210 protein-coding genes, 6 pseudogenes and 2 riboswitches (2 of these 218 only partly in view) are annotated in these 230123 nt (G+C 56.3%); of the genes and pseudogenes, 128 read left to right on the plus strand and 88 right to left on the minus strand.

Going from position 1 to position 230123, the window contains the following annotated elements; translation table 11 throughout:
* Positions 1-959, plus strand: partial view of an ABC transporter substrate-binding protein gene (locus tag EDF82_RS03240; RefSeq protein ID WP_199733654.1) — the 3' portion only. It extends 634 nt beyond the left edge of the window; 959 of the gene's 1593 nt are visible here — the last part of the coding sequence; its start codon lies off the left edge, out of view; the stop codon is at positions 957-959.
* Positions 960-1094: 135 nt separating this feature from the next.
* Positions 1095-1763: a DUF3313 domain-containing protein gene (locus EDF82_RS03245; protein ID WP_123754166.1), complete on the plus strand. Its 669-nt coding sequence runs from the start codon at positions 1095-1097 to the stop codon at positions 1761-1763.
* 68 nt (positions 1764-1831) lie between these two features.
* Here the strand turns inward: EDF82_RS03245 and EDF82_RS03250 are convergent, their stop codons facing one another.
* Positions 1832-2728, minus strand: coding sequence for a DMT family transporter (locus tag EDF82_RS03250; protein WP_123754167.1), 897 nt, complete (start codon positions 2726-2728; stop codon positions 1832-1834).
* Between the two features lie 182 nt (positions 2729-2910).
* Here EDF82_RS03250 and EDF82_RS03255 point away from each other — a divergent pair, with 182 nt between their 5' ends.
* Positions 2911-3777, plus strand: a complete 867-nt coding sequence (locus tag EDF82_RS03255) for a helix-turn-helix domain-containing protein (protein ID WP_123754168.1) — start codon at positions 2911-2913, stop codon at positions 3775-3777.
* On the opposite strand, the gene EDF82_RS03260 is transcribed toward EDF82_RS03255, so the two are convergent.
* Positions 3757-4923, minus strand: coding sequence for a benzoate/H(+) symporter BenE family transporter (locus tag EDF82_RS03260; RefSeq protein WP_123754169.1), 1167 nt, complete (start codon positions 4921-4923; stop codon positions 3757-3759). The two genes, EDF82_RS03255 and EDF82_RS03260, sit on opposite strands and share 21 nt — an antisense overlap.
* Positions 4924-5146: 223 nt before the next feature.
* Between EDF82_RS03260 and EDF82_RS03265 the strand changes: the two genes are divergently transcribed.
* From EDF82_RS03265 to EDF82_RS03285, 5 genes are all read left to right on the plus strand, one after another.
* The gene (locus tag EDF82_RS03265) at positions 5147-7186 is read left to right on the plus strand and encodes a beta-galactosidase (RefSeq protein ID WP_123754170.1); all 2040 of its coding nucleotides are present in this window, start codon (positions 5147-5149) and stop codon (positions 7184-7186) included.
* Positions 7183-8562, plus strand: a complete 1380-nt coding sequence (locus EDF82_RS03270; protein WP_123754171.1) for an MFS transporter — start codon at positions 7183-7185, stop codon at positions 8560-8562. Before EDF82_RS03265 ends, EDF82_RS03270 begins: the two co-directional genes overlap by 4 nt.
* A 97-nt stretch (positions 8563-8659) precedes the next feature.
* On the plus strand, positions 8660-9529 hold the full coding sequence (gene araC, locus EDF82_RS03275; protein ID WP_227540097.1) for an arabinose operon transcriptional regulator AraC: 870 nt from the start codon (positions 8660-8662) through the stop codon (positions 9527-9529).
* 49 nt (positions 9530-9578) lie between these two features.
* Positions 9579-10127, plus strand: coding sequence for a helix-turn-helix domain-containing protein (locus EDF82_RS03280; RefSeq protein ID WP_123754173.1), 549 nt, complete (start codon positions 9579-9581; stop codon positions 10125-10127).
* A 234-nt stretch (positions 10128-10361) separates the two neighbouring features.
* Positions 10362-12326: a U32 family peptidase gene (locus tag EDF82_RS03285; protein WP_123754174.1), complete on the plus strand. Its 1965-nt coding sequence runs from the start codon at positions 10362-10364 to the stop codon at positions 12324-12326.
* Positions 12327-12339: 13 nt separating this feature from the next.
* On the opposite strand, the gene EDF82_RS03290 is transcribed toward EDF82_RS03285, so the two are convergent.
* The 6 genes from EDF82_RS03290 to EDF82_RS03315 all read right to left on the minus strand — a co-directional run bounded on the left by EDF82_RS03290 (position 12340) and on the right by EDF82_RS03315 (position 16189).
* The gene (locus tag EDF82_RS03290; RefSeq protein ID WP_123754175.1) at positions 12340-12573 is read right to left on the minus strand and encodes a DUF2554 family protein; all 234 of its coding nucleotides are present in this window, start codon (positions 12571-12573) and stop codon (positions 12340-12342) included.
* Positions 12574-12725: 152 nt separating this feature from the next.
* Positions 12726-13037 carry a hypothetical protein gene (locus tag EDF82_RS03295; protein ID WP_123754176.1) on the minus strand — a complete coding sequence of 104 codons (312 nt, stop codon included), beginning with the start codon at positions 13035-13037 and terminating at the stop codon, positions 12726-12728.
* Positions 13038-13136: 99 nt separating this feature from the next.
* Positions 13137-13262: a DUF2474 domain-containing protein gene (locus EDF82_RS03300; RefSeq protein WP_123754177.1), complete on the minus strand. Its 126-nt coding sequence runs from the start codon at positions 13260-13262 to the stop codon at positions 13137-13139.
* On the minus strand, positions 13262-14272 hold the full coding sequence (gene cydB, locus EDF82_RS03305) for a cytochrome d ubiquinol oxidase subunit II (protein ID WP_123754178.1): 1011 nt from the start codon (positions 14270-14272) through the stop codon (positions 13262-13264). The genes EDF82_RS03300 and cydB overlap by 1 nt, the downstream gene beginning before the upstream one ends.
* On the minus strand, positions 14272-15669 hold the full coding sequence (locus EDF82_RS03310; RefSeq protein WP_123754179.1) for a cytochrome ubiquinol oxidase subunit I: 1398 nt from the start codon (positions 15667-15669) through the stop codon (positions 14272-14274). Before EDF82_RS03310 ends, cydB begins: the two co-directional genes overlap by 1 nt.
* A 169-nt stretch (positions 15670-15838) precedes the next feature.
* Entirely contained in the window at positions 15839-16189 is a 351-nt protein-coding gene (locus tag EDF82_RS03315) for a DUF1294 domain-containing protein (RefSeq protein ID WP_123754180.1), read from the minus strand.
* Between the two features lie 161 nt (positions 16190-16350).
* On the opposite strand from EDF82_RS03315, the gene EDF82_RS03320 reads away from it, so the two are divergent.
* From EDF82_RS03320 to EDF82_RS03330, 3 genes are all read left to right on the plus strand, one after another.
* A complete protein-coding gene (locus EDF82_RS03320; RefSeq protein WP_123754181.1) occupies positions 16351-17205 on the plus strand; it encodes an AraC family transcriptional regulator in 855 nt (284 codons plus the stop codon).
* Between the two features lie 55 nt (positions 17206-17260).
* Positions 17261-17668 (plus strand): DUF2000 domain-containing protein, encoded by a 408-nt coding sequence (locus tag EDF82_RS03325; RefSeq protein ID WP_123754182.1) that lies wholly within the window; start codon positions 17261-17263, stop codon positions 17666-17668.
* A gap of 250 nt (positions 17669-17918) precedes the next feature.
* Positions 17919-18449, plus strand: a complete 531-nt coding sequence (locus EDF82_RS03330; RefSeq protein ID WP_123754183.1) for a glyoxalase superfamily protein — start codon at positions 17919-17921, stop codon at positions 18447-18449.
* Between the two features lie 59 nt (positions 18450-18508).
* Here the strand turns inward: EDF82_RS03330 and EDF82_RS03335 are convergent, their stop codons facing one another.
* On the minus strand, positions 18509-19456 hold the full coding sequence (locus tag EDF82_RS03335; RefSeq protein ID WP_123754184.1) for an alpha/beta hydrolase: 948 nt from the start codon (positions 19454-19456) through the stop codon (positions 18509-18511).
* Positions 19457-19735: 279 nt separating this feature from the next.
* Between EDF82_RS03335 and EDF82_RS03340 the strand changes: the two genes are divergently transcribed.
* From EDF82_RS03340 to EDF82_RS03385, 12 genes are all read left to right on the plus strand, one after another.
* Positions 19736-20461: an alpha/beta fold hydrolase gene (locus tag EDF82_RS03340; RefSeq protein ID WP_123754185.1), complete on the plus strand. Its 726-nt coding sequence runs from the start codon at positions 19736-19738 to the stop codon at positions 20459-20461.
* Positions 20462-20589: 128 nt separating this feature from the next.
* A complete protein-coding gene (locus tag EDF82_RS03345; RefSeq protein ID WP_123754186.1) occupies positions 20590-21150 on the plus strand; it encodes a nucleotidyltransferase family protein in 561 nt (186 codons plus the stop codon).
* A gap of 89 nt (positions 21151-21239) precedes the next feature.
* The gene (locus tag EDF82_RS25205) at positions 21240-21398 is read left to right on the plus strand and encodes a hypothetical protein (RefSeq protein ID WP_158613262.1); all 159 of its coding nucleotides are present in this window, start codon (positions 21240-21242) and stop codon (positions 21396-21398) included.
* Between the two features lie 95 nt (positions 21399-21493).
* Positions 21494-22174, plus strand: coding sequence for a class I SAM-dependent methyltransferase (locus EDF82_RS03350; RefSeq protein ID WP_123754187.1), 681 nt, complete (start codon positions 21494-21496; stop codon positions 22172-22174).
* Positions 22175-22274: 100 nt separating this feature from the next.
* Complete coding sequence (locus EDF82_RS03355; RefSeq protein WP_123754188.1) at positions 22275-23687, plus strand: PLP-dependent aminotransferase family protein; 1413 nt, start codon at positions 22275-22277, stop codon at positions 23685-23687.
* A gap of 291 nt (positions 23688-23978) precedes the next feature.
* Positions 23979-25124 carry a putative ABC transporter substrate-binding protein YdcS gene (ydcS, locus tag EDF82_RS03360; protein WP_123754189.1) on the plus strand — a complete coding sequence of 382 codons (1146 nt, stop codon included), beginning with the start codon at positions 23979-23981 and terminating at the stop codon, positions 25122-25124.
* A 17-nt stretch (positions 25125-25141) separates the two neighbouring features.
* Entirely contained in the window at positions 25142-26155 is a 1014-nt protein-coding gene (locus EDF82_RS03365) for an ABC transporter ATP-binding protein (RefSeq protein WP_123754190.1), read from the plus strand.
* 1 nt (position 26156) lies between these two features.
* Positions 26157-27086 (plus strand): ABC transporter permease, encoded by a 930-nt coding sequence (locus tag EDF82_RS03370; protein ID WP_123754191.1) that lies wholly within the window; start codon positions 26157-26159, stop codon positions 27084-27086.
* A complete protein-coding gene (locus EDF82_RS03375) occupies positions 27076-27882 on the plus strand; it encodes an ABC transporter permease (protein WP_123754192.1) in 807 nt (268 codons plus the stop codon). The genes EDF82_RS03370 and EDF82_RS03375 overlap by 11 nt, the downstream gene beginning before the upstream one ends.
* Positions 27883-27904: 22 nt before the next feature.
* Positions 27905-29329: an aminobutyraldehyde dehydrogenase gene (gene patD / locus EDF82_RS03380; protein WP_123754193.1), complete on the plus strand. Its 1425-nt coding sequence runs from the start codon at positions 27905-27907 to the stop codon at positions 29327-29329.
* A gap of 760 nt (positions 29330-30089) precedes the next feature.
* A complete protein-coding gene (locus EDF82_RS25115) occupies positions 30090-30950 on the plus strand; it encodes a hypothetical protein (protein WP_148060374.1) in 861 nt (286 codons plus the stop codon).
* Between the two features lie 370 nt (positions 30951-31320).
* Positions 31321-31947 carry a YagU family protein gene (locus EDF82_RS03385; RefSeq protein ID WP_123755465.1) on the plus strand — a complete coding sequence of 209 codons (627 nt, stop codon included), beginning with the start codon at positions 31321-31323 and terminating at the stop codon, positions 31945-31947.
* Between the two features lie 103 nt (positions 31948-32050).
* Here EDF82_RS03385 and EDF82_RS03390 read toward each other — a convergent pair whose 3' ends face one another.
* Positions 32051-32389 (minus strand): hypothetical protein, encoded by a 339-nt coding sequence (locus EDF82_RS03390; protein WP_123754194.1) that lies wholly within the window; start codon positions 32387-32389, stop codon positions 32051-32053.
* Between the two features lie 935 nt (positions 32390-33324).
* On the minus strand, positions 33325-33447 hold the full coding sequence (locus EDF82_RS25120) for a small membrane protein (protein WP_148060375.1): 123 nt from the start codon (positions 33445-33447) through the stop codon (positions 33325-33327).
* A gap of 520 nt (positions 33448-33967) precedes the next feature.
* Between EDF82_RS25120 and EDF82_RS03395 the strand changes: the two genes are divergently transcribed.
* On the plus strand, positions 33968-34288 hold the full coding sequence (locus EDF82_RS03395; protein ID WP_370453874.1) for a hypothetical protein: 321 nt from the start codon (positions 33968-33970) through the stop codon (positions 34286-34288).
* 48 nt (positions 34289-34336) lie between these two features.
* On the opposite strand, the gene yncL is transcribed toward EDF82_RS03395, so the two are convergent.
* A complete protein-coding gene (yncL, locus tag EDF82_RS03400; RefSeq protein WP_071844919.1) occupies positions 34337-34432 on the minus strand; it encodes a stress response membrane protein YncL in 96 nt (31 codons plus the stop codon).
* Between the two features lie 179 nt (positions 34433-34611).
* On the opposite strand from yncL, the gene EDF82_RS03405 reads away from it, so the two are divergent.
* From EDF82_RS03405 to EDF82_RS03415, 3 genes are all read left to right on the plus strand, one after another.
* A complete protein-coding gene (locus EDF82_RS03405) occupies positions 34612-34785 on the plus strand; it encodes a GhoT/OrtT family toxin (protein ID WP_123754195.1) in 174 nt (57 codons plus the stop codon).
* Positions 34786-34857: 72 nt separating this feature from the next.
* Complete coding sequence (locus EDF82_RS03410) at positions 34858-35628, plus strand: alpha/beta fold hydrolase (protein WP_123754196.1); 771 nt, start codon at positions 34858-34860, stop codon at positions 35626-35628.
* A gap of 80 nt (positions 35629-35708) precedes the next feature.
* Positions 35709-36980: a putative acyl-CoA thioester hydrolase gene (locus EDF82_RS03415; protein ID WP_123754197.1), complete on the plus strand. Its 1272-nt coding sequence runs from the start codon at positions 35709-35711 to the stop codon at positions 36978-36980.
* Here the strand turns inward: EDF82_RS03415 and EDF82_RS03420 are convergent, their stop codons facing one another.
* Positions 36981-38414 carry an aldehyde dehydrogenase gene (locus tag EDF82_RS03420; protein WP_123754198.1) on the minus strand — a complete coding sequence of 478 codons (1434 nt, stop codon included), beginning with the start codon at positions 38412-38414 and terminating at the stop codon, positions 36981-36983.
* Positions 38415-38749: 335 nt separating this feature from the next.
* Between EDF82_RS03420 and EDF82_RS03425 the strand changes: the two genes are divergently transcribed.
* Positions 38750-40348, plus strand: a complete 1599-nt coding sequence (locus EDF82_RS03425) for an ABC transporter substrate-binding protein (protein ID WP_123754199.1) — start codon at positions 38750-38752, stop codon at positions 40346-40348.
* A 17-nt stretch (positions 40349-40365) separates the two neighbouring features.
* A complete protein-coding gene (locus EDF82_RS03430) occupies positions 40366-40599 on the plus strand; it encodes a YdcY family protein (protein ID WP_123754200.1) in 234 nt (77 codons plus the stop codon).
* Between the two features lie 9 nt (positions 40600-40608).
* Here EDF82_RS03430 and EDF82_RS03435 read toward each other — a convergent pair whose 3' ends face one another.
* Together EDF82_RS03435 and EDF82_RS03440 are read right to left on the minus strand one after the other, a co-directional pair.
* On the minus strand, positions 40609-41058 hold the full coding sequence (locus tag EDF82_RS03435; RefSeq protein ID WP_123754201.1) for a DMT family transporter: 450 nt from the start codon (positions 41056-41058) through the stop codon (positions 40609-40611).
* Complete coding sequence (locus EDF82_RS03440; RefSeq protein WP_123754202.1) at positions 41055-41573, minus strand: GNAT family N-acetyltransferase; 519 nt, start codon at positions 41571-41573, stop codon at positions 41055-41057. The genes EDF82_RS03435 and EDF82_RS03440 overlap by 4 nt, the downstream gene beginning before the upstream one ends.
* A gap of 190 nt (positions 41574-41763) precedes the next feature.
* Here EDF82_RS03440 and EDF82_RS03445 point away from each other — a divergent pair, with 190 nt between their 5' ends.
* Positions 41764-42339: an XRE family transcriptional regulator gene (locus EDF82_RS03445; RefSeq protein WP_123754203.1), complete on the plus strand. Its 576-nt coding sequence runs from the start codon at positions 41764-41766 to the stop codon at positions 42337-42339.
* A 65-nt stretch (positions 42340-42404) separates the two neighbouring features.
* Entirely contained in the window at positions 42405-43442 is a 1038-nt protein-coding gene (locus EDF82_RS03450) for an NADP-dependent oxidoreductase (protein ID WP_123754204.1), read from the plus strand.
* A 113-nt stretch (positions 43443-43555) separates the two neighbouring features.
* On the opposite strand, the gene pqqU is transcribed toward EDF82_RS03450, so the two are convergent.
* Complete coding sequence (gene pqqU, locus EDF82_RS03455; protein ID WP_199733656.1) at positions 43556-45658, minus strand: TonB-dependent receptor PqqU; 2103 nt, start codon at positions 45656-45658, stop codon at positions 43556-43558.
* A gap of 260 nt (positions 45659-45918) precedes the next feature.
* On the opposite strand from pqqU, the gene EDF82_RS03460 reads away from it, so the two are divergent.
* Together EDF82_RS03460 and EDF82_RS03465 are read left to right on the plus strand one after the other, a co-directional pair.
* Positions 45919-46980, plus strand: coding sequence for a YncE family protein (locus EDF82_RS03460; protein WP_123754205.1), 1062 nt, complete (start codon positions 45919-45921; stop codon positions 46978-46980).
* A gap of 144 nt (positions 46981-47124) precedes the next feature.
* Complete coding sequence (locus tag EDF82_RS03465; protein WP_123754206.1) at positions 47125-47346, plus strand: YgdI/YgdR family lipoprotein; 222 nt, start codon at positions 47125-47127, stop codon at positions 47344-47346.
* Positions 47347-47391: 45 nt separating this feature from the next.
* Here the strand turns inward: EDF82_RS03465 and ansP are convergent, their stop codons facing one another.
* Positions 47392-48855, minus strand: coding sequence for an L-asparagine permease (gene ansP, locus EDF82_RS03470; RefSeq protein WP_123754207.1), 1464 nt, complete (start codon positions 48853-48855; stop codon positions 47392-47394).
* A gap of 189 nt (positions 48856-49044) precedes the next feature.
* On the minus strand, positions 49045-49932 hold the full coding sequence (locus tag EDF82_RS03475; RefSeq protein ID WP_123754208.1) for a LysR family transcriptional regulator: 888 nt from the start codon (positions 49930-49932) through the stop codon (positions 49045-49047).
* Between the two features lie 257 nt (positions 49933-50189).
* On the opposite strand from EDF82_RS03475, the gene EDF82_RS03480 reads away from it, so the two are divergent.
* The 8 genes and pseudogenes from EDF82_RS03480 to EDF82_RS03520 all read left to right on the plus strand — a co-directional run bounded on the left by EDF82_RS03480 (position 50190) and on the right by EDF82_RS03520 (position 58472).
* Positions 50190-50747 (plus strand): (d)CMP kinase, encoded by a 558-nt coding sequence (locus EDF82_RS03480; RefSeq protein WP_123754209.1) that lies wholly within the window; start codon positions 50190-50192, stop codon positions 50745-50747.
* Between the two features lie 129 nt (positions 50748-50876).
* Positions 50877-51878 (plus strand): LLM class flavin-dependent oxidoreductase, encoded by a 1002-nt coding sequence (locus EDF82_RS03485; protein ID WP_123754210.1) that lies wholly within the window; start codon positions 50877-50879, stop codon positions 51876-51878.
* Positions 51875-52996: an amidohydrolase gene (locus EDF82_RS03490; protein ID WP_123754211.1), complete on the plus strand. Its 1122-nt coding sequence runs from the start codon at positions 51875-51877 to the stop codon at positions 52994-52996. Before EDF82_RS03485 ends, EDF82_RS03490 begins: the two co-directional genes overlap by 4 nt.
* 87 nt (positions 52997-53083) lie before the next feature.
* A pseudogene (locus tag EDF82_RS25365) lies at positions 53084-55347 on the plus strand (NtaA/DmoA family FMN-dependent monooxygenase).
* Between the two features lie 11 nt (positions 55348-55358).
* Positions 55359-55868 (plus strand): GNAT family N-acetyltransferase, encoded by a 510-nt coding sequence (locus tag EDF82_RS03505; RefSeq protein ID WP_123754214.1) that lies wholly within the window; start codon positions 55359-55361, stop codon positions 55866-55868.
* Between the two features lie 9 nt (positions 55869-55877).
* Positions 55878-56810 carry an amino acid ABC transporter permease gene (locus tag EDF82_RS03510; RefSeq protein WP_123754215.1) on the plus strand — a complete coding sequence of 311 codons (933 nt, stop codon included), beginning with the start codon at positions 55878-55880 and terminating at the stop codon, positions 56808-56810.
* Complete coding sequence (locus tag EDF82_RS03515) at positions 56794-57570, plus strand: amino acid ABC transporter ATP-binding protein (RefSeq protein ID WP_123754216.1); 777 nt, start codon at positions 56794-56796, stop codon at positions 57568-57570. Before EDF82_RS03510 ends, EDF82_RS03515 begins: the two co-directional genes overlap by 17 nt.
* A gap of 44 nt (positions 57571-57614) precedes the next feature.
* Positions 57615-58472, plus strand: coding sequence for a transporter substrate-binding domain-containing protein (locus EDF82_RS03520; RefSeq protein WP_123755468.1), 858 nt, complete (start codon positions 57615-57617; stop codon positions 58470-58472).
* A gap of 65 nt (positions 58473-58537) precedes the next feature.
* Here the strand turns inward: EDF82_RS03520 and EDF82_RS03525 are convergent, their stop codons facing one another.
* Together EDF82_RS03525 and EDF82_RS03530 are read right to left on the minus strand one after the other, a co-directional pair.
* Complete coding sequence (locus EDF82_RS03525) at positions 58538-59848, minus strand: MFS transporter (RefSeq protein WP_123754217.1); 1311 nt, start codon at positions 59846-59848, stop codon at positions 58538-58540.
* Between the two features lie 106 nt (positions 59849-59954).
* Positions 59955-61151 carry an L-talarate/galactarate dehydratase gene (locus tag EDF82_RS03530; RefSeq protein ID WP_123754218.1) on the minus strand — a complete coding sequence of 399 codons (1197 nt, stop codon included), beginning with the start codon at positions 61149-61151 and terminating at the stop codon, positions 59955-59957.
* A gap of 305 nt (positions 61152-61456) precedes the next feature.
* Here EDF82_RS03530 and EDF82_RS03535 point away from each other — a divergent pair, with 305 nt between their 5' ends.
* The 5 genes from EDF82_RS03535 (at position 61457) to nadS (ending at position 64330) form a co-directional block, all read left to right on the plus strand.
* Positions 61457-62461 carry a LacI family DNA-binding transcriptional regulator gene (locus EDF82_RS03535; RefSeq protein ID WP_123754219.1) on the plus strand — a complete coding sequence of 335 codons (1005 nt, stop codon included), beginning with the start codon at positions 61457-61459 and terminating at the stop codon, positions 62459-62461.
* A gap of 83 nt (positions 62462-62544) precedes the next feature.
* Positions 62545-63162 (plus strand): glutathione S-transferase family protein, encoded by a 618-nt coding sequence (locus EDF82_RS03540; protein WP_123754220.1) that lies wholly within the window; start codon positions 62545-62547, stop codon positions 63160-63162.
* 67 nt (positions 63163-63229) lie between these two features.
* Positions 63230-63457, plus strand: a complete 228-nt coding sequence (gene pptA, locus EDF82_RS03545) for a tautomerase PptA (protein ID WP_123754221.1) — start codon at positions 63230-63232, stop codon at positions 63455-63457.
* Between the two features lie 195 nt (positions 63458-63652).
* Positions 63653-63970: a type II toxin-antitoxin system RelE/ParE family toxin gene (locus tag EDF82_RS03550; RefSeq protein WP_123755469.1), complete on the plus strand. Its 318-nt coding sequence runs from the start codon at positions 63653-63655 to the stop codon at positions 63968-63970.
* A 63-nt stretch (positions 63971-64033) separates the two neighbouring features.
* On the plus strand, positions 64034-64330 hold the full coding sequence (gene nadS, locus EDF82_RS03555; protein WP_123754222.1) for a NadS family protein: 297 nt from the start codon (positions 64034-64036) through the stop codon (positions 64328-64330).
* A gap of 308 nt (positions 64331-64638) precedes the next feature.
* Here nadS and EDF82_RS03560 read toward each other — a convergent pair whose 3' ends face one another.
* The 4 genes from EDF82_RS03560 to EDF82_RS03575 form a co-directional block, all read right to left on the minus strand.
* Complete coding sequence (locus EDF82_RS03560) at positions 64639-65157, minus strand: ClbS/DfsB family four-helix bundle protein (RefSeq protein ID WP_123754223.1); 519 nt, start codon at positions 65155-65157, stop codon at positions 64639-64641.
* Between the two features lie 129 nt (positions 65158-65286).
* Positions 65287-65622 (minus strand): DUF6616 family protein, encoded by a 336-nt coding sequence (locus EDF82_RS03565; RefSeq protein WP_123754224.1) that lies wholly within the window; start codon positions 65620-65622, stop codon positions 65287-65289.
* Positions 65623-65647: 25 nt separating this feature from the next.
* Positions 65648-66157, minus strand: coding sequence for a MarR family winged helix-turn-helix transcriptional regulator (locus EDF82_RS03570; protein ID WP_123754225.1), 510 nt, complete (start codon positions 66155-66157; stop codon positions 65648-65650).
* Positions 66158-66429: 272 nt separating this feature from the next.
* Positions 66430-67011 carry a flavin reductase family protein gene (locus EDF82_RS03575; RefSeq protein ID WP_123754226.1) on the minus strand — a complete coding sequence of 194 codons (582 nt, stop codon included), beginning with the start codon at positions 67009-67011 and terminating at the stop codon, positions 66430-66432.
* 214 nt (positions 67012-67225) lie between these two features.
* Here EDF82_RS03575 and EDF82_RS03580 point away from each other — a divergent pair, with 214 nt between their 5' ends.
* The 5 genes from EDF82_RS03580 (at position 67226) to nhoA (ending at position 71830) form a co-directional block, all read left to right on the plus strand.
* The gene (locus tag EDF82_RS03580; protein ID WP_123754227.1) at positions 67226-67927 is read left to right on the plus strand and encodes an ABC transporter ATP-binding protein; all 702 of its coding nucleotides are present in this window, start codon (positions 67226-67228) and stop codon (positions 67925-67927) included.
* Positions 67924-68892: an ABC transporter substrate-binding protein gene (locus EDF82_RS03585; RefSeq protein WP_123754228.1), complete on the plus strand. Its 969-nt coding sequence runs from the start codon at positions 67924-67926 to the stop codon at positions 68890-68892. Before EDF82_RS03580 ends, EDF82_RS03585 begins: the two co-directional genes overlap by 4 nt.
* A 152-nt stretch (positions 68893-69044) precedes the next feature.
* The gene (locus EDF82_RS25550; RefSeq protein ID WP_255417644.1) at positions 69045-69167 is read left to right on the plus strand and encodes a hypothetical protein; all 123 of its coding nucleotides are present in this window, start codon (positions 69045-69047) and stop codon (positions 69165-69167) included.
* 85 nt (positions 69168-69252) lie between these two features.
* A complete protein-coding gene (locus EDF82_RS03590; RefSeq protein ID WP_123754229.1) occupies positions 69253-70908 on the plus strand; it encodes an iron ABC transporter permease in 1656 nt (551 codons plus the stop codon).
* A 76-nt stretch (positions 70909-70984) separates the two neighbouring features.
* Positions 70985-71830 carry an N-hydroxyarylamine O-acetyltransferase gene (nhoA, locus tag EDF82_RS03595; RefSeq protein WP_123754230.1) on the plus strand — a complete coding sequence of 282 codons (846 nt, stop codon included), beginning with the start codon at positions 70985-70987 and terminating at the stop codon, positions 71828-71830.
* A gap of 45 nt (positions 71831-71875) precedes the next feature.
* Here nhoA and EDF82_RS03600 read toward each other — a convergent pair whose 3' ends face one another.
* Both EDF82_RS03600 and EDF82_RS03605 read right to left on the minus strand, forming a co-directional pair.
* A complete protein-coding gene (locus EDF82_RS03600; protein WP_123754231.1) occupies positions 71876-72286 on the minus strand; it encodes a tautomerase family protein in 411 nt (136 codons plus the stop codon).
* Between the two features lie 10 nt (positions 72287-72296).
* Positions 72297-72611: a carboxymuconolactone decarboxylase family protein gene (locus tag EDF82_RS03605; protein WP_123754232.1), complete on the minus strand. Its 315-nt coding sequence runs from the start codon at positions 72609-72611 to the stop codon at positions 72297-72299.
* A gap of 115 nt (positions 72612-72726) precedes the next feature.
* On the opposite strand from EDF82_RS03605, the gene EDF82_RS03610 reads away from it, so the two are divergent.
* A complete protein-coding gene (locus EDF82_RS03610) occupies positions 72727-73644 on the plus strand; it encodes a LysR substrate-binding domain-containing protein (protein WP_123754233.1) in 918 nt (305 codons plus the stop codon).
* Between the two features lie 54 nt (positions 73645-73698).
* On the opposite strand, the gene EDF82_RS03615 is transcribed toward EDF82_RS03610, so the two are convergent.
* The 7 genes from EDF82_RS03615 to EDF82_RS03645 all read right to left on the minus strand — a co-directional run bounded on the left by EDF82_RS03615 (position 73699) and on the right by EDF82_RS03645 (position 83109).
* Positions 73699-73965 carry a hypothetical protein gene (locus tag EDF82_RS03615; RefSeq protein ID WP_123754234.1) on the minus strand — a complete coding sequence of 89 codons (267 nt, stop codon included), beginning with the start codon at positions 73963-73965 and terminating at the stop codon, positions 73699-73701.
* A gap of 192 nt (positions 73966-74157) precedes the next feature.
* The gene (gene narI, locus EDF82_RS03620; protein ID WP_123754235.1) at positions 74158-74838 is read right to left on the minus strand and encodes a respiratory nitrate reductase subunit gamma; all 681 of its coding nucleotides are present in this window, start codon (positions 74836-74838) and stop codon (positions 74158-74160) included.
* Positions 74835-75530 carry a nitrate reductase molybdenum cofactor assembly chaperone gene (gene narW / locus EDF82_RS03625; RefSeq protein ID WP_123754236.1) on the minus strand — a complete coding sequence of 232 codons (696 nt, stop codon included), beginning with the start codon at positions 75528-75530 and terminating at the stop codon, positions 74835-74837. The genes narI and narW overlap by 4 nt, the downstream gene beginning before the upstream one ends.
* On the minus strand, positions 75530-77056 hold the full coding sequence (gene narH, locus EDF82_RS03630; protein WP_123754237.1) for a nitrate reductase subunit beta: 1527 nt from the start codon (positions 77054-77056) through the stop codon (positions 75530-75532). The genes narW and narH overlap by 1 nt, the downstream gene beginning before the upstream one ends.
* Complete coding sequence (locus tag EDF82_RS03635) at positions 77053-80793, minus strand: nitrate reductase subunit alpha (protein WP_123754238.1); 3741 nt, start codon at positions 80791-80793, stop codon at positions 77053-77055. Before EDF82_RS03635 ends, narH begins: the two co-directional genes overlap by 4 nt.
* Positions 80794-80853: 60 nt before the next feature.
* Positions 80854-82242: a NarK family nitrate/nitrite MFS transporter gene (locus EDF82_RS03640; RefSeq protein ID WP_123754239.1), complete on the minus strand. Its 1389-nt coding sequence runs from the start codon at positions 82240-82242 to the stop codon at positions 80854-80856.
* A 285-nt stretch (positions 82243-82527) separates the two neighbouring features.
* Entirely contained in the window at positions 82528-83109 is a 582-nt protein-coding gene (locus EDF82_RS03645) for a TetR family transcriptional regulator (protein WP_123754240.1), read from the minus strand.
* A gap of 120 nt (positions 83110-83229) precedes the next feature.
* Here EDF82_RS03645 and EDF82_RS03650 point away from each other — a divergent pair, with 120 nt between their 5' ends.
* A complete protein-coding gene (locus tag EDF82_RS03650) occupies positions 83230-84720 on the plus strand; it encodes a SmvA family efflux MFS transporter (RefSeq protein WP_123754241.1) in 1491 nt (496 codons plus the stop codon).
* Positions 84721-84722: 2 nt separating this feature from the next.
* Here EDF82_RS03650 and EDF82_RS03655 read toward each other — a convergent pair.
* Positions 84723-85611: pseudogene (locus EDF82_RS03655) on the minus strand (IclR family transcriptional regulator C-terminal domain-containing protein).
* A 121-nt stretch (positions 85612-85732) separates the two neighbouring features.
* Between EDF82_RS03655 and EDF82_RS03660 the strand changes: the two are divergent.
* The 7 genes from EDF82_RS03660 to benD all read left to right on the plus strand — a co-directional run bounded on the left by EDF82_RS03660 (position 85733) and on the right by benD (position 92032).
* The gene (locus EDF82_RS03660) at positions 85733-86899 is read left to right on the plus strand and encodes a muconate cycloisomerase family protein (protein ID WP_199733658.1); all 1167 of its coding nucleotides are present in this window, start codon (positions 85733-85735) and stop codon (positions 86897-86899) included.
* A 20-nt stretch (positions 86900-86919) separates the two neighbouring features.
* Complete coding sequence (catC, locus tag EDF82_RS03665) at positions 86920-87210, plus strand: muconolactone Delta-isomerase (RefSeq protein WP_123754244.1); 291 nt, start codon at positions 86920-86922, stop codon at positions 87208-87210.
* A gap of 78 nt (positions 87211-87288) precedes the next feature.
* Positions 87289-88215 carry a catechol 1,2-dioxygenase gene (gene catA / locus EDF82_RS03670; RefSeq protein WP_123754245.1) on the plus strand — a complete coding sequence of 309 codons (927 nt, stop codon included), beginning with the start codon at positions 87289-87291 and terminating at the stop codon, positions 88213-88215.
* Positions 88216-88358: 143 nt separating this feature from the next.
* The gene (locus EDF82_RS03675; RefSeq protein ID WP_123754246.1) at positions 88359-89741 is read left to right on the plus strand and encodes a Rieske 2Fe-2S domain-containing protein; all 1383 of its coding nucleotides are present in this window, start codon (positions 88359-88361) and stop codon (positions 89739-89741) included.
* The gene (benB, locus tag EDF82_RS03680) at positions 89741-90226 is read left to right on the plus strand and encodes a benzoate 1,2-dioxygenase small subunit (protein ID WP_123754247.1); all 486 of its coding nucleotides are present in this window, start codon (positions 89741-89743) and stop codon (positions 90224-90226) included. Before EDF82_RS03675 ends, benB begins: the two co-directional genes overlap by 1 nt.
* 9 nt (positions 90227-90235) lie before the next feature.
* Positions 90236-91249, plus strand: a complete 1014-nt coding sequence (benC, locus tag EDF82_RS03685) for a benzoate 1,2-dioxygenase electron transfer component BenC (RefSeq protein ID WP_123754248.1) — start codon at positions 90236-90238, stop codon at positions 91247-91249.
* Between the two features lie 9 nt (positions 91250-91258).
* Complete coding sequence (benD, locus tag EDF82_RS03690) at positions 91259-92032, plus strand: benzoate diol dehydrogenase BenD (RefSeq protein ID WP_123754249.1); 774 nt, start codon at positions 91259-91261, stop codon at positions 92030-92032.
* Here benD and yddG read toward each other — a convergent pair.
* Positions 92029-92907 carry an aromatic amino acid DMT transporter YddG gene (yddG, locus tag EDF82_RS03695; protein WP_123754250.1) on the minus strand — a complete coding sequence of 293 codons (879 nt, stop codon included), beginning with the start codon at positions 92905-92907 and terminating at the stop codon, positions 92029-92031. The two genes, benD and yddG, sit on opposite strands and share 4 nt — an antisense overlap.
* 223 nt (positions 92908-93130) lie before the next feature.
* Here yddG and fdnG point away from each other — a divergent pair, with 223 nt between their 5' ends.
* Genes fdnG through fdnI form a run of 3 tightly spaced genes read left to right on the plus strand, consistent with a single transcriptional unit; the run spans position 93131 to position 97735 of the window.
* Complete coding sequence (gene fdnG, locus EDF82_RS03705) at positions 93131-96178, plus strand: formate dehydrogenase-N subunit alpha (RefSeq protein ID WP_148060376.1); 3048 nt, start codon at positions 93131-93133, stop codon at positions 96176-96178.
* A gap of 11 nt (positions 96179-96189) precedes the next feature.
* Positions 96190-97074: a formate dehydrogenase subunit beta gene (gene fdxH / locus EDF82_RS03710; RefSeq protein WP_123754253.1), complete on the plus strand. Its 885-nt coding sequence runs from the start codon at positions 96190-96192 to the stop codon at positions 97072-97074.
* Complete coding sequence (gene fdnI / locus EDF82_RS03715) at positions 97067-97735, plus strand: formate dehydrogenase-N subunit gamma (protein ID WP_123754254.1); 669 nt, start codon at positions 97067-97069, stop codon at positions 97733-97735. The genes fdxH and fdnI overlap by 8 nt, the downstream gene beginning before the upstream one ends.
* 77 nt (positions 97736-97812) lie before the next feature.
* On the opposite strand, the gene ppk2 is transcribed toward fdnI, so the two are convergent.
* Positions 97813-98631 (minus strand): polyphosphate kinase 2, encoded by an 819-nt coding sequence (ppk2, locus tag EDF82_RS03720; RefSeq protein ID WP_123754255.1) that lies wholly within the window; start codon positions 98629-98631, stop codon positions 97813-97815.
* A 264-nt stretch (positions 98632-98895) separates the two neighbouring features.
* On the opposite strand from ppk2, the gene EDF82_RS03725 reads away from it, so the two are divergent.
* Positions 98896-99228 carry a YMGG-like glycine zipper-containing protein gene (locus EDF82_RS03725; protein ID WP_123754256.1) on the plus strand — a complete coding sequence of 111 codons (333 nt, stop codon included), beginning with the start codon at positions 98896-98898 and terminating at the stop codon, positions 99226-99228.
* 213 nt (positions 99229-99441) lie between these two features.
* The gene (araJ, locus tag EDF82_RS03730; RefSeq protein ID WP_123754257.1) at positions 99442-100611 is read left to right on the plus strand and encodes an MFS transporter AraJ; all 1170 of its coding nucleotides are present in this window, start codon (positions 99442-99444) and stop codon (positions 100609-100611) included.
* Here araJ and EDF82_RS03735 read toward each other — a convergent pair.
* The 7 genes from EDF82_RS03735 to adhP all read right to left on the minus strand — a co-directional run bounded on the left by EDF82_RS03735 (position 100608) and on the right by adhP (position 108916).
* Positions 100608-101702, minus strand: a complete 1095-nt coding sequence (locus tag EDF82_RS03735; RefSeq protein ID WP_123754258.1) for an alkylhydroperoxidase domain protein — start codon at positions 101700-101702, stop codon at positions 100608-100610. The genes araJ and EDF82_RS03735 overlap by 4 nt on opposite strands.
* 8 nt (positions 101703-101710) lie before the next feature.
* Entirely contained in the window at positions 101711-102700 is a 990-nt protein-coding gene (locus EDF82_RS03740; RefSeq protein WP_123754259.1) for a putative FMN-dependent luciferase-like monooxygenase, read from the minus strand.
* Positions 102697-104301 carry an ABC transporter ATP-binding protein gene (locus tag EDF82_RS03745; RefSeq protein WP_123754260.1) on the minus strand — a complete coding sequence of 535 codons (1605 nt, stop codon included), beginning with the start codon at positions 104299-104301 and terminating at the stop codon, positions 102697-102699. Before EDF82_RS03745 ends, EDF82_RS03740 begins: the two co-directional genes overlap by 4 nt.
* Positions 104298-105149 (minus strand): ABC transporter permease, encoded by an 852-nt coding sequence (locus EDF82_RS03750; RefSeq protein ID WP_123754261.1) that lies wholly within the window; start codon positions 105147-105149, stop codon positions 104298-104300. Before EDF82_RS03750 ends, EDF82_RS03745 begins: the two co-directional genes overlap by 4 nt.
* A complete protein-coding gene (locus EDF82_RS03755; RefSeq protein WP_123754262.1) occupies positions 105146-106090 on the minus strand; it encodes an ABC transporter permease in 945 nt (314 codons plus the stop codon). Before EDF82_RS03755 ends, EDF82_RS03750 begins: the two co-directional genes overlap by 4 nt.
* A gap of 10 nt (positions 106091-106100) precedes the next feature.
* Complete coding sequence (locus EDF82_RS03760) at positions 106101-107723, minus strand: TIGR04028 family ABC transporter substrate-binding protein (protein WP_123754263.1); 1623 nt, start codon at positions 107721-107723, stop codon at positions 106101-106103.
* 182 nt (positions 107724-107905) lie between these two features.
* Positions 107906-108916, minus strand: a complete 1011-nt coding sequence (adhP, locus tag EDF82_RS03765; RefSeq protein ID WP_123754264.1) for an alcohol dehydrogenase AdhP — start codon at positions 108914-108916, stop codon at positions 107906-107908.
* Between the two features lie 256 nt (positions 108917-109172).
* On the opposite strand from adhP, the gene EDF82_RS03770 reads away from it, so the two are divergent.
* Both EDF82_RS03770 and EDF82_RS03775 read left to right on the plus strand, forming a co-directional pair.
* Entirely contained in the window at positions 109173-109772 is a 600-nt protein-coding gene (locus EDF82_RS03770; RefSeq protein ID WP_123754265.1) for an inorganic diphosphatase, read from the plus strand.
* A gap of 201 nt (positions 109773-109973) precedes the next feature.
* On the plus strand, positions 109974-110954 hold the full coding sequence (locus EDF82_RS03775; RefSeq protein WP_123754266.1) for a helix-turn-helix domain-containing GNAT family N-acetyltransferase: 981 nt from the start codon (positions 109974-109976) through the stop codon (positions 110952-110954).
* Between the two features lie 23 nt (positions 110955-110977).
* Here the strand turns inward: EDF82_RS03775 and EDF82_RS03780 are convergent, their stop codons facing one another.
* The 4 genes from EDF82_RS03780 to EDF82_RS03795 all read right to left on the minus strand — a co-directional run bounded on the left by EDF82_RS03780 (position 110978) and on the right by EDF82_RS03795 (position 115873).
* Positions 110978-112693: an ABC-F family ATP-binding cassette domain-containing protein gene (locus EDF82_RS03780; RefSeq protein ID WP_123754267.1), complete on the minus strand. Its 1716-nt coding sequence runs from the start codon at positions 112691-112693 to the stop codon at positions 110978-110980.
* A 354-nt stretch (positions 112694-113047) separates the two neighbouring features.
* On the minus strand, positions 113048-114745 hold the full coding sequence (locus EDF82_RS03785; RefSeq protein ID WP_123754268.1) for an NAD-dependent malic enzyme: 1698 nt from the start codon (positions 114743-114745) through the stop codon (positions 113048-113050).
* Positions 114746-114918: 173 nt separating this feature from the next.
* On the minus strand, positions 114919-115059 hold the full coding sequence (gene sra / locus EDF82_RS03790) for a stationary-phase-induced ribosome-associated protein (protein ID WP_123754269.1): 141 nt from the start codon (positions 115057-115059) through the stop codon (positions 114919-114921).
* 175 nt (positions 115060-115234) lie between these two features.
* Positions 115235-115873, minus strand: coding sequence for a LysE family translocator (locus tag EDF82_RS03795; protein WP_123754270.1), 639 nt, complete (start codon positions 115871-115873; stop codon positions 115235-115237).
* Between the two features lie 490 nt (positions 115874-116363).
* On the opposite strand from EDF82_RS03795, the gene EDF82_RS03800 reads away from it, so the two are divergent.
* Positions 116364-117341, plus strand: a complete 978-nt coding sequence (locus EDF82_RS03800) for a DUF1852 domain-containing protein (RefSeq protein ID WP_123754271.1) — start codon at positions 116364-116366, stop codon at positions 117339-117341.
* A gap of 25 nt (positions 117342-117366) precedes the next feature.
* Positions 117367-118398: a methionine synthase gene (locus tag EDF82_RS03805; RefSeq protein ID WP_123754272.1), complete on the plus strand. Its 1032-nt coding sequence runs from the start codon at positions 117367-117369 to the stop codon at positions 118396-118398.
* Positions 118399-118465: 67 nt separating this feature from the next.
* Here the strand turns inward: EDF82_RS03805 and EDF82_RS03810 are convergent, their stop codons facing one another.
* The 3 genes from EDF82_RS03810 to EDF82_RS03820 all read right to left on the minus strand — a co-directional run bounded on the left by EDF82_RS03810 (position 118466) and on the right by EDF82_RS03820 (position 120450).
* Positions 118466-118861 carry a DUF1360 domain-containing protein gene (locus tag EDF82_RS03810; protein WP_123754273.1) on the minus strand — a complete coding sequence of 132 codons (396 nt, stop codon included), beginning with the start codon at positions 118859-118861 and terminating at the stop codon, positions 118466-118468.
* Between the two features lie 145 nt (positions 118862-119006).
* Positions 119007-119471, minus strand: coding sequence for an Rrf2 family transcriptional regulator (locus EDF82_RS03815; RefSeq protein ID WP_331851398.1), 465 nt, complete (start codon positions 119469-119471; stop codon positions 119007-119009).
* A 127-nt stretch (positions 119472-119598) separates the two neighbouring features.
* Positions 119599-120450: a Vmh family MBL fold metallo-hydrolase gene (locus EDF82_RS03820; protein WP_123754275.1), complete on the minus strand. Its 852-nt coding sequence runs from the start codon at positions 120448-120450 to the stop codon at positions 119599-119601.
* Positions 120451-120563: 113 nt separating this feature from the next.
* On the opposite strand from EDF82_RS03820, the gene EDF82_RS03825 reads away from it, so the two are divergent.
* The 8 genes from EDF82_RS03825 to EDF82_RS03860 all read left to right on the plus strand — a co-directional run bounded on the left by EDF82_RS03825 (position 120564) and on the right by EDF82_RS03860 (position 127845).
* A complete protein-coding gene (locus EDF82_RS03825) occupies positions 120564-121448 on the plus strand; it encodes a LysR family transcriptional regulator (RefSeq protein ID WP_123754276.1) in 885 nt (294 codons plus the stop codon).
* A gap of 236 nt (positions 121449-121684) precedes the next feature.
* Positions 121685-122467, plus strand: coding sequence for an SDR family oxidoreductase (locus tag EDF82_RS03830; protein ID WP_123754277.1), 783 nt, complete (start codon positions 121685-121687; stop codon positions 122465-122467).
* Entirely contained in the window at positions 122464-122841 is a 378-nt protein-coding gene (locus tag EDF82_RS03835) for a nuclear transport factor 2 family protein (RefSeq protein WP_123754278.1), read from the plus strand. The genes EDF82_RS03830 and EDF82_RS03835 overlap by 4 nt, the downstream gene beginning before the upstream one ends.
* Positions 122842-122852: 11 nt before the next feature.
* Positions 122853-123731 carry a fumarylacetoacetate hydrolase family protein gene (locus tag EDF82_RS03840; protein ID WP_123754279.1) on the plus strand — a complete coding sequence of 293 codons (879 nt, stop codon included), beginning with the start codon at positions 122853-122855 and terminating at the stop codon, positions 123729-123731.
* Positions 123728-124951, plus strand: coding sequence for a DUF3500 domain-containing protein (locus EDF82_RS03845; RefSeq protein WP_123754280.1), 1224 nt, complete (start codon positions 123728-123730; stop codon positions 124949-124951). Before EDF82_RS03840 ends, EDF82_RS03845 begins: the two co-directional genes overlap by 4 nt.
* Before the next feature lie 305 nt (positions 124952-125256).
* Positions 125257-126435, plus strand: coding sequence for a hypothetical protein (locus EDF82_RS03850; RefSeq protein ID WP_227540098.1), 1179 nt, complete (start codon positions 125257-125259; stop codon positions 126433-126435).
* 48 nt (positions 126436-126483) lie between these two features.
* On the plus strand, positions 126484-126864 hold the full coding sequence (locus EDF82_RS03855; RefSeq protein WP_123754282.1) for a RidA family protein: 381 nt from the start codon (positions 126484-126486) through the stop codon (positions 126862-126864).
* Positions 126865-126999: 135 nt separating this feature from the next.
* Positions 127000-127845: a DUF2218 domain-containing protein gene (locus EDF82_RS03860; RefSeq protein WP_123754283.1), complete on the plus strand. Its 846-nt coding sequence runs from the start codon at positions 127000-127002 to the stop codon at positions 127843-127845.
* Between the two features lie 450 nt (positions 127846-128295).
* Here EDF82_RS03860 and EDF82_RS03865 read toward each other — a convergent pair whose 3' ends face one another.
* The 4 genes from EDF82_RS03865 to hpaD all read right to left on the minus strand — a co-directional run bounded on the left by EDF82_RS03865 (position 128296) and on the right by hpaD (position 133096).
* On the minus strand, positions 128296-129342 hold the full coding sequence (locus tag EDF82_RS03865) for an amidohydrolase family protein (RefSeq protein WP_123754284.1): 1047 nt from the start codon (positions 129340-129342) through the stop codon (positions 128296-128298).
* Positions 129343-129383: 41 nt separating this feature from the next.
* Positions 129384-130673, minus strand: a complete 1290-nt coding sequence (locus EDF82_RS03870; RefSeq protein WP_123754285.1) for an FAD-dependent monooxygenase — start codon at positions 130671-130673, stop codon at positions 129384-129386.
* A gap of 79 nt (positions 130674-130752) precedes the next feature.
* Entirely contained in the window at positions 130753-131994 is a 1242-nt protein-coding gene (locus EDF82_RS03875; protein WP_123754286.1) for a CynX/NimT family MFS transporter, read from the minus strand.
* A gap of 88 nt (positions 131995-132082) precedes the next feature.
* Positions 132083-133096, minus strand: coding sequence for a 3,4-dihydroxyphenylacetate 2,3-dioxygenase (gene hpaD / locus EDF82_RS03880; RefSeq protein WP_123754287.1), 1014 nt, complete (start codon positions 133094-133096; stop codon positions 132083-132085).
* Between the two features lie 340 nt (positions 133097-133436).
* Here hpaD and EDF82_RS03885 point away from each other — a divergent pair, with 340 nt between their 5' ends.
* The 5 genes from EDF82_RS03885 to EDF82_RS03905 all read left to right on the plus strand — a co-directional run bounded on the left by EDF82_RS03885 (position 133437) and on the right by EDF82_RS03905 (position 139808).
* On the plus strand, positions 133437-133868 hold the full coding sequence (locus EDF82_RS03885; RefSeq protein ID WP_123754288.1) for an OsmC family protein: 432 nt from the start codon (positions 133437-133439) through the stop codon (positions 133866-133868).
* A 135-nt stretch (positions 133869-134003) separates the two neighbouring features.
* Complete coding sequence (locus EDF82_RS03890) at positions 134004-134873, plus strand: oxygenase MpaB family protein (RefSeq protein WP_123754289.1); 870 nt, start codon at positions 134004-134006, stop codon at positions 134871-134873.
* Between the two features lie 426 nt (positions 134874-135299).
* On the plus strand, positions 135300-136217 hold the full coding sequence (locus EDF82_RS03895; protein ID WP_123754290.1) for a bestrophin family protein: 918 nt from the start codon (positions 135300-135302) through the stop codon (positions 136215-136217).
* Between the two features lie 178 nt (positions 136218-136395).
* Positions 136396-138696, plus strand: a complete 2301-nt coding sequence (locus EDF82_RS03900; RefSeq protein ID WP_123754291.1) for an FdhF/YdeP family oxidoreductase — start codon at positions 136396-136398, stop codon at positions 138694-138696.
* Between the two features lie 227 nt (positions 138697-138923).
* Positions 138924-139808: a LysR family transcriptional regulator gene (locus EDF82_RS03905; protein WP_123754292.1), complete on the plus strand. Its 885-nt coding sequence runs from the start codon at positions 138924-138926 to the stop codon at positions 139806-139808.
* Between the two features lie 19 nt (positions 139809-139827).
* On the opposite strand, the gene EDF82_RS03910 is transcribed toward EDF82_RS03905, so the two are convergent.
* The 5 genes from EDF82_RS03910 to katG all read right to left on the minus strand — a co-directional run bounded on the left by EDF82_RS03910 (position 139828) and on the right by katG (position 147630).
* Positions 139828-140265: a hypothetical protein gene (locus EDF82_RS03910; RefSeq protein ID WP_123754293.1), complete on the minus strand. Its 438-nt coding sequence runs from the start codon at positions 140263-140265 to the stop codon at positions 139828-139830.
* 134 nt (positions 140266-140399) lie between these two features.
* On the minus strand, positions 140400-141809 hold the full coding sequence (locus EDF82_RS03915; RefSeq protein ID WP_123754294.1) for an MFS transporter: 1410 nt from the start codon (positions 141807-141809) through the stop codon (positions 140400-140402).
* A gap of 262 nt (positions 141810-142071) precedes the next feature.
* Positions 142072-143085: an ABC transporter substrate-binding protein gene (locus EDF82_RS03920; RefSeq protein ID WP_123754295.1), complete on the minus strand. Its 1014-nt coding sequence runs from the start codon at positions 143083-143085 to the stop codon at positions 142072-142074.
* 8 nt (positions 143086-143093) lie between these two features.
* A complete protein-coding gene (locus EDF82_RS03925; RefSeq protein ID WP_123754296.1) occupies positions 143094-145217 on the minus strand; it encodes a TonB-dependent siderophore receptor in 2124 nt (707 codons plus the stop codon).
* 235 nt (positions 145218-145452) lie between these two features.
* On the minus strand, positions 145453-147630 hold the full coding sequence (gene katG / locus EDF82_RS03930; protein ID WP_123754297.1) for a catalase/peroxidase HPI: 2178 nt from the start codon (positions 147628-147630) through the stop codon (positions 145453-145455).
* 548 nt (positions 147631-148178) lie between these two features.
* Positions 148179-148277: riboswitch (guanidine-I (ykkC/yxkD leader) on the plus strand.
* 59 nt (positions 148278-148336) lie between these two features.
* On the opposite strand from katG, the gene EDF82_RS03935 reads away from it, so the two are divergent.
* From EDF82_RS03935 to EDF82_RS03990, 12 genes are all read left to right on the plus strand, one after another.
* Entirely contained in the window at positions 148337-149395 is a 1059-nt protein-coding gene (locus tag EDF82_RS03935) for a putative urea ABC transporter substrate-binding protein (protein WP_123754298.1), read from the plus strand.
* A gap of 24 nt (positions 149396-149419) precedes the next feature.
* Positions 149420-150235 (plus strand): ABC transporter permease, encoded by an 816-nt coding sequence (locus EDF82_RS03940; RefSeq protein WP_123754299.1) that lies wholly within the window; start codon positions 149420-149422, stop codon positions 150233-150235.
* Positions 150232-151011 carry an ABC transporter ATP-binding protein gene (locus tag EDF82_RS03945; protein WP_123754300.1) on the plus strand — a complete coding sequence of 260 codons (780 nt, stop codon included), beginning with the start codon at positions 150232-150234 and terminating at the stop codon, positions 151009-151011. The genes EDF82_RS03940 and EDF82_RS03945 overlap by 4 nt, the downstream gene beginning before the upstream one ends.
* Before the next feature lie 4 nt (positions 151012-151015).
* Complete coding sequence (locus tag EDF82_RS03950) at positions 151016-151744, plus strand: urea amidolyase associated protein UAAP1 (protein ID WP_123754301.1); 729 nt, start codon at positions 151016-151018, stop codon at positions 151742-151744.
* A gap of 10 nt (positions 151745-151754) precedes the next feature.
* A complete protein-coding gene (locus EDF82_RS03955; RefSeq protein ID WP_123754302.1) occupies positions 151755-152390 on the plus strand; it encodes an urea amidolyase associated protein UAAP2 in 636 nt (211 codons plus the stop codon).
* Between the two features lie 170 nt (positions 152391-152560).
* Positions 152561-156166, plus strand: a complete 3606-nt coding sequence (gene uca, locus EDF82_RS03960; RefSeq protein WP_123754303.1) for an urea carboxylase — start codon at positions 152561-152563, stop codon at positions 156164-156166.
* Complete coding sequence (gene atzF / locus EDF82_RS03965; RefSeq protein WP_123754304.1) at positions 156163-157962, plus strand: allophanate hydrolase; 1800 nt, start codon at positions 156163-156165, stop codon at positions 157960-157962. Before uca ends, atzF begins: the two co-directional genes overlap by 4 nt.
* A 208-nt stretch (positions 157963-158170) precedes the next feature.
* Positions 158171-160093, plus strand: coding sequence for a penicillin-binding protein 2 (gene mrdA, locus EDF82_RS03970; RefSeq protein ID WP_187042741.1), 1923 nt, complete (start codon positions 158171-158173; stop codon positions 160091-160093).
* Positions 160094-160290: 197 nt separating this feature from the next.
* On the plus strand, positions 160291-161283 hold the full coding sequence (locus EDF82_RS03975) for an alpha/beta hydrolase (protein ID WP_123754306.1): 993 nt from the start codon (positions 160291-160293) through the stop codon (positions 161281-161283).
* Between the two features lie 84 nt (positions 161284-161367).
* Positions 161368-162108 (plus strand): response regulator, encoded by a 741-nt coding sequence (locus EDF82_RS03980; RefSeq protein ID WP_123754307.1) that lies wholly within the window; start codon positions 161368-161370, stop codon positions 162106-162108.
* Positions 162105-163448 carry an ATP-binding protein gene (locus EDF82_RS03985; RefSeq protein WP_123754308.1) on the plus strand — a complete coding sequence of 448 codons (1344 nt, stop codon included), beginning with the start codon at positions 162105-162107 and terminating at the stop codon, positions 163446-163448. Before EDF82_RS03980 ends, EDF82_RS03985 begins: the two co-directional genes overlap by 4 nt.
* Positions 163449-163550: 102 nt before the next feature.
* Entirely contained in the window at positions 163551-164738 is a 1188-nt protein-coding gene (locus tag EDF82_RS03990; protein ID WP_123754309.1) for a cytochrome c biogenesis protein/redoxin, read from the plus strand.
* A 116-nt stretch (positions 164739-164854) separates the two neighbouring features.
* On the opposite strand, the gene EDF82_RS03995 is transcribed toward EDF82_RS03990, so the two are convergent.
* The 6 genes from EDF82_RS03995 to EDF82_RS04020 form a co-directional block, all read right to left on the minus strand.
* Positions 164855-166336: an aspartate aminotransferase family protein gene (locus EDF82_RS03995; RefSeq protein WP_199733660.1), complete on the minus strand. Its 1482-nt coding sequence runs from the start codon at positions 166334-166336 to the stop codon at positions 164855-164857.
* Positions 166337-166345: 9 nt separating this feature from the next.
* Positions 166346-167731: a diaminobutyrate--2-oxoglutarate transaminase gene (locus EDF82_RS04000; protein WP_123754310.1), complete on the minus strand. Its 1386-nt coding sequence runs from the start codon at positions 167729-167731 to the stop codon at positions 166346-166348.
* 306 nt (positions 167732-168037) lie between these two features.
* A complete protein-coding gene (locus tag EDF82_RS04005) occupies positions 168038-168973 on the minus strand; it encodes an ABC transporter substrate-binding protein (protein ID WP_123754311.1) in 936 nt (311 codons plus the stop codon).
* Positions 168974-169000: 27 nt separating this feature from the next.
* A complete protein-coding gene (locus tag EDF82_RS04010) occupies positions 169001-169741 on the minus strand; it encodes an ABC transporter permease (protein ID WP_123754312.1) in 741 nt (246 codons plus the stop codon).
* Complete coding sequence (locus EDF82_RS04015) at positions 169738-170466, minus strand: ABC transporter ATP-binding protein (protein ID WP_187042738.1); 729 nt, start codon at positions 170464-170466, stop codon at positions 169738-169740. Before EDF82_RS04015 ends, EDF82_RS04010 begins: the two co-directional genes overlap by 4 nt.
* Positions 170463-171158: a TenA family protein gene (locus EDF82_RS04020; protein WP_123754313.1), complete on the minus strand. Its 696-nt coding sequence runs from the start codon at positions 171156-171158 to the stop codon at positions 170463-170465. The genes EDF82_RS04015 and EDF82_RS04020 overlap by 4 nt, the downstream gene beginning before the upstream one ends.
* A 65-nt stretch (positions 171159-171223) precedes the next feature.
* A riboswitch (TPP riboswitch) is annotated at positions 171224-171325 on the minus strand.
* A 296-nt stretch (positions 171326-171621) separates the two neighbouring features.
* Here EDF82_RS04020 and EDF82_RS04025 point away from each other — a divergent pair.
* The 8 genes from EDF82_RS04025 (at position 171622) to EDF82_RS04060 (ending at position 179905) form a co-directional block, all read left to right on the plus strand.
* The gene (locus EDF82_RS04025) at positions 171622-172749 is read left to right on the plus strand and encodes a BamA/TamA family outer membrane protein (protein ID WP_123754314.1); all 1128 of its coding nucleotides are present in this window, start codon (positions 171622-171624) and stop codon (positions 172747-172749) included.
* A 16-nt stretch (positions 172750-172765) separates the two neighbouring features.
* Positions 172766-173725, plus strand: coding sequence for a hypothetical protein (locus EDF82_RS04030; protein WP_154143816.1), 960 nt, complete (start codon positions 172766-172768; stop codon positions 173723-173725).
* Positions 173726-173777: 52 nt separating this feature from the next.
* Positions 173778-174899: a DUF4056 domain-containing protein gene (locus EDF82_RS04035; protein WP_123754315.1), complete on the plus strand. Its 1122-nt coding sequence runs from the start codon at positions 173778-173780 to the stop codon at positions 174897-174899.
* Between the two features lie 217 nt (positions 174900-175116).
* Positions 175117-176358: a sensor domain-containing diguanylate cyclase gene (locus tag EDF82_RS04040; protein WP_123754316.1), complete on the plus strand. Its 1242-nt coding sequence runs from the start codon at positions 175117-175119 to the stop codon at positions 176356-176358.
* 19 nt (positions 176359-176377) lie between these two features.
* Entirely contained in the window at positions 176378-177010 is a 633-nt protein-coding gene (locus tag EDF82_RS04045; RefSeq protein WP_123754317.1) for a class I SAM-dependent methyltransferase, read from the plus strand.
* Between the two features lie 158 nt (positions 177011-177168).
* Positions 177169-178122, plus strand: coding sequence for a hypothetical protein (locus EDF82_RS04050; RefSeq protein ID WP_123754318.1), 954 nt, complete (start codon positions 177169-177171; stop codon positions 178120-178122).
* Positions 178123-178289: 167 nt separating this feature from the next.
* Complete coding sequence (hipB, locus tag EDF82_RS04055) at positions 178290-178547, plus strand: type II toxin-antitoxin system antitoxin HipB (protein WP_123754319.1); 258 nt, start codon at positions 178290-178292, stop codon at positions 178545-178547.
* Positions 178547-179905, plus strand: a complete 1359-nt coding sequence (locus tag EDF82_RS04060; RefSeq protein WP_123754320.1) for a type II toxin-antitoxin system HipA family toxin — start codon at positions 178547-178549, stop codon at positions 179903-179905. The genes hipB and EDF82_RS04060 overlap by 1 nt, the downstream gene beginning before the upstream one ends.
* Here EDF82_RS04060 and EDF82_RS04065 read toward each other — a convergent pair.
* Positions 179811-181199, minus strand: a complete 1389-nt coding sequence (locus EDF82_RS04065; RefSeq protein ID WP_123755473.1) for a glycoside hydrolase family 10 protein — start codon at positions 181197-181199, stop codon at positions 179811-179813. The two genes, EDF82_RS04060 and EDF82_RS04065, sit on opposite strands and share 95 nt — an antisense overlap.
* Before the next feature lie 797 nt (positions 181200-181996).
* Between EDF82_RS04065 and EDF82_RS04070 the strand changes: the two genes are divergently transcribed.
* From EDF82_RS04070 to EDF82_RS04090, 5 genes are all read left to right on the plus strand, one after another.
* Positions 181997-183055, plus strand: coding sequence for a branched-chain amino acid ABC transporter substrate-binding protein (locus EDF82_RS04070; protein WP_187043036.1), 1059 nt, complete (start codon positions 181997-181999; stop codon positions 183053-183055).
* A 109-nt stretch (positions 183056-183164) separates the two neighbouring features.
* Positions 183165-184079, plus strand: a complete 915-nt coding sequence (locus tag EDF82_RS04075) for a branched-chain amino acid ABC transporter permease LivH (protein WP_123754322.1) — start codon at positions 183165-183167, stop codon at positions 184077-184079.
* A 10-nt stretch (positions 184080-184089) separates the two neighbouring features.
* Complete coding sequence (gene livM / locus EDF82_RS04080) at positions 184090-185376, plus strand: high-affinity branched-chain amino acid ABC transporter permease LivM (RefSeq protein WP_123754323.1); 1287 nt, start codon at positions 184090-184092, stop codon at positions 185374-185376.
* A complete protein-coding gene (locus EDF82_RS04085; protein WP_123754324.1) occupies positions 185373-186248 on the plus strand; it encodes an ABC transporter ATP-binding protein in 876 nt (291 codons plus the stop codon). The genes livM and EDF82_RS04085 overlap by 4 nt, the downstream gene beginning before the upstream one ends.
* On the plus strand, positions 186245-186961 hold the full coding sequence (locus EDF82_RS04090) for an ABC transporter ATP-binding protein (RefSeq protein WP_123754325.1): 717 nt from the start codon (positions 186245-186247) through the stop codon (positions 186959-186961). Before EDF82_RS04085 ends, EDF82_RS04090 begins: the two co-directional genes overlap by 4 nt.
* Positions 186962-186983: 22 nt before the next feature.
* On the opposite strand, the gene EDF82_RS25370 is transcribed toward EDF82_RS04090, so the two are convergent.
* From EDF82_RS25370 to EDF82_RS04105, 3 genes are all read right to left on the minus strand, one after another.
* Positions 186984-187349, minus strand: coding sequence for a hypothetical protein (locus EDF82_RS25370; protein WP_227540099.1), 366 nt, complete (start codon positions 187347-187349; stop codon positions 186984-186986).
* A 31-nt stretch (positions 187350-187380) separates the two neighbouring features.
* The gene (gene hflK / locus EDF82_RS04100) at positions 187381-189255 is read right to left on the minus strand and encodes a protease modulator HflK (protein ID WP_123754326.1); all 1875 of its coding nucleotides are present in this window, start codon (positions 189253-189255) and stop codon (positions 187381-187383) included.
* Between the two features lie 438 nt (positions 189256-189693).
* The gene (locus tag EDF82_RS04105; protein ID WP_123754327.1) at positions 189694-191670 is read right to left on the minus strand and encodes an alkyl/aryl-sulfatase; all 1977 of its coding nucleotides are present in this window, start codon (positions 191668-191670) and stop codon (positions 189694-189696) included.
* 718 nt (positions 191671-192388) lie between these two features.
* Here EDF82_RS04105 and EDF82_RS04110 point away from each other — a divergent pair.
* The gene (locus EDF82_RS04110; protein WP_123754328.1) at positions 192389-194101 is read left to right on the plus strand and encodes a pectate lyase; all 1713 of its coding nucleotides are present in this window, start codon (positions 192389-192391) and stop codon (positions 194099-194101) included.
* Positions 194102-194186: 85 nt separating this feature from the next.
* Here EDF82_RS04110 and EDF82_RS04115 read toward each other — a convergent pair whose 3' ends face one another.
* Complete coding sequence (locus tag EDF82_RS04115) at positions 194187-194777, minus strand: response regulator transcription factor (RefSeq protein ID WP_123754329.1); 591 nt, start codon at positions 194775-194777, stop codon at positions 194187-194189.
* Positions 194778-195667: 890 nt separating this feature from the next.
* Here EDF82_RS04115 and EDF82_RS04130 point away from each other — a divergent pair.
* Both EDF82_RS04130 and EDF82_RS04135 read left to right on the plus strand, forming a co-directional pair.
* Positions 195668-196216 carry a fimbrial protein gene (locus EDF82_RS04130; protein ID WP_123754332.1) on the plus strand — a complete coding sequence of 183 codons (549 nt, stop codon included), beginning with the start codon at positions 195668-195670 and terminating at the stop codon, positions 196214-196216.
* A 73-nt stretch (positions 196217-196289) separates the two neighbouring features.
* Positions 196290-196844: a fimbrial protein gene (locus EDF82_RS04135; protein WP_123754333.1), complete on the plus strand. Its 555-nt coding sequence runs from the start codon at positions 196290-196292 to the stop codon at positions 196842-196844.
* 337 nt (positions 196845-197181) lie between these two features.
* Here the strand turns inward: EDF82_RS04135 and EDF82_RS04140 are convergent, their stop codons facing one another.
* Positions 197182-197646: a hypothetical protein gene (locus EDF82_RS04140; protein WP_123754334.1), complete on the minus strand. Its 465-nt coding sequence runs from the start codon at positions 197644-197646 to the stop codon at positions 197182-197184.
* A 33-nt stretch (positions 197647-197679) separates the two neighbouring features.
* Entirely contained in the window at positions 197680-198051 is a 372-nt protein-coding gene (locus EDF82_RS04145) for a nitrogen fixation protein NifS (protein WP_123754335.1), read from the minus strand.
* A 210-nt stretch (positions 198052-198261) separates the two neighbouring features.
* Between EDF82_RS04145 and EDF82_RS04150 the strand changes: the two genes are divergently transcribed.
* Positions 198262-199278: an alcohol dehydrogenase gene (locus tag EDF82_RS04150; RefSeq protein WP_227540100.1), complete on the plus strand. Its 1017-nt coding sequence runs from the start codon at positions 198262-198264 to the stop codon at positions 199276-199278.
* Positions 199279-199382: 104 nt separating this feature from the next.
* Entirely contained in the window at positions 199383-200687 is a 1305-nt protein-coding gene (gene yjjJ / locus EDF82_RS04155) for a type II toxin-antitoxin system HipA family toxin YjjJ (RefSeq protein WP_123754336.1), read from the plus strand.
* Positions 200688-200727: 40 nt separating this feature from the next.
* On the opposite strand, the gene EDF82_RS04160 is transcribed toward yjjJ, so the two are convergent.
* A complete protein-coding gene (locus tag EDF82_RS04160) occupies positions 200728-201117 on the minus strand; it encodes a hypothetical protein (protein WP_123754337.1) in 390 nt (129 codons plus the stop codon).
* 280 nt (positions 201118-201397) lie between these two features.
* Here EDF82_RS04160 and EDF82_RS04165 point away from each other — a divergent pair, with 280 nt between their 5' ends.
* A complete protein-coding gene (locus tag EDF82_RS04165) occupies positions 201398-202564 on the plus strand; it encodes an efflux RND transporter periplasmic adaptor subunit (protein WP_123754338.1) in 1167 nt (388 codons plus the stop codon).
* A 3-nt stretch (positions 202565-202567) separates the two neighbouring features.
* Positions 202568-205675 (plus strand): efflux RND transporter permease subunit, encoded by a 3108-nt coding sequence (locus tag EDF82_RS04170; protein WP_123754339.1) that lies wholly within the window; start codon positions 202568-202570, stop codon positions 205673-205675.
* A gap of 3 nt (positions 205676-205678) precedes the next feature.
* Here the strand turns inward: EDF82_RS04170 and EDF82_RS04175 are convergent, their stop codons facing one another.
* A complete protein-coding gene (locus EDF82_RS04175; protein ID WP_123754340.1) occupies positions 205679-206350 on the minus strand; it encodes a helix-turn-helix domain-containing protein in 672 nt (223 codons plus the stop codon).
* Between the two features lie 274 nt (positions 206351-206624).
* Between EDF82_RS04175 and EDF82_RS04180 the strand changes: the two genes are divergently transcribed.
* From EDF82_RS04180 to EDF82_RS04195, 4 genes are all read left to right on the plus strand, one after another.
* A complete protein-coding gene (locus EDF82_RS04180) occupies positions 206625-207119 on the plus strand; it encodes a fimbrial protein (RefSeq protein WP_123754341.1) in 495 nt (164 codons plus the stop codon).
* A gap of 42 nt (positions 207120-207161) precedes the next feature.
* Positions 207162-207671, plus strand: coding sequence for a fimbrial protein (locus EDF82_RS04185; protein ID WP_123754342.1), 510 nt, complete (start codon positions 207162-207164; stop codon positions 207669-207671).
* 38 nt (positions 207672-207709) lie between these two features.
* Entirely contained in the window at positions 207710-208234 is a 525-nt protein-coding gene (locus tag EDF82_RS04190) for an EAL domain-containing protein (protein ID WP_123754343.1), read from the plus strand.
* Positions 208235-208397: 163 nt separating this feature from the next.
* Complete coding sequence (locus tag EDF82_RS04195) at positions 208398-208997, plus strand: helix-turn-helix transcriptional regulator (protein WP_123754344.1); 600 nt, start codon at positions 208398-208400, stop codon at positions 208995-208997.
* 41 nt (positions 208998-209038) lie between these two features.
* Here EDF82_RS04195 and EDF82_RS04200 read toward each other — a convergent pair whose 3' ends face one another.
* Genes EDF82_RS04200 through EDF82_RS04210 form a run of 3 tightly spaced genes read right to left on the minus strand, consistent with a single transcriptional unit; the run spans position 209039 to position 212717 of the window.
* Positions 209039-210295: a glycerate kinase gene (locus EDF82_RS04200; protein ID WP_123754345.1), complete on the minus strand. Its 1257-nt coding sequence runs from the start codon at positions 210293-210295 to the stop codon at positions 209039-209041.
* A gap of 2 nt (positions 210296-210297) precedes the next feature.
* A complete protein-coding gene (locus tag EDF82_RS04205) occupies positions 210298-211386 on the minus strand; it encodes a tartrate dehydrogenase (RefSeq protein ID WP_123754346.1) in 1089 nt (362 codons plus the stop codon).
* A 14-nt stretch (positions 211387-211400) separates the two neighbouring features.
* Positions 211401-212717: an MFS transporter gene (locus EDF82_RS04210; RefSeq protein ID WP_123754347.1), complete on the minus strand. Its 1317-nt coding sequence runs from the start codon at positions 212715-212717 to the stop codon at positions 211401-211403.
* 130 nt (positions 212718-212847) lie between these two features.
* Here EDF82_RS04210 and EDF82_RS04215 point away from each other — a divergent pair, with 130 nt between their 5' ends.
* Positions 212848-213756, plus strand: a complete 909-nt coding sequence (locus EDF82_RS04215; protein WP_123754348.1) for a LysR family transcriptional regulator — start codon at positions 212848-212850, stop codon at positions 213754-213756.
* A 58-nt stretch (positions 213757-213814) separates the two neighbouring features.
* Here EDF82_RS04215 and EDF82_RS04220 read toward each other — a convergent pair whose 3' ends face one another.
* The gene (locus EDF82_RS04220; RefSeq protein WP_123755475.1) at positions 213815-213964 is read right to left on the minus strand and encodes an AraC family transcriptional regulator; all 150 of its coding nucleotides are present in this window, start codon (positions 213962-213964) and stop codon (positions 213815-213817) included.
* On the opposite strand from EDF82_RS04220, the gene EDF82_RS04225 reads away from it, so the two are divergent.
* From EDF82_RS04225 to EDF82_RS04235, 3 genes are all read left to right on the plus strand, one after another.
* Positions 213948-215234 carry an MFS transporter gene (locus tag EDF82_RS04225; RefSeq protein ID WP_158613263.1) on the plus strand — a complete coding sequence of 429 codons (1287 nt, stop codon included), beginning with the start codon at positions 213948-213950 and terminating at the stop codon, positions 215232-215234. The genes EDF82_RS04220 and EDF82_RS04225 overlap by 17 nt on opposite strands.
* A gap of 144 nt (positions 215235-215378) precedes the next feature.
* Positions 215379-216248: an aldo/keto reductase gene (locus tag EDF82_RS04230; RefSeq protein WP_123754350.1), complete on the plus strand. Its 870-nt coding sequence runs from the start codon at positions 215379-215381 to the stop codon at positions 216246-216248.
* 34 nt (positions 216249-216282) lie between these two features.
* On the plus strand, positions 216283-216990 hold the full coding sequence (locus EDF82_RS04235; protein WP_123754351.1) for a carboxymuconolactone decarboxylase family protein: 708 nt from the start codon (positions 216283-216285) through the stop codon (positions 216988-216990).
* 56 nt (positions 216991-217046) lie between these two features.
* On the opposite strand, the gene EDF82_RS04240 is transcribed toward EDF82_RS04235, so the two are convergent.
* The 4 genes from EDF82_RS04240 to EDF82_RS04255 all read right to left on the minus strand — a co-directional run bounded on the left by EDF82_RS04240 (position 217047) and on the right by EDF82_RS04255 (position 220034).
* Positions 217047-218111: an alpha/beta fold hydrolase gene (locus EDF82_RS04240; RefSeq protein ID WP_123754352.1), complete on the minus strand. Its 1065-nt coding sequence runs from the start codon at positions 218109-218111 to the stop codon at positions 217047-217049.
* Positions 218112-218218: 107 nt separating this feature from the next.
* Complete coding sequence (locus EDF82_RS04245) at positions 218219-218803, minus strand: flavodoxin (protein ID WP_123754353.1); 585 nt, start codon at positions 218801-218803, stop codon at positions 218219-218221.
* A 12-nt stretch (positions 218804-218815) separates the two neighbouring features.
* Positions 218816-219577: a carboxymuconolactone decarboxylase family protein gene (locus tag EDF82_RS04250; RefSeq protein ID WP_123754354.1), complete on the minus strand. Its 762-nt coding sequence runs from the start codon at positions 219575-219577 to the stop codon at positions 218816-218818.
* Positions 219555-220034 carry a cupin domain-containing protein gene (locus EDF82_RS04255; RefSeq protein WP_123754355.1) on the minus strand — a complete coding sequence of 160 codons (480 nt, stop codon included), beginning with the start codon at positions 220032-220034 and terminating at the stop codon, positions 219555-219557. The genes EDF82_RS04250 and EDF82_RS04255 overlap by 23 nt, the downstream gene beginning before the upstream one ends.
* 538 nt (positions 220035-220572) lie before the next feature.
* Here EDF82_RS04255 and EDF82_RS04265 point away from each other — a divergent pair.
* Positions 220573-221622: an alpha/beta hydrolase gene (locus EDF82_RS04265; RefSeq protein WP_123754356.1), complete on the plus strand. Its 1050-nt coding sequence runs from the start codon at positions 220573-220575 to the stop codon at positions 221620-221622.
* Positions 221623-221923: 301 nt separating this feature from the next.
* Entirely contained in the window at positions 221924-222808 is an 885-nt protein-coding gene (locus EDF82_RS04270) for an alcohol dehydrogenase catalytic domain-containing protein (protein WP_123754357.1), read from the plus strand.
* Positions 222809-223008: 200 nt separating this feature from the next.
* Here EDF82_RS04270 and EDF82_RS25615 read toward each other — a convergent pair.
* The 3 genes and pseudogenes from EDF82_RS25615 to EDF82_RS04280 form a co-directional block, all read right to left on the minus strand.
* A pseudogene (locus EDF82_RS25615) lies at positions 223009-223182 on the minus strand (hypothetical protein); the annotation flags it as partial.
* A gap of 11 nt (positions 223183-223193) precedes the next feature.
* Positions 223194-223628: pseudogene (locus EDF82_RS04275) on the minus strand (dihydrodipicolinate synthase family protein); the annotation flags it as partial.
* Positions 223629-223705: 77 nt separating this feature from the next.
* Positions 223706-224596: a DMT family transporter gene (locus EDF82_RS04280; RefSeq protein WP_123754359.1), complete on the minus strand. Its 891-nt coding sequence runs from the start codon at positions 224594-224596 to the stop codon at positions 223706-223708.
* A gap of 104 nt (positions 224597-224700) precedes the next feature.
* Between EDF82_RS04280 and EDF82_RS04285 the strand changes: the two genes are divergently transcribed.
* Both EDF82_RS04285 and EDF82_RS04300 read left to right on the plus strand, forming a co-directional pair.
* Positions 224701-226035: a PLP-dependent aminotransferase family protein gene (locus tag EDF82_RS04285; RefSeq protein WP_123754360.1), complete on the plus strand. Its 1335-nt coding sequence runs from the start codon at positions 224701-224703 to the stop codon at positions 226033-226035.
* A 547-nt stretch (positions 226036-226582) separates the two neighbouring features.
* Positions 226583-227986, plus strand: a complete 1404-nt coding sequence (locus EDF82_RS04300) for an ISNCY family transposase (RefSeq protein WP_123755477.1) — start codon at positions 226583-226585, stop codon at positions 227984-227986.
* 256 nt (positions 227987-228242) lie between these two features.
* On the opposite strand, the gene EDF82_RS04305 is transcribed toward EDF82_RS04300, so the two are convergent.
* The 3 genes and pseudogenes from EDF82_RS04305 to EDF82_RS04310 all read right to left on the minus strand — a co-directional run.
* A complete protein-coding gene (locus tag EDF82_RS04305; RefSeq protein ID WP_123754362.1) occupies positions 228243-228473 on the minus strand; it encodes a hypothetical protein in 231 nt (76 codons plus the stop codon).
* Between the two features lie 115 nt (positions 228474-228588).
* Positions 228589-228716: pseudogene (locus tag EDF82_RS25620) on the minus strand (VOC family protein); the annotation flags it as partial.
* Between the two features lie 7 nt (positions 228717-228723).
* A pseudogene (locus EDF82_RS04310) lies at positions 228724-228873 on the minus strand (IS3 family transposase); the annotation flags it as partial.
* 169 nt (positions 228874-229042) lie between these two features.
* On the opposite strand from EDF82_RS04310, the gene EDF82_RS04315 reads away from it, so the two are divergent.
* Complete coding sequence (locus tag EDF82_RS04315) at positions 229043-229495, plus strand: hypothetical protein (RefSeq protein WP_123754363.1); 453 nt, start codon at positions 229043-229045, stop codon at positions 229493-229495.
* A gap of 129 nt (positions 229496-229624) precedes the next feature.
* On the plus strand, positions 229625-230123 hold the start of the coding sequence (locus EDF82_RS04320) for a hypothetical protein (RefSeq protein ID WP_148060377.1). Its footprint extends 1097 nt past the window's final position; 499 of the gene's 1596 nt are visible here — the first part of the coding sequence; its start codon is at positions 229625-229627; its stop codon lies off the right edge, out of view.

Below are 230123 nucleotides of genomic sequence, written 5' to 3' on the forward strand. Positions count from 1 at the left end.
AATACCAGAAAGATTCCCGCATTTTATTTACGGCTTTTCCACAGTACTGGCAGGGGAAAGCCAAAATTGATCGCCTGATATTTAGTATTACCCCGGATGCATCGGTGCGTTACGCCAAACTGGAGAAGAACGAATGCCAGGTGATGCCGTTCCCGAACCCGGCAGATTTGCCGAGAATGAAAGAAAACAAAAACATTACCTTGATGAGTAAGGCGGGTCTGAATACCGGTTTCCTGGCGTTTAATACCCAAAAGCCGCCGCTGGATAATGTCAAAGTTCGTCAGGCGCTGGCGCTGGCGATTAATAAACCGGCGATAATTGAAGCGGTATTCCACGGTACCGGCAGCGCCGCGAAAAACCTGCTGCCGCCGGGGGTGTGGAGTGCCGACAGCGAGTTAAAAGATTACGATTACGATCCGCAAAAAGCGAAAGCGCTGTTGCAGGAAGCGGGCCTCAGCGGGCCTGTGACCATTGACCTGTGGGCGATGCCGGTGCAGCGTCCTTATAACCCCAACGCCAAACGTATGGCCGAGATGATTCAGGCCGACTGGGCGAAGATTGGCGTGCAAACTAAAATCACAACCTATGAGTGGGGTGAATACCTCAAGCGTGTCAAAGACGGTGAACACCAGGCGGCGCTGATGGGCTGGACCACCGCTACCGGCGATCCGGATAACTTCTTCGGGCCGTTGTTTACCTGCCAGTCGGCGAACGGCGGATCGAATTCGGCAAAATGGTGTTATCCGCCATTTGACCATATTATTGCCGAAGCGAAATCGATTACCGATCGGCAAAAACGAGAGGCGCTGTATAAACAGGCACAGCAAATGATGCACGATCAAATGCCGGCGGTAATGATTGCCCATTCGACTATTTTTGAACCCGTTCGCAATACGGTTTCTGACTACGAAATCGATCCTTTTGGCAAGCATATTTTCTATCAGGTCGATATAAAATAAGCTGGAAATGTGAATCCGCCCACCGTGGCGGATTTATTTTTGCAAACGTTTGACGAACCCCATTTTTTGTCACAAAACTTAGTCTGGTAGTTTGCTATAAATCGCGCCGACAACTGCATTTACAGGGATTCACTCATGCGTACTCATTTCATTTTTAAAGTGGCGGCACTCGCTGGTCTGTTAGCACTCGCGGGTTGCGCCTCAAAAATTGCTTCGCCAGAAAAGTATTCTGGGTTTTTAAAAGATTATTCCAAATTAAAAGAAACCACCTCGGCATCGGGAAAACCGGAACTGCGCTGGATTTCTGCGGACTATAACCCGAAAAATTACGATAACGTGGTTTTTAACCCGGTTATCTATTATCCGGTGCCAAAACCGACGACTCAGGTGGGCGAAAATGCACTGCGCAATATTCTCAATTACACCAACCAACAGCTGAAGCAAGCAATTGGCGAGCGCAAACCGCTGGCGGCAACCCCTGGTCCGCGCAGCCTGATTTTCCGCGGCGCTATCACCGGTGTGGATTCGAGCAAAGAAGGGCTGCAGTTCTATGAAGTGATTCCGGTGGCGATGGTGGTGGCAGGCACAGAAATGGCCACCGGGCATCGCACCATGAACACCAGTCTGTACTTTGAAGCGGAGCTGATCGACGCGGCGACCAACAAGCCGGTGATGAAAGTGGTCCGTAAAGGCGAGGGCAAAAATCTGGCGAACGAAAATACGCAACTGACCGCCGATACCCTGAAACAGGTGATTGACGAGATGGCGATCGACGCCGTCAAATTCGATCCGACCCAGAAGTAGCACTCATTGTTTGACAAAAAAAGGCGCCTTCCGGGGCGCCTTTTTTCTGTTAGCCAGCCATCGCGGCGTTACGCCAGCCTGCGGCGCAGGAACCACTGCTCGGGGCGGGCAAACATCACCAGGTTACCCACCAGAATCAGCGCCAGGCCGACAACTGCGTTACTGTGCCAGACATAGCCTTCGTAAAAGGTCGAGATGGTCAGGGCCACCAGCGGGAACAGCAGCGTGCTGTAGGCGGCCTTGCCGGCGCCGATACGACCCACCAGGGTGAAATACGCACCAAACGCAATTACCGAACCGAACAGAGCCAGATACAGCAGCGCCCCCATATAGCTTAGCGTCCACTGCGGGGTAAAATCATCGCCGCGCAGCAGGGCGATGGCGCCCATTACCAGCGTGCCGTACAGCATCGCCCAGCTGTTGGTGGTCAGCGTTTCCAGACCGCGGCGCTGGTGGCGCATACTGAGCATATTACCCAGCGAAAAGCCGTAGGTCCCCAACGCGCTCAGGCCAATACCCCACAGCAGCGAGGCGTTGAGCCCGTTACTCAGGAGGTCGTCCCAGAACAGGGTCACAATCCCGGCGAGACCGAGAGCGGCGGCGAGCCAGAAGCGTGCCGGAGGCTGCTGGCGGAAGAAAATAAAACCGTTAATGGCGTTAAACAGCACCGCCATGGAAAAAATGACTGACTCGAGGCCGGTATTGATGTGCGCCGCCGCGGTGTAAAAGCACCAGAAGTTAAAGCAGAACACGCAGCAGCCCTGCAGCACGCAGAACAGATGATCGCGCAGCGCCAGCGGACGCAGGCGGCGGGTGACCAGCAGAATCGCCAGCATCGTGACGCTCGCGACGGCAAAGCGCCAGAAAATGGATACCGGGGCAGCGACCGGTCCCTGTTGTAAAAAGATGGCAATCCACGTGGTGCCCCAGATAATCACCACCAGTCCGTACAGTAATGCGTTCAACTTCTCTCTCCCGTAAATACGCCAGCGGGTAGTGTGTCACCGGTTGAGCGTCGGCGCTGTCATCTGCCGGGGCGCAACTTGCAAATTCTTGCGCTTATTTTTGCCCAGGGGCGGGAGAGTTCTGGTATCCGGCGCCGACTCTTCATAGACTAGAGGTTTACGGAATCGGATGTGTAAAGGCTATGGCTTACGGGACTTTCGAAACATTACGTCGACAAAACGCGGTCCTGCGGGAAACGGTGGAGCTGAACTCCGGTATCCAGCTGGCGGCGTGGTATAACAATCTCGATACGGTGACCGTTCGCAGCAACCATCACACCCTGAGCCTGTACGTAGCCGACGGCTACGAAAGCTATCAAAAAACGCCGCAGGGCTGGAAAAACGGTGGCGGTCCGGATCGCTTCTGCCTGATGCCAAAAGGGGCGGAGAGCACCTGGGATATTCGCGGCGACCTCTCTTTCGTCCATCTCTACTGCACCGACGAGCACCTGCGCAAGGTTGGGGAGCAGATCTGGGATCGCAGCCCGGCGTCGTTCAGCCTGCAGGAACAGACCTTCTCCCAGGATGATAAAATTACCGCTGTCTATCGCCAGTTCCTGCTCGATTACGACTGGCAGCAGCAGGCTAACCAACTGATGTTAAGCTCCGCCAGCACGCTGCTGCTGACTCACCTGATTCAGCACTATTCAAACGTGCAGTGGCGTTTACCCACGGTCTCCGGTGGCCTGGCGCCGCACGTGCTGCGTAATCTGCTAGCGCGGATTGAAGAGCAACTGGATCAACCGCTCACCCTGGCGGATCTGGCGCAGGAAGCGGCGCTCAGCGAGTATCACTTCGCGCGCATGTTCCGCCAGTCGATGAATATGGCGCCGCATCAGTATGTGATGCAGCGGCGAATGATTAAGGCCCAGGAGCTGATCTGCCGCAGCACTCAGTCGCTGACCGAGATCGCCATGGCCTGTGGGTTCAGCTCCGCCAGCCATTTTAGCAACCGGGTGAAGAGCGCCACGGGCCTGACGCCGTCGCAGCTACGTGCGGCGCAGCGTTGACAGCAGGGCGAAGCTCAATCCCCCCAGCACCAGCCCCCAGAAGGCCGAACCAATCCCTGCTAAGGTGATGCCGCTGGCGGTCACCAGAAACGTCACCACCGCCGCATCCCGTTCATTTTCCTGATTCAATGCCTGAAACAGGCTCCCGCCAATGGTGCCGAGCAGCGCCAGCCCGGCAAGCATCTGGATCCATGCCGTCGGCAGTGCCGCCATCAACGCAGTGATCGAACCGCCGAACAGCCCGGCGAGGAGATAAAAACCGCCCGCCGCCGCCGCAGCCAGCCAGCGCCGCTGCGGATCGGGATGCGCTTCCGGACTTTGGCAGATGGCCGCGGTAATAGCAGCAATACAGATCGAATAGACCCCAAACGGCGACAGAATCAGCGCCAGCGCGCCGGTGGCGACAATCAGCGCCGACGTCGGCACCCGATAGCCGGAAGCCTGCATAGTGGCAAAACCGGGGGCGTTTTGTGAGGCCATAGTCACCAGGAAGAAGGGCAGCCCGACGCTGAGCAGCAGAGAAGGGGTAAACTGCGGCGCGATATACTCCGGCATGACCAACAACTGCGTGATATGACCGCCGACGATCTCACCGGAGATCCCGGCGATAGCCCCGCCAACCAGCAGCGCTGCAATCACCGCGAAGCGCGGGTAGCAGGCTTTACACAGCAGCCAGGCGGCGAGCATCCCGCCGCACAGCAGCAGGTGTCCCTCGAGGGTGGCGAAAGCCTGAAGACCAAAGCGCAGGAGGATCCCTGCCAGCATCGCTGCCGCCAGCGAATGCGGGATGATTTTCATCAGCCGGGCAAACAGACCGGTGACCCCGCACAGCACAATCAACGCATTGGCAAAGATAAAGACGCCAACCGCCTGGTTCAGCGTGACCCCTTGCAATCCGCTGACCAGCAGCGCCGCGCCGGGCGTCGACCAGGCGGTGAGGATCGGCACTTTGCGCCACAAGGTCAGGGCCAGGGTGCTGACCCCCATGCCCAGCCCCAGCGCCGTCATCCAGCCAGCTATCTGCTGTGCGTTGGCCCCGGCCGCGGCGGCGGCTTGCCAGATAATGGCGGCAGAGCTGGCATAGCCCACCAGCACGGCGATAAAACCGGCGAGCAGCGTCGGCAGGGGGAGTGAAAACGAGCGCATAGTGACCTCTTGTGCGTTATAACATCCGCCACACTGTAGCACTGGCCGTTATAACGCACAATCGTCTTCCGCCAGCTGTGCTTACCCCGATGCGGTCCGCTGAAAAATGTGATCGCTATCGACTCCCCACGGCGATAGCAGATTGCTCTATGTTGCTAGCAGCTAATTTCATCCGTTCCCGATGATTCTGCGTTATGTTTCCGGTAACACAAAGGAGCGAATAATGAATCAATTTTGGTATGGTGCTGCGTATTATCGAGAATATTTAGCGGAAGAGCGATTGCAGGAAGATATTGCCTTAATGAAAGAGGCGGGTATTAACTATGTGCGTATCGCGGAAAGTACCTGGAGCACCTTTGAACCACGGGAAGGCGAGTTCGATTTTAGTTCGGTAACCACGGTACTGGATGCGATGTACCACAATAATATTGCGGTAATTATCGGTACGCCGACCTATGCGATCCCCGCCTGGCTTGCTAAAAAATATCCTGAAGTGATGGCAACGACCCCGCAGGGGAAAAATCTGTATGGCCACAGACAAAAGATGGATATCACCCACCCGACTTATTTATGGTATGCCGAGCGGATTATACGTCAGTTATTACAGGCGACAGCACAGCATCCGGCCGTTATTGGTTTTCAAATTGATAATGAAACAAAATACTACGACACCTGTTCGGAGAATGTACAAATTGAATTTGTGCAATCATTAAAGAAACGCTTTGGTAATAATCTTGATGAACTTAACGCCGCTTTCGGCCTTGATTACTGGAGTAACCGCATTGGCGCATGGGAAGATTTCCCGTCAATGAACGGCACCATCAACGCCAGCCTCGGGAGCGCCTTTAAAACGTTCCAGCGGTCGCTGGTGACGCGTTTTCTTAGCTGGCAGGCTGACCTGGTCAGAGAATATAAAAACGATCGACAGTTTATTACGCATAACTTTGATTTTGACTGGCGCAACTGGTCGTACGGGGTCCGCGCAGAAGTCGACCATTTTAAAACCTCGGCGGTGGTCGATATTACCGGCGTGGATGTTTATCATCCAAGCCAGTTTCACCTGACGGGCGCCGAAATTGCCTTTAGCGGCGATATCGCGCGGGTGACAAAAGACCGCCGCTACATGGTGCTGGAAACTCAGGCTCAGGCATTTAAGGACTGGACGCCGTTCCCCGGCCAGCTACGGCTGCAGGCCTGGAGCCACGTCGCCAGCGGCGCCTGCCTGCTGGGGTACTGGCACTGGCACTCTCTGCATAATTCGTATGAAACCTACTGGAAAGGGATTCTGAGCCATGATCTGAAACCCAATCCGATTTATCAGGAGGTGTGCCAGACAGGGGCTGAACTGCGCGACTTTGCCCCGCAGGTGATGGCCTATGCGCGCAAAAGTCGAATCGCCCTGGTGGTCAGTAATGAATGTCTTACGGCGATTGACTGGCACCCCTGGCGCGGGCATCAATTTAGCCGGGACACCCAGCATCAATATAATGATATTTTCCGTCTCTATTATGACACGCTGTATCGCATGAATATCGAAGTGGATATTCTGGCGGTCGACGATCCGCGGATATTCAGCTATGAAATGCTGATCTGCCCGCTGCTTTATACGGTCAGCGATGAGATTCTGCATCAGATTAATGATTATATTAAAACGGGCGGCCATGCCATCTTCTCCTTTAAATCGGCATTCGCGGATGAAAATATGAAGGTGCGGACCTGCGAGCAGCCAGGCATTATCTCCGCGGCCGTCGGGGCGAGTTATCAATTATTTGTTGAACCGGATCGCACGACCCTGACCTCAGCGTGTTTATCGTTATCCGGGCTGGATACTACCGTTGACGACTGGATGGAATTACTGGTGCCAGAAGATAATGCGACAGTCCTGGCTCGCTACGAACATCCTTACTGGAATAAATATGCTGCTGCCACATTTAACTGTTATCAACAGGGTAGTGCGGCGTATATCGGCTGTCATTTATCTACTGAGGTATTACGTGAAATGATGCGCTATATACTGCAAGAAACGCTGCCGACGGCAGTACCGGACGACAATATCACCTTCCCCATTATTATGCGTCATGGCGTTGATGAGAATAATAAGGAGCTGATCTATTTCTTTAATTATAGTGCCGAGCCACAACGCGTTACCTTTAATCAGCCTCACGGGCGAATGCTCTTTACTGGCGATGCGGTTCATGCCGGAGATGACATTCTCTTAAGTGATTGGGATGTGCAAATTATTCTTCTGGAGAACAGAGCATGAGTTCCTTATCAATAGCGCAGGCGCAGTCGACCAATGAACAGCCCGGTTTTCGTGAACGGCTGGCATTTGGTTTAGGCGATTACGGCACCAACCTGACCTATACCATGATGGTGACATTCCTGGCCTGGTTTTATACCGATATCGTCGGTATCTCGGCCGCCCTGATCGGCTCGTTAATGTTTTTTGCTCGCGTCGTGGACGGTGTGATCTGCGTGTTCGTCGGGATCCGCATTGATAAAACCGATACCCGGCTGGGGAAAGCGCGGCCGTGGGTGCTGTGGACGGCGGTGCCATTTGGCTTATCGGCGTTTTTGATGGCGACGGTTCCCGGCATTGGCGACAATGGCAAAATAATCTATGTCTGCGTGACCTACCTGCTGGCGAATATTTTCTTCACCGCCAACAATATTGCCTATGGCTCATTACTGGCACTGATCACCCGTGATACCTGGCAGCGTGGGGTGCTCAGCGTCTTTCGTAAGGGGCTGTCGACCTGTGGTTCGTTGACCGTTGGCGTCTTTACGCTGCCGATGGTGGCGGCATTGGGCAATGGCCAGACGGCGTGGATCATTGTCTTCGCTATTTTTGGCTTCTTCACTGCCCTGTGTCTGTTGCTCACCGGCGCCTGGACCCGCGAACGCATCAAGCCGGTTAATCAGGAAAACCGCCACCATATTCAGACCCGGGAAGTGATCCGCTCGATCGTCGGCAATCGGTACTGGTTGATGATCTTCTTCTATCTGCTGATCACCTTTACCAGCCTGACCGCGCTTTCCACGGTAAGCGTCTACTACTCACGCTATATCCTGCAGGACGTCTCTCTGATGTCGTGGATCAGTCTGGCGCAATACACCCCGGGCCTGATCACGCTACTGATTATTCCGTGGCTTATCAGACGGCTGGGCAAACGTAACCTGGCGTTGCTGGGGCTGACGGTGTGCAGCATCGCCTATTTGCTGCCGCTACTCGATAAAACCAATTCGCTGTACATCATTCTGGCGACGGCGGTGCGCAGCGTCGGTTTCTGCGGCATCGGTGCGACGATGTTTGCCTTCCTCGCGGATACCATCGATTACGGGGAGTGGAAAACCGGCCTGCGGATTGAAGGGATCCTGTTTAGCGCGGGTACCCTGGGGCAGACTCTGGGAATGGGGCTGGGCAGCGCAAGCGTTGGCTGGATGCTGGGCGCTGCCGGATTTGTCAGCGGCGGCAATGCGGTTCAGTCACCGCAGGTGATCACCATGATTGAGTTTTTGTTTATCGCCTTTCCCTTTGCACTGGCGTTAATCAACATGGTCATCATGTATTTCTACCGGCTGGACGCGATGTACGAGCAGGTCTCTGAAGATCTTTCGCAAGGGAAGCTGGCGCAATAACCGGCGGGCGCAATCCTGGGGTTGCGCCATCCACTCAACCAGGCAAAATGGCAGAATGGTCTAGAAAGCAATGTGGTTGCCGACAATGAATAGCGAAATGGCGGATGATGATCTGGTGATCTATTCGCCGCTGATGCGCAGTTTTACCTTTAACGCCTGGCTGGTGGCAGGCTATACGCCGATCGTACAGGGCAATAAACTGGACACCTTTATCCAGCGAGAGCTGGGCATGAAAGGGTACATCATTAATATTACGCTCCGTGGCGCCGGCGTAGTGCATCGTAATAATGAGACCTTTATTTGTCGCCCCAACGATGTCCTGCTGTTTCCTCCGGGCTGCCCTCATCATTATGGCCGCGAGCCTACGAGCGATAGCTGGCAGCATCTGTGGATTTATTTTATGCCCCGGCCTTACTGGATTGACTGGCTAAAGTGGGACCGACAGTGGCATGACGTGGGGATAACGCAAAGCGTCGACGAGGCGTTTTTGCAGCGCCTAAAGGCTGACTTCAAAGAGGTTATTCGCCTGTACTCGTCGTCGGACCGTCTGGATGCCATTCTGGCGGTGAATTGCCTGGAGCGGATCCTGCTGCACTGCTTTAAATTGCAGCCGGGCAGCAACTGCGTCTCGCTTGACCCGCGGATCATCGCTATCTGTCAGTTTCTTGATGAGCATCTGGAAGAGAAAATCACCATCGATACGCTGGCGGCACGGGCGTTTCTGTCGCCTTCCCGGTTGGCGCATCTGTTCCGCCAGGAGACCGGTATGACGATTTTCGCGTGGCGGGAAAAACAGCGAATGAACCGCGCCTCATTGCTTTTGCAGCATGCGCAACTGACGATAGCGCACATCGCCCAACTGGTGGGATATGACGATGCGCTCTATTTTTCACGTTTATTTAATCAGCAGTTTGGCGTCGGGCCGCGCGAATACCGCAAACGGTTTTCGCAATTAAATGCCCTGTAGAATCATATCAATGCGCGTATAATTTCCCCTGAGATAATCTGGAGGTGGAATGAATATTGCGCAACATCTGGCGACAACCCTGAAATCACTGCGCCAACAGCGCGGCTGGAGCCTGTCGCGGTTGGCGGAAGAGACCGGCGTATCGAAAGCGATGCTGGGGCAGATTGAGCGGAATGAGTCCAGCCCGACGGTCGCCACGTTGTGGAAAATCGCCACCGGCCTGAATGTGCCGTTCTCGACTTTTATTGTGGCGGACGCATCAACCGCGCCGTCAGCCTTTGACCCGCAGCAGCAGGCGATGGTGGTGACCCCGGTTTTCCCGTGGGACCCGGAGCTACGTTTTGACCATTTCTCGATAACCCTCGCCCCCGGCGCGCTGAGTGAATCGACGCCGCACGAAAAAGGGGTCATTGAACACGTGGTGGTGATCGATGGGGTGCTGGATCTGTGTCTGCAGGGCGAATGGCACGTCTTAGCGCCGGGAGAGGGGCGTCGGTTTGCCGGGGATCTGGCGCATGCCTACCGCAACAGCGGCGGGCAAACCGCTCATTTTCATTCGCTGATCCATTACCCAAAAGAAAAAGCCGCAGGGGTTTAACCTGCGGCCAATCAAAACGATCGATAATAACCACTCACAACGTGACGAGGAAAATCCGGAATACGTGATGAGAGTAACGCCGGTCGTTTTGAGAGGGAAATACCTTTTTCTTCAATGCTTTGCCGGGAAGTGAAAATTCACCCACTGCGGGTGGTGGAAAATGTTTTCGTCTCCGGCCACTTCTGACTACAATAGCCGCCATTTCGACCCCCTATAACGGATAACAACGAGCGTATGCGCCTGCAAAACCATCATCTTGAACTTCTTAGCCCAGCCCGCGACGTCGGGATCGCCCGTGAAGCGATTTTACACGGTGCGGACGCGGTCTATATCGGCGGGCCAGGCTTCGGCGCGCGTCACAATGCCAGCAACAGCCTCAGCGATATCGCGGCGCTGGTGCCGTTCGCCCATCGCTATGGCGCGAAGATCTTTGTGACCCTGAACACGATCCTTCACGATGATGAACTGGAACCGGCGCAGCGCCTGATTACCGACCTGTATGAAACCGGCGTTGATGCGCTGATCGTGCAGGATATGGGAGTGATGGAGCTGGATATTCCACCGATTGAGCTTCATGCCAGTACCCAGTGCGATATCCGCAGCGTGGAGAAAGCGAAGTTTCTCTCCGACGTGGGATTCAGCCAGATCGTGCTGGCGCGCGAGCTGAATCTGCAGCAGATCAAAGCGATTTACGACAACACCGATGCGACCATCGAGTTCTTTATTCACGGCGCGTTGTGCGTGGCTTATTCCGGCCAGTGCAACATCTCGCACGCGCAGACCGGGCGCAGCGCCAACCGCGGCGATTGCTCTCAGGCCTGTCGTTTGCCTTACACCCTGAAAGACGATCAGGGACGAGTGGTGGCCTATGAAAAGCATCTGCTGTCGATGAAAGATAACGACCAGACGGCCAACCTGGCGCAGCTGATTGACGCCGGCGTACGCTCCTTCAAAATTGAAGGGCGCTACAAAGATATGAGCTACGTAAAAAATATCACCGCGCACTATCGCCAAATGCTCGATGCCATTATTGAAGATCGCGGTGACCTGGTGCGCTCGTCCGCCGGGCGTACCGAACACTTCTTCGTGCCTTCCACCGATAAGACCTTCCATCGCGGCAGCACCGACTATTTCGTCAATGCGCGCAAAGGCGACATCGGCGCTTTTGACTCGCCGAAATTTATCGGCCTGCCGGTAGGGGAAGTGCTGAAAGTGGGCAAAGACCATCTCGACGTTGAAGTCAGCGAAGCGCTGACCAACGGCGATGGCCTCAACGTAATGATTAAGCGCGAAATCGTCGGTTTCCGCGCCAATACGGTAGAAAAAACCGGTCAAAATCGCTACCGCGTGTGGCCGAACGAGATGCCGGCAGATCTGTATAAAGCGCGTCCGCATCAGGTGCTGAACCGTAACCTCGACCATAACTGGCAGCAGGCGCTGCAAAAAACCTCCAGCGAACGCCGGATTGCGGTGGATATTACCCTCAGCGGCTGGCAGGAGCAGCTGGTGCTGACCATGACCTGTGAGGATGGTGTCAGCGCGACCCATACCCTGGACGGCGAGTTTGCCGAGGCGACTCAGGCCGACAAAGCGCTGGCGAACCTGCGCGACGGTATTGCTAAGCTGGGGCAGACCATCTATTTTGCCCGCGATGTGCAGGTTAATCTGCCTGGTGCGCTGTTTGTGCCGAACAGCCTGTTGAACCAACTGCGCCGGGAAACGGTAGAATTGCTCGACGAAGCGCGTCTCAACGCCGCTCCGCGTGGCCAGCGTAAAGCGGTTTGCGTGCCGCCGCCGGTGTACCCTGAGACTCATCTGTCGTTCCTTGCCAACGTCTATAACCATAAAGCGCGTGAATTCTATCAGCGCTACGGCGTGAAGCTGATCGATGCGGCCTATGAAGCGCATGAAGAGAAGGGCGACGTGCCGGTGATGATCACCAAGCACTGCCTGCGTTTCGCCTTCAATCTGTGCCCGAAACAGGCGAAAGGTTCGATTAAGAGCTGGAAAGCCACGCCGATGCAGTTAATTCATGGCGATGAAGTACTGACGCTGAAATTTGACTGCCGTCCTTGCGAAATGCACGTGATCGGCAAGATGAAAAACCACATCCTGAAGATGCCGCTGCCGGGAAGCATTGTGGCCTCCGTCAGTCCGGATGAACTGCTGAAGACCTTACCTAAGCGCAAAGGCGCCTGATCGCCGACGATCGCTACTGGCGAAAGAACGTTTGCGGCTTTCGCGCGTTCTGCCAGTGGTGACGTTCACGGAGGTCGGCGGCGGCCTCGTCACACTGGCTGCGCAACTCATCACTATCGGCCTCGTGTAGCAATTGCTGTTCGAGGCTCTGCACCGGAAAGTATTCGTGTCCCTGTTGCCGGGCCAGCAGGTGGCCGGAAAATAACGCGCACATCAGTACCAACGTCGAAACGCATCTCTTAAGCATATCCTGTACCAGTGGCAGGTGAGTGAGGCTACTATGCCTCTGATTTTTTGAGCTTTATTGTGGCGTTATCAAAGAAGGGCAAAGATTGTGTCAGGTTGTCCTGACGAAAGGCGAAAAAAAGCCCGGCGGTATCAATCGCCGGGCGGAGGCCGTTATTTTTTCGGCGGTAACGGTTTGCCGTTATGCTGACCACCGTCTTTCGGTGGCTGCTTGCCGTTGTGCTGGTTGTTTTTTGACGGTTGCTTGCCGTTATGCTGGCCATCTTTTGGTGGCTGTTTGCCGTCGTGCTGACCACCTTTTTGCGGCTGCTTGCCGTTGTGCTGGCCGTCTTTTTGCGGTTGCTTACCGTCATGGTGCTGACTGTTAGCTGCGTTTCCCGGCGGTGGTGGCGGGTTATCGGCCGCAAACGCAAAAGAAGAGAGCGCAAACGTCATCGCGGCAGATAACAAAACAATTTTTTTCATCACTACATCCTTTATTTTTATGTGCCTTAAGATTTCAGCAAAAAAATGTGGAGACAAAATGGAGGTTCTGTTATTCAGAATCGTCTTATCCGTACAGGATTAAACTTTCAGTCCCGCCGCCGTCATCAGCAGTCGAAAAAGCATACTGATTGCCGCCAGCGCCAGTACGCTTCCTCCCCATAATGCGACCATCCACAATAACTGTTTGAGCCTGGATTGATTCATCAATGATACCCCTCACCATGTTGGACTTTGCCGCGAAAGACGTAATAACTCCAGAAGGTGTAGCCAAGGATCACCGGGATAATAAGCAGGGCGCCCACCAGCATAAAGCCCTGGCTCTGCGGCGGAGCGGCGGCCTGCCACAGCGTAATATTGGGCGGAATAATATAGGGCCAGATGCTGATCCCCAGGCCGCTGAAGCCAAGGAACACCAGCCCGAGGGTCAGGATAAAGGGCCGCGCGTGGCTATTGCGGTTGCCCAGGATTTGCCATAACCAGAATCCGATGACCGCCACCAGCAGAGGAACGGGCAGCAGGAAGAACAGATCCGGCAGGCTGAACCAGCGGGCGGCGATGGCCGGCTGCGCCAGCGGGGTCCACAGGCTGATAATGGCGATCGTCGTCAGCAACGCCAGCAGCAGGCCGCGCGAGGTGCGACGCATCTTATCCTGCAGCGGGTTCTCGCTTTTCATCACCAGCCACGTGGCGCCGAGCAGCGCATAGGCCACCGTCAGCCCCAGGCCGCAGAACAGGGTAAAAGGCGTCAGCCAGTCGAACATCCCGCCGCTGAAGGCGCGTCCGCTCACCGAAAAGCCGTTGATCACCGCCCCAACAACGATGCCCTGGGTAAAGGTGGCCAGCAGCGAGCCGCCAAGGAACGCCGAGTCCCAGAACGGGCGGTGCGACGGCGTGGCCTGGAAGCGAAACTCAAACGCCACGCCGCGGAAAATCAGGCCAATCAGCATCAGCGTCAGCGGGATCGCCAGCGCGTCGATAATCACCGCGTAGGCCAGCGGAAATGCCCCGAACAGCGCGGCGCCACCGAGCACCAGCCAGGTTTCGTTGCCGTCCCAGACCGGGGCGACGCTATTGACCATCACGTCACGGTCTTCGCCGTCACGGGTGGTGCTGAACAGGATGCCGATCCCTAAGTCAAAACCATCCATCACGATATACATCAGGGTGGCGAAGACGATGATCACAAACCAGATAACCGATAAATCGATCCCCATTAGTGGGACTCCTTATGCTGAAAACCTTCCGTTGCGGCGGAGAGCGGGCGAGCCGGTGTGCCGGAATGCGGCGGATTGACCGCCTGCGGGCCTTTGCGGATCAGGCGCAACATATAGCTGTAGCCGACGCCGAACACTGCGCTGTAGACCACGAAAAAGGTCAGCAGGCTGACGGTCATATGCAGGTCGCCGTGAGCGGAGACGGCGTCAGCGGTTCGCTGTACGCCATAGACCACCCAGGGCTGACGGCCCACTTCGGTGGTGACCCAGCCGGCCAGAATCGCGATCAGCCCGGACGGCCCCATCCAGAGCGCGAAGCGCAGGAACGGCCTGGACTGGTACAGACGATGGCGGTAGCGCAGCCACAGCGCCATTACCCCGAGCAGGATCATCAGCATGCCGAGGCCGGCCATCAGGCGAAATGACCAGAAGACGATGGTTGAGTTCGGGCGATCTTCCGGCGCGAACTCTTTCAGGGCGGGTACCTGTTTATCGAGACTGTGGGTCAGGATCAGGCTGCCGAGCGCCGGTATTTCCAGGCCGTAACGGGTACGTTCCTGCTCCATATCCGGCAGGCCAAACAGCAGCAACGGAGTGGGTTCTCCCGGACGGTTTTCCCAGTGGCCTTCGATGGCCGCAATTTTCGCCGGCTGATGCTTCAGGGTGTTCAGGCCGTGCATGTCGCCAATCATCGCCTGAATGGGGGCGACGATAAGCAGCATCCACAGGGCCATGGAGAACATCGCGCGGATCGCCGGGATGTTATTGCCGCGCAGCAGGTGCCACGCCGCCGAGGCGCCGACAAACAGCGCGCTGCTGAGAAAGGCGGCGACCGTCATGTGCAGCAGGCGATATGGGAACGACGGGTTAAAGATAACTTTAAACCAGTCGACCGGGACCACCTGGCCGTTGACGATCTCGAAGCCCTGCGGGGTTTGCATCCAGCTGTTAGAGGCGAGGATCCAGAAGGTTGAAATGATTGTCCCGAGGGCCACCATGCAGGTGGCGAAGAAGTGCATTCCGGGGCTGACCCGGTTCCAGCCGAACAGCATGACGCCGAGGAAGCCGGCTTCAAGGAAGAAGGCGGTCAGGACTTCATAGGTCAGCAGCGGGCCGGTAATGCTGCCGGCAAATTCAGAGAAACCGCTCCAGTTGGTGCCGAACTGATAGGCCATCACGAGGCCGGACACCACGCCCATGCCAAAGTTGACGGCGAAAATCTTCGACCAGAAGTGGTACAGAGAGCGCCAGACCGGATTTTTGGTTTTTAACCATAATCCTTCCAGCACCGCCAGATAGCTGGCCAGCCCAATGGTGATGGCGGGAAAGATGATGTGGAAAGAGACGGTAAAGGCGAACTGGATTCGCGCAAGGTGGAATGCATCAAGACCGAACATGCAGTACTCCGCAAGAAAATTGATTCAGCGCAATTTTAAAGGGCAGCAGCAGGGGGTTGCAGAGGCAGAAGCGGGCTTTTTTATGATAACAGTTGTGTGACTGTTATGATTTTACGCGGGTGCTAATGGTGGAACAGCGCCCGCGTCGGACGTGAGCGAGTGTCGGGGATCAGACCGCAACGGGGCCCCAGGCATACAGCCAGTATCCGCCCGCCAGCACGATAATGTTCAGTATCACGCTGATCATAAAGTAGGTTTTAAAGGGCTGCTTTTGGGTTTTATGGCGAAAACACTGCTGACCCACGATTGCGCCAGGCCATCCACCGACGAAGCCAAATACCAGCAGCGTGGCTTCAGGGACGCGTCGCCATGCCTTGCGGGCAGCGGTTTTATCCATCCCGTAGAGCGCCAGCGTCAGGAGATTGACCAGCAGGAACCACATGATCAGCGGGTGAGGCAGGAACAGGCTGCCAGCCGCCGCGAGGCCCAGCAGAAGATAACAGAAGCGATTGAGAATCATAGGGCGGAAAATATGGACCGAAGTGAAAGAGGACCAGTATACCCGATTCTGGCGAGGCGGTGACGCTGGCCTGTCTGACACAATTACTCGGGTAATCTCTTTATACCTTAAAATGTATACTATTCAGGTAATGGTTTCGATGAATGGGTCTGAGAGTAAATATGTCAGGAATAGCTGAATCCCCGATGTCTGGCGACTGGATAGATTTTCGTCGCGATTCGGAGACCGGGATCGAGAGCGTCAACGCCCATTTCAAAGGGCATGCGTACGATGACCACGATCACGAAGAACTGCTTCTGGGGGTGACGCTGCAGGGGTCGCAAAGATTCAGTTGCCATCGGGCCGTCCACACCAGTACCCCCGGCAAAGCCATTCTGATTGAGCCAGGTGCCGTGCATGACGGTTATGCGGCACAGCCGACAGGCTTTACCTATGCCATGCTGTATATTCCCCAGAACTACGTCGCCGATAGCCTGAGCCGCTACGGAATGGGGGATATCTCGGTTGTTCAGGCCGCATTTCGCCATACGCTGACTGAAGATCGCCAGCTGATCGTCGCCATCTCCCAGGCGTTTGACGCCATTCACAACAATGAAGGCCGACTCGCGCGTGATGAAGGGCTGGATCGCCTGATGGCGCACCTTATGCCGCATGTTGAACGGAAACCGGCCATCGCGCTCACCGAATCATTGCTGAAGATGAACCGGGTGCGGGACTATCTGCATGAACATCTCGCCTGGAACCCGGGGCTAGATGAATTGACCCGCATCAGCGGCATCGATCGCTTCCGGCTCAGCAGGCAGTTTAAGGCCGCTTTCGGTCAATCGCCCCATGCCTATCTTGTCCGGTTACGCTTGCGTACTGCCCGCCAGCTGTTAGCGAGCGGTCTCTCCCCGGTGCTGGTTGCTTCGCAAACCGGTTTTGCCGATCAGAGCCATTTGGGACGCTGGTTTAAACGCGCCTACCGGATCACGCCGGCCACCTTCCAGAGCAACTGCACAAACGTTCTATACTGACCACCGGTCCCTGAGCGAAGATATTTTTTCGTATGACAGACGGGACTTTTTAAACATGTTTGATACCAAGATTGCCTATATTCTGCGCGACGATTTGCCAACCTGGCAGCGTCTTAATGTGGTCGCTTTTCTGGCCACCGGGATCGCATCTGCGGCGCCGGAGATAATGGGTCAACCCTATATTGATTCTCTGGGACGAACCTACGGCAATATGTCCGGGCAGCCGATGCTGATATTTGAGGCGAATCTCGACAAGCTGAAAACGGTGCATCGCAAAGCGCTTGAGCGGGGCGTAACCCTTATTCCTTACATTCATGCGATGTTTTCCACCGGCCATGATGAGGCTAACCGGGAAGTATTCCGCGCGGCAGATGGCGATAATCTGGATCTGGTGGGAATTGGTCTGCGTGGCCCCAAAAAAGAGGTCGATAAGGTGATTAAAGGGATCGCTCTGCACAAATAGTATTACCGCCCGGCGGGATCTGACCGCCATATTCATCCTGGTCTTCTGTTTATTTTCAGAAGGCCAGCCGCGCATACTTGCTTCATTTCAGTCCATCAGCTAATTTCCTCTGAGGCTTGTGCTGCCTGCCGCTCGCGTCCTCACGGAAAGGTGAAAGCACGTCATTATCCCGGTTTTGCTTCATTCATCTTTTTTGACGATCGGGGTCTGGTAATGCGAGCACCGGTGTGCCCTGACGACAGGAGAGAGAATGTTTTCTATCGCACAAGCAAAACTGATGGCCACAAAATTACGCGCTGAGCTGGCGTCACGCGAGGTCACGATTTCCCACTCAGCCGCTCTCGAAATCGTCTCTCAGCAGATGGGCTTTAGGGACTGGAATACGGCATCGGCAACGTTAGCCCCTCAGGCCGCCGACGCGGTTGTGTTGTTTGAAAAGTGCATTCCTATTTTGCGCATGTTTGATGAACGCAAAGCCCGTGAGTTTTACCTTGATTTCCTTGGGTTTACGGTGGAGTTTGAGCACCGTTTCGAAGCGGACCTGCCGTTGTATATGGGCATTAGGCGTAACGGCTTGCAGCTCCATCTGAGCGAACATCATGGCGATGCCAGCCCGGGGGCCACGCTTTTTGTTCCCATGAATCACATCGCGTTATTCCGGGATGAGTTAAATCTTAAACAATACGGCTATGGCCGGCCCGAAATCGTCCAGCAAGAGTGGGGAAAAATCCTCGAGGTGTACGATCCGTTTGGCAACAGAATACGCTTCTGCGAGAGCTGAATGAACGCCGCCGTTGACATGACTGCCCGCGACATTGCGGGCAGTATTTAACTGCTGGATTATTGACAGCCAGCGCTACCCACCATTTTCTCATCGCTGATATCCACCAGCGCGCTGCGGAAAGAGGCGGTGAACATCGGGCCATGGCCCAGGCCGGGGAAATCCCAGTAGGCAGTATTGACGCCTTTCTCTTTCAGCGTGGTGAGCGAGGCGTGAATTTTCGTCAGTATCCCGTCGAGGTGCTTTTCACGGTTATCGTTCGGCATCGCCGATCCTTCCATGATCGACAGGTGTTTTGCGCAGTATTGTGCCGGATTGACCGCCGTAATACGGCTCAGCAGTGCGTCATTGCCTCTGCCCAATGACGGGCTGGCGCTGTAGTACCGCTGAAACAGGGAGGACGACAGCCAGGCATCCAGGACCAACAGGCCGCCGAAGGAGTGCCCCCACAGGCCGCGGCGCTGGGGATCGATGTTCAGCCCTTGTTCTGCCTTCACGGCAATACGCGTTTCGAGTAACTGGCGGAAATCGTTGCTACCGCCGCTCTTACGATTCGCGCGCTCGCCGCTGGTGCTGGTTTTGCCGCTTTGTACGCCTGCTGGCGTATAGTCGTAGGCGCGGGCGTTGAGGTCAAAGGGAAGGTTGGTTTGATATCCGACCGCCACGATCACCGGCGGTGATTTGTCTGCCAGCTGCCGGAGCAGGGCTTCATCCAGCCGGTCCATGACCGCATTGCCGTCGAGCATATACAACACCGGGTAGCCCGACGCCGGCGCGGCTTTATTGGGGACGGCGGTCCAGACCCGATAATGGCGGGAGCCATCGGCAGAATCGAACTGATTGACGCTGAAGTGGTAAACCGCGGAGCCCTTATCCGCGATACTCGGTCCCAGCGGCTGCATATCCGGCCTCGCCAGACTTTGCGTGCTGACGATTAAGGTCAAACAAGAAACAAGAGAAAACAACGCCTTACTCGGACGTGGTGCACGATACTCACGGGCATACATCTGATGATTATTCCTTTTCCGCTGGTGGTATCGTCGTTCCGGCCCTGTGGTGTTCCCCTGGACGCCGGTATACCGTACCAGATAACTCATTAATGCAAATGATAACAATTACCAATGTCATTCAATGATTGCAACCTTAATTAAAGGCCTCGTAGAAAAGTAAGACCCGGCAGGAACGATCGCTGGTGGCAAGGTAGTCTGAATCTGGTAGGTCATCTTGAGTACGATGACCTGAGAGATGTATGCTTTTCATCCACATAAAATCTTGCAGGAGCAACTATGTCGGAAGTGCCAGGAATGCCACCGTTGTTCTACCGTGCCGAAGGGGAAGGCCCCTTAGTCATCATGCTTCATGGTCTTTTGATGAATGGGCGGTGTTGGGACGATAACGGTTTTATCGCGGCCATCAGCCCCTTTTTTAATGTCGTATGTCCGGATTTGGCAGGACACGGTGCCAGCGAAAAGTCTGATATTCAGGACTTCTACCGCAGAGAAAATCAGGCATTAGCGGTTGTGAAACTGATGGATGAACTCGGTTATGAAAAAGCACATCTGGTAGGTTATTCAGCAGGGTCGTGGTTGGCGATGGAACTGTTAAGGTCTTATCCGGAGCGGCTAAGTTCAGTAGTATTAGGGGGATGGGATTGCTTAAAAGGGCTTCCCGATATATCCGGCAGCAAACTCACTTTTGAAATGTTTATGTCGTACGCTCGCCAGGTCGCGCCAGAACTCACGGAAACGCTGTCATCTAAAGATGAAATAAGTGCAGGATGCTTTTTTAACGAACTACGCAAACCTGTTGCAGGTGATGCTAATTTATTCCCCTGCCATACCCCGGTAATGTTCTGGGCAGGTAGTCGCGATCCTTATTACGCTTCAATGGCTGAGCTGGCCGGACAACATGCAATACCATTGATCTGCGGTGAAGGCGATCATTTGGGCGAGATAAATCATCCAGACAGTTCGACCATCGCTCAGGTACTTAACTATATAAAAGGCCAATGATTTTCGGGCGCAAAGGTATTATTTTGTCAGACCCTTCGTGTTGCTGGTCGCCCGGTGACATTGTGGCGCCAGGATACCGATAGGTTACTCTCAGCAGGTGGAACCGAATTGTTTGACCAGGGAAAATCATGACGCATCAGGAGATAGTGCAGCGCATATTGGCAGATGACCCGCTGAGAATGGCGGCGCTCCGCGCCGTGCAGGCGTTGCAGTTGCCTGACGGCTGGATCGGGGCAGGGTTTGTGCGAGATGCCGTGTGGGATCATCTGCATGGATATGGGCAACGCCCGATCTCCGGGGATGTCGATGTGGTCTGGTTCGATGCGGCTCAGCGCGATCCTGAACAGGACTACGCCCTGGAAGCGCAGCTTAATCGGCACCTGCCGGCATTTAACTGGTCGGTGAAGAACCAGGCCAGAATGCATCAACGCCACGGTCACAATCCGTATCGCTCAACGCGGCATGCCCTGCAGTTCTGGCCGGAGACCGCCACGGCGGTGGCGGTCAGGCTTGGGGAGACGACCGCTATCGAGATGATTGCCCCCTATGGGCTCGACGATCTGTTTGCCCTGCGTCTACGGCCTACGCCGTCATTTGAGCATGAAAAGCTGGCTGTTTTCCGGCAACGCGTCATCGCAAAGCGCTGGATGGAACGCTACCCCGGATTGCATCTGCTCATCCCCCGTTAGAATTACTTATCCCGGCTTTAAGCGCCGCTTATTGGCTAAAAAAGCAGCGAACGATATCTTTCATAACATCAACTGACGTGAGGTTATTTATGAAAGATATCTATTTTCAGGCAAAAGTCGAAATGGCAAAAACGTTGTGTACCCATGGCGTCGGCTTGCCGTTAATATCAACCGCAACGGGCCTGACGTTGCATCAAATTAAATGTGAATTAAAAAAAGCATCAAAATTTAAAAGTCGCAGTCGCTAACTATTCAACCATTCCTGCCAATCGTTCACTTCATTTCATCACCATATCATGTATAAATTTGTGGATATTGTTGCTGGCATACAGGCGTCTTTATAATGAACGGCTATGAACATGAATATCGCCAATTGATAGCAAATGGGGCTATCGCGTGGGCAGGTGAGGGGTATCAGCGGGCAAAACAACAACAGGAGCTCATTTTTCAGTGGCTCAAGGCTGCGCAATATCTTCCGCCTCCGGGCGCTGCGGTACTTGAATTGGGGTGTGGAAATGGCGCAATGGCAGCGCAGTATCTTGCGCAGCAGGGATATGCCGTGTGGGGAATCGATATATCTGCAACCGCAATTTGCTGGGCGGAAAAGCGCTTTCAACAAGCCGGTCTCCCGGCACACTTTCTGGTCGGTGATGTCGGTCATATCGACCAATGCGAAGACGCTACTTTTGAACTCATTATGGACGGCAGCTGTTTACATTGCCTGATTGATGGCGCCCGGACTCGCTGCTTTGCAGAGGTGAGAAGATTGCTCAAGCCTGGCGGCCGGTTTGTGATCGGTTCTATGTGCGGCACTCCTCGCTATGCTCAGGATATTGCGGCGTACGATCCAGTCTGCCAGCATTTACTGAAAAATGGACAACCCTGGCGTACGCTGAAGCCGCTTCAGGCGTTAATCGATGAGGTAGAAGATGCTCACTTTAAGGTGCTGGCGGTCCGGGTGAATCACAATCCGTGGTGGGATCATGCCACTTTGGTCTGTGCAGCCGATTCATCGTCGGGGTAAGGGCGTCAGGGCCGCAAACTGAGCTATAACAGTTTTTATAAACGACTATTTTTTTATGGCTGATATACTGTCAGGCACATCAGATCTCCCGGACCGTGCCATGAAAAAATACCAGCAGCTTGCGCAGCAGTTAACCGAACAGATGGCGCTTGGCGTCTGGCAACCCGGCGACCGCCTGCCGTCGCTGCGTGAGCAGGTGGTCAGCAGCGGGATGAGTTTTATGACCGTCAGCCATGCTTACCAGTTGCTGGAAAGTCAGGGGCGGATTATTGCCCGGCCGCAGTCCGGTTACTATGTGGCGCCGAAGCCGGTCAAGCTACGCCAGCCGGCCCCACCCGCGCAGGTGACCCGCGACGAAGCGGTGGATATCAATACCTACATTTTTGAGGTACTGCAGGCCAGCCGCCGGGCCTCGATGCTGCCGTTTGCCTCGGCCTTTCCCGACCCGCGCCTGTTCCCGCTCCAGCAGCTAAACCGCTCGCTGGCGCAGGTGAGTAAAACGGCGACGGCGATGAGCGTCATTGAAAACCTCCCGCCGGGAAATAGCGAACTGCGCCACGCGATCGCCCGCCGCTATGCCCTGCAGGGGATGAATATCTCGCCGGATGATATCGTGATCACCGCCGGCGCCCTGGAGGCGCTGAATCTCAGCCTGCAGGCGGTGACCGAACCGGGCGACTGGGTGGTGGTGGAAAATCCCTGTTTCTACGGCGCATTGCAGGCGCTGGAGCGATTGCGCTTAAAAGCGCTGTCGGTGGCGACGGACGTCAAAGAGGGGATCGATTTAGACGCCCTGGAGCAGGCGCTGCAAAACTACCCGGTCAAAGCCTGCTGGCTGATGACCAACGGACAAAACCCGCTCGGCTTTACCCTCAGCGCCGAGAAAAAAGCCCGGCTGGTAGAGCTGCTGACGCGTTATAACGTGGTGCTGATCGAAGACGATGTCTACAGCGAGCTCTATTTTGGCCGGGAAAAGCCGCTGCCGGCGAAATACTGGGACCACCATGAGATGACGTTGCACTGCAGCTCGTTTTCAAAATGTCTGGTGCCGGGCTTTCGTATTGGTTGGGTGGCGGCAGGTAAACACGCCCGACGGATTCAGCAGCTGCAGCTCATGAGTACCCTTTCGACCAGCTCGCCGATGCAGCTGGCGCTGGTGGATTATCTCTCTACCCGGCGCTATGACGCGCATCTTCGCCGTCTGCGCCGCCAGCTTGCCGAACGCAAACAGCTGGCCTGGCAGGCGCTGCTGCGCCATTTACCCGCCGAGGTCAAAATTCATCATAGCGATAGCGGCTATTTTCTGTGGCTGGAGCTACCGGAAGGCGCTGATGCCGGTGAACTGAGCGCCCGTGCGCTGCAGGATAATATCAGCATCGCGCCGGGGAAAATGTTCTCCACCACCGCCAACTGGGCCTCATTTTTCCGTTTTAATACCGCGTGGGGTTGGGGTGAAAGAGAAGAACAAGGAGTGAAACGCCTCGGTGAACTTATTCGCGAGCTGCTGAGCTGAATCCCGGCCAACACCCCCTGAATTTTAAAAGACGACGGGTATAAATATTATTATCCAGGCCTGTCGGTAAATATTTTACCGACACCGGCCATAGGAAATATGCATAGTCATATTCAGCCTCTAACTCCTTGTCTATAATCCATATTGTTCCCCAGGGTTCGCGGAATGCGCCCCTTGTCACAACCTGAATAAATTTCTCCAGGAGGTCACAGGGCGCCGTCTACCCTTTTTAAGGGAGATATTTTTACGGCATGGCTGCCGCTAATTTTATTGTGACAGGAGTAACACCCAATGAGCAAAAAAATAGCCCGTGGCAGCCTTTATGCACTGGGTATGGCCTGCCTGACCGTGCAGGCCGCGCAACCGCCAACTTCGCTGGATAAAGGAGAAGGTCGGCTCGATATTATTGCCTGGCCGGGCTATATCGAACGCGGTCAGACCGACAAAAACTATGACTGGGTGACCCAGTTTGAAAAAGAGAGCGGCTGCCAGGTGAATGTGAAAACCGCCGCGACCTCTGATGAAATGGTCAGCCTGATGGCGAAAGGCGGTTATGACCTGGTCACCGCCTCTGGTGATGCCTCCCTGCGCCTGATTATGGGCAAGCGAGTGCAGCCGATTAATACCGCGCTTATCGCTAACTGGCACACCCTCGACCCACGGGTCGAAAAAGGCGCCTGGTTTAACGTCGACGGAAAAGTTTACGGCACGCCGTACCAGTGGGGGCCGAACCTGCTGATGTACAACACCCGGGTCTTCCCGACGCCGCCGGACAGCTGGAACGTGGTGTTTGTCAAACAGGATCTCTCTGACGGTAAAAGCAACAGCGGGCGCATTCAGGCCTATGACGGCCCGATCTATATCGCCGATGCGGCGTTGTTCGTCAAAGCGACGCAGCCGCAGCTGGGTATCAGCGATCCCTACCAGTTAACCGAAGCGCAGTATCAGGCGGTGCTCAAGGTCCTGCGCGATCAACGCAAACTGATCCACCGCTACTGGCACGACACCACCGTGCAGATGAGCGACTTCAAAAACGAAGGCGTGGTGGCCTCCAGCGCCTGGCCGTACCAGGCCAACGGCTTAAAAAGCGAAGGCCAGCCGATAGCCACCGTTTTCCCGAAAGAGGGGGTCACCGGCTGGGCCGACACCACTATGTTGCACAGCGAGGCCAAACATCCGGTGTGCGCCTATAAATGGATGAACTGGTCGCTGACACCGAAGGTACAGGGCGACGTCGCGGCCTGGTTTGGTTCGCTGCCGGTGGTGCCGCAGGGCTGTAAAGCCAGCACGCTGTTGGGGGATAAAGGCTGTGAAACCAATGGCTACAACGAGTTTTCGAAAATCGCCTTCTGGAAAACACCGGTTGCCGAAGGGGGCAAATTCGTACCTTACAGCCGCTGGACACAGGATTATATCGCCATTATGGGCGGTATTTGACTGGCCGGAGGCTGAGCATGACCTATGCAGTAGAGTTTCATAACGTCTCGCGTTTCTACGGCGATGTCCGCGCGGTGGATGGCGTCAGCATGGGGATCCGTGATGGCGAGTTTTTCTCAATGCTGGGGCCGTCAGGCTCCGGCAAAACCACCTGCCTGCGGCTGATCGCCGGTTTCGAACAGCTCTCCGGCGGGGAGATTTCAATCTTTGGCCGCAAGGCCAGCGAACTGCCGCCGTGGCAGCGCGATGTGAACACCGTCTTCCAGGACTATGCGCTGTTTCCCCATATGACCATCCTCGATAACGTCGCTTACGGGCTGATGGTGAAAGGGATCGGCAAAAAAGAGCGCCATTTTCGTGCGCAGGAAGCGCTTGAAAAGGTCGCCCTGGGGTTCGTCCATACCCGCAAGCCGTCACAACTCTCCGGCGGCCAGCGCCAGCGGGTGGCGATTGCCCGGGCGCTGGTCAACGAACCACGGGTTCTGCTGCTTGACGAACCGCTGGGGGCGCTGGATTTAAAACTGCGTGAACAGATGCAGCTGGAGCTGAAAAAGCTCCAGCAGGCGCTGGGGATTACCTTTATTTTTGTCACCCACGATCAGGGCGAAGCGCTATCGATGTCTGACCGGGTGGCGGTCTTTAATAACGGGCGCATCGAGCAGGTGGATGCCCCGCACGACCTTTATCTGCGTCCCAAAACCGCTTTTGTTGCCGGTTTCGTCGGCACTGCCAACGTGTTTGATAGCGATCTGGCTTCGCGTCTGTGCGGGATGCACGGCGTCTGGTCTCTGCGCCCGGAACATATTTGCCTTAACCGGGAAGGAGAAGTGCAGGTGGAGGGTACCGTGCAGGCGGTGCAGTACCAGGGCGCCGCCACGCGGATCGAACTGAAACTGGCGGGCGGCGGCAAGCTGTTGGTCAGTCAGGCCAACAGCGATAGCGGCATGGCGCTTAGCGTACCGCAGGCCGGGCAAACGGTGCTGGCCTCGTGGTCGCGGGCGGCGATGGTGCCGCTGGAACGGGGAGGCTGATATGACAATGGTCGTTCCGCGCCCCGCGTCCGGGCGCCTTTCCGGACTGTTCTGGCGCAAGCCGTCGCTCGGCCTGTTTTTGCTGCTGCTGGGACCGCTGATGTGGTTCGGGATTGTCTATCTGGGATCGTTGCTGACGCTGCTGTGGCAAAGCTTCTATACCTTTGACGATTTCACCATGTCGGTCACCAGCGACCTGACTCTCGCCAACCTCAAGGCATTATTTAATCCGGCAAACTACGACATCATTATCCGTACCCTGGTGATGGCCCTGTCGGTGACCATTGCCAGCGCCGTGCTGGCGTTGCCGATGTCGTGGTATATGGCCCGTTATACCCACGGCAAAATGAAAGCCTTCTTTTACATCGCGGTGATGCTGCCGATGTGGGCGAGCTACATTGTTAAAGCCTACGCCTGGACGTTGCTGTTGGCGAAAGATGGCGTGGCGCAGTGGTTTCTCGGGCATCTGGGGCTGGAAGGACTGCTGAACCTGGTGCTGACGATCCCGGCCATCGGAGGCAATACGCTATCGACCTCCGGCCTGGGGCGTTTCCTGGTGTTCGTCTATATCTGGCTGCCGTTTATGATCCTGCCGGTACAGGCGGCGCTGGAGCGTTTACCACCGTCTTTGCTGCAGGCCTCCGCCGATCTTGGCGCCCGCCCGCGCCAGACCTTCCGCTACGTGGTGCTGCCGCTGGCGATCCCCGGCATCGCCGCCGGTTCGATTTTTACTTTCTCGCTGACGCTGGGGGACTTTATCGTGCCGCAGCTGGTGGGGCCGCCGGGCTTCTTCATCGGCAACATGGTCTATTCGCAGCAAGGGGCGATAGGCAATATGCCAATGGCCGCCGCTTTTACCCTCGTGCCGATTGTGTTGATTGCCCTGTATCTGGCGTTCGTGAAACGCCTGGGAGCGTTTGATGCACTCTGAACGCGCACCGTTGTTTCTGAAAATAGCCACCTGGGGCGGGGTGATCTTCCTTCATTTCCCGCTGGTAATAATCGCCCTGTATGCCTTCAATACCGAAGATGCGGCCTTTAGTTTTCCCCCGCAGGGGCTGACGCTACGCTGGTTCAGCGAGGCCGCCGGACGCAGCGATATTATCGAGTCAGTGACGTTGTCACTAAAAATTGCAGCGCTGTCTACCGCTATTGCGCTGGTACTTGGCACGTTGGCTGCAGGAGCACTGTGGCGCAGCACCTTTTTTGGCAAGAACGCCGTGTCGCTGTTGCTGCTGTTGCCGATTGCGCTACCGGGCATTATCACCGGGCTTGCGCTGCTGACGGCGTTTAAGGCCGTTAATCTGGAACCCGGCCTGCTGACTATCGTGGTGGGGCACGCCACGTTCTGCGTGGTGGTGGTGTTCAACAATGTGATTGCCCGCTTTCGCCGGACCTCGTGGAGCCTGGTGGAGGCGTCAATGGATTTAGGCGCTACGGGCTGGCAGACCTTTCGCTATGTGGTGCTCCCCAATCTGGGGTCGGCGCTGCTGGCGGGCGGCATGCTGGCGTTTGCCTTATCGTTTGACGAAATTATCGTCACCACCTTTACCGCCGGACACGAGCGCACGTTGCCGCTGTGGCTGCTCAATCAACTGGGGCGCCCGCGCGATGTACCGATCACCAACGTGGTTGCGCTGTTGGTCATGCTGGTGACGATGATCCCTATTTTGGGAGCCTGGTGGCTCACCCGTGACGGCGACACGAATGCTGAAAACGGCAAATAATTCTCATGTACAGGATAATACTATGCAACATAACCTTTTGATTAACGGTGAGTTAGTGGCGGGTGAAGGCGAAATGGTGCCGGTATTCAATCCTGCCAGCGGTGAGGCCATCCTCGAGATCGCCGAAGCGACTGCAGCGCAGGTCAATGCAGCGGTTGAGGCGGCAGACCGGGCTTTTGACAGCTGGAGCCAGACCACGCCGAAGAGCCGCTCGGAATATCTGCTGAAGCTGGCGGATACCATCGACGACCATGCCGAGACCCTGGCGAAACTGGAATCCTTAAACTGCGGCAAACCGCTGCACTGCGTGATTAACGACGAACTGCCCGCCGTCGCCGATGTGTTCCGCTTTTTTGCCGGGGCAGCCCGCTGCCTGCCGGGGATGGCGGCCGGGGAATATCTCGAAGGGCATACCTCGATGATCCGCCGCGACCCGGTTGGCGTCGTCGCTTCTATCGCACCGTGGAACTACCCGCTGATGATGGCGGCATGGAAGCTGGCGCCCGCGCTGGCCGCCGGTAACTGCGTGGTGATCAAACCTTCAGAAATCACGCCATTAACGGCGCTGAAGCTGGCCGAGCTGGCGAAAGATATTCTGCCGCCTGGCGTGCTGAACGTGCTGTTTGGCCGCGGACAAACTGTGGGCGACCCGTTAACCGCGCACCAGAAGGTGCGCATGGTGTCGTTGACCGGCTCGATCGCGACCGGGGCGCATATTATCGGGCATACCGCTGCCTCGATAAAACGTACTCATATGGAGTTGGGCGGCAAAGCGCCGGTGATTGTCTTCGATGACGCGGATATCGACGCGGTTGTGGAAGGGGTTCGCACCTTTGGCTTCTATAACGCCGGGCAGGACTGTACGGCCGCCTGCCGGATTTACGCCCAGCAGGGGATTTACGATCGCCTGGTCGAGAAACTGGGCGCCGCGGTGGCCAGCCTCAAGGTCGGCCAACCGGACGACCCGGCAACCGAACTGGGGCCGCTCAGCTCTCAGGCCCATCTGGAGCGGGTTAGCGCTGCCGTCGAGGCCGCACGTGGTCTGGCACACATCAATGTGGTCACGGGCGGTAGCAAGGTGGATGGCAAAGGCTACTTCTATCAACCGACGCTGCTGGCAGGGGCAAAACAGGAAGATGCGATCGTCCAGCGGGAAGTGTTTGGCCCGGTAGTCAGCGTGACCTCGTTCAGCGATGAAGATCAGGTTCTGGCATGGGCTAATGATTCGCAGTATGGCCTGGCCTCATCGGTGTGGACTCAGGATGTGGGAAGAGCCCACCGGCTAAGCGCGCGTTTACAGTACGGCTGCACCTGGGTAAACACCCACTTTATGCTGGTGAGCGAGATGCCGCATGGCGGGCAGAAACTCTCCGGCTACGGCAAGGATATGTCGATGTATGGTCTGGAGGACTATACGGTGGTGCGCCACGTGATGATAAAGCACTAATACCAATATAAGTGGCTGTAATATAATAAATTTATATTGCAGCCACTCACCGCCTCGTCCCGATCGCCTACGACGCCCTGACCGATTTTGCAAAGACTATGGGTCGCGCTTTTTAGCGCGACCCATAGTCTTTGCAAAGTAAGCGCTACAGAATCTATCTCTATAAAAACACGTTATGCCACCTGCGAAGTTGCATGGGTTTATTTAAGTGTTAAGTGAAAGGTTATTTGTTTTGAAATGTCTTATTTGATCAAGAACATCTTTTAAATAAAAGTGTTTGAGGATAAATTACTCATTCATGAGTCATGAGCAATTCTTTATAAATGAACCCGGCAAATCAAAATATTATGATTGTTTTAAATCAAATGCGAAATCGATTTGACCTGGCCGAAGATTTGCGGTGAAACGGTAGTCACCGATATGAACGGTTATTTTTTGCAATGTGAGTTTGGATGTCAAGACACTGATGCATTACACAATGAATGCCAGTTCGGATTATTATTAAAAAGGGACGAAGTTATGACAACAAAACGTGTTTTTTTGATGGCGCTATTTCCTGGGTGGGAGAGAGGCCGGTGCTGGTTTATGTGAACGACTACGGCCACCACCCGCGTTAACCTTCCACTGTTCTGGCACGATTTGCAAGGTAAATGAGAGCAAACCGGGTGAGTAAGAAAAGTAAGGGTAATTATTGCCGTGCAATCACAATATTAATAATTGTCATGCTGCTGCGGTAACCATTCAAACTAAGTAGATTTCAATGATGAATAATAAAAAAATCACCTGTTTTATTTTTCTCACAATGATGTTATTGCTTGCAAAACCACTGCAGGCCGAGCCCCGCCTTATTGTTGTGAATGCCTTTATGATTGATAAACATGTTATTTTATCTAACCTTTCAGTGTCGTGGGATACTATCGATTCCGGTGCTGGTTATCCAACGAGCATTCATCCATACGACGAGGGGTTTCGTTATTATGGTCCTGCTTTGCAGGGGCGTGATTATGATGATTCGACAGAAACGAATTATAAGGATTACTGGGATACTGATTTTTCTGCTGGTAGAACTATGATACCGATAGAACCAGAAGATACATGGGTAACGCTGGCTGAAAAATATGGTAGTGTTGCTGGTGCAAAAGGAGCAGGGACTTATATACACTATACGCCATCAAGTTATTATGCACTGGTAAGATCGTGCACTGTTGTAACACGGTCAGTGATAGCAACAACCTATCTTGATTCAGATGTAAAATTTGACCCTTTATCGTGCAGTAACATTCCGCAAGTACCCGATCCGGCCCAATGTGACCTTGAATTAGTGGGGTCAAATACAATAGATCATGGAACCTTGCTAGATACAGAAGTTAACGGACACACGAAAACGACCACCATTACTCTTCGATGCACAAAGCCAGCAGCTGTGGAATTCAGGCTTCTGGACCAGCCTGTAGCACTTGGTAGTGGGATCACATCGACGGTGACCATCGAAGGTAGTGAATCACCGGTTATTGATGTTAATGATTTCAAAAATATAACTATCGCATCGCGGTTGTCCGCACTCAATCCAGTAGCGGGTCCTTTTAAAGGAAATGTTGTTCTTATCGCGAACGTTAAGTAAAGAATATTTATAATGAAACAGATGCGTTTTTTCCTCAATCCTCTCAGCGGTGTGGAGCTATTTGTTTTTTGAGTTTACCCGTGGGCATGGGTGGTGCACATGATGATAAAGAATTCATCGATAAGTAAGCGGCTGTAATGTGATGCATTCATGTTTCAGCCGCTTGATGTGGGGCATGAGTGGGTGAGTGAAGCTCAATTCGCATCCCTCGTTCAACCGGAAAGTGCACCTGTCAGCCATCTGGCGGGTTTTTTGCTTATGAAACAAATTTTGTGGAGTGGAATGCAAACAGTGATCTAAATCAAAATGATACGCATCCAACTTAAGGAAGATTAATGAACTGTAAATATTCCTTATGAGTGGTGGGTTTATGGCGTTAAGAGACTTTTTTGTACAAACTGAACCTCGCAGACGGCGTTATGGTGTTGCATTGTTTGTTGGGCTTATCTCAGGGGTGGTTTCGGCATTCGTAAAATGGGGCGCTGAAGTCCCGCTTCCTCCACGTAGTCCTGTGGACATGTTTACCAGTGCGTGTGGGCCAGAATCATTAATTCGGGCTGCCGGACAAATTGACTGCTCCAGGAACTTCCTCAACCCTCCCTACATTTTTCTACGCGATTGGCTGGGGCTGGCAGATCCTAATGCAGCGGTCTATACCTTCGCAGGGCATGTGTTCAACTGGGTAGGCGTAACACACATCATATTTTCCATTGTGTTCGCCGTTGGATATTGTGTTGTTGCTGAAGTATTCCCTAAAATTAAGTTATGGCAGGGGCTGCTAGCCGGTGCACTCGCTCAATTATTCGTTCATATGATTTCATTCCCGCTGATGGGCTTAACTCCGCCTCTTTTCGACCTTCCATGGTATGAAAACGTTTCTGAGATACTGGGCCACTTAGTATGGTTCTGGTCTATTGAGATAATCCGCCGGGATCTCCGAAACAGAATTACGCATGAACCTGATGCGGAAGTTCCGGTGAATACGGCATTTAGATAAGTGAATAGCAGGGCTTATAATGGCTCGCATTAGCGGGCCATTTTTATCGATGATCGTTAGTCTGTTGCTGGGCTTGTGCGCAGTGGGGGCTAATTATTGTTACTTACTGATCCTTGTCGTTATTGATATCGTCATCCTCAGCGGGCGGTGTGCGGTCTGTTTCATGGTCATTTACAGAGTAGCAACGTACCGGTGATGTATCTGATGGCCTGTCTTTATCAGATATTGTGGTTATTTTACACACCTCACCATCAGCGGTATTAAATAAAAGAACCTCGATGACATCTCCGTCAGGGCCTTTCTTTTTATCAATGAGTTGCCATGTTCCTGTGTGGCTTTCGAATTTACTATGCAGTTCGTTGGGAAACGGTGGCGGGGATTGTCTGGCATCATCGCATCCAGAGATACCTATTATGGCAAGAACCGGGAAAATAAATCTCATGTGATTAAACCTGCTTTGCTTGAGTTCATCGGTCAGACGTTAGATGCTCATGAAAGTTCACTGCTGGCGCTCCCAAATCTTAATAGGGCCAGAGCTGTTGCAGGATATCAGCGTAGAGGTTGTAAGCGGTATCGGCCGACGAGTCATACTTTCCCGTCGGTTCCGGTGATATCCCTGGTCTGGTTTTAGCGTGTTTGAGCAGGAAAGTGGCATCCTGTCTGCGGGTGAGACAGGCTACATTGGCAGGACGCTCATCATCAGGTAGGCCATCAGAATACAGATCAGCGTCATATACCAGACAAAACTCATTTAATTACCTTAACTATCCATGGATCGCAGACGGCTTATGCTGCCGGGTCCGCGCTACAGCGAGAGGCCAATGACCGTGTTAACAATGTCAGAAGCCATCAATACACGACCTATGATAAGGCATGTTCGTTCTCTTCTGAAAGCCCTCAGAACCAGCAAAGTCACTGAAACCGCGAAAAAGGGGATAGCAATGATGCTGAAGGTGGACAACCGACTTCCGGGCCAACATTTTGTCATCGGTGAGACTATCACACACTACGCTCATTAGCTTGCTAATAATCACAATGGCAGTTATTGCTAAAACAAATATGAAGAGATATGAGATGATTCTTATGCCCCTTCAAGAGCTAAGCCACAGTGAGTGCCGGAGATAAGCGCCGGGTGGGGCGCGTAACCCAATTTGAGGTTGCCAGAGCTGCGACCTGCATAAGAACCCTGCATATGATGCAGGGTTTTTTTTACCCTATCGGGAGGCCCGTTTTACATAAGTAGCACACCTTGAAGGGGGGCTGTTACTAGCAATTAAATGACTTTCCCGGGTAACTGTCTGATTCATTGTGGATAAAAGGAACGTGGCAAGATTATTTAGCCTGGGGAGACAATGATGACGTTGTGGATATTTCAGGCTAGCGTTTATTCTTTTTCGTCGGCAGGGTGGAGTGACGACGTTCGCGAATGTATGAATAAAGATTGTATACTGCAAGGACCAGCAATATTAGCGCCACAACCAGCACAATAATTCCGGACATGAGCCACCTCAAAAATAAAATGAACACTAAAAAAGTGAAAAAAGCGCACCTGAATATAAATTCGCAAGCCTAATAAGGCAAATACTATTTTTCGCTATTTTTATTACAACAGTTTATTAACAAGGTAGTGCTAACTTATTGCGCTGTATCGATTTTTGTGAGGGTTTGTGTCACGACGTTAACAACATGAGTTGCAAGGGCTTATGAGCGTAAAATATCCCATGCAATTGTCATTGTTATTGTTTTTTTTGCCAACGTCCATAGCTTTATTGAGGGCGTTTTTCGAAGCGCCATAACCATTTTTATATTGCATCATGTTGACTCTGTTGCTTTTAAACTAAAAAAATCAATTGCACCCAATTTTATTCAGGCTTACAGATTATTCGCATTTCATAATTAAAAGGAAATGGTTAGCTGGCAGGAAATAGTGGCGGTGATTGCGCATTGTCCCAAAAAGAGAATGTAGACAAAATGTTAAAAAATATCTGGCAAGTCCGATACTGAACGGAAAAGAGAGCGTTTGAAATTTGACTTTGCACACACCCGCATGCGACCATTTATCATAATTTGTTACTTTAACGTTGAACTTGTTTTGAAAAAGATAGTATTTCTCCTGTCGGTGGCCTGCGCCACGGCACTGCTATACGGTCATTTACCGGCACAGCATATTCGGGGTTGTGAACAGCAAGGGGCCAGCGAAGCCATTTGCGTTGCAGCAGAGTGGGATAGTGAAAAAGTTAATTTGCTACCGAAATATGACCCTGATTATAACCGGGTTATTGCTGTGCAACAGGCCCAGTCTCAGACCAGTGTTGATAAAACAGCCGCGATAAAATCGTAAAAAAGCAGCCCATGGAGGCTGCTTTTTTAGGTTTCTTTGCTGAGTAAATCAGTAAAACCAACCAAAACGAACAGATAACAGGCTGATAAGCGCAAACGCTGCACCGACATTAATCAGAATTACGGTTTTGCTGGAAACATCCATAACGCCACCTTTATGAGTAAGCCTCTACAGGTATAGTACGAGGTGAAAGGAAGTGCTATCAGACAAGGATGAATTGGGCGTTAAATACCGTAATATTTATGTGGTGATGTGAATGCTCTGGTACCGCTTGAGTATATAAAGCATGTACCTTGATGGCGCTTGTCAGGGAAGGAATAAGAATGACCCTATACCAGAAAATGCTGGTCTTTTACGCAGTTATGGGATGTATCTGCGCAATAATAAGCTGGTTTTTAACCAAAGAAAGCCGATTTATCCGCCTGCTGGCGGCCTTGTTGATCGGTGCTACATGGCCATTTAGTTTCCCAATGGCGCTGCTGGTCTCACTGTTCTGATCTTATAAAGTCGCTGGCAATCAGTATATTGGTACTGTATAAAAATACAGTCTATGCTGATGGAGTGATATGATGAACGGCTTTTTCTCCTCCCTGGCTGGCGCGACCGTGCGCTGGCTCGATCTCCCTGGGCGCGGCGAACCGGTGGTCTTTATTCATGGCCTGGGTTGCGCGTCTTCCTACGATTATCCCCGCGTGGTGACCGACCCGGCGTTTCATGGGCGACGGGCGTTGCTGATCGATCTCCCGGGGTATGGCTATAGCGATAAGCCTCCACAGTTTGGCTACAGTACTGGTCAGCAGGCCCAGGTGGTGGTGGAGCTACTCGATCATCTTCAACTGAGCCGCTGTTATCTCTACGGCCACAGCATGGGTGGCAGTATTGCCATCGAAGCGGCTGAGCACCTCGGCGATCGCATTCTGGCCCTGCTGGTGGCGGAGCCTAATCTGTATGCCGGAGGCGGAATGTTCAGTCGGGCTATCGCCGCGCAACCGGAAGCTGAATTTGTCGCCAGCGGCTATGCCGACATGCTGGCAGCAGAGACCTCTCCCTGGGCCGGGTGTCTGCAAAACAGCGCGCCCTGGGCGGTATGGCGGGGGGCCAGCAGCCTGGTAGCCGGTGTGGCGCCGTCGTGGTTCAGCCGTTTTCAACAATTAACCTGCCACAAAGCCCTGATTTACGGCGCGCTGTCATTACCCGCCCAGGAAGCCGATGATGTTCAGGCCGAGGGTATTACCTTGCTGACGGTGCCGGATGCCGGGCATTCGATGGCCTGGGAAAACCCCGCCGCGTTGGCTGACAGGGTTGCCAGTTTTTGCGCGCGGGTGGAAGCAGAAACGTAAAGCGTGATCCCGGCACGATTAAAGGAACGGCATTTCATTAATATTGGTCATTCATTCCAATAATATATGGTGCCCGATAAATGCCGAAGATCCCGATACCTGCGCTCTCCCTGTTGATTAGCATGTCCTTCGTTATGCAAGGATGTTCAACCCCGACGCCAGGCGGAAGCGAACGTGGAAGTGAAACGCGCCCGTTACTCACCGCCGCAGAAGCGAGCGCCTTTACCCAGGCGAACTATTTTGCGCGCGGCGGCTTATTAGCATCTCCTGACGGCCCGTGGACGCCGTCGCCGGAGGTACTGAAAGCACAGGACACGCCGTGGCGGGTGGCCCACAGCGGCGCCCCGTACACCAGCGTTCAGCAGGCGTTAAATGCCGCACTCCGCCAGCAGGCAGGCGATCGCCAGCCCATTACCATTCGGGTGGAGCCGGGCGTCTACCACGAAACGGTCTATATCCCGGCCGACGCGCCGCCGGTCACCATCTACGGCAGCGGGGCCGATCCCCAGGCGGTGAGAATCGAACTGCCGCTGGATTCACAATTCTCGCCGCAACGCTATCGTCAGGTGGTTAATGCACAGCAGCAATACCGTCCGGGAGATCCTGCCTGGTACCAGTACGCGCTGTGCGCCGAGCGGACCACCCCGATGATTGGTACCAACTGCGCGGCGGTGATGTGGGCGCAAAGCGCCGATTTTCAGCTGGCGAATATCAGCATCGTGAACAGTTTGCTCGACAACGTCGATGGTGGAACCCACCAGGGGGTGGCATTGCGCACCGATGGCGACCGGGTCCAGTTGCAGAACGTCCGCCTGCTGGGGCGTCAGGATACCCTCTACCTGAATACCAGCGATCAACGTAACGCCGCCGTCACCGACCGGATCAGCCGGGTTTATATCAAAGACAGCTACGTCGAAGGGGATGTTGATTATGTCTTTGGTCGGGCGAATGTGGTGTTTGATCGGGTGCATTTCCATACCGTCTCTACGCGTCACTCGCCGGAAGCCTATGTGCTGGCGCCCAACACCTTGCCGGACAACCCCTACGGTTTCCTGGTGCTGAACAGCCGCTTTACCGGCGATAGCGGCTATCAGGGGGTGTTTAAAGCGAAGCTGGGGCGCGCCTGGGATCAGGGAGCAGGGAAGACCGGTTATCTGCCGGGCAATACCGCCAATGGCCAACTGGTAATTGCGCACAGCACCATTGACGGCAGTTACGATAAGCTTGCGCCGTGGGGCGCTGCCGCAACCACGTCGCGACCGTTCCGCGGCACTATCGCCGCAGAACGTCAGCTGAATGATGTGGCCTATAACCGCCTATGGGAATTTGCTAACCACACGCAGCCGGAATGATTAAAACGGCAGTTCGCGCGGGCGGGTCTGCAGGGTTATCCAGCGCAGTTCGGTAAACTCAGCAATGCCTGCCCGACCGCCGAAGCGCCCGTAGCCCGAAGCTTTACAGCCGCCAAACGGCATCTGGGCCTCATCGTGCACGGTGGGGCCGTTAATATGGCAGATACCGGTTTGCAGCGCCTGAGCCACGTTCCACGCCCGGGCGCTGTCACGGCTGTAGACCGCAGACGAGAGCCCGTATTCGCTTTCGTTAGCGACGTCCAGCGCCTCTTGTTCACTCCTGACGCGAAATATCGCTTTCACCGGCCCGAAGGATTCTTCCTGCCAGATACGCATCTCGCGGGTGACGCCATCAAGCAGGGTGGCCTGCATCTGTGGAGAGTCGGCCTTACCGCCGGTTAACAGCCGCGCGCCTTTTGCCAGCGCATCGTCAATCAGTGCATTACAGCGCGCCACGGTTTTCATATCGACAACCGGGCCTATCAGCCCGGCGGGCAGGGTTGCCGCCCGGCGGCTCAATAGCGCGATAAACGCCTCGGCAATAGACTCATCGACGATGATCCGCTCGGTCGACATACAGATCTGCCCGGCGTTGGCAAAGGCCCCGAATATTGCCCCGGCCGCCGCCTGGTCGAGGTCGGCGTCGTCGAGCACCAGCAGCGGGGCTTTGCCGCCCAGTTCAAGCACCGCCGGCTTCAGATACTGACCGCAGGTACGGGCGATAATACGGCCTACTGCGGTGGAACCGGTGAAATTGACCCGACGCACCGCCGGGTGGGCGATCAGCGCTTCGACCAGCGCCGGGGCATCTGCCGGAGCGCAGGTCAGATAGTTCACCACCCCGTCCGGTAACCCGGCTGCCGCCAGCGCGTCGACGATCAGCGCCTGGCTGGCGGGGGATATTTCTGCGCCTTTAAGGATCACCGTGTTTCCGCAGGCCAGCGGCGTGGCAATGGCGCGGGTGGCGAGGATCAACGGCGCATTCCACGGCGCCATGCCCAGCACCACGCCAGCGCCCTGACGCACCGCCATCGCCAGATTGCCCGGCACGTTTGAGGCAATGACCTGGCCCTCGATCTGGGTGGTGAGGGCGGCCGCTTCACGCAGAATATCGGCCGCCAGATGGACGTTAAAACCGGCCCAGTGGGCCGTGGCGCCGGTTTCTGCCGCCATGGCGGCGATAAACTTCGCCTCGCGCAGCAGCAGCTGTTCCGCCGCTTCCAGCAGCAGACGGCGTCGCTCAACTGGCGCCGTGTCACGCCATTGCGGGAAGGCCGCTGCTGCGGCCTCGACGCTGCGTCGGGCATCGGCAAGGCTTGCCGCAGAGGCGACAGAAGCGGTCTCTTCGCTCAGCGGATGGTGGCGGCTGAAAGTGGCCTGGCCTTCGGCATCGTGCCATTGGCCGTTGGTGTATAACGTGCAGGTTATTGTCATGGGAAGCCTCACTGTTCTGCGATTTTCCGAGTGTACCGGGTGGCGCAAGCGTGCGGTAAAAGCAGGGCGGTTATCGCACGTTTTTTTCCCGGTTTTGTAGGCAGTTCACAACTTCTGCGAACCGGAGGGAGGGGTTGCTGAATTAATCAACGAAAACACCGCATTGCGCATAACCTGATGCCAATTGATTATTTGCCGGTTGGATCATGCTGTGCTGTTATACCCGTCATACTTCAGGCTGCATCTGTGTTAGCTGGTTCTGTGAGCCTTTATGCAGCCTGAATTATTTAGGATACATTTAATACACATATAACAAATTGATAAGGTTTATAACCATGTCTACAGGGAAAACGTTACTTGCGCTGGCGTTAAGCACATTACTACCGGCGGGTGCCGCATGGGCGGCCGGGAACGATACGCTGGTTTATTGCTCCGAAGCTTCACCGGAATCTTTTAACCCGCAAATTGCCAGCTCCGGCCCCTCTTTTGTTGCCAGCTCTCAGGTGCTGTATAACCGCCTGATTACCTTCGATCCGCTGAAAAACACGCCGGTTCCGTCGCTGGCGACCGCGTGGACCGTTTCCCCGGATGGCAAAACCTGGACCTTCACCCTGCGTCAAGGCGTGAAGTTCAACAGCAACAAATACTTTACGCCGACCCGCGATTTTAACGCCGATGACGTGCTGTTCTCCGTGCTGCGCCAGCAGGATGCCAAACATCCGTACCACAACGTGTCGCAGGGGCAGTATGAATATTTCCACGACGTCGGTCTGGATAAGCTGATTAAAGAAGTGAAAAAGGTCGACGACTACCACGTCCAGTTTGTGCTGGCGGAGCCGAATGCCGCCTTCCTCGCCGACTGGGGGATGGATTTCGCCTCTATTCTTTCGGCGGAATATGGCGACGCCATGCTGAAAAAAGGCACGCCGGAGTACGTCGATACCTGGCCAATTGGCACCGGGCCTTACGCGCTGCAGCAATATAAAGTCGACTCGTTGATTCGCTATATTGCCAACCCGCATTACTGGGACGGCGAGGTGCCGACAAAACACCTGATCTTCTCTATTACCCCGAACGTCGAGACGCGTCTGGCGAAGCTGCAAACCAACGAATGCCAGATTATCCCGGCGCCGTCGCCGGTACAGTTCCCGGTCATCAAAGGGAATAAGGATCTGGCGCTACATTCGGTTGAAGCACTCAACGTCGGCTACCTGGCATTTAATACCGAGAAAAAACCGTTTGATAACGTGCTGGTGCGTCAGGCGCTGAATTACGCCACCGACAAACAGGCGATCGTCCGCGCGGTATTTTTAGATTCTGGCGCCGTCGCCAAATCGCCGCTGCCGGCAAACATGCTCGGCTATAAGAAAGATCTGCCGGATTACGATTACGATCCGCAAAAGGCTAAAGCATTGCTGAAACAGGCGGGGCTGGAAAAAGGGGCCGAAGTGACCCTGTGGTCAATGCCGGTGCAACGGCCGTACAACCCCAATTCGCGGCGCATTGCTGAAATGATCCAGAGCGACTGGAGCAAAGTGGGCATCAAGGCCAACATCGTGACTTATGAATGGGGCGAATACCTTTCCGGCATGCGCAAAGGGGAGCACGACAGCGCGCTGTTTGGCTGGATGTCGGACAACGGCGACCCGGACAACTTTGCCGGCACCCTGTTGAGCTGTGATAATATTAAGACCGGCTCTAACGTGGCCCGCTGGTGTGATAAGTCCTATGACGCGCTGGTGAAAAAAGCGATTCTGGTCAGCGACCCGCAGCAGCGTGCCGCACTGTATGGCCAGGCGCAGGAGATCTTTTACCAGCAGGCACCATGGATCACTCTGGCAACAGGCAAAACCTTCTACGCCACGCGCAGCAACGTCACGGGCTATAGCGTGAGCCTGATGGGCAGCGATTTTTCGAAAGTAAAACTGAATTAAAGCGAAAGGAGAACAGAATGGCGCATCTGGATGACGTTATCGCCCGCGTGGACGCGGCGATTGCCGAAGGGGTCATCACCCATATGAATGAACTGCTGATCGCGCTTAGCGATGACGCTGAGCTGAGCCGCGACGAGCGCTTTACCCAGCAGCAGCGGTTGCGCACCACCATTGCACATCACGGGCGTCAGCACCATGAAGAGCAGGAGGCGCGCCGCGAGCAGTTAAACAAGGGTGGCGCCATTCTCTGACCGACCGCCTCAGAACTGGCGTCTGGCTACCAGCCAGGCGCCTGCTACCAGCATCACTGCGCCGCACAGCGGCCCCAGCAACGCCCGCCATGGCACCCCGTGCGCGCGGATAATATCGATGACTAATCCCCCCACCAGCTGGCTGGCGATCAGCACCGCAATGGTGGTGGCCGCGCCGACGTTTTGATAGCCGCTGATGCTGGCGAAGACAAAAAATGACCCCAGCAGGCCCGGGATCAAGGTCCACCATTTGATGCTGACCGCCAGCTCCTGAAATCCTGCGGCCCCGTGGCGCAGCATCAGGATCGTCACGAAAATAACAATCCCGACCAGCGAGTTAAGCAGCATGGCGATCAGGATAGTGGACGCCGACTGGGTGATGCGCACCATCAGGGTATTCTGCACCACCAGCCCGATGCCTGCGGCAATCAGGCAGGCGAGGGTCAACGACTGGTTCATGCACTGCCGTCCGGATCGCGGCGATCGTCAAGCTGCAGCTGCATAAAGGTCAGATCCAGCCAGCGACCAAATTTAGTCCCCACCTGCGGCATCTGCCCGGTAGTGACAAACCCCAGCGTTTCATGGAGATGCAGCGAGGCCTGATTTTGCGCTTCGATCCCGGCCACCATCACATGTTTATTGAGCCGACGGGCTTCGTTAATCAGCGCTACCAGCAGGGCGCGGCCCAACCCTTTACCCTGATGATCGGGGTGCACATAGACCGAATGCTCTACGGTATGTCGAAAACCGTCAAAAGCGCGCCAGTCGCCAAAAGAGGAGTAACCGGTAACCACACCATCTTCTTCGCTGACCAACACCGGAAAACCGGCCAGCTGCCGGGCTTCAAACCACGCAAGGCGGTTATGGGTATCGACGGTTTTATCATTCCAGATAGCGGCGGTGTGCAAGACCGCGTGGTTGTAGATTTCGGCGATCGCAGCGCAATCTTCTTTGCCAGCGTAACGAATGGACATAGCAGACCTCAGTAACTGTTCACTATAGTAGTACGACATTATTACAATACTGTACGTGACGCTGTCATCTGTTTTAGCGAAAAATTTCTTATCCCGTTCAATGTAAGGGCTTGCGAGCAATGGGACAGGCTAAGGATTTCGGAGGACATCATCTTGTTGCGGGTCAATTCATACACTATAGTACTACGCTATGAACACGACTGAAGACAATATGAATCAGCGCATTAGCGCACGCATACGCATCGAACGCGAATCTCGCGGCTGGTCGCTTAGTGACCTGGCCGAGCGTGCCGGTGCCTCTCGGGCGATGATCCACAAGATCGAGCGCGGTGAAAGCAGCCCGACGGCCTCGATGCTCGGGCGGCTTTCCGGCGCCTTTGGCATCAGTATGTCCACCCTGATCGCCAGAGCGGAGATGCAGGAAGGGAAACTGCTGCGTTTTGCCCAGCAGCCGGTCTGGCGCGATCCGCAAAGCCACTATCTGCGGCGCCACGTCTCTCCGCGCAGCGATCTGCCGATCGATCTGGTGCAGGTGGAGCTGCCGGCGGGCAGCGACGTGCCGATGCCGGCGGCGTCATATGCGCTGGCGCGCCAGCTTATCTGGCTGCAGCAGGGGGAGCTGGTTTTTGTCGAGGGCGCCACCCGGCATGAGATGCGGGCCGGCGACTGCCTCGAACTGGGGCCGCCAAACGACTGCCGGTTTATCAATGAATCCAACGCATCCTGTACCTACCTGGTGGTGCGGTTAAATCAATCTGCCTCATAATGCCAATGTGCGCGGCGCCAATTGCGACTAGCCTTGGTACAGGCTTTTAACTGGAGGAGTTTGCTATGGCTTTTCATCCACAGCGTCATCGTCGACTGGTGCTGGCTTCCCGCCCGCACGGCGAACCGACCGGGGATAATTTCCGTCTGGAAGAGGGCGATGTGCCGACCCCAGGCCCAGGCCAGCTACTGTTGCGCACGGTGTATCTGTCATTGGATCCCTATATGCGTGGCCGGATGAGCGATGCGCCATCCTATTCGCCGCCGGTGGAGATTGGCGCGGTGATGGTCGGCGGTACGGTGAGCCGTGTTGAAGTCTCCCATCACGCTGATTTTAAAGCTGGTGAATGGGTACTGGGCTATAGCGGCTGGCAGGACTATGAACTCTCCGACGGGAGCGGGCTGGTAAAGCTGGGCACCGACCCGCAGCATCCTTCCTGGGCGCTGGGGGTACTCGGCATGCCTGGGTTTACCGCCTATATGGGGCTACTGGATATCGGTCAGCCGAAGGCCGGTGAAACGCTGGTGGTGGCTGCCGCGACCGGGCCAGTAGGCGCCACGGTCGGGCAGATTGCCAAACTCAAAGGCTGCCGTACGGTGGGGATCGCCGGGGGCAGCGAAAAATGTCGCTACGCGGTGGAGACGCTCGGGTTTGATGTTTGTCTCGATCACCATGCGCAAGATTTTGCCGCCCAGCTGGCTGCGGCCTGCCCGCAGGGGATTGATATCTACTATGAAAACGTCGGCGGTAAGGTGTTTGATGCCGTTCTGCCGCTGCTCAATACCTCGGCGCGCGTGCCGGTCTGCGGCTTAGTCAGCGGCTATAACGCCACCAGCCTGCCGGAAGGGCCGGATCGTCTGCCGCTGCTGATGGGGACGCTGCTGAAAAAACGCATCCGCATGCAGGGTTTTATCATCGGTCAGGACTACGGCCATCGTATTGCTGAGTTCCAGGCTGAAATGGGCCGCTGGGTGCAGGAAGGTAAAATCAAATATCGCGAGCAGCTGATCGATGAGCTGGAACGTGCGCCCGAGGCGTTGATCGGCCTGCTGAAGGGTAAGAACTTCGGTAAAGTGGTGGTCCGCGTTTCGCCCGACGATTAACTTCGCGTCACGCTTTGCAAAACGACGATAAGCAAAACCCGGATAACGCCAGCTATCCGGGTTTTTTAGTGTTATCCCCCGGTGGCGCTGCGCTTACCGGGGAGATAAAAGCGTTACTCGAACCGCCAGGCGAGGTTCAGGCCGACGCCGTAGTTACGCCCTGGTGCTGGCTCGTAGTAGCGACCGTTGGACTCGTTAACGATAACCGAACCGACGTAACTGCGGTCAAACAGGTTGTCGATGCGGCCGAACAGATCCATATCCATCTTGCCGTAGCTCCATTTATACCCGGTGGTGAGACCGACTACCGTCCATGATGGCGCTTTGGCGGTGTTCTCATCGTTGGCCATAATATCGCTCATATAGCGGATATCGCTGCCGGCGTACCAGCCGCGGTCCGGCTGATAGCCGAATGAGGCGTACCCCATATTGCGCGCGATGCCCGGAATCCGATTGCCGTTGCAGTTGCTGTCGTCACAGACGTTGGTGCGGTAGGTCGCATCCAGCCACGTCCACGCGGCTTTCAGGCGCCAGTTCTCAGCAAACTGCTGATCCAGCCCCAGCTCCAGCCCCTGGCGGCGCGTCTTACCGGCGTTCTTATAGCTGGTACGCCCGCCGCTGCTGGCATCCACCACAATCTCGTTATCGGTATTGGTCTGGAACAGGGCCGCGGTAAACAGGCCGTTGCCGATCCGCGTCTTGCTGCCGATCTCGACCGTTTCATTGGTTGATGGCTGCAGGCCGAAGTTGAGGCCGCTCTGGTTATCCGAACGGTAGGAGAGCTCGTTAATGGTCGGCGTTTCAAAGCCGCGACCGGCGGAAAGATAGACGTTCCAGGCATCGGTCACCGCGTACTTCAACGAGCCTGCCGGCAGCCATTTGTGGTAGCTGGCCTCTCCGCTGTCATCGCCATTGCCAGTTGTAATGTACTGATCGTTGGAGTCGAACCACACCGAACTGTAGCGCACCCCGGCATCGAGGGAGAGCTTCTCCGTCAGCTGCCACTGAGTCTGCAGATAGGGATCGAGGTTCCACATCAGGTTACGTTCATTGCGACGCAGGCTGCCTTCTTCGCCGTACTGCGGTGCGCCGTTGACCATCACATAGTTTTCATACCCTTTGCGGCGCTCGCTCATGTTTTCATAGTCGAGCCCGGTGGTGAAGGTGACCGGCACCAGCAGTTCGCCGCGGTGGGTCCAGCGGGTATCAATGCCCTGATAATGGCGCGTCAGATCGATAACCCCGCCGGCATGGGTTGGGTTGAGCTGCGGCGCCCGGGGAATTGACTGATACTGTGTGGTCTCGCGCTCCCCGGCATACATCATGACGCTCAGGTCATCCTGCTCGCTGAGCGCTCTTTCGTAGCGCAGCCCCGCCTGGGTCTGTTTCGTCGATTTACGGGTGTTGTACTGGTCGCCACGAGGCGACTGGCGCGGATTACTCTGCCACTCGTCGTAGCTCAGCCCGCCGGCGTCATTGGCTTTGATATCCACGCTGTTAAACAGCAGGGTCAGCTTGCTGACATCATTGATGCGCACGCCGAGCTTAGCGTTGGCCAGGTTTTTACGGGCGCCGCTGTGGTCGCGATAGCCATGGGTGGTGAAGCGGTTGGTCGAGACGGTGTAATCGACGTCGCCGGCGTGGGTTCCGTCGCCGACGGACCCGGTCGCCTTCAGGCCGTAGTGCCAGGTTCCGAAACTGCCGTAATAACTGCTGGCTTCGATGGTCGGCGGCTGGCTGCCGGTCTGGGTCGACACATTGATCACCCCGCCGGAGGAGTTGCCGTACAGGGCAGAGAAGGGCCCGCGCAGTACCTCAAGCCTCTCCACGCTGCCAATATCAATATTCGAGGTTTGCCCCTGGCCGTCGGGCATCGTGGCCGGAATGCCGTCAACGTAGATCCGCAGTCCGCGCACGCCGTAGGTTGAGCGGGAACCAAAACCGCGAATCGATAATTGCAGATCCTGGGCGTAGTTCTGTCGGTTCTGCACCTGCAGCCCCGGCACCGCACCCAGCGACTCGGAAAGGTTCACCCGTGGGGCGGCCTGGCGCATCTCATCCCCGTTAACCACGCTGACGGCGGCGGGGGTATCAAGTTCGGACACCGTGGTCGGTGCGGCGGTGACGACCATGGTTTGCTCGTTGCTCTCGGCCAGGGCAAAGAGAGGTAACAGGAGGGCAGGAAGCGCAACCGTGCGCACGGAAAGGATTTTCATGACAGCTACTCGTAAAACGAACCAAACGGAACATATGCGCACATGTTAATCCTTTTGTAATTTTTTGAAAATTATTAACGGCATTTTAGTTAAATAATGGCACCGAATGGCTATTTTCGCGTCGTGGATGCAGAAATAGCGCTCCACTTTACCTCAAATAATGATTACTATTCGCATTTGAAAATAACGCAAAGCCATGACTTTGCATCACGGAAGCCATGTTGAGCAGGCACATAGTTGTTTTATCAAAGGGAGTCGTCATGTCATTACGTCATCTGTCCGCGCCGCGTCTGCGCCGTTCACTGCTGTTAACCTCTTTACTGCTGGCGGGGAGCTTTAGCGCTCATGCGGCAGACGAAATGCTGCGCAAGGCTGTGGGTAAGGGCGCATACGAAATGGCTTACAGCCAGCAGGAAAATGCACTGTGGGTCGCTACGTCACAAAGCCGCGCGCTGGATAAAGGCGGGATTGTTTACCGTCTGGATCCCACCACCCTCGAAGTTACCCAGATCATCCATAACGATCTGAAGCCGTTCGGCGCGACCATCAACACCACCACGCAAACGCTGTGGTTTGGTAACACCACCGACAGCACCGTCACCGCAATTGATGCGAAGACCGGTGCCGTGAAAGGCCGTCTGGTGCTCGACGACCGCAAACGCAGCGAAACCGTGCGCCCGCTGGCGCCCCGTGAGCTGGCGGTCAATGAAAAAACCAACACCGTCTACATTACTGGTCTGGGTAAAGAGAGCGTGATCTGGGTTGTGGACGGCGACAAGCTGACCCTGAAAGATACCATCACCAATACCGGCGCCATGGCTACCGGCCTGGCGGTAGATGCTGACGCCAAGCGTATTTACACCACCAATGCTGATGGCGAACTGCTGACCATCGACAGCGACAGCAACAAAATCATCAGCCGCAAAAAGCTGCAGGATGACGGCAAAGAGCACTTCTATCTGAACCTGAGCCTGGATACCGCCGGTCACCGCGCCTTTATCACCGACGGCAAACAGCCGGAAGTTCTGGTAGTCGATATCCGCGATGGCAAAGTGCTGCAGAAAATTGCCGCGCCGGAATCGCTGGCGGTGCTGTTCAACCCGACGCGTAACGAAGCCTATGTGACCCATCGTAAAGCCGGTGAAGTGAGCGTGATTGACGGCAAAACCTACAAGGTCGTTAAAACCTTCAAAACCCCGACTCACCCGAACAGCCTGGCGCTCTCCGCCGACGGTAAAACGCTGTACGTCAGCGTGAAGCAGGAATCCAGCCGTCAGAAAGAAGCCACCCAGCCGGATGACGTTATCCGTATAGCGCTGTAAATCGTTATTGAGGAGGGGGCAACCCCTCCCACCCGCCTGAATCACCCTCTGTTACAATCACCGATTGGCCTGATGAATGTAATGACATTACAATCAATACTTTCCCCGCCGTTGCGGGGCGATGGTTATCATTCCGGAGGAAGTATGAATAAGCCATTTATGGTGCTGTGCGCTGGCGCGATGCTGGCACTGCTCGCAGGTTGTAGTTCAAACTACGTCATGACAACGAAAAGTGGGCAGACCATTGTGACTCAGGGCAAGCCGCGTCTGGATAAAGACACCGGTATGACCAGCTATGTCGATGAATCTGGCAACCATCGCCAGATTAACAGCAGCGAGGTGTCGCAGCTGGTGGAAGATAATTAAGTGACAGCAGGTGGTTTGCCCGTTTCCGGGCAAACCACACCAGGTTTATTTCTGTAACGTCTGCACGCCAGGCGCTTCGCTATGAATAGCATGAACGCGTTTGCGCACGCCAAACCAGCCAGCCACCAGCACTACCGCAATCAGCGGAATCGAACCGATGGTATAGGTACCGTTCGGGTAATCGAAAGCCATCAACACCAGCACGCTGAGCAGGAACAGCAGGGTCAGCCAGGAAGTAAACGGCGCACCCGGCATTTTAAAGCTCACATCCGCCGCTTTACCTTGCTTAATCGCCTGACGCAGTTTCATCTGACACACCACGATAAAGGCCCATGAGGCGATAATCCCCAGCGATGCCACGTTCAGCACGATCTCAAACACCTGCGACGGCACCAGATAGTTCAGAAACACCCCGAAGACATACACCACCAGCGTCGCCAGAATCCCGGCGTACGGCACGTGATGACGGCTCATCTTCGACATGAACTTTGGCGCAGAACCGCCCATCGACATCGAACGCAGAATACGCCCGGTGCAGTACAGGCCGGAGTTCAGGCTGGACAGCGCGGCGGTCAGCACCACGATGTTCATCACGCTACCGATGTACGGCACGCCCAGCTTCGTGAAGAAGGTAACGAACGGACTTTGCCCGGCCTGATAGGCATTCCACGGCAGCAGCAGCACCAACAGCACGACTGAACCGACGTAGAACAGGCCGATACGCCAGATCACGCTGTTGATTGCGCGCGGCACTACGGTCTGCGGATCTTTACACTCACCAGCGGCGGTACCCACTAATTCGATAGAGGCAAAGGCGAATACCACGCCCTGAACCAGCACCAGCGCCGGCATCAGTCCGTGCGGGAACAGGCCACCGTTATCGGTGATCAGATGGAAACCGGTGGCGTTGCCGTCCAGCGGCTTACCGCTGCCGAGGAACACCGTCCCCACCACCAGGAAGGCGACAATCGCCAGCACTTTGACCAGCGCAAACCAGAACTCCATTTCGGCGAACCACTTCACGCCGATCATGTTCATGGTGCCGACGATCGCCAGCGCGCCGAGGGCGAAGACCCACTGCGGGACATCGCCGAAGGCACCCCAATAGTGCATATACAGCGCTACGGCGGTGATATCGACAATCCCGGTCATCGCCCAGTTAACGAAGTACATCCATCCCGCCACGTAGGCCGCTTTTTCACCTAAGAATTCGCGGGCATAGGAGACGAAACTGCCGCTGGAGGGGCGATGCAATACCAGTTCGCCGAGGGCGCGTAAGATAAAGAATGAGAACAGGCCGCAGACCAGATAAACCAGCGCCAGGGCTGGCCCGGCCATCTGTAAACGCGCACCAGCGCCGAGAAACAGACCGGTACCGATAGCCCCGCCGATGGCGATCATCTGTACCTGACGGTTGCCCATCGCTTTGTGATAACCCGCTTCCTGAGAGTTTAGCCAGTGACGCTTGGCGGCGTGATGTTCCGCCGTTGTGTTTTGCTTAGTATTCATTGTGGTACCCATTTTCCTGTCAATGTCCATGAGTGGTTCTGCGCACTGCGTAGACGCAGTACGTTATGCTGGCTTTCCCATCATTCTGACGTAGGAGATAAGCAGAGCATGGCGCAGCATCCTACACGTAACGAGATAGTCACGCACGTAAAACATCACTGCACCGCACTTGCTTAAATATCAATGAGTTCAACGACGAAGGTGTGCTAACAGCAGGCTAAAGGCGGTGGTATGTTGCCGACGCCCGGGGTAATAGAGGTGATATCCGGAGAAAGACGGGGTCCAGTTTTCCAGCACCCGCACCAGCCGTCCCTTGGCCAGCGCCTCTTCGACGCTGTCCTCAGGAACGTAGGCCAGACCCAGCCCCGACTCAGCGGCGTCGATACGCTGCGGGAGGCTGTTTAAGATGATTTGCCCCTCGACGCGCACGCGTACTTCGCGGCCATCCTGCTCAAACTCCCAGGCATAAAGCCCGCCGAGGGTCGGCAGACGCATATTGATGCAGCGATGCTGTTCGAGATCGTGAGGGGTCTGCGGGGTACCATAGCGCTGCAAATAGCCCGGGGAGCCGATCACCGCCATGCGCATATCGGGGGCGATACGCACGGCAATCATATCTTTGGCCACCTGTTCGCCGAGGCGAACCCCGGCGTCAAAGCGGCCATCAACGATATCGGTCAGGCCGTTATCCACGGTAATTTCGATATTGATATCCGGGTACTGCAGCATGAAGGTTTTCAGCGCCGGCCACAGCAGGACGCTGGTGGCATGCTCGCCGGCGGTCAGGCGAATGTTACCCGCAGGCTGGTCACGGGTATCGCGCAGGGCGGCCAGCTCCTGCTCAATCTCTATCAGATGCGGGCTCAGACGCTGGAACAGCCTTTCTCCCGCTTCCGTCGGGGCGACGCTGCGGGTCGTGCGGGAAAGCAAACGCACGTCGAGGCGGGATTCGAGATTGCGCATCGCGTGGCTGAGGGCCGACTGAGATATCCCAAGCTGGGCAGCCGCGCGGGTAAAACTGCGCTCGCGGGCCACCACCATAAACGACAGCAGGTCGTTAACGTTATCTTTTAACATCGGTTTTCCAGATTAATGAATTCTGCTCATGGTTTCTCTCTTATTTTGTAGTCTAATCAGCGCCGTGGTTTTTCGCTACTTGCAACACACCGCGCATGGTGAGAGGAACGATGATGAAGATGACTCGCAGCGGCTCGCTACATCCTGAAAAGAGCCGATGAAGACCGGCCAGCACCACATTTTTGCCGGTGAGCTAATAGCGCGCATCTCCCTTCCAGGCTAGAATATTCGGCCGCAAAAATGGCCGGGAGACAGCCATGAAAATCAACATAGTGGGTACCAGCGGCTCGGGCAAATCGACCCTGGCGCGCCGGCTGGCGCAGACGCTATCGGTTCCCTGTATTGAGATGGACACCCTGTACTGGCAGCCGCACTGGCAGGGCACGCCGGATGACGCTTTCTTTGACAAACTGGCGGCGGCCATCGACCGCCCCGACTGGGTGCTGGACGGCAACTACAACCGCAGCCGCCCGCTGAAGTGGCGTGACGTCGACATGGTCATCTGGGTTGACTACGGCTTCTGGCGGACCCTCAGGCAGGCCGTTTTCCGCGCCGTTTCCCGCGCGCGTTCACAGCAGGAACTGTGGCCGGGTACCGGCAACCGCGAAAGCTTCCGCCGCTCCTTTTTTAGCCGCGAATCCATTCTCTGGTGGACCATCACCACCTGGAAAAAGAACCGCCTGCGTTATCAAATGGATATGGCCGACCCGACCTGGCAGCACATCCGCTTTATTCGTCTGCGCGACCAGCAGCAGACCGAGGCCTTCGTGCGTCAGCTACAGCAGCAGTTTGCCGCGCACCCGGCGCCAGACTGATCCGCCGACAGCGGCAGGCGCAAAGCCTGTATATCTATTTTCCGGCAGAGCACATGTAAATAAATTGTTTCTCAACGACCGCGGCTGATTCTAATAATGCAGGCATGTTAGTTAATACGAGCCTGCGAAATGTCTTATCGAATCAGTATTCTGGATAAAAGTCCGCTGGCGGCGGGGGAAACCGCTGCACAGGCGCTGACGCGTACATTAACGTTGGCGCAACAGGCAGAAACCTGGGGCTATCACCGCTTCTGGGTTGCCGAACATCACAACACCGATCAACTTGCCAGCCCGTCACCGGAAGTGGTGATCGCCTGGATCCTCGGCCAGACCCGGCAGATTCGCGTCGGATCCGGCGGCGTCATGTTGCAACACTACAGCCCCTATAAAGTGGCGGAAAACTTTAATCTGCTGGCCGCGCTTGCCCCGGGTCGCGTAGACCTGGGTGTGGGTAAAGCGCCGGGCGGTCTGCCGCTATCAACCCGGGCGTTGCAGCAAGGGGTTCACGCCGAAGAGAAAGGGACCTTTGCCGACAGCCTCGCCCAACTGGATAACTGGCTGTCGCTGACGGAGGACACCGGCGAAGAGAGCCTGCGTGCGACGCCGGTTCCTCCACGCCGTGCCGACGGCTTTCTGCTGGGTGCCAGCCTCGAAAGCGCGGAACTGGCCGCCCGGTTGGACTGGCATTTCGTGTTTGCCGCCCACCTGAACGGCGACAAAACCCTGCTGCGCGATGTGCTGACCCGCTGGCGAGCCCTGAGCCGTCGCCAGACCATCGTGGCGGTGCAGGCGATCGTTGCCGCAGACCGGGCCACGGCGCTGGCGCTGGCAAAACAGGTCGAGGTGTGGGGCGTGGAGCTGGAAAACGGCCAACGGGTGACCGTCGGGAGCGAGGCCCAGGCGCTGGCCTTTGCCCGCCAGGCCGGAAGCCCGCCGACGCACATTGCCCGTCGGGAATCATCGCTGCTGGCCGGCACCGCCGACGAGGTGAAAGCCCGGCTCGATGCGCTGCACACCGCCTGGCAGATCGACGAATTTATTATCGATACCCCAGTGAGTGAAGGGCAGGCGCGGCTGGATTCGCTCCGCCTGCTGGCTCAGGCCCACCATCGCACGGAGGTGCTGTCATGAGTTTTGAACAACAACTGATTGGCTGGCGCCGCGAACTGCATCAGTTCCCGGAACTCTCGCTGCAGGAGGTGGCAACCACCGCCCGCATTCGCGACTGGCTGGAAAGCGGCGGCCTGCGGGTGCTGCCCTACGAACTGAAAACCGGGCTGGTGGTAGAGGTGGGCCGCGGTGACAACATCATTGCTCTGCGGGCCGATATCGACGCTCTGCCCATTGAGGAGAACAGCGGGTTGCCTTACCGCTCGCAGCACGAAGGGGTGATGCACGCCTGCGGCCACGACATTCACACCAGCGTGATGCTCGGCGCCGCGCTTTTGCTGAAAGAGGCGGAAGCGCAGCTGCCAGGTCGGGTACGGATCCTGTTTCAGCCCGCAGAGGAGAACTTCGGCGGCGCGAAAACGCTGATTCGTGCCGGAGCGCTGGAAGGCGTGCGGGCGATTTTCGGCATGCACAATGAACCCGGTCTGCCGCTGGGCGAGTTTGCCACCCGCGGCGGCGCCTTCTACGCCAACGTCGACCGATTTGTGTTTAAGGTGACCGGCAAAGGCGCGCACGCCGCGCGTCCCCATGAAGGCAAAGACGCGATTTTGCTGGCCAGCCAGCTGGTCACCGTGCTGCAAAGCGTCGCCAGCCGCGAGGTGAATACCCTCGATTCGGTGGTGCTCAGCGTGACGCGGATTCAGGGCGGAAATACCTGGAACGTGCTGCCGGAAAGCGTTGAGCTGGAGGGCACCTTACGGACCCACAGCAGCGAGGTACAGCAGCGCGTGAAGGCGCGGGTCAGCGAGATCGCCGCCGGGTTTGCCAGCGCCTTTGGCGCCCAGATTGATGTGTTCTGGTATGCCGGCCCGACGGCGCTGGTCAATGATGACCGCTGGGCGGCGTTTGCCAGCGAGGTCGCTGCAGAATCCGGCTACCGCATCCATGAAGCCGATTTGCATATGGGGGGCGAAGATTTCGCCGTCTATTTGCAGCATATTCCCGGCGCCTTTGTCAGCATCGGCAGCGCCAGTGAATATGGCCTTCATCACCCGGCCTATAACCCGGATGATCGCTTAATTGCCCCGGCGGCCCGTTATTTCGCGGCGCTGGCACAACGGGCGCTACAGCAGAGTTAAACGCTGTTTATCGCGCCCTGTCAGGGCTATTTAGCCAGGGCTCATGCAATTTGAAATATGACCGGTAAATTCATAAAAGGGGTTGTTATGTCTGAAAATCGGCAATTGCGCCTGGGCACCATATTACACGGCGCATCAGGAAATATGTCCGCGTGGCGTCATCCGGCCGCTCAGGCCGATGCCAGTATTAATTTTGACTTCGTCAAACAAACGGCATTAAAAGCGGAAGAGGGAAAGCTGGACTTTATATTTGTCGCCGACGGTTTATATATTAATGAAAAATCTATCCCGCATTTTTTAAACCGTTTCGAACCCCTGACGGTATTATCGACGCTGGCGGCGGTGACCCGCCATCTCGGGCTGGTTGGTACCTTATCGACCTCCTACAGCGAGCCTTTCACCACCGCGCGGCAGTTTGCCAGCCTCGACCATTTGAGCCAGGGACGCGCCGGCTGGAACGTGGTGACCTCGCCGCTGGAAGGCTCGGCAAAGAACTTTTCCCGAGCGCAGCATCCTGATCATGCGCTGCGCTATCGCATCGCCGATGAATATTTACGAGTGGTGAAAGGGCTCTGGGACTCCTGGGAGCAGGACGCGTTTATCCGCAATAAAGCCACCGGCCAGTTCTTTGATAACACCAAACTGCACACCCTTGACCATCACGGTGATTTTTTCCAGGTCGCCGGTCCGTTAAATATTGCCCGCACGCCGCAGGGCCGTCCGATTATCTTTCAGGCCGGCGCTTCGGATGACGGCAAAAAACTGGCGGCAAGCCACGCCGACGCTATCTTCACCCATCAGGCCACCCTGGCGGAAGCTCAGGTATTTTATCGCGATGTGAAACGCCAGCTGGCGGAGCACGGGCGCCAGGCGGATCAGCTGCACATTTTCCAGGGCGTCAGCGTGATTGTCGGCGACGATGCCGACGACGTGGAACAGCAATACCAGACCACCGCCGCGCTGGTGTCGATCGACGATGCTCTGAACTACCTCGGGCGTTATTTCGAACACCACGACTTTAGCCAGTATCCGCTGGATGAAGCGTTCCCGGATATTGGCGAACTGGGCAAAAACAGCTTCCGCAGCACCACCGATGAGATCAAACGTAACGCCCGTGAACGGCATTTGACCCTGCGCCAGGTGGCGCTGGAGGCCGCCAGCCCGCGCCCGCTGTTTTCTGGTACGCCAGAAGAGGTCGCCGACGGTCTGCAGCAGTGGTTTGAACAGCATGCGGCGGACGGTTTTATCATCCAGGGCGGCACCCCGGACACCTTCCCGCGCTTTGTTGACCGGGTGGTGCCGGTACTGCAGGCACGTGGGCTGTTCCGTAATGAATATCCCGGCACGACCCTGCGCGAGAGTCTGGGGCTGGCGCAGCCCGTCAACCAATTCCAACAATAAAAACAGAGAACACCGCTATGCAGAAAAAGTCACTTTTACTGGCGCTTGCGCTGGCCTTTAGCGCCCCGTCATGGGCACAGGACGTCAACATTAACGGCACCGGCGTGAGCCTGGCCGCCAATAAAGCGCCGATCCACACGGCGAAAAACCCGCAGGCCATTGCGCAGCTGCCGGCGAATTATCACTTCGCGGTGCCGGGCAAACTGACCGTGGCGGTGGCGGCGCTGAACTCGCCGCCGCTGACGGTGTTTTCCGACGATAACAAAACCCTGCTCGGCAGCGAGGTGGATATCGCCCGCCTGGTGGCCGACAGCCTGGGGCTGGAGCTGAACGTCGTCCCAACCTCCTGGGAAGACTGGCCGCTGGGGGTGGCCTCCGGCAAATATGATGCCGCGATCAGCAATATTACCGTCACCAAAGAGCGCAAAGAGAAATTCGATTTTGCCACCTACCGTAAGGACTCGTTAGGCTTTTACGTCAAAAGCACCAGCCCGCTGCAGCACATCGACAAAGCGGAAGATATTGCCGGGCTGCGCATTATCGTCGGCTCCGGGACTAACCAGGAGGCCATCCTGCTGGCGTGGAACGCTGAAAACCTGAAGAAAGGGCTGAAGCCCTTTACCCCGGTCTACACCAAAGACGATGCCGCCCAGACGCTGGCGATCCAGTCCGGCCGCGCTGACGCCTTCTTTGGCCCCAACGTGATTGGCGCATGGAAAGCGGCGCTGACCGGCAAAACCAGGCCGGTGGGCAGCGTGGATGGCGGCTGGCCGAAAGCGGCGCATATCGCGGTCACCCTGAAAAAGGGCGGCGGCCTGGTGGAACCGGTACAGACGGCATTGAACGGCGTCATTAGCAACGGCGACTACGCCAAAGTGCTGAACCGCTGGGGCGAAGGGGTCGAGAGCATCCCGCAATCAGAAATTAACCCGGCCGGTCTGGGCGACTAACAGGAGGCAACATGAGCGACGCATTCCGCGATATCTCCCCCGAAGCACCGGAACTTCAGCCGATTATTAACGGCCTGTTCGCTGAATATGCCGCGCGCTATGGCGACTACTTTTCCCGTGACGCGGAGGTTGAGCTGACCGAATGGTATCTGGCGCCGCAGGGGCTGTTCATCGTCCTTGAACGCGACGGCGAGATCATCGCCACCGGGGCCTATAAGCCAAAAGATGCCCACACCGCGGAGATCAAGCGTATCTGGACCCACCACCGTCTGCGCCAGCAGGGGCTGGCGGTAAAAGTCGTGCAGGAGCTGGAGCGGCGGGCCGTGCTGGCGGGTTACAGCCACATTTATCTGACAACCGGCTTTCGCCAGCCGGAAGCGGTGAAGCTCTATCTGAGCCAGGGATACGACGCCCAGTTTGACCTGACGCGCAACCCGGAAGAGTACAGCCAGCCGCCGTTTGACGGACGGCTGCGCTTCAGCAAAGCGCTGGCGGTCAGCGCCCTGAGCCAAAGCGCCTGAGGAGGCCACATGACGCATTCGGAAACGATAAAAGTGGTTCCGGCGCGCTACCCACTGCGCGCCGTCGGGGCGCTGCTGGCGCTGCTGGTGCTGGCGGGCGTGGTGCAGTCGGTGGCCTTTAACCCGCGCTGGGAGTGGGCGGTGTTTGCCCGCTGGTTCTTCGACCCGGTGATCCTTGAAGGGCTGGGGCAGACCCTGCTGTTGACGCTGATCGGCACTGTCCTCAGCGTGCTGTTCGGCGGCGTGCTGGCGCTGGCCCGGCTCTCTTCCTCCTGGTTGTTGAGCAGCCTTGCCTGGGGCTATATCTGGCTGTTCCGTTCGCTGCCGCTGATAGTGGTGCTGATCATTCTCTACAACTTTTCCTATCTGTACGACACGCTGTCGATTGGCATCCCGTTTACCGCCTTTAGCTGGGGGAGCTACCAGACCATCAACGTACTGGGGCAATTTTCGACGGCGGTGGTCGGGCTGACCCTGGTGCAGAGCGCCTACACCGCCGAGATTATTCGCGGCGGTTTCCTTGGGGTTGATCACGGGCAGTATGAGGCCGCGGCGGCGCTGGGGCTGCCGGCATGGCGCCGCACGCTGCGGATTATTCTGCCGCAGGCGCTGCGGACGATTTTGCCCGCCGGCTTTAACGAAATTATCAGCCTCGCCAAAGGCACGGCGATGGTCTACGTGCTGGCGATGCCGGAGCTGTTTTACACCATTCAGATGATCTACAACCGTACCCAGGAGGTGATCCCGCTGCTGATGGTCGGCGCCGTCTGGTACCTGGTGATCACCAGCGTGCTGTCAGTGATTCAGTATCTGGTGGAACGCGCTCTGGCCCGCAGCGAACGCCGCTCGGCGGTGAACTCGCCGCGTCGTCGGCAGCTTCAGGAAACCGCCCCGCAGCCGCAGCAGAAACCGCAGGAGGCCATCCATGCCCAACTCTCTTAACGGCCATATTTCGATTACCGGGGTCAGCAAGTACTTCGGTCGCCACAAGGCGCTGGACGATGTGTCGCTGGAGATCCCTCCCGGCACCGTCACGGTGATCCTCGGCCCTTCCGGGTCTGGCAAGTCAACGCTGCTGCGCACCATTAACCATCTGGAGCGGGTAGATGAAGGATTTATCCAGATTGACGGGGACTATATTGGCTACCGCCGCGAGGGCGACAAGCTGTATGAACTGAAAGAGAAAGCGATTCTGCGACAGCGCGTCAACGTCGGCTATGTCTTCCAGAACTTCAATCTGTTCCCGCACCTGACGGTGCTGGAAAACCTGATTGAAGCGCCGATTGCTCACAAGCAGGCGACCCGCAAAGAGGCGATAGCCCGCGCCTATGACCTGCTTGATGTGGTGGGCCTGCGCCACAAGGCCGATGCCTGGTCGCGGCATCTCTCCGGCGGGCAGCAGCAGCGCATCGCCATTGCCCGGGCGCTGGCCCTCAAGCCGAGAGTGATTCTGTTTGATGAACCGACCTCGGCGCTCGATCCTGAGCTGGTGGGCGAAGTGCTCGACGTGATTAAAAAGCTGGCGCGCTCCGGCACCACGCTGGTGGTGGTAACCCACGAAATCGGCTTCGCCCGCGAAGTGGCCGACAAAGTGGTGTTTATGGTGGAGGGCAAAATCATCGAACAGGGCAGCAGCGATGAGGTGCTCAACCATCCGCAACATCCGCGAACGCGGCAATTTTTATCGAAGGTGCTGGCATGAAAACAAGGACAAGTGTGTTGGCGCTCGCCGCCATTTCAACGGTGATGGCAGCCGACGTGCAGGCGGACATCGACCTGAAGGCCAACGAAACGCCGCTGCCGGTGACGGCGGATCCCACGGCGATCGCCAGGGTCCCGGCCAACTACCGTTTTGTGGAACCCGGCACGTTGACGGTGGCCATTTCGGCGCTGAACTCGCCGCCGCTGGCGCTGCTGGCAAGCGACAACCGCACGCGCATCGGCAGCGATCCGGATATCGCCCGTCTGCTGGCGGGAAGTTTAGGGCTCAAGCTTAAGCTGGTGCCCACGGCGTGGGAAGACTGGCCGCTGGGGATCACCTCCGGGCGCTATGATGTGGCGCTGGTCAATATCGCCGTCACCGAGCAGCGTAAAACGAAGTTCGATTTCGCCACCTATCGCGTCGATTCGCTGGCGTTTTCCGTGAAGTCGACCAGCAATATTGCGCAAATCAGCGGTCCGGCGGACCTCTCGGGTCGCAAGGTGATCGTCGGTTCCGGTACCAATCAGGAGCGTATTTTGTTGGGCTGGAACGAGGAAAACAAAACGGCAGGGCGCCCGCCGGCGCTGCCGGTCTATCTGACCGATGACGCTTCTGGCAATCTGTACATCCAGTCCGGGCGCGCCGACGTCTTCTTTGGCCCGCAGTCGACGGCGGCTTACAAAGCGGCGCTGAGCGGCACCACCAAAGTGGTGGGGTTGGGGCCGAAGAAAGCCTGGGTGGCGACCACCACCAAAAAGGGCAACGGCCTGGTGTATGCGCTGCAGGCGGCGCTGGACGGCGCTATCGCGCGCGGGGAGTATCAGCAGGTGCTGGCGCGTTGGGGAGAGCAGGGCGAGGCGGTGGCGCAATCAGCGGTGAACCCGCCGGGTATTACCTACTAAAAAACCGCTGTTTCGCAGGAGTGTGTTGCGAAACAGCGGGGGCGATATTCGCCAGGGATTTAACTTCAGGCAAGGCGCGGGGTGAGGGTTATCCGGTCCAGCGGGCCGACCACAAACAGGTATGAGAACAGGCCCAGTACGCCCATGGAGCCGACATACAAAATGGCGTAATCAAACGAGTGGGTGTTGGCGAGGATCACCCCAATCACCAGCGGGGTGATGATGCTCGCCAGGTTACCGCACATGTTAAACACGCCGCCGGCAATGCCGAGCATCTCTTTCGGCGAGGTATCGCTGAGAATGCACCAGCCAAGGTTGCCAAACCCTTTGGCGAAGAAGGCCAGACTCATGGCGGCGATGACGACCACTTCCGAACTGGTATAGTTAGCCACGACAATCACGCAGGAGAGCAGCATGCCGCAGATCACCGGCAGTTTACGGGCGGTGGTCAGGCTGTAGCCCTGTTTCAGCAGCCAGTCGGAAAAGACGCCTCCCAACAGTCCGCCGATGAATCCGGCGATCGCCGGGATACTGGCGACGAAGCCCACCTTCAGAATCGACATCCCCTTGGCCTGATACAGATAGGTGGGAAACCAGGTCAGGAAGAACCAGGTAATCGACGTCACGCAGAACTGGCCGATATAAACGCCGATCATCATCCGGTTGACGCAGACGCTTTTAATCTGCGCGAGGGTGAGTTTCTGCTGTATTTTACGACTACCCAGCTCCGGCTCGCCGCCGCCATCGCGGATATAATCGATTTCCTGTTGATTGATGCCTGGGTGCTGTAGCGGATCTCTGACTTTAATCAGCCAGAATATCCCCAGTACCACCCCGATGGCGCCAATATAATAAAAGACGTAATGCCAGCTTAAATTATGCAAAATAATGGTCATCAACGGGGTAATAATACCCAGAGAGATATATTGTGCCGCCTGGTAAACCGAGGTGACGAACCCTCGCTCTTTATTCGGGAACCACTGGACGCTCAGGCGGCTATTGGCGGGAAACGCCGGCGCTTCTATAGCCCCCATCATCAGGCGTAAAATAATCAACACGATCAGTGGGCTGGCGTACAGGTAGATGGTGCCCTGAAACATGGTGACGACGGACCAGCCAATTAATGCAAAGCCGTAGACTAGGCGGGAGCCATATTTATCCAGCAGCCAGCCGCCGGGGATCTGCATCACCACATACGAAATCCCGAATACCGAAAAAGCCAGCCCCATGGCTTCGGGATCGAAACCTAACTCTTTACTCATCATCGGGGCAACGACGGACAAGGTTGCCCGGTCGGCATAATTAAATACGGTGGCGAGAAACAGAAATATCAAAATACCATAACGCACTTTGCTGGGTTTTATTGGCGTTGTCATGTTATTCAACTCCTTTACAGGGTTGCATTGTAGGTACAGCGGATTTCAGCCGTGAATCGGCCGGTAGCCCGGATACGGCGCTTGCGCCGCAATCCGGGGAAATTGATTAAGGGCGCTGACCAAACTCGCAGCTGTGCTGGGTCCAGCGGCGGGCCTGTTCGCTGAGGGTGAAGCCCAGGCCGTGGCGTTCAGATACCCACATCCGCCCGTCGCGCAGCTCCAGCTGTTCGTTAAACAGCGGGTTAAGCCATTCGAAATGTTCCAGCCACGGCTCCAGCGGGTAGGCGGCGGCGAGATGCAGGTGGACCTCCATGGCAAAATGCGGTGCCAGCTTGCGGCCATGCTTCGCGGCGAGATCCATAATTTTGAGGAACGGCGAGATGCCGCCCACCCGCGGAGCGTCGGGCTGAACCACGTCGCTGGCGTTGCCGAGGATCAGCTGTTCATGTTCACGGAAGCTGGTCAGCATTTCACCGGTGGCGATAGGGGTGTCCAGCGCCGCGGCAAGCTGGGCGTGGCCTTCGACATCGTAGGCGTCCAGCGGCTCCTCAATCCACACCAGATTGAACCCTTCCATTTTGCGCCCCATGCGGATGGCGGTTTCACGATCCCACTGCTGATTGGCGTCGACCATCAGCGGGAAATCATCCCCCAGCACTTCCCGCACCGCCGTCAGACGACGAATGTCTTCGGCGGTGTTGGGCTGGCCGACTTTGAGTTTGATCCCGCCGATGCCGTTTTCCCGCGAGATAGCCACGTTCTTCAGCACCTGATCCAGCGGGGTATGCAGGAATCCGCCCGAGGTGTTGTAGCACTGCACGGAATCGCGGTGGGCGCCGAGGAGTTTGGCTAACGGCAGCCCGGCGCGTTTGGCTTTCATATCCCACAGCGCGATATCGATAGGGGAGATAGCCTGCACCGCCATGCCGCTGCGGCCCACGGAAGCCCCGGCCCACAGCAGCTTGGTGTAGATCTTATCGATATCATTCGGATCTTCGCCGAGCAGGTTATCGGCAATCTCTTTGGCGTGGGCGTAGATCCCCTGGCCTCCGGCCCGTTTCGAGTAGCTAAAGCCGACGCCTTCATAACCATCACGGGAGCGGATTTCGGCAACGATAATCGCCACTTCGGTCAGCGGTTTTTGCCGACCGGTGAGCACTTTGGCATCGCTGACCGGCGTCGCCAGCGGTAAAAAGGCCAGTGACAGTTTGACGTGAGCAATGCAGTCGCCGGTTTCAGCCGCGGTTTTGGCCCCGAGGGTTTTGGCGTAGCTCACGGACTCGGAATTTGCGCTAAAGGTCATGGTAGGTTCCTTTCAGATTATAAAATGTTTGCGCTAACATTTCTAATCCTGAACGCTGACTTGCGCCATCGCATTGACTTTAATTTGTACAAACGATCACAACTGACGATAATTTAGGGTGAAATTATGCAAGTGACATCACGATCCAAGCAGGTTTGTGAAAAGTCACAATAATCAATGATAGCGATAACATTTAATGGGCGGCAACGCTGATAGTATCGGGCTGAGAGCGGCAGAGGCTGGCAATTGCGAGGGGCATCATCAATAATGCCCACAGGAAAACGACTCAACACAGGGGCTTCGTCGTGAAAAGCAGAAAACCGTCGCGGGCGCCGACGCTGGATGATGTCGCTCGTAGCGCCGGGTTGTCATCGATGACGGTCAGCCGGGCGCTAAATACCCCGCAGCTGGTGCGCCCGAAAACGGTGGAGAAAGTGATGCAGGCGGTGCAGGCTACCGGCTATATCCCCAATGCGCTGGCGGGTGGACTGGCGTCGCGGCGAAGCAAACTGATCGCGGTGGTGGTGCCGCAGATCAACAACAATATGTTTGTCGATACCATCCAGGCGCTCAGCGATACCCTGGCGGCGCGCGGCTATCATATGCTGCTGTGCGTGGCTGGCTACAGTCGCCAGACCGAAGCCGAACTGGTGGCGACCTTACTCTCACGCCGCCCGGATGGTGTGGTGTTGACCGGTATTCAGCACGCTGCGGCGCTGAAAAAAACCATTCTTAATGCCGCCATTCCGGTGGTGGAAATCTGGGATCTGACCCCCACGCCGCTGGATATGCTGGTGGGCTTTTCGCATGAGAAGGTCGGCGAAACCATCGGCGAGTTTCTACTGCACAAAGGCTACTGTCGCCCGGGACTGCTATGGGCCGCAGACGCGCGCGCGGCGCTGCGTAAGCAGGGGCTGCGCGCCGCGCTCAGCAAAAACGGCATATCCGCCGCACCGCAGATTGAAGTGCCGCTGCCGGCGTCACTGGCGTTGGGACGTCAGGGCCTGGCGCAGCTGCTGGATTCCGCCTCGTTTGATGTCATCGTCTGCAGTTCGGACACGCTGGCGCAGGGGGCGATCATGGAAGCCGAAAGCCGTGGCCTGCGCGTGCCGCAAGACCTGGCGGTGATTGGCTTTGGCGATCTGGATTTTGCCGCCAGCAATCGCCCGGCAATCACCACCGTCAGCGTCGACCGCCACGCCATTGGCGAACAGGCGGCGACGCTGCTTGCTGACCGCATCGAAGGACGCGAGGAAGGCGAGGTGATTATTGATATCGGTTTTCAGCTGGTGGCGCGCGAGTCGGCGTAGACGGATCAGCGCAGCGCCACCGGGGAATGACGCCAGAACCGCCGGTTTCTGCCTACACTTAGCGTTTAACGTGGAGGCCGAATATGATCACCGTTTATGGCGCACCCGGCTGGGGCTCGGCGATTAGCGAGCTGATGCTGACGCTGGCCGGGATGCCTTACCACTTTGTTAACGTCGGGGGCTTTGACCAACCTGGCCCGCAGCGCGATCGCCTCAAACAGCTAAACCCGCTGTGTCAGGTGCCGACCCTGACGCTGGATGACGGTCGCGTGATGACTGAGTCCGCAGCGATCGCCCTGATGATCCTCGACCAGCGTCCGGATCTGGCGCCCGACCCGGGTACGCCCCAGCGTCATCAGTTTCAGCGCCTGCTGATCTGGCTGGTGGCCAACGTCTATCCCACGTTTACCTATGCGGACTATCCACAGCGCTGGGCCGCCGATGCGCCCGATCAGCTGCGGGAAAACTGCATTCAGTATCGACAATCACTCTATCTGTGGCTGGAGCAGCAGCTGGCCGCCGCGCCGTACGCGCTGGGGGCGGAGATAACCCTGCTGGATTGCTATATCGCGGCGATGTATTCATGGGGGCCGCGGCAGGCGTGGTTTGACGGGCATACGCCGAAGTTGGCTGCGGTGGCGGGAAAGGTCTATCAACGGCCTGAGCTTCAGCCGGTGCTGCGTGACAACGGGTTGATTTAAGGCACAAATAGCGAACCGATACCTCGGGGCTATGCTAATTTATCGCACTGACACTAAGGAGCCTGCTATGCCACATGTTGATATTAAATGTTTTCCCCGTGAACTGACCGACGAACAAAAAACCGCGCTGGCGAACGACATCACCGACGTGCTGATTCGCCACCTCAGCAGCAAGGACAGCGCGGTGAGCGTTGCCCTGAACCAGGTTGAACCCGGTGACTGGCAGCAGGTCTGGGACAGCGAAATCGCCCCGCAGATGGAGCAGCTGATTAAAAAGCCCGGCTACAGCATGTAATCATCGAGTGACCCCGGATGGCGGCGCGATGCGCCTAATCCGGGCTACGGAATGGTGCTGTTTGTAGCCCGGTCAGCGCAGCGCCACCGGGGAAGTCCGGCCAATGACACATGTACCAGGTACATGAAAATGGTTGATTAATGTACCGGGTACATGTATGTTAACCAGCAAGTCGTGATGACATCAGGGAATAAGATGTTTACTTTTATTGAGCTGCAAGGTTTCAGTAAGCGACGTCAGGAGCTGTTACCGGATGATGAGTTTCGTGCCTTTCAGGAGATGCTGATTAACGATGCTGAAGTCGGTGACACTATTTCAGGTACCGGAGGATTTCGTAAAATCCGCTGGGGTCGACCGGGAACAGGAAAGCGTGGCGGCGTAAGGGTGATTTACTACAATGTAACGACAAAAGGGCGCATTTATCTGGCATTGATCTATTCGAAAAACGAAAGGGATGAATTAAGCCAGGAACAAAAAAGGATGTTAAGACAGGTTGCTGGTTTATTAAACTAATATATAAACAGTAAGTCAGGCTGAGCAAACATTTGTAGCGACAGAGAGCCAACTGAGGTGTTTATGAAAGATGAATTGTTTGCCGATCTGCTGGCCAGTGCAGAAGAGATGGTCAGGATTGAAAAAGGCGAGCAAACGCCAAAGGTAGAGCATATTCATACCTTTAGCGAGATTGACGTGAGAGCGATACGGGAAGCAACTGGTTTGAAACAGCAGGATTTCGCGGTTGCCGTTGGCGTCAGCTATGAGCTGGTAAAAAGCTGGGAAACCAAACGACGTCAGCCAACCGGCCCCTCAAGGAAGTTGCTTTTACTGCTTCAAGGCAATCCAGTTATTATTGATAAATTAAAAAGCATTTAAAATAAGATGCTCAAAGGCAGGATTGTTTTATTTTGGCTGTTTTTACAAAAATTGAGATAAAAAGGATAGTTAAAAACCTGCATTTATAACTGCTATCTGTCTTCATTATTATTCCACTGGATAGCCAGTCGTCCTGTCTTAAGCCCAGCGAAGACCGACGCCGGGTGCAGCGTTAAGATACCCCGGATGGCGGCGCAGGGCGCCTTATCCGGGCTACAGTATTGTGCGGTGTGTAGCCCGGTCAGCGCAGCGCCACCGGGAAATACCCCAATATATCCCTCGCAAAAGTTGCCGCGTCGCTGGGGAGATTATTTCAAGGGAATATTCTGCTCTTTTGCCCATCTACGCAATCGGACACAAGCGTTGGCGTAGGGTGACGAGGTGTTTAGTGAAATCATCCGCCCAAGCGTCCATTTGCCGTACCACGGGCGACCGTACAGTGCCTCGTTGTCACTGGTCGCGATTTGGACCATTATCTTCTGCTTAACCTCATGTAGGTCAGCCAGTAAAGAAGTGAAGTCCCGCGAAGGATAATCGCCATAAAACTTCTGTGCCAACTGCCCAAGCTGATTCCATTTAAAACCGGTTTCAGGAAGGTCTACAGGCGTTTGTGCTTTGTCGAGAGTAATCCATTTAAGCACCAGTTCGTTCCATCCCAACAAATAACAGACCAGATCGCGTACGCTCATGACTGTGCCTTGCGCATGACCAGGTAAGTTTTTTTCAGCTGCTTTTTCCTTGGGGATATGCGCAAGGTAATTTGCTAATGTGGTGAAGTTTTTGTCAATAGCTTGCAGAAGCTGAATCTGGGTTTGCGGTATGCTCATCGTGAGTTCCTTTCTGAGATGATATGGATGATTCCCGGATGGCGGCGCGATGCGCCTAATCCGGGCTACAGTATTGTGCGGTGTGTAGCCCGGTCAGCGCAGCGCCACCGGGGAGTTGGCCGCAGGATATTATCCCGCCAGCGCCTGCAGGTGCTGCTGCATATTACCGGTTACCGCGGCGGCATTGATGTGATCAAAATAGCCATACCAGCCGCTGGCAGCGATACCGGCCAGCAGGGCATCGCGGGCCTGGGCGTCAGGAAAACGCCAGATCCCCAAAAAGCGGTGCGGAGCCGCGTTGTCGATGGCCGTATCGGTTTCCGCCAGCGTCAGCAGTTCAACCACCCATTGTGCAAGACCGCTCATCCCGGACTGAATGCCCTGAATAAACGCGCTACGTTGCGCCTCTGACAGCGCGTGCCAGGCGGCGTTGGGAGTGTAGAGTTCAACCAAATAATGAGACATGTTTGCTGCTCCTTTACGTTGTGTTTTAACACGAATCAGATGCGGCTTTTCCCGCCAGCGTTCCGGCGGCGACTTTCGCCAGCAGGCCAGCCAGTTGGCTGCGCTCCGGCGCCGAGAGATGGCTGAACAAACCGGCAATCCAGCGGCTGTGTTGGGCAAAAACCTTGCCGATCAGCTGCTTGCCTTCGGGGGTTAATGCAATACGCATCGCCCGGCCATCAAGAGGGTCGGCATGACGTTCAATCAACTGGTCGCGCTCAAGACCGTTCAGCAGACCGGTGATTGTCGCCCGGGTGACGCCGGCTCTTTCTGCCAGCACGTTGGGGGCGAGGCCCTCAGGCACGGCATCAAGCAAAAACAGCAGCACGAAGCGCCCCTCGGATAGCCCCCAGGGTGCCAGCAGCGTCGCGCAATCGCGGTCGATGGCGGCAGCTAACGACAGGGTCTGAAAACAGAGGCGGATATTGTCCACATCGGCAAGCTGATGACGTTCGGCTTCCTGCAGTAGCGATAGGTATTTTTGTTCGAGCTCCATAGTGGCCTCCGTCAGATAGTATGGTGCCTAACTATATGCCTGAAGCAATGAACGATCAACCTGCTAAAAAAGAGAGTGTCGCGGGGAGAAGGCAGGCTCAGAGCCTGGCCCATTAGGCTATTTTATTTGCCATTTTGGCCCTGGGCAGTGCTCACCATCCTCACGTACTGCGTGTTCGCTCCGGTGGTTCTGCGCTGTCCGTGGCCAAACTGGCTGCATCAATCTACGCCTACTGGGATAGGCTCTTAACCACCTGCCTCGGTAAAGAAAGGTTACTCTTCCGGCATATTGGCCTGCACGTGGCGGCCGCTGGCGACAAAATTTCCGGTGCCGAGATGATGCAGCGTATTGAGCTTATCGTCGTCGAACTGCCAGCGACCGGTAGCAAATGCGCGCTCATCGGCGGCAGCGGAAACTACCTCGCCAAACAGGGTATCGTACTGCTCCTGGGCTGAGCCTGACGGGAGCAGGCGGCACTCCATCCACGCCAGACACTTCTCTTCGATTAACGGCAGTCCCAGAACCGGGCCGTTGACCACCGGAATACCGTAGGCGTTGAATTTATCCTCGTCCCGCCCGCTGATGCTGCCCACGGCATAGGTCCAGCTGGCCGCAGCCACCCCGGGAACCACGATGCCGAAGGTGCCGTTGCGCTCGATAATTTCCCGCGTCCAGGCGCTTTTATCCACCACGATCGCCAGCCGGGGCGGCGCGAATTCGACGGGCATAGACCATGCGGCGGCCATCACATTGCGGCGTTGCGTCTGGGCGTCATAACTGGTGATCAGAATGGTCGGGCCATGATTGAGCAGGCGACTGGCGTACTGGAGTTCCACGTGGCGAAAACGGCTCATAAGCGTTCCTTGGTAAATGGGTCTGATGCCAGACAACACGTTAATCCGCAATGAAAACGTAATCAATACGTCATACAGGCTCCCTATAGTCGGCACCACTAAATCCCAAAGAGGATCACAACATGGAAGCTCTCCTGTCTTTATCACAGGTGAGCGCGGCCCGTCAGGTGTTAACCGCGGGCAGAGCATCGCTTTCCCAACGGGGAGGGCGAGAATGCGCGCGCTGACCAGCATCACACTCGATGGCGTCTCATTCGCCTTCGGTCCCCAGACCGTTCTTCATCAAATCGACCTGCAGATCGACGCGGGCAGCATCGTGGCGCTTTTAGGGCCGTCGGGCTGCGGCAAAAGCACCTTGCTGCGTCTGCTTGCGGGACTCACCGTGCCCGCCAGCGGCGAAATTCGTTTCGGCGACCGGCTGGTGGCAAAACGCGGTTGGGCAATGCCGCCGGAGCAGCGCGACATCGGCATGGTGTTTCAGGATTACGCCCTGTGGCCGCACATGACGGCGGCGCAGAACGTCGCCTTTCCGCTACGGATGCGCGGCGTATCGCGGCATGACCGACAAAAGCGAGTCGCTGAAGCGCTGGCGCTGGTGGGCCTCAGCGGTTTCGCCGAGCGTAAGCCTTCCGGATTGTCCGGCGGGCAGCAACAGCGCGTGGCCCTGGCTCGCGCCATCGTCGCTGAACCCCGGGTCCTGCTGTTTGATGAGCCGCTCTCCAATCTCGATAGCGAACTGCGGGAGTCACTGTGCGTGGAGATGAGCCGTCTCTTGCGACAGTTGGGGATCACCGCCGTATACGTCACTCACGATCGCCGCGAAGCCGAGCTGCTGGCCGACAGAATTGTTCATCTCTCGGCGGGCGCCATCGCCGCCGTGCGCACCGTTACTTCATCCTCAGGGGAACTTGCATGAAAACTGTTATGACCATTAAGAAAGGAGCTGCGCTCGCGATGCTGTTGTCCGCCACCATGATGTCCAGCGCCCATGCGCTGACCGTATACACCGCCGGTCCCGGCTCGCTGGCGAAGAACCTTGCCAGCGGCTATGAGAAGAAAACCGGAGTGAAGGTCAATATTTTCCAGGCCACCACCGGCAAGGTGATGGCCCGTCTGGAAGCCGAGCAGGCCAACCCGCAGGCGGATGTGCTGATCTCTGCCTCCTGGGATACCGCCGAGGATTTACATCACCGCGGCTGGCTGCTGCCGTACCAGAGCGCCAATGCCGATAAGGTGCCGGCGAACCTGAAAACGGCGGATTATGTCGCGCAGGGGATCTCGGCGCTGGGTATCGTCTGGAATACCAAAAGCGGGACCCCGGAGCCGAAAGAGTGGCGCGACCTGACCGAAGCGGCGTTCAAGGACAAAGTGACCACGCCGGACCCGGCGCTCTCCGGCGCATCGCTGGATTTGCTGATCGGGTTACAAAATGGCATGGGCGATAAAGCCTGGGCGCTGTTTGACGATCTGAAGCGCAACGGCATGGTGGTCAGCGGGCCGAACGCTCAGGCGGTTACCCCGGTGATGCAGGGGGCGAAAGCGGCGGTATTCGGCGCGGTGGATTATGTCTCCTATGGCAACATCCATCAGGGCGAATCCCTGAAGGTGATTTTCCCCGCCAGCGGCACGGTGATTGCGCCGCGTCCGATGATGATCCTCAAGACCAGCCAGCATGCTGATGATGCCAAAGCCTTCGTTGATTATGTCCTGTCGCCGGAAGGCCAGGCGCTGGTTGCCGATGCCTGGCTGATGCCGGCGCGCAGCGATGTCCAGGCCAGGCGCCCGCTGCTTAATGAGCTGAAGATCCTACCGACCACCAGCGATGGCAGCAGTGAACGTAGCGCGGTGCTGTCCCGATTCAATACGCTGTTCGCACAGTAAACCGATGTGTCCCCAACGTATCCGGGGGATCCGGTCTGGCACATTTCCCGGAGGCGGCGCTGGCGCGCCTGTCCGGGCTACCGGACTATCAGCGACGTAGCCCGGTCAGCGCAGCGCCACCGGGGCCGGCACATTTCCCGGAGGCGGCGCTGATGCGCCTGTCCGGGCTACTGGATCATCAGCGACGTAGCCCGGTCAGCGCAGCGCCACCGGGGCCGGCACATTTCCCGGAGGCGGCGCTGGCGCGGCTGTCCGGGCTACCGGACCATCAGTGACGTAGCCTGGTCAGCGCAGCGCCTCCGGGGATCGGGCGACAGAACTGCCGATAGGTTGCGGGCGATTATTTTCCAGGAACATGCCGTGAAACAAACATTGATATCCGGGTTTACGCTGACCGCGCTGCTGGTGCTGGTGGCGTTACCGTTGTTATTTATCGTCCTGCAGGCGATATTTCCGCACTTCAGCGCCGGTTCGCTGGACGGGGCAATGAGCGGCGTTTCGACGCTGGTCAAAGAACCACAGCTGCTGTCGATGCTCGGCGGCACCCTGTGGGTCGCCGCTGGCGTGGCGCTGATGAGCGTGCTGATTGGCCTGCCGCTGGGGGTATTGCGCGGTCTGTTTACGCTGCCGATGCCGCGCCTGTGGGATCTGCTGTTCCTGATCCCGTTTCTGACGCCGCCCTATATTTCGGCCCTGTCGTGGATGCTGGTGCTGCAAAGCAACGGCTATCTGCAACAGCTCACGGGCTGGGATCTTAACGACCTGCTGTTCAGCCGCAGCGGGATCGTGCTGGTGATGACCTTTAACATCTTCCCGGTGGTCTATTTCGCCGTTTCCCGCAGCCTGCTGGCGAGCGGTCAACGGCTGGCGATGGTGGCCCGTGTGCACGGCGCCAGCGCCTGGCGGGCCTTCTGGCATATCACGCTGCCGATGCTCTCGCCGGCGCTGGCGGCGGGGATGCTGCTGGCGTTTACTCTGGCAATTGAAGAGTACGGCGTTCCGGCGGCGCTGGGCTCGCGGGCCGGGCTGACGATGCTCACCGTCGGCATCGAGAAAAAACTCGCCGACTGGCCGATTGATTTACCCGGCGCCTCGCTGCTGTCGCTGTTGCTGATCGCGGTGGCGCTGCTGGCCTGGTGGCTGCAAAAGCGGCTTACGGGCGATACAGAGGTCACCAGCGTGACCGGCAAGCCGGGAGAGAACAGCGGTGCCAGCCTCGGCTGGCTGGCGACGCCGGCGGTACTGCTGACGGCCGGAGTTGGCGGGCTGGCGGTGGTGCTGCCGGGGGCCTCGATGGTGCTGACCAGCCTGATGGGCACATTATCCGGCGGTATTCACAGCGATAATTTTACCTTGCGTCATTTTACCGCGCTGTTTGCCCAGCAGGGCGATGCGCTGTCGGCGTTGGGGACCAGCCTGTCGCTGGCGCTGGCGTCGGCATTGATTGTCGGGCTGATCGGACTGCTGGCGGCCTGGCTGGTGCTGGTGCAGAAAATCAAGGGCAGCGCCCTGGTCGATGCCTTATCGTTGATGCCGGCGGCGCTCCCGGGGGTGGTGGTGGGCGTGGGGTTGATTCTGCTGTGGAACCAGCCGTTCTGGCCGGTTTCGCCCTATAACAGCTGGTTTATGCTGCTGCTCTCCTATTGCTGCCTGCTGTTGCCGTGGCCGGTGCGCTATGTCGGCAGCGCACTGCGCCAGCTCGGCACCAACCTCGAACCGGCAGCGCGGGTACACGGCGCCACGCCTCTGCAGGCGCTGCGTTTAATCGTCCTGCCGCTGGTGTTTCCGGCGCTGCTGGCCGCCATGCTGATGGTGTTTGCGGTGGCCTCGCGCGAGCTGGTGACCTCGCTGCTGCTGGCACCGGCCGGTACCCAGACCGTAGCGGTGTTTATCTGGCGCCAGTTTGAGCAGGGCTCGGTCGGGCAGGGAATGGCGATGGCCTCGCTGACGCTGTTGACCGGGCTGGTATTGATGCTCAGCGCGTTGGCGTTAATGCAGCGGAGCACACGCGAATAAATACGACCGCACAAAATAGACGGTCAAACGGCAAAAATAGGCTATAAATGTCGGACACCGATTGCTGGAGGCATTGATGAGTCCATTTTTAAGCGCCTATTTTTCCCGTCTGGGCTGGACGGGAACCCCTGATGTTTCTATCGACACCTTGCGCGACCTGCATATTCACCACAACAGCGCCATCCCGTTTGAAAATCTGGATGTGCTGTTGCCCCGGGAGATCCACCTTGACGATCGCACGCTGGAAGAGAAGCTGGTGAACGGTCAGCGTGGCGGCTACTGCTTCGAGCAAAACGGTCTGCTGGAAAGAGCGCTGCGCGAGCTGGGCTTTAAAGTCCGCAGCCTGTTGGGAAGAGTGGTGCTGGCGAATCCGCCGCAGATGCCGCCGCGTACCCATCGTTTGCTGCTGGTAGAAGTGGAGGGCGAACGCTGGATCGCCGATGTCGGTTTCGGCGGGCAGACGCTGACCGCACCGATTCGCCTGCTGGCGGATGTCGAGCAAGCCACCCCGCACGGTGAGTATCGCCTGCTGTGTGAGGGAGAGGCCTGGACGCTGCAGTTCAGCCACCACGGCCACTGGCAGTCGATGTACCACTTTGACCTCGGTCACCAGTACGCCTCCGACTATGTGATGGGCAATTTCTGGTCGGCCCACTGGCCGCAGTCGCATTTCCGCCACCATCTGCTGATGTGCCGCCATCTGCCGGACGGCGGCAAAATGACTTTAACTAACTTCCACTTCACCCACTGGGATAAGCACCATGTGGTTGAGAAGATTGACTTCCCGGACGTTCCGGCGCTGTATGCCGCGCTGCAGTCCCGTTTCGGCCTCGGCGTCGATGATGCCAAATATGGTTTCAGCGAAGCGGAACTGGCAGCGGTGATGGCGGCGTTTGATACCCATCCGGAAGCCGGTAAGTAGGGCGCTCAAGGGCCGGAAACGACGTTCTCCGGCCCGCATCCGTCGTCACCGCGTAACCGGGACATCCGTTAAACAGAACATCTTGCCGCCGCTGAACGACCAGTCTTCCGGCTCGGTAAAGCCGATCACCACCATCACCTCGTGCGGACTGATGCCCAGCGACTGTTCAAGTCGCGTCACTAAATCCTGATAAAAACGCTGCTTTTGCAGAGGGCTGCGCGGCTTACCGGCGGTTATCTGAAACAGCAGGAAATCATCGCTGCGCCCGGCTTCAGCCGTGCAGAGATAGTGCGGGTTAACTATCCGCTGCCCTGAACGGTAGCAATCGAACAGCTGAAAGCAGTCACCGGCCGGGACCGAAAAATGGTCTTCCAGCGCCTGCTGTAACGCGGTGCTAATCGCGGCGTGCCAGGGGGCGAAACGTTGCTCTGAAATCGCAATGCGGGTTACGGGCATCGTCGTCTCCTTATTCCGCGTTGAGCTGGTGCAATACGTTTAATGCCGACACCGCAGCAGGCCAGCCGGCATAAAACGCCAGGTGGGTCATTAGCTCGGTGATTTCGCTTTGGGTGACGCCGTTTTTTTCAGCGAACTGCAGGTGCCAGCCGAGCTGTTCCGGGCGATACAGGGCAACCAGCGCGCTAAGGGTGATCAAACTTCTGTCGCGCGCAGAGAGTTCCGGACGCTGCCAGATATCGTTAAACAGCACCTCTTCGCTCAGCGAGGCCAGTTTTGGCGCCAGTTGTGCGAGGTTTTCCCGTGTCAGATGACCGTTACTCATGTTTTTGCCCTTATTGTGAAATTAGTGGGGTGTCACAGAGACGATATCCGGTTATGATTGTTTTGATAATCATATAATTCATGACAAATAGTCCTGAAAAACGGGATGATTGATAATGGCCAGAAGACCACTGACCCTGGATGCCGATGCGCTGCGTGCTTTTGTCACCGGGATGGAGTTGGGGAGTTTTGCCCTGGCAGCGGAACGCCTCGGGCGTTCAACCTCGGCAGTCAGCGCGCAGCTGAAAAAACTGGAGCAGCAGACCGGCATGGCGCTGGTGCAGAAGGCGGGCCGTCATCTGGCATTGACGCCTGAAGGCGAAATCATGCTGGGTTACGCGCGACGCATGCTTAGTCTCAATGATGAAGCCTGTGCCGCGTTGCAGGCCAGAGGGGTGAGCGGCGAGGTGCGTCTCGGGTTGCAGGAGGATTTTGGCGAGGTGCTCCTGCCGGCGATCCTCGGGCAGTTTGCCCGGTCCTGTCCGGAGGTTGAAATTGCCGTGACCGTGACCCGCAACGCGCCGCTGCGAGAGGCGATGCTGCACCAGGAGCTTGACCTGGCGCTGAGCTGGGAAGGGCGCGAGCAACCGGCTTTTGACCGGGCGCTGGGAAGGGCGCCGCTGCGCTGGATCGCGGCGCCAGAGTTCGACATCGCCACGTATCTCGCCAAAAACCAGCCGTTGCCGCTGCTGGCGTTTGAAGCGCCCTGTGTGATGCGTACCGCCGCCACAACGGCATTAGATAACGCCGGTATTCCCTGGCGTATTGCGTTTACCAGCCGCAGCCTGAACGGTATCTGGGCCGCCGCCTCTGCCGGGTTAGGGGTCGCGCTACGTACCACCATCGGCATGCCGGCGACGCTGCAGGTCATTAAGGCCACAACGCTGCCCGACGCGGGAGATATTGGCGTCGGGCTATATGGCGATGAACGTCGCCTTACTGCACCGGCAAAGCTGCTGCTTGATACCATTATTGACTGCTTTGCGCTGCATCTGCCGCCGACGGACGCTGCGCCGTGGCAGCCAAAACGCTAATAAGCCGGGCTGTTACTCACATTGTTATTAACCCGGCTATTTCATTCACTATATTTATGTAAAAAACCAAACAATAAAGCCGAACATGGCGATGATGCCGACAAATATAATGTTGTCGGTATAGTCTTTTACTTCCTGCATATACTCATCATTAAATTGATTTAACGCCTTAACGGCCTGGACTTCGTTCTCTGCATCCACTTCAATATGATGTTTTCTAAACCCTTTTTGCTTCATCTCTTTAATAAATGCACGGGTCACTTGTTCTTTTGGAAACGCTTTGCCACCGCTGGTGCTGATAAAAATGACATATTTATTCATGGTTCCCTCACTGGAAACGTCTCTTCCGTTGGCGTCATGGTGTTAAGGCAAATATGACAATCATGAGAGGCGAGTATAAAACATGGCGAGGATTGGCGACAGATACCGCCGGTGCAATAAAAACGCCCGACTCCTGAACCGGAAGCCGGGCGTTTGCTTTTAACAAGGAGTACCAGCTATAGGGTTAGCCCCTCAGCGCCGGGATCGCACCAGCTGATAGCGGCGGGTTAAATATTCGATCGGTGCGCTCCAGACGTGCACCAGGCGGGTGAAGGGGAAGATTAGGAAAATGGTCATCCCGAGCACCAGGTGGACGCGGTAGATAAACGCCACGCCATCAAGATGCGCCGAGGCGCCGCCGTGGAAGGTCACCACCGCCTGGGCCCAGTCCACCAGCTTTAACATCTCGCTGCCGTCAGGGTGCTGGGCCGAGAAGGGAATGGTGGTTAACCCCAGAATGCACTGAATCAGCAAAATGCTGAGGATCACAATGTCCGCCGTCGATGAAGTGGCGCGAATGCGCGGGTTGGTCAGCCGACGAATCAACAGCCCCGCGCCGCCCACCAGCGTCAGCACGCCGCAGATGCCGCCGAGGATCATCGCCATCAGCTGTTTCTGCGACATCGGCAGGAACCACGAGTAGACCCAGTGCGGGGTCAGCATGCCGAAGAGGTGACCGAAGAATATCCCCAGAATGCCGATGTGGAACAGATTCGACCACAGCACCATCCCGCGTTTGTCGAGCATCTGGCTGGAGGAGGCGCGCCAGCTGTACTGCCCGTAGTCATAGCGCAGCCAGCTGCCGATGAGAAACACCGTCCCGCACACGTAGGGGTAGATGTCGTAAAAGAAGAGGTTCAGGTACTGTATCATTTCGGGCCTCCGGCACGGACGTCAACGTACTGCGGCGCGACGTCCTGGCTAAAGCGTCGTTGATAATGTTGCATCGGCGAGCTGTCGCAGGCGGTGGCGTTATCTTCGATAAACTTCACCTGCTCCTCTTCCCACACGGCATCCAGCGCCTGGCGGGTGTCATCGCGTTGCTCGCCTGCCACCTGTTTCGTGACACTGTCACTATTGAGGGGGCTGCCGGCCAGCGCCAGCAGCGTGTCAAACAGTTGATAGTAATCGCATTGTCGTTGTTTCAGACGGCCGCCCAGCAGGGCAAGGATCGGCGAGACGTTTTGCAATCCCTCCCTGGCCGCGTCCGTCTCGAGCGTGCTGAGGTACTCGAGATAGAGCGGCAGATGGTCCGGCAGCTCCCGGCAGTCGAGCTGCAGACCGGCCTGCTCGTACTGGTTCATCAGATTGACCATCGCCTGGCCGCGGTCGCGGGATTCCGCATGCACATGTTCGAACAGCAGCAGTGAGGTGGCGCGCCCGCGCTCGAACACCTCGCACCATTCGGCCTGGCGGTCGAGCAGCGGCGCGGCCAGCAGCGGGGCGGCAAACGGCAGCAGCGCCGGCGCATCGGCGCCGACCAACGCCAGCGCCTCCTCGCGGTTGTCCCACAGCAGGGCGTCCGGGTACTCCAGCAGCAGCCCGATGACATTAAGGATCCGCATTAGTCTTTCTCCCCAATGTTGATCGCATCGATACGCTGGCTGTTGAACAGGTTGAATTTGGTATCCGAGCCGTGGCAACCGTCACCGAAAGTAAAACCGCAGCCGTTACGTTCCGGGAAGGCATCTTCCGCCATTTCACGGTGGCTGGTGGGGATCACAAACCGGTCTTCATAGTTGGCGATAGCCAGATAGCGGTACATCTCTTCAACCTGCTCGACGCTTAACCCCACTTCTTCGATCGCCCGGGTATCGGTGACCCCTTCGACGGTCTGGGAGCGTTTATAGTGGCGCATCGCCATCATGCGTTTCAGGGCGCGCAGCACCGGGCCGGTATCGCCGGCGCTCAGCAGGTTCGCCAGGTACTGCACCGGAATACGCAGGCTCTCCACCGCCGGCAGAATTGTGCCTTTATTCGGCAGACCGCCGGCATCGGCGACCGACTGGATCGGCGACAGCGGCGGCACGTACCAGACCATCGGCAGGGTGCGGTATTCCGGGTGCAGCGGCAGCGCCAGCTTCCAGTCCATCGCCAGTTTATACACCGGAGACTTCTGCGCCGCTTCGATCACGTTGTGCGCAATGCCCTGTTTCAGCGCTTCTTCAATCACCGCCGGATCGTGCGGATCGAGGAACACATCGCACTGACGTTCATAGAGATCGGTTTCATGCTCGGTGCTGGCCGCTTCCTCAATCCGGTCGGCGTCATACAGCAGGACGCCGAGGTAGCGAATGCGCCCGACGCAGGTTTCTGAGCAGACCGTCGGCTGGCCGGACTCGATGCGCGGATAGCAGAAGATGCACTTCTCGGATTTGCCGCTTTTCCAGTTAAAGTAGATTTTCTTGTACGGACAACCGCTGATGCACATGCGCCAGCCGCGGCATTTATCCTGATCGATCAGCACAATGCCATCTTCTTCACGCTTATAGATGGCGCCGCTCGGACAGGTGGCGACGCAGCTCGGGTTGAGGCAGTGTTCGCACAGGCGCGGCAGATACATCATGAAGGTGTTTTCAAACTGGCCGTACATCTCTTTCTGCATCGCCTCGAAGTTGCGGTCGTGGGCGCGTTTTTCAAATTCGCCGCCCAGCAGCTCCTCCCAGTTTGGCCCCCAGCTGATTTTGTCCATTCGTTTACCGCTGATCAGCGAGCGCGGGCGGGCGGTCGGCAGATGCTCACTTTCCGGCGCGGTGTGCAGATGCTGGTAATCGAAGGTGAAGGGTTCGTAATAGTCATCGATGCCCGGTAGTTGCGGGTTGGCGAAGATTTTTGATAGCACGCCCACCCGGTTGCCTAGGCGCGGGGTCAGCTTGCCGGTGATCCCCCGGATCCAGCCGCCTTGCCACTCTTCCTGGTCTTCCCAGTTTTTCGGATAGCCGATGCCGGGTTTAGTTTCGACGTTATTAAACCAGGCGTATTCCATCCCTTCGCGCCCGGTCCAGACGTTTTTACAGGTGACCGAACAGGTGTGGCAGCCAATGCATTTGTCGAGATTCAGCACCATCCCGACCTGTGAGCGTATTTTCATTTTTTCGCCTCCTGTACCTGATCGCGACCTTCGTTATCCAGCCAGCTGATGTTTTTCATTTTACGAATCATGATGAATTCATCGCGGTTGGAGCCGACGGTACCGTAATAGTTAAAGCCGTAGGCCAGCTGCGCATAGCCGCCAATCATATGGGTTGGTTTGGGGCAAATACGGGTCACGGAGTTATGGATCCCGCCGCGACGACCGGTTACTTCGGAGCCGGGAATATTCATGATGCGTTCCTGCGCGTGGTACATCATGGTCATCCCCGGTGGGATACGCTGGCTCACCACCGCGCGGGCGGTAAGGGCGCCGTTGGCGTTGAAGGCTTCGATCCAGTCGTTATCTTCAATGCCTAACTCTTTGGCGTCGGTTTCGCTAAGCCAGACGATCGGCCCGCCGCGCGACAGGGTCAGCATCAGCAGGTTTTCACTGTAGGTGGAGTGAATCCCCCATTTCTGGTGCGGCGTGAGGAAGTTGAGCGCCTTTTCCGGGAAGCCGTTGGGCGGGATCTCGCGCATGTGGCTGACGCTGCGGGTATCAATCGGCGGACGGTAGACCACCAGGCTTTCGCCGAAGTCGCGCATCCACGGATGGTCCTGATACAGCTGCTGGCGGCCGGAGAGGGTGCGCCACGGGATCAGCTCGTGGACGTTGGTGTAGCCGGCGTTGTAAGAAACATGTTCGCTTTCGAGGCCGGACCACGTCGGGCTGGAGATGATTTTGCGCGGCTGCGCCTGGATATCGCGAAAACGAATCTTCTCGTCTTCTTTGTTGATTGCCAGATGGGTGTGATCGCGCCCGGTAAACTCGCCGAGCGCTTGCCAGGCTTTAACCGCGACCTGACCGTTGGTCTCCGGCGCCAGGCTGAGGATCACCTCCGAGGCATCGATGGCGCTGTCGATGCGCGGTCGGCCTTTGGCCGGGCCGTCGAGCTTGACGTAATTGAGTTTGCCAAGGAATTCGACCTCATCCTCGGTTTTCCAGTTAATGCCCTTGCTGCCGTTGCCGAGCTTATCCAGCAGCGGCCCCAGCGAGGTAAAGCGCTCGTAGGTCGCCGGATAATCACGCTCCACCACCGCGATGGTTGGCGCGGTTTTTCCGGGGATCAGATCGCATTCGCCTTTATGCCAGTCCTGCACCTCAAACGGCTGGGATAGCTCGCCCGCCGAATCGTGCTGCAGCGGCAGAAGCACCACATCCGTTTCAGTATCGAGATGCCCCACGCAGACCGTCGAAAAGACCCGGGCAATCTCTTTATAGATTTCCCAGTCGCTTTTGGCTTCCCAGGCCGGGTCGACCGCGGCGGAGAGCGGGTGGATAAACGGGTGCATATCCGAGGTATTCATATCGTCTTTTTCATACCAGGTGGCGGTCGGCAGGACGATATCGGAGAACAGACAGGTGCTCGACATCCGGAAATCGAGCGTCACCAGCAGGTCGAGTTTGCCTTCGATGGCGGCGGTCTGCCACTCCACCTCTTCGGGTTTCACCTCGTCCGTGGCCCCTAGTTCATCGCCCTGAATGCCGCTGTCGGTACCCAGCAGATATTTGAGCATGTACTCGTGGCCTTTGCCGGAAGAACCCAGCAGATTAGAACGCCAGATAAACATATTGCGCGGGTGGTTTGCGCCGCTGTCCGGCTGCTCGCAGGCAAAGCGGATCGCGCCGGATTTCAACGCCTGGACGGTGTAGTCCGCCGGCGACAGTCCGGCGACATCGGCCTGCTGTTTGATGGTCAGCGGGTTGAGGTTCAGCTGCGGCGCGGAAGGCAGCCAGCCCATCCGTTCCGCCCGAACGTTAAAATCAATCAGGTGGCCGGTATAGCGGCTGGCATCCGCCAGCGGGGAGAGCAGTTCCTGGGCGGTGAGCTTCTCGTAACGCCACTGGCTGGAGTGGTTATAAAAATAGGAGGTGCTGTTCATCTGCCGCGGCGGGCGGTTCCAGTCGGTGGCAAAGGCCAGCGGTAGCCAGCCGGTCTGCGGGCGCAGCTTCTCCTGGCCGACATAATGCGACCAGCCGCCGCCGCTCTGGCCGACACAGCCGCAGAAGACCAGCATATTGATCATCCCACGGTAGTTCATGTCCATGTGATACCAGTGGTTCACCCCGGCGCCGAGGATGATCATCGACCGGCCATGGGTCTTATGCGCGGTGTCGGCAAACTCCCAGGCAATTTGCTCAATGTGCTGGCGCGGGACGCCGGTGATCTGCTCGGCCCAGGCCGGGGTATAGGCTTTGATTTCGCTAAAATCGCTGGCCGCATTGCTGTCATCAAGCCCGCGATCGAGGCCGTAGTTGGCCAGCACCAGGTCATAGACGCTGACCACCAGGGCGCTGTCGCCGTTAGCCAGCGTCAGGCGTTTTGCCGGTAGCGGGTGAATGATCACCGGCTGCTGGGCCACGCTGCGAAAGTGAGGGTTCTCATTGCCGCCAAAGTAGGGGAAACCCACGGGGACCACGGCGTCGTTAAAGGGCAGCAGGGAGAGCGCCAGTTCGGTCTCTTTTCCGGCGGCCAGCGGTTCGAGGTTCCATTTGCCTTTTTCACCCCAGCGAAAGCCAATGGAGCCGTTGGGAGCCACCAGTTCACCGGCGCTGCTGAACGCCACGGTTTTCCACTCCGGGTTGTTACTTTCCCCCAGCCCGTCCAGCAGGTCGGAGGCGCGGACCATGCGGCCCGGCACCAGGCTGCCGTCAGCGCGCTCCTCGAGCATCACCAGCATCGGCATGTCGGTATAGTGGCGGCAGTAGTTGAGGAAGTAGTCGCTCGGGTTGTCGAGATGGAAACACTTTAAAATCACGTGGCCCATGGCCATAGCCAGCGCGCTGTCGGTGCCCTGTTTCGGCGCCAGCCACTGGTCGCACAGTTTTGCCACTTCCGAATAATCCGGCGTGATGGCGATGGTTTTGGTGCCTTTGTAACGGACCTCGGTAAAAAAGTGGGCGTCCGGGGTGCGGGTCTGCGGCACGTTCGACCCCCAGGCGATGATGTAGCTTGAGTTATACCAGTCGGCGGATTCCGGGACATCGGTCTGCTCACCCCAGGTCATCGGCGAGGCCGGCGGCAGGTCGCAGTACCAGTCGTAGAAGCTCAGGCAGGTGCCGCCAATCAGCGACAGATAGCGGGTGCCGGCGGCATAGGAGACCATCGACATCGCCGGGATCGGCGAGAAGCCCACAATGCGGTCCGGGCCATACTGTTTGATGGTCCAGACGTTGGCGGCGGCAATCAGCTGGTTCAGCTCTTTCCAGGTCGAGCGAATAAAGCCGCCTTTGCCGCGCATCTGTTTGTAGCTGAGGCACTTCTGGCGGTCCTGCATGATGCTGTCCCAGGCATCGACCGGGTCCGGATTCAGCGCCAGCGCTTCGCGCCACAGCTCAATCAAGCGCTTGCGCGCCAGCGGGTATTTCAGGCGGTTGGCGCTGTAGAGATACCACGAGTAGCTGGCGCCGCGCGGGCAGCCTCGCGGTTCGTGGTTGGGCAGATCCGGGCGGGTGCGCGGGTAGTCCGTCTGCTGGGTTTCCCAGGTGACCAGGCCGTTTTTAACGTAAATTTTCCAGCTGCAGGATCCGGTGCAGTTGACCCCATGGGTGGAGCGGACGATCTTGTCAAACTGCCAGCGCTGCCGGTAGCTATCCTCCCAGTCACGGTTGGTATCCAGTAGCTGGCCGTGGCCGTTGGCAAAGGTCTCGCGTTTCTGCTTAAAGTAGCGAAAGCGATCCAGTAGTTTGCTCATGACATTATCTCCTGACGGAGGCAGGCGCCTCCGTGGTTACCGTGCTCAGCAGGGTTGTGATTATTTTGTGGCGGGCTTGCGACGGCCGTAGACCAGCCAGGTCACCAGTACGCAGACGACATAAAAGACGAAGAACACCTTCATGGCGCCGACCGGCGAGCCGGTCATGGCGAGCGACGTGCCGAAGGCTTTGGGGATGAAAAAGCCGCCGACCGCGCCGATGGCGGAGATAAACCCCAGCGCCGCGGCGGTGTCGGTGACCGCTTCATGCTGGGCCTGCTCATCGCTACCGCCGCGTTTCTTGACGCTGTCGATGGTTATCTGACGGAAGATGACGGCAATCATCTGGAAGGTGGAGCCGCTGCCGAGACCGGCGGTGAGGAACAGCCCCATAAACACGATGTAGAAAGCAAGAAAGCTGCCGGAACCGGAGCCCGGCAGGGTCAGAAACAGCAGGCCGGTAAACAGCGCCATCAGGATAAAGTTCACCAGGGTTACCTTCACGCCGCCCAGCCGGTCGGAAATGATGCCGCCGAATGAGCGCGCCAGGGCGCCGATAAACGGCCCGAAGAAAGCTAGCTTGAGGATGTTAACGTCGGGAAACTGGGTCTTCGCCAGCATTGCGAAGCCGGCGGAGAAGCCGATAAAAGAGCCGAAGGTGGCAAGATAGAGCAGGCTCAGCAGCCACATATGCGGGCGTTTTAAGACCGGCAGCTGATCGCGGATCGCCGTTTTGGAGCCGGCAATATCGTTCATGCCGAACCACGCGGCGACGGTGGCCGCCAGCAGCAGCGGCACCCAGATCAGCGGCGAGTTACCCAACCACAGGGTCGAACCATCCCCTTGGTCAACGCCGCGCACGCCGAGGAAGGTGAAGATCGGTAAAAAGATCACCACCGGCGACAGCAGCTGCATCACGCTGACGCCGAGGTTACCCAGGCCGCCGTTGACGCCCAGGGCGCTGCCTTGCTTCGCTTTGGGGTAGAAAAAGCTGATGTTGCCCATGCTGGAGGCGAAGTTAGCCCCGGCAAAACCGCAGAGCAGGGCGATGATGATAAACATCCAGAACGGCGTTGCCGGATTCTGTACCGCGATCCCCAGCCACAGGCACGGGACCACTAATATCACCGTGCTGATTACCGTCCAGTAGCGCCCGCCAAATATCGGCACCATAAACGAATAGGGCACCCGCAATATTGCGCCCGACAGCGAAGGGAGCGCGGTTAATAAAAACAGCTGGTCGGTAGTGAAATTAAAACCGACTTTATTCAGATTGACCGCAACGGCGCTGAATAACATCCAGACGCAGAAGGCCAGTAGCAGGCAACTGACTGAAATACAAAGATTCCTCCGTGCAATTGCCTTTCCTTTATTTTCCCAGAATGCCGGATTTTCTGGTCGCCAGTCTTTTAAAAGGTAATGATTATCTTTCTCATTTTCTCTCGACATATTGCCCTCGAATACCCAGTAACCAAAGGAAAATTAAATTTGAGAAAACAGCAAATTAATCAGAAGAGGTGATTCAGGATGGCAGATCTTATTATTGTCGTGATTGAAGAATAGATAAAAAAATAGCCGTGGCAGAATGCCCGCTGCGAATAGGGTTTTATTATTTGTTACTAAATGTAAATTTTAGCAGGATAAACCACCAGCAATGCGCTGCGGTCTATGTCAGCTCAGGGCCCGACAGACGGGGCCTGAGCAGGGATCTGCCGCGTGGGAGCACTGGCCTGGTCAGGAGCGTAACAGTTCCATCGCTATATTATTATTTATATAACGAGTGAAGGTGCTATCGTCAATAACGTCCATCCCCAATACATAGATCCCGTCCAGACCGCAGACCAGCGAAATTAAGCGCCAGGCAATATCTTCAGGGCTATCGGTGGGGTGAAATTCACCGCTGTCGACGCCGTCGCGAATAATATTCACGGTTTCCGTGTGCCACATCGACATGGTCAGCAGGTAGGCCGCTTTGATATCGCTATCGCTGCTGGCGAGCAGCTGGCCCTCGCGCCACAGGCGAATATAGGGTTCCAGCCGGCGATCTTCGCTCCCGAGCACCGCGAACAACCGCTCCTGGCAGCTGCTCTGCGGGGATACCAGCTGAATATCCATCATTTCGCGGATCAGCCGGACAAATACCTGGGCTTTCAGTTCGCCGGTGGAGCTGAAATGGTGGTGCAGTTGCCCGGTGGAGACCTGCGCCTCTGCGGCGATCTGTCGCACAGTCATCGCCGCCAGGCCGCCCTGCAGCGCCACGCGCATGGCCGCCAGCATGATCACTTCGCGGCGTGCTTCCCGATTTAAATAATGCATATTTCCCCGCTGAAACGTGGTGTCGATGGATAGTAACAAAAAGTTGGACAGTCGTTCAACAATCCGGCAGGATCGCATTCCTGAACATCTGTTCAATTTATAAATGTGAGGAATAAAGAGATGTCCCGGCAATGGTTAACGCTCGTGGCGATTCTGTTGGTTTATCTGCCGGTGGCGATCGATGCCACCGTGCTGCATGTCGCTGCGCCTACGCTCAGCATGTCGCTGGGCACCAGCAGCAATGAGCTGCTGTGGATCATTGATATTTACTCGCTGGTGATGGCCGGCATGGTGCTGCCGATGGGGGCGCTTGGCGACAAAATCGGCTTTAAACGCCTGTTGCTGCTCGGCAGCGCTATTTTTGGCGTCTCATCGCTGGCGGCGGCGTTTGCGCCCAACGCCCCGGCGCTGATTGCCGCCAGGGCGCTGCTGGCGATCGGCGCGGCGATGATCGTGCCGGCGACCCTGGCCGGTATCCGCAACACCTTTTCTGAGGCGCGTCATCGTAATATGGCCCTCGGCCTGTGGGCGGCTATCGGTTCCGGCGGCGCCGCCTTTGGCCCGCTGGTGGGGGGGATCCTGCTGGAGCAATTTTACTGGGGGTCGGTGTTCCTGATCAATGTGCCTATCGTGCTGGCGGTGATCGCCTTCTGCGCCCGGATGGTGCCATCGCAGCCCGCGCGGCGCGAACAGAAGCTCAAAATTACCCAGGCGTTAATGCTGATTGCGGCGATCCTGATGCTGATCTTCAGCGCTAAATCGGCGCTGAAAGGCCAGATGGCGCTGTGGATGACCGGGCTGGTGGCGCTGGCGGGTGCGGCGCTGCTGACCTGGTTCGTGCGCCAGCAGCTCTCCAGCAGCAACCCGATGGTCGATATGCGGCTGTTTACCCACCGCATTATCTTAAGCGGCGTCATGATGGCGATGACCGCGCTGATCACCCTGGTGGGCTTTGAACTGTTGATGGCCCAGGAGCTGCAGTTTGTCCACGGTAAAACGCCGTTTGAAGCCGGGCTGTTTATGTTGCCGCTGATGCTGGCGAGCGGATTTAGCGGGCCAATTGCCGGGGTGATGGTGTCGCGCCTCGGCCTGCGCCAGGTGGCGACCGGCGGCATGCTGTTAAGCGCCTTCAGTTTCCTGGGGCTGTCGGTGACCGATTTCAGTACCCAACTGTGGCAGGCGTGGGGGCTGATGATCCTGCTGGGCTTTAGCGTTGCCAGCGCGCTGCTGGCGTCCGGGGCGGCGATTATGGCGGCAGCGCCGAAAGAGAAAGCGGCGGCGGCGGGGGCCATTGAAACCATGGCCTATGAACTGGGGGCCGGTCTGGGGATCGCGTTGTTCGGCCTGATCCTGACCCGCAGCTACAGCTCGTCGATTGTGCTGCCCGCTGGTGTGGAAGGCCAGGCGGCAACTCAGGCCGCGTCGTCCATCAGCGAGGCCATTGCGCTGGCTCAATCGCTGCCGGCCATTCCGGCCCATTCGCTGATCGACGCCGCCAAAACCGCGTTTATCAGCGCCCACAGCGTGGTGCTGCTGACCGCCGGGGTGCTGCTGCTTCTGCTGGCGACCGGTATCTGGCGCAGCCTGGCAAAAGCGCCGGAGATGCAATAAGTCTACAGCTGGAGTGACAACTCCATTGCCGCCCGCCGCAGCGGGGCCAGCGCTTTTTCCCGCAGCGCGGCGGCGCTCATGGCGGGGGCGGGGGCGCCAACGTTCAGCGCCGCCACCACCTGACCGCTGCGCGACAGCAGCGGGACCGCCAGCGAACACAGCCCGACTTCAATTTGCCGGTCGGCGAGGGCATAGCCCTGCATCCTGACCCTGGCTATCTCCTCGCGCAATCCCGGTAGATCGCAGACGGTATGCGGGGTGTAGCGTATTAAATTCGCACGTGACAATGTCACTTCTAGCTGGTCTTCCGGCAGGGCGCTGAGCAGCACGCGCCCCATCGAGGTGGCCCATGCAGGAAGACGACTGCCGCGCCCGATGTCGACGCTAAGCAGATTGTTGACCGCCGCTCGGGCGATATACAGCACGTTATCCCCGTCGAGGGTCGCCGCAGAGCAGGATTCTCCCAGCGACTTGCCGAGATTATCCAGCGCGGTTTGCGCCACCTTTGCCAGCGGCGTACCGGCCAGATAGGCGTGACCCACCGCCAGCACACGCGGCAGCAGTTCATAGCTGCGCCCGTCCGGGCTGTGCACCATTCCCAGCGCGGCCAGGGTGTACAGGCAGCGGCGAACGGCGGCACGGGAAATTTGCGTTTTCTGGCTGAGCTGCGAGATGGTCAGCCGCTGACGCTGGGGAGTAAAGGCATTGAGAACTTCCAGCCCGCGCGCCAGGGACAGCATAAAGTTGGGGTCATGCTCGGCCTGCCTGGCGCTGAGGGTGGTTGGCGGTGTTGCGCTCATTGAATTCCTCTCCATTCGAAGCCAAAAGCTCACGGGGCACCACTATACCGCGCGTAAAAATGGCGGTGATGGAATGTGCCTGTTTTCCCACTCGGATCACATTATTAACCTCAATTTAACAAGCGCGTCGATAATCGCACAACATTTCGATTATCGCCGTTGACCATTTCCCCGGCTCGCCCCTATTGTCAAAGGCATCGTCACCCCTCGTTATGAATGAGGGTACAAAAAGTTATGTATTTAACCTTCAGGAACAGAACATGACCGCGACCGTAGAACGCATTGAAAGCTGGCTGGTTGACCTGCCGACTATTCGCCCGCACAAACTCTCCATGACCACCATGGGCTGCCAGACGCTGGTGATTGTCCGCATTACGCGCTCGGACGGCATTTGCGGGATTGGCGAAGCGACCACCATCGGCGGTCTGAGCTACGGCGTGGAAAGCCCGGATGGTATCGCTTCGGCCATCACCCATTACCTGACGCCGCTGCTCAAGGGCCAACCGGCAGATAACCTCAACGCCCTGACCCAGCGCATGAACGCCGCCATCAAAGGCAACACCTTCGCTAAATCAGCCATTGAGACCGCGCTGCTGGATGCTCAGGGTAAGGCGCTGGGGCTGCCGGTGTCGGCGCTGTTGGGCGGTGCGCTGCAGACCTCGCTGCCGGTGCTGTGGACCCTGGCGAGCGGCAATACCGATAACGATATCGCCGAAGGCGAAAGGCTGCTGGCCGAACGCCGCCATCAGGCGTTTAAGTTAAAGATTGGCGCCCGCGAGTTAGCCACCGACCTGCGTCATACCCGGGCGATCGTCGAAGCGCTGGGCGACCGCGCCAGCATCCGCGTTGATGTCAATCAGGCCTGGGACGCCACCGCGGCGGCGAAAGGCTGTCGTGAGCTGGCGGCCATGGGTATCGATTTAATTGAGCAACCGGTCAGCGCCCAGGACAACGCGGCGCTGGTGCGCCTCAGCCACAACATTGAGACAGCGATCCTCGCGGATGAAGCGGTGGCGACCCATTACGATGGTTATCAGCTGGCGCAGCAGGGCTTTAGCGGTGCCTATGCGTTGAAAATCGCCAAAGCGGGCGGCCCGGCCAGCGTATTAGCGCTGGCACGCGTGGCGCAAGCGGCGGGTATCGGCCTGTACGGCGGCACCATGCTGGAAGGGACCGTCGGTACGGTGGCCTCGCTTCACGCCTGGTCGACGCTGCCGCTGCAGTGGGGCACCGAAATGTTTGGCCCGCTACTGCTGAAAGACGACATCGTCAGCGTGCCGCTCTCCTTCGTGGACGGGCAGGTCGCGCTGCCGCAGACCCCGGGTCTGGGCGTCACGTTGGATGAAGATAAATTGCAGTTCTACGCGCGCAAAGCGTAGCGCATCACAGGAGAAAACCGATGCTGTTTAAAGTGGATATGACCGTCAATATTCCGCTGGGCTATCCGGCCGACGAAATTGACGACATTAAGCAACGTGAAAAAGCCTATTCGCAGCAATTACAGCGTGAAGGCAAATGGCGCCATATCTGGCGGGTGGCAGGGCTGTACGCCAACGTCAGTATATTCGATGTGCGTGACGCCGAAGAATTACATCAAATTTTAATGGGTTTGCCGTTATACCCGTTTATGGAAATACGCGTCGAGGCATTGTGTCGCCATCCCTCCTCAGTACGCGAAGACGATAGCTAATAAATAATAAGAAACCTCACGCCGGTTATTCCGGCGTACACCCTACAAGCAACCTGCAAGCAATAAGTGAGAATCACAATGAAAAATTCTTTCGTACAACAAGACGCCGTGCAGAAATTATTACGTGAAAGTGCTGGGTTAAATGTGCCTGGTGGTAATGAGCGCTTTAAAGCCATTGTGCATCGGGTGCTGGAAGATATGTGTAGCCTGATCGACGATTATAATGTGACCCAGGAAGAGTTCTGGCATGCGGTGAATTATCTGCATGAACTGGGTGGCCGTCAGGAGGCCGCACTGCTGGCGGCGGGTCTCGGTCTTGAGCACTTCCTCGATTTGCGCCAGGATGCCATTGACGCCGCCGCGCACCAGGAAACCGGCACGCCGCGCACCATCGAAGGCCCGCTGTACGTCGCCAATGCGCCACTGGCCGACGGACACACGCGGATGGATGACGGCAGCGATGCCGGCGAGGTGATGTGGCTCCACGGTCAGGTACGTGATACCCAGGGCCGCCCGGTCGCCAATGCGATCGTCGATATCTGGCACGCCAACACCCTCGGCAACTACTCGTTCTTCGACCAAAGCCAGGGCGAATATAACCTGCGCCGGCGGATCCGCACCGGCGCCGATGGCCGCTACAGCGTGCGCAGCATTATGCCTTCCGGCTACGGCTGCCCGCCTGACGGCCCGACCCAGAAGCTGCTTGACCAACTGGGTCGCCACGGTAATCGTCCGGCACACATTCATTTCTTCGTCTCCGCGCCGGGCCACAAGCATTTAACCAGCCAGATTAACCTCAGCGGCGATAAGTACCTGTGGGACGACTTCGCCTTTGCGACCCGCGACGGCCTGATTGCCGACCCGGTGAAAATCACCGACCGCGAGCTGATTGCCCAGCGCAAACTTGACGGCGAGCATACCGAAGTGTGCTTCGACTTTACGCTGTGCAAGGCGCAAAACGCCGACCAGGAACAGCGCATCAGCCGCCTGCGCGCGCAGGAGTAACTGCCGGTACACCCCCGGACCGCTGCGTCCGGGCTGGTGAATCTTGTTATCGCCCGGCCCGTATTGCGCGGCCGGGGATATTCCCGAATTAATTATTCTTTCTGAACTCATTGATTCCTGAATTCTGCAGGAGGGCTAAGCTCATGCAAAAAACATTCACCCTGTTAAAAGATAAAATCAGCAATGCCTTAATTGTTGATCGCCAGAATCATGTATATCGTTGCCACCGCTCGATCTTCACCGACGAGCAGTTATTTGATTTTGAAATGAAGCATATATTCGAAGGCAACTGGGTATTTCTCGCCCATGAAAGCCAGATCCCGGAAGCGGGCGATTATTTTACCCTGACGCTGGGGCGTCAACCGGTGATTATTACCCGCGATAAAAAAGATCAGCTGCATGCCTTAATTAACAGCTGCGCCCACCGTGGCGCGATGTTATGCCGGCGCAAAACCGGCAATAAAAACTCGTTTACCTGTCCGTTCCACGGCTGGACCTTCAGCAATAACGGCAAACTGCTGAAAGCCAAAGATGAAAGCACCGGCGGCTATCCCGACAGCTTTAAACATGAAGGATCACACGATCTTAAAGCCTTGCCGCGCTTCCAGTCGTATCGCGGTTTCTTATTCGGCAGCCTCAGCGAAGACGTACAGCCGCTGGAACAGTATCTCGGCGAAACCTGCAAAATTATCGACCTGATGGTCGACCAGGCCGCAGAAGGGCTGGAGGTCCTGAAAGGCTCCTCAAGCTATGTCTACGAGGGTAACTGGAAGCTGGGAGCGGAAAACGGCGCCGACGGCTATCACGTCAGCGTGGTGCACTGGAACTACGCTTCCACCATGTCGCGCCGCAACTATGAGGCCGAAGGCACCCATTCCGTCGATGCCAACGGCTGGTCGAAGAGCCTCGGCGGCGGTTACGGTTTTGAAAACGGCCATATGCTGCTGTGGACCCGGGCGCTGAACCCGGAAGTGCGCCCGGTGTTTGCTCACCAGGCGCGCCTGCAGGCCGAATTTGGCGAGCTTCGCGCCGACCAGATGGTCAACGAAACCCGCAACCTGTGCCTCTATCCCAACGTCTATTTAATGGATCAGTTCTCGACGCAGATCCGCGTGATCCGCCCGATTGCCGTCGATAAAACCGAAGTCACCATCTGGTGTTTCGCCCCCAAAGGGGAGTCGGACCAGGCGCGAGCGCTGCGCATCCGCCAGTACGAAGATTTCTTTAACGTCAGCGGCATGGGGACGCCGGACGACCTCGAAGAGTTCAGCGCCTGCCAGCGCGGCTATCTTGGCGAGAACCTCGCATGGAGCGACCTCAGCCGCGGGGCGTTGCACTGGGTCGATGGCCCGGATGAGCACGCGCAGCACGCCGGGTTTACCCCGCTGCTGAGCGGCGTCAAGTCGGAGGATGAAGCGCTGTATATCGCCCATCACCACCACTGGCAAAACGTGATGCTGGCGGCGCTGGATAAAGAACAGCAGCGCTACGAGCAATCCATTACCCAACGTGTGGAGGTGGTGTGATGCTGAGCCTCGAACACGTTCGCCAGTTCCTCTATTACGAAGCCCGCCTGCTGGACGACCGTCAGTGGGACGAATGGCTGACCTGCTACAGCCCGAAAGTGGTGTTCTGGATGCCGGCCTGGGGCGACGACGACAAGTTGACCCGCGACCCGCAGCGCGAAATCTCGCTGATCTACTACCCGAACCGTGACGGGCTGGAAGACCGCGTATACCGAATTAAAACCGAGCGCTCCGGCGCCAGCACGCCGGAACCGCGGACCACCCATATGATCAGCAATGTGGAGCTTCTCGGCGAGACCCCGCAGGGCATCGAAGTGCGCTACAACTGGGTCACCTACAGCCACCGCTACCAGCACACCGATGCCTATTTTGGCTCGACCTGCTGCACCCTGACGGAAGTGGACGGCAAACCGCAGATCCTGCGCAAAACGGTGCGTCTCAATAACGACTACATCCGCCAGGTGATTGACGTTTACCATATTTAAGAGGTGGTTATGTTTACTATCGCACTCAATTTTGAAGATGGCATCACCCGCTTTATCCACTGCAATGCCGGGGAAAAGGTGCTGGATGCCGCCTATCGCCAGAAGGTTAATCTGCCGATGGACTGCTCGGACGGGGTCTGCGGCACCTGTAAATGCCACTGCGCCAGCGGCGAGTACGGTATGGGAGATGACTATCTGGAGGAGGCGCTGAGCGAGGATGAGGCCGATGCCCGTCAGGTGCTGACCTGCCAGATGGTGCCCACCAGCGACTGCATCATTGATGTCCCGGTCGCGGCAGCGCAGTGCAAAACCGCCCTGACCAGCATCGGCGCAGAGGTCGTAGAGGTCACGCTGCTGTCGGACACCGCCATTGAACTGGTGGTGAACCTGGACGAGGTGCTGGCCTTTTTACCGGGGCAATACGTGTCGATTCAGGTGCCGGGAACCCCTCACAGCCGCGCCTATTCCTTCAGTTCGCTGGCCGGCGAGCGTGAAGGGCGTTTCCTGATCCGTAACGTCCCCGGCGGCATGATGAGCCAGTGGCTGACCCAAAAGGCGCAGCCGGGCGATCGCCTGACCCTGAGCGGCCCGATGGGCAGTTTCTACCTGCGCAACGGCGAACGTCCGCTGCTGTTGCTGGCGGGCGGTACCGGCCTGGCGCCGCTGCTGTCGATGCTGCACACCCTGGCGCGGCAAGGTAATACCCGCCCGGTGACGCTGCTGTACGGCGTGACCCGGGATTGTGACCTGGTGAAAACCGAGGCGCTGGAGGCCTTTGTCGGCCAGCTGCCGGGCTATCGCTGGCTGCCGGTGGTGGCCGATGAGCACAGCGCCTGCCCGCAGCGCGGCTTCGTTACCGAACATCTTGATGAGGCGATCCTCAACGACGGCGATGTGGACATTTACCTGTGCGGCCCGCCGCCGATGGTGAACGCGGTATCCACCGCGTTGCGTGAACGGGGAATTAACCCTGCCGGTTTCTGGTACGAGAAATTTAACGCCAGCCAGAGTGCGGCGGCATAAGGAGTAGGTATGCGTTTTCAACATAAAGTGGTGGCGATCACCGGCGCCGCGCAGGGCATCGGACGCCAGACCGCCGAGCAGGCCGCCCGCGAAGGGGCAAAGCTGTTGCTGATTGACCGCTCGGGCTATGTCCACGAGCTGGCGGCCACGCTGGTGCAGCAGGGCAGCGAAGTGCTGGCCCTTGAGGCGGATCTTGAACAGTGGGAGAGCACCGAGCAGGCCTTTGCCACCGGCGTCGCCCATTTTGGCCGCCTCGATGTGGTGATCAATAACATCGGCGGCACGATTTGGGCGCGACCGTTTGCTGAGTATCAGCCGGACCAGATCGAAAAAGAGATCCGTCGCTCGCTGTTTCCGACCCTGTGGGGCTGCCGGGCGGCGCTGCCGTGGATGCTGAAACAGGGGAAAGGCAGCATTGTGAACGTCTCGTCTGTCGCCACGGCGGGGGTTAACCGGGTGCCGTACTCTGCGGCGAAAGGCGGGGTCAATGCCCTGACCCGTTCCATTGCCATGGAGTACAGCCACAGCGGGATCCGCATCAACGCCGTGGCGCCGGGCGGCACCGATGCCCCGGCGCGGGTAACGCCGCGCAACAGCGAAACGCCGACGGCGCAGGAGCAGGCATGGTATCAGCAGGTGGTCGATCAGACCGTCGACAGCAGCCTGATGCATCGCTACGGAACGCTGGCGGAACAGGCGAACGCGATCCTGTTTCTCGCCAGCGATGAGGCCAGCTATATCACCGGGGTGACGCTACCGGTGGCCGGTGGCGACCTCGGCTAGCGCCGGGTGGCGGACCAGCAGAGCAGGGAGCCGGCGCAGACCATGCCGGCCCCTTGCCAGAATGACCAGGATAACGCCGCGCTGAGCAGCACCGCCGCCAGCGCCGACGAGAGCACCGGCGTGAAGTAGGAGGCGGCGGCCAGCAGGCTGACGTTGCCATTGAGGATCCCGACGTTCCAGGCGGCATAGCCGAAACCTAACGCCACTGCACACATCACCAGCTTCACCACCACCGGCCAGCTGAACAGCATCGGCGGTTGCTCGCTGAACAGGAATTTCAGCCACAGGGTCAGGGCGGTTAATAAGACAAACAGGGTAATGCCGTTGTGGCCTTTCGCATATTTGGCGGTGACCGTGCAATAGGTCGCCCAGATAAAGGCGCCAATAAACGCCAGAATATAGCTCAGGGGGCTGGAAATGACGTTGCGGGAAATTTCATCAACATTCAGACCGTGCTCACCGCCTAATACCCAGACGACCCCAAGTAGCGCCAGCAGCAAGCCGGGAATAATCAGCCAGTTTGTTTTTTGGCGATTAAACAAAATGGCAAATAAAATGGTCAGGCTGGGCCAGAGATAATTCACCATGCCGACTTCAATGGCCTGCTGGCGGCTACCGGCAAAGCCTAACGACAGCGCCAGACACAGCTCATAGCTGACGAACAGCACGCTACCGGCCAGCAGATAGGGGCGCGGGATCTGCCGCAGGCGGGGAAAACCGACGGTCACCAGCAGCAATAACCCGCTGAGTGTATAAATCATTGCCGCGCCGCCCACCGGGCCTAACCCTTCGCTGACCCCACGAATTAAACCAACCATCGTACTCCATAGCACAATGGCGGCCAGGCCGATCAGCGTTGCTTTTTTCTTTTCCATGTCCAACCAGACAGCAATATTTATCAAGAGTCGATTTATAACATTTTTTTATTCCCGGTGGTCCCTATTTTCCATTCGGCGTAATACCTAGGGAGTAAGCAACGCCGGCGCCCCTGACTATTAAGGGGGCGTCGCTTTTCGACATTGATTTGACGCAAAAAAAACGCCGACATTGCTGTTAATTTCCCTGGCGATAAACATGCATCCTGAAGGGAGAAAACCAATGGACGTCAGCCGCAGAAGGTTTTTCAAAATCTGCGCAGGCGGTATGGCCGGAACCACCGCTGCTGCGCTGGGCTTTGCACCCAAAATGGCACTGGCTCAGGCGCGAAATTATAAATTATTGCGCGCCAAAGAGATCCGCAACACCTGCACATACTGCTCCGTGGGCTGCGGGCTATTAATGTATAGCCTGGGCGACGGCGCGAAGAACGCCAAAGAAGCGATTTACCATATCGAAGGGGACCCGGATCATCCGGTAAGCCGGGGCGCGCTCTGTCCGAAAGGCGCGGGGCTGCTCGATTATGTGCACAGTGAAAACCGTCTGCGTTACCCGGAATACCGCGCGCCAGGATCGGATAAATGGCAGCGCCTCTCCTGGGATGAGGCCTTCAGCCGCATCGCCAGACTAATGAAAGCCGACCGCGATGCCCACTTTATCGAAACCAATGAGCAGGGGGTAACGGTCAACCGCTGGCTGTCTACCGGGATGCTGTGCGCCTCGGCGGCCAGCAATGAAACCGGCATGCTGACGCAGAAGTTTGTGCGCTCCCTCGGCATGCTGGCGGTGGATAACCAGGCGCGCGTCTGACACGGACCAACGGTAGCAAGTCTTGCTCCAACATTTGGTCGCGGTGCGATGACCAACCACTGGGTTGATATCAAAAACGCTAACGTCGTGATGGTGATGGGCGGCAACGCCGCTGAGGCCCATCCGGTGGGATTCCGCTGGGCGATGGAGGCAAAAAACAATAACGATGCGACGCTCATCGTCGTTGACCCGCGTTTCACCCGTACCGCATCGGTAGCCGATATCTATGCGCCGATTCGCTCCGGCACCGACATTACGTTCCTGTCGGGGGTGCTGCTGTACCTGATTGAAAATAACGCCATCAATGCCGAGTACGTCAGGCACTACACCAACGCCAGCCTGCTGGTGCGCGATGACTTTACCTTCGACGACGGCCTGTTCAGCGGTTATGACGCGGAAAAACGCCAGTACGATAAATCCTCGTGGAACTACCAGTTCGATGAGAACGGCTACGCCAGACGCGATGACACCCTGAACCACCCGCGCTGCGTGTGGAACCTGCTGAAGCAGCACGTTTCCCGCTATACGCCGGAGGTCGTGGAAAACATCTGCGGCACGCCGAAAGCCGACTTCCTTAAAGTATGCGAAGTGCTGGCCTCCACCAGTGCGGCGGACCGGACCACCACCTTCCTGTATGCCCTTGGCTGGACCCAGCATACCGTCGGGGCGCAGAACATCCGCACCATGGCGATGATCCAGCTGCTGCTCGGCAATATGGGAATGGCGGGGGGCGGCGTCAACGCCCTGCGCGGACACTCCAATATCCAGGGCTTAACCGACCTCGGCCTGCTGTCGACCAGCCTGCCGGGCTACCTGACGCTGCCGTCGGAAAAACAGACCGATCTGCACAGCTGGCTGACGGCCAATACCCCTACGGCAACCCGGCCCGATCAGGTCAACTACTGGAGCAACTATCCGAAGTTTGCGGTCAGCCTGATGAAATCGTTCTACGGCGACGCGGCGCAGAAAGACAACGACTGGGGCTTTAACTGGTTGCCGAAATGGGACCAGGCCTACGACGTTATCAAGTATTTCAACATGATGGATAACGGCAAGGTCTCGGGATATATCTGCCAGGGCTTTAACCCGGTGGCCTCCTTCCCGGACAAAAACAAGGTCGTGCGCAGCCTGAGCAAGCTGAAGTACATGGTGGTTATCGACCCGCTGGTCACCGAAACCTCCACCTTCTGGCAGAACCACGGCGAGATGAACGATGTGGATCCGGCGGCGATTCAGACCGAAGTGTTCCGTCTGCCTTCCACCTGTTTTGCCGAAGAGGACGGTTCGATTGCCAACTCCGGGCGCTGGCTGCAGTGGCACTGGAAAGGTCAGGATGCGCCGGGGGAAGCACGCAACGACGGCGAGATTCTGGCCGGCATTTATCACCGTCTGCGCGAGATGTATCGCCGCGAAGGTGGCAAAGGCGCCGAACCGCTGCTGAAGATGCGCTGGGACTATCATCAGCCGGATCATCCGCAATCGGAAGAGGTGGCGAAAGAGAACAACGGTTACGCGCTGGCGGACCTCTACGACAGCAACGGCACGCTGCTGGCGAAAAAAGGCCAGCTGCTGAACAGCTTCGCGCTGCTGCGTGACGACGGCACCACCGCGTCATCGTGCTGGATTTACAGCGGCAGCTGGACGGCGCAGGGCAACCAGATGGCGAACCGTGATAACGCCGACCCGTCGGGGCTGGGCAACACCCTCGGCTGGGCCTGGGCCTGGCCGCTCAACCGTCGGGTGCTCTACAACCGCGCCTCGGCGGATATCCACGGCAAGCCGTGGGACGCCAAACGGATGCTGATCCAGTGGGACGGCAGCCGCTGGAGCGGCAACGACATTCCGGACTTCAATAACGCCGCGCCGGGCAGCAACACCGGGCCGTTTATCATGCAGCCGGAAGGGCTGGGGCGTCTGTTTGCCCTCGATAAACTGGCGGAAGGGCCGTTCCCGGAACACTACGAGCCGATGGAAACGCCGTTGGGGACCAACCCGCTGCATCCGCAGGTGGTCTCCAGTCCGGTGGTGCGGCTGTACGAGGAAGATGCCCGTCGTTTAGGCAAGAAGGATCGCTTCCCGTACGTCGGGACCACCTATCGCCTGACCGAGCACTTCCACACCTGGACCAAGCATGCGCGGCTTAACGCAATTGCTCAGCCACAGCAGTTCGTGGAAATCAGCGAAGGCCTGGCGAAAGCGAAAGGAATTGCCAACGGCGATCGCGTGACGGTCAGCAGCCAGCGCGGCTTTATTCGCGCGGTGGCGGTAGTGACCCGGCGTCTGCGTACGCTGCAGGTCCACGGTCAGGAGGTCGAAACCGTCGGCATCCCGCTGCACTGGGGTTATGAAGGGGTGGCGCAAAAAGGCTATATCGCCAATACCCTGACGCCAAACGTCGGCGATGCCAACTCGCAAACGCCGGAGTATAAGGCGTTCCTGGTCAACATCGAGAAAGCGTAAGGAGCGACTTTATGGCGATGGAAACACAAGACATTCTCAAACGCTCCGCCACCAACCCGATAACACCCGCGCCTCGTGCGCGGGACGATAAAGCGGAAGTGGCCAAGCTTATCGATGTGACCTCCTGTGTGGGCTGTAAAGCCTGCCAGGTGGCCTGCTCCGAGTGGAACGATATCCGCGACGAAGTGGGGCACTGCGTCGGGGTGTACGATAATCCCGCCGATCTGAGCGCCAAATCCTGGACGGTGATGCGTTTTAGCGAAACCGAGCAGAACGGCAAGCTGGAGTGGCTGATCCGCAAAGACGGCTGTATGCACTGCGAGGATCCGGGCTGCCTGAAAGCCTGTCCGTCCGCCGGAGCGATCGTGCAGTACGCCAACGGCATTGTCGATTTTCAGCAGGACAACTGTATCGGCTGCGGCTACTGCATTGCCGGCTGCCCGTTCAACGTGCCGCGCCTGAATAAGGCCGATAACCGGGTCTACAAATGCACCCTCTGCGTGGATCGCGTCAGCGTCGGCCAGGAGCCAGCCTGCGTGAAAACCTGCCCGACCGGCGCCATTCATTTCGGCAGCAAGAAAGAGATGCTGGAGGTGGCGCAGGCGCGGGTCGACAAGCTAAAAAAACGCGGCTATCTGCAGGCGGGGCTGTACAACCCGCCAGGGGTGGGCGGTACCCACGTGATGTATGTGCTGCACCACGCCGACCAGCCGGAGCTGTATCACAACCTGCCGAAAAACCCGCAGATTGATACCAGCATTAACCTGTGGAAAGGGGCGCTGAAACCGCTGTCGGCGGCGGGCTTTATCGTTACCTTCGCCGGGCTTATCTATCACTACATCGGCATTGGCCCTAACAAGGAAGTGGACGACGACGAGGAGGAACATGATGCATAAATCGAAAATGATAGTGCGCACCAGGTTTATTGACCGCGCCTGTCACTGGACGGTGGTGATCTGCTTCTTTCTGGTGGCGCTGTCGGGAATTTCGTTCTTCTTCCCGACGCTACAATGGCTGACGGAAACCTTCGGAACGCCGCAGATGGGGCGCATTTTGCACCCCTTCTTCGGGGTGGCGATCTTCCTGGCGCTGATGCTGATGTTCGTGCGCTTTGTAAAGCATAACATCCCGGACAAGCAGGATATCCCGTGGCTTAAAGGCATCGTCGAGGTGCTGAAGGGCAATGAGCATAAGGTAGCCCGCGTCGGGAAATATAACGCCGGGCAGAAGATGATGTTCTGGACCATCATGAGCATGATTTTCGTGCTGCTGGTGACCGGGGTAATTATCTGGCGGCCTTACTTTGCCTCCTACTTCCCGATCCAGCTGGTCCGCTACAGCCTGCTGATCCATGCGACCTCGGCGATTATTTTGATTCACGCCATCCTGATCCATATGTATATGGCGTTCTGGGTCAAAGGGTCGATTAAGGGGATGGTCGAAGGGAAGGTGAGCCGTCGCTGGGCGCAGAAGCACCACCCGCGCTGGTACCGTGATGTCGAACGTCTGGAAGCGAAAAAAGAGAGCAGTGAAGGGATCGCCTCCCGGCGTTCCTGATCGTTATCTTTTGGCCTTCACGCCGCGCGTCCCGCCTCAGGCGTTAACCTTGAGGCGGGACGTCGTCGCGGGCGCCGTCAAAAATCCTCGCGAATAAAACGGAACGGATAGTCGGCGGTTTTCACTTTGCCGATTTTGCGTTTCGGCAATTTGACCGGTTCCGGATGCAGGCTCTTGTAGGGAATGTGCGACAGCAGATGGGTAATGATATTCAGCCGGACGCGTTTTTTCTCTTCCGAGCGGGCGACAAACCACGGCGCCCAGGCGGTGTCGGTGGCGGCAAACATCGCATCCCGGGCGAGGGTGTACTCATCCCAGCGGTTAAACGACTTGATATCCATCGGCGACAGTTTCCAGATTTTACGCCCGTCATTGATGCGATCCCGTAGCCTGCGTTCCTGCTCTTCCGGGGTCACTTCCAGCCAGTATTTCAGCAGGATAATCCCCGATTCCACCATCGAGCGTTCTACCAGCGGCGCGCCCTGCAGAAACTTCTCCACTTCATCGTCGGTACAAAAGCCCATTACCCGCTCGACGCCCGCCCGGTTATACCAACTGCGGTCGAAAATCACGATTTCCCCGGCCGCAGGCAGGTGCGGAATATAGCGTTGGAAATAGAGCTGGGTTTTTTCTTTGTCGGTTGGCGCCGGGAGCGCCACCACCCGAAACACTCGCGGGCTGACCCGCTCGGTGATCGCCTTGATGGTGCCGCCTTTACCGGCGCCGTCGCGGCCTTCAAAGACGATGCAGACCTTGAGGCCCTGGCTGACCACCCACTGCTGTAATTTGACCAGTTCAACGTGAAGCTTCCGCAGCGCCTTTTCATAGGTTTTGTCGTCGAGAGGCTTCATGTTGCTGGCGCCGGCAACGCCCTTGGTCTTCTTTTTGTTTCCCATGGTTATCGCTCCATCAGGTGAGGGAATGGGACAGGTGTTGTGTAAAGTGTAAACAGCAACGGCGATTTGCGCGGACTTTATTAGATTTCCGCCGCTTAGCCCGAATGCCGGACACGCCGTGATGGTGGTGAAAGTCCAGAATTGGACAAACTAGCGCTTTTTATTGGTCAGGGCGGCGCATACCGTGAGCATGACGTATTGAAAATGGACCAGGTGGTCCGGCTGCCGGATGTCAACGGCAGCGCACTAACAAGGAACTGACTGATGAAATCAGCACAAGGTATGGCAATTCTTCTGGGTTGTGCACTGGCTTTTTCCGCCAGCGCTATGGACAAAACGGCCGGTGGCGCCGCCGCCGGTGCCGCCGTCGGGGCGTTAACCGGTAAAAGCGTGCGTTCGACGCTGCAGGGCGCGGTGGTCGGCGGCGGCGTTGGCGCGATGACCGAGCACGGTGACAAAGGCAAAGCGGCGCGGACCGGCGGAGCCATTGGGGCGGCGGTTGGTGCGGGTGCCGCGGTGGTCACCGGCAATAGTGCGCTGAAAGGCGCGGCGCTGGGCGCCGGTGCCGGAGGGATGATCGGCAAAGCCTCCGATTAATTGAGTTCAGCCGTATGGCTTCGGCGATACGGCTGCCTGCGCTGTTTCCCCGTTTTATTTCCCCCACTGAACGACCTCGTGCTGGCCCCTTACGGGCATGCAGGGATTGGGCCATTTGATGGACAATCGGGTCACCACGTGTTTTTGTCTGGTCTGCCACTACGCGATGGTCAATAATGCCGGTCGCAAATCCAAAAACATGTGATGACCTGAATGAAAAAGACGATTTTTTCGCTGGCGCTGGGCACCTTTGGCCTGGGGATGGCGGAATTTGGCATTATGGGCGTGCTGCCGGAAATTGCCCATGATGTCGGGATCTCGATTCCCGCCGCCGGGAATATGATTTCGTATTATGCGTTTGGCGTGGTTATTGGCGCCCCGGTGATGGCGCTGTTTTCCAGTCGTTACTCCTTAAAGTCGGTCATGCTGTTCCTCGCCGCGCTCTGTATTATCGGGAATACCCTGTTTACCTTCTCCTCCAGCTATCCGATGCTGGCGCTGGGCCGTCTGGTGTCCGGCTTCCCGCACGGGGCCTTTTTTGGCGTCGGGGCGATTATTCTGTCGAAGGTCGCGCCGCCGGGAAAAGTGACCGCGGCGGTCGCCGGGATGATCGCCGGGATGACGGTTGCCAACCTTATTGGCGTGCCCGCCGGGACCTGGCTCGGGCATCAGTTCAGCTGGCGCTATACCTTTATGGCCATCGCCCTGTTTAACGTGGCGGTGCTGGTGTCGATCCTCTGGTGGGTTCCGACCCTGTTCGACCGCTCGACGACGCGTCTGCGGGAACAATTTCACTTTCTTAAATCACCGGCACCGTGGCTGATCTTTGCCGCAACCATGTTTGGCAACGCCGGGGTATTCGCGTGGTTCAGCTATATCAAGCCGTTTATGATCAACGTCTCCGGGTTCTCTGAAAACGCGATGATCGCCATCATGATGCTGGTGGGGCTGGGGATGGTCATCGGCAACCTGCTGAGCGGTAAAATATCCGGCCGCTTCAGCCCGCTGCAGATTGCCACCGTCACCGACGGCGGCATTGTGTTACTGCTGTTGCTGATCTTCCTGTTCGGCGGGGTGAAAAGCGCCTCGCTGCTGCTGGCGTTTCTGTGCTGCGCCGGGCTGTTTGCGTTGGCCGCGCCGCTGCAAATCTTGCTGCTGCAAAACGCGCGCGGCGGCGAAATGCTTGGCGCCGCCGGCGGGCAAATCGCCTTTAATCTCGGTAGCGCCATCGGCGCCTTCTGCGGCGGAATGATGATCACCTACGGCTACGGCTGGAACGCGGTGACGCTCCCGGCGGCCTTGCTCTCATTCCTGGCGATGACCTCGTTGCTGATTTACGCCCGCTACCAGCGGGTACGCCTCGCGGCGGGCGTGGTCAGTTAAGCAATTTTCCACGGTTCGCCGAGGGTCAACATCAACCGGTTGGCCCAGGCGAAGAACGCCGCCGATTGCAGTAGATCCAGCTGAGCCAGGGTATCCAGACCCTGCTGCTCAAGCCCCGCAAGATGCGCGGCGTTCAGGGCCGGCGGCGTCACGGACAGGGCGGCGGCAAATTCGATTTGCGCCTGCCAGCGCGGCGACTGACCATCGCTCAACCGTTCCCCCGGCGTCACCGCCAGCAGGGTATCAACGGCGGTCTCCTCTTTTGCCAGTTGCGCCGCCTTACGGGCATGCACCGACGCGCAATAAATACAGCCGTTCACCTTACTGGCGACCGTGGCGGCCAGCTCTCGTTCCGCGCGCGGCAGGCCGCCAGGGGTATAGAAGATGCCTTTGTCGGTCAGGGTGCGCTGCTCCAGCAGCGGCTGATTGCGCGCCAGCAGACGGAAATATGGGGAGTCAGAGTGGCCAAATTTCGCCAGCGTCTGCTGCTCGGCCTCGCTGAACTCCGCCAGCGGTTTGGCGTCCAGCCAGGGTTCCCAGTTCAGCTCCTCGCGGGTGAAATGTACCGGGGCCGGCTTGCCGCTCAGCGTGTGCGGCGTGGTGTGCCAGAAACCGGCGGCGACTGGCGTCGCGGCGCTGGCGCTGGTTTTGCCGTTCAGCAAGCGCAGGCCGTTAAGTAGCCGGCTCTGGAAACTGACGAACGCAATCAGCTGAGCGAGGGTGACGATGCCTCGCGAGGTCCAGCCGGCGCGGGTTAGCGCCTGTATCGCCGCAGGCGTGGCTTCCACCGGCGTGAAGGTTAACAGGCGGGCAAACGCCAGCGCCGGCGTCAGCCGCGCCGAGGTGGGATCGGCGAGGCCAAATCCGGCATAGTGGGCGGCCAGCGCGTCGGCCTGATGCAGCTTCGCCACTTTGGCGGCAATGGCGAAACGCTCATCCGGCGTAAAGTCCTCGTCCTGCTGGCTGAACAACACTTCATAGCTACCCTGAGCGTGGCGGGTTGCTGCCTCGCGCACGGCACGCGCCTCGGCCAATGGGGAATGCGGGGCGATCTCTGCCAGTTCGGCCAAAATATCCTGACTCAATGTCATGGTGACTCCTACCTTAGTTGCGGGGCGATATGCTGAGCGATCAGCTCAATGGAACGCAGGGTGTCGCGGTGCGATGGTTCAACGGAGTGCACCTGGAACGAAATATCGGTGACGCGGGCGAGGACGCTGTCCTGCGCCAGCGATGCCTGGACATGGTCGATATCACCGACGTGGGCGTCGAACTGTGCCAGATGGTATGTGACAGTGTCACCTATTACCTGATGGCCGGCGGCGCGATGGGCCGCCGCCTGCTGGCGCAACCCCGGTTCGGCGACCTGCAGGGCGTAGGCCTGGCTGTCGGCCACAAAGGCGGTGCGCGAGGCGAGGATGCGCGGGGCGATACCGGCGGGCAGCGCCGCGAGATAGGCATCGATCAGCGGATTCTGGATCGCATCCAGCGTTAAGTCCGGCTGTCCGGGCGGGCGTGGCTGAGTCCGGGAGAGCATTAAACCGTGACCGGCCTGGCCGGCACGAACGGCGCCCTCTATGGAAAAGGTCGCGATCCAGATCCGTTGTGCCAGCTGCGGCGCGGGAGGATAGAGATGATTGTCAGGATGGGCGAGAGAATCGCCGCGCCAGGCGCTGTGGATCAGATGCAGGTTGTCGGCGAAGGCCGCCCCGCGCTGCTCGCTGGTTAAGCCAAACGGCAGAAATGAGGTTGGCGTACCGCCGGAACCAAATCCAATCTCAAGCCGCCCGTCGGCCAATAAATCCAGCACCGCCGCGTCCTCGGCGACCCGCAGCGCATTTTCCATCGGCAGCGTAATAATGGCGGTACCGAGACGGATCCGCTCGGTCTGCGCCGCAACATGGGCGAGAAAAACCAGCGGTGAAGGCAGGCCGCCTTCTTGTTCGTGAAAGTGGTGCTGCGCCACCCACGCGCTGTCGAAGCCGAGGCGCTCGGCGTGACGAATCTGCTCGGTTGCCAGCCGGTAGCGCGCTTGCGGGGTGGCATGGTCCAGCAGGCGGGTGAAAAAGCCCAGGCGTTTACGCGTCATGCGATCTCCTTGCTGAGGGTGGATACGTGAGGAATGGCGGCGATGAGCTCGCGGGTGTAGTCGTGCTGGGGCTGGCTGAACAGGCGGCTGACCTCGCCGGACTCCACCACCTGTCCGGCGCGCAGCACCGTGACGCTCTGGGCGATGCGGCGTACCGTCGCCAGGTCGTGGGTAATAAACAGGTAGCTCAGCCCCAGTTGCTGTTGCAGCTGCTGAAGCAGGGCGAGGATCTGCGCCTGCACCGTGACGTCCAGCGCCGAGGTGGCTTCATCGAGGACCAGAATCGTCGGCTCCAGCACCAGCGCCCGGGCAATGGCCACCCGCTGACGCTGGCCGCCGGAGAGCTCGCGGGCGGTGCGTGTCAGCAGTTCTGGAGCCAGCGCGACCCGGGCGGCAACCGCCTCAACCCGGGCGCGGCGAAGCGCCGGGGGCAGCGGCTCAAAATTCTTCAGCGGCTCTTCGATAATCGCAAACAGCGTCTGGCGCGGGTCGAGGGAGGCGAACGGGTTCTGATAGACGAACTGAATTTTGCGCCGCAGCTGGCGCTGTGCCTCGCGGCTTAAATGACCAGCGTCGATCCCGTCAATGGCGATGTGCCCGCCGTCGGCGCGCTCAAAACCCAACAGGATCCGCGCCAGCGTGGTTTTTCCCGAACCAGATTCGCCCACCAGGGCGTGAGTCGTGCCGCGTCTGACCTCGAAACTGACCGCGTCCAGCGCCTGCAGCTGCCCGCTCCCCAGGGCAAAACGTTTACTGATATCGACGGCGCGGATCGCCGGGGTGCTCAGCGTATGGCGGCCCTTCACGACAGCGGTCAGCCGCTCGCCTTGCAGATCGCTCAGCAGCTGGCGGGTATAGGCGTGTTGCGGGGTGCGCACGACATCCGCCGTCAGGCCCTGTTCCTGAATTTCTCCGTGGCGAAAAACCAGCAGCCGGTCGGCGCGCTGGGCCGCCAGCGCCAGATCGTGGGTGACAAACAGCACCGCCGTTCCGGACTCCCGGCGTAGGGCATCAAGCAGGTCGAGAATGCGCTTTTGCACGGTGACATCCAGGGCGCTGGTCGGTTCGTCGGCAATAATCAAATCCGGTTTAAGAGCCACGGCGATGGCGATTAACACCCGCTGTTTCATGCCGCCGGAGAGCTGGTGCGGATACTGATTGAAGCGCTGTTCGGGGTGGCTGAGGCCGACTTTGGTTAACAGCGCCAGCACCTGCTGTTTACGTTCGAAGGCGCTGGTTTTCTGATGCAGGCTGAGGATTTCTGCGACCTGAGTGCCGATGGTTTGCACCGGGTTCAGGGCATTGCCGGGGTCCTGCGGGATCAGGCTAATGCGCGCGCCGCGCAGGTTATCGAGCCGCTTTCCTGACCAGCGGCTAATGTCCTCGCCGTTGATCTCGATGCGCCCGCTGTCGCGCCGGGCGTTGTCTGCCAGCAGGCCGATAATGGCCTGGGCGGTTGTGGTTTTGCCGGAACCGGATTCGCCGACCAGGGCCAGCATTTCGCCGGGGTTGAGGGTGAAGCTAACGTTATGCACCACTTCCTGCCAGCGTTGATGCGAGCGGTAGCTGATGCGCAGATTTTCCACGCGTAATACGTTCATGAGCGCTCTCCGGTAAATTGACGGCTGATGCGGTTTGCCGCCAGCACCACGGCGATCACCGCTACGCCGGGGAAGGTGGTCAGCCACCAGGCGGTCGACAGATAGTTCCGTCCTTCGGCAATCAGCAGCCCCCATTCCGGCACCGGCGGCGGGGTGCCGTAGCCGAGAAAGCTCAGGGTGGAGAGGGCGAGGATCGCCTGACCAAACTGTAAGGTGGCGAAGGCCAGCACGGCGGTTAGGGAGTTGGGCAAAATATGCCGCCAGAACACGGCGAAGAAGGTGCCGCCGCTGCCGAAGGCCGCCTCGACGTAGTCGCTGTGGCGCACGCGGACCACTTCCGCTCGCGCCAGACGGGCAAAACTGGCCACCGAGGCGGCCCCGACGGCCACCGCCGCGTTGACGGTGCCGAAACCGAGCAGAATGATCACCGTTAATGACAGCAGCAGCGACGGGATTGCCAGCAGCACGTCAACCAGGCGCATCACCAGCGATTCGACGCGTCCGGCCGCCGCACCGGCCAGGGTGCCGAGGGTGGTGCCGACCAGCAGCCCAATGGCGACCGCCGCCAGCGCCGCGGAAAGAGAGTGCACCGCGCCGTAGACGATCCGTGTCCACAGGTCGCGCCCGAGCTGGTCGGTGCCCAGCCAGTGCGCGGCCTGCGGTGGCAGACGTTGGGCGCCAGCGATGCCCTCCAGCGGATCGCCGGCGCTGAACCACTGTGGCGCCAGCGCCATCAACAGCGCGAGGATCATCACGCTCCAGGCCAGCCATAATCCCCGACGCCAGCGTAGCGGCTGGCGCAGCGGCGCCCGTCGACGGACGGCAGTGGCGTAATCAACAAGGCTCATACTGCCCCTCCGGTGACGGTGTTCAGACGAGGATCGAGCAACGGCATCAGCAGATCCACCAACAGGTTAATCAACACAAAGGCGAGGGCGGAGATCATCACCACCGCCTGTAACACCGCAATATCCTGATTGTTGACCGCCTGCTGGGTCAGCTGGCCCAGGCCGCCGCGGCCAAATACGGTTTCGGTGATTAAGGCGCCGGCAATCAGTTCCCCCAGCAGCAATCCGGCAATATTTAACACCGGCAGCAGGGCGTTACCGGTGACGTGTCGCCACAGGACGGCGGTTTCGCTCATCCCTTTGGCGCGGGCGACGGCGACAAACGGCTGGGCGGCTACATGGTCCATACTGCGCATCAGGATCTGCGCCAGCGGGGCGGAAATGGGCACCGCGACGGCAATAACCGGCAGAATCAACCCCTGCAACGGCCCCGGGTTGATCACCGGGATCCAGCGCAGCTGGAAGGAGAAAAGCTGAATCAGCGCGATGCCTAACCAGAAGGTCGGCAGCGAGATAAACAGCACCGGTAAGGATTGCAGGGCATTGCTCAGCCAGCGCAGGCCCGGCAGGCGTGCGGCAAAGGCCAGGCTGAACGCCAGCGCGATGGCGAGGATAAACGCCGGGACCGCCAGGCTCAGCGTATCCGGCAGGTTGCTGGCAAGCAGGGTGCTGACCGCGATCCCCGCCTGCAATGAATAGCCGAAATCCCCCTGCAACATTGCCGCTAAGGTGTGAAAATACTGGCGCCAGAGCGGACTGTCGGCCCCGTAGGCAAGGCGCATTTCGGCGATTTGTGCCGGACTGAGGCCGAGATCCGGATTCTGGAACTTGATCAACACCGCATCCCCCGGCAGCACCTGCAGCAGCACGAAGGAGAGGGTGAACGCTGCCCACAGCACCAGTAAACCGGAGCCGAGACGGCGCAGAAGGTGGTGGCTCATTCGAGGCTCCTTAGTGCTTTTCCAGCCACGCGCCGTAGAACGACGGGCGACCTACGGCTTCGAAACTGACGCCTTGCACCCAGGGCGCGCCGGCAAAGACCTGCGGCTCTTCAAAGATCGGGATCACGTAGGCGTTATCCAGCAGATAGCGCTGGGCATCTCCGGTCAGCTGCAGCCGTTTTGGCGCATCGACTTCGGCGGAAATGGCGGTCAGCAGATCGTTGAGCTTATCGTCACGGAATTGCTGCACCTTGTCGCTGGAGCCGCCCCGTTGCAGCAGGGCATCGCGGTTGGCCGGGAAGAACATGCTTTTCACCACGTCCGGGTCCGCGCGGCCGACTTCCGACACGGTCAACGGGGTCTTCAGCGGGTCAAGATTATCGATAACCCGACTGCCGGCGTCGCCGGCTTTCACGCTCAGCGCGACGCCAACCTGGCGCCACTGCTGGGCAATCAGCTGCAGCACCTCTTTGTTTTGCGGCTGCGGCAGAGATTCATAGACCGTCAACGCCAGGCGCTGGCCGGCTTTCTCCCGGATGCCGTCGGCGGCTGGTTTCCAGCCGGCCTCATCGAGCAGCTGACGGGATTTGTTCTGATCGAAGGTCAGCTTGTCGCTAAGATTAACGTAGCCCGCCGCCGTGCTGGCGAGCACCGACGTGGCCTGCGGATAGTTGGCGGAGAACAGGGTATCGACGACCTGTCTGGCGTTGGTGGCGTGCAGTAACGCCTGACGCACGCGCAGGTCAGCAACCAGCGGATTATCGGGGCGGAAGCTCAGGCTGTCGTTGACCCCACGGGTCGGCGCAGCATAGACCCGCAGACCCTGATCGGTGGTCTGTTTCTCATCGTAGGCCTGAACCTGGCGGATAAATCCGGCCTGACCCGCCAGCAATGCGCCGATACGGACGCTGTCTTCCGGCGTGACGATAATGGTGATCCCGTCGAGATTGGCCGGCCCCTGTTGCGCCAGGTTTTTCGGCCCCCACTGGTAATCCTTGCGGGCAACCAGGCTCAGTTCGCGACCCGGTTTTTCATCTTTGACCACGAAGGGCCCGGAACCGATGATATGGCGCGCATCGCCAAGCTCGTCAAAGTTACGCTGCAGGGTGCTGAGGGAAACCAGCCCGGAGCCGATGGTGGCGGTGCCCTGCAGGAAGCCTGGAGATGGTTTTTTGAAGTAGAACCTGACCGTCAGCGGATCGATAACTTCGCTGTGGTCGTAATTGTTGATGACTTCCGAGACCGGCAGACGCTGGGCCTTATTACCGAGGCCGTAGGTATCGAAATTTTTGGCGACCGCGTTAGCATCCAGCGGCGTGCCGTCGGAGAAAGTCACGCCGGGGCGCAGGGTAAAGGTGTATTCGGTTTTGTCGGCGTTGGTGACCCAGCTCTGTGCAATCCATGGTTCGACTTCCAGGGTCTTCGGGTTTTGCCAGGTCAGCTTATCGGTGATCTGGTTAAGGATCCCGCCGTTGGGGTAGAAGCCTCCGGCTGGCGGATAGAGATTGGTGTGCGGTTGTTGCTCCAGATAGACTAATGTTCCCCCTTTGACCGGCGTGGCGGCGCCCCAGGCGGAAAAAGCAGCGGAGAAAATGAGGGCTGCCAACGCGGGCAGGCGAACACGGCTTTGCATGGTGAATTCCTTTGTTATCTATTGTCTTGCCATCATCGGGTGCGGCTAAAAACAAAGGAACCAAGGAATTGCGCTAAGCATTTGCGGAAAAGGCATTTGCCGCGTTGGGGGAATATCTGCTGTGGGCAGCGAACGACGCAGTGGGGTAAAACGGCCTCTCCCGGGCGGGAGAGGCGCGAGGATTAGCGGCGGAAGTCGATAACCATACGGCCGCGAATCTGTCCCTGTTCCATCTCTTTAAAGATAGCGTTGATATCGCCCAGCGGACGCAGGGTCACTTTCGGTACTACTTTGCCTTCGGCGGCGAACTGGAAGGCTTCGGTCAGATCCTGACGGGTGCCGACCAGTGAACCAACCACTTCAATACCATCCAGTACCAGGCGCGGAATATTCAGGCTCATGGCTTCCGGCGGCAGGCCAACGGCCACCACGCGGCCACCGGCACGTACTGCGTCAACGGCAGAGTTAAACGCCGCTTTGGCGACGGCGGTGACCACCGCTGCCTGTGCGCCACCGGTTTTTTCCTGAATCACTTTCGCCGCATCTTCGGTGCGGGAGTTAATGGTCAGGTCAGCGCCCATTTCGCTTGCCAGCGCCAGCTGTGCATCGTTGACGTCGATGGCGATGACTTTGGCATTAAAGACGTTTTTCGCATACTGCAGCGCCAGGTTGCCGAGGCCGCCGAGGCCGTAGATTGCAATCCATTGACCCGGTTTGATATGCGACACTTTCACCGCTTTATAGGTGGTAACCCCGGCACAGGTGATGCTGCTGGCAGCAGCGGAGTCCAGCCCGTCCGGGACTTTTACCGCGTAGTTGGCGGTGACGATGCACTCTTCAGCCATCCCGCCATCGACGCTGTAACCGGCATTTTTGACCGAGCGACACAGCGTTTCGTTGCCGCTGTTACAATAATCGCAGTGGCCACAGCCTTCAAAGAACCATGCCACGCTGGCACGATCGCCTGGTTTCAGAGAGGTGACGCCTGGGCCGACCTGCTGAACCACACCGACACCTTCATGGCCGAGAATGATCCCGGTGGTGTCGCCAAAATCGCCGTTTTTCACGTGCAGGTCGGTGTGGCACACGCCACAGCACTCCATTTTCAGCAAAGCCTCTCCGTGTTGCAGAGGGCGCAGTGTTTTTTCCGTTACATTGACCTGATGATCCTGGGTGACAACGGCTGCCTTCATATCTACTCCTTGAAATTTGAGGAAAAAATAGTGGTATTACTTAGGAATAATACTCATTAAGGATTAACCCATATGGCAAGGAATGCAAGCGCAGTAGTCAAATGTGTGGGATTTGTCAGCACGGATAGTGAAAAAGATGGCTATCTTCCGCTCGCATGGCTGTTAATAATGATGAAACACAAATGTCATTATTCTTTCATGGCTTATCGGCACGCTGTCAGCGACAAATTTCTTATAACGACAGAGTGATACAACAATGCATCTGGTAAAAACCATCTTCAGCGCTGCACTTTTCCTGTCTGCTGCCGTTCAGGCTGACAACATCCTTGATTTTCCACAGCCGGAGAACAACCCGGAAGAGTTCTACGCGGTCACCGAGATCCCGACCGGTGGGATTATCAAGTATGAAACCGACGCCAAAACCGGCTTTATTATTGCCGACCGTTTCCAGTCAATGCCGGTGGCCTATCCGGCCAACTATGGTTCACTGACCCAGTCGCTGGCGGGGGATGGCGATCCGCTGGACGTGGTGTTCTACACCCGCGCACCGATGGCACCGGGGACATTGATCAAACTGCGGGCCATCGGCGTGCTGAAAATGATCGATGGTGGGGAGAAGGACGATAAGATCATTGCGGTCCCGGCCAGCAAAATCGACCCGACCTATGACGACATCAAAAACATCAGCGACCTGCCGAAAATTGAGCAGGAACGCCTGCAGGCCTTTTTCCGCGTCTATAAGCAGTTACCGGATGGCCGCAAAAAAGTGGAGCTGAACGGTTTTAACGATGCTGACGCCGCGAAGCAGGAAATTAAACAGGCCTGGGATGCCTGGAAAGCTAAAAAACCGCAATAAGATAAAAACAGGCGTCTGACGGCGCCTGTTAACCACTCAATCTGCAAAGTCTACCGCCTGCCATTTTTTCTTCTGACTCGTTGGCGATAAGCCAGAATATCCCGCCAGTGCCGGGCCGGGTGCCGCCAGCCACGCCGGTTGACAGGGCAATATCAATAATGGTTGTATTGTGCAACTATAAATCACCTTGCCACTACACCAATGACCAATACACCGCTGATCAATGATATCCGCCGCGCCTCCCGCCTGATGGTTCGCGAACTCGGCTTTATGAATTCCACTCTCGCAGCAACCGAGTATTCCCCCTCCGCCGTCCATACGCTGCTGGAGATCGCCGGACACGGGGCGATGACCGCCGCGCAGCTGGTACAGATTCTGGGCCTTGAGAAATCGAGCGTCAGCCGCATGCTGTCGCGGCTGCTGGCGGCGGGGGAAATTGAGGAGAAAACCGCCGAGAACGACGCCCGCTTTAAGCAGCTTGAGCTGACGGATAAGGGCCGGGCAACGGTGGTCAGGATCAACGAATACGGCGCGATGCGGGTGGTTGACGCGCTGGCGCATCTCAATGCCGAACAGCAGATCGGCGTGGCGCAGGGGCTCAACGCCTACGCGCAGGCGCTGGCACAATGCCGCGATCGGCCGCTGGCGGAGAGCGGAAAGCGTATTGAGATCGTCACCGGCTATCATCCTGGGATGATTGGCCGTATCGCGCAGATGCACGGCGAGTACTACGCCCGGAACTATAATTTTGGTCACTTTTTTGAGGGTAAAGTCGCCAGCGGCGTGGCGGAGTTTTCCCCACGGCTTAGCGCCGAACGCAATCAAATCTGGCTGGCGATACACAACGGCACGATTGTCGGCTCGGTGGCCATCGATGGCGAAGACCTCGGTGATAACCAGGCCCATCTGCGCTGGTTTATCCTTGATGACAGCTGCCGGGGCAGCGGCGTCGGACGACGCCTGTTGGCGCAGGCGATGGCCTTCTGCGATCGCCACGCCTTTGCGGGGGTGCAGCTGTGGACCTTCAGCGGTCTGAACGCCGCGCGCAAGCTGTATGAATCCTTCGGATTTACGCTGTCTAAAGAGTGGCAGGGCGATCAGTGGGGGATGATGATGACCGAACAGCAGTTCAGCAGAATAATCCCCTCGACCGTTGGTGAGGAAAAGCCGGCTAAGGGGTGACCTTAGCCGGCGGTCGTGCGGGATTATTGCAGTCTGGCATGAAGCGCAGCGATAGCCTCTCGCCATTGCGCCTGAAGCTGGGGCTTCTGGTGCTTCGGCTTGCGGGACAGATCTTCCGCCAGTCGTTGCTCCAGCACAATCAGCTGTTCCAGCAGGTCGTCCTCATCTTCAGCAGGCGCTGCGGGTGCCGTCACGCTATTAACGTGCATGGCGGGCTGGCGCGTCGTCTCGCGCAGACGCGCGTAAATCTCGTCCGCGCTGTACCACTCGCTCAGTCCGTTCTCGTCAATCAGCCAGAAGCGGTTACAGCTCTGGTCGATCAGCTGACGGTCGTGACTGACCAACAGCAGGCCGCCGGGATAGTCCCGCAGGCAGCCTGCCAGCGCCTCTTTGCCTTCCATATCCAGATGGTTGGTCGGTTCATCCAGCAACAGCAGACTGTAGCGAGCCAACGACAGGCCGACAAACAGCAGCCGCGAGCGCTCGCCGCCGCTGAGGGTACTGACCTTTTGCCCGTGACGACTCCAGCCAAAACCGGCGCCGATCAGCGCCCGTTTGCGGGATTCCGCAGCGGGTTCAAAAGGTTCCAGCGCCTCCAGCAAGGTGGCGTTATCCGGCAACTGATGCAACGACTGGTCATAGTAGCCAGGCTTCAGCCGGGGATGCAGGCTGAGTCCGTCAACCACAACCGACTCCTGCATCTGCCGCCACAGCAGGCGCAGCAGCGACGATTTGCCGCCGCCGTTACGCCCCATGATTGCCACCCGATCGCCGCTGCGCAGGCGCGCGTGTTCGGCGGTGAACAGGGCAGGCAGGCCTGGGGCCGGAGCGACCGGGAGCTGCGAGATTTCAAGCAACCGGTCAGCGCGCAGCGCATCGCCGTTTAACGCCAGTCGCCACGGGGTGCCGTTGGTCAGTTCGGTCTGGCTCTCCTTCAGGCGGGTGACCTGCTTTTCCATCTGCTTGGCTTTGCGCGAGAGATCTTCGTTGTCATAGACCTGTCCCCAGGTCGCCAGCCGTTTGGCGCTGGCGCTGACGCGGTCAATTTCTCGCTGTTCGGCCTTATGACGCAGCGCGTCACTTTCATCCCGTTCCGCCAGCGCTAAACGGGCGGCGGTGCAGGGCAAAGAGAAGGCGTGCAGGGTGTGGTCGCGCAGGATCCAACTGGTATTAGTTACAGCATCCAGTAGGAGGTTATCGTGCGACACCACGACGAAGCTCCCCTGCCAGGTTTGCAAGAAGCTTTCCAGCCACAGCAAGGTCGGGAGATCGAGATGGTTGCCCGGCTCGTCCAGCAGTAACAGGTCCGGTTGTTGAATCAATGCCCGTGCCAGCAGCAGTCGGGTATGCTGACCGCCGCTAAGCGTCGCGGCGCACTGGCTGAATTCCGCGGCGACAAACCCCATCTCCGCCAGCAGCCGTTCAGCCTGCCAGCGTTGGCGTTCGCGCTCGGCGGCGGGCAGGCGTGCCAGCACCACTTCAACCAGAGGATGTTGCAGCAGATCAGCGGCGATATGTTGTTCAACCCGCGCCAGCAGGCAATGGTGCGCCAGCGCCACGCTGCCGGAATTCGGCGTCAACGTGCCGTCCAGTACCTGTAGCAGGGTGCTTTTGCCACAACCGTTGTGGCCTATCAGGCCAATGCGGTCGCCTTTTTTCAGCGTAAAAGAGAGGTCGATGAAAAGCGGCCCGAATGCCGTTTCAACATGCAGGGATTGTGCGGTAAATAATGTACTCATCGTGAACTTACTCAAGAGTTACAGGCATAGAAATGCCTCGTCAAACATCGCTGACGATAACCCGGTAAGCCCGAGGGAAGGGAGTTAGTCTCTGGTGTCTTCGCTCAAGCCGAAGTTATCGCAGCACGATATCGATAACGCTTGAGCGGGTACGATGACCAAATGTCAGTGAAAAAGTCGATATTTCACGTAACAGCATGGGGTCCTCCTTATTTTATCCAGTAGTTTGATGGGTAGAGGCAGTGTAGAACCCTTGCCGGGATTTGGCTAGTGACAAAAGATGGTGGGGGCGGGCACAAAAAAAAGGGCCTGCAAGCAGGCCTGTTAAGCTTATCGAACGCGTCCAGCGAACAATCAGATCGAGGTCCGGCGGTAGTTGCGGTACTCCGGCAGCCAGAAGTTATCGCTGATGGACTGCAGCAGCGCTTCGGCCGAAGTCTTGACCGCGACACCTTGCTCCTGGGCGACTTTCCCGACCGCAAAGGCGATGGCGCGCGAAACGGTCTGGATGTCTTTCAGCTCCGGCAGCACCGGGCCTTCGCCGTTGTTGACCAGCGGCGAGTGTTTTGCCAGGGTTTCGCTGGCGGCCATCAGCATGTCTTCCGTGACTCTGGAAGCGCCAGAGGCAATAACCCCAAGACCGATACCCGGAAAGATATAGGAGTTGTTGCACTGGGCAATCACATACTGCTTGCCTTTGAGGGTGACCGGCGCAAACGGGCTGCCGGTGGCAACCAGCGCTTCGCCGTCGGTCCAGCTCAGGATGTTCTGCGGCGTTGCTTCCACTCGTGAGGTCGGGTTCGACAGCGGCATCACGATCGGACGCGGGCAGTGTTTATGCATCTCGCGAATAATCTCTTCGGTGAACAGGCCCGGCTGGCCAGATACGCCGATCAGAATATTCGGTTTGACGTTACGCACCACGTCGAGCAGGGACAGGACTTCGTTGGTGGTGTCCCACTGCTGCAGGTTGTCGCGCTTCTGCACCAGCTTGCTCTGGAACGGCAGCAGATTAGGCATGGCGTCGGTCAGCAGGCCGAAACGGTCAACCATAAAGACGCGCTGGCGTGCTTCTTCTTCACTCAGTCCTTCACGCTGGATCTGCGCGATGATCTGCTCGGCGATACCGCAACCGGCAGAACCGGCGCCGAGGAAGACAATTTTCTGTTCGCTCAACTGGCTTCCCGCGCCGCGACTGGCGGCAATCAGCGTGCCGACGGTAACCGAAGCGGTACCCTGAATATCATCGTTGAATGAACAAATTTCATTACGATAGCTGTTAAGCAGCGGCATGGCGTTCTTCTGCGCGAAATCTTCGAACTGCAGCAGAACGTCCGGCCAGCGGTGTTTAATCGCCTGGATCACGTCATCGACAAACTGGTAATAGTCGTCATCGGTAATACGCGGATGACGCCAGCCCATATACAGCGGATCGTCGAGCAGCTGCTGGTTGTTGGTGCCGACATCCAGCACGATCGGCAGGGTATAGGCCGGGCTGATACCGCCGCAGGTGGTATACAGCGACAGTTTGCCGATCGGGATCCCCATCCCGCCGATGCCCTGGTCACCAAGACCGAGAATACGTTCACCGTCGGTGACGACGATAACTTTGACGTTGTGGTTCGGGACGTTTTGCAGGATGTCGTCAAGGTTGTGGCGGTTCTGATAGGAGATAAAGACCCCGCGTGAGCGGCGGTAGATCTCGGAGAAACGTTCACAGGCCGCGCCGACGGTCGGGGTATAGATAACCGGCATCATCTCGTCGAGATGGTTGCCGATCAGGCGGTAAAACAGCGTTTCGTTGGTGTCCTGAATGTTGCGCAGGTAAATGTGTTTATCGATCTCAGTTTTAAATCCCTGGTACTGGATCCAGGCACGTTCAGCTTGCTCTTCGATGGTTTCAACGACTTCAGGCAGCAGGCCCAGCAGGTTAAAGCTGCTGCGCTCTTCCATGCTGAAGGCGCTACCTTTGTTGAGAAGGGGGAATTCGAGCAGAACGGGGCCAGCGTAAGGGATATACAGAGAACGGTTTTTCTTATGGGTGAATTGCATCGCACTAACTCCTTGATGTTCACTTCAGACCGGGCGCGGCGATAAGCGTGCGGGCTGGCAGGGAAAGCAGCGGGGCAGATTATAGAGCAGATGCTATCAAAGAGGGGGAATTGTGTTAAAAAAACACCATCCTGACGAAAGGACGGTGTTTTTATCATCACTCAGCTGAAGAATTAGCCAGCGCGGCGTTTGCGGCCGGTGGCATGAGCATGGTTAATGGTGGTTTCACTCTCGCCGTCCAGCACCACTTTTTTCTGCTGGGAGAGTTTATAGTTCAGACCGAGAAGATGACGTGCATGGTGGTTCGATTTCATTCTTACTCCTTAATCCACTTCTGTTTCAAGGACAAGCCCGGCGTCGCCGGACGAAATGTAACCCTAAGAACGGCACCCGATGGATACCGTGCTATCTATCGTGGTCTATTTTGGCGGCAATGGCAACCTCATCAGTCTGAATGTGGGCACCAACAGCCCAAAGGCAAACAGAGGCTCAGATATAGGGATGCAGGGCAGAAATGAGGAGACCTGCTGCAAAACACATGAACACCATCCCGCCGGTTTTATTGAGTTTGCGAAAGAGGTTACCGGAAGACATCTTCTTCTTTACCGAGTGCGCGAAAAGGGCGTAAAGAGAATGGATGGTCATTACCAGCAGGCAGAAGATCCCAGACAGCAGCGAAAACTGGGGAACAAAGGGCTGCTGCGGATTAATGAACGGTGGGAACAGCGCCATAAAGAAGACGATAGGCTTGGGATTGAGCAAGGAAACCAGCAGTCCCTGACGAAAGCGCTGAGCGGTGGACGGCGGGGTTACAGCCTCTGGCGTATTGGTGTGCTGGTTCAACACCCGAGGGGCGGAACGGTATAATTTGATCCCCAGATAAATCAGGTAAGCGGCCCCGGCTATCTCCACGGCCAGCAATGCGAATGGCGACGTCGTAATGAGCACGCCGACGCTGCTGGCCGCGATAATCGATATCACGCCCATGCCAGCGGCTACGCCGACGATCCCGGCCATGGCATTACGCAGGTTATAATTGAGGGTGTTGCTCAGGGTGAGTAACACGCCCGGTCCGGGGCTGGCAATGGTCAGGCTGGCAATAAGAATATAAAACGCGATCTGTTGCATCTGGGATATCCTGTCAGGCAGCGAGCGCACCCGGCGTACAGCAAAACAGTACGCAACACGTTCTGCGCTATCTCCTTCAGTTTCAGTGATATTTTACTTTATAGTCCCATTTAATTATTGTCATTAATTATTGCCGCGTTTTTTAATATCAATTTAAAGAGCCGAAGCGGCCTTAATTAACCACAATAATATTATGGCTTCAGGTTCATCCAACATCAGAATAACCTTAGCTTTTCAGGTTAATTCTCTTAGCCCCTCCGTTTGCGCAACCATCTGCTTTCCGGGTTAATCCCCGACCATGAAAATGGCTCATGTTGTGATGAAATTAAGTCGCTTTCTCTGCTCTAAGGGCTCTGGCATAAAATATAACTCATCAACGGTAGCCAAAATGAAAGCCCCTAAATGGGAAAGCCTGCAGATAATAAGTGGTTATTCCCATTGTTCAAGCAATATATTCAGCTTTCATCGCAGAACGCAGGTACAAGACATCATGAGCAAAGACTTCAGCTTCACCATTAAAAGCAGTTGTTTCGATGAGAATTATAACCCTTCGGACAATACGCGTATCACCACTAACTTCGCCAATTTGGCCCGGGGAGAGAATCGTCAGGAGAACCTGCGTAACACCCTGGTGATGATTAACAATCGTTTTAATACCCTGGCGTACTGGGATAATCTTAAAGGCGACCGCTATTCCGTTGAGCTGGAAATCATTTCTGTTGAGATGAACGTCGAAGCGCAGGGCGATGCGTTCCCGGTCATTGAAATTCTGAAAACCAATATCATCGATAAAAAAACCAACGAGCGTATTGAAGGCATCGTCGGTAATAACTTCTCGTCTTATGTCCGTGACTATGACTTCAGCGTGTTGCTGCTGGAACACAATAAAAATCAGGCTAACTTCAGTATTCCTGAAAACTTTGGCGAACTACACGGCAATATTTTCAAGCATTTCGTCAATTCAAATGAATACCACCAGCACTTTAGCAAATTGCCGGTGATCTGCCTGAGCGTGTCCAGCAAAGATGTCTATCACCGCACCGGGAATCAGCATCCGGTACTGGGGGATGAGTATCAGCAACAGGACTCTTCGCTGACTGAGCAGTATTTTAAGAAAATGGGCCTGCAGGTGCGTTACTTCATGCCTAAAAACAGCGTCGCGCCTTTGGCATTCTTTTGCGCCGGTGATTTGCTGAGTGATTACACCAGCCTGGAGCTGATCGGTACCATCAGCACCATGGAGACTTTCCAGAAAATTTACCGCCCGGAAATTTACAATGCCAACGCCGCCGCCGGGCAATACTATCAGCCGAACCTCAGCAACCAGGATCACTCGTTGACAAAAATTGTTTACGACCGCGAAGAGCGGAGTCATCTGGCGATTGAGCAGGGCAAATTTACGGAACAGAACTTCATCCAACCCTATAAACATATTCTTGAACAATGGTCCGCTAGCTGCGCGCTGTAATTAACACATTAAAAGGTCTTCTATTATGAAAATATTATTACCGACGTCGACAGCGGGCAGTTTACCGAAACCTTCGTGGCTTGCGCAGCCGGAGACGCTGTGGTCGCCGTGGAAATTGCAGGATGAAATCTTAGCTGAAGGCAAACAGGATGCCCTGCGTTTATCTCTTCAGGAACAACAGCTGGCGGGGATTGATATCGTCAGCGATGGCGAGCAAACGCGCCAGCATTTTGTCACCACCTTTATTGAACATCTCGACGGCGTGGATTTTGAGAACCGCCAGGTGGTGAAAATTCGTAACCGCTATGAGGCGAGCGTGCCGAGCGTGGTGGGGGAAGTTGCCCGTAAGAAGCCGGTCTTTGTCGACGATGCGCGATATTTACGTCAGCTCACCGACCAGCCGATTAAATGGGCCTTGCCGGGGCCGATGACGATGATCGATACGCTGTATGATAACCACTATAAAAGCCGCGAAAAACTGGCATGGGAATTTGCGAAGATCCTCAATCAGGAAGCCAAAGAGTTAGAAGCGGCCGGAGTGGATATTATTCAGTTTGATGAGCCAGCATTTAATGTGTTTTTCGATGAGGTTAATGACTGGGGTATCGCCGCGCTGGAAAGAGCGGTTGAAGGGCTGAAATGCGAAACCGCGGTACATATCTGCTACGGATACGGTATCAAGGCCAACACCGACTGGAAAAAGACGCTGGGTTCCGAGTGGCGGCAATATGAAGAAGCATTCCCGAAACTGCAAACGTCGAAAATCGATATTATCTCGCTGGAGTGCCATAACTCGCGAGTGCCGATGGATCTGCTGGAATTGATTCGCGGTAAAAAAGTGATGGTCGGGGCAATCGACGTGGCAACCAACGCCATTGAAACGGCGGATGAAGTGGCCAACACCCTGCGCAAAGCGCTGCAGTTTGTTGATACTGACAAACTCTACCCGTCAACCAACTGCGGCATGGCACCGCTATCGCGTCAGGTTGCCAGAGGCAAGCTGCAGGCATTAAGCGCCGGCGCCGAGATTATCCGCAAAGAACTGTTGGCGAAATAATCCCGCATCACGTTGGCCATCACGGTTAACCGATCCGAATAAGGCGATCTCCACGATCGCCTTTTTTTTATTTTTGACTGTTTTTATTCATCATCGCTTTAAGCTCACTCTCTTTCATCTTTTTATCCATAACGTGAGTAAAAGAACGGAACATAAAACCGCTGACGAAAGTGGCGAGGGTAATCGTGAAAAACAGCGTAATAATAAGGTCAATATAAATATTACCGCTGCTGATAATCACCGGGCGGTAAATGAGGACCCCGGCGAGGACCACCCAGTGGCTCATGCAATAAAAACAGTGGAACAGATAGCCGGTCATATGGCCGATTTTATTGGCAAAATTGCGCAGCGGAACAAAAAGTTCGGTCTGGGTGATAGTAAACGAAATACTGGCGGCAGCAACGCTGAGCACGATGCAGGACCACAACGCCTGAAGAGTAGATGGATCAATAACCTGATGCACAATGACTCCTGATAGTTTTAACAACTCATGTAACAACAAAAGGTACGATATAAATCAGACAAAATCAACACGGCGCCTGGACACCGTGAAACCGAAAGCACGTAGGGATAAATGTCGGGTGGGGAAATGCTAGTGATTAACGCGCTTAGCGATTGTTTTCTTTAAATTTATCGCAAAGGTAGCTGAGTGTTATTTCATTCAGACGGTTCATTAACAGTAATTCCGCCTGGTTTAACGCGTCGTCCAGCTCCGCGTTAACGGCATTTTCAATCAGGCAGTGAGGATTATCCCTGTTAATACCGAGGTTATAAAGATGGGTAATCCCCAGCGCTTTATAAATATCCAGCAGGGTGACCTGATGAGGATCGCAGCTTAATGACCAGCCGCCGTTATGCCCTTTTTCTGAACGTACATAGCCGGCCTCGCGCAACCCGGCCATGGTCCGGCGCACCAGAACGGCATTGGTATCCAGCATGTCAGCCAGTTGCTGCGAAGTATAGTTCGCGGAGTCGCAGGCCAGATGAACCAGTATGTGCAAAACGCGTGATAATCGTGTGTCGCTTCTCAAGTTCCCTCCGACGGGCAATGTGCGGTGGCCGTCTGTATTCAACAGCCACCCGAAGCCTGGCATCATACCGCAACCCGGCAGGATACTGAACTGCCTGATGAATCATCTTCATGATGCCCGTCGGCGGTGTGGGATCCCGGCGCAGTTGGCTCCGTCAGCCTGGCACCTGCTACCACTTCATCTCGCCGGTATTCACCTTCGCGCTCAGCTCCAGCGAGCTTTCTTCCGCCAGCCCTGGCCAGCGCTGTTTCATCTCGCCGATCACGCCAGCGGAATCGTGATGCGTCTTAAGCGCCTGCTCAAACTGCTGCAGATAGTCGCGGGTGAAGGTAATCGCACGGTCTCCGTCCGGTAACGTCCCAAGGTAGTGACCGGGGATCACCCGCTGCGGGTGCAGGGCGGCCATGTCGTTGAGGGTCTGACGCCATTGCTGGCGGCTTTCTGCGCTTTGGGTATCGGCGGTCCACACGTGCATCCCCCAGGCAACGCCGGTTCCACCGAGCAGGGTTTTATTGCCCGGGATCCAGACGAAGGCGGCATAGTGTTGCGGCTGACGGATCTCCACTTTTTCACCGTCGATGGTGAAGGTGGTGGCGTCGATCACCTGCGGGGTGTACAGCTGCTTCGGCGCGCCATCTTTCATCTGCGGGCCCCACCAGGCGAGCTTCGCCGCTTTGGTGGCGTTAATATGCTTCACTACCTCGGCGGTGGCGACCACTTTTGCCTGCGGGAAGGCCTTCACCAGCGGCTCCAGTCCGAAATAAAAATCCGGGTCGCCGGACGTTATCACGATGCGGGTCAACGGTTTGCCGTTGTTACGGATCATCTCAACCAGTTTTTCACCGTCTTTCACGCTAAATTGCGCATCAAACAGCACCGCTTCATGGGGGCCGGAGACCAGCGTCGAGTTAACGGCAAACATCCCTTTATCCTGCGGGTTGTAGGTCTCGAGGGTTAAGGGTGCGGCAAGCGCGGCGCTGCTGAACAGGGCGGTGGCAATAGCAAGGGCAGATAATTTCATGGTGTTTTTCTCAGTATCAGGTGAATGACGCTATTTTACGGATTTCCTGATTTGCGAAAATTCCTGAAAAAAGAGATGCTGAGTTTCATAAAACGTGCAGATGGAAGTGACAGATGGACAGAATTATCGCCGCGCAGGTCTATATGCGGATCTGCGAACTGGGAAGCCTGAGCGCCGCCGCCCGCGCGCTGGGCATGTCGCGACCCATGGTCAGCCGCTACCTGGAACAGATGGAGCACTGGGCCGGGACCCGACTGATCCACCGTTCGCCCCGTAAACTCACCTTAACCGCCGCCGGTGAGAAAGTGCTGCAAAAAACCCGCAGCCTGACCCAGCTTTCGGACGAAATTGCCGGTCAAACCGAACGGGCGGTGCCCAGCGGGACGCTACGTGTTGCCTGCGCCCATTTCACGGCGATGCAGTTGATTTCGCCGCTGTTGCCAGACTTTCTCGCCCGTTACCCACAGCTTCGCCTTGAGCTGGATATCAATAACCACCCGGTGAGCCTGATTGGCGAACGCATCGACGTGGCGATTCGCATTACCGACAACCCGGAGCCTGGCGCCATTGCCCGCCGTCTTGGCGTTTGTCGCTCGGTGCTGTGTGCCTCCCCGCGCTGGCTACAGCTGCACGGCCAGCCGCAGACTCTGGCAGAGCTGAGCCAGCACAACTGCCTGCATTACAGCCATTTTGCCGCCCCGCAGTGGCAGTTTACCGATCCCGAAGGGGAAGCGGTGTCGGTGGCGGTCTCCGGCAACCTTAGCGCGGGGATCTCCTCATTGCTGCTCGACGCGGCGGTGGCCGGATGCGGCATTGCGATGCTGCCGGTGCTGGAGGCGCAGCGCGCCCTGAACAGTGGGGCGCTCAAGCCGGTGCTGCCCGCCTGGACCCCGAAAGCGCTGAGCGTCTACGGCATTTATCTCTCCCGGGATTACCAGCCCAGCGCGCTGCCGCTGTTCCTCGATGAAATCCAGCAGCAGCTGGCGCAAATCAGTTAACGATACCGTCTCCCGCAGCCCGATCCTGATAATACCCTGCAGACCCCGAATCACGCGGTCTGCAGGTCTGTTCCTGCCTGCAATCTGGCGCCACGGATATTTTGTGTACGGTTATCTTTCGTGAGCCATCTCCGACTTTCATTCTAATCCTCTGAGCATATCTAGACATATCGCAATTTGAGATATATCAATATATATACATTATTTTACCAATGATTAACATTCAGGAGCGGAGAATGGATCTGGGGATTGCCGGCAAGCAGGCGTTCGTCTGTGCATCATCGCAGGGGCTGGGCCTGGCCTGCGCGACGGCGCTGGCGGCTGAAGGGGTCAACGTCGTCCTTAACGGGCGTCATGAAGAGAAGCTGGCACGGGCCGCGGCGGCGCTGAGCGCGCGTTTTCCGCAGATTGCGGTGGCGACGATGGCGGCCGATCTGACGCAGCAGGAAGGCAGGGCGGCGATCCTCGCGGCGTATCCGCAGATCGACATTCTGGTCACCAACAACGCCGGTCCGCAGCCAGGGGCGCTCGCCGACTGGCATGAAGAGGCGCTGCTGTCGGCGATGGCGGCCAATTTCATTCCGGCGGTGCAGTTGATTCGGGCCTGGCTGCCGGGCATGCAGCAGCGGCGCTTCGGGCGCATCGTCAATATCACTTCGGCGATGGTCAAGGCGCCGCACTACATGATGGGGCTTTCCACCTCGGCCCGCACCGCGCTGACGGCTATCTGTAAAGCCATTAGCCGCGAGGTGGTCGCCGATAACGTGACCATCAATAACCTGCTGCCGGAGCGCATCGATACGCCGCGCCAGGCATTTATGCTGGAGCGATTGATGGCCAAAGAGGGCATTAGCCTGGAAGAGGCGCGCCGCCGCAATGAAGCCACCATCGCCGCTGGTCGTTTCGGCCGCCCGGACGAGTTTGCCGCCGCCTGCGCTTTTCTCTGTAGCCATCAGGCTTCCTACATTTCCGGACAAAACCTGCAGCTCGACGGCGGGTCCTACGAGGGGCTGCTATGAACGCCGATATCCAGGCATTGCTGGCGCTGGAGAACGAACGCCAGCAGGCGTTGGTTGCCGGAGACCGCCGGCGCCTCGCGCCGCTGCTGGCTGACGATCTGCTGCATATTCACAGCACCGGCATGGCGCACAGTAAAGACGCTTTCCTCGAGCATGTGGTCAAAATGGGTGGTTTTGTCGCTATTGAGCGGCCAACGCCGGAGATCAGGCTGCTTGGCAATATTGCCATTATCAGCGGAGAAACCTGCAATGTTGTGCGTTTGCTGAGCGATGGCACCGAACAGGTTCGCCACGGTTATTCCACGCTGGTGCTGCGTCGTACCCCGCAGGGCTGGCAGATTGTGCTGTCACAAATGACGCCCTTCGCGGCATAAAAAGGAGTGATATGAAGCTCGTGCGCTATACCCACCAGGGACGAACGCGTCTCGGAAAAGTTGTCGGTTCCACGGTTATCGATCTGTCCGAAATTGCCGGCATCGAGCATTCGATGCGTCAGTTGCTCAACGACCTGCCGGCGCTCCGTGCACGGCTCGAACAGGCGAGCGGCCCGGCGGTAGCGCTGGAGGATGTCCACCTTGAGGCGCCGATTATCGATCCGCAAAAATTTCTCGGCATCGGCATGAACTACCGCAAGCATGCCGAGGAGGCACGTCTGGCGGGCATTACGATCCCGTCGTCGCAGCTGTGGTTTAACAAACAGGTGTCCTGCATCAACGGCCCGTTCGACCCGGTGGTGAAGCCGCGTCTGAGCGAGCAGATGGATTATGAAATCGAGCTCGGGGTGGTTATCGGTCGCCGCTGTCGCCACGTCCGCGCCAGTGAAGCGCCGGGGGTGATTGCCGGCTACCTGATCGTCAACGATCTCTCCGCCCGCGACTGGCTGAAAAAATCGCCGACCTTCACGCTGGGGAAATCCTTCGATACCCACGGGCCGCTGGGCCCGTGGCTGACCACCGCCGATGAAATCACCGACCCGATGGCGCTAAATATGACGCTGACGGTAAACGGCGAATGCCGCCAGCAGGCAGTCACCGGCGATATGATTTACGACATCTATCAACAAATTGAATATCTTTCCTCGGTGATGACGCTGGAGCCGGGCGACGTGCTCGCCACCGGAACGCCTTCGGGTATTGGTGCGCCGCGCGGCTGCTTCCTGCAGCCGGGAGATGTGATGCAGCTGACTATCGATGGCCTGGGATCGATGACCCATCGCGTTATCGCCGACGAAGACGCTGACGCGGCGACAGGAGAGGCAAGATGAGCCGACACCTGTTTCGCGACTATCTGCTGCCCGCCGACGCGCCACGAATTCTGGCGGCCCGCAATGTTGACGTCGCCACCTACGGCGCGAGGATGCTGGCGACGGAGAAAGCCCGCGATCTGCAGGCCCAGTGGCAGGCGAAACTGGATGAGACGTTTCGCGGGATCACCACTGACGGGGCAGTTCGCCACGGACTGTTCCCGTTAGCGGATGAAGGTTTTGCCGTTGAAGAGGCGGTTGCCGCCGCCACGGTTTTGCTGGAGACGCTGGACGCCAGCGCCCGGCAGCGCGTCTGTCAGCCGATTGACGCCCCGCAGTGGCGGGCCTGGTATAACCCGGAAATTCCGTTCAATGACTATGGCGCGCGCCTTGAAGATACAGGCCCGGCGACGCGCGAAGCGTTTCTCGGTCTGCTGCGGGCCTGTACCAGCGACAGCGGGTTTAACAAAGTCACCCGGCTGATGGACGCCAACCATTTTCTCGGCGAACTGTATGACCTTAACAACATCATGAATCGCTGGAGCTTTCACTTCATGCTGTTTGGCGAGCCTTCCGCCGACAAGCCCTGGGGCTGGAATATTTACGGTCACCACGTCGCCTTTTGCTGCTTTATCGTCGGTCGCCAGCTGGCCATCGCCCCGACCTTTATGGGCGTGGAGCCGAACGTTATCGACCGCGGCGATGACAGCGACGGGGCGTTGTTTACCGAAGAGGAGCGCTACGGCCTGGAATTAATGCAGGCGCTGACGCCAGACCAGCAGACACGAGCGACGATTTTCCAGCATATGGAAGACCCGGCGATGCCGGCGGAACGCTTTAATTTTGCCGACCAGCGTCATCTCGGCGGCGCATTCCAGGATAACCGCATTATTCCCTATGAAGGGATTTGTGCGGCAGAATTTACCCCGTCACAGCGGGCGCTACTAATGGCTACGGTGGCCTGTTTCCTGGATTTTCTACCCGATGCTCCGCGACAGCACCGGCTGGCGTTAATCGAACAGCACCTGGCGGACACCTGGTGGTGCTGGATCGGCGGTTGCGGCGATGACGACGTCTTTTATTACCGTATCCAGAGCCCGGTGGTGATGCTGGAGTTCGACCACCATAGCGGGATGTGGCTGACCAACGAACAGCCGGCGCGTTTTCATATCCATACGATTACGCGTATTCCCAATGGCAATGATTATGGTAAAGCGTTATTGAAACAGATTCAGCCGTAAGCTGTGCAGTTCATTTCTGTCAATATCACCTGTCGCCGTGACTATTATTCACGGCGCGGGTGGGCGCACTGACGCGCCACTCACTAAGCGGTAATTAGCGGTAAATAAAAAAATATCTCTGTCCCCTGTAATGAGGTTATCTGGCAATGGAATTAAACGGTTCATTCAGAGTCCCGGCGCGGGCATTATTCCCGTTGGCGTTATTATGCAGTAGCGCTTACGCCAATACAGCCCCCATTGGCAATGATTCTGATTCATTTAACGACTGGCTGGCGCAAGGTAATATCTATGGCGAAGTCAAGACAATGCAATTTTTTAAGGAGTACAGTGGCACCGTCGCCGATAAACAAACCCACGCCTTCGGTGGCGATATTCAATATGTCAGCCCGGAATTTTATGGTTTTAGCTTTGGCGTCGCGGAATATGGTTCATGGAACCTGGGGCTGAACCCCGATAATAGTGAAAAAACCGAAGGCTATCTGCCGGCGGATAATATCAATGTGCTGGGTAAAGCCTATCTGCGCTACCGCGGATATGGTTTTAACCTGCAGGGCGGGCGCATCGCGCTGGATACGCCTTTCGCCAACGGCGGTGAAGGCCGGACGATGATCCCGGCGTTGTATGAAGGTTTTGGCGGCGACTACAGCCTGCTGGATAAGCAGCAGCTGAAGCTGTACGGCTACCGGATATATCGCTTCAAGCCTTTTAGTTCTGATACCTTTGGCAAAGGCGATACCGGCGCGCCTGAAGTGGACGATACCTCTATTCCGTCGGTGGACAGCGATGGTTTTACCACCTTCGGGCTGCGCTATGGTCATCTGTACGATGCGCAGGCGGAAGCCTGGTATTACCATTTCGATAAGCGGGCGCAGATGGCGTTTGCCGGGACTGAACTGCCGGTTCGGGGGTTAAGCATCGGTGACTGGACGCCATTTTTTGGCGCGCAATATCTGCATGAATGGGATACTTCCGATCAATCCTGGCCGTATAAAAATATCGATACCGATCTCTATTCCGCGCGCATCGGTATTCGTTCGCGGCAACACAGTTTCTCGGTAATTGCCACCCATGTGCCGAGCAAAGATGACGCCTTTTTAAATGGCGCCTATTTTGCGCCATATAACTTCGGTATTTATGACACGACCCCCATTGAGGCCGGGCAGCCGCTGGCGTCGATGATTACCAGTAATCAGCCCGGCGACGCGCTGGCAGTGCGCTATGTTTATCATAATCAAAATGCGCTGGCGGTTCTCGGCTATACGCGGCTGGATTTAAAAGACTCCAGCGGGATTTATTATCCGATTGCCGCCAAAGATATTAATGCCGGGTTTATGATCTTAGGTTATAACCTGACGCCACGGTTACATGCCGAATTTGAATTTGATTATATTGACTCACCGTCGCCGGTTACCGGTGATTATCATGCCGAACGTCTGCGCCTGGTGTATAAATTTGGCGCAATGATGCCGGATAACGATTATTAATTGTCAGCAGGATCTGCCGTAGCGGCAGATCCTAAAAGGAGCATAAACATGAGTGACCGAAGCAGTATTTATAGTCAGGGCTTTGTCCACAGTAACCCCGTGCCGGCGGCCTGTCGGATTGGCAATATGGTGTTTTCCGGCGTGATATATGGCCGCGATCCGCTAAGCGGGGTCGTCCCGGATGATATCGATGCCCAGTGTGCGTTAATGTTCGCTAATCTCAAAACCGTGATTGAGGATGCCGGAGGCTCGCTGGATAATATCGCCCGGTTGACGCTATGGATGGCGGATAAAAGCGAGCGGGAGCGGGTCAACCCCCATTGGCTGCGTTATTTCCCCGACCCGGCATCGCGCCCGGCCCGCTACGCCATTGATGCGGTACTCAGCGGCAATATTCGCGTGCAGTGTGATTTTATCGCCGTACTTTAACCGCCATTTCACCAACGTTTTCTCCGCAGAAATCACTCTTATTCCTCACGCGAATAAAATTCAAACCGGCATCATCGCTTTACGATATATTTAAAGTCTAGTTATGTTGCAATGGACGAAAAACAGGAGTCGACGATGGAACAAACACAACGCTCCGGAAAAAAGTCCGCCGACACCAAAACCTCGACTGTCCCGCAGAATGCGGGACAGACCGGGCGTCGTGGGCGGGTATTCGATTACGGTGAGCTACGCGTGCTGCTCCTGGCGATGCTGTCTGAACAGCCGAGCCATGGGTATGAACTCATTCATGACATTAAAGAACGCTTCGGCGGGTTGTATAAACCAAGTCCCGGAGTCATCTATCCGACCCTGACCTGGCTGTACGACCGTAACTATGCGGTGATCGACCTGGAAAAGGGCGGTCGCAAACGCTACAGCATTACTGATGAAGGACAGGCCTGGCTGACGGCGAATCAGTCGGTGATGGATATGCTTAAGTCGCGGGTGGCGCCGCAGGCCAACCGGGTGTCACCGCCGGTGATGGTCGAGGCGATGGATCATCTGAAGCGGGCGCTGAGCCTGCGGATAAAGTATGAGCCGCTGCCCGCCGGGATGATTGATAGCCTGGCGCAGGCGATTCATCTGGCCGCCGAGCGGATTGAGCATCTGCTGACTACCCCGGTACCCGCTGAGGGGCTGCATTCGAGTATTGCCCATATCACGACGCCAAATGCGCCGCGCTTTATGCGCCGGCTGTGCAGCCATTTTCAACATCGTACCCCGGTGGTCAGCGATGAGAACAGCGGGCAGTTTCGGCTGAGCATCGGCGATGTGCGGCTGGATGTGCTGGATAACGCGCTGCAGATTACGCTGACCGCGTCGGAGACCGACGATCTTGCGGAGATGGAAACCATTCTGGAACGCCATCTGGCAGAGGCGGCGGTGCGCGAGACCTTAGATATTCGCTGGCAGCGGAGCTGATATTAGTGGTGTAGCCTGAGGGTGGCGCACGAAAAGGGTTCATGTTGTTTATGAACCCTTTTTTTATGGTGTGGTGTAGGGACTGGTGGTTTGGTTGAAAATGGCGGATTCAGGATTGTCTGTGGGATATTCCGTTCACGATAAGTTCTGCGTCATTTCTCAATGTCGTTGTGGGTGAACGGCCTGGGGGGCGTTTCGCTCGCCCCCCAGGACCCCCGGCATTGCGCTGAAAATTGCCGCTTCGCGGTGTGCTCCACTCCGGCTTCATCTGGCGGACCGGGCCGGACTCGACATCCCTGTCTCGACCAGCCCTCTGACGGCCGTCGTGGCCGTCAGTCCTGGATGCGCACCTGCGTTCCCGCCAATTTTCTTGATGCGCCTAACCCCCTTGCTGCCAGCCCGTTGTCGACAGAACCTTCTGCTGTAGCGAAGAAGATCTATGGTGAACGATTAGTCGAGATGGAACATCCGCGCCGCATTTCCGCCGAGGATATTGGCTTTATCTTCCGCTGAGATATCCAGGCTCTGGATCGTATCTACCCCCTGGAAGAACCAGTCTTTACGGATCGGGTAGGAGCTACCGTAGATGATATTTTTGCCACCGATTACCTTCACCGCAGCCTCCAGCTGGGCTTTACCCCATTGCGGTGCGCCGGAAGTATCAAAGAAGATATTGTTGCTTAACTGCGCGCGCAGATTGCCGGTGCCGGTCTGGAAACGATCCACCGCATCGTTGAACTGATGCTGCGGCGGCACCAGCATATCGGCGAAGGCGTAGAACGCGCCACCCAGCATGGAATGGATAAAGCGCAGGTTCGGCAGCTCATCAAACATACCGCTGAACAGCTCGCGTCCGACGGCGGTGGCCTGGTCGATACAGCGACCAAACTGGCGACGCTGGTTGGTGTACGGCAGCACCGAGTTGTAGTCCACCGGCAGCGGCGTATGGTGAACCACCACCGGCACCTCCAGCGAGTTCAGGTAGCGCAGGTAAGGGCGGAACGCCGGATCGTCAAGGTAGATTTGCCCGTAGTGCGCGACAATCTGTGCCCCACGGAAACCCAGTTCATTCAGGCAACGATCCACTTCACGCAGACAATCTTCGGTACCCCACGGCGGTACTACCGCCAGCGCCGACATCTTGCCGCCGCTGCGTTTCACATACTCGGCCATCCGGTCGTTGACCTTTTTGCAGGTCTCAAGATCCAACCACTCCTGCCACACCGGCAGACGGAAGATCGCATGGTCAATGCCCGCTTTTTCCATGTCCGCCAGCTGGCTTTCAAGGGTGTACTGGCCTTCGGCGTAGTTAAGGTTCACGTAGCCTTTAGGCTGTTCGATGATCAGCTGACGCAGCGGTTTACCTTCAATCTGCTCAACCCGGGTGTGCACGCCGTACTGTTTCGGCACGCAGTCGAGAAACGCGTTCAGCAGTTTCTGGTCAGAAAACAGGTCGCCTGGCAGCCAGTGCATGTTGGCATCGATAATTTTAGTCATCTGTACTTTCCTTTTGTTTTTGATATGACGTTGGGGTGTTGTTATTTCTGTTCTGTAGCAAAAACGGACTGATATTTTCCGGGCGCCGCGTTCTCTTTCTGTCCTGGGATCCGCATCCCGGCTTTGGCGTGATATTCGCTAAAAATCGCCAGCGCCTCTTCATGAGGGAAAATGGTTTCGATATCGTCAAACGGCTTACCGCCGCTGCGCTCCTCGACAATCCGGCGCACCACCTCCGGGCCTTCGCCACGGGACGCCAGCACCAGCCAGTTCACCTTGTCGCGGCGCTCTTCTTCGTAGGCCTGCAGTGCGGCGACCGGGTCGCTGATGGCGCTCAGTTTTTCCGCCAGCACCCGGGCGTCAACGAACGCCTGGCACACGCTGTTGCCGCCGCGTGGGTACATGGCATGGGCGGCGTCGCCGAGCAGGGTGATTCGGCCAAACGACCACTGGGGGAGCGGGTCATGATCGATCAGCGGGAACAGGTAGCATTCACGGGCCTGGCGGATCATCTCGCTGACGTTGAGAAAACCGAGCTGGCAGTCGTCGAACACATGTTCGATCTCTTTCACGCCGGTCTGCTGGTTCCAGTCCTCTTCGCTTTGCGGTTTTTCCGCCTGCTCAATCACCCAGTTAACCAGTTGATTGCCCTGACCATCGACGTTGTCCTGAATGGGGTAGACGATCAGGGTGCCCTGACGAATCGGGTCGCCGATGTGCAAAATCGAGCCGCCGGTTTTGATCGGCGGCATCACGGTGACGCCGCGATACAGCGTCAGGCCGGAAAAGTGGCTGCGCTCAGACGCTGGCAGCAGTTGGCTGCGGACCACGGAACGAATGCCGTCGACGCCAATCACCACGTCGGCGCGTACCTGCTGCGGTGCGGCGGGATTCTGGCTGTTGTCGAAGGTCACGGTCACGCCGTGCTGATCCTGAGTGAAATCCACACAGCGGCAGCCGAGAGTAATGGCGTCGGGGCCCAGGCGTTCCTGCACGGCGCGGTAGAGCATCATCTGCAGATGACCGCGGTGCACAAACCGTTGATCATGCTCATACCCCATATGGCGACCGCACTGTTCGCCGAAAATCTGCTGGCCATAGCCGGTGTAGAAGATGGACTCCTGAGCCTCGACGGAGATTGCGCAAAACTCCTCGTAAAGCCCCAGTTCTGTTAACTCTTTCACCGCGTAAGGTTTGATATCCACGCCGACGCCCAGCGGTTTAATTTCCGGCACGGCTTCAAATAAACGTGGGGTAAATCCCTGCTGGTGTAAGCGCAGGGCTGCAGCCAGCCCTGCCGGACCGGCACCAATAATGACGATATCCAACATAATGACTTCCTCAGTGTGTTTTATCGGCAGGCCTGATGGCCTGCCATCGTTAATTCACAAACAGTTAATTCAGCAACCGTTAGTTCACGGACGATTTGTTAATGCCTGCGCGCTCGGTGGCGCGATGTTCAACGGTCGGTTTATGGTTCGGATCGCGTAACCACACGGGGATACCGACCAGGCACACCGCCAGTCCTCCCATCACCAGCAGCGACAGTGAGTGGCCGGTATGGTTGTGCAGCGCATTGAAGAACAGCGGCGGGCCGAGAAACACGCCGATCAACGTCAACTGCGTGATAAGCCCGCTGGTTGCGCCAATGCTGTCCCGCGAAGGCGCCACCACCGGTGCCAGCGCCCACATGCCCACCAGCAGACCGCTGCCGAAGGTAAAGACCCACGACGCCACCAGCGAAGGCCACAGCCCCAACTGCAGGCTGAAGATCATCAGTGCCGGAAGACCCGTAAGCACGATCCCCATCGCCCCAATCAGCGTTGCCCGGACCCCGCGGTTGAGCAGGGCGCCGACCATCAGACAGCCGATGCCGTTACAGACCATCGCCACCACGTTCCAGCGCGAGACCGCCAGCACATCCACGCCATAGCTTTTGGCCAGCCACGGTGCGAGGGTGGTGATCACGCCGGTCTGCAAAAATGCATCAGCACCGAAGGAGATCCCCAGCAGCCACGGCAGCGGGCTTCTCAGGACATCGCGCAGACCCCGGGTTCGCGAGAACATGACCTTTTCTTCCGCACTGCGTCGCGGCAGGCACAGTTGCGCCAGCACCACCAGCAGTAGCGTGAGGATCGAGTGGGCCAGGAACGCCGCCCGCCAGTCGGCAAAATGCTCCGCCAGGCCGGCGGTCAGGAACGGCAGCAGAAAGCTGGCGGGGACAAAGGTCGACCACAGCGCCATCGCCATCGTTCGCTGTTTGCCGGTGGTGATGCGGATCAGCAGCGTCACCGCGGCCACCGCCGTCAGAACGTAGCCGACGCCGGTAATCGCGCGGCAGATAAGCAGCAGCTTGAAGGTCGGAGAAGCAATCACCAGCAGATCGCCGGTGACGATCGCCAGCGCGCCAATCAGCAGCACCACCCGGTCGCCGAAGCGGTCGACGGTGTAGCCCGCCAGCAGCGCACCGAGGGCGACCATCAGGGAAGGGAGCGACATGATCAGCCCCACCTGACCGTGCCCGTTAATCTGAAACTCTCTGGCAATGGCGCCCAGCTCGGTCACCGCCTCGCTGACGGTCATTGCCGCCATCACGCCGAGGGCGTAGGTCACCAGAATTCTGAGGTAAGCATTTTGAAAAAATGTAGCCACAATCGTACTCCTGGATGCTGTTAAGTTTGCTCTCAGGCCGCGTGCGACGCCGGGAGCGATGAGGTACAGCGTGTGACGATGTGCAAAATCAGGCGTCGTTGGCCATGGCCAGGAAGCGCTCCAGATCCGGCGGCTCCACCCGCAGACGCGGCGGCTGCGGCGTGACCCCGACGAAGGTGGTGGCTTCGGTAAACCACTTGTTCTGTGCCGGCAGCCCCCACTGGTCGGCCCGTTTCGGGTCGGCGAGATCCCAGCCGATCGCCGGTTCCGGATCGATGTGCTGGTAATGGGTGTTGAACAGCTCGATGCGGTGCCCGTCGGGGTCGCGGAAATAGATGAACAGCGCGCCGCTGATCCCGTGGCGTCCTGGGCCGCGCTCCAGCTGCGGGGCATAGCCCAGCGCGCCGGCCACATCACAGGCGCGGATCATGTCGTTGGTGTCCGGGATGGTGTAGGCAAAGTGGTGCAGGCGCGGGCCGACGCCGTTGGTAAAGACGATGTCATGCGGGTTGCCTTTGCGCTGCATCCACACACCCCACAGCTGCGTTTCGCCTTCCAGTTCGGACCAGGTGTATTCGCTGGTGCGAAAGCCCAGGCGCTGATAGAAGTCGAAGGCGGTACGCACGTTGCTGGCCTGCAGCTGGTAGTGGTCAAGCCGCTGGGCGCAGGCGCCGCGATAGCGATCGTACTGCTTAAACATTCGCTCACACGGCTCCATGCTGGCGCAGAATTCCAGCGGTACGCCGATGCTGTCATTAACGTGCAGGGTTAATCCCTGCCAGGGAACATCCACCAGTCGGGCATCAATGCCCTGGTCGTTGAAGTAGGCCATCGCCCGCAGAATGTCCTCATCGCTGTGGACCCGCATGCCGATACGCGCACAGCCCGGTTGCGTACTTTTACGCAACACCAGACTGTGGTGACCGCGCTCTTCCAGGCCGCGTAACCAGACGGTGGATGCATCTTCATCGCTGACGATCAGGCCAACCAGCTCGCAATAGAAATGTTTACTTGCCTGCAGGTCCCGTACGTTCAGAACCACATGGCTGGCCCGCGTCACGTTGAAGGGGGGCTGGCCGACGATCTCATTTATGTGCTGCATTGTAGGGTTCTCTCTTTCAGTCATCACTTCAGGTATCGGATAGGTGGCGACTCTGCGGTCGCCTGTGCTGATCAAGACAATGCTCAATTGAGATATATCTTTTATTGCGATATATCGCGTAATGAACTGATAGTAGATGAGCCGAAAAAATTCGCTATCTCGCAATGATGAAAATGTGATCTGTTGCGCGAATGTTAATCATTGTCATTAAGCTGTTAAAAACTGGCCCGCGGCGTGCGCTGTGTTAACGTTTTGTTTTCGATAGAATTGTCCGAATCGGGACCCGAGTTCGCCTACGCCATCTATACTCAGGATTCGACATCTCAACAGGAGCGAATCGATGGCAATCCATAAGAAAGGTCAGGCGCACTGGGAAGGGGATTTGAAAAGCGGGAAGGGGACGGTATCGACCGAAAGCGGCGCGTTGCACCAGCAGCCCTATGGTTTCAATACCCGTTTTGAAGGGGTGAAGGGGACCAACCCCGAAGAGTTGATTGGTGCGGCGCATGCCGCCTGTTTCTCGATGGCGCTATCGCTGATGTTGAGCGAAGAGGGGTACACGGCCACGTCGATTGACACGGTCGCCGTGGTGACCCTGGATAAATCCGGCGGCGGTTTTGCCATTACTCAGGTGGCGTTGCAGAGCCAGATAGTCCTGCCGGGCATTGATGCGGCGGCCTTTGATGGCATTATTCAGAAAGCAAAAGCCGGCTGCCCGGTATCGCAGGTGCTCAACGCCGAAATTAGTCTCGACTACCAGCTAAATCCTTGAGCCTCCGGTGCCCGTTTGCTGCGGGCACTTTCTCCACCGCGTTACGCGGAATATCATCATCCGGGTTAAATTTCGGGCCAGTTTCGCGCCAGATAGTGGTATCTTTTGCCGTCACGGACAGCATCAGGCACAGCAATGACCCGCATACGAGAAGCGATCGAGGCCCAGGTTCTGGGGCTCACCGGTATGGCATTAAAAGAGATTGATTTTGAGCAGCCGAAAGGGGAACCGGGGCTGTTTGGTCCGTCCTCCGCCATCTGGCAGATACATGGCGATTTCACTTCGATGCTGTGCGGCGGCATCAGCGCCTTGCTGTTGCAGATGCTGCACCCGCTGGCGCTGGCCGGCGTCTGGGATCACTCCAACTTTCGTGACGATATCTTTGGCCGCCTGCGGCGCACCAGCCAGTTTATTTCTGCCACCACCTTTGGCGCCACTCATGACGCCGAGCGCCTGATTGCCAAAGTGCGCGGGATTCACCTGCGGGTCAGCGGCTGGGACAAAGACGGTACCGCATATGAAGCCAGCGACCCGGCGCTGTTGACCTGGGTGCATGTGGCGGAATGCAGCAGCTTTATGGCGTCGCACCTGCGCTACAAGCGCACCGTAGTCAGCGAAGCGCAGCAAACGCAATATTTTCATGAAGCGGCGGAAATAGCCCGCCGTCTGGGGGCGCGGGATATTCCGCTGACTCCGCGCCAGGTGGCGGAGTATCTGCAGGATATGCGCCCGTCGCTGCGCTGCGATGAACGCACGCGGGAGGTGGCCGATGTGTTGCTCAACACCCGATTACCCAGCCGCCTGAGCCAGCCGGTGGGGCAGTTGCTGATGCGTGCCGGGGTAGATCTGTTACCGCCCTGGGCGCAGGAGATGCTGTCGCTGCGACAACATCCTGTGCAGCGGCATACCGCGAGGCTGGCGGTGCATGGGGTGGCCAGAGTGCTGCGGGCTTCGGTGCGTAATGGGGCTTATCATTGTGCAATGCGCCGCATGAGCGAGCATTAATTAACATATATAAATGAGTGTGTATTCATTATTTCCTGGCGCGACATGCCCCATGATAATGCTATTTTTCCGGTGCCGGACGTTATTTCGTTAGTATATATTTCGCCCGCGCAAACGTATTATTTCGGGTGCCGAAACGTGCGCGGACGTTATTTCCCACGCTGGCGAGAAAATGGCCGCTATTTGCTGTTTATCGCCACTACGGCGGCCGATGCCGCATGATAGCTGGTTCCACGCGCCGCAGGTGCAGGATTGCCTGAACGCGAAAAAGGGACCATACTTGATCCGCCATTATTCCATCGCTGGTTTATGGTTATTCACCAACGCGCGTACGCTTGCAGTATGCCGGGGATTTGTTCAATACAATAAGCCAATCGGTTAATAGCCTGACGCTATTGCCAGAATCGGCATTCAGGAAGTTAGCTCATGATCATTCGACCAGAACAACACTGGTTTCTTCGCCTGTTTGACTGGCATGGCTCCGTGCTGTCAAAAATCGTTTTTCGCCTGCTGTTGAATGTCCTGATGTCGGTGACCGCCATCATCAGCTATCAGTGGTATGAACAGCTGGGGATCCACCTGACCGTGGCGCCGTTTAGCTTACTGGGGATTGCCATCGCCATTTTCCTCGGCTTTCGTAACAGCGCCAGCTACAACCGTTTTGTCGAAGCGCGCAATCTGTGGGGCACGGTGCTGATTGCCGAGCGCACCCTGATGCGGCAGCTGAAAAACATCCTGCCGGCAGAGCATCACACCCATCAAAAAATCGCCAGCTATCTGGTTGCCTTCGGCTGGAGCCTGAAACACCAGCTGCGAAAAACCGATCCCCAGGCCGACCTCAACCGGCTACTGCCTGCAGAAACGGTGGCGGAGATCCTCGGCAGCGCGATGCCGACTAACCGCATCCTGGTGCTGGTGGGCAACGAGTTAGGACAGCTGCGGGCCGACGGCAAGGTGAGCGATATCACCTACGGCCTGATGGACAATAAACTCGACGAGTTGGCTCATGTGCTTGGCGGCTGCGAGCGGCTGGCCGGCACGCCGGTGCCGTTTGCTTATACCCTGATTTTGCAGCGCACCGTCTACCTGTTCTGCTCGTTGCTGCCGTTCGCTCTGGTGGGGGATCTGCACTACATGACGCCGTTTGTCTCGGTGTTTATCTCGTACACCTTTTTGTCCTGGGATTCGCTGGCGGAAGAGCTGGAAGATCCGTTTGGCACCGCGGCGAACGATTTACCCCTCAACGCCATGTGCAACACCATTGAGCGCAACCTGCTGGATATGACCGGACAGCACCCGCTACCGGAGCCGCTGCGTCCCGACCGCTACTACAACCTGACCTGATCGACTGCCGGGCATGACTGTTAAATAAGTTAAATCTAACGCGTGATAGATAACATTGATTATACAGTTCTGCGCCTGATTGTTATGCTTTCGTTAACAAAACGTCCGCCTGCGGTTATCGCGGCGGACGTATCGTTTTTACGTCGACCCGCCGTTCGACGGGCATTCAGGAGCAGATATGAACATGAAAAGACGCGCAGTGCCTGGCGTGCATCCTTATGACGGTCCGGCCGGCGGCTGGGGCGCGCTGAAAGCGACCGCCATTGCTGTGCGTACCCAAATGGATGCCCTCGTTGCGCCGCAAACGCTGCTTCGCACCAACCAACCGGATGGTTTTGACTGCCCCGGCTGCGCGTGGCCGGACAAAGAGCACAAGTCGACCTTCCAGTTTTGTGAAAACGGTGCCAAAGCGGTGACCTGGGAAGCGACCAGCAAGCGCGTGACCCCGGCATTTCTGGCGGCAAACACCGTCAGCTCGCTGCTGGCAAAAAGCGATTTTGAACTGGAAGGCTACGGGCGTATCACCACGCCGCTGGTCTACGACCGGGGCAGCGACACGCTGCGTCCAACCTCATGGGAGCAGGCTTTCGCGCGTATCGGCGAGGTGGTCAGCACCATGGCGCCGGACGAAGTGGAATTCTATACCTCCGGTCGTGCCTCCAACGAAGCGGCTTATCTGTTCCAGTTGTTTGCTCGCGAACTGGGTACCAACAACTTCCCGGATTGCTCCAATATGTGCCATGAATCGACCAGCGTCGGGCTGCCGCAGTCGATCGGGATTGGCAAAGGCACGGTTTCGCTGGATGACTTTGACACCACCGAACTGGTGATTTCTATCGGCCATAACCCCGGCACCAACCATCCGCGCATGATGGGCACGTTGCATGAACTGTCGCGCCGTGGGGTGCCGATTATCGTCTTTAACCCGTTGAAAGAACGCGCGCTGGAGCGTTTTGCCGATCCGCAAAACGTTATCGAGATGGCGACCTATGGCTCCACGGATATCGCCTCAACCTATTTCCAGGTCAAGGCGGGCGGCGACGCGGCGGCGCTGAAGGGCATTGCCCGGGCGCTGCTGGAGATGGAAGAAGCGCAGGGTAACGTGCTCGACCGGCAGTTTATCGCCGAGCATACCCAGAACTTTCAGGCCTTCGCCGACGATTTACTCGCCACCCAGTGGCAGGATATCGAGCGTGAATCCGGCCTGACCCGCGCGGACCTGCAGCGGGTGGCGCAGGCCTATGCGGCATCAAAGGCGACGATCGTCACCTACGGCATGGGGATCACCCAGCACAATAAAGGGACCTCGAACGTCCGGTTGATCGCCGACCTGCTGCTGATGCGCGGCAATATCGGTAAACCCGGCGCCGGGATCTGCCCGTTACGCGGTCACTCAAACGTTCAGGGAAACCGCACCGTCGGCATTACCGAGAAACCGAGCGCCAGCTTCCTCGCGAAGTTGCAGGCGGAGTTTGGTTTCGTGCCGCCGCAGCAACATGGCCATGATGCGGTGAAAGCGCTGCAGGCGATGATCGAGGGTAAATCGAAGGTGCTGTTGTGCCTGGGCGGTAACTTTGCGGTGGCGATGCCCGATCATGAGCGGGCCTTCCCGGCGATGCGCGGGCTGGATCTCAGCGTGCATGTTGGCACCAAACTGAACCGCTCGCATCTGCTGGTGGCGAAAGAGACCTTTATTCTGCCGTGCCTGGGGCGTACCGAGCTGGATGAACAGGAGACCGGGCGCCAGTCGATCACCGTGGAAGATTCGATGTCGATGGTTCACGCCTCGTCGGGCAAGCTGAAACCGGCTTCGCCGCAGCTGCGTTCGGAGCCGGCGATTGTGGCCGGTATGGCGATGGCGGCGTTGCCCGCCACTAAAATCGACTGGCTTTCGCTGGTGGCGGACTACGATCGTATCCGCGATCTGATCGAGCGCACCATCCCCGGTTTTGACAACTACAACCAGCGCATTCGCCACCCGGGCGGTTTCCGGATGCCGCTGCCGCCGACGGAGCGTATCTGGCCGACCCCGAGCGGTAAGGCGATGTTCTCGGTGTTCCACGGGGTTCATGAAAATGTGCAGGTCGAAGGCGAGGAGGTAATGCGCCTGGTGACCTTGCGCAGCCACGATCAGTACAACACCACCATTTACGCTATGGATGACCGCTACCGCGGCATTTTCGGCCGCCGTGACGTGCTGTTTATGAACGAGCAGGATATGGCGAAGCAGGGGTTTGAGCATGGTGACCGGGTGGATATCACCACCGCCTTGCCGGACAGCGACCTGCGGCTGGAGGATATTACCCTGGTGGCCTACAGCATCGCTCCCGGCACCGTCGGCGCCTACTATCCGGAAGCTAACGTGCTGGTTCCGCTGGACTATATCGATCAAGAGAGCGGCACGCCGTCGTATAAATCGGTGCCGATTCGTCTGACTCTGCGTTCGAAAGAGATCCTGCCGCTCGCAGGCGTGCGCTAATCCCTCCCGTCCGGCTGCCGGTACCCACCGGCGGTCGGATGGTCACCATTGACATCCCCCCAATCACCGGTACTGAACAGCACGGTATCGCCTGCGTATTCCCGGCGCGGCTTGTATTTGGCCGATGCGGAACGTAACATTTAGCTAACATGTTTTTTTCCGCGACGAACGAGGTCTGCATCGTCGCGAGGTTCGTCATTAGCGGACGGTTCTACACCGGGTCAACCATGGATATCAAACAGCTCAAATACCTGATCGCCCTCGATCAAACCCGTCACTTTGGTCAGGCCGCGGCGCTTTGCCATATCACCCAGCCCACTTTATCCATGCGTATCCGCAGTCTGGAAGAGGAGCTGAATCTGGTGCTGATCCAGCGAGGACAGCGCTTCGAGGGCTTTACGGCGGAGGGCGAGCGCATTCTGGCGTGGGCGCGGGCGCTGCTGGCGGCCCATGACGGGCTGGAAGCGGAAGCGGCGATTTGCCGCGGTCAGATGGTGGGGCAGCTACGGGTCGGAATGGTGCCGCTGGCCAGCCTGAACCCGATGCAGTTGATTAAACCGCTCAGCGAGAAATATCCCGAGCTGCAGTTCAGCCTGCTGTCGCTGACTTCTGAGCAGATTATCGACGGCGTGAGCCGCAACCAGCTCGATCTTGGGATCTGTTATCTGCACCATGTCGACAGTCAGCTGTTCCACGTGCAGTGGCTGCCGACCACGCGGATGGGGCTGCTGCACGATAAACGCCATTTTCAGTTTGCCCAGGGCACCCCGGACTGGGAGACGCTGGCCGCCTTGCCGCTCGGTTTTCTCACCAAAGGCATGTACTACCGCGAATCTATCGAGATGAGCTTTAAGGGTAAAGGGCTGACGCCGAAAACGGTGTTTGAAAGCGACTCGACCTTCCAGATAATCCAGGCGGTACAGGCCGGGATCTGCTGCGCGATTATGCCGCTCAACAATGGTCTGGAAGCGCTAAGCGATAACCTCGATATTATTCCCATCGCCGAAACCGAAGTGGATTCCATGCTGGCGCTGATTATGCGCAATAAAGAGCCGGTGTCGTCGCTGGCGGAAAAATGCTTTGCCGATGCTCAGCGGATATTTAACGAGTAGCCGTTACCCTGAAGACTTATTATTTGCAGCCATCCTGATTGAGACGGGTAAATAACGTTTCGAAGGATTCTTCGTGCAGAATATCGCCTTGCAGCACCGAGACTTTAAGGTCAAATGAGGGCGAAAACAGCGCAATGAGATCGGGGTAATTGAGCTGGCGCAACCCGCAGGCGGCATACAGCTTGCCGGCAGGGGTGGTGGATGCGGCCCGGGCCACCATCACCAGTGTGTTGACGGCATCAGCCGACGCAACGAGGGTGGCCAGCGCCTGCTGTTCATCGTTGTTGTGCGCCATAAAACCGTTAGCACCCCGGGAAAAATAACCAGCGGCACTGATTTTATCGCCCGGCAGCGGTGCTGATTGTGCCGCGAGAGCAGACGTTGACAGAACGGCGATTAATGCCAGCACCAGCCGGCTGGGAAGTGCGGTGGACTTTCTTTTTCCATTGATAGACATGATGACGCTCCTTGTCATGGGGATAATAACGGCTGACAGGAGTAATAACATGGTGACCGGTAGCGCGCAATGAAGCCACTGTGGTTTCTGGAAGCGCGCCGCCAGGAATTACCCGGCGGCGCGGCACGCGGTTATCAGATATCTTCCAGCTGAATACCGCGGGTTTTCGGGCCAAAAATACCCACCGACAGCATCACCATCAGCATACTGACCACGATAAAGCTAATCACCCCCGGCGCCCCGGCGTATTGCAGAATAATACCGATCAGAATACTGGTTATCGCCGTTGACAGGCGGCTGAAGGAGTAGCAGAAGCCAACCGCGCGGGCGCGAATATGGGTCGGGAACACCTCGGCCTGATAGGCGTGGTAGCTGATGGTCAACCAGGCGTTAGACCAGGTGATCATAAAGCCGCAGAACACCAGCATCACCGGGTTGTTCTGCAGGGCAAACAGGGTACCGAACACCACCGTCATCAGCGCCGAAAGCACGATTTGCCATTTGTTCTCAAAGCGGTGAACAAAACGGGTGCAGAACAGGCAACCAATCGGGTAGGCGAGGGTAATGAAAAAGGCGTACAGCAGGCTGTGGGTAATGCTGGCGCCCTGGCCGGACAGCAGCGCCGGCAGCCAGTTGCCGAAACCAAAGAAGCCAATCGCCTGGAAGAAGTTCATCACCATCAGCATGATCGTGCGGCGGCGATACTCCGGCGCCCAGATGGTTTTAAACGAGCCGGTTGTGCGCTGGGCCTGGCTGGTGTCGGGCTGATGCGGTGCCGAAGGGGCGATACCGCAGCGTTGTTCCATCTCGCTCATCACCGCGTGGGCGTCCTGATGACGGCCTTTTACTTCCAGCCAGCGGGCGGACTCCGGCAGTTTTTTACGAATCACCCAGATGATCAGCGAACACAGGGCGCCGAAAATAATCACCCAGCGCCAGCCGGTGAGGCCGAAGAGGGTGATCGGCACCAGCATCCACGACATCAGCGCCACGGCGGGCACCGACAGAAACTGAATAAAGAAAGCGAAGGCAAAGGCCTTGTTGCGCAGGTGCGTCGGCACCCATTCGCTCAGGTAGGTATCGATAGTGACCAGCTCAATACCCAGCCCGATACCCACCAGGAAGCGGCAGAAGATCACCCCTTCGGCGCTGTTCTGAAAGGCCATCAGCAGCGAAAACACGCCGTACCACGCCAGCGCAAACATAAACGTCAGGCGGCGGCCCAGCTTGTCCGCCAGCGGTGCCAGCAGGCTGGCGCCGATAAACAATCCGAAGAAGGTGGCCGAGGCAAACGCGGCCTGATCCGAGATGCCAAAAATTCCCTGTTGTCCGGTATGGAAGATGTTTTCGGCCAGCAGACCGGTACTGATATAGCCGGTCTGGAAAAGATCGTAGAGTTCAAAGAAGCCGCCCAGCGCCAGGAGCGTAATAAACGACCACAGGCCGAATGAGGCCGGCAGGGCATCAATACGCTGGGTTAAGCTGGTGTGGGAGTGTCCTGGGGATGCAAAAGGCGCATCCCCCAGAACCTGGGTGGTAGACATATTATTATTTTCCTCAGATAAAATGTTTGCCTGCTAATGTTATTGGATTGTTAATGGTTTTAAATTTTTAATTGCTCTTCTCATTAACATTCTTCAGCGAAAAATCTGGTCATATCGAGAGGTTGTGGAGAAGTGAACTGGTTTGCGTCAGCTTGAACCGGTGAATTTGAAGGATATGACTTAGCGAGAGGGGGAATCGGACAGGATGAGAAGGGACGGCACTGAAACCAAATGGCCCCGTTTTAGCGGGGCCACCCGGCGATTATTTCCCCTCCGGTGGCAACGCCTGCAATATCCGCTTAGCTTGTGACTCAGTCAGCGGGTAATCAAAGAAACGCTGATAAAAATCGCGGGTGATGGCCGTCATGTCGAGGTCGGCGAAGCGCTGCGGTTGCAGCTGCTTTGCCGCCCATTGGATCTGCAACGCGCTTTCAGTGCCGTAGCGATCCCAGGGGAAAACCCCCGCCGGATTCTGCCAGACCTTGCCCTTTTTCACCGCCTGCAGCGTCGAGAAAAGTTGACCATAAGCCGAGTGCGCTAAATCGCCGCATCCGGGGCCGAGGATGATCGCATCTGGCTGCCAGGCGAGGACTTTCTCCGGGGAGATCTCCTGCATATTGCCGACAATCCCGCTGGCGGCGTTTTGCCCGCCGGCCAGCTGAATCCAGGTATCGATCAGCGTATTGCTGCCGTCAACCTTGAGTGGTTTCAGCGACTGGATATGCAACACGCGCGGCCGTTCGGTAGAGGGTAAATCCCGAGTCCGCTCCCCGACATGGGCAAGAACCTGCTGTAGATACTGGTTGTAGGCCCGTGCTCTGGCCTGCGTTTCGGGCGTACCGAAGACCTCAGCGGTTGTTGCCACGGCATGGGCCAGCGACGGGTAGTCGGTAAAGCGCATTTCCATCACCGCCAATCCTGCCTGGCGGTAAGCGTCGGCATCGCCGTTGCCCTGCGCGACAAACACCACCTGAGCACCCCGCGCCAGCAGTGCCTCGCTGGTGAAGTGCGGGCCACGGCTTATCAGCGCCTGAGTGAGCCGGGGATCGAGATAGAACATCCACGGACGGCTATCCGGACGATTAACCGTCGCTACGATGCGGTCCCCGACGCCAAGTGTCATCAGCAGCGAGTGGTGCGCATACCAGCCTTCCGCCACCTGAGTCACCCGATCCGGTAGGATCACCCGGTTACCGGCGTCGTCCGTTACCTGGCGTTCGGCCAGCGCGGGGAAGGCCAACAGCAACATCAACAGACCAGCGGCGATTTTTTTCATGCTATTCCTCAGAAATCAAACTGAACCGAAGCCGTCGCTTCACGCGGTGCACCGAGTTGGGCGCTGGCGTAACCGGCGCCGGTATAGCCCGTCAGCGCACCAGGCACGATATTGGTCCAGTAGTGACGATTGGTGATGTTAGTGACTGCTAACCTGAAGGTCGTGTCGGTGCCGAACACACGGGTGCGATAATTGCTGCCGATATCAACGGTGGTATAGCTGCTGACCCAGCTGTCGTTGGCATTATCGGTGGCGCGACGTCCGACGTAGTGGATATTGCCGTTGACGTCGAGTCCCGGCAGCGCATCGATGCTGTAAATCGCCAGCATGTTGGCGGTAAAGCGCGGCAGACCGACCACCTGCTTATCATCCGCATCGGCGCTGGCGGTGTTATGCAGACGTGGGTCGAGCCAGGTTCCTCCGCCGAGTAGCCGCAGGTTGCGAGTGACGTGGCCATCGGCCATTAATTCCAGACCACGGTTCTTTTGCGTACCGTCTTCAGCAAAATAACCGCTGTCGTTGGTGTAGGCGAACGGACGTTCGGCCTGGAAAAGCGCGGCGGTTAAGAGCAGGTCGCGGTGTGGCGCATATTTCGCGCCGACCTCCACCTGATGACTACGATACGGGTCGAGGACATCTCCGGCATTTTTCGCCCCGGTCGGGGCCGTGTCGCCCTGTTGCATGCTGTTGGCCCACGTCGTATAGAGCGTCACATTCTCTACCGGTTTATACATCAGGCTGGCTGAGCCGCTGGCGCCCCGGTCATTATGATTACTGCTGCGATTGCCGCTTTTATTGTAGTTGTCGACGGTGAACAGGTTTTCGCTACCCGAGAGCAACAGGCTCCACTGTGGATTGAAAGTCAGAGTATCGCTCAGTAAAAAAACGTGCTGCGTGGTGGTCGCTGAATGATAGCGGTCGGTAAAGTCAGGGTATGCGGGACGGGCATAATCCGGCGACTCGTCCAGCGATGAGTGTCCCAACGTTTGGGTACCTCCATCGTGCGGATTGTAGTTTTTCCATACGAATCCACGTATCCCCACCGCCAGGTCATGTTGTAGCCAGCCGGTCTCCACGCTGCCGGTAAGATTGGCAAGGTAGCTGTTGATGGTAAATCGGCTGGCGGCAGAGTTTGCCGTTGTGGTGGTGTAATGGCCGTGATTATCGGTGAGCGTATTGGTCACGGTGGTGGATTCACGGCCAGCAATCTGGCGCAGCACGCCGACGTCCAGCAACCAGTTACCGTCAAAATCATGCTTAATATGCAGGCTTGCGGTGGTGGTGGTGTCATCGTTACCGGCATAGTACTGACCATATTTGCTTTTGGTCGGGTCAAGCGGCGATGGGAAGTGGGTGCCTTTTGCCAGGGCAAAGGAGCCGGGAAGTCCTTTTTGATAGAAGTGGTAGTAGCTGAAATTGCTCTCCAGCACCGTCTGATCGGTCAACTGGTAATCGAGCGCCAGACCGGCATACTGGTTGCGCTGGCGGCTGCCGTGAGTATAGCTGCTACCGTCCTGATCCATCAGGTTCAGGCGGTATTTCAATCTGTCTCCCGCATCCAGCGGGCCGCTGAGATCCAGCGCGGCATTCGCACCGGAAGCAGTCCCGCCGCCTACGGTCACCCTGCGCAGCGGCACATCGGTGGGCCGTTTTGACACCAGATTAAACATCCCGGCCGGGTTCGCCGGGCCATATAGCGCGCCGACCATGCCGTTCAGCACTTCGATACGCTGAAACTGTTCGGCGGGGTACTCGGTGGTCGATACCGCGTTCAGACCATCAATCATGTTGTTCTGGACGACGCTACCCTGCATGCCGCGAGTCTGGGGCCGAACACCGTCGCCCTGGACGGAGGGCAGATAACGATAGATATCTTTGACGCTGCTGGCCTGCACCTGACGAGTCAGAGAGTCCGACAGCGTCTGCACGGACCACGGAACGTTAATCAGTTTCTGCTTACCGAGGTTGCCCAACGTGGCCTGCTGTTCAGCGGCAGGCGTAACATCATCAAGGGATTGCGTTTGCGGTTCTGCGGTAACAATCATGGTTTCTGCCGCATATGCCGGGGTCGCCAGCAAAACGGGCGAACAGGGAATCATCCCGGTTAATAAAACGAGTTTATATGAGCGCATTAATTTTAAGTTCAGACGAATGAAAGCGGAGTAAGGCGGGGAAAACCTCGTCTCAGTCTGAAGGGTACGGTTTTTATTTGTATGACAAAAAAATAAAGAATATCGCTGTATATGTCAATATATAGCGGTGGTTTATATGTGATTTATGCCAGCCGTTTGATTAAGCGGCAGCGTTTGCGGGGTTCACATTGAAGGGAAAAACCCCGGCGGGCAAGGCGCCAGCCGGGGAGGGAGATTACAGATCGTAACGGTCGAGGTTCATGACTTTGGTCCAGGCGGCAACAAAGTCTTTCACCAGTTTCTGCTGGGCATCCTGGCAGGCGTAAACTTCCGCCAGGGCGCGCAGTACCGAGTTCGAGCCGAAGACCAGATCGGCGCGCGTCGCGGTGTACTTGCTTTCGCCGCTATTACGATCGCGACCTTCAAACAGTTCACCCTGTTCGTCGGTGGCGTTCCAGACTGTGGACATGCTGAGTAAGTTGACGAAGTAGTCGTTGCTCAGAACGCCGACGCGGTCGGTAAAGACCCCGTGCTGACTGCCGTCATAGTTGGCGCCCAGCACCCGCAGGCCGCCGACCAGTACGGTCATTTCCGGCGCGGTCAGGGTTAACTGCTGCGCTTTATCCAGCAGTAAGGTTTCGGTCGATACGCCACCTTCAATGCGGCGATAGTTACGGAAACCATCCGCCAGCGGCTCCAGCAGATCGAACGCTTCGATATCGGTCTGATCCTGACGCGCATCTACGCGACCCGCTGCAAAAGGTACGCTGACCTGCACCCCGGCGGCTGCCGCGGCTTGTTCAACACCCACCACACCGGCCAGCACGATGATATCCGCCAGCGACGCTTTGCCTGAAGCTTTCTGAATCGCCTGCAGCGTTGGCAGAACCTTCGCCGCAATCGCGTTAACCGGCCAGTCTTTTTGCGGAGCCAGCGCCAGACGCGCGCCGTTGGCGCCGCCACGTTTGTCACCGCCACGGAAGGTAGACGCGGAGGCCCAGGCCACCGAGATCAGCTCACTAACTGGCAGGCCAGCATCAGCGATAGCGGTTTTCAGCGTCGCAATATCCGCCGGGGTTGGGTTATGGCTGGCCGCCGGTAACGGGTCCTGCCAGATCAGATCTTCTTTCGGGACTTCCGGGCCGAGGTAACGGGATTTTGGCCCCATATCACGGTGGATCAGTTTGAACCAGGCGCGGGCAAAGGCTTCATTGAAGGCCTGCGGATCGTTCAGGAAACGGCGGGAAATTTTGCCAAATTCCGGGTCGAAGCGCAGCGTCAGGTCGGTGACCAGCATCGTCGGCTTACGTTTTTTCTCCGGATCGAACGGATCGGGGATCACATCCGGTGCGTCTTTGGCTTCGAACTGAATGGCGCCTGCCGGGCTACGGGTCTGGACCCACTCATATTTGAACAGGTTCTCGAAGAAGTAGTTGCTCCACTGGGTCGGGGTCTGGGTCCAGACCACTTCAAGACCCGAGGTGATGGCATCGGCACCCGCGCCGCTGCCGAAGCTGCTGGTCCAGCCGAGCCCTTGAGCCTCGATCGGTGCGGCTTCTGGTTCCGCGCCCACGTGGCTGGTGACTGCGGCACCGTGGGTTTTACCCAGGGTATGACCGCCGGCAATCAGGGCAACGATCTCTTCATCATCCATCGCCATGTTGCCGAAGGTGGCACGAATAGCGGCGGCGGCGGAGAGCGGGTCACCGCTGGCGTTCGGGCCTTCCGGGTTGACGTAGATCAGACCCATCTCAGTGGCCCCCAGCGGCTGTTGGGTCAGGCTTTCCGGGTGACGGTGTTCGAGCCAGGCTTTCTCATTACCCCAGTCAACGTCGAGATCCGGTTCCCAGACGTCTTCACGACCGGCGCCGAAACCAAAGGTGCGGAAACCGGCGTTTTCCAGCGCCACGTTACCGGCCAGCATATACAGGTCGGCCCAGGAAATTTTCTGGCCATATTTTTGTTTCACCGGCCACAGCAGGCGGCGGGCTTTATCGAGGCTGACGTTGTCCGGCCAGGAGTTCAGCGGCGCAAAACGCTGCTGGCCGCGACCCGCGCCGCCACGTCCGTCAACGGTACGATAGGTACCGGCGCCGTGCCAGGCCATACGAATAAACAGCCCGATATAGCTACCCCAGTCTGCCGGCCACCACTCCTGGGAATCGGTCAGCAGCGCGCGCAGGTCGGCCTTCAGCGCGGGGTAGTCGAGTTTCTTAAACTCTTCACGGTAGTTAAAATTCTCACCCAACGGGTTTGAGCGGTTGGAATGCTGGCTCAGCAGATCAACGCGCAGTTGATTCGGCCACCAGTCGCGGTTGCTGGTGCCGCCACCGGCACTTTGTGTGGGCGTCCCTGTGTGAAAAGGGCACTTCCCGGCGGATGCGTTGTTCGATGGATCGTTCGACGTGCTCATATCAGGCTCCGTTTGCTTTTGTGAATGCCATTACGATATACATTGCTTCCAATAACTGATACTCGAATGAATCTACGGAATTAATAGTTATATCCTTTTAACAATGGGCGATAAAGAAATCCATATATTAGTTGTGGGTAAGTGCAAAATACGTAAAGTCACTTAGAGGACCCTTATGCTTATGCTTATGCACATTCTCATTAGCTAATCAGTATAGGACACTGCCGCGACTCGTCTGGCGATAAAAGCAGCACTTACATAAAAGCTAAGCATGTGAATTCCAGTGAGTTACTGCTCACAGAGGCAGAAAAGGAGAAATAACCTGCCGGTGGGCCTGGTTTCTCGCGGTTATTCCGCCGTATTGCCCGACGGTTATTTTGCCGGGCAGACGGCCTGCACCAATTCGACGCATTGCCCCAAAACGACTCCCCATTGTGGTGTCATTCCCCGAAAAAATCAGATATCAGACTGAATTTACGCGCTTTATTTTCTGGCATGCACTTTGCTTTTACTCTTGCAGAAGGCAGCGCAACAGACCATTGAGATGACCAATAGCTGGCTAGGGTTCCGGTTCATATAAATGAACGTCTGGTCCGAGAGCTGGCGACCTCTGCGAGGTTACACGGCGGGACAAAAGCCCGGGAGACAGCAGCACCGTCAGGTGTCGCGCTGCTCCTGTTATTTTTGTGCCAACCAGAGGTTCATCATGAAGAGATCCCGCGTCATCCGTAGTTTTGTGTTATCGCTGGCGCTGCTGGCCAGCACTCCTTCCTTCGCCGCCGTCAAAAAAGAGTTCAACGTCTGCTGGACTATCTATGCCGGCTGGATGCCCTGGGGCGCCATCAGTAACGAAAAAATCATTGATAAATGGGCCACTAAGTACGGCATTAAAATCAATATCGTTCAGCTCAACGACTACATCGAGTCGATTAACCAGTACACCGCCGGCCAGTTTGATGGCTGCACCATGACCAACATGGATGCGCTGACCATTCCTGCGGCAGGTGGCGTCGACACCACCGCGCTGATCGCCGGCAGCTATTCCGACGGCAATGACGGCATCGTGCTGAAAGGCGTTGATAAAAAGCTCGGCGATCTGAAAGGGATGCAGGTGTATCTCCCGGAACTGTCGGTATCGCATTATCTGTTGGTTCGCGGCCTTGAGAAGGCGGGCCTGCAGGAAAAAGATGTCAAAGTGGTGAACACCTCCGACGCCGATATTGTCTCGGCCTTCGGCACCAACAGCGTCCGTGCCACCGTGGCGTGGAACCCGCAGCTGTCGGCCATCAAAAAGACCCCGCAAACCACTGAAGTCTTTAGCTCAGCCCAGGTGCCTGGTGAGCTTATCGATATGATGGTGGTCAACACCCAAACCCTGAAAGATAACCCGGCGCTGGGTAAAGCCTTGACCGGCGCCTGGTTTGAAATGATGAGCAAAATGCACGCCGGTGATAAACCCGCGCTGAGCGCAATGGCGGCGGACTCCGGAACCGATCTCGCCGGTTACCAGGCACAGCTGAAAACGACCCATCTGTTCTGGACCCCGGCCGAGGCTCTGACCTTTATCAGCGACCCGGAGCTGGCAAAAACCATGCAGCGGGTGGCGCAGTTCTCCTTTGATAAAGGGCTGCTCGGTGAGGGGGCGCAAAGCGCCGACTTCATCGGCATGGGCTTCCCGGGCAACGTCACCGTCGGCGACAGCGGCAACGTCCGCCTGCGCTTTGACGACAGCTACCTGAAAATGGCCGCCGCAGGCCAGCTCTGATCCTTGACCATGGGAGTGATCGCCATGCGACAAATTAACCGCCATCCACAGCAGGGCATGCGGCTGATGCTGATGCTGTTGCCCTTTGTGTTACTGATTGCCGCCTGGTGTTTTGGTTCTGCCATTCGTCTTGAGGCAAACCCCCAGGACAAGCTGCTGCCGGGGCTGTCACAGATGGCCTCTGCGGTCGAACGGATGGCGTTTATGCCGGACAAGCGCAGCGGAGAATACCTGCTGTGGGCCGACACCGTGATTAGCCTGACCCGCCTGCTGATTGGGCTGGCGGTGTCGGCGCTGATTGGCCTGAGCATCGGTATCGTCGCCGGGGTGTTTCCGGTCTACCGCGCCGCGCTGTCACCGTTGATGACCGTGGTGTCGATGGTGCCGCCGCTGGCGATCCTGCCGGTGCTGTTTATTGTCTTTGGCCTCGACGAACTGTCGAAGGTGATGCTGATTGTGATCGGCATTACCCCGATGCTGGCCCGCGACCTTGAACAACGGGCGCGAGAAATCCCGGCGGAGCTGTTTATCAAGGCGCAGACCCTCGGCGCCAACAGCTGGACGGTGGTGCTGCGGGTGGTGCTGCCGCAACTGCTCTCACGTTTAATTACCTCGCTGCGCCTGCTGCTCGGTTCGGCCTGGCTGTTCCTGATTTCGGCGGAGGCTATTTCCGCCACCGCCGGGCTGGGGTACCGCATTTTCCTCGTCCGCCGCTACATGGCGATGGACGTGATTATTCCCTACGTCATCTGGATAACCCTGCTGGCCTGGCTGATGGATCTGGCGCTGCGCCAGCTGCACAAAGTCTGCTTTCCGTGGGCCGAAGGAGGCCGGGCATGAGTTTTATCACCATCAAGAATATCTGGCAGGAGTACGGCGACCACGTGGTGCTGGAACGCATCAATTTAACGGTGAAAGAAGGGGAGTTTTGTTCGATGGTCGGGGCCTCCGGCTGCGGTAAATCGACGTTCTTACGTCTGCTGTTGGGCCAGGAGACGCCGACCCGGGGGCAGATCACCCTTGATGGCCAGCCGCTGGCCCCTGAGCCGGATCGCAGCCGCGGCGTGGTGTTTCAGCGCTATTCCGTTTTCCCGCACCTCAACGTGCTGGATAACGTTGCGGTCGGTCTGGAGCTGCCGTCATCCCCTTGCTTTGGTCGTCTCTTTGGCGCCCGCAAACGCGCAGCCCGGGAACAGGCGGCGCAGATGCTGGACAAGGTCGGCCTTTCCCATGCGCTGGATCGCTACCCGGCGCAGCTTTCCGGCGGGATGCAACAGCGGCTGGCGATCGCCCAGGCGTTCGTGATGCAGCCGCGGGTGCTGCTGCTCGACGAACCGTTCGGCGCGCTCGACCCCGGTATTCGCAAAGATATGCACGCGCTGCTGCTCCAGTTGTGGAGCGAGACGCGAATGACGGTCTTTATGGTCACCCACGATCTGGCCGAAGGGTTCAACCTCGGCACCCGTCTGCTGGTGTTCGACAAAGTGCGCCACGACCCGCAGGCCCCCAACGCCTACGGGGCGCGCATTACCTACGATATTCCGCTCAACGAGACCCGGATGTCGCACATGCTCGGTACCGGCACCCATGACAACGTCTACACCTTAAGGAGATAGCCTGATGACCACGCCTTTACACACTTCACCGAGCCTGCGCGAAGAGCGTCTGCCGGGTGGGGGACAGACCTCGTTTATTCTGCGTCGCGGACAGATCCTGCGTCTCACCGATCTAGACGGCGGCGCTAACCTCAGCATGATGATGCTCAACCCCCACGAAAAGAGCGAGCGACTGAACCTGCCGGACACCCTCAAAGGGCAACACACCGCGCGACTGACCCGCGGTCACTGTTTCTACTCCGATATGGGACGGGTGCTAGCCGGGATCGTTGCCGACAGCTGCGGCTGGCACGACCCGTTTGGCGGCGTGCTTAACGCCCAGGAGACGGCAGAAAAATATGGCACCGGGCGCTACCAGGAGCTGCGCAACGCCTTTCATCGCAACGGTACCGACAACCTGCTGGTTGAAATGGGCAAATGGGATCTCGGCCTCGAAGACCTGCTGATGGTGGTTAACTTCTTTAGCAAAGTGACCGTCGACGGCGCGGGGCGTTTCGCCTTTTGCACCGCGCACTCCGCGCCGGGAAGTTACGTAGAGCTGTTCGCCCCGATGGACGTGCTGATGGTCATGACCGCGATGCCGCATCCGCTGGATCCCGCTACCGACTACGCGCCACGCCCGGTTCAGCTGAGCTGGTACCAGGCCGACGACGAGCAGGCGACGGTGGAATCGCTGTTTACCCGCGATGAGAACCAGCGCGCCTTTACCAACACCCAGCTGTTTGCCTTATAAGGAGTCTGCGATGAACCTTGTCACCAGTACCCGTAACCCGGCCGATGCCGTCTATCGCCACGAGATCCCGGCGGGCGAACCGTGGATGTTCGAAATCAAACAAGGCCAGACCCTGCGCCTGCTCGATCTTGAAGGAAATCAGGCGGTCGATACCCTGTTTTACCATGCCGATAACCCGCGCGAACGGTACGATGCACAGCGCACGTTGCGCCGTCAGGGCAATGTCTACCTGACGACCGGCAGCGTGCTGTACTCCAATCTCGGCAACCCGTTGCTGACCATCGTGGCCGATACCTGCGGGCGTCACGATACCCTTGGCGGCGCCTGCGCCCAGGAGAGCAACACCGTGCGCTATGCCCTGGACAAGCGCTACATGCACAGCTGCCGGGACAACTTCCTGTGCGCCTGTCTGCATGACGGCAGACTGCATAAGCGCGACATCGCCGCCAACATCAACTTCTTTATGAACGTGCCGGTGACCGAAGCGGGCGGCCTGACCTTCGAAGACGGGAACTCCGGCGCCGGGAAGTATGTTGAGCTGCGCGCCGAATGCAACATCATCGTGCTGATCTCCAACTGCCCGCAGCTGAATAACCCGTGCAACGGCTGGAACCCTACGCCGGCGGAGGTGCTGGTATGGAACTGAACCGCTGGCAACGCTGGCGCCTGCTGGCCTACCGCCTGTTTGCCGTCCGCGCCGAACGTCTGACAACGACACCTACGCGTAAGTCCTGACTCCTTGCGCGCCTCGGGGACGACCCTGGGGAGGCTGATTCTTTTGCTGCGGGACGACCCGCCACGATGTGAGTCCCGTGTATGTTCAAGACCTTATTAATTGCTAACCGTGGCGCCATTGCCTGTCGCATTCTGCGCACCTTACGCGCCATGCAGGTGAAAGGCGTGGCGGTCTATTCTGATGCGGACCTGAGCAGTCTGCACATTCGCGAAGCCGATCGGGCCATTAGCCTTGGCGACGGCCCGGCGGCGCAAACCTATCTGGTGACCGACAAGATCATTGCCGCGGCGCGCGACAGCGGGGCCGAGGCGATTCACCCCGGTTATGGTTTTTTGTCGGAAAACGCCGCCTTTGCCGAAGCCTGCGAAGCCGCCGGACTGGTGTTTGTCGGCCCGACCCCGGAGCAGCTGCGAACCTTTGGCCTGAAACATACCGCCCGGGCGCTGGCAAAAGCGCAGGGCGTGCCGATGCTGGAAGGGACCGGCCTGCTGGCCGACAGCGATGAAGCCTGCCGCGCGGCACAAACTATCGGCTATCCGGTGATGTTGAAAAGCACCGCCGGCGGCGGCGGGATCGGGATGCGGGTGTGCTATGACGCCACTGAACTGGCGGAAGCCTTTGAAACCGTCCAGCGCCTCGGCAAGAACAACTTTAGCGATGCCGGCGTGTTCGTCGAAAAATACATTGAACGCGCCCGTCATCTGGAAGTGCAGATCTTCGGCGACGGCCGCGGCGAGGTGATTGCCCTTGGGGTACGCGACTGTTCGATCCAACGGCGTAATCAGAAAGTGATCGAAGAAACCCCGGCGCCCGGCTTACCGGAAGGCATGGCGCAGGCCCTCTGTGATGCGGCGGTTGCCCTCGGTAAAGCAGTGAACTACCGCAGCGCCGGGACGGTGGAGTTTGTCTACGACAGCGCGGCGCAGCGTTTCTATTTTCTCGAAGTGAACACCCGCCTGCAGGTGGAGCACGGCGTCACCGAACAGGTCTGGGGCGTCGATCTGGTGGGCTGGATGATTGCCCTCGCCGCCGGAGATTTACCGCCGCTGTCCACGTTGCTGGACGGGCTGAAACCACGCGGCCACGCGATTCAGGCGCGAGTGTACGCCGAAGATCCGGGCCGCCAGTTCCAGCCGTCGCCGGGGCTGCTGACCGAAGTGGTGTTTCCACCGGCGGATGGCAAGACCCTGCGTATCGACCGCTGGGTGGAAGCCGGGTGCGAAGTCCCGGCCTTCTTTGATCCGATGCTGGCAAAAGTGATCGCCTGTGCAGATGACCGTGAGACGGCGATCGCTGAACTGGCGCAGGCGCTGGCGGCGACCCGGCTGTACGGCGTCGAAACTAACCGGTTGTACCTGCAACACATTCTGGCGTTCGCGCCGTTTGCCGATGGCGAGCCCTGGACGCGTTGCCTGGATCAGCTGCATTACCGGGCCACGACCGTCGAGGTGCTCAGCGCCGGAACGCAGACCAGCGTGCAGGATTATCCCGGTCGCCTGGGTTACTGGGCGGTTGGCGTCCCGCCATCCGGGCCGATGGACGACCGGGCTCTGCGTCTGGGCAACCGTCTGCTGGGCAACCCGCAAGGCGAAGCGGCGCTGGAGATCACCCTTAACGGGCCGACGCTGAAATTTAACTGCCAGACGCAGGCGGTAGTCTGCGGGGCAGAGATCGTGGTGACGTTGGACGGTGTCGCCCAGGCGATGCACCAGGTCTTCACCATTCCCGCCGGGGCGACCTTGAAAATTGGCGCCGTAGCCGACGCCGGCGTGCGCAGCTATCTCTGCCTGCGCGGCGGGCTGCAGGTACCCGAGTATCTCGGCAGCAAAAGCACCTTTACGCTGGGGCAGTTCGGCGGTCATGCCGGACGCGCGCTGCGCAGCGGGGATGTGCTGCATCTCGCGGCGGATGCACCGGCGGTGCCGGACGCCACGCTGCCTGCCGCGCTGGCGCGTCCTCTCGCCGAGACCCGCACGCTGCGGGTTATCTACGGCCCCCACGGCGCGCCGGAGTTTTTTGCCGCCGACTATATCGACACCTTTTTCGCCACCGACTGGGAAGTGCATTTTAACTCCAGCCGCACCGGGGTGCGGCTGATTGGCCCGAAACCGCTGTGGGCGCGCGACAGCGGCGGCGAAGCGGGGCTGCATCCGTCGAATATTCACGATAACCCCTATGCCGTCGGCGCGGTGGATTTCACCGGCGATATGCCGGTGATCCTCGGTCCAGACGGGCCGAGCCTCGGTGGCTTTGTCTGCCCGGTAACGGTCATTGAGGCCGACCTGTGGCAGCTCGGCCAGCTGAAAGCCGGCGATAAAGTCCGCTTTGTGGCGGTGGATCTGCCTACCGCCCGTCAGCTGGCGGCGGGCTACCACGCGGAGCTGGCCACCCTTGAGACCGCCGACGTGGCCTGGCAACCCGCGCCCCTGAGTTCGCCGATTGTGATGAGCTGCGGCGAGGCGGATAAACGCCTGGTGGCGCGACTGTCCGGCGATACTCACCTGCTTTTGGAAGCCGGGGAGCCGGAGCTGGATCTGGTGCTACGTTTTCGCATTCACGCCCTGATGCAGGCCCTGGAAGGCCAGTCCCGCCCTGGGGTGATCGACCTGACGCCGGGCATCCGCTCGTTGCAGGTCCACTTCCAGCCGGAAACCCTGACTCTCGACGCGCTGCTGGCGTGGGTGGCGAGCGAATGGGCCACGGTGTGCGTCAGCGACGATCTGCAGGTGCCGACGCGGGTAGTGCATCTGCCGCTGTCATGGGATGACCCGGCCTGCCGCAAGGCCATCGATAAATACATGACCACCGTGCGCCGGGATGCGCCGTGGTGCCCGAGCAACCTCGAATTCATCCGCCGGATCAACGATCTGCCGGATGAGCAGGCGGTGTGGCAGACGGTATTCGACGCCAGCTATCTGGTGATGGGGCTGGGGGATGTCTATCTTGGTGCGCCGGTGGCGACGCCGCTCGACCCGCGTCACCGGCTGGTGACCACCAAATACAACCCGGCGCGCACCTGGACGGCGGAAAACTCGGTCGGTATCGGCGGGGCTTATCTGTGCGTCTACGGTATGGAAGGCCCCGGCGGCTACCAGTTTGTTGGCCGCACGCTGCAGATGTGGAATCGCTATCACGAGGTGGCCGATTTTGCCGGTAAGCCGTGGCTGCTGCGCTTCTTCGATCAGCTGCGTTTTTACCCGGTCTCCGCCGACGAACTGCTGCAGATCCGCCGCGATTTCCCGCTGGGGCGCTATCCGCTGCGCATCGAACACAGCACGCTGCGTCTGGCGGAGTACCAGCAGTTCCTGGCCCGTGAGGCGACAAGCATTGAGGCGTTTCGTGAGCATCAGCAGCGCGCCTTTAATGAAGAGCGCGATCGCTGGATCGCCAGCGGGCAGGCACATTTCGACAGCCAGGAAGTGCTGAGCGAAGAGGGCGACGACGCGCCGTTGCAGGGCGGACAGCAGGGGGTGGAAAGCCCGATCTCCGGTAATCTCTGGCAGGTGCAGACCGTGGCGGGCAGTCGGGTTCGCGCCGGTGATGTGCTGCTGGTGCTGGAATCGATGAAGATGGAGATCCCGCTGCTGGCACCGTGCGATGGCGTGATCCAGCAGGTGAATGTTCAACCCGGGGCGTCGGTTCGCGCCGGGCAACGTGTGGCGGTGATTCTGGAGGAAAAAGTATGAGCCAGCCGACCTTTGATTTACGCCTGAGCAGTCTGGCGCAGGCCTGGCAACGCGGGGATTTCACGCCGCGCGAGTTGCTGGCCAACCTGCGCCAGCGGGCGCAAGCGCTGAACCCGGAATACCAGCTGTTTATCCATATATTGACGGCCGAGGAGCAGGAGCCGTGGCTGGCGGCGCTCGACGGCGTTGAACCGCACACGCTGCCGCTGTACGGCGTGCCGTTCGCCATCAAAGATAATATCGATCTGGCCGGGATCGCCACCACCGCCGCCTGTCCGGCGTGGTCACGCACCGCCTCCGAGGATGCCACCATCGTGGCGCAGCTGATTGCCCTCGGCGCGATACCGGTCGGCAAAACGAACCTCGACCAATTTGCTACCGGCCTGAACGGCACCCGCTCGCCGTACGGACGCTGTCGCAATGCCTATCATGCGGACTATCCGTCTGGTGGTTCAAGCTCCGGGTCGGCGTTGGCGGTGGCGCTGGGCGTCGCCAGTTTTGCCCTCGGCACCGACACCGCAGGCAGCGGGCGGGTACCGGCTTCGCTGAACAATCTGGTTGGCCTGAAGGCCAGCAAGGGGCTGATCTCCACCGCCGGGGTGGTCCCGGCCTGCCGGACGCTGGACTGCACCACCTTCCTGACCGCTACCGCTGAAGAGGCCAGCCAGCTGCTGGCGCTGACCGCGCAATATGACCCGCGGGATGCCTACAGCCGCCGTAACCCGCAGTGGAACGGGCGTCAGGCGTTTGGCGCACCGCCGGCCCGTTTCCGCTTCGGGGTTCCGCAGACGCTGAACTTCCTCGACTGCCCGCAGAGCGAAGCGCTGTTTATGCAGGCCAAAGCGCGGTTGATGGCGTTAGGCGGAGTGCCGGTCAGTCTCGATATGACGCCGTTCCTCGACGCCGCCCGCCTGTTGTATGAGGGGCCATGGGTAGCGGAACGCTATGCGGTGGTGGGGCCGTTGATTGAACAGCAGCCGGAGGCGGTGCTGCCGGTGATCCACGACGTGCTGGCGAAAGCGCCGCAGACCGACGCGGTAGCAACCTTCGAAGCGATGTACCAGCTGCAGGCCTATAAGGCGCTGTGCGATGCGCTGCTGGAGGGACTGGACTGCGTGCTGACGCCGACCTATCCTCGCCCGGTCACCCTGGCGGAGCTGGAGGCCGAACCGGTGAAGCGCAATGCCGACCTCGGTTACTACACCAACTTTATGAACCTGCTGGATTACGCGGCGGTCAACGTGCCGGTCGGCTTTATGGATAACGGCTTGCCCTCCGGCGTGACCCTGTTTGGCCGGGTCTTTACCGACCAGTACCTGCTCGGGCTGGCGGATGCCTTTCAGCGGATCCAGCCGCTACCGCTGGTTGGCGGTCATCTGATCCCCGACACGTTGCCGCGCACCCAGGCCAGCCACGATCGTCTGTCGCTGGTGGTGTGCGGCGCTCATCTTGACGGGCTGGCGCTGAACGGCCAGCTGCGGGAGCGGGGCGGACGGCTGCTAACGGCGACGCAAAGCGCCGCCCATTACCGGCTGTACGCTCTGGCTGACGGCAAACGTCCGGGTATGGTTCGGGATAACGACCGCGGCGCGGCGATTGCCGTGGAAGTCTGGGATCTGCCCTCTGCGGAGCTGGGTTCGCTGCTGGCGGCCATTCCCGCCCCATTGGGGCTGGGGAAGGTGGAGCTGGCGGATGGCCGCTGGTTGAGCGGGTTTATCTGTGAGGCTTATGGCCTGCAGGGCGCCATCGATATCACCGAGTTTGGCGGCTGGCGCGCCTGGCTGAACCGCCAGTAATCTCCGAAGCCTCTGCCTTCATCAGGCAGGGGCTTTAACGTGACACTGTCAACCTGACGGCGCGCTATTCTCCTGCCTGCTTAACATGCTGAAACATTTCTCCTAAATCATTAGCAACCTTTCTGTAGGGCTAACGCCTTGATAAGGCTATCCTGCTGCGCTTTTTCTTTTTTTAGCCTTCCATTGAAACTCAAGTGAATTGCCGTTAATGAGCCAATTGAGAGATGAAATACGCGATCACTCAGCAGAAGAGATGCTGTTTATTCGTCGAGCCGTGGTCGCATTTCTACTGGTTGTGGTCTGTTTTGGCGTGCTGATTTTTAACCTCTACCACCTGCAGGTTGAGCAGCATGACTTTTACCAGACCCGATCGAACCAGAATGACATCAAAATGGTGCCTATCGCGCCGAGCCGCGGGCTTATTTTCGACCGTAACGGTATCCCGTTGGTCCAGAACATCACCCTGTATCGCTTAGAGGTGATCCCCAGCAAAATCCCGGATATGACCGCGCTGCTGAACGCCTTAACGCCGATTGTCGATTTAACCCCGGACGATATCGCCAGCTTCCGCGATGATATGCACCATAACAGCCGCTACAAGCCGGTGACCCTGAAGTCGGATCTCAGCGACGTCGAAGTGGCCCGTTTTGCGGTGAACGAATTTCATTTTCCCGGCGTGACGGTAGAGAATTACCAGCAACGCGATTATCCCTATGGCGCGCAGCTGGCCCACGTGGTGGGCTATGTCTCGAAAATCAACGACAGCGACCTGCAGCGGCTGGCGAAAAACGGCGAGTCGGAGAACTATGCCGCGGACCATAACATCGGCAAGCAGGGCATTGAAGGCTATTACGAGCAGCAGCTGCATGGCACCACCGGCTATCAGGAAGTGGAGGTAGATAACCACGGTCGCGTCGTGCGCCTGCTCAAAGAGGTGCCGCCGGTCGCCGGGAAGAATATCTATCTGACGCTGGATCTGCATTTGCAGCAGTACATCGAAGGGGTGCTGAAAGGCCAGCGTGCGGCGGTGGTTGCCGTCGACCCGCGCGATGGCGGCGTTCTGGCGATGGTCTCCAGCCCCAGCTACGACCCGAATCCTTTTGTTAAAGGCATTGGTTATAAAGCCTATCGCTCGCTGCTCGATAACCAGGATCGGCCGTTGATCAACCGCGTCACCCAGGGGCTGTATCCCCCGGCGTCAACGGTAAAACCTTATATGGCGCTCTCGGCGCTCTCCGCCGGGGTGATTACCCCCAACACCAGCTTCTTTGGCGCGCCAACCTGGACGCTGCCCGGTACCCAACGCCGCTATCGTGACTGGCTGAAAAGCGGCCACGGGATGCTGAACGTCACCAAAGCGATTGAAGAGTCCGCCGACACCTTCTTCTATCAGGTGGCCTTTGAAATGGGTATCGACCGGATCCATAGCTGGTTAAGTAAGTTTGGTTACGGTCAGTCCACCGGCATCGATTTGAATGAAGAGTATGCCGGCGTGCTGCCGAGCCGCGAATGGAAGCAGCGGGTTCACAAGAAGCCGTGGTATCAAGGGGATACCATTTCGGTGGGGATCGGCCAGGGGTACTGGATCGCCACGCCGATCCAGATGGTGAAAGCACTGACCACGCTTATCAACAACGGGAAGGTGAAAAATCCCCATCTGCTCTATTCGATGAAGCAGGGCAATAAAGTCGAGCGCTATCAGCCGCCGGAGAATACTCCGCAGGTCGGTGATCCGAAATCGCCGTACTGGGGCATCGTGCGCAACGGAATGTACGGGATGGCGAACCTGCCGAACGGTACCGGCTATAAACTGTTCCATACCGCGCCCTATCAGATTGCGGCGAAATCCGGGACCTCGCAGGTCTTTAGCCTGAAAGAGAATCAGACCTACAACGCCAAAATGATCCCGGTGCGCCTGCGCGACCATATCTTCTACACCTTGTTTGCGCCGTATCAGCATCCGAAGGTGGCGATGGCGCTGATTCTGGAGAACGGCGGCGGCGATGGCGTGGTAGCCGGACCGACGGCACGCGCTATCCTCGACCACATCTTTGATCCGGCTAATGCCCCGAACGTTGATGCAGCGACCGATCCTAACGTTCCGCAGGTGGACAGCGCCGACGCGCAATAACCCGCCAACGCCCGGTCAGCTTCTGGCCGGGCACTCTTCGGTATAGATTCAGCGCTGCTTTGTACCACATTGTATCTGGCGTACCGCGCTCTACACAGTGATACAAAAACCCGCCTGTTCCACCATATGCCATATACAAAACCCTGCTTAACTGTTGGCGTACTCTCTTATTTCTCCGTTAACAGGTGGGGTTGCTGATGAACACATTATCTCTGTTCCGTAAAAGTAGCGCGCTGATGCTGGCGTTATCGGCGCTGTGGTCGGCTGGCGTGTGTGCGGCGGAAGATGCCGAGGCCTTCAATCATATTCAACACATTAAGGCCGGCGACCTGAACGTCGGTTATGTCGATATTGGCCCGCGCGATGGTCAGCCGGTATTCCTGCTGCACGGCTGGCCCTATGATATCCATAGCTACGAGAAGGTGGCGCCGGCGTTAGCGCAAAAAGGGTTTCGGGTGATCGTGCCTTACCTGCGCGGCTATGGCAGCACGCAGTTTCTCTCCGCCAGCACGCCACGTAACGGCCAGCCTTCGGCCCTGGCGGAAGATATTGTTCACCTGATGGATGCCCTGCAGATTAAACAGGCCGATTTCGCCGGGTTTGACTGGGGCGCACGGACGGCGGACATCGTGGCGGCGCTGTGGCCGGAGCGGGTGAAATCGCTGGTTTCGGTGAGCGGGTATCTGATTAGCAGCCAGCAGGTGGGTGAAAAACCGCTGCCGCCGCAGGCGGAACTGTCATGGTGGTATCAGTTTTATTTCGCCACCGCGCGCGGTGAGGCGGGCTATCGCCAGAACACTCACGACTTTGCGCAACTGATCTGGCATCAGGCCTCGCCGGGCTGGACATTCAGCAACGCCGAATTCGCCCGCAGCGCCAAAGCGCTGGATAACCCGGACCATGTCGCGGTGACGGTGAGTAACTATCGCTGGCGGCTGGGGATCGATAAAAGTGAACCGCGCTATGCTGCCTATGAGCAAAAACTGGCGCAGCTGCCGCCGATTAGCGTGCCGACCATCACCCTTGAAGGTGACAACAACGGCGCGCCGCATCCGAAACCGGAAAGCTATCGGGCGAAATTTACCGGAAAATATCAGCACCGTACCTTAACCGGCAACATCGGCCATAACCCGCCTCAGGAAGATCCGCTGCACTTTGCGCAAGCGGTGATTGATGCCGACCGTTTGTAGCCCCTGCGCCGGGGGCGTAGGGTTGCGCTTCCGGCAACAACGCATATTCTTTTTGAGTTGTACTCATTCTGAATGGAGCCGGCATTGGAACATATTGACCACATTTTAGTTGTCGATGACGACCGCGATATTCGCGAACTGCTCAGCGACTATTTGCAAAAGTCAGGCTATCGCGCCACCGGAGCCGCCAGCGGCAAGGCAATGTGGTCGGTATTGCACAGCCAGCATGTAGATTTGATCGTGCTGGATATTATGCTGCCCGGCGACGACGGCCTGACCCTCTGCCGCCAACTGCGCAACGACGGTCAGCACAACATCCCGGTGCTGATGCTGACCGCGCGGGCCGATGACAGCGATCGTATTCTGGGGCTGGAGATGGGCGCCGATGACTATCTGGTTAAACCCTTTGTCGCCCGTGAACTGCTGGCGCGCATTAAAGCCATCCTGCGGCGCACCCGCGCGCTGCCGCCCAATCTGCAAATTACCGAAGCGGGCAGGCTGATCGCCTTCGGCGACTGGCAGCTGGATACCTCGGCACGTCACCTGCTGGATCACGACGGCATCATTGTGGCCCTCAGCGGGGCGGAGTATCGTCTGCTGCGGGTTTTTCTCGACCATCCGCAGCGGGTGCTCAACCGCGATCAATTGCTGAATCTGACCCAGGGACGTGATGCAGAACTGTTTGAGCGCTCGATCGATTTGCTGGTCAGCCGCTTGCGGCAGCGGCTACGCGAGGACGCCCGCGAACCGGCCTATATCAAAACCGTACGCAGCGAAGGCTATGTACTGTCGGTGCCGGTGGCCATCCGTGAGGCGCGGGAATGAAACTGTGGCCCGCCTCGCTGCGCGCCCGGCTGATGGTGATGATTTTCCTCGCCCTGATCCTGACTAACGCCCTGACGCTGTCGCTATTGCTGTATGAGCGGATGAGCAGCGCCCGCAACGTGATGCTGGGCAACCTCGAATACGATGTGGCCACCAGCGTGGCGATCCTTGACCGGCTGCCCGCTGCCGAGCGGCCGCACTGGCTGGCACGGCTGGCGCGGGGTAACTACCGGTATCAGCTCTCTGCCGGGTCGAGCGGCGAATATCCCACCAGCTGGCGTTCCCGCGATGCGGTACGTTCGTTACAGGAGGCGCTCAGCGGGCACTATCCGCTTAGTATTGTGGCGCTGCCCGGCCCGCGAGAGCACATTCAGGCGCACGTCATCCTCCACGATGGCGCGCCGTTGAGTATCGACCTGTGGCCGCGCTTACCGGCCATCGCCCGCTGGCTCCCGGCGGTGCTGTTCGCTCAGTTTGTGCTGCTGCTGGCCTGCACGTGGTATGCCGTGCGTCAGGTGGTCAGCCCGATGACCCGTTTTACCCGGGCGATTGATGCCCTTGAACCGGCGGACAGCACTCCGGGAATGATGGCGGAGCAGGGGCCGCTGGAAGTGCAGCACGCCGCCCGGGCGTTTAATGCGATGCAGACGCGGATCCACGACCATCTTCAGGAGCGGGCGCGGATCCTCGCGGCCATCTCCCACGATCTCCAGACCCCGATTACCCGCATGAAGCTGCGGGTAGAAATGGCCGACGCGCCGGAGCTGCGCGATAAGCTGCTGCAGGATCTCGATAATATGAGCCGTCTGGTCAGGGAAGGCATCGCCTTTGCCCGTTCGGCGCAGCCGCTGGAGGAGAAGCGTCAGAACCTGAGCCTGAATGCGTTCCTCGACAGTATTGCGCTGGACTATTCCGACGTCGGCAGGCCGGTAACTTTTACGCCTGCCGCGGGTGATGCGCCGGTGCGGGTCGCGCCGCAGGCGCTGCGGCGGATTATGACTAATCTGATCGATAATGGCTTAAAGTTCGGCGAATCAGTCGCGATTACCCTGAACTATAGCGACAACGGCGATGCGATTATTGCGGTTTGTGATAACGGTCCGGGGATCCCGGAGGCGTATCTCGATGCTGTGCTGCAGCCGTTTTATCGCCTGGAAAACTCGCGCAACCGCGATACCGGCGGTACCGGGTTAGGGCTGGCGATTGCCGCGCATCTGGCGAGCCAGATGCAGGGAACCCTGACACTGCGCAACCGTGAGCAGGGCGGGCTTGAGGTCAGCCTGCGCCTCGACGCCGCCGCTTTGTATCCTTCTGTATCTCCCGTGGAAAGCGATACCTGAGCTGACAATACCCCATGATTTCAGACACATTGCCACGACATCCGCCTGCTGTAATGGGCCCGTAGCCACTTCCGGCCACGCGTTGATGATGAGGTGAAGATGATGTCTGTGCTAATCGCTTTTTTCGGCGGCATGCTGACGCTGCTGAGTCCCTGTACCTTACCGGTCATTCCGCTTATTTTTGCCAGCCTGCGCGGGAAACGCTGGTATCTGCTGCTGACTCTCGGCGGTATGGTGCTGATGTTTACCGGCGTATCGCTGCTGGTGACCGTCACCAGCAGCTGGGTGGTGACCCTGACCGTGGTGGGGCGCTGGCTGGCGTTGCTGTTCCTGGCGCTGGTCGGCCTGAGTCTGCTGTCGACCGGCCTCGCCCAGCGCCTGAGCGCGCCGCTAGTGGCGTTGGGTAATCGAATAAACGATCGCAGCTATCGCCAGACGGGTGGCGCCTCGGCCCTGCTGGCAGGGCTGGCCATCGGCCTGCTGTGGGCGCCCTGCGCCGGTCCGGTGCTGGGGGCGATCCTCAGCGTTGGCTTTCTCAGCGGCAGTTCGGTCACCACCGGGGTCCTGCTGGCGGCTTACGGCTGCGGCTGTGCGCTGATGCTGGCGCTCCTGGGGTGGTTTGGTTCGCGACTGGTGGCGCGTCTGCAGCACGGACTGGCGTTCAGCCAGCGGCTGCGGCAGGTGGCGGGAGTGGCGATCCTCGCGTCGGTGACGCTCATTGCCAGCGGGGCAGATCGCTACCTGCAAGGGGCCAGCGGCCTGACTCAGGCGCTGGAGCAGCGGCTGAGCGCCGGTCTACCGACGGTCCAGCCGGCGGCGGTACTGCAACCCGTCGCGCCGCCGCCTTCCAGCGCGTTACCGTCGCTGGCCGGAGGAAGCGGGTGGATCAACAGTCCGCCGCTGCGCCCGGAAGATCTGAAAGGGAAGGTGGTGCTGATCGACTTCTGGACCCGGGACTGTATTAACTGTCAGCACACGCTGCCGCACGTGGGCGAGTGGGCTAACAAATATCGCGCCGAGGGCCTGGTGGTGGTTGGGGTACATACGCCGGAATACCCGTGGGAACGTTCACTGCCGGCGCTGCGTCAGGCGGTTGCGCAATGGCACATTACCTATCCGGTGGTGGCGGATAACGGCTATGCCATCTGGAATGCCTTCGGTAATCAGTACTGGCCGGCCCATTATCTGTTTGATGCCCATGGTCAGCTGCGCTACACCGCATTTGGCGAGGGGGATTACGCCCGGCAGGAGCAGGTTATCCAGCAGCTGTTGCAGGAGGCCAGAAGCTGAAAATATGTGACGATGTCACGTTGTATTTCAGACATAAAAAAGCCGATAACCACAGTTATCGGCTTTTTGTACGCTGCTGCGACATCAGGCTCGAATGCCAGGCATTCGGTGACCCCTTATTTCGCCAGCAGCTCCTGCGCGGTGCGCTCAACCAGATCCAGCAGAACCTTCACGTCATCCAGAGTGACAATCGGGTTCAGCAGCGTCAGCTTCAGACAGGTCACGCCGTTGTGCTCGGTCACGCCGACGTTGGCCCGGCCGGAATCAAGCAGCGCGTCGCCGACACGTTGGTTCAGCAGGGCAATGGCGGCGGCATCGCTGCCGGCCATCTGCTGCGGACGTGAACGGAACAGTACGCTTGCCAGCTGCGGTTCCATCACCAGCTCCTGCGTAGGCTGGGCCGCGACGTACTCCGCAACGCGCTTCGCCATGGTGACACCATGATCGATAATTTCGGCGTACTGTTTCTGACCCAGCGCTTCCAGGCCCATCCACAGCTTCAGGGCATCGAAGCGGCGGGTGGTCTGCAGCGATTTGGAGACCAGATTCGGCACGCCATGCTCTTCATCGAACTCGGAGTTCAGATAGGCCGCCTGGTAGCGCATCAGCTCGTAGTGACGCGGATCTTTTAACAGGAACGCGCCGCAGCTGATGGTCTGGAAGAACTGCTTGTGGAAGTCCAGGGTAATGGAATCCACACACTCAATGCCGTCCAGATAATCGCGATACTGCTCGGACAGCAGCAGCGCGCCGCCCCATGCCGCATCGACGTGCAGCCAGATCTGATGCTCTGCCGCAATACCAGCAATGGTGCGCAGCGGGTCGATAGCACCGGCGTCGGTGGTACCGGCCGTTGCGACGATAGCCATGATCTGCTCACCGTTGGCCTGCGCTTCGGCGATTTTCGCTTTCAGGTCTTCGACGTCCATGCGCGCAAAGCGGTCAGTTTTGACCAGCGTGACGGAACGGTAGCCGAGGCCCATCAGCGCCATGTTCTTCTGCACCGAGAAGTGGGCGTTTTCAGAACACAGCACTTTGTACTGACGAATATCGCCAGGCAGACCATCCTGCTGGATCGAGTGGCCCTGACGTGCAAAGAACGCATCACGCGCCAGCATCAGGCCCATCAGGTTGCTCTGGGTGCCGCCGCTGGTGAAGACGCCGGCGTCGCCTGACTGGTAACCCACCCGGGCACGCAGCCATTCGATCAGCTTCATCTCGATCATGGTGGCCGACGGGCTTTGGTCCCAGGAGTCCATACTCTGGTTGGTGGCGTTGATCAGCACTTCCGCCGCCTGGCTTACCACCAGGCTTGGGCAATGCAGGTGCGCCACGCACTGCGGGTGGTGTACCGACAGGCTGTCTTTCAGGAAGTACTCGATCGCACGTTCAATCGCCGCCTGGTTACCCAGACCCTGCTCGGTGAACTCAAGGGTGATGCGCTCGCGCAGTTCGGCGACGCTTTTCCCTTGGTACATCTCAGGCTGCTGTAGCCACTGCGCGACGGCCTGGCTGGTCTGGTTGATAACCTGCTGGTAGGCCTCAATACTTTGCGGCGAACCGGCAAGGATCGGATTCAATTTGGACATTGCGGTCATTCGCTCCATTCAGACCGGTTTTACACCGGCGGCCAGCATGGCCTGTTCAAATTTGTCGAGGAAAATCCCGAGCTCAGCGTCGCTGATCAGCAGGGACGGCAGCAGGCGCAGTACGCAGCCACCGCGACCGCCGCGCTCAAGGATCAGGCCCGCTTCGAAGCATTTCTTCTGCAGCAGGGCAGACAGCGCGCCGTCAGCCGGGTAGCAGCCCATGTGATCCTGTGCTTCGTTCGGGTTAACGATCTCAATACCGATCATCAGGCCCAGACCGCGAATGTGGCCCATCACCGGGTAGCGTTTCTGCATCTCGGCCAGTTTGCCTTTCAGCCACTCGCCCTGTGCCGCCACTTTGCCAGCAATGTTGTTATCTTTCAGGTGACGCAGGGTGGTCAGGCCGGTTGCCATCGCCAGCTGGTTGCCGCGGAAGGTGCCGGTGTGGTGACCAGGTTCCCAGGCATCAAACTGTTTCTTGATACCCAGAACGGCCAGCGGCAGACCGCCGCCGACGGCTTTTGACATCACAATGATGTCCGGCTCGATGCCGGCGTGTTCGAAGGCAAACAGTTTACCGGTACGGGCAAAGCCAGCCTGAACTTCGTCGATGATCAGCAGAATGCCGTGTTCCTGAGTCACTTTACGGATGCGCTGCAGCCACTCGACCGGAGCCGGGTTCACGCCGCCTTCACCCTGAACGGCTTCAAGGATCACCGCCGCCGGTTTACGCACGCCGCTTTCCACGTCGTTAATCAGGTTTTCGAAGTAGTAGGTCAGGGCTTTAACGCCAGCCTCACCGCCGATACCCAGCGGGCAACGGTACTGGTGCGGATACGGCATAAACTGCACTTCCGGCATCATGCCGTTAACGGCTTCTTTCGGTGACAGGTTACCGGTCACCGACAGCGCACCGTGGGTCATCCCGTGATAGCCGCCGGAGAAGCTGATAACGGAAGAACGACCGGTGTATTTTTTCGCCAGCTTCAGGGCCGCTTCCACGGCGTCAGCGCCGGACGGGCCGGTGAACTGCAGGCAATATTCTTTCCCTTCGCCAGGCAGCAAAGAGAGCAGGTATTCGGAGAAGCGATCTTTTAACGGGGTGGTCAGATCGAGAGTATGTAACGGCAAGCCGCTGGTAATGACACTTTGGATGCTTTGCAGCACATCAGGGTGGTTGTGGCCAAGGGCCAGGGTCCCAGCACCGGCAAGACAATCCAGGTACTGTTTGTTATCCGCATCGGTTAACCACACACCTTCCGCTTTAGCAATCGCCAGCGGCAGCTTACGTGGGTAACTCCTGACGTTCGATTCGAATTCAGCCTGACGGGCCAAAAAGGTTTCGTTGTTAGCGTCCAATAAATCTGCACTTAAAGTATCAATACGGACTTTATCCGTCATCATATCACTCCCACAACCAGCGCTACGGTTGAGCTCTGGTTGAATAATTGGTTTAAGAAAATGAATCGCCATTCATAAAGCGCGCACAATATATGGCTTTTTAAATTTGCATTCAATGTTTTATTGATTGCGTTATTTTTACGTTATTTTTACGTTGCTGATTTAACCTATAAACATATGATTCATATGGTTTAATTTGATTATAAAAAAAGCAATAAAAGTGTAATTTCTGGTAAGCAAATCAGCAGGTGGTAATTACCGCTTCGTTGGGTTTGCTGACGGAAAAAGTTCCGTCAGCGGTAGGGTGACTCACTGCAGTTCAACCGCATAATTGCTCAAAGGTGTGATTTTTTTGAGCAACTTGTTGTTATATAAAAACTGTTCGTAAGCTTCATAGCGCGACTTATCCAGCGCCGCCGGATGATCGGCAAACAGCGGCACCGTTTGTATCCAGGCCTGCTTGTTCAGTTCGGTGTTGAGCTCCGGGTGGGCGGCGGCAAAGGTCTGCCAGGTCTCCTGCGGATGGGCGCGCAGATAGCTCACACCCTGTTGTAACGCCACGAGGAACTTTTTGATTTTCGCCGCGTGCACCTGGTCGCGATTGGCGACAATCACCAGTTCGTCATAGGCCGGGACGCCGAAATCTTCGACGTTCATCACCTGCGGCGCTTTGCCCTGCAGTTTCAGCTCCAGCGCTTCTATATTACGGTAGCCGCCAATCACCGCATCAACCTGGCCCGCCAGCAGGGCGCTGGTCAGCTGGAAGTTAACATTGATCAGGCTGATGCTTTTCGGGTCGATATGGGCGTTCTGCGCCATGGTCGCCAGCGTCGCCTGCTCGATGCCGCTCACCGAGTACCCGACCTTTTTGCCCTTCAGGTCGGCCGGGGTTTTGATGCTTTTATCAAGGGCGATCACCGTGTTTAACGGCGAGTCAATTAGCGTGCCGACCCGAACCAGCGGCAGCCCTTCATCGGCGAAGAAGTGCACCTGCGGCTGATAGGTTATCGCCAGGTCCGCCTGGCCTGCTGCCACCAGACGCGGCGGCAGCGCCGGATCGGACGGCGGAACGATCTTGACGTCCAGCCCCTGGGCTTTGAACGCGCCAATCTGCTCTGCCACCATAATCGGGGCGTGGTCCGGGTTGATGTACCAGTCCAGCACCAGCGTCAGCTTTTCGTTAGCGACGGCCTGCCCGCTGAGCAGGGCGCTGAAGGTCAATCCGGCGAACATCGATTTATTCATGGCTATTCCTTGTTTCCGTGTCGGTCATCATTCCGGCGACCAGTTAATCAGCCGGTGTAAAAAGGCATCTACCGCCAGCCACAGCAGGACCGTCAGCAGCACTAAAATAAACAGGGCGGCAAAACAGACGTCGGTCTGCATGCGCGCATTGGCGTTGAGCATCACGTAGCCGAGGCCTTCCGCCGACCCGACCCATTCACCGATGATCGCGCCGATTGGCGCGACGGCGGCGGCCATCCGCAGACCCGAGCCGAGCGCCGGCAGCGCCGCCATCAGGCGCACGTGACGCAGCTGCGCGCCGAAAGAGGCGCCCATGGTGCGGGCCAGATCGAGATAGTCATGATTGACCCGCCGCAGGCCGTCAAAGAAGGCCGAGGTCACCGGGAAGAAGATCACCAGCACCGCCATCATGACTTTGGCGCTCATCCCGAAGCCAAACCACAGCACCAGCAGCGGGGCGAGGGCGAAGACCGGAATGGCCTGGCTGGTCAGCACCAGCGGCATCAGCCAGCGCTGCAGTCGTGGCGAGACGATCATGCACAGGGCCAGCACCACCCCGAGCAGCACGCCAAGCACCAGGCCGCTGAGGATCTCGCTGAGGGTGACCAGGGTGTGCCCGCTCAGCCAGCTGCGATTAACCCACAGGGCTTCGGCCACCGCCGCCGGTGACGGCAGCAGGAACGCCGGGATACCGCTGCGGCTTGCCAGCCACCACAGCAGCAGCAGGCCACAGAACACCACGCCGCCGCGAAACAGTTTGCCGCTCATCCGTTGGCCCTCATCAGCTGTTGCAGCAGTTCGGCCTGGCTGCTCAGCAGCACAGAATCGTCCGGCGCGCGGGGCGGGACTCCCGCCAGATGATGTGAATCGTCCATGCCGCCCGCCGCGGGAGAGAGCACCAGCAGCCGATGGCTCAGCCGGCAGGCTTCCATCGGGTCGTGCGTGATCAGCACCACGGTGCGATCAACCAGCAGCTCCGCCGCCAGCGTCTGAATGCGCGTGCGGGTAATGGTATCCAGCGCGGAAAAGGGTTCATCCATCAGCACCAGCGGGCGGTCTTCGTATAAGGTGCGTGCCAGGGCCGCCCGCTGACGCATGCCGCCGGAGAGCGCAGCGGGGCGATCGTCGGCGCAGTGGCTGAGCCCAACCTGTTCTAACAGGCGGTTCACGCGCGGCGTGTCGGTGCGCTCTCCGCGTAGCCTGGCCCCTAACGCGACGTTCTCACGCACGCTCAGCCAGGGATACAGCAGATCTTTTTGCCCCATCCACGCCAGGCGATGACCGAGCGGTTCGCCGTCGCTGGCGTAAACCCGCCCGTGAGTCGGCGAGGCCAGTCCGGCGATAATCCGCAGCAGGCTGGTTTTACCCGCGCCGCTGGCCCCCAGCAGCGAGGTCCACTGCCCGCCAGGAAGATCGAACGACAGATCGGCGAAAATCATCCGCGTGCCGAACTGCAGGCTCAGATCCCGGACATGAAGGGTCGGGGCTGTCACGCCGTAGCCTCCGTGGTGGCATTCAGCCCCATTTGCCAGAAGTTGGCTTCCAGCCTTGTTGCGGTGGCGAAGATTTCGCTCAGTTCCGCAAAGCGCGATTCGGCGCCGCGCTGTTGCCACAGGGTTTCCAGCAGACCCATGGCGGCAGTGACGCCGTCGAGATAGCCAGCGTCGCCGTAGTTGCGGATCCACGATGCGTAAGGGTTATCGGTAAAGCGGGTTTCCGGGTCGTGCAGTAACCCGAGGCCAATCTCCGCGTAGCCGGCGACGCAGGGCATCAGCGCCACCAGAAGATCCAGCGCATCGCCGGAATGGCCAATATCCAGTACGTAGCGGGTGTAGTTCACCGTTTCAGGGGCTTCGCGCTCGGCGGCCATCAGCGCTTCGTCCAGTCCCCAGCAGGCGCAATAGCCGACATGCAGCGGCAGTTCGCCGAGAATAGCGTTCAGTGAGGCGGACGCGGCGCGCATCTCCGGCAATGTGCGCAGTTTGCTGACCAGCAGGGCATAGCTGCGGGCAAAGTGGATCAGGAACAGATAGTCCTGGGTCAGATAGCGGCGGAAGGCCGGTTCGGGCAGGGAGCCGTCAGCAAGCTGGCGAACAAAAGGGTGCGCGACGTAGTGTGTCCAGTCGTCTCCTGCCTGCTGGCGCAGACGACCATAAATACCCTGGGTGAAGAGGGGAAGAATCACAGGACCTCCTGAGTAAGGGGAGATCCGGGCGTGCGGAAGTATGAACAGGCAATGGCGGTAGCGTGGCAAAATTGCCGACCCGTCCCTTCGCTGGCATGACCCAGATCAGGTTCAAAGGGTTCGGCTTACGCCATCTCAGCCCTCACGGGACACCCCTCGGTTGCGCCATGTTATACGGCATTCACTTTTTGATTACAATCCCCTGGTTCATCGCTGAAAAGTGGCCACATAAGTGACAACGTCACACAGCCTGGCAACGACAATTCGCCTCGCTCGTTGCATATTCCCGTTAACTTTTGTTAGCAATTTGTGTGCTAAATCTCCTTATTTTGTCCAAAATTAAAGAAAACCTGTAACCGAAAATTGGTAGTTCAGGGCGCCATAGGATATATTTTTGCTATCTGAAACCCATTATTCTTCAGTTACCTGGGTGTTCAGAATCCATCTTATCCCCGGAGAGTGCATGAAGTTTCCGCTTTCAACCTTACTGCTAGCGCTTATCGGGCCGCTTTCTATTCCTGCTATGGCGAGCAGTCTGTTTGATCCTGAAGATGGCATGGTGGACATGAGCCACTACCTGCAGGACAACCAGTACGGATTTCTTCCGGTGCCGATGGTCATCACCGAGCCGGCGGTGGGCTACGGCGGCGGTTTGTTTGGCCTCTTTTTACACGGTAAAGGCACCCACAAAGGGGATAATTTTATTCCCCCACCGATGACCGCTTTTGGCGGCGGCGCGACGCAGAACGGCACCTGGTTTGTCGGCGGCGGCCATCGCCATACCTGGAATGACGACCACATTCGTTACCTGGTGATGATGGGCTACGCCAATATCAAACTCGATATCTACGGCGACGGCTTAAGTCATTTTGATACAAATAAGGCCATTCACTCACAAACCAAAGGCTACGGCGGGCTACAGAAGCTGCTGTTCCGCGTCGGCGATTCGCCGGTGTTTGTCGGGGCTTCTCAGGTTTACGCGAAAACCGATATTTCAGCCGAAAACCCGGTGGTCAATCGGGTCTGGCAGCAGGTGTTCGGCCAGGAGAGCACGTCGTCGGCTTTAGGGGTGGTGGCTGAATATGACACGACGGATAATTTTTTCTATCCTAAGAAAGGGTTATCGGTGCAGGGAGAGTACCGGTTCTACCGCTCATTGTTAGGCGGCGATTATCACTACAACCAGTTCTCTTTAGACGGGAAATACTTTTTCCCGCTGAGCCGCACGTTAACGCTCGCCGTCGCCGGTAACTACCAGTCATTAACCCACCACGATAATCGCCTGACGCCAATGGCGCGTCCTTATATCGAATTACGCGGCATCTCTCGTTACCGCTATCAGGGCGATTACGTGACGACCGCACAAACCCAGCTTGCCTGGGAGTTTACGCCGCGCTGGATCCTGCAAGGATTTGTTGGCGTTGGCAGCGCAGCCGATGAGGCGCATGCATTGTGGGACCAGACAGAAGTGGCGTGGGGGACAGGTTTTCGTTACCTGATAGCGCGCCAGTATGGATTACATACGGGGATAGATATCGCCTTCAGCGAGCATGAACAGGCGGTCTATTTTAATGTAGGTTCCGGACTTTAAGGTCAGATGAAAGAAAATGCGATGGACTAAAACCGTAATTACGTTGTTGTTAACGTCGGGTACCGCCTGGGGGGCCAGCACTGCCGACAGTACCGGCAGCAGTAACGACAGCTATTTCCCTATCTGGGGTGATGAAGCAAGAGCGCGTGGCTATTCCATTCCGCTGCCGTTCGGGGTCAATTTAAGCTACATGAACATCCGCCAGGATATCCTGGTCGACAGCATCTCTTTTTCCGGTCTGGCGCTCGGCAACCACGCCATACCCAGCGATATGTTCGCCATTGACGCCGGTCATACGCGGCAGAAAAGCAAAACCGAAAACCTGCGTCTGGATATGTGGGTGTTTCCTTTTCTTAATGTCTACGGCATCGTCGGCCACACTCGTGGCTCCTCGTTGTCAAAAGTCTCCGTTGACGCCGACCCGTCAAAATACCGCGGTCTGGACCGGGTGATTGCCGGGTCGGTGCATCGTTTGTATGAAAGCGGCCAGCTGCAAAATATCGACTTCGCGCTGGATTTTAAAGGGACCACCTGGGGCACCGGCTTTACCCTCGCCGGGGGCTATGGCAACTGGTTTGGTCTGGTGGATACCAACTATACCCGTACCGATTTCGATATCCTCGATGGCAAAATCTCCGCCACTACCGTGTCGCCGCGGGTCGGATACCGCTTTAATCTGCAGGGGATTGCCGGGCCGTCGAACTTAAGCATCTGGGTAGGTAGCATGTACCAGAACGTGCAGCAGGAGTTCAAAGGCAACCTCTCTGATTTGCACATGCCGCCGGAGCTTCAGCCGTTAATCGCCGCCGTCAATAAAGACGATCAGGGCAAGTTCGATGTGAAGCAGCGCCTCTCTTCGCCATGGAATATGCTGATCGGGGCGCAATATGAAATTACGCAGAATTTTAACGTGTTAACCGAGATTGGCTTTAACGAACGTAACAGTTTCTTTGTCGCCGGAGAGTACCGTTTTTAACATCACAGGCGCTGGTTGTGATGCATAATTTTCTGTCCTGGAGACAATGTTAATGCGCAATGGCTTGTTTGTATTATTGGCGGCCGCTTTTTCGGTCTGTGCCCAGGACCCGGTATTGCCGATCGTTCCCGTTTCCCATGTGACACCGGTGGTCAGTCATCTGACGGCGCCGGAATCGCTGCGTCCGTGCTGTGCTTTTGGTTATGACCTGCATGTCAGGGCTATCGGGGTGCCGATCCCGGTTTATCAGATTGGCAACGTCTTAACCCTCGATACGCTGGGGCGGCATCATTACAACGACAGCGCGTTAGGGGCGGTCAAAAATCTGGTGGGTCTGAGCGAAGAGAAAAATGGCCTGATCTATACCCGGCGCGGCGGGTTTATTGATATTGCCCACGTGCGCGATACGGCAGACAACACCTTTTATCTGTTTAGCCGCATTTTCCCTAATCTGGGGCAAAGCGGGCGGGTGTTCTACAGCGAAGAGTTGGGGGTGCGGCGAATTCAGCTGAACGCCTTTACGCCGCCAGCTTCGATGCACCAGCGCTATGAAATTGCCGCCTGGCTGGCAGGCTATCTGGCCTATGAACTGGCGCAGTGGCATGAGATTGCTCAGTGGTATGGTTTCCAGTCGGTACCGGGTTTTTCGGAAGAGATCTCGGCATTTTCGCCGGAAGATCTCTATTCGAATCTGCTGGGCGCCAGGCTTGCGATCAACGTCATTCTGCAAGGCCATGTTGACTCCGTCGACGAGTATAATCAGGCCATGGAGAGCGCGCTGAAGCAGGTGCTGGTTAAATTAACGGTGGCGCCACGCAACGAAACCGAAGCGATGTTCCGCAAGCTCGATGGCGACTGGTGGAACAGCAAGCGGCGGGTGCCGGATAAATTCCTGGTGCTTAAACGGAACTATGCGCTGAGCGATACGCGGTTGCCGACGCCGGTGCCGTTCGAAAACGCCATTCCTTACCAGCTCACGCTGCCGGTGTCGGTGGATGGCTTTACGCTTGCTCAGCTTGGGCAACTGCAAATTCATCCGGGACATGATATGCGCTCGTTGCCGATGCCCGATAGCTTCTATACCCCGGAGCAGTTCCAGGGGCTGGCGGATCGCGCGCAGCAGGCGGATAAAACCCAGCTTGAACGAATACAGCTTGAACGTATAGAGAAGTAATAAAATGCGATAAACCGGGTAAGTTGCCCGGTTTGCGTAATTGCATGGCAAAGTTTGTTGTTGCGCCTTGTATTAATGCATAAAAAACGAACTATACTTCCCCCGTCTTCATCATGTATCGACATTCCCTGAATCCTCTTATTTCCTTTATCCCATGGAGGGGTATTGGCGACAGGTTATTATTTTGATGCGTGGTGCCTGTCAGATGGAGGGCTGCATGTTATTAAAAGAACTAACGATTTTTGATTTATTAAGTACTCCTGTATGGGTAGTTCATCCTTTTAAAGAAACCATCGTCTATGCCAACCCTGCCTCCAGAACGCTCAGTGGGGAGATGTCGCTGGATGAGATGCGCAAAGGTAGCGTCTCGAGCTGCCCGGAGCTCAGCCTGCAGAGCTACCTTTACTATTTCAAAAATATTGTTGAAGTATTCGAAGTCTGGACAATAAAAACGACTGAAGGTCTGATTTCGGTCTATTGCAAAACCACGTTAATTAAATCAGAAGAATATGACACCTTAATTCTGTTTGAAGCCGTGAAGATTCTGCAAAAGAATGAATCGCTAAGTGTTGCGGCCTCTCAACATTACAAGCGACGCAGTAATCGCTTTTTTGCTCGCTTTTTTATGACCAGCTCAGCGCCCATGTTGTTAATCGATCCGGCACAAGATGGCCGAATTATTGATGCGAATATTGCCGCCCTGCGTTTTTATAATTACACCGCCGAGGAGATGCGTACCCGCCATACCTGGCAGATTAACTCGATGGGCCGGGATGTGCTGCCGGTGATGCATAGCGTGGCGAACCTGCCGGGCGGGCATAAGCCGCTCAATTTTACCCATGTGCTCAGTGATGGTTCGCTGCGCTACGTTCAGACCTACGCCGGGCCGGTGGTGCTGCACAACATTCGCCTGATGCTGTGCATTATTCATGACATAACCGAAGAGGTGCACCTGAAAAAGGAGCTGGAATTTGCGGCGACCCACGACCCGTTAACCGGACTGCTCAACCGCCGTGAGTTTTATCGCATTGTGGATTCGTCATTATTTAAAATGGAAGGTTTTTGCCTGCTGCTGGTTGATGTCGATAATTTCAAAGCCATTAATGATAACCACGGTCATCAGAAAGGTGATGAGGTGTTGCTGGCGATTTCGCGCATTCTTGAAGCCGCCGGCAAGCCGCAGGACAAAATTTACCGCTGGGGCGGCGAGGAGTTTTTGTTGTTTCTCCCGGCCACCGCCATCGACCGGGCGCTGGAGATGGCCGAAGCGATTCGTCTGGCAGTGAGTCATTTCCATATTCCTGAACAGGGGGCGGGTATCACCGTCAGTATTGGCGTCGCCGAGCATCAACAGAACGAGCAGATCGATCAGTTGTTTAACCGTGTTGATAAGGCGTTGTATGCTGCCAAGAAAGAGGGGCGCAATAAAGTGAAGCTCTACCTGGTGGAAAAATACTGAACCTGAAGGGAAGCGTACTATGTCATCCAATGAGAACGGCACTCCAGACCATCCGTGCGCCGGGGATATTATCAGTCTGTATGAGCGATATGCGGATCGTTGGGCCGTGTTGCGCCCGACCAGCTTGTTTGAACAATCCTGGCTTGACGCATTTCTGGCGCAGGTCAGACCCGGCGGTGACATTCTGGATATCGGCTGCGGCAACGGCACGCCGATCTCCGGGTATCTGCTCCGGCAGGGGTTTTCCGTCAGCGGGGTGGACAGTTCTGCCGCGATGATTGCCCGCTGTCGTCGTGACTATCCCGGCCAACAGTGGCAGGTCGCGGATATGCGGAGCCTGGCGTTGGCAAGACGCTTTGATGGCCTGCTGGCGTGGGACAGCTTTTTTCACCAAACCCGGGATGCGCAGCGGGCGTTGTTTCAGCGGTTCGCGGACCACGCCAATCCCCATGCGCCGCTGATGTTTACCAGCGGCACCAGTAACGGTGAGGCGATTGGCCAGTTTGAAGGGGATGCGCTGTATCATGCCAGCCTGGCGCCGCAGGAGTATCGCCAGCTGCTGGACACCCACGACTTTGAGGTTCTCCAGCACGTGGTGGAAGACCCGCACTGCGGCGGGCGGACGATCTGGCTGGCCGTTAAACGCCCCTGATCGGTCGTCTGCCTTGCGCGCGCGCGCGAGGCCGCAAGAGGAGGAATGTGAAACTGCCGCTATACTCAGTGATAATGGCAACTGTCTGTTTTGTCTGCATGATCAGACGCGGTTGAACATCCCATCTTCTGCACCATGGCTGAGGTTTCAACGACGAAATGAGGGGCTCTTTGCGCCGTACTTCCACGCTGTTTAGCGTCTTATTGCTGGTGTGTCCGGCCAGTTTCGCCCTTGACGGCAGCCAGTTAAAACAACGCTCAAATGCCGTGCTGATGCTGATGAGCTATACCGTCGTACCGGATGTCACCGCCAGCGACCTGAATATTGGCTCCGGCACAAACGAGAAAAACCAGCTGTCGATTACCCAGTTTGGCGGCGGGGCCACGTTAAGCCAGCAATTTCCCATTTATCTGGAAGGCACTCTGGGTTACAGCCGCTATGATCCGCAATTTGTGGTGAGCGATGGCGATCAAAGTCGCAAAGTGCCGACCAAATGGAACAGTCTGACCGGCACCGGCGGCATTGGCTGGGATTTCAAGCTGTACACCGACAAATTGGGCGGCACGCTGGTGCTGCGACCGATTTTCAATTTTATGCTCGGGACGATGGCCAGCGATGTGCGGATCGGCAGCAGGGTGATCGAACATCGCCGGGATGCGGATTTCAAGTTTCTTGACGGTGGCCGGCTGAATGCCTACGGGCTTGGTGGTTCGCTGATGCTCGACTACGAGCTGTTCTCTGAGGCCCAGGATATCGATGTCGAGTTACGCTATTCCGGGATGAGCCTGCAGACGTTCGGCAGCACGCCGGAAGCCGTCAGCGGAAGCTCCAGCGCGGAAAATCTTGGATTGTACCTGCGCCGACGGGCGCCCATCTCTGACTGGACGCTGCTGAAAAGCCCGGTGCGCTACGTGCTGGAAGGGGCGCACACCGAGTATCTCGGCGATCAACGCGGAACCCTGGGGTTTAACGGACTCACGTCCCTTGGCGTCGGGCTGGAGCTGGACAGCAGCAAGTATCCGGTGTTCATCAGCCGTACCCGTCTGGTGGCGCGCTATATGTTCGGGGATAACACCCGAGGCTATGGCGTCGGCCTGGCGATGAGTTTTTAGTTCCTGGCGACCGATCACCGCATTCTCTTGTTTATCCCCTTGTGGGGATATCATCGCCATTATCCCCACAAGGGGATAAAGCTCATGGATTGACTTTATCCCCACTAGGGTATAAAAAATGCATTATCCCCACAAGAGGATAAGGAGAGGGCGTGAGTGATTTACCGATGATATACAGTCCGGTCCAGTTGGCGAACTACCTAAAGTTAATGCGCCAGAAAAATCAGTGGACGCAAAACGATCTGGCCCGGCGGATAGGGATTAAGCAGGCAACCATTTCTAACTTTGAAAACCATCCAGATAAAACGTCGCTAACCACGTTGTTCAAAATTCTCCAGTCGCTGGAAATGTCGATGGTGGTAAAGGCGAAAAACGGCGACAACAACGCTGAGCATGACGACAACACAGAGGATCTGAACTGGTAATGGCAACTCTGGAAACATGGATGAACAACGAACGAGTTGGCGAGTTAGTTAAGCAAGCTAACGGGGCGCATATTTTCCGCTATGACGATGCCTGGATGCGTAACCCTCGTACCAGACCGCTCTCTCTGTCGCTGCCGTTGCAGTACGGTAACATCACCAGCGACGCGGTATTCAATTACTTCGATAATTTGCTGCCAGACAGCCCTGTGATTCGGGACCGGATCGTCAAACGCTATCAGGCGCGGTCAAAACAGCCCTTCGATCTGCTGGCCGAAATTGGCCGGGACAGCGTCGGGGCTGTGACATTACTGCCGCCAGGTGAAAACACCGGACAGAGGGCATTGCGCTGGAAGACGCTGGATGACAACGCGCTAGACACGCTGCTGACCGCCTATCAGGCCGATATTCCACTCGGTATGGTCAATGAGCATGATGACTTTCGTATTTCAGTCGCCGGCGCGCAGGAAAAAACCGCGCTGCTGAAAATCGGCAACCAGTGGTGCATTCCTACCGGAACCACGCCCACCACCCATATCATTAAGTTGCCGATCGGTGAAATACGCCAGCCCGATGCGGTGCTCGATCTCAGCGAAAGCGTCGACAATGAATTCTTGTGTTTAGCGCTGGCCCGGGCGCTGGGTTTTACGGTGCCGGACGCCGGTATTATTCAGACCAGGAACACCAGGGCACTGGCGGTCACGCGATTTGATCGACGCTGGGCGCAGGACAACACGGTGCTACTGCGTCTGCCACAAGAAGATTTGTGCCAGGCGTTTGGCCTCCCTTCATCGATGAAGTATGAGTCAGATGGCGGGCCGGGGATTCGTCAGGTTATGGCTTTTCTGTTGGGATCAAGTCATGCGCTGAAAGATCGTTATGACTTCATGAAATTTATTGTTTTTCAGTGGCTTATTGGCGCCACCGATGGTCATGCAAAGAATTTCTCTGTGTTCCTTCAACCCGGAGGCAGCTACCGGCTGACGCCGTTCTACGACATTATTTCGGCGTTTCCGCTGCTGGGAGGCACGGGACTGCATCTGAGCGATCTCAAACTCTCGATGAGCATGAAGGCCACCAAAGGCCGAAAAACGGAGATTAGTACGCTCTATCCACGCCATTTTTTAGCCACCGCCAAAGAGGTGGGGTTTGCTCAGGAGCAGATGCTGGAGATTTTGCACTATTTTTCCGACCACATTCCCCAGGCGATTGAGGCGGTAACGCGGACTTTACCGCCTGATTTCTCACCCTCGGTCTGTCACGCCATTACTTCTCACCTGCGAAAACGCCATTTACGCTTGCGGACTGCGCTGGCGTCACCGGTTGCTGACCGTCACCCCAGCGGCTTTTCAGATAGTTGACCGCCTGCTGGGTTTGCGGCTGGTTGAGGTAGTTCTCCCGGAACAGAATGGTGCCCTGGATTTGCGGCGTCGATTCGTTTAAATCCAGCTGTTTTTTCAGCTCCGGCACGCCGCCGTTGACCATCCAGTCAGGCTCATTTTTGGACGGTTCGCCGACCTTATATAGCGCAATACCAATATACAGTCGGGTTCCGGTTGGTTTCACCACGTCCGCCCACCATTTTGCCAGCACATCATAGCGCGCCGCATCGCGGGCGAAAGGCCAGTAAATCTGCGGGGCGATGTAGTCGAGCAGCCCTTGCTGCACCCAACTGCGGGTATCGGCAAAAGATTCATCGTAGGCCGCCGCGCCGCGGGTATCAGACCCCGCCGGATCGTGGGAGCGGTTACGCCAGACGCCAGCGGGGCTGACGCCAAATTCGATCGTGGGATTCTGCTGCTTGATAGCCTTTGAGACCTGGGCAATCAGCTGTTGGGTGTTATGCCGTCGCCAGTCCGCCTTTGAGGCATATCCCTGACCGTAGGTGCGGTAGGTCTGATTGTCATTCAGGGTAGAGCCCGGCGTTTCGGTATAGAAGTAGTCATCAAACTGGACGCCGTCCACCGGGTAGTGCTCCACCACTTCGGCAACGATGCTGGTGATCCAGTCGCGGACTTCGGGAATACCGGGGTCGAGGACAAAGCGGTCGCCGGAAGTTCGGATCCAGTCGCGATGCAGCACGAAGACGCTGGCGGGGGTCTGCGACAGCGTGGCGTTGAGCTCGCTGACGGTACGAGGCCGGGTATTCACGGAAACGCGATAGGGATTAAACCAGGCGTGCACCCGCATCCCGCGTTTGTGGGCCTCATCCAGCATAAACTTCAGCGGGTCGTAGCCCGGGTCCTGACCAATTTTACCGGTCAGCATATCCGACCACGGCAGGATCTTTGACGGCCACAGGGCGGTACCATCCGGTTTAACCTGGAAAAACACGGTGTTGATCCCGAGGCTTTTCAGCTTATCCAGTTTGGCAGTCAAGGCGTTCTGCTGCTGGCGGATGCGCATCTGCGGATCGCTGAGGGTGACGGATTCTACCGGCGGCCAGTCGAGGCGGGAGACCGTGGTCAGCCAGACGCCGCGCACCGGTTCATTGCTGCGGGGCAGACCGGGCTGTTTAATCGGTGACGGCAGCGGGGTCACCAGAGATACCGGTGGCTTGCTGGAGCAATGGACCAGCATCAATGCGCCAGCGACGGCCAGGCCGGCAAGGGTAATTTTAGAGACAACACGCGCGCTACGAGAGCAGTGGATCATATACGCCAGCTCGTGAAAGAGTTGCAAAAGGGACATTGTCCTATGATGCGCGGCTAAGTCAATCAGCGCGACGGTATCCCGGCGATCCCGTTGGCGCACATAGCGTGAAATTTCCGTTTCCGCCAGCGCCTGGCGAGGCACGCCTTGATTTCTATTAACTTCTTGTTAGTTTGTTCACACTACTGCAACAAAATTATTCACTCTCATGATCATTTTCGCACTTTTGCACCAGGCCAGTGCGCAACGGCGAAAAAGAGCAGCTATGTTTAGCTCGCTGGCTAATATGGACGCCTCAGTTCCCGACTCGCCACGTGATGGCAACAGACCTCCTGACTTGTACTGAAATGCACGTTAGCCGGAGGCGGTACGCGTGGCTACCACGCGTTACCTCTATCCATCAGTAAGCGATCTGGCTTGTCATTTCTCTCTGGCGGGATTATTGCTTCTTCCACCCCGGATATACCCGTCATTCTTCACGTTGTCTGGATGTTGGCTGCACCGGCTATTCGGCTCATCCATGAGCCTCACCCTTATCAGGGCCGCTGCTCGCAGCGTTCAAATCTGTTCCAGACAGATTTGTCACCCCAGTCACTTACCTGAGTAAGCGCCTGGGAATATACGGTCTTGCCGCCGACAGGCAACGCGAATTATTGAGGGTGTATACGGCACATACCAAACAGTAAATGATATTTTCCGCGCCATGAAATGGCGCCAGGCTATAGATCGCTGAGGAATATCGAATGTCTCTGAAACTTAAAAAGTTAGCGCTTCATTTTGCGATTGCGGGTTGTATGAGCGTGGCATTTTACGCACAGGCGGATGTGAAAATAGGCGTCGCCGGACCGTTCACCGGCCCCAACGCCACCTATGGCGCCCAGTACTGGAAAGGGGCATCGCAGGCGGTCGCGGATATTAATGCGGCAGGAGGAATCAAAGGCGAGAAAATTGTTCTGGTTCAGGGCGACGATGCCTGCGAACCGAAACAGGCGGTGGCGGTGGCCAACCGTCTGGTCGATGAGTCCGGGGTTTCTGCAGTGGTGGGTCACTTCTGTTCTTCCTCGACCATGCCAGCATCAGAAGTGTATGACGAGGCCGGTATTCTGACCATCACCCCTGGCTCGACTAACCCGTTAATCACCGAGCGCGGCATGAAGGATATGTTCCGGATGTGCGGTCGTGACGATCAGCAGGGGGCCATCGCGGCGAACTATATGCTGGATGTGCTGAAGGCTAAAAAAATCGCCGTGATCCATGATAAAGACACCTACGGCCAGGGGCTGGCGGATGCCACCCGTGCCGCGCTGGCGAAGCGTGGCACCAAAGAAGTGCTGTACGAGGGCTTATCCCGTGGCGAAAAGGATTTCAACGCGCTGGTCACCAAGATTGGTGCGCTCAAGCCTGACGTGGTCTTCTTCGGCGGTTGCCATCCGGAAGCCGGTCCGCTGGTTCGCCAGATGAGAGAACAGGGCGTTCAGGCCAAATTCTTCTCCGGCGACTGTGTGGTTACGGAAGAGCTGGTCACTGCCGCTGGTGGTCCGCAGTTCACCAACGGCGTGCTGATGACCTTCGGTAAAGATCCGCGCACGATCCCTGAAGGGAAAACGGTGATTGAAAAATTCCGCGCCAGCGGTTTTGAACCGGAAGGCTACACCCTGTATGCCTATGCTTCTATTCAGGCAATTGCCGCCGCCTATAACGCTGTCGGGACCGATAACGCCAAAGCCAGCGAATGGCTGAAAACCAATAGCGTCGATACCGTGATGGGTAAAAAAGCCTGGGATGGTAAAGGCGACCTGAAAGTGTCGGATTACGTCGTTTATCAGTGGGATGACAAAGGCAAATATCATCAGCTTTAACGGCTAACTGACTTTTCCGGCCCTGGAATAACAAAGGGTGTGACTCGTAAAAAAGGCAGCGTATGGCGGGATGCGCCGTCGCTGCCTGTTTACCGGCAGGATGGTGTCTATGGAAGCGTTTTTTCTGCAACAACTGATCAATGGGCTGACGCTGGGGGCCGTATACGGTCTGATAGCGATTGGCTACACCATGGTTTATGGCATCATCGGTATGATTAACTTCGCCCACGGCGAGGTGTATATGGTCTCAGCCTACCTGTGCGCTATCGGGCTGGCATTACTCTCTTATTTTGGCATCCACTCGTTCCCTTTACTGATCTTCGGCACCCTGGTGTTCACCATTGTCGTGACCGGCGTTTATGGCTGGACCATTGAACGCATTGCCTACCGGCCGCTGCGTAACTCCACCCGACTGGCTCCGCTGATCTCGGCCATCGGCATGTCCCTTATTCTGCAAAACTATGTGCAAATCAGTCAGGGCCCTAATCAGCAGGGGATCCCGACCCTTATCACCGGCGTTCTGCGTTTTGACGTAGGCGACGGCATTGTGCAAATCACCTGGACCAAGCTGTTTATCCTCGCGGCGGCGCTGGTCGGGATGATCGTCCTGACCTGGGTGATTCAGTACACCCGTCTCGGGAGGATCTGCCGGGCGACACAGCAGGACCGGCGTATGGCGGCGATCCTCGGGATTAACACCGACCGGGTTATCTCGCTGGTCTTTGTGATTGGCGCGGCGATGGCCGGGCTGGCCGGCGTGCTGGTCACCATGAACTATGGCACCTTCGATTTTTATATCGGCTTTATTATCGGGATCAAGGCCTTTACCGCCGCGGTGCTGGGGGGAATTGGTTCGTTACCGGGTGCGATGCTGGGCGGTTTGCTCCTGGGCGTTGCCGAGGCGCAGTTTGCCGGGCTGGTGAACTCTGATTACAAAGATGTGTTTTCCTTCGCTCTGCTGGTGGCGATCCTGATTTTCCGTCCGCAAGGGCTGCTGGGTCGTCCAATGGTTGCCAAGGTTTAAGGGGTAAAACATGGCTGAAGTATCCCGTCAGCCAGGGCTCGACATCAGGCGTAGCCTGATTGATAGCGTCCTGGCCGGATTGTGTGCGCTGGTTGTCTTTGGCCCGGTCGTGGGCATTGTTCTCAAGGGTTACAGTTTCAATATGTCGACGCATCGCGTAGCGGTGCTGGTCGGGATTGTGATGGTCGGGCGACTGGCGCTCAGCTTGCTGTTGCAAAGCCGTCGCGGCCGTCAGTTTCTCGCCCGCTTTGAAGGGGCGGATGATGGTGTCTACGTGCGTCAGGTTGGCTATCGTTCACGCCTGCGTTGGATCCTGCCTCTGCTGATGGTGGTGGCGTTGGCCTTTCCGTTCATCGCCACGAAATACCTGCTGACGGTGGCGATCCTCGGGCTTATTTACGTGCTGCTCGGTCTGGGATTGAATATCGTGGTCGGTCTGGCGGGGCTGCTGGATCTGGGTTACGTGGCGTTCTATGCCATTGGCGCCTATGGTCTGGCGCTCGGCTATCAGTATCTCGGGCTGGGGTTCTGGGCGATGCTGCCGATTGGCGCCATTATGGCCGCGCTGGCGGGGGCGTTACTGGGGTTCCCGGTACTGCGTATGCATGGCGACTATCTGGCGATCGTCACCCTCGGCTTTGGCGAGATTATCCGCCTGGTGCTCAACAACTGGGTCAGCTTTACCGGCGGGCCTAACGGTGTGTCAGTCCCGGCGCCGACGCTGTTTGGCCTCGAATTTGGCCGACGGGCAAAAGACGGCGGGGTGCCGATCCACGAGTTTTTACACATCAGCTATAACCCTAACCTCAAGTTTATCTTTATCTACGGCGTGCTCTGTCTGGTGGTGCTGCTGGTGCTGTTCATTAAACATCGCCTGACGCGGATGCCCATCGGCCGCGCCTGGGAGGCGCTGCGCGAAGATGAGATCGCCTGTCGGGCGATGGGGCTGAACCATGTGCTGGTGAAACTCTCGGCATTTATGCTGGGGGCGTCGACGGCCGGGATTGCCGGGGTCTTTTTTGCCACCTATCAGGGGTTCGTCAACCCGACGTCGTTTACCTTCTTCGAGTCGGCGCTGATTCTGGCGATCGTGGTGCTGGGCGGCATGGGCTCGACCCTTGGGGTGGTACTGGCGGCCTTCGTGCTGACGGTGGCGCCGGAGCTGCTGCGTGGTTTTGATGAGTATCGGGTGCTGCTGTTTGGCGTATTAATGGTGCTGATGATGATCTGGCGGCCTCGGGGGCTGGTACGTACCAGCCGCACCGGGGTGGCGGTACGTAAGGGAGTGGCGCCATGAGTGACAACATTTTGCAGGTTGAGCATCTGATGATGCATTTTGGCGGAATTAAAGCCCTGAATGACGTCAACCTTGAGGTAAAGAGAGGGTCAATTACCGCGCTGATTGGCCCAAACGGCGCCGGGAAAACCACGGTGTTTAACTGCCTGACCGGCTTTTATCGCGCTACCGGCGGGGCCATCCGCTTGCATGCCCGGACCAAAATGACCGATGTGATTCAGGTGCTGGGGCAAAAGATCCACCCGGCCGATTTTCTCCATCCGTCGGCGTTGGGCACCCGCCTCTATTACAAGATGTTTGGCGGGACCCATCTGGTGAACCGGGCGGGGCTGGCGCGGACCTTCCAGAACATCCGACTGTTTCGCGACATGTCGGTGATTGAAAACCTGCTGGTGGCCCAGCATATGCAGGTCAATCGTAATTTGCTGGCGGGGATCTTAAATACCCGTGGCTACCGTCAGGCGGAGAACCAGGCGCTGGACCGGGCCTTTTACTGGCTGGAGGTGGTCGGCATGGTGGATTGCGCAAACCTGCTGGCGGGCACGCTCTCCTATGGTCAACAGCGGCGGCTGGAGATCGCCCGGGCGATGTGTACCGGGCCGGAGATGATCTGTCTGGATGAACCCGCCGCCGGTCTTAACCCGGTGGAAACGCAAACCCTGAGCAAGATTATCCGCTTCCTGCGCCAGCATCATGGCGTCACGGTGCTGCTGATTGAGCATGACATGGGGATGGTGATGGAGATTTCCGATCATGTCATCGTCCTCGATCATGGCGATGTGATCGCCCGCGGCGAGCCGAAGGAAATCCAGTCGAACACCAGCGTGATTGCGGCCTATCTGGGCACGGATGAAGAGGAGATCGCCGAATGAACCAGCCGTTGCTTGAGTTTCGTCAGGTTGACGTGTTTTACGGCCAGATTCAGGCGCTGAAGCAGGTCTCGTTAACGGTCAATGAAGGGGAGACGGTGGCGCTGATTGGCGCCAACGGCGCCGGTAAATCGACGCTGCTGATGTCTATTTTCGGCCAACCGCGCATCGCCGAGGGGCAAATTCGCTATCGCGGGGAAGATATCAGCCGCCAGTCTACCCACTTTATCGCCAGCAACGGGATTGCCCAGGCCCCGGAGGGGCGGCGGATCTTTGCCGACATGACCGTTGAGGAAAATCTGTTGATGGGGACCATCCCCATCGGCAACCGCTATCAAAACGAGGATAAGGCGCGGATGTACCAGCTGTTTCCCCGTCTGGAGGAACGCCGATCCCAGCGTGCCATGACGCTCTCCGGCGGCGAACAGCAGATGCTGGCGATTGCCCGCGCGTTAATGAGCCGCCCCAAACTGTTGCTGCTGGATGAACCCAGCCTCGGACTGGCGCCGCTGGTGGTGAAGCAGATTTTCCAGATCCTGCGCGAGTTGACGCAGCAGGGCATGACGCTGTTCCTGGTGGAGCAAAATGCGCATCACGCGCTGAAGCTCTCCGATCGCGCCTATGTGATGGTTAACGGCCAGATCCAGCTGAGCGGCACGGGCAGGGAGCTGTTAAACAACCCTGAGGTCAGAAATGCTTATCTTGGGGTGACTTGATCTGACATGGTAAGTGACAGTGTCACGTAAATAATGACCTGTTGTACGGTAAATGCCGAAAGCGCGTCCCGACATCCTGCAGCCCGCTTGAGGTTGAACGGCTGCGTAAATCGACCTCCAGCGGCGTTTCGAAAGGCGCCGGCAAACGCCATCCGAGGCCCGGTTTTAACAGCACCCGCACCGGACTGCCAAAACGGGTAATAATCGTCGCGCTCCCGGCATGTACCTGCACCAGGCACGCGGTTAACAGGGCGAGGATCACTAACAATATGGCGACAGCATATCGCGGCCATTTCCGGGTACGACGAGGCATTTCCGACGGCGACGCTGTGGGAGTAAGCCCAACTTTTCCGGGGGTCGCAGGCGTGGTAATGGTATGAATTTTCATTTTTGCACTGGCCTTGTTGTATCAATCAGAATTATTGCGCTGAAGGTGAAAACTGACGTAAATCGAGCATCGGCGCATGCTGGCCCGCGACCTGACTATCAATAATCAGGAGTGGCGCGTGGGAAAGCGCTTTGCTCATGGTCTGGTAACGTCGCTCGTTGATGAACGCCTCGGGGTTAATGGCCCACGCGTCATGCTCCGCGCTGTACATGGTCAGCGCATTATTGGCCTTCGCCTGGACTTCCGTTGCCGTGGCCTGTGACGCATCAATGGCTTTGCTGGCTTTTTGATGGGCGTCATTGCCCTGGACTGCGGCATAACCGCGTTCATGAGCGATCTGCGCGTTGGCGGTGATCTGCGCCGCCTGCACGCCGTGGTAGGCATTGGCTGCCCCGGCCGGCGGATGAATCGACTCGATCTGTGTCGAGAGCAACTCGACGCCCATGTCGAGCTCATTCAGGCGCTGTTGGATTTGCTGGTTGAGGGTTAACGCCATCGCCGCGCGCTGTTCATTGAGCAGAACATCTAGTTGCTGATGGGCGAAATACTGCGTCAGCACCTGGCTGGCAATGCGCTGGATGGTCGTCGGCAGATCGTCGGTACGGTACAGGCTGTTGATCGCATCGCGATTGTCCATCCCGACACGCCAGATCAAGCGAATATCCATGTTCACAATCTGGAAGCTCTGTTTGCTCCCCAGCGCGCTGGCGATGACCTGCGCCTGGTCTGTCACATGGGTGTTATCCCACAGACGCCAGCTGCTCTGCGGTGCCGGACCTTCAATGGCATCCACGGTAGTGGCCGCCGCTGGCGTCGCGAGCGAGGAGGCGGAAGGTTTTTCGTTGAGCTGCAATTCGTGAATCGCGCCATAGTCCACGGCGATCACCCGGCCAAAAGGCCACGGCAGCCCGACATGTAACCCCGGCAATAAGACATCGACCGGGCGACCGAAGCGCTCGTAAACGCCGCGCTGATGCAGCGACACTTCATTGACGCTGCTCATCAGCCAGCCCACCAGGGCGGCGCTGCAGAACACCGGGAAGAAGATCTTGCCCATCAAGCGGAAGGCCTGGATTTTGCTGATATCCACGCCGAAGTGCTGCATGATTTTTTTACGGATCAGCAGCAGCGGATTCAGCGGCCAGCGATAGTATTCTGCGAGCAGGCTCTGGGTTAAGAAGGGGCGGGCTTTATTTTGCGCCGGGATGACCAGCATGGCGGCCAGCGATCGCAGGAAGAATTCAACGGCAATCAGCAGGACGATGGCGCTGGCCAGCTGCACAATCCAGCCGGCAGGCGTCGGGGCGAAACACGACACCGCGAGGGCGATGGTTATCAGCAGACAAATGCTGAGTAACGCCCGCAACAACCCGGTGCAGGCGCTTTGCTGGGGCCAGTGGCGGATGCGGCGCAGGCTCATCATACGTTCACCCACTAACAGCGCAAAGCAGATTGCCAGCAACGCCAGGCTTACCGGGATCAGTTCGCTTTTCAGCGGGGGGGGTGCCGCGCTAATCAATGCATTGTGACTGACGATGGAAATAGCCAGCAGGGCGCAAAGGGCGGTTAACAGCAACTGATAGCCATGACCCGCCCAGAGCCGGACCCGCGGCGAACGCCAGAATCTGAATCGTTTGCCGGCGGCGTTCTCTTCACCAGCTTGCGATGTTAACCCCGGCGGGCAGTGGCGGAGGGCGTTTTCAATCACCGCGCATGTCAGCAACAGTGCGGCAATCAGGGGGCGGGCAAATATATACCAGACATTTTGCTGCGCGTGCGGAAAGCCAAAATAATAGCTGGCTCCCGCGAACAGCAGAAGAATGAAAATGACGGCCCGACACCATAATAAACGTGAACGTAACCGAATATTTGTGCCGCTGAGTAGATGTTGGTGGCTAGACACCATAGAGACTCCATTGTCAGTCAGAACAAGACACTAAAAATACAGGCCTGCTTACATAGAAAACCGGCTGGTATTATTTAATGGCAGGGGAAAGTATCTCCGACAGGGGAATGGTAAATAATAATGATGCGTTCTCCCTGTCCTTGCGGGGTTGCCGGGCGCTAACATAAATCAGGCTTCAGTATCTGCGTGATTTATATTCGGTGGCGGTGATGCTTACGGGGAGTATAGAGGATGAGCACAGGCAAATAACATGACTAAATATGATTAAAAAACACTTCGTGCATATTGCACTTTAATAACGTGTAGTTTAATACTACGCGGTTTTATTTGTTAGCGATGACGTCCAGTACTGGACTAATAATCATCCATAAGTGTTATTTAAAAATAAAAAAGCCCGGGAATATTTCCCGGGCCTGATGGTGATGACGTCGCGATGGCTTACGGCGTCACGATGTTGAACCAGAACTCGAACTTGTCCATATAGCCCAGCATCTCGTTGAGCTTGTCACCGTTGCCGGTGATTTTGACTTCGCCCTTATCTTCAGCCTGTTTCAGCGTTTCTTCTTTCAGGATGATTTTGTTGAGCGTCGCACGGTCAAGCACGATGGTCGCATCGGCATCTTTCGCTTCGGCATTGGCGGTGTGGTTCAGCACGCCGTTTTCCAGCTCCAGCTTATATTTTCCGCCATCGTTGCCAAGGTCGATGTTAAACACCGCTTTGGCCTTACCGGCTTTTTCACCGTTAATATGTACCGCCAGATAGTCGAAGAACATTTCCGGGGTCATCGCACGAACGGTATCCGGGCTGGCGGTATTTGGGGTTGGTCCTTTCACCACGCCGTTACGCAATTCCTGCGCACCGGTCAGGTAGAAGTTACGCCACGGGCCAGATTCAGCCTGATAGCCCAACTGCTCCAGCGCATCCGCTTCCAGATTACGCGCGTCCTGGTTTTTCGGGTCAGCGAAGACAATTTTGCTGACAACCTGCGCTACCCAGCGGTAGTTACCCTGTGAGTAGTCTTCTTTCGCTTTCTTCATGATGGCATCGGCGCCGCCCATGTACTCCACGAATTTCTTCGCCGCTTCTTCCGGCGGCAGTTCGTCGAGGGTTGCCGGGTTGCCGTCGAACCAGCCGAGGTACAGCACGTAGGTGGCTTTCACGTCATGGCTGACGGAACCGTAGTAACCGCGGTTAGCCCAGGTATGAGCGAGGCTGTCCGGCAGTTTGAATTTGGCGGCGATTTCGTCACGGGTCAGGCCTTCGTTGGCCATGCGCAGAGTCTGGTCGTTAATGTAACGATAGAGGTCACGCTGGCTTTTCAGCAGCTTAACGACGTTCTCGTTGCCCCAGGTCGGCCAGTGGTGCTGAGCCATGATGATCTCGGCTTTATCACCCCAGCGAACAATCGCTTCGTTGATATATTTCGACCATGGCAGCGGTTCACGGATCTTCGCGCCGCGCAGGGAGTAGGTGTTATGCAGGGTGTGGGTCACATCTTCTGCTGCTTCGATGAGTTTCTTCTCTTCGATAAACCACAGCATTTCAGACGGAGCTTCGGAGCCCGGGGCCAGCATAAAGTCGTAGGTCAGGCCATCGATCACTTCTTTCTGGCCGTCTTTTTCGATGATGTTGGTCGGGGCAATCAGGGTCACCGTACCGGCAGAGGTGGTGGTCCCCAGACCGGCGCCCACCTGGCCTTTGGTATCAGGCTTCAGCAGGTTGCCGTACATGTAGCTGGCGCGGCGGCTCATGACGTTACCGGCCATGATGTTTTCCGCTACGGCCGCTTCCATAAAGCCAGACGGTGCGTAGACTTTGACCTTGCCGGATTTCACATCGGCTTCGTCAATCACACCGCGCACGCCGCCATAGTGGTCAACGTGGCTGTGGGTGTAGATCACGGCAACTACCGGTTTTTTACCGCGGTTTTTGTAGTACAGATCCATCCCGACTTTCGCCGTTTCAGCAGAAACCAGCGGGTCAACGACGGTAATCCCTTCTTTCCCTTCAATGATGGTCATGTTGGAAAGGTCGAGGTTACGGATCTGATACACGCCGTCGGTAACTTCAAACAGGCCGCTGATGTTGATCAGCTGGGACTGGCGCCACAGGCTTGGGTTAACGGTATCTGGTGCTTTTTCGCCTTCTTTAATGAAGGAGTACTGCTCAGGGTTCCAGATGACGTTGCCTTGCTCACCTTTGATCACTTCGGTAGGCAGTGCGGCAATAAAACCTTTGTGGGCGTTGGTGAAATCGGTGTTATCGGAGAAGGGGAGTTGGTTATACAGCGCGTCGTTGGTCTTCTTAGTTTCCGCCGTCGCTTCTTTTGGCGTGACGTCCGCCAGAGCAGGAAGCGCAATGGTAGATAGCACACCGGCTAATACCATTCCCTTCATTATGGGTGTCAGTTTCATTAAATTCCTCGTCGGTTTACACATCCGAACGGAAGGTGTGTTCGGATATTCAAATTACACATCTGCCCATAAATATAACCGATATTTTACATTCAGCAAGTAAATGGTTACAAAAATATTTTATTGTAAACTTCTGGAAAGGCCTTATATAACATGACGTTATATGGTAACGCGCATCCGCATCAAACCCTGGAAATACCGCCGATCAACTATCAGGCTTTGCCTGTGCTAATAACATTTTCTAAACATAATTACCGAGGTTGTTTGTGTTTTATACACCGACCTCGACACAAAAATATGCCGCTGGCTCCAGATGACGTAGATAAACAAAGGCGCTGATTGCCATCCTCACCATGTTGTTATCCAGCAGGCCGTAAATTGAGACGAATCTGATGAGCGATAGCCGCTGAGAGGAAGGTTCCGCAGGCATAAACATCTCCGATTGCTAAACCATCATTCATTTCAATTTAAATGAAACGATGTTTTGTGATGTGCTACGCGGTTCCTGTGCGGCGTGCATGATAAATACGTATTTTCTTATCGGGAGGTGTATATGGACGAATAGTTTAGGGCCACTCCAGCGCCGCAAAGATACCTATGGCGCGAATATCAGCTATGACTACCACAATACCAGGGGATGACTGCCTCAGAGGTCGGTGTTGCCGCGTCGGCACGATTTCTCCGGGCAGCAGGCTTATTATTAAAATAAGGGGTTTCAATGAATTTCCGTTTAATCGCTGTCTCCAGTAGTTTATTGCTTTTGTCTTGCTCCACGGCGTTTGCCGATAATTCACGTTTAGACGCCGTGAAAATCTTTGCCGATACCGTGCTGGATAAAGCAGGGGATAAATACCATGGCAGCAGCCCGTCACCACTGCTTGCCAGCGGCGTCGATCCGCGAACCGGCGAACAGATGATGTGGGTCTTTCCTGATGGCCGCACTGCGGTACTGTCAAACTTTTCCGCGCAGCAAAATCTGATGCGGGTGTTGGTTGGTCTGAGCAATCTCACCGGTGACGAGAAATATAAAAAACGCGCCGAAGAGACCGTTCGCTATTATTTCAAACATTATCAGGACAACAGCGGATTACTGATCTGGGGCGGCCACCGCTTTATTGATCTGAAAACCCTGCAACCCGAAGGCCCCAGCGAGAAAGAGCTGGTTCATGAATTAAAAAATGCCTATCCCTATTATGAGCTGATGTTTGCCGTGGATAAACCGGCAACGGTGCGGTTTATTCGCGGTTTCTGGAACGCGCATGTCTACGACTGGGAGGTGATCGAAACCAGTCGTCACGGCCAGTATGACAAGAAAATGGGTAAACTGTGGGACAGTAGCTTTACCCAACAGCCGCCATTTTTTGCCACCAAGGGGCTGAGCTTCCTCAACGCCGGTAATGACCTGATTTACTCCGCGTCGATGCTGTACAAATACAATAACGAGCCGGGGGCGCTGGTGTGGGCCAAGCGCCTGGCGGAGCAGTACGTTTTACCGCGCGATAAGCAAACCGGCCTTGGCGTCTATCAATTTACTCAGCCGCTCAAGCGGGCGGAAACCAGCGACGACAGTGACACCAATTCAAAATATGGCGATCGCGCCCAGCGCCAGTTTGGCCCGGAGTTTGGCCCGACGGCGCTGGAAGGCAATATGCTGCTGAAGGGGCGGACCAGTACGCTGTATTCAGAAAATGCGCTGATGCAACTGGCGCTGGCGAAATCATTGGGCAGCAACGGCGCCGATATTCAGAAATGGACGGTCGACGGACTCAAAGCCTTTGCCCATTACGCTTATGATCCCAGCAATAATACCTTCCGCCCGATGCTGGCCAACGGAACCGACCTGTCGAATTACACCTTACCGCGTGATGGTTACTACGGTAAAAAAGGCAGCGTACTGAAACCTTATCCGGCCGGCAGTGAATTTCTGTTGTCCTATGCCAGAGCCTATACCCTGGCCAAAGATAGCGAACTGTGGAAGGTGGCCCGCGGGATTGCCAGCAGCGAAGGGTTGGGGGATATCGGCGAGCCAGACGGCATTAAGGCGCAGCTCAATATGGGCACCAAAAACAGCGATCCGTACGCTATTTTCGCCCTCATCGATCTGTGGCAGGCCACCAGCCAGCAAAATTATCTGCAGCTGGCCCGGAAGGTGGCGGATAACATCCTGCAGCAGCACCGCCTGAACGGTTTTTTTGTTGGCCAGCAAAATACCCAGTACGCCAATATCGATAACATCGATCCCTATGCGCTGTTAGCTCTCGAAGCCGCACTGCAAAATAAAGCGGATGCCGTCCCTCAGTTTCTCAACGGTTCAGGATTTACTGAAGGCGCGTATCGGTTAGCCGACGGCAGCATGCGCATTTCAACCCGCGATGAAGAGCTGTTCGCCCTGAAAACCGGGGAGCAGTTAAAACCCAACGGTAAAAAATAGTAGCCGGTAAACAGGTCACCGATCCAAAGGGCGGGAAGCGTAGCAGGCTTCCCGCCTGACGCTGCCTGTCGCCCACGTTGAACCCTTATGACAGCTGTGACTCTTCGCTGGATACTAACCACCAGGCATGATTTTTTTGCTGGATAATCATGCCGCTTTGCAACATCCAGTCGTACAGTTCCTGATTGCTGGTGAGCTTTAATTTGCGCATCGCCGAGTGTTTATGCGAGCTGACGGTCTTCACGCTCAGCTGCATTTTACGGGCGATTTGGCTCAACGGCAGCTGCGCCGATATTTTTAACAGCACCTCTTGCTCCCGCGATGTAAAGCGGATGAGGGTGGTCTCACCCCGTTTAGTATGTATCCCGGCAGGCGTCAGTAATTTATCCAACAGGCTGACTATTGCCGCCGGTTTCTCATTGCGGTTGATCATCCCCTGAAGATAAATACAATCCCCCCAAAAATGCTCATGTATTACCGTGATTTTAATCGTCTTTTTCTCGCCCCCCCACGGAAAAGCACTATTCACAATCAGGTTCGCCCGGTGACCGCTATTTGCAGGTGTAAATCTGACGCTCATTCCCTTTGCAAGAAAGTAGTCATCTAAAATATGCCGCATGCCTTGTAAAAAGAAAATGTTAGTGTCATGCAGAGCAATTGCGATAGATGTTTTCATTGTATCTCCTTGAATATGCACTTTCTGGCAGCACAAAATCGATACGTCCTTTGAATTATTTTTCTTACTGAAATTAGAAGCTGCAGTTATCGCTAATCAAGACATCTAATCGAGATAGCAGCGGGTTGTATTTTTTATAACCTGACGAAAAACAGTCAATTCCAATTAACCTTCCCGAGTATCTTTAAGACTTCTCTTCGATTAATAAGAAAATTCGCATGTCCTTACACTCCGTGGCTTTTAAGATTTCGCTATTCACCTGCAAGAAGATTCTTATAAAGCAGCGTATTACAGGCTTAAATGTGCCGAGATATAGCGAACGGCAACGTTTTGTAGTGGTTTCATATGCTATCAATCAGCGTCTTTTTGAGCAAATTGATCGCCAAACCGACATTTACAGGATTTAAACCCATGAAAGGGAGTTGTTTCCATCGTAAAGATTGCCAGGTTTAGCGACGAATTAAGTGGTTGTGATTTTGTTTTGAAATGCATTTTTTGATCAAAAACATCTTTTAAAAAAATAATTTTAGCGATAATTTATTCACACCAAAACACGGTAGGAAATAAATCTAAAGCATCATTTTATTCAATGCCTTAGCTTCATCAAGCATGATAAAAATGACCTGAAATTTAATAAGCTCAAATGTTTTAGCGCAAATAAGATGCCTGTTTAATACGAGCCTGAATTTGATGCAGACACATTCTCCTGCCTGTTTTACCAGGATCCTTTTTATAAAAATGAAAGGATGCAAACTGAATGCATCTGTTTTTTCCAGTAGCCCTTTATATACCTTAACGGCAAAAGAGGATTACTGGCCTGAGCGGATACTATTCAGAGCGACTCGTTATATTCACTTAAATTAGCGTTTTTAAGGACTTAAGGAAAAAAGATGAAACTGAATAAAATTGTATTGGCTACCGTTATGACCATGGGACTGGGTATGGCATCTGTGGCAAATGCAGCCGACGAGGGACAAGGGAAAATTACTTTCACGGGTTCAATTGTTGATGCTCCGTGCTCTATTACTGCAGGTTCTGCTGACCAGACCATTCCTTTAGGCGCTATTTCTAACATCGCTCTGGCTGCTAACGGCGGTACCGGTGTTTCTGCGGCACAGCCTTTTAGTATTGAGCTGGTTGATTGTGTGTTCTCCACTCCGGCTACCCGTGACAAAGTCACGGTGACCTTTACCGGTGCTGCATCCAGCTATGATGCGGACAGCCTGGGACTGATCGGTTCCGCTAAAGGTGCATACATCCTGATGTCTCAGGCCGATGGCGACAAAGTTGTCCTGAACACGCCGACCAATGCGCAAACCCTGAAAAATGGTAACAACACCCTGGCCTTCACTGCGGCACTGAAAGGTGGCGGTAACCCATTGGATATCGTCCCGGGTAACTTCAACGTCCCGACCAACTTCATGCTGAGCTACAACTAAGTCCGTTCCCTGAGCTAGTCAACCTGCGGCGCTCGTGCCGCAGGTTCCTTTGATTATCCCATGGAGTAGGGCAATGAAATGGATTCATGACGCTGCAAGGCGTGCGGCACCTTCACTATTCATTTGCTGCGCCGCGATTTTTTCTTCCTGTGCATGGTCTGCCGACTTTGCCGGAGAGGGGCGCGTCAGTCTGGAAGGGTCCATCGTAGAGACGCCATGCGCGATTGACGTCGGGGATCGCGATCAGAGTCTGTCCATGGGCACGATGCCGCTAAGTCAGCTGATTCGGGATGGCCGCGGGCCAAAAAAACTGTTCTCAATCCGTCTGGTGAATTGTGTTCTGACACGTATCGACCCGACGCAACCGAACTGGCAGCGCTTTATGGTGACTTTTGACGGCGATAACGACCGTGGTCATTTCGGCCTGACGGGCGAGGCTCGTGGGGTGGCCTTGATGATCCACGATGTCACCGGCGTCAGAGCCATACCAGGGGCCGCCATGCCGTCCAGACTCATCCTCCCTGAAGAGATGCAGCTGCGTTATTCCCTGAACCTTGTGGGTAATCAGCAAACGTTGCACGTAGGGAATTACCGTTCGGCAATACGCTTCAGAATCGATTATTACTAAAGGGAATTTCTTCATGGTGCGTTATTTTTCCCGCTCTCTCCTTGCTGTTTTATGTCAGGCAAGATCGGCAGTTTGGCGCGAGTTTCAAAACTTGTGCGAGACTTACGTTAACACTCATAGTCCACCTCAGTCTTGGGTATTTATCTTCTTAATACTTCACGTTATTTGGTGCAGGTCGGTTCTTTCCCATTGCGAAAATACAATGGAAATGAAGATAAAACAGTCACACAAGAAATAAGTGTAGTGAGTGGGATTCGCCGGCTAGATATTGTAATATTTGTTATTTTATTACTAAATGTAAACTTCTTGTTTTTCAAAAAGTCAGTGCCTTCGCGGGCTATCCTGTCGTGATGATCAACGAACCAAAAATATACAACCCGGCAATAACCAAAATGATAACAATACCGCGACGAACTGGCCGCCACTGCGCATATTCTGTGGCGTCAGCTTCACGTATCATGCGGTCGGATTCACTTTCATTATCGCGATTTGCGCCTCTTACCAGCAGGTGGCGATAGTGTTTTCGCATCCCATAAATCGTAAACTGGCTCCAGATAAATAGCCCTGGATACATCGAGACCAACAGTCTCAGGATGCCCCTTGAGAATGTCTTTGCACCAGGCACGAAATAGTCAAACGCCATGACGGAAAAGAGATACCACACAAAGGCAATCATGAGCCCCACCCAATATTCCCGGTGTGTTGCGATAGCTCTGTAGGCATCTCTGAAATTTTTACTACGCACTGCCGGTGGCAGTCCTGCTAGTTCAGGAATGCTTTTCCGCGTCCAGTATATCTTCATGCTATGACCGCTCCGTTGGTATTTTCACACCCATTACGCCTCGAATTTATTTATTATTTCCCTGATTTTTCTTATTACCGGCATAACATCACCGTAGGCATATTCCATCGTTGTTAAATAAACAATATGACTTTTATCAAATTCCGCGTGGTAAAACTGAAAACGTAATCCCGGCACACAAACCAGTAGCGTGACGTTCTGCGCGATGAGTTTCTCTATATCGGATTCGGTAGTATCAAGCTCTGCCTGCCAGTCGATCCCTTCTGCGGCCAACCTGTTGTTTAATCTTAACAGGTAATCACCGGACCGATACCAGCCAAAAAGACCGCCGCCTGTGCCGTGCGGAACTAAACGACCTAACGTCGGCGATGGTTTAACAATGAGAACGACTTTTTTAACGCTCATTCGCACTCTCCATTTGCAAAAGACGTTGACTGCCCTGGTAAAAAAATATCACAGACAGGGAGCGTGTCCATTGATTTGTCATGCATTACTGCGTTTCAGTGATTACTTTTTATCAGATAGATTTTCTTTCTTCGTCGCTACGAAAATCTCATTTGCTGGCAGTAAAGCGTCACTCAATAATGACGATATTCTGACGTGATGAGAGGCAATATGACCACTTATAAAGCGATGCAAATTACCCGCCCGGGTCAACTCGAATTCGTTGAGCGGGCTATCCCCAAACCTGGAAAAGGAGAGGTGCTGCTGCGTATCGAAGCGTGCGGCATCTGTGGGGCGGATGCCGGCGCGATCGAAGGGCGGGAAAAAAACACGGTTTATCCCCGTGTGCCTGGACATGAAGTGGTTGGGATCATCGTATCGCTGGGTGACGGGGTTCCCTCGTATCTGGCGGTAGGACAACGGGTCGGCATAGGGCGACTGGGAGGTCACTGCAACGACTGTGAACAATGCCGTCGGGGACACTTCAATTTGTGCAGCCATCAACCGGTGGTAGGCAGCTCGCAGGATGGGGGCTATGCCGAGATGATGCTGGCCAGGGCGACCGGGCTGGTTGTTATTCCCGATGCGTTAGTCTCAGAAGAGGCGGCTCCGTTGCTCTGTGCGGGAATAGCGACCTTCAATGCCTTGATCAAATCCGGGGCACGTCCTGGCGATACGGTTGCCATCCTGGGTATAGGAGGGCTCGGGCACCTTGCGCTGCAGTATGCCAGGAAGATGGGCATGCGGGTTGTCGCTATCGGCCGCGGTGAGGACATTGCTCAGGATGTCAGCGCGCTTGGCGCGCACATTTATCTGGATGTCCGTCAGGTCGATGCGGTCGACTCGTTAAAAAAAATAGGCGGCGCGCAGGTGATCTTAACCACCATTACCGATAGTACCGCCGCCTCTGAACTGGTTAAAGCACTCGCGCCGCGAGGCCGGTTAATGGTGGTTGGTGCCGGTAACGATCCGTTGACGATTGCGCCGGGGCAGGTGGTCGGTAACGAATTATCGCTTGAAGGATCGATTACCGGAACGCCGTTTGAGGTAGAGAAAACGCTGGATTTCAGTTTGTTAACCGATGTTCGCGCTCGAATTGAAACAATGCCCCTCGAGCGAGCGTATGAGGCTTATCAGCGAGTAATGTCAGGGGACGTTAAGTTTCGCATGGTGCTGACGATGCGCTAAGCCTCCGTCTCTATATAGAAATATGCCTCCGGCGCAGATGACAGGTGAGCAAATATCTGATAAGTTACCTATTCAAAAAGCTATTCATAAAGTGATTCATCGCCATGACAAACCGTTCTGACACCATCCGCCAGTTGCTACGCCAGGGGCCAACACCTGTAAGGCAACTTACTGATATTATGGGTATAAGTCAGCCCACGGTTTCTCGTGCGTTAAAAGCGCTGGGCGATGAGGTCGTGCGAATTGGTGCCGGACCATCTATTCAATATGCCTTGCGTGACGCGTTTCGCGGCTTCAGTTCGGTCCCTATTTACCGCATCACTGAAGAGGGGCAAATCAAAGCCCTCGGGAAACTCATTCCGGTTCACCCCGGCGGGTATGTCATGGAGCAGACCGATAACGTTTGTCTGCATAGCGACGGGCTGCCGTGGTGGTTGTTCGACATGCGACCGCAGGGATACCTTGGCCGGGCATATGCCTCCGCGCATTCAACCGCGCTGGGGTTGTCGCCCAATCCGGAAGTGTGGACGGACGCCGAGGTGATTAGCGCGCTGCTGACGCATGGGCACGATGCGGTGGGGAACCTTCTGATCGGGGAGCAGGCCAGAACCCAGTTCCTGGAAATGGCGGAGCCTGAAGCGGTGGATCGCGCCACGACCTATCCCACGCTGGCGCTGGCGGTAAGTTCCGGGGAGGTTCCGGGGTCATCTGCTGGCGGCGAGCAGCCGAAATTCTGTACCTATACCGACCGCGGCCACGTGCTGGTGAAATTCACCGCGCTGGACGATAACCCCGTCAGCGAACGCTGGCGCGACCTGCTGCAGGCTGAGCATCTGGCCTTGAAAGTGCTGGGAGTTCACACCGAGGTGTTTGATTTTGGCGGACAGCGCTTTCTGGAGATCCCGCGGTTCGACCGCACCGGGCCGCTGGGCCGTATTGGTCTGTTTTCTTTGCGGGCGCTGGAGGCGGAGTTTGTTGGTCGGGCGAGAGACTGCTGGCCCGTTCTGGTTAATGAACTGGTGAAGCAGCAGCTGGTTCATCCTGATGCCGCCATGGGGACGGCACGGCTCTGGGCGTTTGGCATGCTGATCGGCAATACCGACATGCACCACGGTAATCTGTCGTTCCTCAGCAGCCATGGCCGCCCGTACCACCTTGCGCCAGCCTACGACATTCTGCCCATGGGTTTTGCCCCTAAATCCGGTGGCGCCATGGTGAATACCCTGCGGCCCGCCACGCTGCTTGAGGCGATCGACGGGGAAGTCTGGCGCGAAGCCCTGGCGCTGGCTGAGGACTTCTTCACGTTAGTCGCTGAGTGCCGCCGTTTCTCCCCGCAGTTCGCCCCATGTCTGGCGGCGTTACGTGGCCACCTTGACGAGGCGCAGGTGCGGATATCACGTCTGGGCTAATACGGCAAAAAACAAAAGGCGCCGCTGCGCCTTTTAAACGCTACTGCATGCCTTTCTGATACATCTCTACCAGCTTCTGTTTTTGATCCGCGGTCAGCATATTGCTGACGCTGGTGTAGTAGGTCATTTTACAGCGCGCGGCCTGGTCGTGAAGCTTGTTCTGAATGGCCATTTGTTGAGTGAATGTCGCTTCGTCCACTTTGCCTTTTTTCACCATCTCAACGAACAGGTGCGGCTGATACTTTCCGCTATCGATATTATTAAAACATTGCTCGGCGGTGGCGTGGAACTGAATAAGCTGGTCTTTCTGTTGTTTATTTAAATGCAGAGCACCGCCCATTTCTTCAGGGTTTGTTGGGGCTTCGGCGGCCACGGTCATACCAGAGAAAATAAGTGCGCTCAGGCCAATAATAATAGTATTAAGTTTCATATGTCGTGCTCCATATTATGGTTGGTCGTGCCCGAAAAAGCCTCTGCCGCAAAGGACCTGTACGGCAGAGGAATCGGACTTTCAAGGTTTACAGCACCTGCAGTTTAGCGTCGTCTGAGCTGAGTCTTCTGGCGCTGTAAATACGGTAATTCGCACGGCCGCATTCTGGCAATAAATAAGCAGTCCCAAATGAAACTCTTTTCATCGCCGCTATTTTGTATAGTTCCTCCCTCGATATAAATAACAATATTTTTTCTCGGACTTATCAGGCGGAATTATAATGAATACGCTTCACAGAATGCTGTCTGGTGGCTTGCTGATATCATGCGCCACCCTGTTAACGGCGTGCGATCGCCCGGCCACCCCGGCGGCTAATACATCACCCCACGCGGTGGGTGTCGTGACATTGCGCCCGCAACCCTTGCCGGTAAAAACAGAGCTGCCGGGCCGCGTGCTGGCGTTTCGCGTGGCCGACGTTCGCCCCCAGGTGAACGGGATTATCCTCAAACGCAATTTTGTTGAAGGCAGTCACGTGAAGGCGGGAGAATCGCTGTATCAGATCGACCCGGCACCTTACGAGGCGGCGCTGAGTAACGCCAAAGGCGATCTGGCCAAAGCCAAAGCAGCCGCGGTGCAGGCGCATCTGACCGCCGCTCGCGAGCGGGCATTGATCAAAAATCACTACGTCAGTCAGCAGGATTACGACGCGGCGATTGCCAGCGCCGAGCAGGCCGATGCCCAGGTGGTGGCGATGCTGGCAGAAGTGCAGACCGCGCAAATTAACCTCAATTACACCCATGTCACGTCGCCGATTTCCGGGGTGATTGGTAAATCAAGCGTGACCGAAGGGGCGCTGGTGACCAATGCCCAGTCCTCGGCGCTGGCCACCGTGCAGCAGCTTGATCCGGTGTACGTCGATGTCACGCAATCCAGCGATGATTACCTGCGTCTGAAAAGCGAGCTGGATAACGGCGAAATACAGCAGCAAAACGGCAAAGCCGACGTGATGCTGCAGCTGGATAACGGGCGTCTCTACCCGCAGCAGTGCAAGCTTGAATTCTCCGACGTCACGGTGGATCAAACTACGGGGTCAATTACGATCCGCGCCGTCTGTCCTAACCCTGAGAATGTTTTGCTGCCTGGGATGTTTGTGCGGGCTTTCCTGACCGAAGGGGTTCGTGAGAACGCGCTGCTGGTGCCTCAGCAGGCGATCGCCCGCACGCCTCATGGCGATGCCACCGCTCTGGTAGTGGATAAAGACAACAAAGCGCAGCTGCGTCCGGTGGTGGCGGCGCAGGCGATGGGCAACCAGTGGCGCGTCTCTTCCGGCCTGCAAGCAGGCGACCGGGTGATTGTGACCGGCCAGCTGATGCTGCGTCCGGGGATGCCGGTAACAGCGACCGAAGATGACAGCATGGCGGCCTGGGCTAACGGAGCGGGGAAATAAGCGATGTCGAGCTTCTTTATTAATCGGCCAATCTTCGCCTGGGTCATCGCCATCGTGCTGATGCTGGCGGGCGGTCTGGCGATCCTCAAGCTGCCGGTATCGCAGTATCCGACCATTGCGCCACCGGCGGTGCAGATCACGGCCAGCTACCCAGGTGCTGATGCCAAAACCGTGCAGGACACGGTAACGCAGGTTATCGAACAGAAGATGAATGGCCTTGATGGCCTGATGTATATGTCTTCCAACAGCGATGCGATGGGCAATGCCACCATCACCCTGACTTTTGCCAACGGAACCGATCCGGATATTGCCCAGGTGCAGGTGCAGAACAAGCTGCAGCTGGCGATGCCGCTGCTGCCGCAGACGGTACAGAGCATGGGTATCAACGTGCAGAAGGCCAGCAGCAGTTTCCTGATGGTGGTGGGTTTTACCGGCGCGAAGGGCAGCTCCCTGACCCAGGCGGATCTGGCCGATTACGTGGCATCGACGGTGCAGGATCCGATTGGCCGGACCCAGGGGGTCGGCCAGGTGCAGCTGTTCGGTGCGCAATATGCGATGCGCGTGTGGTTGGATCCCAACAAACTCAACAACTATCAGCTCACGACCGAAGACGTGGTGCGGGCTATCAAGTCGCAAAACAACCAGATTGCCGGCGGCCAGCTCGGCGCGTTGCCGGCACCGCAGATGCAGCGGATGAATGCGTCGATCATCGCCCAGACGCGTCTTAGCACGCCGCAGCAGTTTGGTGACATCATCCTGCGGGTGAACGAAGACGGCTCCCAGGTGCGCCTGCGTGACGTGGCGCGTATTGAGCTCGGCAGTGAGAACTACAGCACCAGCGCCGAATACAACGGGCGGCCTGCCGCCGGGCTGGGTATCAAGCTTGCCACCGGGGCGAACGCCCTGGATACCGCCAAAGCGGTGAACGAGGTCATCGACAACCTGAAACCGTTCTTCCCGCAGGGCATGCAGGTGGTCTATCCGTATGACACCACGCCGTTTGTCAAAATCTCCATTCACGATGTGGTGACCACACTGCTGGAAGCAATCGTCCTGGTATTCCTCGTGATGTATCTGTTCATGCAGAATCTGCGGGCCACGCTGATCCCCACCATTGCGGTTCCGGTGGTGCTGCTGGGGACCTTTGCGGTGCTGGCGCTGTTTGGCTTTTCGATAAATACCCTGACGATGTTCGGCATGGTGCTGGCGATAGGCCTGCTGGTGGATGATGCCATCGTGGTGGTGGAAAACGTCGAGCGGGTGATGATGGAGGAGGGACTCTCGCCGAAAGAGGCGACGCGTAAATCGATGTCGCAGATCCAGGGGGCGCTGGTGGGTATCACCATGGTGCTGTCGGCGGTGTTTATCCCAATGGCCTTCTTCGGGGGCTCCACCGGGGCCATCTATCGCCAGTTCTCGGTGACGATCGTCTCGGCCATGGTGCTGTCGGTGCTGACCGCGATGATCCTTACGCCCGCCCTGTGCGCCACGATCCTCAAACCGGGAAATCATACGCCGCAAAAAGGGTTTTTCGCCTGGTTCAACCGGATGTTCGCCAGCAGCACCGATCACTACGCGGGCAGCGTCGGGCGCATTATTCATAAAACGGGCCGCATGATGGCTCTGTATCTGGTGATTGTGCTGGGTATGGCGGCGATGTTTATTCTGCTGCCGACATCGTTCCTGCCGGACGAAGACCAGGGCGTGTTTATGAATATGGTGCAGCTGCCGTCCGGGGCGACTCAGGCCCGTACCCAGGCAAACCTGGATAAAGTGACGCAGTATTATCTGCATAAAGAGGCGAAAAACGTTAATTCGGTGTTTACCGTTGCGGGCTTTGGCTTCAACGGTAACGGGCAGAATAACGGCCTGGCGTTCGTCAGCCTGAAAGACTGGAGCCAGCGCAGCGGTGCGGCAAATCATGTGGAGGCGATTATTCATCGCGCCAATATCGCGTTTCATCAGCAGATCAAAGACGGCGTGGCGTTCGCCTTTAACCTGCCGGCGATTACCGATTTGGGCACCGCGACAGGTTTTGACTTCGAACTTATCGATAAAGCCAATCAGGGGCATGCGGCGCTGACCAAAGCGCGTAATCAGCTGCTGTTTATGGCGCATAAATACCCGAACGTGGTGACCAAAATCCGGCCTAACGGTCTGGAAGATGCGCCGCAAATGAAGCTGGAGATCGATCAGGAGAAAGCCGAGGCGTTGGGCGTCAGCAACGATGCCATAAACCAGACGATCTCCACCGCGCTGGGTGGAACCTATGTTAATGATTTCCTTGACCGCGGACGGGTTAAAAAAGTCTACGTTCAGGCCGATGAGCCATACCGCATGCTGCCGGACGATATCAATAGATGGTACGTCAAAGGTAAACACGACCAGATGGTGCCGTTCTCGGCGTTCGCCACCGCGAAGTGGGAATACGGCTCGCCGCGCCTGGAGCGTTACAACGGTCAGCCGTCGATGGAGATCCTCGGCGAACCGGCCGCAGGGCGCAGCTCCGGCCAGGCGATGATGCTGATGGCCAAACTGGCCGCTAAGCTGCCGCAGGGCTTTGGCTATCAGTGGACCGGCATGTCATATCAGCAGCAGCTTTCGGGCAACCAGGCTCCGGCGCTGTACGCCATTTCGCTGGTGGTGGTGTTCCTGTGTCTGGCGGCGCTGTATGAGAGCTGGTCGGTGCCGTTGGCGGTGATACTGGTGGTGCCGCTCGGGGTGACTGGCGCCCTGACAGGCGCGATGTTGCGCGGGCTGAACAACGACGTCTATTTCCAGGTCGGGCTGCTGACCACCATCGGCCTGTCGGCGAAGAATGCGATTTTAATCGTGGAGTTCGCCAAAGAGCTGATGGAGAAAGAAGGCAAGGATCTGATGGCGGCAACCCTCGAGGCGGTGCGCCTGCGTCTGCGGCCGATCCTGATGACCTCGCTGGCCTTCATTCTCGGCGTGCTGCCGCTGGTGATAAGCGATGGTGCCGGCAGCGGGGCGCAAAACGCCGTCGGTACCGGGGTGATGGGCGGGATGATCAGCGCCACGCTGCTCGCCATCTTCTTTGTCCCGGTATTCTACGTGGTGGTGATGCGCTGCGTTAAGCGCAAGAAATAAGGCCTAATAGCGCAGCGGCAGATGAACGATACGAATCAGTTTCCCGCGCTGCGCTTCCAGATACCCACCATCCGTCAGATTTTTCATCACCCGCAGAATGGTGCTGCGCGACAGCTTGGTCGTACCGAGAATGTAGTTGAGGATCGTGGTCGATTTGCGTAGCGATTCATCGTGTTTTTCCAGCTCCAGCAGCTTGCCGCGAATGGTGTCGTAGGCATTGTCATTCAACAGGTGCAGATCACGCCAGGTGGAGAAATGCAGGTGGAAGGCGAGTATCCGGGAAACGTCCTGCCACAGGGCCGGTTGTTCATTCAGCAACGCCTGCGCTTTTGCCCCGGAAAGGGCATAGACCTCGCTGTCGGCAGCAAATTTAACGTAGGTGGTATCGCCCACCGGAATAAGCAACTCGGCCAGGCCAAAAATATGCGGGGCCTTCGCCATACTCATTTGCAAATCGTCCACGCGGCGATGCAGCCAGAAATGCCCTTCCTTTAGCAGGTAAATCTCCGGACCATTTTTGTGAAAACTGCGCGGGCGCCGCGCCACGATTTCATCGGCCTGCGGCAGCAGGAGCGTCATCAGCCGCTCGATACTGTCCAGCGGCTTCAGGTCCATGATTTTATCCAGCGTCAGCTGGAAGGGATCGTCAGAATGGAGTTTGGGCGTTGTTGTCATTCAGAGGCCATACGAGTAGACGTGCTGCCGGTGTCATTGTTTTTAAAAAGATACTTACACCATAGAGCAATAACCGGGGTGCTTCAAACGGCTTTCTGTAAGCCGGTCTCAGCGACGGAAACAAAAAAACAGCGACCGTGGTCGCTGCTTTTAGGGAAGGAAGAGAGAAGGGGTTACCAGCGGCGAGATGCCATGCGTCCGCCAAAGCGATCGCCGCTTCTGATGGAGGCCATCAGCCCCTGACGCGGGTCAAAACGATCGGAATAGTTTTTCATTGGCGATAACCTATTTTCTTTGTACTCATGGCAGTGTACAGGCCGCAGATCCGGTCACGCTGAATATAACAGGGAATGTTGTAGCCTCTCCGTGCCAGGTAAGTAGCGACAGCATCAGTAAAGCCATTGATTTAGGGCAGAATATTCAATCTGCGAGTCTGCAAACTGCTAGCGCTACCACATCATGGGTTAACTTTGATATCAACCTTACTGCCTGTCCCGCAGGAACCACCGTCGCTATTATGACCATGCACGGTACCGCAGACAGTAATAATCCCGCAGATATGTACCAAAGTACCGGAACAGCAACCAGTCTCGCCGTGCAATTACAAAGCCAGGCGGGCGATCCGTTAGGTAATAGCAAAACACTGTCTGGCACCATTGCCAGTAATGCCTACACCTACAAATTACGTGCTCGGGCATACACCCAGAATGGCGGCGTCCTGCCAGGCACCATTAATTCTGTTGTAACCGCGACCTTTGTCTATCAGTAATGTCATTACGCCCAATACGTTAAGGCAAACAGGAGAACAGCAATGATTAAAGGTCAATGGCTATATGGAATAATACTGTTATTTCTGCCGTGGCTAGTATTTGCTGACGCCAGTATGTCAATAACCGGCGTCGTGGTTGCCAGTCCCTGCACGGTAGATTCGGACACGGTCAACAAGACGGTTGATTTCGGTACGCTGCAGCGTCGGGATTTGCGCACAGCCGGTGATGCCGGCGCGTGGCAAGATTTCAATTTAGTATTAACCAATTGTCCTACGGGAACCACCACAGTCCAGGCGACGCTCAGCGGTACTGGCGATACCTCTGACTCAACCGCATGGAAAAATAGTGGTTCAAGCGGAAATCTGGCGCTACGGATCACCAACGGCGACCATACGATCGTTTATGCTCCAGGCGCTTCATTGCTGAATAATATTAATACCAGCAGTCGCTCGGCCATATTCCCGATGTCGGCCAGGATCTTCACGCCGCAAGGTAGCGCGACAGTGGGTACGTTCCGTGCCGTCATGAATATCGAGTTTACCTGGCAATAAGACCCGGTTAATTTTTAACATCTCCTTAGGGTGACTTTATGTTTGTTACTTTACCCCCAGATCAAGCCTTATGCGGCATACGTTTTCAGCCCATTTTTTCGCTACGTGAAAAACAAATACAGTCCTGGGAAGTTCTCAGCATATTGCATCCAGAATTGAACCATGAGCACTTCTTTGCCAATCAAAGTGAGGACTTTTATTTGAATGTGTTGTGCTGGCAACTGCAGGCAGTCAACAAAATAAATAATCATAAGCGTTATTATTTTAATGTTCCCGCAAGAATACTTTGTCAACAAGAATGGGTAGGGCACATTGCCCGCTTTTTACGCCGCGGCCTGGTGATAGAAATACAGGATCCACAAGGCTTTATTTCACTGTCGGCAGCAGACAAAAAATCATTCAAAAGAAGTCTGCAGTGCATCAGGGCCACCGGGGCCGAAATTTGGTTTGACGATTTACTGCCTGAATACTTACCTGACGTAATGTCCGATCTGGTACTGTTTGATGGTATAAAAATTGATAAGAGTTTACTCAGTACGTCATCGTACAGCCAAGCCATTTAAAAAAAATTAATTGCAGACTGCCTGACAAAAGTGAAGTCCACGCTGGTAGAGGGCATCGAACACCACCAGCACTTTGCCCTGACTGAAAGCGCCGGATGTCAATTTCTCCAGGGTTTTATGTGGCCTGAGCAACGTTTAAAACTACGTTATACACCGGTGTTAAATGGTTAACATTTTAATAAAAGAGACCGATGTCCTTTTTAGCTACGGCCTGAAATATTTTTTGAAAAGCCTGTTCTCTCAGAATTTTAATGAAGACATCTATTTCATTAATGAATACACGCCTGACAATATCTCGATTGCTGATATTATTATCCTGTCGTTGCGTCCGGGGGAGAGATACACCTGTTTTCCGGAACTACGGTTGCGCAGGAGGGGAGTGATCATCGGGATCGTCAACGAAGCTGAATCCGCGGAACGTTCACCTACTTGTTTCGCCGATATCGTCTATGTCTCGCGACGCTCTTCGCTAGCGGATATGAACACTACAATTTCTTTGCTGTGGCGGGACTGGCTGGCATCGCCGCATTTTATGCAATTCACCGACTGTCTGAGCTGTAAATGCCGACAGATGTCGACAAAACAATTCCAAATTGTCACGCAATACTATGAAGGCAAATCTGTTAACGAAATTGCGATTGATATGGGGCTAAATTACAAAACCGTTTTCCGGCACAAATACCAGGTGATGAATAAATATAACCTGCATAGTGACATTGAGCTATTAACGTTCCTCAATGTGCTTGCACAAAAAACCACCTAAAAAACTAACAACTCTGCTCTCCCAGAGAGAGAGCAGAGCATTCAGGCAATTAATATCCCTCTAATATCATTGACGTTGGTTAACGTTGGCCCCGTGATAATCAGGTCATTCGTTGAGTGAAAGTAGCTATAGCTATCGTGTGCATCCAGATATTCCCTGGCATTGAGACCATAATGGTTGCCTCGTGACAGCGTATCGGGATAAATCATTGCTCCGGCCGCGTCTTCCGTACCATCAATACCGTCACTGTCACCAGCCACAGCCCAGATGTCGGGTTCACCCTGTAAGGAACAGGCGAGGCTAAGCAGAAATTCCGTATTGCGTCCGCCTTTTCCGCCTTTGCCTGCGCCTACAGTAACGGTCGTCTCACCCCCTGAAAGCAAAATGGCAGGCCTTTTAACGGGATGACCATATGCCTTCACTGACTGTGCAATTCCCGCCATCACGATAGCGACCTCACGGCTTTCACCTTCAATAGCATCTCCTAATATCAGTGGCGTAATACCATGCTGCCGGGCTGATTTCGCCGCAGCCTGCAACGCCATTGAAGGCGTGGCAATCATTTTCACCTGACTACGAGGAAAGGAAGGTTGCTCGCAAGAACGCAACAGAACCTTCCGCACCGCTTCGCTAACAGAGATACGATACCGTTCGAGCACGTTGAGAGCATCGGCGGGAGTACTGTTATCCGCAATCGTCGGCCCGGAAGCCACATCGGTGGGGTTATCGCCGGGGACATCACTGATGATCAATGACACCAGGCGTGCAGGTTGGGCAAGTAATGCGAGCTTACCGCCTTTGACTGCCGAAAGATGACGCCTGACTAAATTCATCTCTTTGATATTGGCGCCGCTATGCAACAAAGCACGGGTAATTTCCTGCTTGTCAGCAAGGGTAAGACCCGGCACAGGTAAAGCCATCAGCGCTGAGCCGCCCCCTGAAATCAGAGCGATGACCAGATCGTCGGCGGACAAATCTGAAATAGCCTGAACTATCAGCATGGCCGCCGTTTGGCTCATCGAATCCGATACCGGGTGCGCCGCTTCCAGAATGCGGATCCTACCGGCGGGTACGGTGTGGCCGTAACGCGTTACGACTACGCCGCTAACCTCCACATCCGGCCAGGCTGCATCCACTGCCGCGGCCATGGCAGCAGATGCTTTACCTGCACCGATGACCACACATCGACCTTTGGGTTTTTCTGGCAGAGAGGGCGAAATGACTGGCCCTGGACGGGCACTATCAATGGCCTGTTGAAAAATATCCCGCAGGATCTCTGCAGCCTGTTCATTTTTCATGATTACGCGGTCTCAGATAGGTGTACTTTAGCTTCAATAAAATGCACCAAAGCGTGTGTAACATCAGCGGTATTGGCAGTTCCACCGACATCGGGCGTCAGAATGCCGTTCTCGCATACGTACTCGATGCCTTCCATGATAAGCGCTGCTGAATCACGTTCGCCCAGGTGCTCAAGCATCTGCACTGCTGTCCAGAACGTCGCTATCGGATTCGCAATACCTTTTCCTGTGATATCAAATGCTGAACCATGTATCGGTTCGAACATCGATGGGAAACGGCGCTCGGGATCGATATTGGCGGTCGGTGCGACACCTAAACTGCCCGCCAGCGCGCCGGCAAGGTCAGACAGGATATCGGCATGTAAGTTGGTTGCGACGATGGTATCCAGCGTGCCGGGATGCAGAGTCATGCGGTGCGTCATGGCATCAACCAGCATTTTATCCCACTGTACATCCGGGAACTCCTGAGCCACTTCAGCCGCGATCTCATCCCACATCACCATACCGTGACGCTGGGCGTTAGATTTCGTCACTACGGTAAGGAGCTTACGTGGACGAGACTGCGCCAATTTGAATGCATAGCGCATAATTCGCGTGACGCCGACACGTGTGAAAATCGCCACCTCGGTACCGACTTCTTCCGGTAAACCACGGTGTGCCCGGCCGCCATTACCGGAATATTCGCCTTCAGAGTTTTCACGCACGATAACCCAATCAAGATCGCCAGGGCCGCGGTTGCGCAGGGGCGAAGTAACGCCCGGCAAAATTTTAGTCGGGCGCACGTTGGCGTACTGATCGAAGCCCTGACAAATAGGGAGTCGCAGCCCCCACAGCGTGATGTGGTCAGGCACATCTGGTGCACCTACAGCACCAAAGTAAATCGCATCGAATTTTTTCAGCGTACTTAATCCATCTTCCGGCATCATCACGCCATGTTTTTTGTAATAGTCAGAGCCCCAGTCAAAGGTCTGGATATCAAACTTCAGCTGCGGATCGTGCCGGGTAAGCGCATGCAGTACTTCAACACCGGCTGAGATGACTTCCGGGCCGATACCGTCAGCAGGAATGGCCGCAATTTTGTAGTTACGCATAGGTATTTCTCCGATCAATGGCTATGGGTATGAGGATGGGGAATATCTACCATTTGCGGTTTATTCCCCTTAATAGAAAGAATCAGAACAATCATGGCTGAGAGCGTCAGCAGCCCGGCAACAAAGTACAGTCCCCAGGTATAGCTGTCGGTTTGCTGGCGAATGACACCAATCATCATTGGGCCAACAAACCCGCCGAGATTACCGATGGAGTTAATGGTGGCTATCCCTGCAGCCGCCGCAGGACCGCTAAGGAATACCGTTGGCATGCTCCATAACGGTGGTTTGGATGCACTAATCCCAACGGTGACGAGCGTCAGTGCGACGATCACGGTGAACAGGGAGCCCGCGCTGCCAGCGTAAATAAGTCCTGCTGCCGCCAGTAAGCAGGCACCAATCACATGCCAACTGCGTTCTTTCGTGCGATCTGAGTGGCGAGCCCACAGAATCATGCCAATGACGCCGAATATTGCCGGGAAAGCGTTGAGGAAGCCGATCTCCAATGACGAAGCACCGAAGCTTTTAATGATCTGAGGTGACCAGATCCCCAGCGTGTATAACCCTGCAGAGGTGCCGAAATAGACCAGCGCCAACGCCAGTACTCGCATATCGGCCAGGCCACGCCATGCGCTGGTATGGCTTCGTTTTGCCGCCGTAGCCATCTGTTCCGCCTGCATGGTGTTTTCTAACCACTCGCGCTCTTCATCCGTCAGCCATTTGGCTTTAGCCGGGCGGTCAGTCAGGAAGAAAAGTACGACGACACCGAGCACGACAGCGGGAATCGCTTCAAGGATAAACATCCATTGCCAGCCCGCATAACCGAGCAGACCATGCATCTCCAGCAAGGCAGCAGAAATAGGGGACCCTAATGCAGTAGACAGTGGCGCGGCGGCCATAAATATCGCGGTCACTTGAGCGCGTTTTGCAGCAGGGAACCAATAGCTGAGATAAAGGATGATGCCAGGGAAGAAACCAGCTTCAGCCACGCCGAGCAGGAAACGCAGCGTGTAGAAGCTGGTTGTGCCTTGCACGAATGCCATACATCCAGAGACTAATCCCCAGGTGATCATCACTCGGGCAATCCAGATACGAGCACCGACTTTATGCAGTATTAAATTCGATGGTACTTCGAAGAGAAAATAACCAAGAAAGAAGATACCTGCCCCAAAACCAAATATTGTTGGCGAGAATCCCAAATCCTGATTCATCGTTAGTGCGGCAAAACCAATATTGACTCTGTCGAGAAAGGCGATGAAGTACAGCAGCATGATAAAGGGAATAATGCGCAGCGTTATTTTACGCATTACCCTTTTTTCGAGTTGAGAGTTCATATTAACCTGCTCCAGATTGTGTAGGGTTGTGTTGGTTTTTTGTTATCAACTCCAGTATGCAGTTTTAGCTTGTCAGATCAGCCGAAGTAGATTATATAAACTATATGAATAATGCTTTTTCGAGATAAAAATGGATATAAATCAACTACGTTGCTTTGTGATTGTGGGTAAAGAACTCCATTTTGGTCGGGCGGCCCAAAGAATGGAAATGATGCCTGCGTCACTTTCTCGCTTCATTCGCCTGCTCGAAGAAGACCTCGGCGTGCGGTTGTTAAATCGCTCAACACGTAACGTTTCGTTAACCTCAGAAGGGGCTTTATTTATCGATGAGGCCTGTAAAGTTATCGACCAATTTGATGCGCTGGCGATGAGTTTTAAAAAAAGAGTGAAAGACGAGCGACGTACATTTCGTATTGGTGCGATTGATAGCGCAGCACACGGATTAGTTCCGGCGTTACTCAACCGTTTTTTGCCAAAACACCCAACCAGCGACATTCATATCATCGAAGATAAGACCATCAACCTGTTGCCAAAATTAAAATCAGGCTGGCTGGATATCATTTTAATTCGTGCGCCGCAAATTATAGATGCGTCGATTGATATCAAGTTTATTACTCAGGAAAGCTGTGTTCTGGCGGTGCCGCTGAATCATTCATTAGTCGATAGATCAGCAGTGACAATCGAAGACTTTAAACATGAACCGATCATTATTCCCGATCGTCGGACCCGGCCGCATAGCCATGATCTGACCATGAGTTTGTATAAACATGCGGGCCTGACACCGCATATTGCTCAGTTTGCTGAAGAAAAACAGACTATATTGAGCCTGGTTGCGGCAGGTTTAGGTCTGGCGGTGGTGCCTTCATCCTATAACACGATGAACAGAGAAAATATTAAATACATACCGTTAGCACTTCCAGAAACAATCAAAGGCTTACCTCTCAGCATTGCCTGGCAGAAAGGCAATGAAGACGCTTATTTGCATGAAATACTGTCTGTGTTAAATGATTACAAGCACGAGCTTACCGAAAAACTTTAAACGGACGCGATCCTCTCTTTTGCGCGGATTGCTGACCAGCAGCGGGGGATGGCCCATTTTAAGCCTGCCGCCGATGTTCCAGTGGCGAACAACCGTAAACGCGTTTGAATGCCGTACTGAAGGCGCTCTCCGAACCATAACCCAACGAAAAACTAATCTGACCGACCGGCGTCTGGGAGGATCTGAGCGCTTTGCTGGCCAGACGCATTCGCCAGGCCTATCATTCCAATATTGCAGATCTCGAGTGGGTCATTAATACCTATTCTCTCTTGTTTGCCGCGCTTCTATTGAGTTCAGGTAGACTGGGAGAACGTTACGGTGTCAGAAAAATATTCATAACGGGGGTAGCGATTTTTATTACCGCCTCTGTTGGCTGCGCACTGGCGCCCAGTCTGCTAATGCTCAATATTTTTAGGGGAATACAAGGCATTGGCGCGGCGCTGCTGGTTCCCGGTTCTCTGACGCTAATAAAACTCTATTTTTCCGATCCCGCCACTCGTACCTACGCCGTAGGTATGTGGGCAGCTTCCGGTGGTTTCTCTCTGGCTGCCGGACCGATACTTGGCGGCACGCTGATAAAATTAATGGGTTGGAAAAGTATTTTTCTTATCAATGTTCCGGTAGGGATCATCTGCATAATTATTACCCTAAGGTTTGCCCCAAAAAGTACACCAGCTAAGCAAAAATTTAATTTTGGCGGTCAATTTCTGGTGGCGCTGACGCTTGGCCTAATGACGTTTGCCCTTACTGAGGCCGGGCGATACGGGTTGATGAGTACCGTCACTCTTTTACCATTAGCTGCCGGTCTGATAGCACTCTGGTTATTCGTTGCATCAGAAAGAAGGGCGGCAATACCGGTCCTGGCACCTGCCGTTATTAAAAACCGCACCATCACTAATGCGTTATTAATCGGTTTTATCTGTAATTTAGTGTTTTACGGCGCTGTTTTTATTTTAAGCATTTTCTTTCAAGGCGAAATGAAACTGGATGCCTTTCAGACTGGCTTCGCTTTCCTGCCAATGATGCTGTTTACGGCATTGGTCAACTTCAGTTGCGGTTGGCTATCGCGTTTTTTCAACATCAGAACGCTGGTTGTCACAGGTGCTGCGATGAGTTTCGTCGGGTTCAGCCTCTTATTATTGCTCAATGACAGCTGGACTCTGTGGCAGCTTTTCATTCCAACTATGTTATTGGGTGGGGGCACCTGTCTGGGCACGCCAGTCATGGCAACGCTAATTTTGTCTGAGGCCAGAGATGCTGATGCCGGGTCTGCCTCTGCGCTTTTTGCATGCGCCCGGCAGGTCGGAGGCGTTACGGGAGTGGCACTGTTTGGTTTGATGATCAATATCGTCGGGACTGGCGATCTGATCGCGGGTTTGAAAGTGGTCGCCGGGGCAGCCATGCTGCTGGTTATGCTCTGGATGTACATCGGGAGTATGCGCCTGCTCAAACACAAAGCCCGTAATCAGGCTCAGTAGAACCTCAGCGATGAAAGTGTTCACATCCAGAATGAATCGGTTCATTAATGAATTTTTTGCACTAATGCATTCGCAATTCACAGACTAATCGTAGTCGGATTTTTATCTTAAAATGAAGGCTCTTACAGGGTGGAGGTACTCACAGTGGAATTTTCAGTATTAAGCAATAACAGTAAAATGCCGATGGCAGGTTTTGGTGTTTTTCAGGTCACCAACAAAGACGAGTGCAAACAGTCTGTGTTAACTGCCATTCGCGCCGGTTATCGCCTCATTGATACTGCCGCAGTGTATGGCAATGAAGATGCGGTTGGTGACGCAGTTCGTGAGGCGATCGCTGAAGGCTTGTGCACACGTGAAGAGTTATTTATCACCTCAAAGCTATGGGTTCAGGACATGGCTAACTACGATACAGCCAGAAAAGGTATCGCGGCATCGTTAGCAAAATCGGGCCTTGAATACTTTGACCTTTACTTATTGCACCAGGCGATGCGCGACTATTTTAGCGCGTGGCGTGCATTAGAAGATGCTTACGACGAAGGTAAACTTAAGGCCATTGGCGTATCCAATTTTTATGCTCACGTATTAACAAACTTTTGTGAGACCGTCAGAATCAAACCGATGGTGAACCAGGTTGAACTGCATCCTTACTTTGCACAACCCGAGGCGTTGGAAACGATGAAATACTATGGCGTTCAGCCTGAGGCCTGGGCACCTTTAGGCGGCGGAAGACATAACCCGTTTGAAAATAAAATGCTCCAGCATATTGCTGACGCTCATCAAAAATCAATTTCTCAGGTTATATTGCGCTGGAATATCCAACGCGGCGTTACTGTTATCCCAAAATCCACTCATCAGCAGCGCATTGAAGAAAATATCGCCATCTGGGATTTCGCATTGACGGACGGTGAAATGGAACAAATTAGCGCTCTTGATTTAGGCTATGTTGGTGAATCGGTAAAACACTTTAACCCTGAGTTTGTTCGTGGTTGCCTTGGCGTAAAAATTCACGATTGATTTAAATTAGACCACGCCAAACAGGAGTTCAAAAATGAAACCCGAAGAGAATACGCATAGCGTTGTTGCTGAAGTCGCGCCCGCGATGGCTGCGTATGCTGAACGATTTATTCAAAAGGATCTCTGGAATCGTCCGGAATTATCCCGTCGTGACCGCAGCTTAGTGACGGTTGCGGCGCTTATCAGCCGTCACGACACGGCTGAACTTCCCCATTATCTCAGCGTTGCGCTGGACAGTGGCGTGAAGCCAGCGGAAATCGCGGAGACGATCACCCACTTAGCCTTTTACGCCGGCTGGCCAAATGCCACTGCTGCGGCGCTGGTTGCACATAACATTTTTGTGCAACGCCATATTGATATGGCGTCATTGCCGGGTGAGACAGTGGACTTTCTCCCTCTGGATGAAGAGACGGAGAACAAACGTGCCACCCTGGTCGAGTCAAACTTTGGTAAGGTTTCGCCGGGCGTGGTGAAGTACACAACGCAGGCGCTGTTCCTCGACCTGTGGTTGCGGCCAGGCCTGGCACCGCGCGACAGAAGTCTGATAACCGTAAGCGCACTGGTGACTGCCGGACAGGTGGCCCAGGTGCCTTATCATCTGAACCGGGCAATGGATAATGGCCTGACCGAAACTCAGTCCTCAGAGATATTGACTCAGTTAGCCTTTGTTTCGGGTTGGCCAAATATCTTCTCGGCGCTACCGGTATTTAAAGAGGTGTTCGCAGGCAGAAATCCGGACTAGCCGGTAATGTGCATCAGAGGCCTGGTTGGTTTCACGACCAGGCCTCTGATGGGCCGTTAATCGAGCTTTTTATCGTGAATGAACTGGCTGACTAAATCAGCAATCTGCACATTATTGAGGTCAGAGAACGGGAAGTGGGTATTCCCTTTGATGCCGATCTCAGGTAGATGCGTCACCGTCACATCCCCGCCATGCTTGTTCACCACGTCACGCCACTCGCGAGCCATTGCCAGACGTACGCGCCAGCTGTCCTGCGCGGGCATGGCGACAGGCTTATCCGGTATGTTATCGCCGTAAATAATCAGAATCGGGATTTTAGTCAGCGCCATAAACTGTTCCATCGGCACTGGCTCACCCTTCAGCGTATCGAACGCGCTGGGCATCGGGGCAGGGAGTTCTTTCTCCGGGAAGACAAAGCTGCTGCCTGGCTCGAAGGCGACAATGGCTTTAACCTTGTCGTTTTTCATCGCCGTGTACCAGCCTGGTCCGCCGCCTTGCGAGTGGGTGAAGAGGATCGCCGGGCCGGATTTATCCACGACGGCGGACATCGCATCCGAGATAACATTGATGTCAAACGGCCCGGTATTCGGGGTCATCTGCCGGAAATACTGATTCAACGCTTCTTTGTCGTGAGAGAACTGGACGCCTTTAAAATAGTCTGGCCACACGCCAACACGGAACTGATTAAACCACAGCTGCTCATCCGGTTTTGGCGTTACCGTCCCTTCTACGGTTGTGCGCCCGGCGCTGCCCCGACGTGGCTGATCGACAAGATAAGTTGAGAACCCGCGACGCAGGAATATATTCTGGAACCCTTCGCGGCCATCCGGGGTGCTTTCCCAGGTACGGGAGAACTGACCGGCGCCGTGCAGCATGACGATAGGGTATTTATGCGGATTTTCCGGGATTTGGTAGAACACCGACGCATGATCGCCATGATAAGTTTGACCGGCAGCGTCCAGCGGCTTTTTCGCGTCAAATGTGCCAGGTGCTGTAATAATAGTGCCGCCAGCAGCAAAGCTCCCTTGTTCCTGAATGACCAGCGGCTCGGCATAGACCGACTGCGCCACCAGGCCGCCTGCCATCACGCCGATGGCCAGCATTTTTACTATTGTCTTCAAAATGACATCCTCTGTTATGTTTGCTGTTCAATCATATCTGAGTTAGCGGGGTTAATTATTTAGCACCCTTGATTGCCCTTATTGGGCTGGCTCATCAATACGTACAATTAGCCGCGTATTGCCTCTAACCAACTGGTGACCGTTTCTGTGGTTCGGCGCTCCTGATCGCATTCAATGACCAGCGGTTTTTCCCGGCGGGCAGAGGGGGCCAGACCGGCAAGGATGTTGTCGCTGTCGCCTTTACCGTAGCCGCCGTGGGTAATAAAGGGGATCAGCAGTTTGCCCGCAAGGTTATGGCTGCTAAGAAACGATTGCACGACGGGAGGCACGCTGGTTCCCCAGATGGGGAAGCCCAGATACACGGTTTCATAGCGTGAGATGTCGGCAACACTATTTTTTAATGGTGGTTTGACTCCCCGTTGGCGCTCATTTTTCGCCTGTTCAACGGTCTGAAAATAGTCTTCCGGATAAGCGGTGGCCGGTTCGATTTCAAACAGATCGGTATTCAGGCTGCGGTGAATGACGCCCGCAATCACCCGTGTGTTGCCGCTGCGGGAAAAGTACGCCACCAGAATTCGGCTTGTGCCGCGCACGTTTGCGTTTCCCGTCGCAGCGGATGCCAGGGAGACGTTTGCCAGCGTCAGCCCGGCAAGTGCGGTAATCAGCATTCTACGGGTGGGATCATGCGCCATAATTAACCCTCTTTATTTGCTCGCGAGCGCTTGTTGCAGCGCCTTTTCAGCTCGTATTGCCGCATCTTCTTCGCCATGTTCACGCAGCACCTGTGCCAGCTGACGCAGCTGGGCTGCCGTCAGACCGACCCGCATACTTGCTCGCGTGTGCGATAGCAGCTGTGCTTCAACGCCTGGTGTGGCCGCTAATGCGCCAACCGTTGCTAGTTCGCGGCTTTGCCAGTCGAGGTTATCGCGGGCAAAAATGTCGCCGAACAGATGCGTTTGCAGAAATTGATTAATGACCGGCGCAAAATCAAACAGAGGGCCGCGGACGGGAGCGCCTGAGATGGTGGTCTGGTTCGCGGTACCGACACGACGCAGCTCATCTCCGACGGGGACGGGGGCGACCGGTTCTTTACCCACGACGTCTTCAATGCCCCGTTGTTGACGTGCTTCGACGACCTTCATCAGTTCACTCAGGGCATTCAGGCTACGGGGGAAGCCCGTATAAGCGTAGAGCTGGACCAGAATTTCTTTGCTTTCGTTGATGGTGAGACCGGCATCAAGCCCCTGATTCAGGGCAGCATTTAATTTATCCATCTGACTGCTGGCCATCGATGCGGCAATCAAAGGGATAGCCTGCTGACGAGCGGTCAGCGTATCTGAAACCGTTTGTGCCTGGTTCATTTCTGCGGTTCCTGTATTAACTGGCGCAGCATTTGCCGTGAGAGCGAAACTAAAGGTTAGCAGTGCTGCTGCCGTTAAGGTCTTAATGGGCGTGGTATTGTTCATCTGTCACTTTCTCCATCCAGTCAACGCTTTTACCCTCTACAACCCCGGTTATCGCCAGGTGTGTCATGGCACTACCAGGCGCAGCGCCATGCCAGTGTTTGACGCCTGCCGGGCAAGAGACAACGTCGCCAGCCCGGATGATCTGTACCGGTTGGCCTTCCTGCTGGGTGAGCCCGATGCCGGAGGTCACAACCAGTCGCTGACCTGCCGGATGCGTATGCCAGGCGGAGCGGGCACCAGGTTCAAAAGTGACATACGCGCCGGAAACCTGAATCTCGTTATCCGGTATGAACAAGGGATCAACCCGCACGCGACCGGTAAAGTTCTCCGCTGGCCCATTCACTGCGTTCTGGCTTCCGGCGGGCGCGATCTGGACCGCGGAGGGTTGCTCTGCAGCCCAGGATGAAACGGTAAAAAGAGGCAATAACAGCCCGAGGTAACGTAAATGTCTGTTCATTACAAAGCGTCCTTATCTACGATGGTGAGGATGACCTGTAATAATTCTAATAAGGGTGTGATGTCGTCAGGCTGACGCCCCCCTGACAATTCTGTCAGTTAACGGTTATTGCGGTGAGACGGCTTTGTATTTTCTGAAAATAAGACACCAAAGCAAGAATCGGGTAATTATCGAAAATAAAACGACAATGGATGAGTAGCGCAAATAAAAAAGAAGGGCGGATTCATCGTAGTCAAAAAAGGAGAAGTCAACCTTCATCAACAAATAGTCGAGATAGTCCTGATTTAGTAACTATCTTTTTTATTTTCACTGTTTAATTCCTTCAATCAGCAGTGGTTAGTCTTAGCAGTGATTCTGGCGTAGGCAGACTGACATTGACCTGACAACGTTGTCAGGAATACCTAATCATCCCAGTCTGTTTTCTGACAAAAATGTTATTTCACTGTCACGCTGCTGACAGCGCTATATCCCTAACCTGAGTTGGCAAATTTAATTCTGCTGGCATGCATGGCCAGGCTGACAATTAACGGGAGATACAATGAAGTTCAGTCTTTTAAGTGCAATACTGCTCACGGCAATGGCCGGAGTGACGTCAGTCAATGCGGCTGATTACAAGAAAAATCCCTTCACGCTGGTCTATGACGGTGCCATCACTGAGAACGTCAAAGGCAAGGTCAACATCCACCCGGTGAAATACGATCTGCACGGCATCCAGATTGCGGCGAATGTCTATACGCCGGCGAATTACGATCCTGCCAAAAAATACCCTGCCGTGGTGGTCGCACATCCTAATGGCGGTGTAAAAGAGCAGGTCGCGGGTTTATATGCCCAGCGCCTCGCCGAGCAGGGGTACATCACAATTACCGCCGACGCGGCTTATCAGGGCGCAAGCGGGGGAATACCTCGCAGTGTGGATAAACCGGCTAACCGTATTGAGGATGTTCACGGCATGGCTGATTACATTAGCCAGTATCCGGGCGTTGATACTTCCCGCCTCGGTCTGCTGGGTATCTGCGGAGGCGGTGGGTATTCACTGGTGGCCGCCGAGACGGATAAACGATTCAAATCGATTGCTACCATCAGCATGTTTAACTCAGGTCTGGTACGCCGCAATGGTATGCAGGATTCACAGCTGGATACCATCCAGCAGCGGCTTCAGCAGGCTTCTGATGCACGCGCTCAGGAAGCTGCCGGCGGCGAAGTGCTTTATTCAGGCGATGCAAACCTGACAGATGAACAGATCGCCAAATTACCCTTTGCCTTATATCGGCAGGGCTATGAGTACTACTGGAAAACGCACGCACACCCGAATTCAACGTTTAAATACACCACCAGCAGCTTGTTGGATTTGATGAACCTTGATGTGACCGATCATATCAATCTCATCAATAAACCACTGCTGATGATTGCCGGCACAAAGGCGGATACGCTGTATATGACCGAGGATGCGTTCGCGAAAGCGACCGGAACGAAGGACAAAGAGCTGTTCCTGATCGATGGCGCCACCCATATCGAGACCTACTGGGTGCCTAAATACGTTGACCAGGCAGTGCAAAAGTTAGACGTTTTCTTCGATAAGAATATTTAGTTACTCTCCGCTGATACCCTGGCCGTGCAGGCTGGGGTACTTCTTCACGTGATATTGCCGGGATACTCTCTGAGCACATTTCCGGCCTGTCCCATTTGCACATCCTGGTCCCAGTTACCACCGCCCGCTGGCGTACCGACCAGCTTACCTTTGTATGTCAGTGGATAACCATCTGCGATCAGGATCGTGCCTTTTTCTCACTGTTTCGGGCAAGCCTCGATGAAAACTCCTTTCTAAAATAAGCGTCACTTCGGTCATCTGACCGTGATTTTAAAACACGCGACACAGGAGATACTCTGACATGGCAAAAATGAAAGCGATTCAGGTTCTGGCAAAAGGCGAGCCGATGACACTCGTTGAGATCGACATCCCGGAGCCACAGGAAGGACAAGTTCTAATCCGGGTTGAAGCATGTGGCGTCTGCCACGGAGATGCTAAAGTCAGCGAAGGGATGTCTTCTTCTTTCCCACGGATCCCGGGGCATGAAGTCGTTGGTATTGTGGAAAAATCAGGCCCGGGCGCTTCAAAATGGAAAACGGGCCAGCGAGTTGGGGCTGGCTGGCATGGCGGTCACGGGCATACGACGGCTCTGACCATCGATGGGGGGTATGCAGAATATATGGTGGCCTATGAAGATAGCCTTATTTTTATCCCTGACGATCTCTCCTCCACTGAAGCTGCGCCGTTACTCTGTGCCGGCGAAACGGTTTTCAGCGCGCTTCGTAACAGTAAGGCTCGTCCCGGCGATCTGGTTGCCATTTCCGGTGTTGGCGGCCTGGGACACCTGGCCATTCAGTATGCTAAAAAATCGGGCTTCCGTACCGTCGCAATGTCACGCGGAACTGATAAAGAAACGCTGTCCCGTGAGTTAGGTGCTCATGAGTATATCGATACTCAGACCACCGATGTTGCTGATGTGCTGCAGGCAATGGGGGGCGCTAAAGTGATTATCGCGACCGCTCCCGTTGCTAGTACCATTAACCCCTTAATCAGAGGTCTGGGTAAAGACGGTGAACTGATTATTGCTGCCGTTTCTGATGAAAAACTAGACTGGTCTGCAATGGATTTCCTGATGGGGCCAAATACAGTAAAAGGGACATTCACTGACATTAACGAAATGGAAGCCGCCATCAAATTCAGCGTGTTGACAGATGTTCGCCCCATGACTGCTGTTTTAAACTTTTGATGAAAGCGTGAAACACTCAAACGCGTTTTATCTGCGAGTTCCTGTACACTGAAAACACCTCTGAAATTCTGTTTTATCCAGCGGTTAATCTGATAAATATCCCCGGCATTTTGAATATTCATCACGCCTTTAAGCAAAGCATCACCAAAACGACCAGTAAGAATGGCAAACATCAATTCACGTTTGAGGTGTTTCCCCATAAAGCCGACGCTTGATGGATGGCGGCTCAACGATAACATCCGCTCGAGAATGGAGAGTAAATGCTCAATATTCTCAGGAACATCGTGATCTTCCTTGCTTGCTGCATTCTCAAAAGGCGTACCTCCTTCAGTATCGAGAATGACGCCAATGATATCTGCCAGGGAGAAATTCACTGATAATGCTAAAGTTCATCTGTGAACTCGAATCCTGTGGTGGCCGCATTATCATAAATGCAAAGCGGGACAGACAGCTCAGTCGCGACCCGGTCATACAGCCGAAACACTTCATCGGATGTCAGTCTCTGATAGGATACAGGGGCCAAAAGCACACCGCTGACACCGGCGTTCTGTGCATCTTCCGCGAGCCTCATCACTTCATCAGTACTGACATGCCCAATACTGGTCATCACCGGGATTCCTGCAGCTGCGTTTACCGCCAGCCTTGTAGCTCTGAGCCGTTGTTCGCGGGTCAGATAGGCATAACTGCCCGTCGAACCCAGCGCGCCGATAGAATTCACCCCTGCGTCAGCCAGGTTTTCAATCAACGAGACAAATGATGCTTCAGCTATTTCACCATCCACAAGGGGGGTAAGGGGAAATGCACTCAGACCAGTAAACATATTGGCGTCCTTATAAAAGAAATAATCATTCCCCGGATCAGGATGGTCACCGGGGTGCGCTTCCTGTCTGACGAACGCTATCGGGCGAACTTACGGGAGCCGATAACACACAGAATGACCCCAAGCGTGACGAGCACCATCAGGGGGCTGACGGTTTCATGCAGGAGCGTGGCCGAAAGACCCAGGCCAAAGAAAGGTTGCAGAAGTTGCAACTGGCCGACCGCAGCAATGCCGCCGATCGCCAGCCCTTTGTACCAGAAGATAAAACCAATCAGCATGCTGAAAAGCGACACGTATCCCAGCGAAACCCAGGCAGGCGAACCGATGCCAGAAAAGGTGGCAGGCATGGTGAATAAGGCCGCGACGAGCATGAAGGGCAGGGAAATAATCAGCGCCCAGCTGATAACCTGCCATCCGCCCAGGACGCGGGTCAGTTTGGCACCTTCGGCATAGCCCAGGCCGCAGGCAATCACCGCCGCCAGCATCAGTAAATCACCGGTAAGTGAAGCGGAGGTTCCTTTTGAGAGAGCAAAGCCTATCACCAGCAGGCTGCCGATGACGGAGAAGATCCAGAAGGCCAGTTTAGGTCGTTCACCACCCCGCAGGACGCCAAAAATCGCGGTTGTCAGGGGCAGAAGACCCAGGAAGACGATCGAGTGGGCAGAGGTGGCATGTTGCAATGCCATCGCCGTCAGTAACGGAAAGCCAATCACCACGCCCAGTGACACAATGACGAGTGGGATGAGTTGTGATGCGTGCGGGCGCTTTTCCCGAAAACCGAAGATCAACATGACAGCCAGGATGCCGGCAATGGACGCACGGAGGAATGTCAGGAAGAACGGATCCATATCAAGTACGGCGACACGCGTAGCAGGTAATGAGCCACTAAAAATCACGACGCCCAACAGACCGTTAATCCAGCCGGAAGCTGCGCTGGGATCGGTTTTATGTACCACTGAATTAACCACGTTGACCTCGTTATCTATGTTTTGCCCGCAGGCTTGAGCATGTGTTGGGCGGATGGTAATCTCATCAATCTAATACAATCAAATTATTGTCATGGATACATTTGATGAAAGCACGTTATAAAGCCATCGTGGATAAATTTGCGGAGATGATTCGCAGCGGGAAAATCCTGGCCGGCAGCCGTTTGCCGACTCACCGCGATCTTTCAGCTCAGGAACATATCTCGCTGGCTACGGCGACGCGGGTCTATAGCGAACTGGAAGCAATGGGCCTTGTCAGCGGCGAGACCGGCCGGGGGACGTTTGTCCGGGAAATTTCGTTACCTTATGGCCATGGTATCGACCAGCTTGCCGTGGCAACGGACGTGCTGGATCTGAATTTCAACTATCCCGCGCTGCCCGGGCAGGGTGAGCTTCTGCGCGATGCACTCCGGCAGATAGCTACCGCCGGGGATATCGAATCGCACCTGCGTTACCAGCCTCATGCGGGCAGGCTGGCTGAGCGCGAGATCATTGCAGAACATCTGTCAGGAAGGGGGTTTAAACCGACAGCAGACAGTGTGGTGATTGTGAATGGCGCACAGCATGGGCTAACGGTGACAGCTATGGGCCTGCTGAGGCCTGGAGACGTCGTGGCTGTGGATGCACTTACCTATCCGGGGTTTAAAGTCCTGGCCGAACTGTACCATCTTGAACTCATCGCCATCCCGTCCCTGACCGATGGCCCGGATTTCAACGTACTCAGGCAGCTATGTCAGAAAAGACGTATCAGGGCAGTGTATGCCATGCCGACCTTACATAACCCCCTGGGATGGGTGCTGACGCATCGCCAGAGGAAGGATCTGGCGGCGATCGCCCGCGAACATGACTTACTGATTATTGAGGATACCGCCTATTCCTACCTGATCCGCAGACCGCCGCCGCCGATTGCGTTTTACGCACCCGAGCGCACGGTTTACGTCACCGGCTATTCGAAGAATGTCGCCACCGGTCTTCGGGTTGGCGCCGTTGTGTGCCCTGAAGCATACCGTCCCGCCATCGAAAGAGCCGTCCGGGCAACGACCTGGAATACCCCGTCAGTGATGACCACGCTGGTGTGCAACTGGATACAGGATGGCACCGTTGAACGCTTTGAAGAGCTAAAGCGACAGGATGCTCGTCACAGACAGGCAGTGCTCAGGGATGCCCTGGGCGATATTCCCTGTATTACACATCCAGGTTCCTATTTTGCCTGGCTGCCACTTTCCGATGAATCACGGGCCGATCGTGTCGTGAAAGTTCTGATGGATAGCCATATTTCGGTTTCAACTGCCGAACCTTTCTGCACCTCACAGACCATTCCCCAGGCCATTCGGATAGCGCTTGGGTCTGTCTCGATTGAGAACTTGCAGAAAGCATTGGTGAAAGTACGCGAAGCCGTTGAAAATGAACAATATCGTTAATTTCAGAGGCCATAGTCCGTTGTGCCAAAACGGTAACGAGGGACGATTCGAATTTTGCAAACGCCTGGCAGGTAGGCCGGTGATGTCAACCACCGGCCCCTTTAATCTGCTATTAACTGCGGATAAAAGCCAGAATATCGGCATTAATCACTTCGGCATGAGTTGTATGCATGCCGTGCAGATATTGTAACGGGTATAAAAGCGGCTGGCACGTGTGGACCCATAGACGCTGCCGTTGGTTGATATTGAGTTGTGTGAGTATGAACATGCGGCATTTGTCCTCATAAACAGTATGAGTATGAAGAAAGTAACCAACAAACATAATGTCCTGCGAGAAGAAGATGGGGTACAGGGTAAATGTATGATTATCTGCAGATGAGGAATTTGATTTAACATAATATACATTATGCGCACCAATAGTGTGGTAGCTAGATGCTAATGTCTATTTCTGGCTCAATCCTAATGTCTGCGCTACATTAACTCTGTGGGGTTTAATCTTTCTTTTTCCGGGGGGTTAAAGAAAAGGAAACTTCTTGTAGAAATGGCCATGAGCGCAGAAAGCTCAGGACTGTTTACTTTGAAAGAGATAAACCGCATTAAGATTCTGCAGGATGTCATTGACCGCAGGACGACATCTGGCCGAGCTGCTGAACTACTTGGCGTCACACCGCGTCATTGTAGTCGTTTACTCAGCCGTTATCGTGAACATGGTCCGCTGAGCATCAGTAACCGTAGCCGAGGCAACCCCGGCAATCGTTTACTGCCCAAAGCCTTTACCGATCAGGCACTCGATATCATCAAGGAAAAGTACCCGGATTTTGGTCCTACGCTGGCTCGAGAGAAACTGGAAGAAATTCATGGGTTGATTATTGGTAAAGAAACACTCAGAAGGCTCATGATTAAAGCTGGTTTATGGGTTCCTAGAAAAATGCGTGCGCCAAAAATTCAGCAGCCGCGCTATAGGCGTGCATGTGTCGGTGAGCTTATCCAGATTGACGGATGTGATCATTACTGGTTCGAATATCGAGCTCGTCCTTGTACATTGTTGGTCTATGTTGATGATGCAACCAGCCAGTTGATGCATCTGCGATTTGTTCAGTCAGAATCTACATTCTCTTACTTTGAAGCAACCCGAGGTTATATCGAACGGCATGGAAAACCTATGGCATTTTACAGTGATAAAGCAAGCGTATTTCGTATTAATAATAAAAATGCAACAAGCGGAGACGGATTCACCCAATTTGGCAGAGCTATGCATGAATTGAATATACAAACTATATGCGCAGAAACCAGCTCGGCAAAAGGAAGAGTAGAACGCGCACATCTTACTCTACAAGACCGACTTGTTAAGGAGCTTAGGCTCAATAATATTAATAACATCAAAGATGCGAATTCATATATTGATAATTTCATCGACGATTATAATTATAGATTTGCTAAGCCGCCTCGCCACGATTTTAACGCTAACCGCCCCCTTGAGCCCAGTGACAATCTCGATTTGATTTTTACTTGGAGAGAACTTCGCAGGGTCTCAAAAAGTCTTACTATTCAATACGATAAAGTATTATATCTTATTGAGGATAACGAACAAAGCCGCAAAGCTATTGGTAAATACGTGGAGGTTTACCACTTCCCGAATGATCACAAAGAGATTTGGATGAATGGCTCTCCCCTACCCTATATTACATACGATAAACTTTCAGTAGTAGACCAAGGACAGATTGTAAATAATAAGCGCCTCGGGCATACGTTGCAAATGGCACAGGAGGTTCAGAAAAAAAGAGATAACACTAGATCAAGATCTGTACCCTCTGTTGACGGCCCTGACTTTACTCGCAATCGTCTCGGGGGAAAAGGAAAAAAATCACAGAGGGCACTTAACCAAAACGATATGCTGGAGGCTTTGACCAAACTTCAGACTGAATCTGACGTTATATTTAGGAAGAAATAAGGTTGCATCAGCCATCTGTATTTTCTTTATATTGCGTCTAACAATTCTACGCTTCAACATTCCCCCAATCTAAATTTTGTTTCGCCGCCTCTGTGCCAGAAGCTCAGCAGAGTCAATAAATAACCCCTCACTGACATCCTGCAATGACCGGTTCAACAACAAAAAAAAGCCTCCCGATTAGCCCGCAAACGGAGGGTCAACCTCAATTTATTGCGCCTGACGATTTTGCGTCTCAAGGATTTTTTTCCTCCATCAGTCAGGCGGTTTTGCCTTTTTGCATCCATTGGCCTACAACAATTTTGACGCAGTGTTGACACAAATCCAGTCTGATTAGCTCCCCATCACCAAATACAGAGCCAAAACCCGCAACACGGTCAACCGACAAAAACTCCTGAAATTCAGAATCGCCTACTTCAGCACGTCGGCCGCAGCGGTCGCAGGTTTTGGCGGACAGAGACAAAATCTCGGTTTTAGAAAATTGCTGCATATTCCCCTCATACAAGTGTTTCGCCAGTGCTCCCGTACAACACCAAAACCATTTAACTGAGCCTCCTCAAACGGACATTTTTCAGTCAAGTCCTCCCTCGAGTATTGACCAAACCCCGCCAAAAATCATCTGACTTGAGGAAAAGGAATACCCTCCCTGCATAAATGCTTCCTGCCTGTCGTTTGAGGCGAGAACCAGAAGCAAAAGCAAATCACAGTCGCTTCTCGGGTTAAGTGTCATGATTTTACCCTTCGGTGCGTTTCAACTTCGCCCGTAGCTGAAGGACCTCGCTTTTGGCTTCCAGTAAATCGCTGGTATGCTGCTCGCTGTTATCTGGTTTAATAGTCCGTAGCCACGTGTAAAAGCTGTGTGCGGCAACGAAATAGCCACATTCCGTGATTTGACGGACGGCTTCCTCTTTTCAGATATTTGCTTCACTGTATCATATGGTCTAAAGATTTATCCGCGTCACTAGACAATTTTTCTCACATCTGCCGCAGACATGACACCGATCTGTACTTATAATTTATTGTAAATTGGTGGACGTATCACCCATTAGGATAATTATAATGCTTGACGATTTAGGTTATGAGTTTTTTCGAGAGTTTGCTCGCTACGAGTACTGCCTCAAAGCAATTGGTCTCCTAGAAGGCACTCGTGCTGCAAAGGCAAGCTGGAGCAAGTATGCGGCCGAGGTCACGCAAATCATTGACTTACCTCAATCCCCAGAACTTATGGAATCAATAAACTACTTTATGGAATATCCGCCTAAAAAGCAGATAGTTAGAGATGGTGTTCTAACCTGGGATGAAACCTTACCGGCTCACAGCAGCAAAGCTGAACTTATCTTGCTGTTGATATGTCGCGTAAGAAACAATCTTTTTCACGGAGGAAAATTCAACGGCAGATGGTTTGAGCCACAGCGAAGTGAGGAGCTAATGCGATATGCACTTATTATATTAAGAGCTTGCGGTCAGAGTCATGATAAAGTGAGCAACGCGTATGCTGGCAACGTCTTCTAATTAGTGAATAAATTCTTTTTTTAAGGAGTGGGATCATGACATTTAACAAGAGCAGAAGTAGCACCTGCCTTTGTGTCGTTACTCATTTTTGACTACAAAGTTTACATAGTTGGCACTGTGAGGTTTCAAATGAGTTCAAATAAAGTTCAAGAGTGTGAGGCGGAAATTGATAAGGCTTATGATAGCAATTCTTTGAATGGGATTTCATATTCTCAAGCACTCTGGACTATTTTATCAGTAATGGAAGACAAGTTTCTGAAGTTTACTTACATTGATGAGCTACCGTCAGAGCAAAAGCGCGCTCATGCCGATGTATATTTAAATGCGCTGACTCATCCATTGCGATCAATTGTTAGAAATAATAATAATCCCAGCACAAAAATAAAGCATGAGATTATAGATGAACACTATGGCTTTGCTGTGGATTGGCTTGAGAAATCTATAACCTATAATTCTTTTTGTTCTATATTTCCTCTCTGGTGGAATAAAAAAATAAAACTCACTATAGAAGGTAATGTACTAAATACAAATGACTATAAAAGCAAAGAAATTGCATATGAAGTATACAATCGGCTAAATGGTAAAGATGGAATAGCCTATGATAAAGCTGTTAATCCAAATGATGTTC

The organism is Klebsiella sp. BIGb0399 (assembly GCF_003752615.1).
Taxonomy (GTDB): domain Bacteria; phylum Pseudomonadota; class Gammaproteobacteria; order Enterobacterales; family Enterobacteriaceae; genus Klebsiella; species Klebsiella lignicola.

What these genes read in the sequence shown, in the direction of transcription:
- EDF82_RS03520 (WP_123755468.1), top strand. Translation starts at nt 57,615, where the DNA reads ATGGCAGCCGACGTGCAGGCGGACATCGACCTGAAGGCCAACGAAACG.
- nhoA (WP_123754230.1), top strand. Translation starts at nt 70,985, where the DNA reads ATGAGTCCATTTTTAAGCGCCTATTTTTCCCGTCTGGGCTGGACGGGA.
- EDF82_RS03795 (WP_123754270.1), bottom strand. Translation starts at nt 115,873, where the DNA reads ATGCAACAGATCGCGTTTTATATTCTTATTGCCAGCCTGACCATTGCC.
- EDF82_RS03425 (WP_123754199.1), top strand. Translation starts at nt 38,750, where the DNA reads ATGTCTACAGGGAAAACGTTACTTGCGCTGGCGTTAAGCACATTACTA.
- EDF82_RS03890 (WP_123754289.1), top strand. Translation starts at nt 134,004, where the DNA reads ATGACCCGCATACGAGAAGCGATCGAGGCCCAGGTTCTGGGGCTCACC.
- hpaD (WP_123754287.1), bottom strand. Translation starts at nt 133,096, where the DNA reads ATGCAGCACATAAATGAGATCGTCGGCCAGCCCCCCTTCAACGTGACG.
- yjjJ (WP_123754336.1), top strand. Translation starts at nt 199,383, where the DNA reads ATGACAAACCGTTCTGACACCATCCGCCAGTTGCTACGCCAGGGGCCA.
- EDF82_RS04130 (WP_123754332.1), top strand. Translation starts at nt 195,668, where the DNA reads ATGAAACTGAATAAAATTGTATTGGCTACCGTTATGACCATGGGACTG.
- EDF82_RS03420 (WP_123754198.1), bottom strand. Translation starts at nt 38,414, where the DNA reads ATGACAATAACCTGCACGTTATACACCAACGGCCAATGGCACGATGCC.
- EDF82_RS03610 (WP_123754233.1), top strand. Translation starts at nt 72,727, where the DNA reads ATGGCCAGAAGACCACTGACCCTGGATGCCGATGCGCTGCGTGCTTTT.
- EDF82_RS04170 (WP_123754339.1), top strand. Translation starts at nt 202,568, where the DNA reads ATGTCGAGCTTCTTTATTAATCGGCCAATCTTCGCCTGGGTCATCGCC.
- EDF82_RS04005 (WP_123754311.1), bottom strand. Translation starts at nt 168,973, where the DNA reads ATGAATAAATCGATGTTCGCCGGATTGACCTTCAGCGCCCTGCTCAGC.
- EDF82_RS03325 (WP_123754182.1), top strand. Translation starts at nt 17,261, where the DNA reads ATGTTTGATACCAAGATTGCCTATATTCTGCGCGACGATTTGCCAACC.
- EDF82_RS03780 (WP_123754267.1), bottom strand. Translation starts at nt 112,693, where the DNA reads ATGAGTACATTATTTACCGCACAATCCCTGCATGTTGAAACGGCATTC.
- EDF82_RS03985 (WP_123754308.1), top strand. Translation starts at nt 162,105, where the DNA reads ATGAAACTGTGGCCCGCCTCGCTGCGCGCCCGGCTGATGGTGATGATT.
- EDF82_RS03560 (WP_123754223.1), bottom strand. Translation starts at nt 65,157, where the DNA reads ATGAGCATACCGCAAACCCAGATTCAGCTTCTGCAAGCTATTGACAAA.
- EDF82_RS03735 (WP_123754258.1), bottom strand. Translation starts at nt 101,702, where the DNA reads ATGACATTGAGTCAGGATATTTTGGCCGAACTGGCAGAGATCGCCCCG.
- EDF82_RS03575 (WP_123754226.1), bottom strand. Translation starts at nt 67,011, where the DNA reads ATGAGCCGTTTTCGCCACGTGGAACTCCAGTACGCCAGTCGCCTGCTC.
- uca (WP_123754303.1), top strand. Translation starts at nt 152,561, where the DNA reads ATGTTCAAGACCTTATTAATTGCTAACCGTGGCGCCATTGCCTGTCGC.
- EDF82_RS03300 (WP_123754177.1), bottom strand. Translation starts at nt 13,262, where the DNA reads ATGAATCAATCCAGGCTCAAACAGTTATTGTGGATGGTCGCATTATGG.
- EDF82_RS03905 (WP_123754292.1), top strand. Translation starts at nt 138,924, where the DNA reads ATGGATATCAAACAGCTCAAATACCTGATCGCCCTCGATCAAACCCGT.
- EDF82_RS03955 (WP_123754302.1), top strand. Translation starts at nt 151,755, where the DNA reads ATGAACCTTGTCACCAGTACCCGTAACCCGGCCGATGCCGTCTATCGC.
- EDF82_RS04150 (WP_227540100.1), top strand. Translation starts at nt 198,262, where the DNA reads ATGACCACTTATAAAGCGATGCAAATTACCCGCCCGGGTCAACTCGAA.
- EDF82_RS03580 (WP_123754227.1), top strand. Translation starts at nt 67,226, where the DNA reads ATGCGCGCGCTGACCAGCATCACACTCGATGGCGTCTCATTCGCCTTC.
- EDF82_RS04060 (WP_123754320.1), top strand. Translation starts at nt 178,547, where the DNA reads ATGGCAACTCTGGAAACATGGATGAACAACGAACGAGTTGGCGAGTTA.
- EDF82_RS03740 (WP_123754259.1), bottom strand. Translation starts at nt 102,700, where the DNA reads ATGACGCGTAAACGCCTGGGCTTTTTCACCCGCCTGCTGGACCATGCC.
- EDF82_RS04000 (WP_123754310.1), bottom strand. Translation starts at nt 167,731, where the DNA reads ATGATGACGGATAAAGTCCGTATTGATACTTTAAGTGCAGATTTATTG.
- EDF82_RS03820 (WP_123754275.1), bottom strand. Translation starts at nt 120,450, where the DNA reads ATGAAATTATCTGCCCTTGCTATTGCCACCGCCCTGTTCAGCAGCGCC.
- EDF82_RS03805 (WP_123754272.1), top strand. Translation starts at nt 117,367, where the DNA reads ATGAAAATATTATTACCGACGTCGACAGCGGGCAGTTTACCGAAACCT.
- EDF82_RS03350 (WP_123754187.1), top strand. Translation starts at nt 21,494, where the DNA reads ATGAACGGCTATGAACATGAATATCGCCAATTGATAGCAAATGGGGCT.
- EDF82_RS03435 (WP_123754201.1), bottom strand. Translation starts at nt 41,058, where the DNA reads ATGAACCAGTCGTTGACCCTCGCCTGCCTGATTGCCGCAGGCATCGGG.
- EDF82_RS04300 (WP_123755477.1), top strand. Translation starts at nt 226,583, where the DNA reads ATGAGCGCAGAAAGCTCAGGACTGTTTACTTTGAAAGAGATAAACCGC.
- EDF82_RS03925 (WP_123754296.1), bottom strand. Translation starts at nt 145,217, where the DNA reads ATGCGCTCATATAAACTCGTTTTATTAACCGGGATGATTCCCTGTTCG.
- EDF82_RS25120 (WP_148060375.1), bottom strand. Translation starts at nt 33,447, where the DNA reads ATGTCCGGAATTATTGTGCTGGTTGTGGCGCTAATATTGCTGGTCCTT.
- EDF82_RS04250 (WP_123754354.1), bottom strand. Translation starts at nt 219,577, where the DNA reads ATGAACAATACCACGCCCATTAAGACCTTAACGGCAGCAGCACTGCTA.
- EDF82_RS03415 (WP_123754197.1), top strand. Translation starts at nt 35,709, where the DNA reads ATGCCGAAGATCCCGATACCTGCGCTCTCCCTGTTGATTAGCATGTCC.
- EDF82_RS03990 (WP_123754309.1), top strand. Translation starts at nt 163,551, where the DNA reads ATGTCTGTGCTAATCGCTTTTTTCGGCGGCATGCTGACGCTGCTGAGT.
- EDF82_RS04205 (WP_123754346.1), bottom strand. Translation starts at nt 211,386, where the DNA reads ATGCGTAACTACAAAATTGCGGCCATTCCTGCTGACGGTATCGGCCCG.
- EDF82_RS04040 (WP_123754316.1), top strand. Translation starts at nt 175,117, where the DNA reads ATGTTATTAAAAGAACTAACGATTTTTGATTTATTAAGTACTCCTGTA.
- EDF82_RS03330 (WP_123754183.1), top strand. Translation starts at nt 17,919, where the DNA reads ATGTTTTCTATCGCACAAGCAAAACTGATGGCCACAAAATTACGCGCT.
- EDF82_RS03475 (WP_123754208.1), bottom strand. Translation starts at nt 49,932, where the DNA reads ATGTTAAAAGATAACGTTAACGACCTGCTGTCGTTTATGGTGGTGGCC.
- EDF82_RS03290 (WP_123754175.1), bottom strand. Translation starts at nt 12,573, where the DNA reads ATGCTTAAGAGATGCGTTTCGACGTTGGTACTGATGTGCGCGTTATTT.
- EDF82_RS03405 (WP_123754195.1), top strand. Translation starts at nt 34,612, where the DNA reads ATGACCCTATACCAGAAAATGCTGGTCTTTTACGCAGTTATGGGATGT.
- EDF82_RS04215 (WP_123754348.1), top strand. Translation starts at nt 212,848, where the DNA reads ATGGATATAAATCAACTACGTTGCTTTGTGATTGTGGGTAAAGAACTC.
- EDF82_RS04255 (WP_123754355.1), bottom strand. Translation starts at nt 220,034, where the DNA reads ATGAACAGACATTTACGTTACCTCGGGCTGTTATTGCCTCTTTTTACC.
- EDF82_RS04265 (WP_123754356.1), top strand. Translation starts at nt 220,573, where the DNA reads ATGAAGTTCAGTCTTTTAAGTGCAATACTGCTCACGGCAATGGCCGGA.
- patD (WP_123754193.1), top strand. Translation starts at nt 27,905, where the DNA reads ATGCAACATAACCTTTTGATTAACGGTGAGTTAGTGGCGGGTGAAGGC.
- EDF82_RS03945 (WP_123754300.1), top strand. Translation starts at nt 150,232, where the DNA reads ATGAGTTTTATCACCATCAAGAATATCTGGCAGGAGTACGGCGACCAC.
- EDF82_RS04285 (WP_123754360.1), top strand. Translation starts at nt 224,701, where the DNA reads ATGAAAGCACGTTATAAAGCCATCGTGGATAAATTTGCGGAGATGATT.
- ppk2 (WP_123754255.1), bottom strand. Translation starts at nt 98,631, where the DNA reads ATGGGAAACAAAAAGAAGACCAAGGGCGTTGCCGGCGCCAGCAACATG.
- atzF (WP_123754304.1), top strand. Translation starts at nt 156,163, where the DNA reads ATGAGCCAGCCGACCTTTGATTTACGCCTGAGCAGTCTGGCGCAGGCC.
- EDF82_RS03480 (WP_123754209.1), top strand. Translation starts at nt 50,190, where the DNA reads ATGAAAATCAACATAGTGGGTACCAGCGGCTCGGGCAAATCGACCCTG.
- EDF82_RS03725 (WP_123754256.1), top strand. Translation starts at nt 98,896, where the DNA reads ATGAAATCAGCACAAGGTATGGCAATTCTTCTGGGTTGTGCACTGGCT.
- EDF82_RS04010 (WP_123754312.1), bottom strand. Translation starts at nt 169,741, where the DNA reads ATGAGCGGCAAACTGTTTCGCGGCGGCGTGGTGTTCTGTGGCCTGCTG.
- EDF82_RS03570 (WP_123754225.1), bottom strand. Translation starts at nt 66,157, where the DNA reads ATGGAGCTCGAACAAAAATACCTATCGCTACTGCAGGAAGCCGAACGT.
- EDF82_RS03615 (WP_123754234.1), bottom strand. Translation starts at nt 73,965, where the DNA reads ATGAATAAATATGTCATTTTTATCAGCACCAGCGGTGGCAAAGCGTTT.
- EDF82_RS03605 (WP_123754232.1), bottom strand. Translation starts at nt 72,611, where the DNA reads ATGAGTAACGGTCATCTGACACGGGAAAACCTCGCACAACTGGCGCCA.
- EDF82_RS04165 (WP_123754338.1), top strand. Translation starts at nt 201,398, where the DNA reads ATGAATACGCTTCACAGAATGCTGTCTGGTGGCTTGCTGATATCATGC.
- EDF82_RS03675 (WP_123754246.1), top strand. Translation starts at nt 88,359, where the DNA reads ATGCAAAAAACATTCACCCTGTTAAAAGATAAAATCAGCAATGCCTTA.
- EDF82_RS03245 (WP_123754166.1), top strand. Translation starts at nt 1,095, where the DNA reads ATGCGTACTCATTTCATTTTTAAAGTGGCGGCACTCGCTGGTCTGTTA.
- EDF82_RS03375 (WP_123754192.1), top strand. Translation starts at nt 27,076, where the DNA reads ATGCACTCTGAACGCGCACCGTTGTTTCTGAAAATAGCCACCTGGGGC.
- EDF82_RS03390 (WP_123754194.1), bottom strand. Translation starts at nt 32,389, where the DNA reads ATGAGATTTATTTTCCCGGTTCTTGCCATAATAGGTATCTCTGGATGC.
- EDF82_RS03260 (WP_123754169.1), bottom strand. Translation starts at nt 4,923, where the DNA reads ATGCGCTCGTTTTCACTCCCCCTGCCGACGCTGCTCGCCGGTTTTATC.
- EDF82_RS03550 (WP_123755469.1), top strand. Translation starts at nt 63,653, where the DNA reads ATGTTTACTTTTATTGAGCTGCAAGGTTTCAGTAAGCGACGTCAGGAG.
- EDF82_RS03940 (WP_123754299.1), top strand. Translation starts at nt 149,420, where the DNA reads ATGCGACAAATTAACCGCCATCCACAGCAGGGCATGCGGCTGATGCTG.
- EDF82_RS04190 (WP_123754343.1), top strand. Translation starts at nt 207,710, where the DNA reads ATGTTTGTTACTTTACCCCCAGATCAAGCCTTATGCGGCATACGTTTT.
- EDF82_RS03460 (WP_123754205.1), top strand. Translation starts at nt 45,919, where the DNA reads ATGTCATTACGTCATCTGTCCGCGCCGCGTCTGCGCCGTTCACTGCTG.
- catC (WP_123754244.1), top strand. Translation starts at nt 86,920, where the DNA reads ATGCTGTTTAAAGTGGATATGACCGTCAATATTCCGCTGGGCTATCCG.
- EDF82_RS03900 (WP_123754291.1), top strand. Translation starts at nt 136,396, where the DNA reads ATGAACATGAAAAGACGCGCAGTGCCTGGCGTGCATCCTTATGACGGT.
- EDF82_RS04145 (WP_123754335.1), bottom strand. Translation starts at nt 198,051, where the DNA reads ATGAGCGTTAAAAAAGTCGTTCTCATTGTTAAACCATCGCCGACGTTA.
- hipB (WP_123754319.1), top strand. Translation starts at nt 178,290, where the DNA reads ATGATATACAGTCCGGTCCAGTTGGCGAACTACCTAAAGTTAATGCGC.
- EDF82_RS03505 (WP_123754214.1), top strand. Translation starts at nt 55,359, where the DNA reads ATGAGCGACGCATTCCGCGATATCTCCCCCGAAGCACCGGAACTTCAG.
- ansP (WP_123754207.1), bottom strand. Translation starts at nt 48,855, where the DNA reads ATGAATACTAAGCAAAACACAACGGCGGAACATCACGCCGCCAAGCGT.
- EDF82_RS03450 (WP_123754204.1), top strand. Translation starts at nt 42,405, where the DNA reads ATGGCTTTTCATCCACAGCGTCATCGTCGACTGGTGCTGGCTTCCCGC.
- EDF82_RS03440 (WP_123754202.1), bottom strand. Translation starts at nt 41,573, where the DNA reads ATGTCCATTCGTTACGCTGGCAAAGAAGATTGCGCTGCGATCGCCGAA.
- EDF82_RS03835 (WP_123754278.1), top strand. Translation starts at nt 122,464, where the DNA reads ATGAACGCCGATATCCAGGCATTGCTGGCGCTGGAGAACGAACGCCAG.
- EDF82_RS04090 (WP_123754325.1), top strand. Translation starts at nt 186,245, where the DNA reads ATGAACCAGCCGTTGCTTGAGTTTCGTCAGGTTGACGTGTTTTACGGC.
- EDF82_RS03640 (WP_123754239.1), bottom strand. Translation starts at nt 82,242, where the DNA reads ATGTCGAGAGAAAATGAGAAAGATAATCATTACCTTTTAAAAGACTGG.
- EDF82_RS03345 (WP_123754186.1), top strand. Translation starts at nt 20,590, where the DNA reads ATGACGCATCAGGAGATAGTGCAGCGCATATTGGCAGATGACCCGCTG.
- EDF82_RS03785 (WP_123754268.1), bottom strand. Translation starts at nt 114,745, where the DNA reads ATGCAATTCACCCATAAGAAAAACCGTTCTCTGTATATCCCTTACGCT.
- EDF82_RS04160 (WP_123754337.1), bottom strand. Translation starts at nt 201,117, where the DNA reads ATGAAACTTAATACTATTATTATTGGCCTGAGCGCACTTATTTTCTCT.
- EDF82_RS04075 (WP_123754322.1), top strand. Translation starts at nt 183,165, where the DNA reads ATGGAAGCGTTTTTTCTGCAACAACTGATCAATGGGCTGACGCTGGGG.
- EDF82_RS03355 (WP_123754188.1), top strand. Translation starts at nt 22,275, where the DNA reads ATGAAAAAATACCAGCAGCTTGCGCAGCAGTTAACCGAACAGATGGCG.
- EDF82_RS03340 (WP_123754185.1), top strand. Translation starts at nt 19,736, where the DNA reads ATGTCGGAAGTGCCAGGAATGCCACCGTTGTTCTACCGTGCCGAAGGG.
- EDF82_RS03600 (WP_123754231.1), bottom strand. Translation starts at nt 72,286, where the DNA reads ATGCCCGTAACCCGCATTGCGATTTCAGAGCAACGTTTCGCCCCCTGG.
- EDF82_RS03860 (WP_123754283.1), top strand. Translation starts at nt 127,000, where the DNA reads ATGGAACAAACACAACGCTCCGGAAAAAAGTCCGCCGACACCAAAACC.
- EDF82_RS04270 (WP_123754357.1), top strand. Translation starts at nt 221,924, where the DNA reads ATGGCAAAAATGAAAGCGATTCAGGTTCTGGCAAAAGGCGAGCCGATG.
- EDF82_RS04140 (WP_123754334.1), bottom strand. Translation starts at nt 197,646, where the DNA reads ATGAAGATATACTGGACGCGGAAAAGCATTCCTGAACTAGCAGGACTG.
- EDF82_RS03865 (WP_123754284.1), bottom strand. Translation starts at nt 129,342, where the DNA reads ATGACTAAAATTATCGATGCCAACATGCACTGGCTGCCAGGCGACCTG.
- EDF82_RS25115 (WP_148060374.1), top strand. Translation starts at nt 30,090, where the DNA reads ATGATGAATAATAAAAAAATCACCTGTTTTATTTTTCTCACAATGATG.
- EDF82_RS03920 (WP_123754295.1), bottom strand. Translation starts at nt 143,085, where the DNA reads ATGAAAAAAATCGCCGCTGGTCTGTTGATGTTGCTGTTGGCCTTCCCC.
- EDF82_RS03800 (WP_123754271.1), top strand. Translation starts at nt 116,364, where the DNA reads ATGAGCAAAGACTTCAGCTTCACCATTAAAAGCAGTTGTTTCGATGAG.
- EDF82_RS03430 (WP_123754200.1), top strand. Translation starts at nt 40,366, where the DNA reads ATGGCGCATCTGGATGACGTTATCGCCCGCGTGGACGCGGCGATTGCC.
- EDF82_RS03270 (WP_123754171.1), top strand. Translation starts at nt 7,183, where the DNA reads ATGAGTTCCTTATCAATAGCGCAGGCGCAGTCGACCAATGAACAGCCC.
- EDF82_RS03320 (WP_123754181.1), top strand. Translation starts at nt 16,351, where the DNA reads ATGTCAGGAATAGCTGAATCCCCGATGTCTGGCGACTGGATAGATTTT.
- EDF82_RS04315 (WP_123754363.1), top strand. Translation starts at nt 229,043, where the DNA reads ATGCTTGACGATTTAGGTTATGAGTTTTTTCGAGAGTTTGCTCGCTAC.
- EDF82_RS03385 (WP_123755465.1), top strand. Translation starts at nt 31,321, where the DNA reads ATGGCGTTAAGAGACTTTTTTGTACAAACTGAACCTCGCAGACGGCGT.
- EDF82_RS03760 (WP_123754263.1), bottom strand. Translation starts at nt 107,723, where the DNA reads ATGCAAAGCCGTGTTCGCCTGCCCGCGTTGGCAGCCCTCATTTTCTCC.
- araJ (WP_123754257.1), top strand. Translation starts at nt 99,442, where the DNA reads ATGAAAAAGACGATTTTTTCGCTGGCGCTGGGCACCTTTGGCCTGGGG.
- EDF82_RS03335 (WP_123754184.1), bottom strand. Translation starts at nt 19,456, where the DNA reads ATGTATGCCCGTGAGTATCGTGCACCACGTCCGAGTAAGGCGTTGTTT.
- mrdA (WP_187042741.1), top strand. Translation starts at nt 158,171, where the DNA reads ATGAGCCAATTGAGAGATGAAATACGCGATCACTCAGCAGAAGAGATG.
- EDF82_RS03530 (WP_123754218.1), bottom strand. Translation starts at nt 61,151, where the DNA reads ATGACCTTTAGCGCAAATTCCGAGTCCGTGAGCTACGCCAAAACCCTC.
- EDF82_RS25205 (WP_158613262.1), top strand. Translation starts at nt 21,240, where the DNA reads ATGAAAGATATCTATTTTCAGGCAAAAGTCGAAATGGCAAAAACGTTG.
- EDF82_RS03445 (WP_123754203.1), top strand. Translation starts at nt 41,764, where the DNA reads ATGAACACGACTGAAGACAATATGAATCAGCGCATTAGCGCACGCATA.
- EDF82_RS03645 (WP_123754240.1), bottom strand. Translation starts at nt 83,109, where the DNA reads ATGCATTATTTAAATCGGGAAGCACGCCGCGAAGTGATCATGCTGGCG.
- benC (WP_123754248.1), top strand. Translation starts at nt 90,236, where the DNA reads ATGTTTACTATCGCACTCAATTTTGAAGATGGCATCACCCGCTTTATC.
- EDF82_RS03750 (WP_123754261.1), bottom strand. Translation starts at nt 105,149, where the DNA reads ATGAGCCTTGTTGATTACGCCACTGCCGTCCGTCGACGGGCGCCGCTG.
- hflK (WP_123754326.1), bottom strand. Translation starts at nt 189,255, where the DNA reads ATGGTGTCTAGCCACCAACATCTACTCAGCGGCACAAATATTCGGTTA.
- EDF82_RS03255 (WP_123754168.1), top strand. Translation starts at nt 2,911, where the DNA reads ATGGCTTACGGGACTTTCGAAACATTACGTCGACAAAACGCGGTCCTG.
- EDF82_RS03370 (WP_123754191.1), top strand. Translation starts at nt 26,157, where the DNA reads ATGACAATGGTCGTTCCGCGCCCCGCGTCCGGGCGCCTTTCCGGACTG.
- EDF82_RS04135 (WP_123754333.1), top strand. Translation starts at nt 196,290, where the DNA reads ATGAAATGGATTCATGACGCTGCAAGGCGTGCGGCACCTTCACTATTC.
- EDF82_RS04045 (WP_123754317.1), top strand. Translation starts at nt 176,378, where the DNA reads ATGTCATCCAATGAGAACGGCACTCCAGACCATCCGTGCGCCGGGGAT.
- EDF82_RS04175 (WP_123754340.1), bottom strand. Translation starts at nt 206,350, where the DNA reads ATGACAACAACGCCCAAACTCCATTCTGACGATCCCTTCCAGCTGACG.
- EDF82_RS04050 (WP_123754318.1), top strand. Translation starts at nt 177,169, where the DNA reads ATGAGGGGCTCTTTGCGCCGTACTTCCACGCTGTTTAGCGTCTTATTG.
- EDF82_RS03850 (WP_227540098.1), top strand. Translation starts at nt 125,257, where the DNA reads ATGCAATTTTTTAAGGAGTACAGTGGCACCGTCGCCGATAAACAAACC.
- EDF82_RS04245 (WP_123754353.1), bottom strand. Translation starts at nt 218,803, where the DNA reads ATGGCGCATGATCCCACCCGTAGAATGCTGATTACCGCACTTGCCGGG.
- benD (WP_123754249.1), top strand. Translation starts at nt 91,259, where the DNA reads ATGCGTTTTCAACATAAAGTGGTGGCGATCACCGGCGCCGCGCAGGGC.
- EDF82_RS03995 (WP_199733660.1), bottom strand. Translation starts at nt 166,336, where the DNA reads ATGACCGCAATGTCCAAATTGAATCCGATCCTTGCCGGTTCGCCGCAA.
- EDF82_RS03830 (WP_123754277.1), top strand. Translation starts at nt 121,685, where the DNA reads ATGGATCTGGGGATTGCCGGCAAGCAGGCGTTCGTCTGTGCATCATCG.
- yddG (WP_123754250.1), bottom strand. Translation starts at nt 92,907, where the DNA reads ATGGAAAAGAAAAAAGCAACGCTGATCGGCCTGGCCGCCATTGTGCTA.
- yncL (WP_071844919.1), bottom strand. Translation starts at nt 34,432, where the DNA reads ATGGATGTTTCCAGCAAAACCGTAATTCTGATTAATGTCGGTGCAGCG.
- narI (WP_123754235.1), bottom strand. Translation starts at nt 74,838, where the DNA reads ATGATACAGTACCTGAACCTCTTCTTTTACGACATCTACCCCTACGTG.
- EDF82_RS03650 (WP_123754241.1), top strand. Translation starts at nt 83,230, where the DNA reads ATGTCCCGGCAATGGTTAACGCTCGTGGCGATTCTGTTGGTTTATCTG.
- EDF82_RS03265 (WP_123754170.1), top strand. Translation starts at nt 5,147, where the DNA reads ATGAATCAATTTTGGTATGGTGCTGCGTATTATCGAGAATATTTAGCG.
- EDF82_RS03755 (WP_123754262.1), bottom strand. Translation starts at nt 106,090, where the DNA reads ATGAGCCACCACCTTCTGCGCCGTCTCGGCTCCGGTTTACTGGTGCTG.
- cydB (WP_123754178.1), bottom strand. Translation starts at nt 14,272, where the DNA reads ATGGGGATCGATTTATCGGTTATCTGGTTTGTGATCATCGTCTTCGCC.
- EDF82_RS04035 (WP_123754315.1), top strand. Translation starts at nt 173,778, where the DNA reads ATGCGCAATGGCTTGTTTGTATTATTGGCGGCCGCTTTTTCGGTCTGT.
- EDF82_RS03525 (WP_123754217.1), bottom strand. Translation starts at nt 59,848, where the DNA reads ATGACAACGCCAATAAAACCCAGCAAAGTGCGTTATGGTATTTTGATA.
- EDF82_RS03950 (WP_123754301.1), top strand. Translation starts at nt 151,016, where the DNA reads ATGACCACGCCTTTACACACTTCACCGAGCCTGCGCGAAGAGCGTCTG.
- adhP (WP_123754264.1), bottom strand. Translation starts at nt 108,916, where the DNA reads ATGAAGGCAGCCGTTGTCACCCAGGATCATCAGGTCAATGTAACGGAA.
- fdxH (WP_123754253.1), top strand. Translation starts at nt 96,190, where the DNA reads ATGGCGATGGAAACACAAGACATTCTCAAACGCTCCGCCACCAACCCG.
- EDF82_RS03315 (WP_123754180.1), bottom strand. Translation starts at nt 16,189, where the DNA reads ATGATTCTCAATCGCTTCTGTTATCTTCTGCTGGGCCTCGCGGCGGCT.
- EDF82_RS03840 (WP_123754279.1), top strand. Translation starts at nt 122,853, where the DNA reads ATGAAGCTCGTGCGCTATACCCACCAGGGACGAACGCGTCTCGGAAAA.
- EDF82_RS03365 (WP_123754190.1), top strand. Translation starts at nt 25,142, where the DNA reads ATGACCTATGCAGTAGAGTTTCATAACGTCTCGCGTTTCTACGGCGAT.
- EDF82_RS04110 (WP_123754328.1), top strand. Translation starts at nt 192,389, where the DNA reads ATGAATTTCCGTTTAATCGCTGTCTCCAGTAGTTTATTGCTTTTGTCT.
- EDF82_RS03845 (WP_123754280.1), top strand. Translation starts at nt 123,728, where the DNA reads ATGAGCCGACACCTGTTTCGCGACTATCTGCTGCCCGCCGACGCGCCA.
- EDF82_RS03775 (WP_123754266.1), top strand. Translation starts at nt 109,974, where the DNA reads ATGACCAATACACCGCTGATCAATGATATCCGCCGCGCCTCCCGCCTG.
- EDF82_RS03870 (WP_123754285.1), bottom strand. Translation starts at nt 130,673, where the DNA reads ATGTTGGATATCGTCATTATTGGTGCCGGTCCGGCAGGGCTGGCTGCA.
- EDF82_RS03285 (WP_123754174.1), top strand. Translation starts at nt 10,362, where the DNA reads ATGCGCCTGCAAAACCATCATCTTGAACTTCTTAGCCCAGCCCGCGAC.
- EDF82_RS04305 (WP_123754362.1), bottom strand. Translation starts at nt 228,473, where the DNA reads ATGCAGCAATTTTCTAAAACCGAGATTTTGTCTCTGTCCGCCAAAACC.
- EDF82_RS03515 (WP_123754216.1), top strand. Translation starts at nt 56,794, where the DNA reads ATGCCCAACTCTCTTAACGGCCATATTTCGATTACCGGGGTCAGCAAG.
- EDF82_RS04220 (WP_123755475.1), bottom strand. Translation starts at nt 213,964, where the DNA reads ATGCGTCTGGCCAGCAAAGCGCTCAGATCCTCCCAGACGCCGGTCGGT.
- EDF82_RS03895 (WP_123754290.1), top strand. Translation starts at nt 135,300, where the DNA reads ATGATCATTCGACCAGAACAACACTGGTTTCTTCGCCTGTTTGACTGG.
- catA (WP_123754245.1), top strand. Translation starts at nt 87,289, where the DNA reads ATGAAAAATTCTTTCGTACAACAAGACGCCGTGCAGAAATTATTACGT.
- EDF82_RS04105 (WP_123754327.1), bottom strand. Translation starts at nt 191,670, where the DNA reads ATGAAACTGACACCCATAATGAAGGGAATGGTATTAGCCGGTGTGCTA.
- EDF82_RS03540 (WP_123754220.1), top strand. Translation starts at nt 62,545, where the DNA reads ATGATCACCGTTTATGGCGCACCCGGCTGGGGCTCGGCGATTAGCGAG.
- EDF82_RS03280 (WP_123754173.1), top strand. Translation starts at nt 9,579, where the DNA reads ATGAATATTGCGCAACATCTGGCGACAACCCTGAAATCACTGCGCCAA.
- nadS (WP_123754222.1), top strand. Translation starts at nt 64,034, where the DNA reads ATGAAAGATGAATTGTTTGCCGATCTGCTGGCCAGTGCAGAAGAGATG.
- EDF82_RS03935 (WP_123754298.1), top strand. Translation starts at nt 148,337, where the DNA reads ATGAAGAGATCCCGCGTCATCCGTAGTTTTGTGTTATCGCTGGCGCTG.
- EDF82_RS03770 (WP_123754265.1), top strand. Translation starts at nt 109,173, where the DNA reads ATGCATCTGGTAAAAACCATCTTCAGCGCTGCACTTTTCCTGTCTGCT.
- EDF82_RS03635 (WP_123754238.1), bottom strand. Translation starts at nt 80,793, where the DNA reads ATGAGCAAACTACTGGATCGCTTTCGCTACTTTAAGCAGAAACGCGAG.
- EDF82_RS03510 (WP_123754215.1), top strand. Translation starts at nt 55,878, where the DNA reads ATGACGCATTCGGAAACGATAAAAGTGGTTCCGGCGCGCTACCCACTG.
- EDF82_RS04195 (WP_123754344.1), top strand. Translation starts at nt 208,398, where the DNA reads ATGGTTAACATTTTAATAAAAGAGACCGATGTCCTTTTTAGCTACGGC.
- EDF82_RS04115 (WP_123754329.1), bottom strand. Translation starts at nt 194,777, where the DNA reads ATGAAAACATCTATCGCAATTGCTCTGCATGACACTAACATTTTCTTT.
- araC (WP_227540097.1), top strand. Translation starts at nt 8,660, where the DNA reads ATGGCGGATGATGATCTGGTGATCTATTCGCCGCTGATGCGCAGTTTT.
- EDF82_RS03410 (WP_123754196.1), top strand. Translation starts at nt 34,858, where the DNA reads ATGAACGGCTTTTTCTCCTCCCTGGCTGGCGCGACCGTGCGCTGGCTC.
- EDF82_RS25550 (WP_255417644.1), top strand. Translation starts at nt 69,045, where the DNA reads ATGCGCCTGTCCGGGCTACTGGATCATCAGCGACGTAGCCCGGTCAGC.
- EDF82_RS03485 (WP_123754210.1), top strand. Translation starts at nt 50,877, where the DNA reads ATGTCTTATCGAATCAGTATTCTGGATAAAAGTCCGCTGGCGGCGGGG.
- ydcS (WP_123754189.1), top strand. Translation starts at nt 23,979, where the DNA reads ATGAGCAAAAAAATAGCCCGTGGCAGCCTTTATGCACTGGGTATGGCC.
- EDF82_RS03915 (WP_123754294.1), bottom strand. Translation starts at nt 141,809, where the DNA reads ATGTCTACCACCCAGGTTCTGGGGGATGCGCCTTTTGCATCCCCAGGA.
- fdnI (WP_123754254.1), top strand. Translation starts at nt 97,067, where the DNA reads ATGCATAAATCGAAAATGATAGTGCGCACCAGGTTTATTGACCGCGCC.
- EDF82_RS04210 (WP_123754347.1), bottom strand. Translation starts at nt 212,717, where the DNA reads ATGAACTCTCAACTCGAAAAAAGGGTAATGCGTAAAATAACGCTGCGC.
- EDF82_RS03585 (WP_123754228.1), top strand. Translation starts at nt 67,924, where the DNA reads ATGAAAACTGTTATGACCATTAAGAAAGGAGCTGCGCTCGCGATGCTG.
- narW (WP_123754236.1), bottom strand. Translation starts at nt 75,530, where the DNA reads ATGCGGATCCTTAATGTCATCGGGCTGCTGCTGGAGTACCCGGACGCC.
- EDF82_RS03825 (WP_123754276.1), top strand. Translation starts at nt 120,564, where the DNA reads ATGGACAGAATTATCGCCGCGCAGGTCTATATGCGGATCTGCGAACTG.
- EDF82_RS04085 (WP_123754324.1), top strand. Translation starts at nt 185,373, where the DNA reads ATGAGTGACAACATTTTGCAGGTTGAGCATCTGATGATGCATTTTGGC.
- EDF82_RS03565 (WP_123754224.1), bottom strand. Translation starts at nt 65,622, where the DNA reads ATGTCTCATTATTTGGTTGAACTCTACACTCCCAACGCCGCCTGGCAC.
- katG (WP_123754297.1), bottom strand. Translation starts at nt 147,630, where the DNA reads ATGAGCACGTCGAACGATCCATCGAACAACGCATCCGCCGGGAAGTGC.
- pqqU (WP_199733656.1), bottom strand. Translation starts at nt 45,658, where the DNA reads ATGAAAATCCTTTCCGTGCGCACGGTTGCGCTTCCTGCCCTCCTGTTA.
- EDF82_RS03310 (WP_123754179.1), bottom strand. Translation starts at nt 15,669, where the DNA reads ATGTTCGGTCTTGATGCATTCCACCTTGCGCGAATCCAGTTCGCCTTT.
- EDF82_RS03855 (WP_123754282.1), top strand. Translation starts at nt 126,484, where the DNA reads ATGAGTGACCGAAGCAGTATTTATAGTCAGGGCTTTGTCCACAGTAAC.
- pptA (WP_123754221.1), top strand. Translation starts at nt 63,230, where the DNA reads ATGCCACATGTTGATATTAAATGTTTTCCCCGTGAACTGACCGACGAA.
- EDF82_RS03465 (WP_123754206.1), top strand. Translation starts at nt 47,125, where the DNA reads ATGAATAAGCCATTTATGGTGCTGTGCGCTGGCGCGATGCTGGCACTG.
- EDF82_RS03885 (WP_123754288.1), top strand. Translation starts at nt 133,437, where the DNA reads ATGGCAATCCATAAGAAAGGTCAGGCGCACTGGGAAGGGGATTTGAAA.
- EDF82_RS04030 (WP_154143816.1), top strand. Translation starts at nt 172,766, where the DNA reads ATGCGATGGACTAAAACCGTAATTACGTTGTTGTTAACGTCGGGTACC.
- EDF82_RS03295 (WP_123754176.1), bottom strand. Translation starts at nt 13,037, where the DNA reads ATGAAAAAAATTGTTTTGTTATCTGCCGCGATGACGTTTGCGCTCTCT.
- EDF82_RS03745 (WP_123754260.1), bottom strand. Translation starts at nt 104,301, where the DNA reads ATGAACGTATTACGCGTGGAAAATCTGCGCATCAGCTACCGCTCGCAT.
- EDF82_RS04025 (WP_123754314.1), top strand. Translation starts at nt 171,622, where the DNA reads ATGAAGTTTCCGCTTTCAACCTTACTGCTAGCGCTTATCGGGCCGCTT.
- EDF82_RS03490 (WP_123754211.1), top strand. Translation starts at nt 51,875, where the DNA reads ATGAGTTTTGAACAACAACTGATTGGCTGGCGCCGCGAACTGCATCAG.
- EDF82_RS04200 (WP_123754345.1), bottom strand. Translation starts at nt 210,295, where the DNA reads ATGAAAAATGAACAGGCTGCAGAGATCCTGCGGGATATTTTTCAACAG.
- benB (WP_123754247.1), top strand. Translation starts at nt 89,741, where the DNA reads ATGCTGAGCCTCGAACACGTTCGCCAGTTCCTCTATTACGAAGCCCGC.
- EDF82_RS04235 (WP_123754351.1), top strand. Translation starts at nt 216,283, where the DNA reads ATGAAACCCGAAGAGAATACGCATAGCGTTGTTGCTGAAGTCGCGCCC.
- EDF82_RS03975 (WP_123754306.1), top strand. Translation starts at nt 160,291, where the DNA reads ATGAACACATTATCTCTGTTCCGTAAAAGTAGCGCGCTGATGCTGGCG.
- EDF82_RS25370 (WP_227540099.1), bottom strand. Translation starts at nt 187,349, where the DNA reads ATGAAAATTCATACCATTACCACGCCTGCGACCCCCGGAAAAGTTGGG.
- EDF82_RS04065 (WP_123755473.1), bottom strand. Translation starts at nt 181,199, where the DNA reads ATGATCCACTGCTCTCGTAGCGCGCGTGTTGTCTCTAAAATTACCCTT.
- EDF82_RS03910 (WP_123754293.1), bottom strand. Translation starts at nt 140,265, where the DNA reads ATGTCTATCAATGGAAAAAGAAAGTCCACCGCACTTCCCAGCCGGCTG.
- EDF82_RS03660 (WP_199733658.1), top strand. Translation starts at nt 85,733, where the DNA reads ATGAATGAGGGTACAAAAAGTTATGTATTTAACCTTCAGGAACAGAAC.
- sra (WP_123754269.1), bottom strand. Translation starts at nt 115,059, where the DNA reads ATGAAATCGAACCACCATGCACGTCATCTTCTCGGTCTGAACTATAAA.
- EDF82_RS04185 (WP_123754342.1), top strand. Translation starts at nt 207,162, where the DNA reads ATGATTAAAGGTCAATGGCTATATGGAATAATACTGTTATTTCTGCCG.
- livM (WP_123754323.1), top strand. Translation starts at nt 184,090, where the DNA reads ATGGCTGAAGTATCCCGTCAGCCAGGGCTCGACATCAGGCGTAGCCTG.
- narH (WP_123754237.1), bottom strand. Translation starts at nt 77,056, where the DNA reads ATGAAAATACGCTCACAGGTCGGGATGGTGCTGAATCTCGACAAATGC.